At 29.4% G+C, this 230686-nt stretch carries 214 protein-coding genes, 1 tRNA gene and 4 pseudogenes (2 of these 219 cut by a window edge); 115 read left to right on the top strand and 104 right to left on the bottom strand.

All coding sequences use genetic code 11. The annotated features are described in order from the left end of the window. A protein-coding gene (locus IPH62_06755) for a PAS domain S-box protein (GenBank protein MBK7104967.1) crosses the window boundary here: on the bottom strand, positions 1–2473 show its 5' portion. Its footprint begins 506 nt before the window's first position; 2473 of the gene's 2979 nt are visible here — the first part of the coding sequence; the start codon lies at positions 2471–2473; its stop codon lies beyond the left edge, outside the window. Positions 2474–2692: 219 nt separating this feature from the next. Here IPH62_06755 and IPH62_06760 point away from each other — a divergent pair, with 219 nt between their 5' ends. From IPH62_06760 to IPH62_06780, 5 genes and pseudogenes are all read left to right on the top strand, one after another. After that, positions 2693–3358 (top strand): DUF2461 domain-containing protein, encoded by a 666-nt coding sequence (locus IPH62_06760; protein MBK7104968.1) that lies wholly within the window; start codon positions 2693–2695, stop codon positions 3356–3358. 30 nt (positions 3359–3388) lie between these two features. Next, positions 3389–4930, top strand: a complete 1542-nt coding sequence (locus tag IPH62_06765; GenBank protein ID MBK7104969.1) for a M28 family peptidase — start codon at positions 3389–3391, stop codon at positions 4928–4930. A 198-nt stretch (positions 4931–5128) separates the two neighbouring features. Then, positions 5129–6727: pseudogene (locus tag IPH62_06770) on the top strand (M1 family metallopeptidase). Between the two features lie 228 nt (positions 6728–6955). Continuing rightward, positions 6956–7156 (top strand): annotated as a pseudogene (locus IPH62_06775) (hypothetical protein). Continuing rightward, a complete protein-coding gene (locus IPH62_06780; GenBank protein MBK7104970.1) occupies positions 7146–7418 on the top strand; it encodes a hypothetical protein in 273 nt (90 codons plus the stop codon). Before IPH62_06775 ends, IPH62_06780 begins: the two are co-directional and overlap by 11 nt. 221 nt (positions 7419–7639) lie before the next feature. Here IPH62_06780 and IPH62_06785 read toward each other — a convergent pair whose 3' ends face one another. The 8 genes from IPH62_06785 to IPH62_06820 all read right to left on the bottom strand — a co-directional run bounded on the left by IPH62_06785 (position 7640) and on the right by IPH62_06820 (position 12649). Beyond that, the gene (locus IPH62_06785) at positions 7640–8071 is read right to left on the bottom strand and encodes a hypothetical protein (protein MBK7104971.1); all 432 of its coding nucleotides are present in this window, start codon (positions 8069–8071) and stop codon (positions 7640–7642) included. A gap of 27 nt (positions 8072–8098) precedes the next feature. After that, on the bottom strand, positions 8099–8371 hold the full coding sequence (locus tag IPH62_06790) for a hypothetical protein (protein MBK7104972.1): 273 nt from the start codon (positions 8369–8371) through the stop codon (positions 8099–8101). Next, entirely contained in the window at positions 8372–8605 is a 234-nt protein-coding gene (locus IPH62_06795; GenBank protein ID MBK7104973.1) for a hypothetical protein, read from the bottom strand. It abuts the gene before it with no gap. Positions 8606–8646: 41 nt separating this feature from the next. Beyond that, the gene (locus IPH62_06800) at positions 8647–9588 is read right to left on the bottom strand and encodes a hypothetical protein (GenBank protein ID MBK7104974.1); all 942 of its coding nucleotides are present in this window, start codon (positions 9586–9588) and stop codon (positions 8647–8649) included. A gap of 1 nt (position 9589) precedes the next feature. Continuing rightward, the gene (locus IPH62_06805) at positions 9590–9946 is read right to left on the bottom strand and encodes a hypothetical protein (GenBank protein ID MBK7104975.1); all 357 of its coding nucleotides are present in this window, start codon (positions 9944–9946) and stop codon (positions 9590–9592) included. Between the two features lie 69 nt (positions 9947–10015). Continuing rightward, complete coding sequence (locus IPH62_06810) at positions 10016–10474, bottom strand: hypothetical protein (GenBank protein ID MBK7104976.1); 459 nt, start codon at positions 10472–10474, stop codon at positions 10016–10018. Between the two features lie 151 nt (positions 10475–10625). After that, positions 10626–11015 (bottom strand): hypothetical protein, encoded by a 390-nt coding sequence (locus tag IPH62_06815; GenBank protein ID MBK7104977.1) that lies wholly within the window; start codon positions 11013–11015, stop codon positions 10626–10628. Between the two features lie 200 nt (positions 11016–11215). Next, a complete protein-coding gene (locus IPH62_06820; GenBank protein ID MBK7104978.1) occupies positions 11216–12649 on the bottom strand; it encodes a hypothetical protein in 1434 nt (477 codons plus the stop codon). Between the two features lie 162 nt (positions 12650–12811). On the opposite strand from IPH62_06820, the gene IPH62_06825 reads away from it, so the two are divergent. The 6 genes from IPH62_06825 to IPH62_06850 all read left to right on the top strand — a co-directional run bounded on the left by IPH62_06825 (position 12812) and on the right by IPH62_06850 (position 17381). Beyond that, positions 12812–13423 (top strand): DUF502 domain-containing protein, encoded by a 612-nt coding sequence (locus IPH62_06825; protein MBK7104979.1) that lies wholly within the window; start codon positions 12812–12814, stop codon positions 13421–13423. 17 nt (positions 13424–13440) lie between these two features. Further along, the gene (locus IPH62_06830) at positions 13441–13860 is read left to right on the top strand and encodes a hypothetical protein (GenBank protein ID MBK7104980.1); all 420 of its coding nucleotides are present in this window, start codon (positions 13441–13443) and stop codon (positions 13858–13860) included. 357 nt (positions 13861–14217) lie between these two features. Next, positions 14218–15270, top strand: a complete 1053-nt coding sequence (locus IPH62_06835; GenBank protein MBK7104981.1) for a hypothetical protein — start codon at positions 14218–14220, stop codon at positions 15268–15270. Between the two features lie 361 nt (positions 15271–15631). After that, positions 15632–16192 carry an RNA polymerase sigma factor gene (locus tag IPH62_06840; GenBank protein ID MBK7104982.1) on the top strand — a complete coding sequence of 187 codons (561 nt, stop codon included), beginning with the start codon at positions 15632–15634 and terminating at the stop codon, positions 16190–16192. Then, complete coding sequence (locus IPH62_06845) at positions 16164–16772, top strand: hypothetical protein (protein MBK7104983.1); 609 nt, start codon at positions 16164–16166, stop codon at positions 16770–16772. The genes IPH62_06840 and IPH62_06845 overlap by 29 nt, the downstream gene beginning before the upstream one ends. A 15-nt stretch (positions 16773–16787) precedes the next feature. Next, positions 16788–17381 (top strand): hypothetical protein, encoded by a 594-nt coding sequence (locus tag IPH62_06850; protein ID MBK7104984.1) that lies wholly within the window; start codon positions 16788–16790, stop codon positions 17379–17381. 56 nt (positions 17382–17437) lie between these two features. Here IPH62_06850 and IPH62_06855 read toward each other — a convergent pair whose 3' ends face one another. From IPH62_06855 to IPH62_06870, 4 genes are read right to left on the bottom strand one after another with little or no spacing between them, the layout of a single operon-like run. Next, complete coding sequence (locus tag IPH62_06855; protein MBK7104985.1) at positions 17438–18658, bottom strand: 4-hydroxy-3-methylbut-2-enyl diphosphate reductase; 1221 nt, start codon at positions 18656–18658, stop codon at positions 17438–17440. Continuing rightward, positions 18659–19192: a DUF2911 domain-containing protein gene (locus IPH62_06860; protein ID MBK7104986.1), complete on the bottom strand. Its 534-nt coding sequence runs from the start codon at positions 19190–19192 to the stop codon at positions 18659–18661. Between the two features lie 44 nt (positions 19193–19236). Next, entirely contained in the window at positions 19237–20184 is a 948-nt protein-coding gene (locus IPH62_06865) for a 1-aminocyclopropane-1-carboxylate deaminase/D-cysteine desulfhydrase (GenBank protein ID MBK7104987.1), read from the bottom strand. Beyond that, the gene (locus IPH62_06870) at positions 20171–21880 is read right to left on the bottom strand and encodes an amidohydrolase (GenBank protein MBK7104988.1); all 1710 of its coding nucleotides are present in this window, start codon (positions 21878–21880) and stop codon (positions 20171–20173) included. The genes IPH62_06865 and IPH62_06870 overlap by 14 nt, the downstream gene beginning before the upstream one ends. Before the next feature lie 238 nt (positions 21881–22118). On the opposite strand from IPH62_06870, the gene IPH62_06875 reads away from it, so the two are divergent. From IPH62_06875 to glgA, 5 genes are all read left to right on the top strand, one after another. Then, entirely contained in the window at positions 22119–23441 is a 1323-nt protein-coding gene (locus IPH62_06875; protein ID MBK7104989.1) for a glucosyl transferase, read from the top strand. A 178-nt stretch (positions 23442–23619) separates the two neighbouring features. Further along, entirely contained in the window at positions 23620–23838 is a 219-nt protein-coding gene (locus IPH62_06880) for a hypothetical protein (GenBank protein ID MBK7104990.1), read from the top strand. Between the two features lie 8 nt (positions 23839–23846). Continuing rightward, the gene (locus IPH62_06885) at positions 23847–25904 is read left to right on the top strand and encodes an acetate--CoA ligase family protein (protein MBK7104991.1); all 2058 of its coding nucleotides are present in this window, start codon (positions 23847–23849) and stop codon (positions 25902–25904) included. A 35-nt stretch (positions 25905–25939) separates the two neighbouring features. Further along, complete coding sequence (locus IPH62_06890) at positions 25940–26968, top strand: DUF1016 family protein (GenBank protein ID MBK7104992.1); 1029 nt, start codon at positions 25940–25942, stop codon at positions 26966–26968. 106 nt (positions 26969–27074) lie between these two features. Continuing rightward, positions 27075–28535 carry a glycogen synthase GlgA gene (glgA, locus tag IPH62_06895; protein MBK7104993.1) on the top strand — a complete coding sequence of 487 codons (1461 nt, stop codon included), beginning with the start codon at positions 27075–27077 and terminating at the stop codon, positions 28533–28535. A gap of 35 nt (positions 28536–28570) precedes the next feature. Here the strand turns inward: glgA and IPH62_06900 are convergent, their stop codons facing one another. Beyond that, entirely contained in the window at positions 28571–31039 is a 2469-nt protein-coding gene (locus tag IPH62_06900) for a glycoside hydrolase family 9 protein (GenBank protein MBK7104994.1), read from the bottom strand. Between the two features lie 154 nt (positions 31040–31193). Here IPH62_06900 and IPH62_06905 point away from each other — a divergent pair, with 154 nt between their 5' ends. From IPH62_06905 to IPH62_06915, 3 genes are all read left to right on the top strand, one after another. Continuing rightward, positions 31194–33305 carry a M3 family metallopeptidase gene (locus IPH62_06905; GenBank protein ID MBK7104995.1) on the top strand — a complete coding sequence of 704 codons (2112 nt, stop codon included), beginning with the start codon at positions 31194–31196 and terminating at the stop codon, positions 33303–33305. Positions 33306–33434: 129 nt separating this feature from the next. After that, on the top strand, positions 33435–34811 hold the full coding sequence (locus IPH62_06910; protein ID MBK7104996.1) for a hypothetical protein: 1377 nt from the start codon (positions 33435–33437) through the stop codon (positions 34809–34811). 4 nt (positions 34812–34815) lie between these two features. Continuing rightward, positions 34816–35472 carry a TrkA family potassium uptake protein gene (locus tag IPH62_06915; GenBank protein MBK7104997.1) on the top strand — a complete coding sequence of 219 codons (657 nt, stop codon included), beginning with the start codon at positions 34816–34818 and terminating at the stop codon, positions 35470–35472. A gap of 36 nt (positions 35473–35508) precedes the next feature. On the opposite strand, the gene IPH62_06920 is transcribed toward IPH62_06915, so the two are convergent. Further along, positions 35509–35581 (bottom strand) — tRNA-Lys (locus IPH62_06920). Positions 35582–35745: 164 nt separating this feature from the next. Between IPH62_06920 and IPH62_06925 the strand changes: the two genes are divergently transcribed. The 3 genes and pseudogenes from IPH62_06925 (at position 35746) to IPH62_06935 (ending at position 38039) form a co-directional block, all read left to right on the top strand. After that, positions 35746–36750 (top strand): UDP-glucose--hexose-1-phosphate uridylyltransferase, encoded by a 1005-nt coding sequence (locus IPH62_06925; protein ID MBK7104998.1) that lies wholly within the window; start codon positions 35746–35748, stop codon positions 36748–36750. A gap of 134 nt (positions 36751–36884) precedes the next feature. Further along, positions 36885–37022, top strand: a pseudogene (locus tag IPH62_06930) (galactokinase family protein). A 60-nt stretch (positions 37023–37082) separates the two neighbouring features. Beyond that, the gene (locus IPH62_06935; protein MBK7104999.1) at positions 37083–38039 is read left to right on the top strand and encodes a galactokinase; all 957 of its coding nucleotides are present in this window, start codon (positions 37083–37085) and stop codon (positions 38037–38039) included. Here the strand turns inward: IPH62_06935 and IPH62_06940 are convergent. Beyond that, positions 38012–38671 (bottom strand): hypothetical protein, encoded by a 660-nt coding sequence (locus IPH62_06940; GenBank protein MBK7105000.1) that lies wholly within the window; start codon positions 38669–38671, stop codon positions 38012–38014. The genes IPH62_06935 and IPH62_06940 overlap by 28 nt on opposite strands. Before the next feature lie 9 nt (positions 38672–38680). Next, positions 38681–38986, bottom strand: coding sequence for a hypothetical protein (locus IPH62_06945; protein ID MBK7105001.1), 306 nt, complete (start codon positions 38984–38986; stop codon positions 38681–38683). A gap of 379 nt (positions 38987–39365) precedes the next feature. Here IPH62_06945 and IPH62_06950 point away from each other — a divergent pair, with 379 nt between their 5' ends. The 15 genes from IPH62_06950 (at position 39366) to IPH62_07020 (ending at position 49696) form a co-directional block, all read left to right on the top strand. Continuing rightward, the gene (locus tag IPH62_06950) at positions 39366–39905 is read left to right on the top strand and encodes a helix-turn-helix transcriptional regulator (GenBank protein ID MBK7105002.1); all 540 of its coding nucleotides are present in this window, start codon (positions 39366–39368) and stop codon (positions 39903–39905) included. A gap of 75 nt (positions 39906–39980) precedes the next feature. Then, a complete protein-coding gene (locus tag IPH62_06955) occupies positions 39981–40328 on the top strand; it encodes a winged helix-turn-helix transcriptional regulator (protein ID MBK7105003.1) in 348 nt (115 codons plus the stop codon). A 53-nt stretch (positions 40329–40381) separates the two neighbouring features. Beyond that, entirely contained in the window at positions 40382–41683 is a 1302-nt protein-coding gene (locus IPH62_06960) for a permease (GenBank protein MBK7105004.1), read from the top strand. Positions 41684–41707: 24 nt separating this feature from the next. Next, positions 41708–41950 (top strand): TM0996/MTH895 family glutaredoxin-like protein, encoded by a 243-nt coding sequence (locus IPH62_06965; GenBank protein ID MBK7105005.1) that lies wholly within the window; start codon positions 41708–41710, stop codon positions 41948–41950. Positions 41951–41976: 26 nt separating this feature from the next. Continuing rightward, positions 41977–42411, top strand: a complete 435-nt coding sequence (locus tag IPH62_06970) for an arsenate reductase ArsC (GenBank protein MBK7105006.1) — start codon at positions 41977–41979, stop codon at positions 42409–42411. Positions 42412–42420: 9 nt separating this feature from the next. Further along, positions 42421–42711, top strand: coding sequence for a DUF2703 domain-containing protein (locus IPH62_06975; protein MBK7105007.1), 291 nt, complete (start codon positions 42421–42423; stop codon positions 42709–42711). A 15-nt stretch (positions 42712–42726) separates the two neighbouring features. Beyond that, positions 42727–43812, top strand: coding sequence for an ACR3 family arsenite efflux transporter (gene arsB / locus IPH62_06980; GenBank protein ID MBK7105008.1), 1086 nt, complete (start codon positions 42727–42729; stop codon positions 43810–43812). Between the two features lie 11 nt (positions 43813–43823). Next, positions 43824–44627, top strand: a complete 804-nt coding sequence (gene arsM / locus IPH62_06985; protein MBK7105009.1) for an arsenite methyltransferase — start codon at positions 43824–43826, stop codon at positions 44625–44627. A gap of 17 nt (positions 44628–44644) precedes the next feature. After that, entirely contained in the window at positions 44645–44887 is a 243-nt protein-coding gene (locus IPH62_06990; GenBank protein ID MBK7105010.1) for a TM0996/MTH895 family glutaredoxin-like protein, read from the top strand. Continuing rightward, positions 44884–45336 (top strand): rhodanese-like domain-containing protein, encoded by a 453-nt coding sequence (locus IPH62_06995; protein MBK7105011.1) that lies wholly within the window; start codon positions 44884–44886, stop codon positions 45334–45336. The genes IPH62_06990 and IPH62_06995 overlap by 4 nt, the downstream gene beginning before the upstream one ends. Before the next feature lie 11 nt (positions 45337–45347). Next, the gene (locus IPH62_07000) at positions 45348–45716 is read left to right on the top strand and encodes a thioredoxin family protein (GenBank protein ID MBK7105012.1); all 369 of its coding nucleotides are present in this window, start codon (positions 45348–45350) and stop codon (positions 45714–45716) included. A gap of 8 nt (positions 45717–45724) precedes the next feature. Further along, a complete protein-coding gene (locus tag IPH62_07005; GenBank protein ID MBK7105013.1) occupies positions 45725–46426 on the top strand; it encodes a cytochrome C biogenesis protein in 702 nt (233 codons plus the stop codon). Between the two features lie 17 nt (positions 46427–46443). Further along, a complete protein-coding gene (locus tag IPH62_07010) occupies positions 46444–47064 on the top strand; it encodes a protein-tyrosine-phosphatase (protein MBK7105014.1) in 621 nt (206 codons plus the stop codon). Between the two features lie 72 nt (positions 47065–47136). Beyond that, the gene (locus IPH62_07015) at positions 47137–47505 is read left to right on the top strand and encodes a DMT family protein (GenBank protein ID MBK7105015.1); all 369 of its coding nucleotides are present in this window, start codon (positions 47137–47139) and stop codon (positions 47503–47505) included. Positions 47506–47776: 271 nt separating this feature from the next. Next, a complete protein-coding gene (locus IPH62_07020; protein ID MBK7105016.1) occupies positions 47777–49696 on the top strand; it encodes a T9SS type A sorting domain-containing protein in 1920 nt (639 codons plus the stop codon). 15 nt (positions 49697–49711) lie between these two features. On the opposite strand, the gene IPH62_07025 is transcribed toward IPH62_07020, so the two are convergent. From IPH62_07025 to IPH62_07035, 3 genes are read right to left on the bottom strand one after another with little or no spacing between them, the layout of a single operon-like run. Further along, entirely contained in the window at positions 49712–50995 is a 1284-nt protein-coding gene (locus IPH62_07025; GenBank protein MBK7105017.1) for a hypothetical protein, read from the bottom strand. Positions 50996–51004: 9 nt separating this feature from the next. Beyond that, entirely contained in the window at positions 51005–51619 is a 615-nt protein-coding gene (locus tag IPH62_07030; GenBank protein ID MBK7105018.1) for a hypothetical protein, read from the bottom strand. A 3-nt stretch (positions 51620–51622) separates the two neighbouring features. Beyond that, entirely contained in the window at positions 51623–52135 is a 513-nt protein-coding gene (locus IPH62_07035) for a hypothetical protein (protein MBK7105019.1), read from the bottom strand. 226 nt (positions 52136–52361) lie between these two features. Between IPH62_07035 and IPH62_07040 the strand changes: the two genes are divergently transcribed. Then, positions 52362–53039, top strand: a complete 678-nt coding sequence (locus IPH62_07040) for a hypothetical protein (protein ID MBK7105020.1) — start codon at positions 52362–52364, stop codon at positions 53037–53039. A gap of 128 nt (positions 53040–53167) precedes the next feature. Beyond that, a complete protein-coding gene (locus tag IPH62_07045) occupies positions 53168–55390 on the top strand; it encodes a tetratricopeptide repeat protein (GenBank protein MBK7105021.1) in 2223 nt (740 codons plus the stop codon). A 461-nt stretch (positions 55391–55851) separates the two neighbouring features. Here the strand turns inward: IPH62_07045 and IPH62_07050 are convergent, their stop codons facing one another. Beyond that, the gene (locus IPH62_07050; GenBank protein ID MBK7105022.1) at positions 55852–56436 is read right to left on the bottom strand and encodes a hypothetical protein; all 585 of its coding nucleotides are present in this window, start codon (positions 56434–56436) and stop codon (positions 55852–55854) included. 357 nt (positions 56437–56793) lie between these two features. On the opposite strand from IPH62_07050, the gene IPH62_07055 reads away from it, so the two are divergent. Continuing rightward, positions 56794–57990: a dipeptidase gene (locus tag IPH62_07055; GenBank protein MBK7105023.1), complete on the top strand. Its 1197-nt coding sequence runs from the start codon at positions 56794–56796 to the stop codon at positions 57988–57990. 91 nt (positions 57991–58081) lie between these two features. On the opposite strand, the gene IPH62_07060 is transcribed toward IPH62_07055, so the two are convergent. From IPH62_07060 to IPH62_07080, 5 genes are all read right to left on the bottom strand, one after another. Then, positions 58082–58426: a TfoX/Sxy family protein gene (locus IPH62_07060; GenBank protein ID MBK7105024.1), complete on the bottom strand. Its 345-nt coding sequence runs from the start codon at positions 58424–58426 to the stop codon at positions 58082–58084. A gap of 4 nt (positions 58427–58430) precedes the next feature. Further along, positions 58431–58802 (bottom strand): VOC family protein, encoded by a 372-nt coding sequence (locus tag IPH62_07065; GenBank protein MBK7105025.1) that lies wholly within the window; start codon positions 58800–58802, stop codon positions 58431–58433. A gap of 44 nt (positions 58803–58846) precedes the next feature. Further along, positions 58847–59353 (bottom strand): DUF4440 domain-containing protein, encoded by a 507-nt coding sequence (locus IPH62_07070; protein MBK7105026.1) that lies wholly within the window; start codon positions 59351–59353, stop codon positions 58847–58849. 166 nt (positions 59354–59519) lie between these two features. Further along, on the bottom strand, positions 59520–60197 hold the full coding sequence (gene rsmI, locus IPH62_07075; protein ID MBK7105027.1) for a 16S rRNA (cytidine(1402)-2'-O)-methyltransferase: 678 nt from the start codon (positions 60195–60197) through the stop codon (positions 59520–59522). 90 nt (positions 60198–60287) lie between these two features. After that, complete coding sequence (locus tag IPH62_07080; protein MBK7105028.1) at positions 60288–61982, bottom strand: proline--tRNA ligase; 1695 nt, start codon at positions 61980–61982, stop codon at positions 60288–60290. A 173-nt stretch (positions 61983–62155) separates the two neighbouring features. Here IPH62_07080 and IPH62_07085 point away from each other — a divergent pair, with 173 nt between their 5' ends. The 5 genes from IPH62_07085 to IPH62_07105 are packed head-to-tail and all read left to right on the top strand — an operon-like array spanning position 62156 to position 66483. After that, entirely contained in the window at positions 62156–63649 is a 1494-nt protein-coding gene (locus IPH62_07085; GenBank protein ID MBK7105029.1) for a hypothetical protein, read from the top strand. Beyond that, a complete protein-coding gene (locus IPH62_07090) occupies positions 63636–64265 on the top strand; it encodes a class I SAM-dependent methyltransferase (GenBank protein MBK7105030.1) in 630 nt (209 codons plus the stop codon). The genes IPH62_07085 and IPH62_07090 overlap by 14 nt, the downstream gene beginning before the upstream one ends. Further along, entirely contained in the window at positions 64262–65092 is an 831-nt protein-coding gene (locus IPH62_07095; protein MBK7105031.1) for an SIR2 family protein, read from the top strand. The genes IPH62_07090 and IPH62_07095 overlap by 4 nt, the downstream gene beginning before the upstream one ends. A gap of 3 nt (positions 65093–65095) precedes the next feature. Beyond that, on the top strand, positions 65096–65641 hold the full coding sequence (locus IPH62_07100) for a hypothetical protein (GenBank protein ID MBK7105032.1): 546 nt from the start codon (positions 65096–65098) through the stop codon (positions 65639–65641). Between the two features lie 11 nt (positions 65642–65652). Further along, entirely contained in the window at positions 65653–66483 is an 831-nt protein-coding gene (locus IPH62_07105; protein MBK7105033.1) for a Dam family site-specific DNA-(adenine-N6)-methyltransferase, read from the top strand. Here IPH62_07105 and yjjX read toward each other — a convergent pair. The 4 genes from yjjX to IPH62_07125 are packed head-to-tail and all read right to left on the bottom strand — an operon-like array spanning position 66458 to position 70976. Beyond that, positions 66458–67012, bottom strand: a complete 555-nt coding sequence (yjjX, locus tag IPH62_07110; protein ID MBK7105034.1) for an inosine/xanthosine triphosphatase — start codon at positions 67010–67012, stop codon at positions 66458–66460. The two genes, IPH62_07105 and yjjX, sit on opposite strands and share 26 nt — an antisense overlap. A 27-nt stretch (positions 67013–67039) precedes the next feature. Then, the gene (locus IPH62_07115; GenBank protein MBK7105035.1) at positions 67040–67492 is read right to left on the bottom strand and encodes a GNAT family N-acetyltransferase; all 453 of its coding nucleotides are present in this window, start codon (positions 67490–67492) and stop codon (positions 67040–67042) included. A 4-nt stretch (positions 67493–67496) separates the two neighbouring features. Next, complete coding sequence (locus IPH62_07120) at positions 67497–68108, bottom strand: hypothetical protein (protein MBK7105036.1); 612 nt, start codon at positions 68106–68108, stop codon at positions 67497–67499. A gap of 42 nt (positions 68109–68150) precedes the next feature. Further along, complete coding sequence (locus IPH62_07125; GenBank protein MBK7105037.1) at positions 68151–70976, bottom strand: S8 family serine peptidase; 2826 nt, start codon at positions 70974–70976, stop codon at positions 68151–68153. Positions 70977–71456: 480 nt separating this feature from the next. Between IPH62_07125 and IPH62_07130 the strand changes: the two genes are divergently transcribed. The 3 genes from IPH62_07130 to IPH62_07140 all read left to right on the top strand — a co-directional run bounded on the left by IPH62_07130 (position 71457) and on the right by IPH62_07140 (position 74923). Then, positions 71457–72950: a hypothetical protein gene (locus tag IPH62_07130; protein ID MBK7105038.1), complete on the top strand. Its 1494-nt coding sequence runs from the start codon at positions 71457–71459 to the stop codon at positions 72948–72950. Positions 72951–72966: 16 nt separating this feature from the next. Further along, on the top strand, positions 72967–74184 hold the full coding sequence (locus tag IPH62_07135) for a hypothetical protein (GenBank protein MBK7105039.1): 1218 nt from the start codon (positions 72967–72969) through the stop codon (positions 74182–74184). A gap of 97 nt (positions 74185–74281) precedes the next feature. After that, a complete protein-coding gene (locus IPH62_07140; protein MBK7105040.1) occupies positions 74282–74923 on the top strand; it encodes a T9SS type A sorting domain-containing protein in 642 nt (213 codons plus the stop codon). Positions 74924–75010: 87 nt separating this feature from the next. Here the strand turns inward: IPH62_07140 and IPH62_07145 are convergent, their stop codons facing one another. Genes IPH62_07145 through dnaN form a run of 6 tightly spaced genes read right to left on the bottom strand, consistent with a single transcriptional unit; the run spans position 75011 to position 83207 of the window. After that, entirely contained in the window at positions 75011–76195 is a 1185-nt protein-coding gene (locus IPH62_07145; GenBank protein MBK7105041.1) for a PLP-dependent transferase, read from the bottom strand. 5 nt (positions 76196–76200) lie between these two features. Then, positions 76201–78684: a DNA gyrase subunit A gene (gene gyrA, locus IPH62_07150; GenBank protein MBK7105042.1), complete on the bottom strand. Its 2484-nt coding sequence runs from the start codon at positions 78682–78684 to the stop codon at positions 76201–76203. A 26-nt stretch (positions 78685–78710) separates the two neighbouring features. Then, positions 78711–80672 (bottom strand): DNA topoisomerase (ATP-hydrolyzing) subunit B, encoded by a 1962-nt coding sequence (gene gyrB, locus IPH62_07155; protein ID MBK7105043.1) that lies wholly within the window; start codon positions 80670–80672, stop codon positions 78711–78713. A gap of 15 nt (positions 80673–80687) precedes the next feature. Then, entirely contained in the window at positions 80688–80969 is a 282-nt protein-coding gene (locus IPH62_07160; GenBank protein ID MBK7105044.1) for a DUF721 domain-containing protein, read from the bottom strand. Further along, entirely contained in the window at positions 80962–82071 is a 1110-nt protein-coding gene (recF, locus tag IPH62_07165; GenBank protein ID MBK7105045.1) for a DNA replication and repair protein RecF, read from the bottom strand. Before recF ends, IPH62_07160 begins: the two co-directional genes overlap by 8 nt. A 2-nt stretch (positions 82072–82073) precedes the next feature. Continuing rightward, positions 82074–83207, bottom strand: coding sequence for a DNA polymerase III subunit beta (gene dnaN, locus IPH62_07170; GenBank protein MBK7105046.1), 1134 nt, complete (start codon positions 83205–83207; stop codon positions 82074–82076). A gap of 289 nt (positions 83208–83496) precedes the next feature. Here dnaN and rpmH point away from each other — a divergent pair, with 289 nt between their 5' ends. The 5 genes from rpmH (at position 83497) to IPH62_07195 (ending at position 88936) form a co-directional block, all read left to right on the top strand. After that, positions 83497–83643 (top strand): 50S ribosomal protein L34, encoded by a 147-nt coding sequence (rpmH, locus tag IPH62_07175; GenBank protein MBK7105047.1) that lies wholly within the window; start codon positions 83497–83499, stop codon positions 83641–83643. 34 nt (positions 83644–83677) lie between these two features. After that, the gene (rnpA, locus tag IPH62_07180) at positions 83678–84055 is read left to right on the top strand and encodes a ribonuclease P protein component (protein MBK7105048.1); all 378 of its coding nucleotides are present in this window, start codon (positions 83678–83680) and stop codon (positions 84053–84055) included. Beyond that, positions 84048–84254 carry a membrane protein insertion efficiency factor YidD gene (gene yidD / locus IPH62_07185; GenBank protein MBK7105049.1) on the top strand — a complete coding sequence of 69 codons (207 nt, stop codon included), beginning with the start codon at positions 84048–84050 and terminating at the stop codon, positions 84252–84254. The genes rnpA and yidD overlap by 8 nt, the downstream gene beginning before the upstream one ends. Positions 84255–84279: 25 nt before the next feature. Continuing rightward, positions 84280–86130: a membrane protein insertase YidC gene (gene yidC, locus IPH62_07190; GenBank protein MBK7105050.1), complete on the top strand. Its 1851-nt coding sequence runs from the start codon at positions 84280–84282 to the stop codon at positions 86128–86130. 100 nt (positions 86131–86230) lie between these two features. Next, positions 86231–88936, top strand: coding sequence for a BamA/TamA family outer membrane protein (locus IPH62_07195; protein ID MBK7105051.1), 2706 nt, complete (start codon positions 86231–86233; stop codon positions 88934–88936). Here the strand turns inward: IPH62_07195 and IPH62_07200 are convergent. From IPH62_07200 to IPH62_07220, 5 genes are all read right to left on the bottom strand, one after another. Beyond that, the gene (locus IPH62_07200) at positions 88914–89417 is read right to left on the bottom strand and encodes a hypothetical protein (GenBank protein MBK7105052.1); all 504 of its coding nucleotides are present in this window, start codon (positions 89415–89417) and stop codon (positions 88914–88916) included. The genes IPH62_07195 and IPH62_07200 overlap by 23 nt on opposite strands. A gap of 6 nt (positions 89418–89423) precedes the next feature. Beyond that, a complete protein-coding gene (locus IPH62_07205; GenBank protein ID MBK7105053.1) occupies positions 89424–91142 on the bottom strand; it encodes a dynamin family protein in 1719 nt (572 codons plus the stop codon). A gap of 225 nt (positions 91143–91367) precedes the next feature. Then, the gene (locus IPH62_07210) at positions 91368–91961 is read right to left on the bottom strand and encodes a class I SAM-dependent methyltransferase (protein ID MBK7105054.1); all 594 of its coding nucleotides are present in this window, start codon (positions 91959–91961) and stop codon (positions 91368–91370) included. 142 nt (positions 91962–92103) lie between these two features. Further along, positions 92104–93615: a catalase gene (locus IPH62_07215; GenBank protein MBK7105055.1), complete on the bottom strand. Its 1512-nt coding sequence runs from the start codon at positions 93613–93615 to the stop codon at positions 92104–92106. A gap of 17 nt (positions 93616–93632) precedes the next feature. Then, entirely contained in the window at positions 93633–94019 is a 387-nt protein-coding gene (locus IPH62_07220; protein ID MBK7105056.1) for a YbaN family protein, read from the bottom strand. A gap of 91 nt (positions 94020–94110) precedes the next feature. On the opposite strand from IPH62_07220, the gene IPH62_07225 reads away from it, so the two are divergent. The 4 genes from IPH62_07225 (at position 94111) to IPH62_07240 (ending at position 98365) form a co-directional block, all read left to right on the top strand. Next, on the top strand, positions 94111–95052 hold the full coding sequence (locus IPH62_07225) for a LysR family transcriptional regulator (protein MBK7105057.1): 942 nt from the start codon (positions 94111–94113) through the stop codon (positions 95050–95052). 58 nt (positions 95053–95110) lie between these two features. Further along, entirely contained in the window at positions 95111–95473 is a 363-nt protein-coding gene (locus IPH62_07230) for a co-chaperone GroES (protein ID MBK7105058.1), read from the top strand. Positions 95474–95575: 102 nt separating this feature from the next. Continuing rightward, entirely contained in the window at positions 95576–97183 is a 1608-nt protein-coding gene (locus IPH62_07235) for a M2 family metallopeptidase (GenBank protein MBK7105059.1), read from the top strand. 15 nt (positions 97184–97198) lie between these two features. Next, on the top strand, positions 97199–98365 hold the full coding sequence (locus IPH62_07240; protein ID MBK7105060.1) for a hypothetical protein: 1167 nt from the start codon (positions 97199–97201) through the stop codon (positions 98363–98365). A 31-nt stretch (positions 98366–98396) separates the two neighbouring features. On the opposite strand, the gene IPH62_07245 is transcribed toward IPH62_07240, so the two are convergent. The 5 genes from IPH62_07245 to IPH62_07265 all read right to left on the bottom strand — a co-directional run bounded on the left by IPH62_07245 (position 98397) and on the right by IPH62_07265 (position 103517). After that, positions 98397–101042: a carbohydrate binding family 9 domain-containing protein gene (locus tag IPH62_07245; GenBank protein ID MBK7105061.1), complete on the bottom strand. Its 2646-nt coding sequence runs from the start codon at positions 101040–101042 to the stop codon at positions 98397–98399. Positions 101043–101219: 177 nt separating this feature from the next. Continuing rightward, entirely contained in the window at positions 101220–101765 is a 546-nt protein-coding gene (locus tag IPH62_07250) for a DUF4252 domain-containing protein (GenBank protein MBK7105062.1), read from the bottom strand. Positions 101766–101899: 134 nt separating this feature from the next. After that, a complete protein-coding gene (locus IPH62_07255; protein ID MBK7105063.1) occupies positions 101900–102448 on the bottom strand; it encodes a DUF4252 domain-containing protein in 549 nt (182 codons plus the stop codon). Beyond that, positions 102432–102986, bottom strand: a complete 555-nt coding sequence (locus IPH62_07260; GenBank protein MBK7105064.1) for a hypothetical protein — start codon at positions 102984–102986, stop codon at positions 102432–102434. Before IPH62_07260 ends, IPH62_07255 begins: the two co-directional genes overlap by 17 nt. Beyond that, positions 102987–103517, bottom strand: coding sequence for a sigma-70 family RNA polymerase sigma factor (locus IPH62_07265; GenBank protein ID MBK7105065.1), 531 nt, complete (start codon positions 103515–103517; stop codon positions 102987–102989). A 72-nt stretch (positions 103518–103589) separates the two neighbouring features. Between IPH62_07265 and aspA the strand changes: the two genes are divergently transcribed. Then, positions 103590–105449: an aspartate ammonia-lyase gene (aspA, locus tag IPH62_07270; GenBank protein ID MBK7105066.1), complete on the top strand. Its 1860-nt coding sequence runs from the start codon at positions 103590–103592 to the stop codon at positions 105447–105449. Positions 105450–105577: 128 nt separating this feature from the next. Beyond that, on the top strand, positions 105578–106693 hold the full coding sequence (locus tag IPH62_07275; GenBank protein ID MBK7105067.1) for a T9SS type A sorting domain-containing protein: 1116 nt from the start codon (positions 105578–105580) through the stop codon (positions 106691–106693). Between the two features lie 69 nt (positions 106694–106762). Here IPH62_07275 and IPH62_07280 read toward each other — a convergent pair whose 3' ends face one another. Both IPH62_07280 and IPH62_07285 read right to left on the bottom strand, forming a co-directional pair. Further along, complete coding sequence (locus IPH62_07280; protein ID MBK7105068.1) at positions 106763–107743, bottom strand: asparaginase; 981 nt, start codon at positions 107741–107743, stop codon at positions 106763–106765. Between the two features lie 5 nt (positions 107744–107748). Further along, entirely contained in the window at positions 107749–108678 is a 930-nt protein-coding gene (locus IPH62_07285; GenBank protein ID MBK7105069.1) for an NAD-dependent epimerase/dehydratase family protein, read from the bottom strand. A 793-nt stretch (positions 108679–109471) separates the two neighbouring features. Here IPH62_07285 and dnaA point away from each other — a divergent pair. Next, positions 109472–110845: a chromosomal replication initiator protein DnaA gene (gene dnaA / locus IPH62_07290; protein MBK7105070.1), complete on the top strand. Its 1374-nt coding sequence runs from the start codon at positions 109472–109474 to the stop codon at positions 110843–110845. 55 nt (positions 110846–110900) lie between these two features. On the opposite strand, the gene IPH62_07295 is transcribed toward dnaA, so the two are convergent. Continuing rightward, complete coding sequence (locus tag IPH62_07295) at positions 110901–111260, bottom strand: MmcQ/YjbR family DNA-binding protein (GenBank protein ID MBK7105071.1); 360 nt, start codon at positions 111258–111260, stop codon at positions 110901–110903. A 111-nt stretch (positions 111261–111371) separates the two neighbouring features. Between IPH62_07295 and IPH62_07300 the strand changes: the two genes are divergently transcribed. The 3 genes from IPH62_07300 (at position 111372) to IPH62_07310 (ending at position 115171) form a co-directional block, all read left to right on the top strand. Next, positions 111372–113438 (top strand): carboxy terminal-processing peptidase, encoded by a 2067-nt coding sequence (locus IPH62_07300; protein MBK7105072.1) that lies wholly within the window; start codon positions 111372–111374, stop codon positions 113436–113438. Between the two features lie 79 nt (positions 113439–113517). Further along, positions 113518–113682 (top strand): hypothetical protein, encoded by a 165-nt coding sequence (locus IPH62_07305; protein MBK7105073.1) that lies wholly within the window; start codon positions 113518–113520, stop codon positions 113680–113682. A gap of 142 nt (positions 113683–113824) precedes the next feature. Then, positions 113825–115171, top strand: coding sequence for a lysine 2,3-aminomutase (locus tag IPH62_07310; protein ID MBK7105074.1), 1347 nt, complete (start codon positions 113825–113827; stop codon positions 115169–115171). A 63-nt stretch (positions 115172–115234) separates the two neighbouring features. Here the strand turns inward: IPH62_07310 and IPH62_07315 are convergent, their stop codons facing one another. After that, positions 115235–115777 carry a NifU family protein gene (locus tag IPH62_07315; GenBank protein ID MBK7105075.1) on the bottom strand — a complete coding sequence of 181 codons (543 nt, stop codon included), beginning with the start codon at positions 115775–115777 and terminating at the stop codon, positions 115235–115237. 307 nt (positions 115778–116084) lie between these two features. Here IPH62_07315 and htpX point away from each other — a divergent pair, with 307 nt between their 5' ends. The 7 genes from htpX (at position 116085) to IPH62_07350 (ending at position 126317) form a co-directional block, all read left to right on the top strand. Then, on the top strand, positions 116085–116918 hold the full coding sequence (htpX, locus tag IPH62_07320; GenBank protein ID MBK7105076.1) for a zinc metalloprotease HtpX: 834 nt from the start codon (positions 116085–116087) through the stop codon (positions 116916–116918). 18 nt (positions 116919–116936) lie between these two features. Then, positions 116937–117152 (top strand): dodecin domain-containing protein, encoded by a 216-nt coding sequence (locus tag IPH62_07325; protein ID MBK7105077.1) that lies wholly within the window; start codon positions 116937–116939, stop codon positions 117150–117152. A gap of 371 nt (positions 117153–117523) precedes the next feature. After that, positions 117524–117862 carry a P-II family nitrogen regulator gene (locus tag IPH62_07330; protein MBK7105078.1) on the top strand — a complete coding sequence of 113 codons (339 nt, stop codon included), beginning with the start codon at positions 117524–117526 and terminating at the stop codon, positions 117860–117862. 28 nt (positions 117863–117890) lie between these two features. Next, a complete protein-coding gene (locus IPH62_07335) occupies positions 117891–119219 on the top strand; it encodes an ammonium transporter (protein ID MBK7105079.1) in 1329 nt (442 codons plus the stop codon). Between the two features lie 31 nt (positions 119220–119250). Further along, entirely contained in the window at positions 119251–119937 is a 687-nt protein-coding gene (locus tag IPH62_07340; protein ID MBK7105080.1) for a hypothetical protein, read from the top strand. A 423-nt stretch (positions 119938–120360) separates the two neighbouring features. Continuing rightward, complete coding sequence (gene gltB, locus IPH62_07345; GenBank protein MBK7105081.1) at positions 120361–124890, top strand: glutamate synthase large subunit; 4530 nt, start codon at positions 120361–120363, stop codon at positions 124888–124890. A 2-nt stretch (positions 124891–124892) separates the two neighbouring features. Continuing rightward, positions 124893–126317 carry a glutamate synthase subunit beta gene (locus IPH62_07350; GenBank protein MBK7105082.1) on the top strand — a complete coding sequence of 475 codons (1425 nt, stop codon included), beginning with the start codon at positions 124893–124895 and terminating at the stop codon, positions 126315–126317. A gap of 136 nt (positions 126318–126453) precedes the next feature. Here the strand turns inward: IPH62_07350 and IPH62_07355 are convergent, their stop codons facing one another. The 23 genes from IPH62_07355 to IPH62_07465 form a co-directional block, all read right to left on the bottom strand. Beyond that, a complete protein-coding gene (locus IPH62_07355; protein ID MBK7105083.1) occupies positions 126454–127017 on the bottom strand; it encodes a hypothetical protein in 564 nt (187 codons plus the stop codon). A gap of 143 nt (positions 127018–127160) precedes the next feature. Next, positions 127161–128483 carry a DNA polymerase gene (locus IPH62_07360; protein MBK7105084.1) on the bottom strand — a complete coding sequence of 441 codons (1323 nt, stop codon included), beginning with the start codon at positions 128481–128483 and terminating at the stop codon, positions 127161–127163. A gap of 98 nt (positions 128484–128581) precedes the next feature. After that, on the bottom strand, positions 128582–128953 hold the full coding sequence (locus IPH62_07365) for a cupin domain-containing protein (protein ID MBK7105085.1): 372 nt from the start codon (positions 128951–128953) through the stop codon (positions 128582–128584). A 93-nt stretch (positions 128954–129046) separates the two neighbouring features. Next, on the bottom strand, positions 129047–129838 hold the full coding sequence (locus IPH62_07370) for a helix-turn-helix domain-containing protein (protein ID MBK7105086.1): 792 nt from the start codon (positions 129836–129838) through the stop codon (positions 129047–129049). Beyond that, complete coding sequence (locus IPH62_07375) at positions 129835–130389, bottom strand: GDYXXLXY domain-containing protein (protein ID MBK7105087.1); 555 nt, start codon at positions 130387–130389, stop codon at positions 129835–129837. The genes IPH62_07370 and IPH62_07375 overlap by 4 nt, the downstream gene beginning before the upstream one ends. Next, entirely contained in the window at positions 130379–131653 is a 1275-nt protein-coding gene (locus IPH62_07380) for a DUF2157 domain-containing protein (protein ID MBK7105088.1), read from the bottom strand. The genes IPH62_07375 and IPH62_07380 overlap by 11 nt, the downstream gene beginning before the upstream one ends. Before the next feature lie 4 nt (positions 131654–131657). Continuing rightward, positions 131658–132302 carry a hypothetical protein gene (locus IPH62_07385; protein ID MBK7105089.1) on the bottom strand — a complete coding sequence of 215 codons (645 nt, stop codon included), beginning with the start codon at positions 132300–132302 and terminating at the stop codon, positions 131658–131660. A 109-nt stretch (positions 132303–132411) separates the two neighbouring features. Continuing rightward, positions 132412–133464, bottom strand: coding sequence for a bifunctional transcriptional activator/DNA repair protein Ada (locus IPH62_07390; GenBank protein ID MBK7105090.1), 1053 nt, complete (start codon positions 133462–133464; stop codon positions 132412–132414). Positions 133465–133473: 9 nt separating this feature from the next. After that, on the bottom strand, positions 133474–134247 hold the full coding sequence (locus IPH62_07395; GenBank protein ID MBK7105091.1) for an isocitrate lyase/phosphoenolpyruvate mutase family protein: 774 nt from the start codon (positions 134245–134247) through the stop codon (positions 133474–133476). Positions 134248–134368: 121 nt separating this feature from the next. Beyond that, positions 134369–134749 (bottom strand): DUF1801 domain-containing protein, encoded by a 381-nt coding sequence (locus tag IPH62_07400; GenBank protein MBK7105092.1) that lies wholly within the window; start codon positions 134747–134749, stop codon positions 134369–134371. 30 nt (positions 134750–134779) lie between these two features. Continuing rightward, positions 134780–135070: a hypothetical protein gene (locus tag IPH62_07405; protein MBK7105093.1), complete on the bottom strand. Its 291-nt coding sequence runs from the start codon at positions 135068–135070 to the stop codon at positions 134780–134782. Between the two features lie 11 nt (positions 135071–135081). Further along, entirely contained in the window at positions 135082–136485 is a 1404-nt protein-coding gene (locus IPH62_07410; GenBank protein MBK7105094.1) for an MATE family efflux transporter, read from the bottom strand. Between the two features lie 66 nt (positions 136486–136551). Next, the gene (locus IPH62_07415) at positions 136552–137064 is read right to left on the bottom strand and encodes a DinB family protein (GenBank protein MBK7105095.1); all 513 of its coding nucleotides are present in this window, start codon (positions 137062–137064) and stop codon (positions 136552–136554) included. Between the two features lie 18 nt (positions 137065–137082). Beyond that, positions 137083–137460: a DUF1801 domain-containing protein gene (locus tag IPH62_07420; protein ID MBK7105096.1), complete on the bottom strand. Its 378-nt coding sequence runs from the start codon at positions 137458–137460 to the stop codon at positions 137083–137085. A 77-nt stretch (positions 137461–137537) separates the two neighbouring features. After that, positions 137538–138176, bottom strand: a complete 639-nt coding sequence (locus tag IPH62_07425; GenBank protein MBK7105097.1) for a DUF1801 domain-containing protein — start codon at positions 138174–138176, stop codon at positions 137538–137540. Positions 138177–138195: 19 nt separating this feature from the next. After that, the gene (locus IPH62_07430) at positions 138196–138588 is read right to left on the bottom strand and encodes a VOC family protein (GenBank protein ID MBK7105098.1); all 393 of its coding nucleotides are present in this window, start codon (positions 138586–138588) and stop codon (positions 138196–138198) included. 89 nt (positions 138589–138677) lie between these two features. Continuing rightward, positions 138678–139094: an SRPBCC family protein gene (locus IPH62_07435; protein ID MBK7105099.1), complete on the bottom strand. Its 417-nt coding sequence runs from the start codon at positions 139092–139094 to the stop codon at positions 138678–138680. A 124-nt stretch (positions 139095–139218) separates the two neighbouring features. Beyond that, entirely contained in the window at positions 139219–139653 is a 435-nt protein-coding gene (locus IPH62_07440; protein ID MBK7105100.1) for an SRPBCC domain-containing protein, read from the bottom strand. 32 nt (positions 139654–139685) lie between these two features. Next, positions 139686–140594, bottom strand: coding sequence for a VOC family protein (locus IPH62_07445; protein ID MBK7105101.1), 909 nt, complete (start codon positions 140592–140594; stop codon positions 139686–139688). Next, complete coding sequence (locus IPH62_07450) at positions 140591–141055, bottom strand: SRPBCC domain-containing protein (GenBank protein ID MBK7105102.1); 465 nt, start codon at positions 141053–141055, stop codon at positions 140591–140593. Before IPH62_07450 ends, IPH62_07445 begins: the two co-directional genes overlap by 4 nt. A 203-nt stretch (positions 141056–141258) precedes the next feature. Continuing rightward, positions 141259–141438: an HTH domain-containing protein gene (locus tag IPH62_07455; protein ID MBK7105103.1), complete on the bottom strand. Its 180-nt coding sequence runs from the start codon at positions 141436–141438 to the stop codon at positions 141259–141261. A 23-nt stretch (positions 141439–141461) separates the two neighbouring features. Further along, on the bottom strand, positions 141462–141890 hold the full coding sequence (locus tag IPH62_07460; protein MBK7105104.1) for a VOC family protein: 429 nt from the start codon (positions 141888–141890) through the stop codon (positions 141462–141464). A 12-nt stretch (positions 141891–141902) separates the two neighbouring features. Further along, positions 141903–142550, bottom strand: coding sequence for a dihydrofolate reductase (locus IPH62_07465; protein MBK7105105.1), 648 nt, complete (start codon positions 142548–142550; stop codon positions 141903–141905). 130 nt (positions 142551–142680) lie between these two features. Here IPH62_07465 and IPH62_07470 point away from each other — a divergent pair, with 130 nt between their 5' ends. Further along, positions 142681–143643, top strand: a complete 963-nt coding sequence (locus IPH62_07470; GenBank protein MBK7105106.1) for a helix-turn-helix domain-containing protein — start codon at positions 142681–142683, stop codon at positions 143641–143643. Between the two features lie 113 nt (positions 143644–143756). On the opposite strand, the gene IPH62_07475 is transcribed toward IPH62_07470, so the two are convergent. The 9 genes from IPH62_07475 to IPH62_07515 form a co-directional block, all read right to left on the bottom strand. After that, on the bottom strand, positions 143757–144056 hold the full coding sequence (locus IPH62_07475) for a hypothetical protein (GenBank protein MBK7105107.1): 300 nt from the start codon (positions 144054–144056) through the stop codon (positions 143757–143759). Continuing rightward, on the bottom strand, positions 144049–144285 hold the full coding sequence (locus IPH62_07480; GenBank protein ID MBK7105108.1) for a hypothetical protein: 237 nt from the start codon (positions 144283–144285) through the stop codon (positions 144049–144051). Before IPH62_07480 ends, IPH62_07475 begins: the two co-directional genes overlap by 8 nt. A gap of 160 nt (positions 144286–144445) precedes the next feature. Then, on the bottom strand, positions 144446–145366 hold the full coding sequence (locus IPH62_07485; protein MBK7105109.1) for a restriction endonuclease subunit S: 921 nt from the start codon (positions 145364–145366) through the stop codon (positions 144446–144448). 37 nt (positions 145367–145403) lie between these two features. After that, on the bottom strand, positions 145404–145715 hold the full coding sequence (locus tag IPH62_07490; GenBank protein MBK7105110.1) for a hypothetical protein: 312 nt from the start codon (positions 145713–145715) through the stop codon (positions 145404–145406). Between the two features lie 53 nt (positions 145716–145768). Continuing rightward, the gene (locus IPH62_07495; GenBank protein ID MBK7105111.1) at positions 145769–147829 is read right to left on the bottom strand and encodes an N-6 DNA methylase; all 2061 of its coding nucleotides are present in this window, start codon (positions 147827–147829) and stop codon (positions 145769–145771) included. A gap of 249 nt (positions 147830–148078) precedes the next feature. Then, on the bottom strand, positions 148079–149407 hold the full coding sequence (locus IPH62_07500) for an OmpA family protein (GenBank protein ID MBK7105112.1): 1329 nt from the start codon (positions 149405–149407) through the stop codon (positions 148079–148081). Positions 149408–149766: 359 nt separating this feature from the next. Continuing rightward, positions 149767–150732: an AraC family transcriptional regulator gene (locus IPH62_07505; GenBank protein MBK7105113.1), complete on the bottom strand. Its 966-nt coding sequence runs from the start codon at positions 150730–150732 to the stop codon at positions 149767–149769. A 69-nt stretch (positions 150733–150801) separates the two neighbouring features. After that, entirely contained in the window at positions 150802–153102 is a 2301-nt protein-coding gene (locus IPH62_07510; protein MBK7105114.1) for a DNA polymerase II, read from the bottom strand. A gap of 29 nt (positions 153103–153131) precedes the next feature. Beyond that, complete coding sequence (locus tag IPH62_07515; GenBank protein ID MBK7105115.1) at positions 153132–153527, bottom strand: hypothetical protein; 396 nt, start codon at positions 153525–153527, stop codon at positions 153132–153134. A 158-nt stretch (positions 153528–153685) separates the two neighbouring features. On the opposite strand from IPH62_07515, the gene pruA reads away from it, so the two are divergent. Continuing rightward, complete coding sequence (pruA, locus tag IPH62_07520) at positions 153686–155323, top strand: L-glutamate gamma-semialdehyde dehydrogenase (GenBank protein ID MBK7105116.1); 1638 nt, start codon at positions 153686–153688, stop codon at positions 155321–155323. A 141-nt stretch (positions 155324–155464) separates the two neighbouring features. Beyond that, positions 155465–156778 carry a peptidase gene (locus tag IPH62_07525; protein MBK7105117.1) on the top strand — a complete coding sequence of 438 codons (1314 nt, stop codon included), beginning with the start codon at positions 155465–155467 and terminating at the stop codon, positions 156776–156778. Positions 156779–156846: 68 nt separating this feature from the next. Here IPH62_07525 and IPH62_07530 read toward each other — a convergent pair whose 3' ends face one another. Then, positions 156847–158472, bottom strand: a complete 1626-nt coding sequence (locus tag IPH62_07530; GenBank protein MBK7105118.1) for an alkaline phosphatase family protein — start codon at positions 158470–158472, stop codon at positions 156847–156849. Positions 158473–158656: 184 nt separating this feature from the next. Between IPH62_07530 and IPH62_07535 the strand changes: the two are divergent. From IPH62_07535 to IPH62_07590, 12 genes and pseudogenes are all read left to right on the top strand, one after another. Then, positions 158657–159013 (top strand): annotated as a pseudogene (locus tag IPH62_07535) (cupin). A 409-nt stretch (positions 159014–159422) separates the two neighbouring features. After that, positions 159423–159902, top strand: a complete 480-nt coding sequence (locus IPH62_07540; GenBank protein MBK7105119.1) for a hypothetical protein — start codon at positions 159423–159425, stop codon at positions 159900–159902. A gap of 66 nt (positions 159903–159968) precedes the next feature. Beyond that, positions 159969–163979, top strand: coding sequence for a response regulator (locus IPH62_07545; protein MBK7105120.1), 4011 nt, complete (start codon positions 159969–159971; stop codon positions 163977–163979). Between the two features lie 182 nt (positions 163980–164161). Then, positions 164162–164602 carry a hypothetical protein gene (locus tag IPH62_07550; protein ID MBK7105121.1) on the top strand — a complete coding sequence of 147 codons (441 nt, stop codon included), beginning with the start codon at positions 164162–164164 and terminating at the stop codon, positions 164600–164602. A gap of 44 nt (positions 164603–164646) precedes the next feature. After that, entirely contained in the window at positions 164647–165162 is a 516-nt protein-coding gene (locus tag IPH62_07555; GenBank protein ID MBK7105122.1) for a hypothetical protein, read from the top strand. 54 nt (positions 165163–165216) lie between these two features. Continuing rightward, a complete protein-coding gene (locus IPH62_07560; GenBank protein MBK7105123.1) occupies positions 165217–165645 on the top strand; it encodes a hypothetical protein in 429 nt (142 codons plus the stop codon). A 32-nt stretch (positions 165646–165677) separates the two neighbouring features. After that, positions 165678–166142 carry a hypothetical protein gene (locus IPH62_07565; protein MBK7105124.1) on the top strand — a complete coding sequence of 155 codons (465 nt, stop codon included), beginning with the start codon at positions 165678–165680 and terminating at the stop codon, positions 166140–166142. A gap of 66 nt (positions 166143–166208) precedes the next feature. Further along, positions 166209–166673, top strand: a complete 465-nt coding sequence (locus IPH62_07570) for a hypothetical protein (protein MBK7105125.1) — start codon at positions 166209–166211, stop codon at positions 166671–166673. 126 nt (positions 166674–166799) lie between these two features. Then, positions 166800–170546, top strand: a complete 3747-nt coding sequence (locus IPH62_07575) for a hypothetical protein (protein MBK7105126.1) — start codon at positions 166800–166802, stop codon at positions 170544–170546. Positions 170547–170666: 120 nt separating this feature from the next. After that, positions 170667–173987, top strand: coding sequence for a GHKL domain-containing protein (locus IPH62_07580; protein ID MBK7105127.1), 3321 nt, complete (start codon positions 170667–170669; stop codon positions 173985–173987). Between the two features lie 33 nt (positions 173988–174020). After that, the gene (locus IPH62_07585) at positions 174021–174398 is read left to right on the top strand and encodes a response regulator (protein MBK7105128.1); all 378 of its coding nucleotides are present in this window, start codon (positions 174021–174023) and stop codon (positions 174396–174398) included. Position 174399: 1 nt separating this feature from the next. Beyond that, positions 174400–175584, top strand: a complete 1185-nt coding sequence (locus tag IPH62_07590; protein MBK7105129.1) for a SpoIIE family protein phosphatase — start codon at positions 174400–174402, stop codon at positions 175582–175584. A 41-nt stretch (positions 175585–175625) separates the two neighbouring features. Here IPH62_07590 and IPH62_07595 read toward each other — a convergent pair whose 3' ends face one another. Together IPH62_07595 and IPH62_07600 are read right to left on the bottom strand one after the other, a co-directional pair. Further along, positions 175626–175949: a hypothetical protein gene (locus IPH62_07595; GenBank protein MBK7105130.1), complete on the bottom strand. Its 324-nt coding sequence runs from the start codon at positions 175947–175949 to the stop codon at positions 175626–175628. A 26-nt stretch (positions 175950–175975) separates the two neighbouring features. After that, positions 175976–176971 (bottom strand): SDR family oxidoreductase, encoded by a 996-nt coding sequence (locus tag IPH62_07600; GenBank protein MBK7105131.1) that lies wholly within the window; start codon positions 176969–176971, stop codon positions 175976–175978. A 138-nt stretch (positions 176972–177109) separates the two neighbouring features. Here IPH62_07600 and IPH62_07605 point away from each other — a divergent pair, with 138 nt between their 5' ends. Further along, positions 177110–177547 carry a lipocalin family protein gene (locus IPH62_07605; protein ID MBK7105132.1) on the top strand — a complete coding sequence of 146 codons (438 nt, stop codon included), beginning with the start codon at positions 177110–177112 and terminating at the stop codon, positions 177545–177547. Positions 177548–177550: 3 nt separating this feature from the next. On the opposite strand, the gene IPH62_07610 is transcribed toward IPH62_07605, so the two are convergent. Both IPH62_07610 and IPH62_07615 read right to left on the bottom strand, forming a co-directional pair. Then, positions 177551–179713, bottom strand: a complete 2163-nt coding sequence (locus IPH62_07610; GenBank protein MBK7105133.1) for a TonB-dependent receptor — start codon at positions 179711–179713, stop codon at positions 177551–177553. Then, positions 179710–180258, bottom strand: coding sequence for a hypothetical protein (locus tag IPH62_07615; GenBank protein MBK7105134.1), 549 nt, complete (start codon positions 180256–180258; stop codon positions 179710–179712). The genes IPH62_07610 and IPH62_07615 overlap by 4 nt, the downstream gene beginning before the upstream one ends. Before the next feature lie 161 nt (positions 180259–180419). Between IPH62_07615 and IPH62_07620 the strand changes: the two genes are divergently transcribed. From IPH62_07620 to cysK, 3 genes are all read left to right on the top strand, one after another. Beyond that, positions 180420–182108: a glucose-6-phosphate isomerase gene (locus IPH62_07620; protein ID MBK7105135.1), complete on the top strand. Its 1689-nt coding sequence runs from the start codon at positions 180420–180422 to the stop codon at positions 182106–182108. Between the two features lie 285 nt (positions 182109–182393). Continuing rightward, entirely contained in the window at positions 182394–183236 is an 843-nt protein-coding gene (locus IPH62_07625) for a serine acetyltransferase (protein ID MBK7105136.1), read from the top strand. 98 nt (positions 183237–183334) lie between these two features. Further along, positions 183335–184246, top strand: coding sequence for a cysteine synthase A (gene cysK, locus IPH62_07630; GenBank protein ID MBK7105137.1), 912 nt, complete (start codon positions 183335–183337; stop codon positions 184244–184246). Between the two features lie 47 nt (positions 184247–184293). Here cysK and IPH62_07635 read toward each other — a convergent pair whose 3' ends face one another. Further along, the gene (locus IPH62_07635) at positions 184294–185577 is read right to left on the bottom strand and encodes a T9SS type A sorting domain-containing protein (GenBank protein MBK7105138.1); all 1284 of its coding nucleotides are present in this window, start codon (positions 185575–185577) and stop codon (positions 184294–184296) included. A 130-nt stretch (positions 185578–185707) separates the two neighbouring features. Between IPH62_07635 and IPH62_07640 the strand changes: the two genes are divergently transcribed. Together IPH62_07640 and IPH62_07645 are read left to right on the top strand one after the other, a co-directional pair. Continuing rightward, the gene (locus IPH62_07640; protein MBK7105139.1) at positions 185708–186694 is read left to right on the top strand and encodes an NAD(P)-binding domain-containing protein; all 987 of its coding nucleotides are present in this window, start codon (positions 185708–185710) and stop codon (positions 186692–186694) included. 156 nt (positions 186695–186850) lie between these two features. Then, positions 186851–187624, top strand: a complete 774-nt coding sequence (locus tag IPH62_07645; protein ID MBK7105140.1) for a ParA family protein — start codon at positions 186851–186853, stop codon at positions 187622–187624. A gap of 1 nt (position 187625) precedes the next feature. Here IPH62_07645 and uvrB read toward each other — a convergent pair whose 3' ends face one another. Beyond that, positions 187626–189638, bottom strand: a complete 2013-nt coding sequence (gene uvrB, locus IPH62_07650) for an excinuclease ABC subunit UvrB (GenBank protein ID MBK7105141.1) — start codon at positions 189636–189638, stop codon at positions 187626–187628. A 73-nt stretch (positions 189639–189711) separates the two neighbouring features. Then, the gene (locus tag IPH62_07655) at positions 189712–190359 is read right to left on the bottom strand and encodes a DUF2807 domain-containing protein (protein ID MBK7105142.1); all 648 of its coding nucleotides are present in this window, start codon (positions 190357–190359) and stop codon (positions 189712–189714) included. A gap of 157 nt (positions 190360–190516) precedes the next feature. Here IPH62_07655 and IPH62_07660 point away from each other — a divergent pair, with 157 nt between their 5' ends. From IPH62_07660 to IPH62_07715, 12 genes are all read left to right on the top strand, one after another. Then, a complete protein-coding gene (locus tag IPH62_07660; GenBank protein ID MBK7105143.1) occupies positions 190517–191245 on the top strand; it encodes an esterase family protein in 729 nt (242 codons plus the stop codon). Positions 191246–191483: 238 nt separating this feature from the next. Beyond that, positions 191484–192350: an ATP phosphoribosyltransferase gene (locus tag IPH62_07665; protein MBK7105144.1), complete on the top strand. Its 867-nt coding sequence runs from the start codon at positions 191484–191486 to the stop codon at positions 192348–192350. Positions 192351–192494: 144 nt separating this feature from the next. Beyond that, positions 192495–193778 (top strand): histidinol dehydrogenase, encoded by a 1284-nt coding sequence (gene hisD / locus IPH62_07670; protein ID MBK7105145.1) that lies wholly within the window; start codon positions 192495–192497, stop codon positions 193776–193778. Next, positions 193775–194821, top strand: a complete 1047-nt coding sequence (gene hisC / locus IPH62_07675; GenBank protein ID MBK7105146.1) for a histidinol-phosphate transaminase — start codon at positions 193775–193777, stop codon at positions 194819–194821. Before hisD ends, hisC begins: the two co-directional genes overlap by 4 nt. After that, a complete protein-coding gene (gene hisB, locus IPH62_07680; protein MBK7105147.1) occupies positions 194818–195420 on the top strand; it encodes an imidazoleglycerol-phosphate dehydratase HisB in 603 nt (200 codons plus the stop codon). Before hisC ends, hisB begins: the two co-directional genes overlap by 4 nt. Next, positions 195417–196004: an imidazole glycerol phosphate synthase subunit HisH gene (gene hisH / locus IPH62_07685; GenBank protein ID MBK7105148.1), complete on the top strand. Its 588-nt coding sequence runs from the start codon at positions 195417–195419 to the stop codon at positions 196002–196004. Before hisB ends, hisH begins: the two co-directional genes overlap by 4 nt. Next, entirely contained in the window at positions 195998–196717 is a 720-nt protein-coding gene (gene hisA / locus IPH62_07690; GenBank protein MBK7105149.1) for a 1-(5-phosphoribosyl)-5-[(5-phosphoribosylamino)methylideneamino]imidazole-4-carboxamide isomerase, read from the top strand. The genes hisH and hisA overlap by 7 nt, the downstream gene beginning before the upstream one ends. Next, the gene (gene hisF, locus IPH62_07695) at positions 196707–197462 is read left to right on the top strand and encodes an imidazole glycerol phosphate synthase subunit HisF (GenBank protein ID MBK7105150.1); all 756 of its coding nucleotides are present in this window, start codon (positions 196707–196709) and stop codon (positions 197460–197462) included. Before hisA ends, hisF begins: the two co-directional genes overlap by 11 nt. Then, positions 197459–198073, top strand: coding sequence for a bifunctional phosphoribosyl-AMP cyclohydrolase/phosphoribosyl-ATP diphosphatase HisIE (locus IPH62_07700; protein MBK7105151.1), 615 nt, complete (start codon positions 197459–197461; stop codon positions 198071–198073). Before hisF ends, IPH62_07700 begins: the two co-directional genes overlap by 4 nt. A gap of 90 nt (positions 198074–198163) precedes the next feature. Then, the gene (locus IPH62_07705; GenBank protein MBK7105152.1) at positions 198164–198586 is read left to right on the top strand and encodes a SufE family protein; all 423 of its coding nucleotides are present in this window, start codon (positions 198164–198166) and stop codon (positions 198584–198586) included. A gap of 1 nt (position 198587) precedes the next feature. Further along, positions 198588–199451 (top strand): hypothetical protein, encoded by an 864-nt coding sequence (locus tag IPH62_07710; protein ID MBK7105153.1) that lies wholly within the window; start codon positions 198588–198590, stop codon positions 199449–199451. 54 nt (positions 199452–199505) lie between these two features. Further along, the gene (locus tag IPH62_07715; GenBank protein MBK7105154.1) at positions 199506–200939 is read left to right on the top strand and encodes a hypothetical protein; all 1434 of its coding nucleotides are present in this window, start codon (positions 199506–199508) and stop codon (positions 200937–200939) included. A 14-nt stretch (positions 200940–200953) separates the two neighbouring features. Here IPH62_07715 and IPH62_07720 read toward each other — a convergent pair whose 3' ends face one another. Then, positions 200954–202135 carry an MFS transporter gene (locus IPH62_07720; GenBank protein ID MBK7105155.1) on the bottom strand — a complete coding sequence of 394 codons (1182 nt, stop codon included), beginning with the start codon at positions 202133–202135 and terminating at the stop codon, positions 200954–200956. Between the two features lie 351 nt (positions 202136–202486). On the opposite strand from IPH62_07720, the gene IPH62_07725 reads away from it, so the two are divergent. The 5 genes from IPH62_07725 to IPH62_07745 all read left to right on the top strand — a co-directional run bounded on the left by IPH62_07725 (position 202487) and on the right by IPH62_07745 (position 208111). Further along, positions 202487–204724: a carbohydrate binding family 9 domain-containing protein gene (locus IPH62_07725; protein ID MBK7105156.1), complete on the top strand. Its 2238-nt coding sequence runs from the start codon at positions 202487–202489 to the stop codon at positions 204722–204724. Between the two features lie 177 nt (positions 204725–204901). Next, positions 204902–205477 carry a sigma-70 family RNA polymerase sigma factor gene (locus IPH62_07730; GenBank protein MBK7105157.1) on the top strand — a complete coding sequence of 192 codons (576 nt, stop codon included), beginning with the start codon at positions 204902–204904 and terminating at the stop codon, positions 205475–205477. A gap of 18 nt (positions 205478–205495) precedes the next feature. After that, positions 205496–206473: a hypothetical protein gene (locus IPH62_07735; GenBank protein ID MBK7105158.1), complete on the top strand. Its 978-nt coding sequence runs from the start codon at positions 205496–205498 to the stop codon at positions 206471–206473. Then, positions 206454–207593: a hypothetical protein gene (locus tag IPH62_07740; GenBank protein MBK7105159.1), complete on the top strand. Its 1140-nt coding sequence runs from the start codon at positions 206454–206456 to the stop codon at positions 207591–207593. The genes IPH62_07735 and IPH62_07740 overlap by 20 nt, the downstream gene beginning before the upstream one ends. A gap of 248 nt (positions 207594–207841) precedes the next feature. Continuing rightward, positions 207842–208111, top strand: coding sequence for an RNA-binding protein (locus IPH62_07745; GenBank protein MBK7105160.1), 270 nt, complete (start codon positions 207842–207844; stop codon positions 208109–208111). 143 nt (positions 208112–208254) lie between these two features. Here IPH62_07745 and IPH62_07750 read toward each other — a convergent pair whose 3' ends face one another. The 9 genes from IPH62_07750 to IPH62_07790 all read right to left on the bottom strand — a co-directional run bounded on the left by IPH62_07750 (position 208255) and on the right by IPH62_07790 (position 217017). After that, a complete protein-coding gene (locus IPH62_07750; protein ID MBK7105161.1) occupies positions 208255–208434 on the bottom strand; it encodes a hypothetical protein in 180 nt (59 codons plus the stop codon). Between the two features lie 24 nt (positions 208435–208458). Then, positions 208459–210249, bottom strand: coding sequence for a bifunctional metallophosphatase/5'-nucleotidase (locus IPH62_07755; GenBank protein MBK7105162.1), 1791 nt, complete (start codon positions 210247–210249; stop codon positions 208459–208461). 240 nt (positions 210250–210489) lie between these two features. Continuing rightward, entirely contained in the window at positions 210490–210702 is a 213-nt protein-coding gene (locus tag IPH62_07760) for a cold-shock protein (GenBank protein ID MBK7105163.1), read from the bottom strand. Between the two features lie 217 nt (positions 210703–210919). Further along, positions 210920–212428 (bottom strand): FAD-dependent oxidoreductase, encoded by a 1509-nt coding sequence (locus IPH62_07765; GenBank protein ID MBK7105164.1) that lies wholly within the window; start codon positions 212426–212428, stop codon positions 210920–210922. Beyond that, complete coding sequence (locus IPH62_07770) at positions 212425–213414, bottom strand: Rieske 2Fe-2S domain-containing protein (GenBank protein MBK7105165.1); 990 nt, start codon at positions 213412–213414, stop codon at positions 212425–212427. The genes IPH62_07765 and IPH62_07770 overlap by 4 nt, the downstream gene beginning before the upstream one ends. Before the next feature lie 140 nt (positions 213415–213554). After that, positions 213555–214259, bottom strand: coding sequence for a lycopene cyclase domain-containing protein (locus IPH62_07775; protein ID MBK7105166.1), 705 nt, complete (start codon positions 214257–214259; stop codon positions 213555–213557). Between the two features lie 3 nt (positions 214260–214262). Further along, the gene (locus IPH62_07780) at positions 214263–215108 is read right to left on the bottom strand and encodes a phytoene/squalene synthase family protein (protein ID MBK7105167.1); all 846 of its coding nucleotides are present in this window, start codon (positions 215106–215108) and stop codon (positions 214263–214265) included. Then, positions 215089–216570 carry a phytoene desaturase gene (gene crtI, locus IPH62_07785; GenBank protein ID MBK7105168.1) on the bottom strand — a complete coding sequence of 494 codons (1482 nt, stop codon included), beginning with the start codon at positions 216568–216570 and terminating at the stop codon, positions 215089–215091. The genes IPH62_07780 and crtI overlap by 20 nt, the downstream gene beginning before the upstream one ends. Before the next feature lie 228 nt (positions 216571–216798). After that, the gene (locus IPH62_07790) at positions 216799–217017 is read right to left on the bottom strand and encodes a hypothetical protein (protein ID MBK7105169.1); all 219 of its coding nucleotides are present in this window, start codon (positions 217015–217017) and stop codon (positions 216799–216801) included. 121 nt (positions 217018–217138) lie between these two features. Here IPH62_07790 and IPH62_07795 point away from each other — a divergent pair, with 121 nt between their 5' ends. Further along, a complete protein-coding gene (locus tag IPH62_07795) occupies positions 217139–218062 on the top strand; it encodes a MerR family transcriptional regulator (GenBank protein ID MBK7105170.1) in 924 nt (307 codons plus the stop codon). 22 nt (positions 218063–218084) lie between these two features. Continuing rightward, positions 218085–218618, top strand: a complete 534-nt coding sequence (locus IPH62_07800) for a glutathione peroxidase (GenBank protein ID MBK7105171.1) — start codon at positions 218085–218087, stop codon at positions 218616–218618. Between the two features lie 18 nt (positions 218619–218636). On the opposite strand, the gene IPH62_07805 is transcribed toward IPH62_07800, so the two are convergent. Together IPH62_07805 and IPH62_07810 are read right to left on the bottom strand one after the other, a co-directional pair. Then, positions 218637–219998, bottom strand: a complete 1362-nt coding sequence (locus IPH62_07805; GenBank protein ID MBK7105172.1) for a deoxyribodipyrimidine photo-lyase — start codon at positions 219996–219998, stop codon at positions 218637–218639. Positions 219999–220042: 44 nt separating this feature from the next. Further along, positions 220043–222316 (bottom strand): TonB-dependent receptor, encoded by a 2274-nt coding sequence (locus tag IPH62_07810; protein ID MBK7105173.1) that lies wholly within the window; start codon positions 222314–222316, stop codon positions 220043–220045. Positions 222317–222635: 319 nt separating this feature from the next. On the opposite strand from IPH62_07810, the gene carA reads away from it, so the two are divergent. Together carA and carB are read left to right on the top strand one after the other, a co-directional pair. Continuing rightward, positions 222636–223712: a glutamine-hydrolyzing carbamoyl-phosphate synthase small subunit gene (gene carA, locus IPH62_07815; GenBank protein MBK7105174.1), complete on the top strand. Its 1077-nt coding sequence runs from the start codon at positions 222636–222638 to the stop codon at positions 223710–223712. A gap of 96 nt (positions 223713–223808) precedes the next feature. Next, positions 223809–227027, top strand: a complete 3219-nt coding sequence (gene carB, locus IPH62_07820) for a carbamoyl-phosphate synthase (glutamine-hydrolyzing) large subunit (GenBank protein MBK7105175.1) — start codon at positions 223809–223811, stop codon at positions 227025–227027. Between the two features lie 98 nt (positions 227028–227125). Here carB and IPH62_07825 read toward each other — a convergent pair whose 3' ends face one another. Then, complete coding sequence (locus IPH62_07825; GenBank protein ID MBK7105176.1) at positions 227126–227497, bottom strand: hypothetical protein; 372 nt, start codon at positions 227495–227497, stop codon at positions 227126–227128. A 3-nt stretch (positions 227498–227500) separates the two neighbouring features. Further along, complete coding sequence (locus tag IPH62_07830; GenBank protein MBK7105177.1) at positions 227501–228265, bottom strand: SDR family NAD(P)-dependent oxidoreductase; 765 nt, start codon at positions 228263–228265, stop codon at positions 227501–227503. Between the two features lie 237 nt (positions 228266–228502). Between IPH62_07830 and IPH62_07835 the strand changes: the two genes are divergently transcribed. The 3 genes from IPH62_07835 to IPH62_07845 form a co-directional block, all read left to right on the top strand. After that, complete coding sequence (locus IPH62_07835) at positions 228503–229066, top strand: DUF3109 family protein (GenBank protein MBK7105178.1); 564 nt, start codon at positions 228503–228505, stop codon at positions 229064–229066. A gap of 2 nt (positions 229067–229068) precedes the next feature. Then, the gene (rpoN, locus tag IPH62_07840) at positions 229069–230526 is read left to right on the top strand and encodes an RNA polymerase factor sigma-54 (protein ID MBK7105179.1); all 1458 of its coding nucleotides are present in this window, start codon (positions 229069–229071) and stop codon (positions 230524–230526) included. A 156-nt stretch (positions 230527–230682) separates the two neighbouring features. Further along, positions 230683–230686: the 5' portion of an isoprenylcysteine carboxylmethyltransferase family protein gene (locus IPH62_07845; protein ID MBK7105180.1), read on the top strand. It continues 623 nt past the right edge of the window; the window shows 4 of its 627 coding nt (coding positions 1–4); the start codon lies at positions 230683–230685; its stop codon lies off the right edge, out of view.

Raw genomic sequence — 230686 nt, forward strand, 5'->3', positions numbered from 1 at the left:
CAATAGTTCTAATTAATCTTCGTCCGCCGTTTTCAATTATTTTAAATGAATCTTTAAGATCTTCATCCAGCTGATGTTCTAAACTTTCTCTTACCAAAGATGCAAAACTTAAAATTGTATTAACCGGAGTTCTAATTTCGTGGGACATTTGCGCCAAAAAGTCCGATTTTAATTTATTAGATCTTTCGGCTTGTTCTTTTGATTCAACGATTTCTTTAACATAATTCAACCTTTCAATTTCCTGCGAACTTCTTGAAGCAAAAATCTCGAGAACAGATTTTGTAAATTCTACATTTTGTATTTTCCCTTGCTGCATAATTACTATTATGCCAATTATTTTACCTTTTGAATCAATTAAAGGCCGCCCCATATAACTTTTAATATTGAGATTTTTTAAAGATTCATCGTTGGGAAAATCTTTTTGAACATCGGAAATTAATGTTGTAACATTTCTTTCTAAAATAAATTTACTCGGAGAGTTTTTTAATTTATAGCTGAAATTATCTACCAATTTATCTTTTTGCCAAGATGCAAGAGAATCGGCAGTTTTTTTATCTTCAGAAAGTTTTGCTATAAAAGTAAAATCGACTTTTAACGTTTCTCCTAAAAAATTAACTAACGATCTAAAAAAAGTATCTCCTATTGAAGAAGAAACTCCTTCTGCAATTTGTTTAAGTATATTTTGTAATTTTTTGCTTTCGGTTATATCTTTTTGAATTCCCCAAATATTTAACAAAAATCCGTCTTTTATAATTCCAATTGAATTATTAAGAAAACTTATTTGTTCTTCATTTGCTGAATTTTTTGTCGTTTCACTATCTATTGTTTTGTAACTGGAGTTTACGAAATCCAAATAATATTTAAATGTTTGATCCGTTATTTTATTGCCGTAGAAAATGTTAAGGTTTTTTCCAACAATATCTTTATATGTTTGTTGATCATGCATTTTAGCAAAAGAATTATTGCATTCGCCGATATTTCCAAATTTTAAAATTTGAGCAACTTGTTCTTCATCTGATAAAGTTGTGAGAATCGGCGGATCAAAATCAATTCTGTAAATTCCTTCTGAACTTCTGGAAATAAAATCGCGGTAACGTAATTCACTTTCAGTTAATTTATCAATAATCTGTTTTTTCCAAATTGCAGAGCTAACATTTTCCGAAACTAATTTTAGTAATTCCAAATCGGTTTCATTGTAAGTATTTTCATTGTAATAATTCTGCACAACAACCACGCCCACAGCTTGATTATTTACAACTAACGGAGCGCCCAGCCATACTGGACAATTACTGCCAACAATTCCTTTAATTTCACCTTCACTTTCCAAAATGGTTTGCATGTTGTTATTTACAAGAATTGCTTCTTTTTTTCTTCGAACGTAATCTGTTAAACTGTCTTTTAATTCCAATTGAGTCAGTTCATCATATTTATCAAATTCATCAACAAAATATGGGAAAGTATAAGCGTCGGTGTTTTTATCATACAGCGCTACATAAAAGTTGGTTGTATCTAAAATCGTTGAAAGTTCTTCCCTAACAATTTTTAAAAAATCTCTAAGATTATTTACTTCATTTACTGCTTGAGAAATTTTAAGAATTGCACTTTGAAGTTTTTCTTTTCTTGTAAATTCAGTAATATCCAAAATCTGTGCAATGGTTTTTATTTTACCGGAAAAATTTACAATTGATGAACTTAACTTTACATTCCGTTCTTCGCCGTCGTTTCTTACAAGTTTTATTTCATATTCGGATGGAGTTTCAATTCCTTGCTGACGTTTGATATATCTTTCAGAAACAATTTCAGCAGAATCTTTGGATAAAATTTTTCTAAAATCCGTTCCGGTTAACTTTTCTTTTGTTGAATGTAGAATTTTACAAAATTGATCATTTACATATTCGAATTTATAATCCATATCAATTATTACAATTCCCAAATGAGAATTTTCTACAATTGATCTAAATTTTTCTTCCGATTGTTTAATTTCTTCGGCGGTATTTTTCTGAAAGTTAATTTCTCTAATTTGAGATAAAATTTTCGCATTTCCTTCAGAATCTTTTAGTTTAGTATTGCTGATCTCTATAATTCTTTGCTGATTATTATCAACCGAAATCGGCAGTTCAAAAATCGAACTAAGAAATTTTTTATTTTCATCCGAATTGAAATTGTTAAAAAACATTTCCAAATCAATTGAATTAAAAACACTTGTAAAATCTTGATTTATAATTAATTCTTTTGTTAATCCGGTAAGTTCAAAAATGCGATTGTTTGCATATTCAATTTTGAATTCGTCATCAATAATCATTATTCCATCTTGTGAATTTTCAACAATAAGTCTATTAAATTCATTTAACTTAATAATGTCAAAACTGTTAGTATAAATTTCTGGCGTAATTTGAAGTTTTAAAGAGTTTTCTTTAAGCTCACTTTGAGAGAATGAATCTATTTTATTAATAATCATTTCATTAGGTTTCATTTTAAACAAGATAGTTTTGTAAATGAAAATTTCAAATCCGAACAAAAACTTAGATTATTATCGTTAATATTTACAAATTTCTTAGAAATTCATTAACTCAAATATAAAATGAGAATAAATGTTTTTACAAATTTTTTTTCATATTGAGCTGATAATAAAATTTTGTAAGTTGCAATGTTTCATTTTTACGCCAAATTAAAGATTTATTGAGAGAATAACATGATATTTTTCGAAAAAGAGTTTATAGAATTCTTAAGCGATTTAGAAAAAAATAACAATCGCGAGTGGTTCACGTCTAACAAATCAAGATATGAAAAATTTGTAAAAATTCCTTTTGAACATTTTGTTCAGCATATGATTTATAAATTTCAAGAAGTTGATGAAAATTTAATTATTACTCCGGAAGAAGCAATTTTTAGAATTTACCGCGATATAAGATTCAGCAAAGATAAAACTCCGTATAAAAACCATGTTTCTGCAATTATCACAAACGGCGGAAGAAAAAATTTTAGAGATCCCGGAGTTTATATTGAAATTAAATCGAATGAATTAAATTTCTACAGCGGAATTTATGAAATGAATAAAGAGCAAATTATTAGCACAAGAAATTATATTGTTTCTCATCTAAATGAATTTAATAAACTTTTAGCAGACAAAAATTTTAAGAAATATTTTGGAACAATTAAAGGTGAACAAAATAAAATTCTTTCTGCGGAATTTAAAGAAACCGCTAAAATTCAACCGCTGATTGCAAATAAACAATTTTATTATTTTGCAAAACTTCCGCAGAGTAAATTATTAAGCAAAACATTAACAAACGATTTAATGAAATTTTACTTTGCAGCTCAGCCTATGAATAATTTTTTAATTAAAGCCTTAAAATAATTTTGAAAATCTTTTCTTAACGGAGCTAAATTGAAATCTCAAATTATAATAAAATCATTTCTATTATTTTTTATTTCTACATCTTTCATTTTTTCGCAGACAGAAAATAAAAATTCAAATTCTTACACTTATGTAAAATCAAATTTAGAATTTCTTGCTTCTGATGAATTAGAAGGAAGAGAATTTGGTTCAAGAGGAGAAAAATTAGCATCGTTATTTATTTCGGAAGAATTGGAAAAATACGGCGTTAAACCTTTTGGAGACAGCGGAACTTATTTTCAAAATTTCAATATTGTTGTAGAAAGTTTTGAAGAAGGTGCAAATCTTGCATTTCAATTTGAAGACAGCTCAAAAATAATTTATGAAAGCGGAACCGATATTGTATTTCTTTCTAGAACATTTCCATCGCAAAATTTTGCGGAAAAATTGTATGAAATAATATTTGCGGGTTACGGAATTGAATCGGAAGAAGATAATTATAATAGTTATAAAAATATTGATGTTACCGGAAAAGTAGTTTTGATTTTATCCGGAACTCCTAAAAAAGATGGGAAAGAAATTTTAAGTGAAAGTGCAGTGAGGAAATTTGAAAGATCTAATTCAAAAAGTAAAATTGCAAAAGAAAAAGGCGCCGTTGGAATTGTAGTTTTACCGGATGAAGAAATTTTACAGTATTGGAATTTTATCCGAGAAATGTCGAAATCAAAAAAATTTTTAGTTGAAGAAGAAATATTTTCTGAGAACGAAAAAGATATTCCAGCAATTATATTAAATGAAAATTCCGCAAAAACATTATTGGCAAATGAAAAATATAATTTTGATTTTCTAAAAAATAATTTGGAAACTCCAATTAATTTTGAACTTAAAACTAAAGTAAAACTTAATTATAAAATTATTAGCGAGAAAAAAATTGCGCGAAATGTAATCGGAATTATTGAAGGAAATAATCCCAAATTACAAAATGAGATTGTTGCAATCGGCGCGCATTATGATCATGAAGGAATTAAGGGAAATCAAATTTATAACGGAGCTGATGATAATGGTTCCGGCACAGTAACAATTTTGGAAACTGCAAGAAAATTAGCTCAGTCAAAAAATAATGAAAGACCGGTGTTAATAATTTTTCATACTGGAGAAGAAAAAGGATTAAAAGGTGCTGAGTATTTAACAAGCAAAAGTAATTTTGTTGATAAAATAATTTCTTACATAAATATTGATATGGTTGGAAGAGAAAGTGAAGATTCCATTTACTGCATTGGTGCAAGTAAGCTTAGCAAAGAACTTGGAACTCTTGTAGAAGAAGCAAATAAAAATTCAGCACAATTTTATTTGAATTACAAATTTGATGATCCGAATGATCCAAATAGATTTTATTATAGAAGCGATCATATTCATTATGCAAATAAAGGAATTCCCATTGCATTTTTTTATGATTATATGAATGAAGATTACCACAAAACTACAGATGATGTTGAAAAAATTAATTTTAATAAAATTGTAAAAATGGTAAATCTGTTAGAAAATTTAACAAACGCAATTTCTAATCTTGATCACAAATTGAAAATTGATTGAAATAAATGCGTTGAGACGTAAAGAAATTATAAAGTTAAAAAAAAATTGTCATTCCGGTTGCTGTCCGTTAGCCAACGGATTATCGAAATATACCGGAATCTATTAAAATAGAAAAGTGAATACACAAAACAATTTCATTTAGTCTGATGGAAATTCTAAAATATAGTTTATAAAATATCATTCAAGGAAAAATATTCGATGAAAAAGTTACTTCTAATTTTTACATTTTTTATTTCACAAATTTATTCGCAAACAAATTCGCTTTATATTCCGTTTGAGATTAAAGATGCAATTAAAAATGAAACGAGAACATTAAGCGGTTTACCCGGAAAAAATTATTGGCAAAATAAAAGTGATTACAAAATTAATGTTGAAGTAAATACGGAAACCGGTTTGCTTATCGGCGAGGAAAAAATTAAATATTATAATAATAGTCCGGATTCACTAAAAAGAATTGTAATAAGACTTTATCAAGATATTGCAAAAACAAATGCCTCAAGAAATTGGTATGTAAATGCAAAACATTTAAATAATGGCGTTGAATTAAAAGAGTTAATTGTAAATAATAAATCTTATGATTTGAGTGATACAAGTAAAAATGTTTTTAGAGGTTCAACAAATTTAAATGTAAGATTAGATGAAATTCTTTTGCCCAATTCCGAATTGAATATAGAAATTAAATGGCAGTTTGTAATTCCAAATGATTTTAAAATTAGAATGGGAAATTACGGAGACGGAAATTTCTTTGTAGCATATTGGTATCCGCAAATTTCAGTTTATGATGATATTGATGGCTGGGATAATCAAGATTATCAAGGTACGGTTGAGTTTTATAATGATTTTAATAATTATGATATTCAGATTAAAATTCCCGCGGGATATTTAGCTTGGGCAACCGGTGAACTTCAAAATGCAGATAAAGTTTTAAGAAAAGATATTTTTGATAAATATGAAAAAGCAAAAATTTCTGATGAAACAATCAGAATTGTTACACAAGAAGATTATAAAAAAGGATTAGTAACTTCAGAAGATGAAAAAAATATTTGGCACTTTGTTGCAAATAATGTTACGGATTTTTCATTCGCATTAAGCAAAAGCTATAATTGGGATGGTGCAAGCGTAATTGTAGATAATCAAACCGGAAGAAGAGCTCTAACCGATGTTGTTTATAAAGACGGAACAATTCACTATGAAAACGCCGCACAATATTCTCGTGAATCAATTAAATATTTATCACATGAATTTCCGGGATTTCCTTATCCCTATTTTCACGTAACATCTTTCTGTAACGGAAATAAAGGCGGCGGAATGGAAACTCCGATGATGGCAAATGACGGAGCGCCGGAAAAATTAGCAAATCATGTTGGATTAATTTTCCATGAAATTGCGCACAATTACTTTCCGTTTATGATGGGAACAAACGAAAGAAAATATGCGTGGATGGATGAAGGCTGGGCATCGTTTTTACCTAAAGATGTTGTTGATAAATATGTTCCCGATCATGATTATTTAAAAGGTGAAGTTGAAGGATTTCAAAATACCTCGGGAAGAGAAGCAGAGCTTCCGCCAATGGTTGTTTCATATTCTCACTTAACTGCATTTTCAAGAACTGGATTTTATGATAGACCATCAGTTGCATATTATCAATTAAAAGAATTATTAGGAGATGAACTTTTCAAAAAAGCGATTCTGGAATATATAAACAGATGGTTTGGTAAACATCCGATTCCGTTGGATTTCTTTAATACAATTAATGAAGTAGCAAAAGAGGATTTAACATGGTTTTGGAAACCTTGGTTTTATGAATTTGGTTATCCCGATTTAGCAATTGAAAATGTAGAAAATCTTTATGGAAAAATTTCCGCTAAAGTTGTGAGACTTGGAAACATTCCCACAAACGTAAAAGTTGTTTTTGAATTTGATGACGGAAAAAATGAAACAATTGAAAAATCTGCAAATGTTTGGAAAGATGGAAATCATTCAATTTCGATAAATATTGAGAGCAATAAAAAATTAAACAAAGTAATTGTCGGCGATAAACATATTCCGGATTCCGTAAAGGAAAATGATGTTTACTTAGTAAACCAATAAATTTTAATTGTTGACGTGGATGGGTATGCGTATTTAATTCCTTATGTAAAAGAGAAAGATGAATATTTTCTTAAAACAATTATTCCCAGCAGGAAAGCAACAAAAAAATATCTTGGAGAAAAAAATGACAAATAAAAATATAATACTTGATGAATTTGAAAATGAAATTCTGGAAGCGTTTGAAAGAGGGAAGCTAAAACCAACTAAATCTCAAACAGATTTTAAAGCTATTGCCCAAAATACTATAAAGAAGAATAAAAAAATTAATATTAGAATATCTGAAAACGACCTTACTGCACTGCAAAGAAAAGCTGCTCGAGAAGGAATTCCATACCAAACACTTATTGGAAGTATTTTACATAAATATGTCAGCGGATTTTTGAAAGAAGCTGTATAAAATAAAAAGCGGACCGAAGTCCGCCATTGTTTAAGTGGGTTTGTTGATAATCTAAATCCATTCTAGCTTTATCAACGATTTCTTTTATGACTTTATTTTCTTAACAAATCAATTTCCAAGAGAAAATATGGGATTTATTAAGTGATAATTAAATTACTCTAAATTCTCTTTGATTTGGAAATCCAATATTTTGTTCTTTTAGAGAAAAAAATATTATAAATTTAAAAAGGTTCATCTTTCCAAGAATATTCATAATAATTTTTCCCATTAAATTTATAATAAACTTTAGTTTCTGCTCCTCTAAAAACCCAATTTACTTCTAAATCGTGATAACCATTAGTTTTTACAGGTAATATTTTCGGATGATTACCATGACAATATATACCATTAAGAATAAGTTTATAGTTGTTATTTAACCAAACATAAACACGCAAAGAATCACCACTTACGACAGATAAATCATTAAATTTATCATTATTAATGTCAATAATACTTAAACAAAAATCATTTTTGTTTCCATCGAGAAGCAGTTTGTTTAATAGATCTAATTGAGTGTGGTTTTGTGCTTTTGTAGTTTGTGCAGATGACAAAACAATTAGCATTAAGTAAACGGCAATATGTTGTATTTTTAACAAATTTAATAATTTATTCATACTAAGTTCCTGATCAATATTAATTTCTTAAATATTTCTTCCTTTGTTCATTTCTCTAGCAATATCTTTTGCATGCTCATTCAATTCATATTTCCTATAGTGATACGAAGCTTGGACAACTGCTAAAAGCCAAAATAAAATACCTATTCCAAATAAAAGAATTGTTGATATTGATATAATACAAAGGATTAGATTAATAACTCCTGCAAACCATTTTTGTTTTAAAAACAAATAAACAAACGGTAAAAATATTATTAAAAACCACATAATTGCTCCATTAAGTTTTTCTGAAAAATGCATTTATAAATTTACAGTAACATCTGTAGCACCGTATGATCCCCAACTGCCCTCATTGTTGCCATCAACAAAAATGTCACCTTCTTGTCCATATTCAACATCAAATTCTGCAACTCCATGTGTATCTGTATATTCAGGACCTTTCATTCCACCAGCTAAACCATTTACTTCTAAAGTGACACGATGATTGTTAACTGGTTCATCATTTCTTAATACTGTAACTGTTATTGTAGGCATTTTTTTCTCCTATAGATTTATAAAACTTTTTTTAACTATTTTTATGGTTTATAAACAAAACTCAAATTCAAGTTAGAAAAACCCATTTCCCTTCCGGTTAATGACTCAAAATAATGATACTCTAAACCAACCCCGATATCATAAAAATTTGGAATTTTATAAACTGCACCAATATTTAGATTGAATCCAATTTGGTCAAAATCATTTGGAGGTAAATAGGCTAAGCCAAATGAAGCATATGGTATAACAGGAATATTCTCTTTCTCCAGTATTCTTTTACCATTTGCTCCAATATTTATTGTAAGAGGTATTACTTCAAACTCATTTGTATATGTCGATTTGTAATTATACTCACCAAATCCATAAGTATAAGTATTTTTTTCTCTCACACTTTTATATCCTATTCCAAATGAATAAAAGAAAAAATCATTTAAAGGCTTAATTAAAGTATAATCAAAAGCAAATCCTTGAACAGCACTACCTAATGTTACTTTATGTTGAACATCCTTAAAAAAATTAGATGAACTTGTTGAGTAGTTGTTTGAATTGTTTTTATAATTATTATTTGATAAATGAGTTTTATTTCCAAGTGTATCAACATTGTCATCTATTGTATTCGTGCTTAATTGTTTTGATTCAAGTGTACCCGTATATTTAATTACATCTCCTTTAACATTTATTGAGGTAGAGCTGCCAATAAATAAAAATGTTTGAGTAACATAGTAATGAGAGTTAATTAAGTTATCACCATTTAACGTAGAGATTGCATTGTTTATTGCGTCATCAATATTTGCTCTTCCAAAAGGGATAAAGTTAAAAAGTGAAAAGTGGCTCGCACTTCCTTCAGTATTTCCCAATACTTCATATTTTATGGTTTCTCCATTATCATTAACCAAAGGTTTGGCGGCTGGCGAAATTCCTTGAGGAATTGTAGTGCAACCAATTAGGGAAAATGAAAATATAATTAGGATTATAGTTTTCATATTATTTTCCTCCCTTTATTTTTACAACATCACCTTTAACTTCAACATTAGTATAAGTGCCAATAAAATAAAACGAGGTCCTTGTCCAGTACCTTGGATTGATTAAAGCATCACCATTTAAATTGGCTACCGCATCATTAATAGCAGCTTTTGAATCAACACTTCCAAATGGAATTATTCCGAACAGACTAAAATACCCTGAGCTTCCTTCACTTTGCCCCAGGACTTCATATTTGATATTATCACCATTTTCATTTGTTAATGGAACAGAGGAAGCTTCATATCCAATTGGTATAACCGAGCAAGATGACAAAAAAAGAATTAAAATAAGAAATTTACCTAGTGAAATTTGCCTCATGGACTTCTCCTTACTGTTTACATTACTTCGTTATAAAATTTATTTTTAATTGTTATGGATAAAAAATGGTTATAATTTTAAAAAATAATAGATGTAATCGTAATCATCCCTTCCAGAATTATCTATATAATGATTATGTCCTTCAATCTTCATTCTACCATCTGTCAAGTAAATTATTTTTTGTGTTTCAATGACAAAGCCAGGTTCCCATTTTAAATTTAAAGTACAATCTGCTGCGTCTGAAATATCCACCGAATTTATGCCCCAATCACAATCTTCCGGATGGCATTGTCCCCACATATGGATTTTATACATATCATTATATATCCAAATTATTGCTTTTGTAATACCACGAGTCTCTTCATCTTCATTTATCCAAGTTCCTTCAAATTGAGGATTCGTGCAAACTGTTGATATTTCATCTTGATTTTCCTCTTTGGTTGGTGATGAAGTATTTGAATCTGAACAAGCATTTATAAAAAGAATAAGTATTATTGTGAAAACATTTATAATAATTATCTGTTTCATATTAATATCTCAATTATTTAGAAGTATTTTATTATCACTTTAAATCAGAAAACAAAACTCAAATTCAAATTAGAAAAACCCATTTCATCCCGGTTTATGTCTCAAAATAATGATACTCTAAACCAACCCCGATATTGAAAAAATTTTGTATCTATTTTGAAGCAATACTTGCAATTGCAGCAATTATTCCAATAGTATAAATTGTAAGAAGTAATCCAGTATTTGTAGCGGCTCTACTAGTATTTCTTACAATATCTCTCATCATTTCCATTTTCTTTTCTTCATTTGTCTTTTTGTTATTGTTTTCTTCAACTTTTATTTCTTTAATTTCATTTTTTAAATATTCGATTTCCCAATTTTCAGGTTCTTTAATTATTATTAACTTATCATAATTATCTTGGACAAGTTTTCCATTTACAATTTCATTATTATTTAATTCAATTGTTATATTTGGTAATTCATGAATTGAATCAATCGAAGATGTAGTTCCACAACTTATAAGTGTAGTAAGCAGCAAAATAGAAATTAAAATTCTTTTCATATTTCTTCCTTGTTATTATCTATATTTTTCGTTTTTCAATCGCAATTAATAGCCAAGCTGCCTATAAATAAATTCTGTTATTAAATTTACTTTTCTTTTAAAGTCTATTTTTAATTTAGAGTTGTGTTTGATTATCTAAAAGTGAACTGTGTAATTTTACTCAGAGGAGGCAATGTCTAATTTGACACAGTTCACAATTATTATTGAAGATAATTGTTTAACTGTTTCTCAAAAATATTTTTGTTAGTTACTTTTTCTTTTAGGTGTTTTTCAAAGCTACTTAAATATTTATGGTATTTAATTCTCACTGATTTTTTTAAAGTTAACTTATCTTGTTCAGCCCCATTTATCAAAGTTGGAATTATTCCTTTATTTCCGAGAAAATAATCTGCATATTTTTGAACAATGTGGTTTCTATTATTTTGTCCATTAGAAATTAAATGCACAGCTTTTTCCAAATCCCAATTATTCTTAGCTAAATAGTAAATAAACATTTCTTTTGTATATCTTATTATGGTTTTTCTTCTAATTGGTCTATCACCATTTGAGTTTAGTAACTCAGTTGTTTGAGAAATGTTAAATTTATTTTCTCTGAGAATCTTTAATAAATTAATTTGTGCCTTATCCAAACCATTATTTTCACTGGATTTACTTTCTTTGATTTGAGTTCTAATAATGTGTTCAGACAAAGTAAATTCCCTTAAATCTTTAATCGCAATTTCAAAAGCAATTTTTATTGCATCAATCTTTTCTTTTGACAATTTACATTTTGTGGTTAAAAATAAAGCTCCAAGATCACAGTAGTTTTTATCTTTTCTATTGCTCATAAATGGGATTTGATATGAATATTTAATTCCTTTAAAATATGAATGAAACAATGCTGATTCTATTAACATTTCCATATCGTTTTCAGAATCAAAAGGAATTTGATTGATATAATTTTTCCTATAAAAAACTTTAAAAGTATCAATATATTTAACAACATTTTCTTGCTTAAAAATTTTACTTATCTTTAAGAAAAACTCTGTTGAAAAATCCTTTTTTATAATCTCAAACATTAAAGTATCAAATTTGCCGCCATCTATTATATCATAAACATCATTTAAGTGATTCATACTTCCAATAATTTTTTCATCAAGGTTATTGAAGCATCTATCAAAATTCTTTTCAAAAAATAAATTTGGACAGTTTATTCTAAGTCGATTTTCTTCCGAATCATATTCAAGCGGTTTTATTAGGCAGATCTTATCATCAAGAATAGTTTCTAAAACGAATTTTTTTTTAAGTAGACTTTCCGGCAATCCAAAATCCAAACGACCAAGATAACCTTTAACATGCATTGATTTAAAAAATGCCAAAACACCATATAATTTTTGAATTAAATATTCTTTTGAGGCGATTTTTGTATTAACAATTGCCGGTGTGAATGGTATTCTATTAAATTTAATTGGTGTGAATTTATTATCATCGAGATACAAATATTGGGCATTCATAAAAATCAATTCGTTAGTATTGAAAAGGTTTGACAGATTTGTTAAAAACTTTTGTAAATATTCTATTGGAGTTTCAAAACCTTGCTTTTCTGATTTACTTGTAATTTCTGATAAAACAGTTAAAATATTATTTGATTTCATAATTTATATTTGATAAGTAATTTAAATAAATAGTCCAAATAATTTTGATTTTGAATTCATTAATCATAATAAAAATTATTAAATTATTAATCAATATTTTAATAATGCAAAGGTGATAATTTAATATTTTAAGAATGTGAAAATATTTTCTTGAGGTGTTTGGTGATTAGAGTAAAATCATTTATTTCAACAACATTTATCGGAGGATTTTTAATTTTTCTTCCGCTTGTAATTTTAGCAATTACAATAAATTGGATTTTTGAATTTGTATCTCAAAACTTAAATCCAATCTCATCAATACTTGTTCAAACAACAAAAATTCACGAATATTTGGCTCTTCTAATTTCAATAATAATTTTTTTAGGAATTTGTTTTTTACTCGGATTATTTGTGAAAACTCGTTACGGAAATTTTGCATACAATTTATTTGAAGAAAATATTCTTAAAAAAGTTCCGGGTTACAGAATAATTAAGGAAACAATTGTTCAACTTTTCGGAAGTCAAAAAAATCTTTTTTCCGGAGTTGCGTTAATTAATTTATTTGGAAATGAAACTTTAACAACCGCATTTATTACAGACGAACATTCAAACGGATGGTTTACGGTTTTTATTCCATCGGGACCGGCTCCAACGGCGGGATTTACATATCATCTTCCGGCAAAATATGTTCATAAAATTAATTATCCAATTGATTTAGCAATGAAAACAATTATTAGTCTTGGTGCGGGATCAAAAAATATTCTTGAAATGTATAATGTTGAAAAAAATAAATAAATTGCATGAAGTCTTATATGAATTTATCAAAATTGATTTTCACAATATTATTTTTTTCATCATTAATTTCCTTTGCACAAAACAGCACAAGTCAAGATTCAATAAAAAATATATCAGAATATAAACTTCGACTAAATGATAATTCACTTTACATTTCTCCGCTCTTCTCTTTTAAAATGCCAATTTATGAAGATCCATATTCCCAATTAATTTTGCCAAATTTTGAAGAACAAATTCCGCAGACCGAAGCAGTTTCAATGATGAAGTTAAGAAATAATATTAATCAAAGTTTGCAGATTTACCGACAAGGAATGATCAAAAATGATTTAGGAGTTGTTGGTGATATTTTAGGATATACAAATGCCGCCGCCGCAATTGGTTTAGCCGCTTATCATGTTTATAAATATAAAGATCATTACGGGTTTAAGAAAAAGTAAATCAAAATAAATTTATTTCATATTTGACAAATTCTTTTGCTGCCAATGTTCAAACAAGCAACTAAATTTTATTAATTGTTTCTTAAAAAACATTCGAGATGACACATTTTTGTAATTTCGAATCCGATGATTTTTATCTGAAGGGAAATATCTAAAGTTAAAAAGATGACACCTTTTCCCAAGGTGGCATCTTTAACATTCGTTAATAAAGCCACAATAATAAGCAATACATTATTTATCTTTGTCTAAATAGTTTAATATTTATTTAACTTGAAACGTATTTTTTTTCATATATTGATGTCGCATTTAAAAAAGTTTGAATTTAAATACTTTATTAGAAACTTAAAATAAAATTCTATGAAAACCACAAAAGTAAGATTTATAACAATTACGCTTATAACTGTATTTGCAATTAGTATATTTTACCTAAATTCTTGCGATGAAGGACCAACCGAACCCAAAATAGAACCAGGAAGAAGAGATTATGTTTGGGAAATTGATACGCTTAAAATGCCTTTTTTTAGTTCTTTAGATAAAATATGGGGTAGTAGTGAAAATGATGTCTGGGCAATTGGTCCAGGAGGAGATTTAAGTAATACAATTTATCATTTTGATGGTGGAAAATGGGATACTGATGGTATCTCAAGAGGTATTTCACCTATTTCAATTTGCGGTTTTGGACATAATGATGTTTGGATTGGCGGATTAGAAGGAAGAATTTGGCATTACAATGGTGTTGAGTGGAAAGAAAGATTGCGTTTGCCTCATCCACAATTTCTATACAGTGGTTTTATGGATATTTACGGTGACAAATCAAGTGATATTTATGCGGTTGGATTTGTTGATAGTACCGATGGTAGGAAAGGAATAATATTTCATTATGATGGTATCGAGTGGAAAAGAATTAATATTCAACATACTAAAACAACACTTACAAGAATAAAGAGAGGATTAAAAACAAGTAACAATTACTTTATACGAGGTATATTTGAAGATGATTGGCAAATGGATACAACAAAAATATTTATGTTTGATGGCGAAAAACTAACAGAGCTTTATTCTGCACCCGATATCCAAGATAAGACAAATTTTATACAGAATATTGATGGAGAAATGATTTTTGTAATTGGGTATTCACTGAACAGGTTTAGTAAAAATCAATTTCTAAAATACTATAATGTTAATGAATTAAACTTCGGGGTACAGATTTTTGGTAGGACTATGAAGGATGTATTTTTTAGGATGGAAGATGGTATTGCTCATTATGATGGAAATAATTTAGAATACCTTGTTAATGATAATGATGTAAACGTTAGAGAAGGAATATTATTTGAAAAGAAAGGTTTCTTTTTAGCCAATGATTTTAATAATGGTTTAAATTTAGTATATAAAGGCACGTTAAAAAAATAAGGAGGAGTTACTGTTTAAAATTTAATAATTAACAGCTGGAAGTGGTAGCACACTTATCATTACGGTTTTAAGAAAAAGTAAATCCAACTAATTTTTATAGAGATATCTCCTAAAAAACATTCGACATGACACATTTTTGTCATTTCAAATCCGAAGATTTTTGTTGGAATAGAGATCACTTATAAAAGATGTCATTTTTAAAAAGATGGCATCATTAATTTTTACATGCTTTCTCGGAAATATTTAAAATATCAATTCTATTTCACAAAATTCACTTATTGGTTATTTTACATAAAATTTAAATCCCAATACAATAAAAACAAATTTAATTCGTTTACATAAGCAGAAAGATGAAAAACTTATGCTGGAAAATGAACTTTTAGAAAAATGTTTAATTGGCGATGGAACAGCTTTTAAACAGTTGATAAATATCTATCGCGTTCAACTGTTTGGATATTTATGGCGTTTCAGCAGTTCCAGATTTGAAGCCGAAGAAATGTTTCAAGAAACATTAATAAAAGTTTGGAAAGGTTTGAAAAAATATAATAATCAGCAAAAATTTTCGTCATGGCTTTTTACAATTGCGCACAATGTTGCAATGGATTCGTTAAGAAAACGAAAAACTGAAACAAATATTCTGGCAATAAATGAAAACAATGATATGGAAAGTTTTGCAAGACCGGATGAAGATTTTGTAAAAAAAGAAAGAATTGAAATTATAAATCGTACAGTAGAAAATTTAACAGAAAAACAAAAATCGGTTTTTTTACTTCGCCAACATGGTGAATTAACATTTAAAGAAATTGCGGAAACAATAAATGAACCGTTAAATACAGTTATTAGTCACATGCACTATGCAGTAAAAAAAATTAAAAAACAATTGGCAAAAGAAGATGAACCACAACGAAGATCAGTTATATAAAGATTTTGAAAAAGAAGTTTGGTTATATCTTGATAATCAACTTGACGAAAAACGTAAATTATTTTGGGATGATAAAATTGAAAATAATTTATCTCTCAAAAATTATATGGAAGAATACATATCAATTTCCAATGAATATAAATTTTCAAATCAAGTTGATATTGATGAAAATAAATTTGATTTAATGATAGAAAAAGCAATTGAGAAAAAATCATTTGTTGAAAAAGCAAAGCAGATTTTCTCAAATATTTTTGCAAGTGAAACTGAATTCAATTTTGGAAAAATTGCATTTGCAAGTTTCTTAATTGTTGCTGCAGTAATAATATCAATAATTTCAAACAGACCAAATCCGGTAAATAAATTCAGCAAAACAATAAACAGCGAATTGCTTGAGTGGAATCCGACATCAATTGAAAAGAAAATTAACAAAGTTGAAAATCTTTTGAAGTTAGCCAAAGACGAAGATTACAAAAGATATTCTAAATATGGATTTGCATCAGAAAATGTTGATAAGAATCTAAATTATATTGGAAACAATATTGATGAACTTAAAAAAGAAATCAATAGTAAAGAATTATAAAATATGAGGTATAAAATGAAAAGAATAATATTTATCGCAATAATTTTTATAACTGTAAATTTATTTGCACAAGAAAAAGTAGAAGCACCGGAGCCGCCAGCCCCGCCGGTATATGATTTTGATTTCGATTTTCAAAACTTTAATACAATAAGCGAAGAAGAAGAAAAAGAAATATTAAAAAATGTTAGAGAAGAAATAAAAAGGGAATTGAAGAATATTAAGAATGTGAATAAAAACAGATATTTTGATTTGTTAAGGGAATCTCAATTTAAGAATATGAATTTCCCTTTCGTAAATAAACAAGAGAAAGAAGCGCGAGATAGAGAAAAGAAAATTTTTGAGTTGGAAGTTAAAACCGAATCTCTTGCATCAAAATATGATTCTGCAAATAAATCCGAAAAAGAAAAAATTAAAAATGATTTGAAACAACAGTTAACAGAATTATTTAATCAGAAAGAAGAAGAACGAAAACAAGAAGTTGCAAGACTTGAGCAAGAATTAAAAGAATTAAAACAATCTTTACAAGTTAGAATGCAAAATAAAAATGAAATTATAAATAGAAGAATTCAAGAACTTTTACATGAAGATAAATTTTTAGATTGGGAATAATTATTTGGCAAATAAATTTTAATAAAAAAGACTCAATTTTTATTGTGTCTTTTTTGTTAACTAAATTGAGAAAATATTTTTTCTATAGGATTTTCAATTTTGTAGAAACCTAATAATTTCAACATCACAGATTCCACAACAGAATCCGGACAAGAAGCGCCGCTTGTAATTATAATTTTTATCATTTCTTTTTCCGGTAAAAAATTCTCGGTAGAAATTTCTGTTTTGGTACCGTAATCAAAATGATGAATTAAATTTTTTGAAATTAATTTTGATTCATTCGAAATAAAATATGTCTTAAATTTTTCTTCAAGCAATTCAACAATGTGGGATGTATTTGAGCTGTTGTATCCGCCAACGACAATTGCCAAATCTACATTTTCTTTTAACAATTCAATTGTGGCTTGCTGATTATCATTTGTTGCATAACACAAAGTATCTCTCGTATCTGCAAAATGAAAATCTATATTTTCTTTTCCGTATTTTTTGATCATTGTTTCTTTTAAGCAATCGGCAATATCTTGTGTTTCTGAAGCCAGCATTGTTGTTTGATTTACAACACCAATTTTTAACAAATCTTTTTCAACATCAAATCCTTGAGAAAATTTCCCTTCAAAATATTTGTAAAATTCAGTTTTATCAATTTCACCTAAAATTATTTTTGATAAAATTTTCGTTTCTTCAATATTTCTAATAATTACGCTTGGCGTGTTTGCTTTTGCGTGTGAAAAAGTTGCTTTTGTCTCTTCGTGTTTTGCTTTTCCATGTATTATTACGGTGTAATTTTCCTTTCCCAATTGATGAGATTTTTTCCAAACTTTTTCTACAAAGGGACAAGTCGTGTTATACTTTAAAGTATCAATTTTTCTTTTGCGTAAAATTTCTTCTGTTTCTAAAGTTGTTCCAAAAGCGGGAATTATTACAATATCATTTTCAGTTATTTCATCCCAATCTATAATTTGATTTCCATAAGTATCAAGAATAAATTCAATTCCATTGGTTTGTAAATCGGCGTTAACTCCGGGATTATGAATCATTTCACTTAATAGAAAAATTCTTTTACCGGGATTTTCTTCAATTGTTTTATATGCAATTTCTATAGCATTTTCTACGCCGTAACAAAATCCGAAATGGCGTGCTAAATAAATTTGGATATTTTCAAATTTTAAAATTGTTGGGCTAAAATCTTTTTTGTAATGATCTTTACTTTTTCTCAGTTCCTTAATTTTTTGAATTATTGAACTTTTATAATAAACCGGAATTTCAAAATTTTTCATTTACTTTTTTATTTCTGAATTAATTTCAAACGCTACTTTTACTTTTTCCCATCTGATACTAACTTCAGTAATATAAGGTTCTTTATAATAGAAACTAAATTTTAATCTTTCGGTAAATTCATTTTGCTTTGGAGTTGCTTTAAATCGATAAAAATCTTCTTTCGGATCATATTTGAAAGCTCCCCATTGATCATAAACTTTGTTAAGAATAATTGTCCATTCTTTTTCATTTGGAATTGTGAACAATGAATAAATTCCGGCGGGAATTATTTTATTTTTTATAATTACATCATTTTCAAATTCAATAGTTGTAGCTTCGTCTGCGCCGGTTCTCCAAACTTTATTATAAGGAACAAGTTCGCCCCAAATTTTACGTTCTTTAACTCCCGGCGATCCGTATTTTATCTCTACATTTGTATAACCAATTGTTTGTCCCACATAACATTTAGGACTTAATCTTGGCGGATTATTTTGTGCAATTATTGTTAAACCGAACAAAAAGAAGATTATCAGAATTTTATTTAAGTGTTTCATTATTCTTCCAAATTAGATTTTAAAATATTTTTTGCAAATATAATTTATGATAAAATTTTATTTATTTTTTGCTGCATTCCGGATTTACCTTGCAAACCTCCGGTATGTAAAGCAATAACCGTTGAGTTTTCCGGAATCTCATTATTTTCAATTAATGATTTTACTGCGAACAACATTTTTGCGGTATAAATTGGTTCAATTTTAATTTGATTTATTTTTTCAAACTCACGCATAAACATGAATAAAGGTTTATCAATTTTAGCAAAACCGCCAAAGTGAAAATCCAATTTTAATTCCCAATTATCAAAATATTTTCCGGTGTAATTATAAACATAATTTTCAATTTCATTGTTAAGAAAATCTGCGCCCTTTAAAGCCGGAATTCCTAAAACTTTTTTATTGCCGTTTAATCCGCAAATTAAACCGGATAAAGTCCCTCCGGTTCCGCATGCCGAAACCACATAATCAAAATCGATATTAATATTGTTTATAATTTCCGTACAACCTTTAATTGCTAGATTATTTGTTCCGCCTTCGGGAACTAAATAAAAATCGCCAAACTTTTCTTTTAGATTTTCGATGAAATCACTTTCACGTTTTTTTCTATAATCAGTTCTTGAAACATATTCTATTTTCATTCCGCTTTCTTTTGCTGAAGAAAGTGTTGAATTTAAAGGTAAAGTTTCTTCTCCTCTAATAATTCCGATTGTGTTAAATCCAAATAATTCTCCCGCTTTAGAAAATGCATGAATGTGATTTGAATAAGCTCCGCCGAACGAAAGCAAAGTTTTGTATTCATTTTCTTTAGCGTAAATTAAATTATATTTTAATTTTCTCCACTTATTTCCGGAAATTACCGGATGTGTTAAATCTTCGCGTTTTAAAAATACATTAACATTTTTTTGAATATTCGGCAATTCAATTTTTTGTAATACGGTTGCGTCTTCAGTAATATTTTTTTCGATTATTTCGTAAATATCATTTTCTTTCATACAAAATTTTACCGCCCACAATTGTGTAAATAATTTCAGTATTTAGAATTTCGTCATCAGAAATGTTTAGCAAATCTTGAGATAAAATTGCAATATCCGCAAGTTTCCCGATTTCTAAACTTCCTTTTATATTTTCTTCGTAAGCTGCAAAAGCTCCGTTAATTGTGTAAGATTTTAAAGCTTCCAATCTATTCATTTTTTGATTTTCATTAAATAAATTTCCATCATTTGTTTTTCTAGTTACAGTTGCATAGAAATTTTTTATTGGATTTAATTTTTCAACCGGCGAATCTGTTCCGTTACAAATAATTGCTCCGAAATTTATTAAAGATTTCCAAACGTAAGCTCCGGATTCTGCCCTATCTTTTCCTAATCTTTTTTCAACAAATGGTGCATCGGATGTACAATGAATCCCTTGCATTGCCGCAATTACTCCGAGTTTATTAAATCTTGAAATATCATTTGGATGTAAATGTTGAGCGTGTTCAATTCTCCATCTAAAAGTTTTATGTGAATAATTTTTAAAAATGTTTTCGTAAACATCTAAAGTGGCACGATTTGCTTTATCACCAATTGCGTGAGTACAAATTTGAAAATCTTTTTCTGCGGCAATTTTACAGATTGAATTTATTTCATCCAAACTTGTTGTATTCATTCCATATTGATTCGGCATATCCGAATAAGGTTCAAACAGCCAAGCTCCACGCGAACCTAAGGCGCCATCCATATAAAGTTTTATTGAGCGGACAGTTAAATGATTATTTGAGTAACCGATTGTAAAATATTTTCTTAAAGAATCTTTTAGTGCAATATAATTTTCTCCCAGCATAACATACAAACGAATATCAATTTCGTTATTTTCAACCATGTTTTTTATAATGTTCAAACTTTCAAAAGATTCTCCGGCATCATGAAAAGTTGTAATTCCATTTTTCAAACATTCATCATTTGCTAATTTTATTGCTTTTTTAATTTCATCTTTTAATTCTCGCTTAGATTTTTTGTTCAAATCTTCATTGTATTTTTTTGTAATTAATTTTTCTGCATCTTCTAAAAATATTCCGGTCGGAAAACCATTTTTATCTTTTATTATTATTCCACCAGCTGGATTTTGAGTTTCATTTGTTACATTGGAAATTTCCATCGCTTTTGCATTTGCAAAAATTGCGTGACCGCTTGCGTGAGAAAATATTATTGGATTATTTGGAATAGCTTCACTTAATTTTTTATGTGTGGGAAAGCCTTCAACAGCATCTTCGGGAATTGAATTCCATTTTTCTTGATGCCATCCTCTTCCAATAATCCATTCACCCATTTTAGATTTTTCCGCAGCATTTTTTGCAAGCTGAATTATTTCATCCCAATTTTTTGCGCTTGATAAATCCAATTCCAATAAAGCTTCACCGGTGGAAATAAAATGTGCATGACTTTCAATAAATCCGGGAATTGCTGTTTGTCCTTTTATATCAATTACTTTTGTTGATGAGCCAATTAGGTTTTTTATTTCTTCATTTTTTCCAATTGCAAAAATTGTATCGCCGGAAATTGCGATTGCTTGAGAAATAGTATTTGCGGAATCAACAGTAATTATATTTCCGTTCAACAAAACCAAATCCGCAATTTTACTATTGTTTGAGCAGTTTGTCATTTGAAAAATTATAATTGTTAGTAAAAGAAATTTTCCAATTCTTAACATATTTTTCTCAAATTATTTTTTCGAAATTTTAATTTGCAAGATAATCAAAACAAATAATATGCTAAATATGTTTTATTATACTTGTATCGACCAATTGATAACAATTAAGTTCCTGTAATAATATTCACTTTCACATCAAGTTTTAAAAGAATAATATATAATCTAATTTTTATCTATTTCATTTAAGTTATTTTAACCATAATTTTGATTAAAAGAATAAGGTTTAACGAGAAATTACATGTTAAGAAAAACAGTTATATTAATTTTTATTTTAATTGGAAGTTTATTAATTATTTACAATTGTGACACAACCGAACCAAATAAAGCAATTCTTGAACTGCAGCTTGAAGATGCAAGCTGTACAGAAGTATGGCTTACCCTTAAAACAAATAATTTACAAATACCAGCAAATATAAATCTGTTTGTTAATGAAAAGAATAAGAGAACAATAAGATTAAATGAAGTTGATACAGTATTATATGTAGATTCATTACTGCCAAACCAAACGTATAATATTTATACAACAGTTGAAAAGCAATTGGGTTTAAGTAACAAAATACAAGTAACAACATTAGATACAACAAGCCATAATATTACATGGCAAACATTTTTATTTGGAGAACATTCTAGTAGTGTTCTTTATGATGTCGCAGTTATTGATGAAAACAACATTTGGGCTGTTGGTGAAATTTATATGAATGACTCGCTTGGCAATTCTGACCCCCACGCTTACAACGTCGCGCATTGGGATGGACGGAGCTGGGAATTAAAACGGACAATGTTTTACACCATTTGCGGGCAATTAAGTTTATCATCATATCCAGCTAATACAATATTTGCATTTAGTGATAATGATATTTGGATTGCAGGCGGAGGTAGACAATTAGTTCGAATTAAAGGAATAAGTCAAATAGATAAAATTTGTCTTCCTTTTTCGATGGTGATTAACAAACTCTGGGGAGCATCAAATAAAGATATATATGCAGTAGGAAATGGAAGCCCAATTGCACATTATAATGGCTATTGGGAGAAAACGGAAACTAGTACTGCACTGCCTTTTCAAGATATATGGGGAAGTAAAAAGATTAAAGAAAATGATTTTAAAATTTTATGCGTTGCCTCAGACAAATATGAGGGACATGGCCCAGAAGTTTACGAGATTAAAAATAATTTAATTATACCTCAAATGCTTGAAGGTTTACCTTGGAGCATAAGCTCAGTCTGGTTCAAAAATGAGTTAAAAACCTATATTGTTGGGGATGGTATATATATTCAAAATCCATATTCTGCAAATAAAACATGGAAAAATGTAAATAATAATATTTCTTCTTACTATATGCATACAATAAGAGGTAACGATGTTAATGACATTTTTATTGGAGGTGCCGGAGGAGAAATTGTTCATTTTAATGGTGTTACCTGGAAAACCTATAAAAATGATGGAGTTCCAAATTTTTACGGAAATTATTTATCTGTATCAGTAAAAGAGAATATAGTTTGCTTTGTAGGAAATTATATTGATGATAAAGTAAAAGCAATAATAACAATAGGTAGAAGATAAAATTTTAATAGCACAAAGATTGTCTATTATATTTTATGAATTATATCATTATGATTTCTTCGACCACTTGATATACTTTAAATATATATTACCATATAGATAGACAGTAAAATCAAAACAAATAATATGCTAAATACAAATACTCTTTATAACTTTAAAAAGTTAAAATGGAGTGCTTGTGGAATATCAAAGAATAAGCTGCAATTTATTTGATCGATTGGAAAATCTTGCATTATCAAAATCAAAAGTTAAAATAAAATATCTTACCGAAAATCAAATAACCGAAGAAATTGAAGGAATAATTCAAAATATATTTTCCGAAAACAAAGCAGAGTTTTTGTCAGTAAATAATGTAAAAATCAGATTAGATAAAATTCAATCAATTATAAATTCATAGAAAATTTTATGAATCCCGAAATTAAAAATTTCTTTTATCCAAATTCAATTTGTATTGCCGGAGCTTCATCTAAAGAAAAAAGTATTGGTTATGAAATTCTGCGATCGATAAAGGATAATAATTATACCGGTAAAATATTTCCGGTAAATCCAAAATCAGAAAGCATTTTAGGATTTAAATGTTATAAAACAATTTCTGATATTTCCGAAAATATTGATTTGGCAATAATTGTTATGCCAAAAATATTTGTTGAAAATTCAATTGATGAATTAATTCAGAAAAAAGTTAAATCAATAATTTTAATTACAGCGGGATTTAAAGAAACCGGCGAAGAAGGAAAAATTCATGAAGAAATAATTCTTAAAAAAGTTAGAGAAAACAATATAAGATTGGTTGGCCCAAACTGTATGGGCTTAATCAACACTTTGGAAAATGTAAAGCTAAATGCTACGTTCGTTGCAGAAAAACCTCAAACCGGAAGCATTGCTTTTCTTTCGCAAAGCGGAGCGCTTGGTGCAGCAGTTCTAAATTCTTTGCGTGAAACAAATATTAAATTTGCTCATTTTATAAGTGTTGGAAACAAAGCTGATATTTCTGAAAATGATATTCTTCAATTCTGGCTGGAGGATGAAAATGTTAAAGTTATCACAATGTATCTGGAAAGTTTTGAAAATGGGTTCCTATTTCTAAATATTTTAAATTCTGCAAAAGCAAGAAAACCAGTAATAATTTTAAAAGCCGGTAAAACCAAAGCCGGAATGAAAGCCGCAAGCTCGCACACCGGAGCTTTGAGCAGTAATGATAAAATTGTTGATTCACTTCTAAATCAATTTGGAATTATTAGAGCAAAAAATTTAAATGAATTATTCAACACTGCAAAAGGATTTGAAAACTTTCCTATTCCCAAAGGAAAAAATATTGCTGTAATTACAAATGCCGGCGGACCCGCAATTTTAGCTGTTGATAAATTAGAAGAAAGAAATTTAAATCTCGCGCAAATTTCAGAAAGTACAAAAAGTAAATTAAGAGAAATTGTTCATCCGGAAGGAAGTGTAAATAACCCAATAGATTTGCTGCCCGGCGGTAATCCGGAAATTTATAAAAGTGCAATTGAAATAATTCTTCAAGATGAAAATGTAGATGCGGTAATTTCAATTTTTGTAGAACCAGTAATGGTAAATGCATTTGAAGTTATTGAATCCGTAAATTCCATAAAGTCAGAAAAACCAATTTATCAAGTTTGCATGCCTTTGCCGGAATTTTGGGAAAAGTATAAATCTGAATCTCAAACAAAATTACCAATATTTAGAAATCCGGAAGATCCGGTTGAAATAATTTCCAACATTTTGTTTTTTGAAGAAAAGAAAAATGTTAAATATAATTTTGCCGAAAAAAATATAAACTATTTAAATAAATTTGATGAAAGAAAATTTCTCGATCAGAATCAAATTTCTGAACTTTGCAGAAAATATAATATTCCTATTGTTGAACAAAAATTATTGAACGAAACTGAAATTGTATCTTCTAAATTTTCATTCCCAATTGTTATAAAAGGCATATCCGATAAGGCAATTCACAAATCTGAATTAAACGCAGTAAAGTTAAATATCAAAAATTATGATGAATTAAAATCTGCAATTGATGAAATAAAATCATCATTCCAAAAAAATAATATTGAAGTTGAAAAGTTTTTAATTCAGCCATTTATAAAAACCAAACATGAAATATTAATTGGTGGATTTAGAGATTCATCATTTGGACCAATAATAATATTTGGTTTCGGCGGAAAGTACGTTGAAGTTTTTGAAGACACGAAAATTAAATCTGCATATTTAAATGAAAATGATTTAAACCAAATAATTGAGGCAACAAAAATCGGGAAAATTCTAAAAGGTGTGCGCAGTGAAAAAAGTTTGGATTTAGAAAAGTTGAAAAATATAATTTCAGCATCTGCAAAAATGTTGATTGAAAATGAAGAAATTTTAGAGTTTGATTTTAATCCAATTATTGTTGATGAACAAAATAATCTATTTGCAGTTGATGTAAGAATTGGTTTTGTGCAATAAAATAAACTTCAATTAAACTATTTTGAGTTGAAAATATGAATGAAATTTATTCCACAAATGATTACAAATCTTTCATTATTGTTTTGAAAGATAGAATTCGTTCGGCTCAATATGAAGCTCTGAAAGCCGTTAATAAAGAGTTAATAAATCTTTATTGGGATATTGGAAAAATGATTGTTGAGCAGCAAGAAAAGAAAAGCTGGGGAAAATCAATTGTTGAAAATATTGCGTTAGATTTACAATCGGAGTATCCGGGACTTAATGGATTCTCGGCTGCAAATCTTTGGAGAATGAGAATATTTTATATTGAATATAAAGATGATGAAATTCTCGCACCATTAGTGCGAGAAATTAGTTGGACAAAAAACATCGTAATTTTCGAAAAATGTAAAGATTCGTTGGAAAGAGAATTTTACATTAAAATGACTAAAAAATTTGGCTGGTCTAAAAATGTTTTAATTCACCAAATTGAAAATCAATCGTATGAAAAATATTTAACCAACCAAACAAATTTCGATAAAACCTTATCAACAAAATATAAAAACCAAGCTAAATTGGCAGTGAAAGATGAATATACTTTTGATTTTCTCGAATTAGTTGAAGAGCATTCCGAGCACGAACTTGAAACTTCTTTGGTAAACAATATCAGAAAATTCCTAATAGAAATGGGCGGATATTTTACATTTGTTGGTAATCAATATAGATTGGAAATTGGGGGCGAAGAATTTTTTATTGATCTTCTTTTATTCCATAGAAAACTTAAATGTTTGGTTGCAATTGAATTAAAAATTGGAAAATTTATTCCGGAATATGCCGGCAAAATGCAATTTTATTTATCTGTGTTAAATGATAAAGTAAAACTTCAAGATGAAAATCCATCAATTGGAATAATTATATGTAAAGAAAAAAACAGATTAGTTGTTGATTATGCTTTGAAAGATAATAATCAGCCAATTGGTGTTTCCGAATATAAAATAACAAATCGCTTGCCTAAAAATTTAAAGGAATATTTACCATCAACGAGTGAAATAAAAGATAAAATAAAAGAGTTGGATTTGCAGTAACAGTAATAAATTTTTAAAATATTTATTTACAAAAATCGTTTTTACAAATAAATATTTTTTAAAAGTTTCAAATCATTATTTTTGCAAAACACAAAAAGATAATTTTATGAAAATAGCATTTGCATCAAGTGAAATAATTCCGTTTGCAAAAACCGGCGGACTTGGAGAAGTAAGCGGAACTTTGCCAATTGAATTAGCAAAATTAGGTCATGAAGTAAAAGTCTTTATGCCGAAATATTATCAAGTGAATGAACACGAATATGGTCATCATTATGATAGCTTAATTGGAGAAATGAAAATTTCCACGAGCGGTTATCAGCATAGCGTTCATGTTTTTTATGGTAAACTTCCGCATTCAAATGTAGATGCATATTTTGTGCATTATCCAAATTATTTTCATAGAAGTAAAATATATACGGAAGATTGGGATGAAGATGAACGATTTATTCTTTTCTCAAAAGCCGTAATTCAAATTATGCAAAAGCTCGGCTGGGCGCCGGATATTGTTCACGCAAATGATTGGCAAACCGGATTGCTTCCGGTTTTTCTAAAGGAAAATTATAGTTGGGATAGTTTATTTCACAAAACAAAAACAGTTTTTACAATTCATAATATTGGCTATCAAGGAAGATTTTCACTTGAATCTTACAAGCGCGCAGAATTACCGAAACATCTGTACGAAAATAATGGAATTTTGATTCACGAAAATGATTCAAACTTTTTGAAAGCAGCAATTTTATATTCGGATGTAATAAATACGGTCAGTGAAACTTATGCAAAGGAATTGCTTACTCCGGAATACGGTGCCGGAATGTATAATTATTTATTGCAAAGATATAATGATTATTACGGAATAATAAACGGCGTCGATTACGAAGTTTGGAATCCGGAAGTTGATAAATATATTCCGCATAAATATTCGATGAATGATTTGAGCGGTAAAATTAAAAACAAAGAATTTCTGCTAAATAAATTAGGAATACCGTTCAATCAAAATATTCCTTTGTTTGGAATTGTTTCAAGATTGGTCTCTCAAAAAGGTGTAGATATTTTGGTAGAAGCACTGCCGCAATTATTAAATATGGATGCACAATTTGTTCTTTTAGGAAGTGGACCAAAATATTATGAAGATATTTTTAGAGATTTAATTCAACTTTATCCGTATAAAATAGGAGCATATTTTGCTTACAGTGAGGAAATTGCACATCAAATTGAAGCTGGTGCAGATATATTTTTAATGCCTTCCCAATATGAACCTTGCGGATTAAATCAAATTTATTCATTGAAATACGGAACAGTTCCAGTTGTTAGAAAAACCGGTGGACTTGCAGATACTGTTCAAGATTGGAATGAATATAATGAATTTGGTCAACCGATTGGAAACGGATTTTCATTTTATGAATATTCTGCAAACGCATTAATTCAATCGGTAAAAAGAGCAATAAATGATTTTCACAATAAACCCGTTTGGCATCAAATACAAATGAACGGAATGATAAAAGATTATTCGTGGGAAACTTCTGCAAAGAAATATGTTGAGTTATATAAAAAGGCTTTGGCAAAATAATTTTTGATAAAAATATTTTTCCAATAAATCTAAAATTATTCTATTAACCGAAACGAATAACCATTCTCTTTTAACTTATTTATCAGTTCATCCAAATTGAAATAAAATTTGTCGGTTCTATCCGGATGAGTTCCAACATGAAATAATAAAATTGTACCGTTTAATCCATTTGAAGATTTATTTTCAAAATCTAAAATCTTGTTAAATATTTGCTCACTTGAAAAATACTTTTCATTCATATTCGGAGTTGTGTAATCTGCATTTGAATAAGCTCCAGGTGTAAAATTTATTAAAGTAAGTCCAAGTTCATTTGTCCATTTACTTATTTCGGAATTATACCATTCATAAGGCGGTAAAAACAATTTTGCGTTTTCTTTTGTAATTCCAAATTTTTCCATTTCCGCATAATTATTTTTTAGATCAGAAATAAATTCATCTTTTGTTATTAATAACGAATCTCTGTTTTGCCAATCTGCGTATAACAAATGTTTATCGGAATGAGCGCCGAGATAATTTCCATTTTGTTTTAATTTGTAAATCAGATTTTCATTTTCGGGATTTCGATAAAAATCTCCGGTAAAAAAGAAGTGTGCATTAATTGTATTTCGCTTCAATAAATCAGCAATAAAATTTCCGCCGTCGTTATAATCACCACCGGTAAAAACTAAATGTATAATTTTATTTGATGTATCACCTCGAATTATTCCACCATTATCATAAATATAATTTTGATTTTTTGAATCAGTTAAGTTTTCCATTGAAGACAAATAATATGATAAACTTGCTGTTCCATCCATCGTTGGCTCGTTAGTTGAGTAATCTCCGTAATCATCATGATAAACAGCTAAGTCTGATTGAAATTCTGAATATTCATCTTCAGCATATAATTTTAATCCGCGCAATCTATTAAATATTGAAGTATAAACCGGACCATCAACTAAACCTCCATCTATTTTATAATTAAATGCGGCAGTAAATGCAGAATGCGGATCAGCGGGGAAATCGGAATATTTCGGAAAACCGACAATCATACTTGTTCCCCAAGGATTGCATCCAAATAACCAATCTCTTAAAGAAGCTTCCATTTCTTCGTAAGAATTATCTCCGGTTAATTTATTGTAAAGATTTATTTGTGTTAATATTGCAACAACCAAATTGTTTGAGCACCAAATAAACGGAACTCCGAAAAAGTATGGATTTGAAATTCCTTTTTGATAAATGTTCTCAATTCCTTTGTGTAAAAAATTGATAAACTTATTTTTTGAAATACTGTCTTGCAATTCTGCGTTTAGGAAATGTCCTAAATTTACAAACGGATACCATTGATAATGCCGAGCAGTATCTGCACCCATCCATGGAGTAAATTGCTCAATTTCGCCCCAATAATTTGATTCATCTAAATATTTATTACTTGAAAAAGTTTTTGATAATTGAGCTGCAGCAAGTTCCAAATCATCAACATAATTATCTTCTTCATAAAAATATGGTGAAACGTTGCATGCAGTTTGACAAACGCCTAAATCTGTTTTCGCAAACTCAAATGCATCTATAGATTTTTGTTTTATTTTTTCAGAAAATTTTGGGTAATATTTTTTTAACAAATCTGAACCAAGCGCAAATGATGATGCAAACTTTGCGGCGGTTGATGAAACTCCCGTTGTTCTATTTTTGTACTTTGCTAAACCTTGTGATTTTCCGGTAACAAAATAAACTGGTCGTTCCAAATTTTTTCCATAACTTACGGAATCCAAAGTCGGCAAAGTAAATTTTCTATGATCTCTATCATCGGCAATTTGATTATACATAATTCCATATTCGGGATTCATTTTATCGAGCCAATCCAATCCCCATTTTGCTTCATCTAAAATATCGGGAATTCCATTTTTCCCGGGATTCCCATTTTTATCAAATTCATCTTTAAATACTTTTGGATTTTGCTGATACCCAAATAACATTTGATAAGTTGCATTTGCAGAAGTTGTAACATATTGCAAATAATCGGAAGCATCATGCCAGCCGCCGATAACATCAATGTGAGTAGAATCTAAATTTGGATGATCAACAATAAATCCATCATGAACATGACAAGAATCTTTTAAAAATGGATTGTAACCGCATCTTTGTTGTCGCATATATTTCAAAATAAAATCTGCGGAACCATTATAAATATTTTCACCAATCACAAAATTTGGTGAAGTTATTTCATTTACTTTTATATAAAAAGTTCCGGATTCTTTGAAATCAGAAAAATATAATCTGTAATTTTTTTTGAATGCCGCACACTCATCAAAATTATTAATTTTATTTCCGGTGTACACAACTTTTTCAGTTAACAATTCTATAATTTCAAACTTCTCAAATTCAATTTCAACTTTGCTGGAAAGCACCGCAACCTTTACGGAATTTGGTTTATATCCCAATTGGTTTATTCTAATCCAGCTTTTTGAATATAAAGGTTTGCACAAAAGTGCAGAAACGAAAAGCATAAAATAAATTTTTTTCATAATGATGTAATTTAATGAAACATGTTATGTGATTTTACAGATAATTCAATTTTCTAAATTAAAAGTTCATTTTTGAAACTCTTAAAATTCTCTATAATTGATTATCTTAACCGCATAAAAAAATAATAAATAAAAAATTGGGGCAAAAATGTTTATTGGGAGAATTATGATTTTTCTTAGTTCAATACTTTTAATTTCGGCGTGCAATCAAAATACAAAAACAGAGAAAGTAGAAAATCCATTTTTAACCGAATGGAAAACTCCGTTTGGAACTCCGCCATTTGATGAAATAAAAAATGATCATTATTTACCGGCGTATAAAGAAGCTTTAAAAATTCACGATGAAGAAATTCTACAAATTATTAATAATACCGAAAAACCAAATTTTGAAAATACAATTGTTGCTTTGGATCAATCCGGTGAATTGCTGAAAAAAGTGAATCGTGTTTTTTCTGCTATGGAAGAATCAATGAGCGGCGAAGAAATTCAAAAAATATCTGAAGAAATTACTCCGGTTTTAGCAAAACATGAAGATGATATTAATCTAAATGAAAAGTTATTTACAAAAGTGAAAGAGGTTTATGATAACAGAGAAAATATCAATTTAAATACAGAACAGCAAAAATTATTGGAATTATATTACAAAGATTTTGTTCGCGGCGGAATAAATTTAGATGAAAAACAAAAAATTGAATTCAGAAAAATAAATGAAGAATTGGCTTTGCTAAATCTGAAATTTGGAGATAATGTTTTAAAGGAAACAAATAAATTTGAATTAATAATTGAAGATAAAAATGATTTGGATGGACTTCCGGAAAGTGTAATTTCCGCAGCAGCAGAAACCGCAAAAGAAAATGGTAAACCAAATAAATGGATTTTTACACTTCAAAAGCCAAGCATGATTCCGTTTTTACAATATTCTACAAAAAGAAATTTTAGAGAAAAAATTTACAAAGCATATTATACTCAAGGTGATAATAACGATTCTCTTGACAATAAAAATTTAATTATAAAAATTGCAAACTTAAGATTGCAGCGAGCAAAAATTCTTGGATATAAAAATCATGCTGAATATGTGCTCGAAGAACAAATGGCAAAAACTCCCGAAAATGTTTATGATTTGCTAAATAAACTTTGGAAACCGGCATTGAAAAGAGCTACAACTGAAAGAGACGAAATGCAGAAATTAATTTTTGCGGAAGGAAATAATTTTAAGTTGGAAGCTTGGGATTGGTGGTATTATGCGGAAAAAGTTAAAAAAGCAAAATATGATTTGGATGAAGAACAATTGCGTCCGTATTTCAAAGTGGAAAATGTAATTAACGGAGTTTTTGGATTAGCAACAAAATTATGGGGAATTCAGTTTGAGGAACGAAATGATATTCCAAAATATCATCCCGATGTAAAAGTTTTTGAAGTGAAAGAAAAAGATGGAAATCATATTGGAATTTTATACACGGATTATTTTCCGCGGGCAAGCAAACGCGGCGGCGCTTGGATGGATGAATTCCGCAGACAATTTAAAAAAGATGGAAAAATGATTTCGCCGATAATTTATAATGTTGGAAATTTTTCTAAACCAACTTCCGGCAAACCGGCGCTTTTAAGTTTGGATGAAGTTAATACATTATTTCATGAATTTGGTCATGCGCTTCATGGATTGCTTTCAAACTGTACTTATGAATCAGTTGCGGCAACTGAAACTCCGAGAGATTTTGTAGAGTTTCCATCTCAAGTAATGGAAAATTGGGCTTTGCATCCAGATGTTTTAAAAACTTATGCAAAACATTTTAAAACCGAAGAAACAATTCCGGATGAATTAATTAATAAATTAGAAAATGCAAAATTGTTTAATCAAGGATTTGAAACAGTAGAATATTTAGCCGCATCATTTTTGGATATGGATTGGCACACAATTTCTGAAGAAAAAAATATTAATGTTGATCAATTTGAAAAAGAATCAATGAATAAAATTGGATTAATTGGAGAAATTATTCCCAGATACAGAAGTACATATTTCCGACATATTTTTTCTGGATCTTATTCATCCGGATATTACAGCTATATTTGGTCGGCGGTTTTGGATTCGGATGCGTTTGATGCTTTTGTAAATTCCGGAAATGTTTATAATCCGGATTTAGCAAATAAATATAGACAATTTATTTTAGCTTCCGGCGGTTCGGAAGATTCAATGGAATTATACAGAAAATTTAGAGGTTCCGATCCATCAATAAATCCGTTGCTTAACAAAAGAGGGTTGAATTAAAATCAAAAGTTAAAAATATAAAATCAAAATTTTTTAGAGAAATATTTTCACTATTTTATCAATTATTGATTTGTTTATAATGATAACATTTAATTTTATAGTTGATATTTTTGAATTTTACGGCATTTAATGGAATTTATCACAGAATTATATAATAAAATAACCCAGAGATTTAGCCCGCAAGCTTTTCTAGTTTTTTCGTTTTTTTCGGCTATAATTGTTGGAAGTATTTTATTAATGCAGCCGTTTTCTTTACAAGGAAAAGAAATTTCGTTTATTGATTCATTATTTACTGCCGCATCTGCAACATGTGTAACGGGATTAACCGTTGTTGATACCAGCACACACTTTTCCTTAATTGGAAAAATCATTTTACTATTTTTAATGCAAATTGGCGGAATTGGTGTAATGTCATTTTCCGTACTTTTCCTTTTTTTTCTAAAAGGCAAATTTGGAATTGGAAGCAGAGAAATAATTCAAGAAACAATTTCATTCTTTAATACGATAGATATTAATTCACTATTAAAATCTGTTTTCATTTTTACTTTTACAATTGAATCAATAGGAGCAGTACTTCTAACATTTAGATTTCTTTTTTATCTGCCATTTGAAGATGCTTTGTTTGCCGGAATATTTCATTCAATTTCTGCATTCTGTAATGCCGGATTCAGTAATTTTTCAAACAATCTTGCTGATTACCGGTCTGATTATTTTATAAACATTGTTATTTCACTACTTATTTTCTTTGGAGGAATTGGATTTATTGTTTTATATGAATTAAAAAATATGTTTGGGAAAAGATTTTCGTTTTCAAAATTATCTTTACATTCTAAAGTTGTATTAGAAATTTCCGGAGCTTTAATTATAATTGGAGCAATATTTATTTTTATTTTTGAGTATGATGTTTCTATGAAAGAAATGGATTTACCAACAAAAATTATTGCGTCAATTTTTCATTCAATAAGTTCACGTACCGCTGGTTTTAATACAATTGATATATATAATTTTTCGATGCCGTCTTTATTTATTTTAATAAGTTTAATGTTTATCGGTGCTTCACCGGCATCAACCGGCGGTGGAGTAAAAACAACTACAATTGCAGTTATTATTTCTTTTATTCGTTCCAGAGTTAGAGATTCTAGAAACGTAAACATAAAATTTAACACCTTGCCTTTTAGAGTAATATCTAAAACAATTGTTATTTTGGTTTTTGCAATTACAATTGTTGTAGTTTCGGCATTTCTTTTAACAATAATAGAGATGGAACATCTGCCATTTAATGCACATGGAGAAAGATTTTTGCAAATTTATTTTGAGGTTGTTTCGGCGTTTGGTACAGTTGGATTATCAACCGGAATAACAGCCGAATTATCTATTTTTGGAAAAACATTAATAATTTTTCTAATGTTTGCCGGAAGAGTTGGCCCTTTAACAATTGCATCAATTATTGGATCTAAAGAAGCTGTAGATATTAGATACGCAGAAGATAATATTTTAGTAGGATAATTAAATGAAAAACATAGCAATTATTGGTTTAAGCAGTTTTGGTTATTACTTGTGTGAAGCACTTAATGAACACGGATTTAATTTAATGGCAATTGACCTTAAACCAGATCTTGTAAATCAAGTAAAGCCATTTGTTAGAAAAGCTGTTATTGGTGATGCAAGAGATAAAAATTTTTTAATGCAGCTTGGAATTTCAGATTTTGATACTGTAATTATTTCCGTTGGAAGTAAAATGGATACAAGTATTTTAATCACATTATACATGAAAGAATTAAAAATAAGCGAAATTATTGCAAAAGCAATAAATGAAGATCATGCAAAAATTTTAGAAAAAATTGGTGCAACACGAATTATTTTTCCCGAAAGAGATATGGGAATTAGAATGGCGCACACAATTGCATCTCCCAACTTTTTAGAATTTATTCCGCTTACGGAAGGTTTTAGTTTGATTGAAGTTAGCCCAACAAGAGAATGGATTGGCAAAAAACTAAAAGAAGTTGATTTACGAAAAAAATACAAAGTTCAAATTTCAATGGTACGTGAAATTATTCCCGAGCGAGTTGTAATTCCCGATGGAGAATTTGTATTTAAAGATAGCGATATTCTTTATATAATTGGAGATAACAGAAGTATAAGTGCATTACAAGACGATTTATCATGAAAATAAAAACCCTCAAAAAAGAGGGTTTTTTTAATGTGCACCCTGGGGGACTCGAACCCCGAACCAATTGATTAAGAGTCAACTGCTCTACCAACTGAGCTAAGGATGCGGGGTAAAAATACGGAAATTCTGTTAATCAAAAAAATGAAAGTTTGAATTTTACATTTCTCAAAATCTCTCAAAGTTTTCTCCTCAATCTTAGTTGAAATAAAATTATATTTTCATCATAAAATTTTGAGATTTTCAAAACACATTTTAATTTCCGGCATTAACATGAAAAATACACACAGAAGATATAACCCATTGACAGATGAGTGGATTCTTGTTTCGCCAAATAGAACTCAAAGACCTTGGCAAGGACAAAACGAAACTCAGCAAAATTTAGAAAAACCAAATTATGATCCGACTTGTTATTTGTGTCCAAATAATACGAGATCAAATGGTGAAAAAAATCCAGATTACACAAGCACATTTGTATTTGTGAATGATTTCAGTTCGCTTACGATGAATAGCGAAAAGGGAAATCTCAATATTAATAATTTAATTAAAGCAGAAAGTGAAAATGGGATTTGCAAAGTTGTATGTTTTTCTCCACATCATAATAAAACTTTAACTGAACTGAATTTAGATGAAATAAAAAATGTGGTTACAACTTGGCAAAATGAATATGATAAAATTGGAAAAAATAGTGAAATAAATTATGTACAAATTTTTGAAAATAAAGGTTCGGTAATGGGCGCAAGCAATCCTCATCCGCACGGACAAATATGGGCGCAGCATACAATACCAATGGAGCCGCAAAAAGAACAAAATAATTTTCTGAAATATTACGAAGTTCACAAATCAACAATTCTGCAAGAATACCTAAAAATTGAAATTGAAAAACAAGAGAGAATAGTTTTTGAAAATTCCAGCTTTATAATTGTTGTTCCTTTTTGGGCGGTTTGGCCATTTGAAACAATGATAATTTCAAAAAATCATATAACCAATTTACTTGAATTTAACGAACAGACTAAAACAGATTTTGCGGAAAGTATAAAAGTAATTTCTACAAAATATGATAAAATATTTAATGTGTCGTTTCCATATTCTTCGGGAATTCATCAATCGCCAACCGATGGAAAACTTCACAAAGAATGGCATTTACACATGCATTTTTATCCGCCGTTATTACGCTCGGCAACAATTAAAAAATTTATGGTTGGATATGAAATGTTGGCAAATCCCCAAAGAGATATCACAGCGGAAAGTGCTGCAGAATTGTTAAGAAAATTATAATTATAAATTTGGATTAAAATGGAATTTGAAATTCTTAAAGATTTGAAAAATAATTTTTATAAAATTTATGAAAACAATATTGATGAAATAAATTATCAAACAGAGCGATATAAAAACTATTAGAAAATTTTGAAATTACATTTGGTGAAGAAAAAAATATTTCAATTATAAGCACGCCCGGAAGAACTGAATTAAGCGGAAATCACACAGACCACAACGGTGGAAAGGTAATAGCCGCAAGCATAAATTTAGATACGGTAATTGCTTTTGCAAAATCAGAAAATGTAATTTCTATTAAATCTGACAAATATGATGAAATTTTCAACGTTGATTTGAACAATCTTTCTCCGCAAGAAAATGAAATTGGAACAACAAATTCTTTAATTCGCGGAATTGCTGCGGAATTTGTAAATCGCGGATATAAAATCGGCGGATTTAATGCAACACTTACAAGCAATGTTTTACAAGGTTCCGGGTTAAGTTCATCAGCTTCAATTGAAGTTGCAATTGGTTCGGTTTTAAATTTTCTATACAACAATAATGAAATTCCGGCTCACGTTATTGCGCAGATTGGTCAATTTGCAGAAAACAAATTTTTCGGAAAACCTTGCGGACTAATGGATCAAACAGCTTGTGCAGTTGGCGGAATTATTAAAATAGATTTTGCCGATAATAAAAATCCGGTAATTCAAAAAGTTAATTTTAAATTAGAAGAATTTGAATATAAAATAATTGTTGTTGATACCGGCGGAACTCATCAAAATTTAACAGATGATTATGCGGCAATTCCAAAAGAGATGAAAGAAGTCGCAAACTTTTTTAACAAAGAAAAATGTTCGGAAATTAATCTCGATTTATTTTTAGCAAATATTAATGAATTAAGAAAATCTATAAATGATAGATCTATTTTGCGTGCTTATCATTTTTTGACGGAAAATATTAGAGTTGATGAACAAATAAATTCGCTAGAAAATAATGACTTAAATCAATTTTTAAGTTTGGTCACTAAATCCGGAAATTCATCTTATAAATTTCTTCAAAATATTTATTCAACAAAAAATATTGAAGAACAGCCAACTTCATTGGCTTTGGCAATTACGGAAAATTATTTAAATAAAATCGGCGAAGGCTCTTGCCGAATTCACGGAGGCGGATTTGCCGGAACAATTCAAGTTTTTCTTCCTCAAAAAAATGTGAAAGAATATCAGCAAATTATGCAAAAAATATTCGGCAATAATTCTGTTAACATTATAAATATCCGTCAATTTGGTTCTGTATTAATGTTATAATTTTTATTGTGATTTTTATAATACATTATCAAAGTTACTGCAAATAATATTTGCACAAGAAAATTTACGCCGCTGTAAATACTGAGAGGAAAAGTATAATCAGTCTGGTATATCAAAAAGTATGAATATCCGAAAGCCTTAACAAATATTGTTATGTTTAAAATTGTAAACGGATCTTTTAGCAATTCATCAATTTTTTCCAAATCAATACTATTTATAGAAAGCTGAAAATAAACTACTGCAATAAATAATATTGCAGCAGCATGAATTGTATCAAGTTTATCAATAAAATGAACAACCAAACCAATTAAGATTATAAAACTCCAAATTTTGTAATTAATCTTTTTACCCTTAATATTTTTCTTAATATTTAAAAGTATAATTACGAGCAGTGTAAATTCTATCATCAAATAAATATTCATAATTGGAAGATTTGATTTGCCCAAATTTACTCTGTAATACGTCATAAAAAATTGCGTAACCACAGCAATGGGAAGCCAAATATAAAAAACCAAAATAAATTCTTTATTTCTAATTCTTCCATTAAAGAGACCCAATATAAGAACCAATAAAAAAAGCGCATAGATAGAATAAACACTTAGTTCACGTAATAAAGACAAATATTCAGGCATTAGTATTTCCTATTCGCATTTTGGCGGGGGACAAGGATCGCCGGTTTGTAAACCTTTGCCAACCATTACACCGCTTGAATTATAAGCAGCCAACATTGAAACTTTTTGACCATTCTCGTCTGAACCTTGTACTACTCCTAATCTAACTACACTTTTTTTAGAAATTAATTCCAAAACTTGCTTTACATCAAAAGTTTCAATTGGGAAATGATTTTTGAAACGTCTTCCTTTTTCCTTCAAATTTTTTCTGTATTTCTCAAATTGTTCATTTTCAATTTTATGATTATGCGCATCTTTAAAAATGGATTCTTTCATTTTTTCTCCCTTTTTATTGGAGATTTAAGATGCAATTTTATTTCGATTTTGTAAAGCATAATTTTTATGATTTATTAAAAAGTAACATTCAAAATTTTATATATATTATTTAAATTGAATATAAATGTTAAGATAATCCAAATATTGTAAAATATAATTTACATTTTATAAAATATATAATTAAATTAAAAATAATTATAAAAATTTCTGAAATATTTGAAAAGAAAATTATTCAGCAAATATTCAGATGTTACAATCCATTTCTACTTAATAAAAATTCAATTTGAAAAATATATTTTTTTGTCTAATATATTATTTAATTGTTTGAAATAATTTCTTTATATTAAATTTTATTAAAAAGTAAAATATAATTTACATTATGGATATTATATTATCCTCAAATAGCAAAATTAAAGAAGATATTGCGTTGATAATTTTTATTGCGCGAAAATCTCTAAATTATAATCACGAACATTTATTAAAATTAACTAAAATAACCAGACCAGTTCTTTCCACAATAGAAAATGGAACCGCAAATCCGACTTTGGATTCACTCTTAAAATTAAAAACAGCATTAAAAATTAGTGATGAATTTATTTTAATGAATAAACTTAGGTTTTATTCCCTTAAAAATTTGCTGAAAAGTAATTATTCCAATTATTTGATAAATAATGGAAAATTATTGATTAACGAAAAAGATTGGAGAATTTTATCAAAACTTTCAGATGATTACACAAAACCCAGTTATTCTAAAATTGTTAAAATTTGCAGAAGAATTGTAGAAACAAATTTAAATTTAATGGATGAACAATTAATTCAGAACTGCACAATAGGTGCATCATTAGGTGTAATTTTTCAGTCCGACGGATTTGAAGATAATCTCAACTTTGGTTTTTGGCTGGGGAAAAACCTTTCATAAGTAAATTTTACAAATAATTATTTATTGACAAGTAAATTTAGATAACTTATATTTCGATAAATAACGAAATGAGTTATGCTGAAAAATAATACAAAAATATTTAAAGCTTTGTCTGATCCTAATAGATTAAGAATTTTAAAAATGCTTCAAGGTAAACTTCTTTGTGTTTGTGAAATTACCGATGTATTAAATTTAGCCGCTTCCACCGTTTCTAAACATTTAAGTATTTTAAAAGAGACCGGCTTTATTACTGAAATTAAAGATGGTAAATGGGTAAATTATCAAATTAATATTCATCCTTCTGATCCTAGAATTTCTTCCATTCTTTCAACTTTGGATTTCTGGATAGCAGATGATCAACAAATTATATACGATAAGCAAAAAGTAAAAATTGTTGATCGTAATATAGTTTGCTCAAGATAAAATTTTTTTGAATCAATGATTCGTTATTTAACGAATTGAAAAAGGTAATTCTAATGAATTGGAAAGAGCAGTATAAAAGTTTTTTATGGATTTTAGGATTTTTCATATTTGCATACTACATGCCGATAGAAAATGCAAATTTTAAATCTGCATTAAATGAAGCTTTTGTTTTAGCAAAATGGTACGCACAAGAACATGTGCTTTTGTGTTTAGTCCCAGCATTTTTTATTGCCGGAACAATTTCAGTTTTTGTAAGTCAAGCTTCTGTTGTAAAATATTTTGGTGCAAAAGCTAAAAAATGGGTTGCGTATATCGTAGCGGCCGGTTCGGGAACTATACTTGCGGTATGTTCGTGCACAGTTTTGCCTCTTTTTTCAAGTATTCATAAACGCGGTGCTGGATTGGGTCCGGCTGTTGCGTTTTTATATTCTGGACCGGCAATAAATATTCTTGCAATAATATTAACTGCAAGAATTTTAGGATTTGAACTTGGAATTGCTCGTGTAATAGGAGCAGTTTCTTTCAGCATAATTATTGGTTTGATAATGTCATTTATTTATCGAAAGGAAGAAAAGGAAAAAGCATCTGCCCAACTTGCGATGCCGGATGTTCCGGAAGAAAGACCAATTTGGCAAACTGCAGTTCACTTTTTCATACTTGTTGCAATTTTAGTTTTTGTTAATTGGGGAAAATCAGATAACCCAGAAGGCTTCTGGTATTTAATGTTTGCAAATAAATGGTTTATCACAAGTTTATTTGGAGTTGGTTTTACACTTTCGTTGGCATATATAATCAAAGTAAAAAAGCTATTTGTAATTTTTGGAACTGCAATTGTAATTATTTCTGCAATTTTGTTTTATTCAAATCCTTTAATTCCCTTTATAACCGCTGTTATTTCAACTTCTATTATCTTAACTTTTTCTAAAGACGAACCAAATCAATGGCTTGGTGAAAGTTGGGGATTTGCAAAACAAATTATGCCATTACTTGGCGCGGGAGTTTTAGTTGCCGGATTTTTATTGGGTTCGCAAAATAATCCAAATGGAATTATTCCCAATGAATGGATTGCAAAATTGGTAGGCGGAAATTCATTATTTGCAAATTTCTTTGCTTCGGTTACGGGAGCATTTATGTATTTCGCGACATTAACAGAAATTCCAATTGTTCAAGGTTTGTTATTAAGCGGAATGGGAAAAGGTCCAGCATTAGCTTTGTTATTGGCGGGACCGGCTTTATCACTTCCCAATATGCTTGTAATTAGAAGTGTTATGGGAACACAAAAAACAATTGTTTTTGTTTCGCTGGTAATTGTGATGGCAACAATAAGCGGATTTATTTTCGGAGAATTTTTTTAAGAAATAAAAATATATGGAGGAATAATGTTGGATATAAAAATATTAGGAACAGGATGTCCAAATTGTCTTAATCTGGAAAATCTTGTGAAGGAAGTTGTAAAAGAAAATAATATCGAATCAACAATTGAGAAAGTTACAAATCGCGATAAATTTATGGATTACGGAGTGATGATTACACCCGGATTAGTTGTAAACAGAAAAGTTTTATCGAGCGGGAAAATTCCAACAAAATCTACATTAGAACATTGGTTAAAAAATAATATTTAAGATATAATTTAAGAAAGGTAATAATAATGAGCAGCAAGATAAAAATTCTTTTTGTGTGTGTTCACAATAGTGCAAGAAGCCAAATGGCAGAAGCATATTTAAATAAATTTGGTGAAGAATATTTTATAGCAGAAAGTGCAGGATTGGAAGCTGGTATTTTAAATCCTAATGTAGTTGAAGTAATGCATGAAGATGGAATTGATATTTCTAACAATAAAACAAAGATAGTTTTCGATTTATTTAAAGAAGGAAGATTTTATTCATATGTTATACCAGTATGTGATAAAGAAGCTGCGGAAAGATGTCCAATATTCCCAGGTGCAAATCATAGTATACAGTGGAGTTTTAAAGATCTTTCTAAATTAGTAGGTACAAAAGAAGATATTTTAATTGAAACAAGAAAAATTAGAGATGAAATAAAAACTAAGGTAATTGAGTTTATTAAAAAACAACAAAACTAATAAATTTCTATGCTGACTGTAGAATTTCAATATGTAAGTAAATGTCCCAGAGTAAAAGAAATGGCTTCAAACATTAAGACGGCTATCTCTCAATTGGATTTTGAACTTGAATATGTTGAAAATGTTTTGGATGAAGAACACATGAATGTTAAGGGCTTTGGTTGTCCTTCTTTACTTGTAAATGGAAGAGATTTAATGGGAAAAGTTAAGTGCGAAATCGAAGGACCATTATGCAGAGTTTATCCTAAAGGAATGCCGTCAGCTGACGAAATTAAAAAGTTCATAATATGCAATTATTAAAATGAAAGGAAACATATGAGTAGTTTAACAAAAAAACTTTCTTTTTTAGATAGATATTTAACGTTGTGGATTTTTCTCGCAATGTTTTTGGGAGTTTTCTCGGGTTATTTATTTCCGCAGTTCGCGAAATTTTGGGATTCATTCAGCATAGGTACAACTAACATTCCTATTGCAATCGGCTTAATACTAATGATGTACCCACCACTTGCAAAAGTTAAGTATGAAGAATTACCGGATGTTTTCAAAGATGTAAAAGTACTTATACTTTCTCTAATTCAAAATTGGTTAATTGGACCAATATTAATGTTTCTGCTTGCTATAATTTTTCTGCAAGATTTTCCGGAATATATGGCGGGTTTAATTCTAATTGGCTTAGCAAGATGTATTGCAATGGTAATTGTGTGGAACCAATTAGCAAAAGGCAATACGGAATATGCCGCCGGACTTGTGGCATTTAACTCAATATTTCAAGTTTTATTTTTTTCAATATATGCGTATGTGTTTTTAACAATTCTGCCTTCTTGGTTTGGACTTCAAACTTTTGCAGTTAATATTACAATCGGACAGATAGCAGAAAGCGTTTTAATTTATTTGGGAATTCCATTTTTCGGCGGAATGATAACACGATATATTTTGCTGAAAATTAAAAATAAAGAATGGTACGAAAAGAAATTCATTCCTAAAATATCTCCAATAACCTTGATAGCATTGCTGTTTACGATATTTGTAATGTTTTCACTCAAGGGAGAATATATTGTAAAAATTCCTTTTGATGTTGTAAGAATTGCAATTCCGCTAATAATTTATTTTGTAATAATGTTTTTCGTTTCATTTTATATGGGTAAAAAAGTTGGTGCAGATTATTCTAAAACAACAACTTTATCATTTACGGCAGCAAGTAATAATTTTGAATTAGCAATCGCGGTTGCAATAGCAGTATTCGGAATAAACAGCGGAGAAGCATTTGCGGCGGTTATTGGTCCATTAGTAGAAGTACCGGTTTTAATTTCACTTGTGAATGTTGCGCTGTATTTTCAGAAAAAATATTTCAAAGATGAAGTAAAAGAAGGAAATATTAAATCACCAAATGTTTGTTTATAAGGAGACAAAAAATGAATATAAATAAAGATGTAAAACAAATAGTAAAAGAAAAATATGCCTCAATTGCAATTCAAGAAAGTAATTGCGGATGCAGCTGCGGATGCGGTTCGGACCAGAATGAAGTAAATATGATTGGCGATGAATACAAAAATATCGATGGTCATTTTGAAGAAGCTGATTTGGGTTTGGGCTGCGGAATTCCAACAGAATTTGCGGAAATAAAAATTAATGATACTGTGCTTGATCTTGGAAGCGGCGCCGGTAATGATGTATTTATCGCAAGTAAATTGGTTGGTCCTTTTGGTAAAGTAATTGGAGTGGATTTTACCGAAGAAATGATAGAGAAAGCAAATCAAAATAAATCAAAATTAAATTTTACAAATGTTGAATTTCTTTTAGGCGAAATTGAATCTTTGCCGATTGAAAATAATTTTATTGATGTTGTACTAAGCAATTGTGTATTAAATTTAGTTCCGAATAAAGAAAAAGCTTTTTCAGAAATTTATAGAGTTTTAAAACCCGGCGCACATTTTTGTGTTTCGGATATTGTTACCAAAGGAAACTTGCCCGATAAATTAAAAAAATCAGCGGAAATGTATGCCGGCTGTGTTTCGGGTGCAATTCAGCAAAATGAATATTTAGAAATTATTAAGCTAACCGGTTTTGAAAATATTGAAATCAAAAAATCTAAAGTGATTGAATTACCAAATAATATTTTGTCTGAATATTTGAATGAAGATGAAATTCAAACTTTTAGAAAAAGTGAAATTGGAATTTTTAGTATAACTGTTATAGGCAAAAAGCAGAATAAATAATTGAAAATGGAGTTAAAATGGTATCGATAAAAATACTTGGAACCGGATGTAAAAAATGCCAAACACTTGAAAGTAAAGTACGAGAATTAGTTGTTTCAAATAATATTGATGCAGTAGTTGAAAAAGTAACCGATATTCAAGAAATGGTAAATTATGGAATAATGATGACGCCCGGACTTATAATTAATGAACAAGTAAAAAGTTTTGGAATTATTCCCAAAGATGATCAAATACTAACATGGTTAAAGGAGAGTAAATGAAAAAAGTAATATTAGCATTAATGATTTCGAGTTCATTTTATTTTGCGCAAGAAACTACTAAATCAGAATTGACGGAACTTTCAGACTATTTAATAAATTATAATTATCAAGAAGTTGCTGAAATGGGTATAGGAATTGAAGAAATGCTTCAACTTGTTAAAGATAAAAAAGCAGAAGTTATTGATATTAGATTTATTGAAGAAAATAAAACATGGTCGTTTGGATTTATGAAATTAATTCCAATAAATGAATTGCCAAACAGAATTAATGAATTAGATAAAGAAAAAATAATTATTACAGTTTGTCCGCACTCAACAAGATCAGCACTTGCAAGACATTTTCTAACTTTGAAAGGTTTTAAAAGTAAATTTTTATCAGAAGGTTTAACCGGACTTGCAGAATATTTACGTGGTGGCAAAGCAAAGAATTTTTTTAACTCAATTAAATAAAATGGAACAAAATGAAAAATCTAATTTTTGCATTAACAATTCTCTGTTTTTCTTATTCAAGTTTTAACGCACAAAATGAATTAAAAAAAACAAAAGTTACTTTTGTTGAACTTGGCTCGGTGAATTGTATTCCTTGTAAGCAAATGCAGCCGGTAATGAAAGCCATTGAAGAAAAGTTTGGTGAACAAGTAAAAGTTATTTTTTACGATGTCTGGACAGAAAAAGGAAAACCTTATGCATCAAAGTATGGAATTAAATTAATTCCAACACAAGTATTTTTAGATGAAAACGGTAAAGAATTTTTTAGACATGAAGGATTTTATCCGGAAAGTGAAATTGATAAATTATTGTTAAGTAAAGGATTGACACAAAAGAAATAGAATATTTTATGATAGAGCAAATATTTACATTTTTAAGTAATTCACTTTATGAAAATTATTGGATTGCATTATTTGCATCATTTGGTTGGGGAGTTTTATCAATTCTGCTTTCACCATGTCATTTATCAAGTATTCCATTAGTTGTAGGATATATAAGTTCGCAAGGGAAAATATCAATAGGAAGAACATTTAATATCTCATTAATATTCTCCGTTGGTATTTTAATTACAATTGCGTTAATCGGAATTGTAACTGCATCGCTTGGAAGATTAATGGGTGATGTAGGTGTTTACGGAAATTATTTTGTTGCCGCTATTTTTTTCTTAGTCGGATTATATTTATTAGATTTTATAAAAATTGATTGGAATAATTTTGGATTTAAACAAACAAAAACCAAAGGTTTAGTTTCAGCATTAATATTAGGATTACTGTTTGGAATTGCTTTGGGACCGTGTACTTTTGCATATATGGCGCCGGTTTTGGGAATTGTTTTTCAAACAGCACAGACAAATTATTTTCATGCAATATTATTTTTATTAGCGTTCGGAATTGGACATTGTTCGGTGATTGTTGGTGCGGGAACATTAACCGGAAAAGTTCAAAAATATTTGAATTGGTCTGAAGAATCTAAAGCAGTACTTTGGATAAAAAAAGTTTGCGGAGTATTAGTTATTCTTGGCGGTGTTTATTTAGTATTCACAACATTTTAAGAAAGGATTCACTAATTATGTTTGATAGAATTATTAACAACATAAAATTACTTGAACAAAATATTGATACAATAAATGATGAACGAAAACAACTTTTGTTAGAATTTGCAGAATACATTTCAAACAAAATTTCTAACAATGAAGAAGTTAACTTGACTTTTATTTGTACACATAATTCAAGAAGAAGTCATATGAGTCAAATTTGGGCTCAAACGGCAACACACTTTTATAATATTCCAAATATTAAATGTTATTCCGGCGGAACTGAAGCAACAGCTTTTAACCCAAGAGCTGTAAAGGCTATTAAAGAATATGGATTTAAAATTGACAAATTAGATGAATCAGAAAATCCAATTTATTTAGTTCACTTTTCCGAAAATGCAAATCCTTTAAAATGTTTTTCAAAAGTTTATTCAGATTCTTTTAATCCGCAGAAAAATTTTGCAGCAATAATGACTTGCTCAGATGCAGATGAAAATTGTCCCGTTGTATTTGGTGCAGAAAAAAGATTCCCGATTAGATATAATGATCCCAAAGAATTTGATAATACAGATTTAGAAGAAATAAAATATAAAGAACGATTTGAGCAAATTGGAATTGAAATGTTGTTTGTTTTCAAAAATATTAAAGTTGACTAAAATATAATTGATCAATTAATTTTACGGAAATAATTTCGAAATTAATCTTTATTCAATTCAAAAAGGAAAACAATGAACAGCATTTATACAATTCTTTTACTTGCGGCTTCAAATACATTTATGACATTTGCTTGGTATGGTCACTTAAAATTTAAAGAAATTGATGGTTTTAAAAATCTCGGACTTTTTGCTGTAATTTTAATCAGCTGGGGAATTGCATTTTTTGAATATTGTTTTCAAGTTCCGGCAAACAGAATTGGTTACAACGGAAATGGCGGATCTTTTAGTTTGGTAGAATTAAAAGTTTTGCAAGAAGTTATAACGCTGGTTGTATTTACATTCTTTTCACTGATTTTATTTAAAACAGAAACATTTAGAACAAATCATATAATTGGATTTGTATTTTTGGTTTTGGCAGTGTACTTCATTTTTAAAAAGTAATTTCATGAATTAATTGAAAATTTCATTCTCTTAGATAAAAATCACATTTAACTGAATTATTTTATTTGGCTTACTTGTCAGCAAATCCGGCAATTTTACTAATCATTCCGCAAAATTTTCGTAATCATTTGTGTTGTGATTTGAAACACATTATTCATTTTATTACATAATTTCCAATCAAATCAATTAAATTCCTTTCAAAAACGCATATTTCTAAATCTTTATTTGGTACAATAATTGTTGATAATATTTTAACATCAAATGAATTAATATGAAAACACTAAACAAAATTTTTAGATTTGGTAAAATCTTGATAATAATTATCTTGATTTCTGCTTTAAAAATAAATGCACAAACCCAAGTGTTTACGGATAATTTCAGTTCCGGAACAACAAATTGGGTGTTAACCGGAAATTGGGGATTAACAACTTCAAATTATTATTCTGCGTCAAATTCATTGGCTGAAAGTCCAAGTGGTGATTATACAAATATACAAAGTACTTCCGCAACATCCATAAATATTGATTTAAGCAGTTATCAAGGTGCGGAATTTAGTTTTTGGGCAAAATATAATTTAGAAAATGCATTTGATTATGTTTATGTTGAAATTTCTAAAGACGGCGGAACAAGTTTTGTAAAACTAACGGAATTTACCGGAGTTTCATCAACTTGGCAAAAATATACTTTTAATATTGGAACTTTCGCCGGAAATACGAATGTTAAAATTCGTTTTAGATTTTACAGCGATCAATATATTGTTGCTGATGGAATTTACATAGATGATGTTGAAATTTTAGGTTCAACAATTGATAATTCTGCTCCGCTAATTGTACATGATGGACCTCAATTTTATGAAGGAACGCAAAACAATAATATCGTAATTGCAGAAATTACAGATGTTTCCGGAATAAATTCTTCAACTCTATTCTATAATGTTGATGGAGTTGGACCAAATTCAGTTACAGGAATAAACACAAGTGGCAATAATTACTCTTTTACAATTCCCGCACAAAATCCGGGTTCAATGATTTCTTACAAAATTAAAGCTGTTGATAATGCGTCGTCTCCAAATCAGACAGATACTTCAATTGCGACACAATATAAATACATTTCCGGAACTTATTTAGCTTATGATGATGGAATTGTTGATGCCGTTGCAACAACAACCGGAACCGCTGCAGTGGCAGTTAAAATTTCAGTTTCAACAAATATGTACGGAAGATTAGTTTACGCATTAATAAGAAATTACAGAGATTCAAATCTATCAAATTCAAATATGCTTTTTCATGTTTGGAGCAATAATAATGGAGTTCCCGGAACAGATTTAATAACGCCGTTTTCCGTAACTCCGGAAGCAACTTTAGATAATCCATTTCCGTTTACAAGAATTGATTTAAGAAATTATACGGAATTGCATGATTTACAAAATGATTTTTTTATTGGATACACAGTTCCGGTAAACTCGGTTAGTATGGTTGTAAGCAATGTTTCGCATGGAAGATCATATTCATTTAACGGAACAACTTGGAGTGCTTATTCAAAAGATTATGAAATGCGAGCAATAATTTTTGAAAGCTCATCGCCGCTTCCGGTTGAGTTAACTTCATTTTCTGCAAATGTTGAGGGAAATAAAATTCTTCTAAATTGGGAAACAGCAACAGAAGTTAATAATTATGGTTTTGAAATTGAAAAACAGAAGTCGGAAGTTAGTAGTAAAAATTTAGTATGGGAAAAAGTCGGATTTGTTGAAGGCAGCGGAAATAGTAATTCGCCAAAATATTATTTTTATGAAGATCAATCATTAAAAATTGCCGGAAAATATTTTTACCGATTAAAACAAATTGATATTGACGGAAAGTATGAATATTCTGATGAAATTGAAGTAAATATTTCCGCTCCGGAAGAATTTAATTTATCACAAAACTATCCAAATCCGTTTAATCCGGTTACAACAATAAAGTATCAGATTCCGGCACATGACCAGAATGACAATACATCTGCTCTAACGTCTGTACGTCTTAACGTTTTTGACGTTCTTGGAAAAGAAATTTCAACATTAGTTAATGAAAAACAAAACCCCGGGAATTATGAAATTAGTTTTGACGGAAGTAATCTACCGAGTGGCATTTATTTTTATACTCTTCAAATGGGTAGATTAACAAAAACTCAGAGAATGATTTTACTAAAATAAAATTACTATAAACAATTATTCAAGCCAAGACATTACTTCTAATTTACCGGTATTTGGAAATGTTGGAGGAATGTTAAGTAAAAATCTTTCATCAAAAATTACAAATTTTTTATAGCCGCTTGTTAAAGCATCCTGTTTTGTAAGAGCTAAAATCTCTTCTTTTGCGGCAACAACTCCACCTCTCAAATATAAAGTTCCGCTTGGTGGAATTGTACTGTTTTCCATTTTAAATCCACCTTGAGCGCAAAAGATTGAAGCATCTACATGAATATCTTTATCTGCTACATTAGCATCATTATCAGAAATAATTACATTATTTGTAGCTAATAATCCAAGCATATTTTCACAATTATTATTCGGAACATATTTTTCTTTTGTATTATCCCAAACCATTGGGTCATCCGGATAGATCAGATCATCAACTAAATAAATATTTCCGCTTCCGGTTCCTGAACTTTCTCCGCTTCCGACAGTTAATTTACCTTTTAATGTTCCGGACATATAAATATTGCCCTGTTTCAAATATACAACTCCATTAGGAGCAAATTCCGTAAGCTTTAATTTTGTTGGGGAAGAATAAGTTGAACTATCAGAACCGGTACCAACTCTATACTCAACATATCCATCATCAAAAAAGGTAAGCCATAAATCTGTACCTTCAAAGTATGATGAACCGCCATGCCAATCAACTCCATCAATTGCGGCTTCTCTTTCTTTATCGAATTGGTAATTTACAGGAAGAGGAATATCAACGCCGTGTTCAATTCCGCCAAAAAATTTAGGTGAGGCTGTTTTATCCGTAAGATTTAATCCTTTTAAAGTTGTAACTTTTCCCCAAAATACTGCATCGCCGCCAATATTTAATTGTGATTGTGTATGAAATGGTCCCCAAACAGTATCTCCGGTTATAAAAATTTTAGAACTCATATTTCCGGTGTACCAAGCAAATTTAGCATAACTGCTTGGCTGTAGAATAATTTTTACAATATCACTTTCACCGTTGTATTTTCCGGTGGCTTTTATAATTTTGCTGTCAACTAATGTATCAATAATTTCCACGGAAAAATTTCCATCTTGATAATCAATATCATCAAATCCTTTATCCCAATTTTTATCAAAATATAGTTCATTGCATGCTAAGTTTGCGGCACTAACTGCAATATTGTGAGCTTTTGATTTGCTGTAATAATCAAAAACATTATCAGATGATCTTTTGGTAAGATTTAAAAAATTTCTTCCGAATGCGAGAAAGGAAATTGTAAATCCTAAAATTATTAATATTGTACCTTTACCACCCATTTTCTTTCCTTATCTATTCTTAAGATTTCTGGAAGCTAATCTTACTTGTCGCCAAAATGCGCTTGAATATTTTTCGTCATCATTTACTCTATCATATCCGTAAACATCTTCAACTTTAATATTTATTTGCATTGTGTAAATAGCGCTTGGAACTGTTATGGGAAATGATAATTGATTTCCCAAAGCATCATAATAAAACAAATCGAATTGTGTAACTCCTAAATTTGCGCCCATTGGCGTTGAGTTATTTACAACTCTATATAAAATTTTATCGTTTGGATTTGGTGTTTGTGTTAATTCTTGAGCAGAACCCAAATAGTAGTAAATTGTGTCAATAATTCCGTCATTATTTTCGTCGGTTAAAAATCTAATACTATTTAACGATGCATTTAAAACTGATTTTGAAGGATCCGGAATTTTTTCCCAATCTTTGCAATATCCAATTTTTCTAAAATCATTTTCTACTAACTGAACAACTTCAACCAAATTTGATTGTGCAATTGCTTCTCCGCCGTAAACAAAATTGTTTTCCACACTTGCATCGTTTAAACGAAATAAAAGCAAAAGCAAAAATCCACCGACAAGTGTTGAGCCAATTAAATCAATTATTGTTGAGTAACCCATTTTTTACCTAAAATGCCAATAACTAAAAATTGACGAAACAGCAACTGTATCTTGATTTCCATTTTCATCAAGAAGAGATTTGCTTGTAATGTAAACCGTAATTTTTTTATGCCAAGTTGGATATGTAACTGCTTCATCCGGATTATTTGCATTTACATAACTCACTTCACTTATTATTGTAAAATTTGCGCTTGGTATTGAAGTGTTGTTTATTGTTAATCCATCAAAATCATCAAAATCATTATAGTTAGGATATGATTCCGTATAACTTGGACCTAAACTATTTGCATATGTTAAATCATTTGTTGTAGATGCGGCATCAGTTATAGTTTTTTCGTCAAAAGCTTTTCCACTGGCTTCCTCAATTATAGAGGAACCTAAGGATATTGCTAAAATATTTAATTTATTATCAAGCAATGTTGAACTTGTTGAAACAAATCCCGTATTAACTTGCAGAACAATTAAACTTACAAGAACCATTGCTCCTAATGATAAAAATGATTGTCCGGTATTCATAAATTTTCCCCCAATGTAACGGTTCGTTACTCAATTTGTGAGCCAAAAAAACTCATAAAAATGCACGATTTTTGTGTGATGTGTATCAAAATGGTAATAATTACAAGGTAAATTTTACCTATTCAGTAATAAGTGCGATTTTTGAAGCAATAAAAGTTGAGTAATTAAAATATTTTTTTGGAATGAAAATTGTCAAATGAATCATATATTAAAGAGGAAGAAGACAATGAAAACTAAAAAATTATTAAATGTGTTTCTGATTTTTGCTATGGTTTTAATTTTAACAAATTGTGATTCAACAGAAAATAATGAATCCACAGTTACATTAAGTTTTGCAAATAATTCAGCAATTCCCAAAATAGCAGAAAACAATTTTCAAATTCAAGAAGTGAAAATATTATTACGAAATATTAAAATTAAAAATCAAGCTGATGAAGATTCGTTACAAATAAAGACCGGGCCATATGTTGTTAACTTAAACCTAAATGGAAACTTAACGGAATTTGCTGTTTCGGATATTCCCAAAGGAAATTATGATAGAGTTAAGTTTGAAATTCACAAACTCGAGGCTTCGGAAAATCCTCCCGATGCAGTATTTAAAGAAGGAAATGAAGAATCTTTAAGATATTCAATAGTTGTAACAGGTTTGTTAAATGGTGAGCAATTTATTTATAAATCAAAAAAATCCGCAAAACAAGATGTAAAATTAGCAGAAGATATTATTGTTGACGAAAATGAAAATGTGAATTTAACAATTAAAGTTGATGTAAATAGCTGGTTTTATGAAGACGAAAATTTCCTAAATCCAAACGACGCGGGAAATGATGATAAAATTGATAATAACATAAAAAATAATTTTAAAAATGCTTACCGCGATCAAAATAAAGATGGACAAATAGATTAATTTTTTATAAATGTAAAATTTCAAAACCCGCAAATTCTGCGGGTTTTCTGTTTTAAAACTTATTAAATGTTATTCGATGATAAACTGAATAATATTAATTATTAATACCAATTTGTGCTATTTAATAAATGAATAAATTTATAAGAAATATATTTTTTACGGTAACAATTCTATTTTTTGAATTTGCACAAATTTTTGCAGCTCATCAAAATTTTGATAGTTCCTTCGCTTTATCCAAATCAGACAGTTTAAAAAATTTATTATCGCAGCAATCCATTGATACTGTTAAAGTAAATCTGCTTAACGAAATTGCTTGGTATTTGGCTCCAACAAATTTTGATGAGAGTATAAAATATGCTGAAATGGCAAAAAAACTTTCCTTGGAAGTTGGATTTGAAAAAGGAACCGGAGACGCTTATAATAATTTTGGCGAAATTTACAGATTTAAAGGAGATGTAAAATTATCAATAGAAAATTATAATTACGCTTTATCAATTTTTGAAAATATAAAATCGAAAGAAAATATTGCAAGAACAAAAAGTAATATTGGAACTTCGTATTACAATGTTTCCGATTTTACAAACTCATTGGAAAATTTTCAAAGCTCTCTTAAAATTTATCAAAAATTAAATTTGCGTGAAGGAATTGCAGACAACTTAGGCAAAATTGGAATTCTTCTCAGCACTTTTAAAAAATATGAAAGCTCTTTGGAATATTTTAAGAATGCGTTAATAATTTACGAGGAAACTAATAATCTGCCAAATACTGCAATTCAATACGGAAATATTGGATTGACTTATTTCGAATTAAAAGATTATCAGCTTTCAATTTCATTCTACAATAAAGCATTAAATATTTTCAAAAAAATTGAGGATAAATATAATTACTCAATTTATTTGGGAAATATTGGATTGGTTTATGCTGAACTAAATAAATTTTCCGAAGCGTTAATGTATTATAAAAATGCTCTAAAAATTGCCAAAGAAATTAATGACAGTTACGGAATTGCTTATCTTCACGGAAATATTGGCGAACTAAAAATTAAAATTTATAACATAAATAAAAAATTTGCAAGTGGAGAAAAGCTTAGTGAAATCCTTCTTGAAGCAAAAGAAAACTTCATATTATCCGTACTTGGTTTTCGCAAATTGGGAATGATTGATGAAGAAAAAACACAACTTTTGCATTTAGCCGAAGTTCATAAATCTAACGGAAATTACAAATCGGCATTTGAAAATTATTCATTAGCAAAAGATTTGCAAGATAGTTTGAATAATACTTCCAACAAAAAAATGATTGCCGAATTAGAAATTAAACAGCAGCTCGAATCGAAAGAAAGTGAAATTCTACTTTTAAATCAGGAAAATGAAAAGAAAACTCTTATTGCATTTGGTTTATTTGGATTTTTCTTTATCGGATTTTCTACGGCAATTACAATTTATATTTTTTATCGGAAGAAACAGAAACAAAATAAATTACTTGTGGAAACCGAGAAAAATTTACGATCAAAAAAAATTCAATTGGAAATTTATCAAGGTCAACTTGAGCAGCTTGTTTTTGAAAGGACTCAAGAATTAGAAACTGAAATTAAAGAAAGAAAAAAAATTGAAAAGGATTTGGTAATTGCAAAGGAAACCGCCGAAGCTGCAAGTAATTCAAAATCTGTATTTCTTGCAAATATGAGTCACGAACTTAGAACTCCTTTGGTCGGAATTTTAGGTTATTCGGATTTGATGCGCGGAGTGATTAACGATCCGGATTTAATTGAAATGGCAGATGGAATAAATAGAACGGGTAAAAGGCTTCTTTCAACATTAAGTATGGTTTTGGATTTAGCAAGATTAGAATCGGACTTATTGGAAATAAATCTTCAGCCAATTGATATAATTCAAGAAATTAAAGATACTTGTGCAAGTTTTAAGGGTGCGCTTTCAAATAAAAAACTTGGATTTGACATTAACTTACATTCGGATTCATTTATGCTGAATATGGATCAATCGATGTTTAGAGTAATTTTAGAAAATCTAATTAATAATGCATTTAAGTTTACCTCAAAAGGGGAAATAAGAATTTCCACATCAATAGAAAATGATTTTATTGATTCTAAATTTGTGCTAAAAGTTCAAGATAGCGGAATTGGAATTAAGAAGGATAAAATTCCATTAATCTTTAAAGAGTTTAAACAACTTAGCGAAGGATTTACTAAAGATTTTCAAGGAAGTGGCTTGGGTTTGTCAATCACTAAAAAATATATTGAAATGCTTGGCGGAAATATTGATGTGGAAAGTGAATTTGGCAAAGGAACTACTTTTATAATTAGTTTCCCGATTAAGATTCAATACGCTGCGTAAGAAATTCTATCATTTTATTGAAGATTACATTTTTAATTTTAAATCTAAATATACTAGAACTTACTTTTTCTCAAGCTAAAGCTTGAGACTACAAATTATAATGATGGGTAAAAGGTTTCATACAAATTTATTTGAGATAAAAATTCTTTTAAAATAAAACCAAAAAAAAATCTGTTAAGTACTTTTGAAAGCACCTAACAGACTTCTTTGGTTCCCCCCTGAACCTCCGAAATAATTTTATTTAGACTTCATTTTTGAATAACATAATATTTAAAAGTATAGAATTTCAAATTTTATTTTCTTGAATTATTTTCGGTAATTTAAACTTAAACTTTAGTGATTTTAATCACATTTTAGATTGAAAAAAATAGAAGCAAATAAGAAGAATAATTCACAAAATGGCAAAAAAAAATCTGTCGGAATTGCCAACAGATTTTAATTAAGCAAATATTTAATAGAGATTATTTTGTTCTTGTCCAACCGTATCTTGAGAAATGTGGAATTTGTGCTCCGGTAATTTCAAGAAGTCCTTTTTCTAAATCAAACTTTATATTATCATATTTCAAATTTTCCGGTTCTCCGTCCAGATAATCAAATGTAAGATCTTTCAGTTCAAATTCCTTCAAATCAGCATTCATAAATTTCAAATCAAGAATAACCGGTTTATCAAAAGTAAATGGTGAAGGATAAAGTTCAGCTCCCAAAGTTTCCAAATCAAAAATAATATCAAATGTTAAATCACCTTTGTAAGCACTATCTGGAATTGTTAACACGGCATCAAGTTTTAAAATTTTATTTCGTTTGTTTTTAAACATATGTTTTACAAAAATTTTTCCGCCTTTTTCACCATTAACTGATAATGATTGTGAATGTTTTTCCTTAAAAAAAGTAGTATCAACAGTCTCAATAGTAGTATCTCCAACAATTTTTGCTAAAGATAAATTTTCGCTATAAGAATTTGTTGATGGATTAACTATTGAATTATCATCATTGCATGCAATAAATGTAAGCATGATTAAGCTGATAAGTAATAATGTTTTTTTCATTTTAGTTTCCTATTTATTTTAACTTCCTTTCAAAAAATTTTACAATTAAAAATTATTCCCAGTTAGATTCGGTTTTAATCACTTTAAGTTTAGTGATTTGTATCATACGTAATTTTATATGTTAGATTTGTTATTCTTTCTTACGGTTTTTATGCTGGAAAGTGTAAAGAATAAGAGAAAAAAAATTAATATTATGTTTGAGATTGCCACTTGATTTTCAATTTTTTTAGTTAATAATATTTTCGAACGATGGGAAAAATTATTTAGTGATGCAGATCACATTTATAAAAAAATGAATAAATTTAAAATTATACTATATTCTTTTTCGATAATAAAATATTGTTGGAGACTTCTAACATGAACAAATTTCTATTTATAATATTATTTGGTGGATTAATGAATTTAAATGCTGAAGGTAATACTAAAACCGATGATGAACTTTTTAACCGAGCAGTTGAGTTAAGTAAAAAACTTTTAATAATTGATACACATATTGATATTCCGTACAGATTAAAACATCATTGGGAAGATATTTCTGTTAAAACTAACAGCGGACATTTTGATTATGAGCGCGCAACTCAAGGCGGATTGAATGCTGCGTTTATGTCAATTTACATTCCCGCAGATTTGGGTGAATCTAATGAAGCTTTTGAACTTGCCGATACTTTAATTGATATGGTTGAATATCTGACAAAAACTTATCCAAATAAATTTGCAATTGCTGTTTCAACGGAAGATATAAAAAATCAATTTGGAAAAGGAATTATTTCATTTCCAATGGGAATGGAAAATGGAAGTGCGTTAAACAGAAGTTTTGAAAAGTTAAAACATTTTTATGATAGAGGAATTAGGTACATAACTTTAACGCACTCAAAATCAAATCACATTTGTGATTCTTCTTATGATCCAAACAAACGCTGGAAAGGTTTAAGTCCGTTTGGAAAATCTTTAATTCCCGAAATGAATAAACTCGGAATTATGGTTGATATTTCACACGTTTCCGATGATGCATTTTATCAAGCTGTAGAAATTTCTAAAGTTCCGGTAATTGCAACACATTCTTCTTGCAGATTTTACACTCCAAATTTTGAAAGAAATATGAGTGATGAAATGATAAAAAAATTAGCGGAAAAAGGCGGAGTAATTCAAATTACATTTGGATCATATTTTATAAGCGGAGATTTTAATAGAAAATCTGAAGAAATTGAAAAATATTTAAATGATCATAATCTTTCAAGAGGAAGTGAGGAAGGGAAAAATTATGTTGATAATTATTTGAAAGATGATCCAATGAAACCCGGAACTGTTAAAGATGTTGCAGATCATATTGATCATGTTGTAAAATTAGTAGGAATTGATCATGTCGGTTTGGGTTCGGATTTTGAAGGAGTAAACACACTTCCGGAAAATTTAAAAGATGCTTCATATTATCCTTATATAATTTACGAGTTACTAAAGAAAAATTATTCGGAAAGTGATATTGAAAAAATTTGTTCCGGAAATATGTTAAGAGTTTGGAAGCAGACAGAAGATTTTGCAAAATCTTTAAAATAAAAAATCCGGAAAAATTTATTTAATAATTCCGGATTTTAAATTTCGTAGATCGGTTCACAATTCAGCATGTTAGTGATTGTGGTTTATTTTCTCACTTTACTTTTTTCTTAGAAGATATTGCTTGTTTGTTAAAGTCAATTGCGAGGTTTAACCAGTAGCCAAAGTCAGCTTGTGATTTCATTCCACTTTCGTCAATCATAACATACCCTTTCATAGGTCGTTTTGTAAAGTCCATAGTTCTACAACCTATTTTTTCTACACTTTCTTCATGTAACGCAGGATCTATACGACACATTAACTCATCTTTTAATATCCCGACACACATTTTGTCGTTATACATAAAGGTTAGCCCACCCATCATTTTTTTTTCAATAACATTGGGTAAGTCTGAAAGTTTCTGCCTAATTCTATTTGCCAACTGTTCGTTATATGCCATAAAATTATTTCATTGAATGTAGTGCAACTCTGTTTCCTTCGGTGTCAATAAAATGTGCCATAAAACCGTTTTCCCCAATGGAAGTTTTTGGCATTAATATTTTTCCGCCGGATTGTTCAACTTTGTTTAAAGATAAGCTCAAATCTTCTCCGCCATTTAAGTAAACAACGGTACCTTTTTCAGAAGGTTCAAAGCCTTCGCCTTGTGCAAGTCCGCCGCCAACTCCACCATTTTGCATATCCGCCGGCAGCATACCATATTTCCCGCCCGGAAAAGGCATTTCTATAATTTCTGCCCCTAAAATTGTTTCATAAAATTTTTTTGCTCTTGTGAAATCTGTTACTGGGATTTCAAACCAATTAATAGCGTTTGTCATTCTTTTACTTTCTTTGTTTAAGTTTAAAATTAATGTTGTTAACCTTAATTTTGACCCATCTGCATCCATGGATTTGTATCGGTATTCCAAGTATCAGCTTTAATTAATAAAGTTCCATCTGCTTGAACTTCATAAATTGTAATATATTTTCCTTGATCTTTAAAAACTCCGCCGGGCATTTGCGGCATATCCATAGAAAAACTATAAGTTCCAACATCAACAACTAAATTTCCGTTTTGCCAAATATCAGTCGAAGTTAAAACAAAATTTTCCATTTTCATTGCATTTTGTTTTTCCATTTCCGCTTGTTTAATTATTGCAGCTTTTCCTCTTAACATTGGCTGATAACTCGGCAAAGAAATGCAATCTTCTTTATACATATTTGTTGTTAGTTCGTAATTGCCTTCCATTACGGCTTTAGCCATTGTGTTATTTAAGGAATTAATTTCAGATTTTAGCTCCTCACCTGAAAATTGTTTAACAATATTTTGCTGACTGCATCCCCAAAGAAAACCAACAACTAATAAAATTATAACCAATTTTTTTAGCATTTGATTCCTCCTTTTTTATGATTTTTATTTTATTGCAAGATTTGATATTAAAATATAAAACTTTTTGAAAGAGAGCAAATTATTTTATAACTATAAAATAAAATGGTTAAGAAGGTACTTTTATCTAATCTAAATTTCTAAAAGCTTATATCTAAAATCTTTAATTTTATCTGTTATCTAAAAGCAGAACAAATTCACCCTTCAGATTTTTTTCAGTAATAATTTTCAGAATTTTGGATGCAGAATTTCTAAAGATTTGTTCGTCTTCCATTGTGAGATTAAAAGCCAAAACAATTTTTTGATTTGCACCAAAATTTGAAATGACATCGGTGAGAATTCTTTTTAAACGATATGGAGTTTCTAAAATGATAATTAATTCATGCAGCTTTTTTAATTTAAGAAATTCATTTTTTCTAATATCACTTTTGGGTGAGAGCCAGCCGTAATAATAAAATTTTTCAATATCCAATCCCGATGAAACCAAAGCGGGTATTAGAGAATTTGCTCCCGGAAGAGGAACAATTTTAATTTTATTTAAAATACATAACTCAACTAAATAATGTCCGGGGTCAGAAAATAAGGGAGTTCCACCATCAGAAATTAAAGCGGCTGATTTTCCCCCTTCAATTAATTTAGAAATAACTTCATCTGCAATTTCTCTTTCATTGTGTTCGTTTAGTGAAATTAATTCTTTGGATATTTTGAAATATACAAGTAAACGATTTGCCGGTTTTAGCTCTTCGCAGAAAATAATATCGACTTCATTTAAAACTTTTAATGCGCGTAAAGTGATATCTTCATAATTACCTATTGGAGTTGGAGTTATGTAAAGTATTGGCTGCATAAATTTTTTTAGTAGTCGCAAGCTTCAGCTTGCGCAATTACCATAAGCCGCAACTTGAAAGTTGCGGCTACTTCAATATAAAATATTTAATTAATTTCTTTCTAGTAAATTTTTTACTTTTACCAAGAGTTCATCAAGTTTAACATTAATTCTTTCACCGGTTGAACGAACTTTTACTTCAACTTGATTTTCTTTTAATCCGCGCTCGCCAACGATTATTTGCAAAGGCATTCCTAATAAATCTGCATCGCTGAATTTAAATCCGGCTTGAACATTATTTCTATCATCAAAAATAACTTCAATATTTTCTTCATTCAGTTGCTTAAATAATTTTTCACATGCATTCACAACTTCATCTTTTTTCATATTTAATCCAATCAAATGTACATCGAAAGGATTTAAAGGCTTTTTCCAAATAATTCCGTTCTCGTCATTATTTTGCTCAATGTAGCAAGCTAAAACTCTATCCAAACCAATTCCGTAACTTCCCATAATTAAGGGATTTTCTTTACCGGTTTCATCCAAAAACTTTGCATCTAATCCAACAGAATATTTTGTTCCAAGTTTAAAAATATGTCCGAGTTCAATTGCTTTAAAAACTTCAATTGGTTTTGAACATTTTGGACATGGTTCGCCGGAGGCAACTAATCGTAAATCAAAATATTCAATTAGAGGAACATCGCGCTGCAAATCAATTCCGCCCAAGTGATAATCATTTTTATTTGCACCGCTGAAAAGATTGTTTTCATTCTTCAATCTTAAATCTGCAATAATTTTGTGCTTAAAATCTATTGGTCCAATTGATCCGGCATCAGCTCCGGAAATTTCTTTTAATTCATCGGGATGTGCGGGACGAACGTCACCGCCCAATATTGTTTGAAGTTTTGTTTCGTTAACTTCATCATTTCCGTTCATTAAAACTAAGATGGGATTATTATTAAAAATATAAATTCTTGATTTTGCAGTTTCAGATTCACTAATATTTAAGAAAGTACAAAGTTCATCTATTGATTTTACATTTGGTGTGCTTATTTCATAAATATCTTTGCTGGTTTCATGCCTATGAATATTGGGTAATGTAGATGTTGAAACTTCTGCATTTGCGGCATAACCGCAACTGCTGCAATAAGCAACGTAATCTTCGCCCGCATCAGATTTAACCATAAATTCTTCTGATTTGCTTCCGCCCATTGCTCCACTTGATGCACCGACCACAAAATAATTTAATCCGCATCTATCAAAAATTTTTCTGTAAGCTTTATCATGCAATCCATAGGAAACATCCAATCCTTCGTTTGATGAATCAAACGAGTAAGCATCTTTCATTAAAAACTGTCTTCCTCTAATTATGCCGCTTCGCGGTCTTGCTTCGTTTCTAAATTTTGTTTGAATCTGATACCAAATTTGCGGCAAATCTTTATAAGATTTTAAAACCCCTTTAGCGTGAAATGTCATTATTTCTTCGTGGGTTGGAGCCAAAACGTAATCTCTGTTTTTTATGTGAAAGAGTGTATCGCCAAAAGCTTCAACTCTATTTGTTGCTTCCCAAATTTCTTTTGGATTTAAAGCCGGAAGATGAAATTCTTGTCCGCCGATTGCATCCATTTCTTCGCGAATAATTTCGGCAATTTTTTTCATAACTTTGTAACCAAGCGGAAGGTATGAATAAATTCCCGCGGATAGCATTCTTACCATTCCGCTTCGTACTAATAAAATGTGACTCTTAATTACTGCGTCACTTGGATTTTCTTTTAATGTTGGAATAAATGCGTTGCTAAGTCTCATGGTTTTTAAAGTTTGTTGGAAAATGATTTGTAAAAATAAGAAATGAAGTCTGCAATTAAAAAATAAATTTACACCTTACATTAAACTTACAAACCTAGAATATTCTTTAAGTAAAATTTATGTTTAATTTATTAATTTGATAACCATAGTTATAATTTTTGAGTTTGTAATTAATGAATATTAGTAATCATCTTTTTTTAAAAGCCGCCAAATCTGTTTTAGAGGAATATAAAAGTTCATTAAATGCAGAAGATATATATAATACTGCAAGTGAAAAAAAACTTCTAAATAGTAAAGGAAAGACACCCGTAAATACAATGCGAGCAAGACTAGCTGAGGAAATCAGAACCAATGGTGTGAATTCTATTTTTATAAGAGTTGGACCAAATAAGTTTGGTTTAAGAGTTTGGATAGACAATGATAATATACATGAGTATAAAACCAGATCATTTTTAGATAGTCAAAAAGACGAAACATTAATTACAATACCACGTGAAAAATTTGGAAGTTTACTTAATACTTTTGGTTTTAATTCGAACTTTAAAAGATCGATTAAAATCGTAGATAATAAGAATAATTGGGAAATTATAAAAAGATCTGAAGCTGATAGAAAACTTAATTTAAAACAGATAGTAACTTATGTTATTTTGAAAAACTTTGAAGATAAATATTTGGTTTTTAAAAGAGGACATTATACAAAACTGAGAGGACAATTAGCTAACTTGCTATGTATAGGATTTGGTGGCCATTTAGAGATAAAGGATGAAAATTTATTTGAAAACATTATTATTTCTTGTGCTAGAAGAGAAATAAACGAAGAACTTAAAAGCATATATATTAATAATCTAAAAATTATTGGAATTATTAATGATGAGTCTTCAACGTTAGGTATAAAACATATAGCATTTGTTATGACAGGAGAGTTGCCACAAAATTTTGATGTTAAAAATTGGTCCACTGAAAAATCAATTAACAAACTAGAATTAGTTACAGAAAAAGAACTTTGGAAAAATTTTCATGAACTTGAGTTTTGGTCTATGTTAGTTGCAAGAAAACTAATAAAAATACCAAGAGGCACAGAATCAATAATTATTAATCTTCAAAAGAAAATAACTAAAAATGTGCCTCTCATTATAGTTGGATCAATTAGCAGTGGTAAAAGCGAAATTTGCAAATATTTACATGATATATACAATATTGCTATTATATCAAGTAGTAAATTAATATCAGAGCTATTAAATTTGCCAACTTTTGATGAAGCTGATAGAGAAAATTTTCAGGATAAAACAGATAGTTTTGTTAAATCAATAAAAGGGCTGAATGAGTTTGTTAATGCAATATATTTTGAAACAAATAAATTCAAAGATAGAATTTTTATAGTAGAAGGACTAAGAAATATTACTGTATATGAAAAGTTAGTTAAAAAAATTGGGAAACATACATTATTATATATTGATACCCCAAAAGATAAAGGATTTGAATTCTTTAAAAATCGACTTGGATTTAACACAACTGTCGAAGAATACAGAAAACGTTTAGAACATAATGTTGAAAAAGAAGTGAAAATGTTTAAACGAAAGGCAGATGTAATTATTTTTAATGGAGGTTCCAAGAACTCACTATTTAAAGCAATAGATAATTGGTGGAAATTAAATGTTGAAATATAAATATCAAGAAGAGTATGAAAATAGTAATTGTTTTTGGGGAAAAGTTCCTGCCAAATATGTAAAAGAGTTGTGCTCGTTGTTAGACTATAATTTAGAAAATTTTAATATACTTGATTTAGGAGCAGGCGAAGGAAAGAATGCAGTTTATTTAGCTCAATATGGTGCAAAAATAATTGCAGTTGACATTTCCGATCTTGCATTATCCAGATTTGAACAGCAACCAAATTATAGTAAAGTTAATCTGAGCATAACTAAGTTCATACAAGATATTAGGAAAATTTCTTTTGATGAAAGTACTTTTGATATCGTTGTTGCTTATGGAATATTACATTGCCTTAGTACAAAGTTAGAAATAATAAATTATATTAAAAAAATTAAAAATTGGATAAAACCAGGTGGATATTTCGTGGGAGCAACTTTTACAAATCAAATTCCAGTACCTGAATTTCAAAATTACCTTGAGGAAAAAGCATTAGTGCAAGTTGGCCTAATACAAGGATTATTTTCTGATTGGCAAATAATTCAAGTAATCGATGATATAATAACAGAAGTTCACCCTACATCTAAAATAGAACATCAGCATTCAATTGTGAGAATTATAGCGAGAAAAATATGAGTGAAAATACTTCAATTTTTATCTCTGAAATTAAAGCAATATATAGTGAAAAGAGACTCGTGCCATTTATTGGTGCAGGTTTTTCAAAACCTTTAGGCTTACCCTCATGGAAAGAGTTGATTGATGAAATCGCCCTAGAGCTGGGTTTTAGAAAAGAACTTTTTTATTTACATGGAACACTGCAACAATTGGCTGAATATTTAAAAATAACAAATAGAAAAAAGTATGATGAATTTAAAATGAAGATGTACAAAGAATTTGAAACAACTGAAATTGTTGAAAGACGTAAATCTTCAATAACTCATAAAGCACTTGCAAATTTAGACTTAAATTTGATTTACACCACAAATTATGATAGTCATATTGAAGGTTGCTTAATGGATAACTGTAAAAATCCAGTTATAAAAGCTTCTCTTGATGATTTTATTGATAAAAAAAATAGTGGAAATTGTGAAGTAATTAAATTTCATGGTACGCTTAATCAAACAGATTCTATTGTTTTAACTGAAAGCGAATATTTTGAACGTATGTCTCTTGATTCTCCTGTCGATCAAAAATTGAGAGCTGACATTCTAAGTAATAGTTTTCTTTTTATGGGCTATAGTTTTCAAGATCCAAATATTAGATATATCTGGTACAAGCTTTATTCATTATTACTTGCAAAGGGAAAATATCAAAAAAAATTGAGGCCTTCATATTTTGTTTCGTTCGGTGCAGGTCATGTACAGCCAAGTTTATTAGAACAATGGAATATAAACGTAATTGAACTTGATCCTTCAAATATTCTTGAGAGTTTAGCTGAATTTTTGAATAAAATAAAAGAGTAAAATATGAAGATATATTTTAATACAATAAACAATACAAAAAAGAAAGAAATAGACGAAATTTTTAAGCCTTGTCAATGTGACATTAAATTTCTGAGTTACGAAATTTATGAATTGCTCTCTGAAAACTTAGAAAAAGTAATTGAAAATAAAGCCCTTCAAGCTTACAAAGAAGCAAAGGTACCAATTGTAGTGGAACATGGTGCATTAGAAATTGAATATCTTAATAAATTCCCTGGGGCTTTATCTAAACCTATGTGGGATTTATTGGATGAAAAGATATGTACATTGATTCCTAAAGATGCTTCAAGAAAGGCATTTGCTTGTTCTGCAGTAGCTTATTGCGATGGTAAACAGATTTATAAATTTATTGAACGCACAGAAGGTGAAATCTCATCTCAAAAACTTGGAAATGGTGGATTTCAGTGGGATCCAATATTTATCCCAAATGGACAGAATAAGACATATGCCGAGATGACACAAACTGATAAATTACAGTACTCTCAAGCAAAAAAAGCTTATGATCAATTAAAGAAACACCTTCACCTATAAAATTGAAATTTATGAACCATAAACAACAAATAAGACCTTTCTTAAGATGGGTCGGTGGTAAAGCAAAGTTTATAAATACACTTTTAAATTTTGTACCTCCAAAAGATCAATACGATAAATACTTCGAACCATTTTTGGGTGCAGGTTCTCTTTTTTTTTCTTTAAATCCAAAGAAAGCTGTACTCTCTGATGTTAATTCTCATCTAATAAATTGTTATTTATACATTCGAGAACAACCTGAATTAGTACATAAATATTTGTCGTCATTAGCTAAAAAAACATCAAAATCATTTTACTATATACAAAGAGATGAATACAACAAATCTTTGCCTTCCGCAAAACAAGCAGCAAGATTTTTATATTTAAATAAAACTTCATATAATGGTATTTTTAGAGTAAATAAAATTGGAAAGTTTAATGTACCCTATGGTTATATTGCATATCCAGTATTGCCTTCTTTAAATGATTTAAGAAATATTAGTGTATCTTTATATAGGAAAAATATTATTGCACAAGATTATTCACAGATTTATAAGCAGGTTAAAGAAAATGATTTTATTTATTTAGATCCCCCCTATCCACCTTTAAATGGGACTTCATTTTTTACACATTATACAATAGATAGATTTTCGTATAGGGATCAGGAAAAACTAAATGAATTTGCAAATAAGTTGTCATTAAAGAATTGTTACATTATGATCAGTAATGCTGATACTCCTAAAATTCGCGAATTATATTATAATTGGAATATTTTTGAATTAGAAAAGACTCGTTTTGTTAGCTGTAAAACAGAACGTAAAAAAGTAAAAGAATTGATTATAACAAACTACTTTCCAGGTTAAAGTACATTTTTGAATTTATATAAGGTATTAAAGCACTAATTAAACCGGGAATATATAATTCTTTTCTATCCATCCTTCCGTTTGTAAAATATGAAATTGCTCCGCCTTTTTGTTTTGTATTTTCTTGTTTCATAATTTTCTCCATTACGTGACCAAGTTCTTTTCTTTGCAATAATTGATTTGTCACAATTTCCGGCAATTCAAAATGAGCGGAAGTCCCAAAAGAAGTTTTTCCACTTTTATGAATTACACACATGCAACCAAATGCAAACCATTTACCAAATGTTTGTTGAATTCCACCTTCAATTCCAACAAAAAAATCTGCATTAAGATTTTGATCGGAATTAATTTTTTGTAAAGCCAAAGCTCTATTCTGCGCACCAAAATATGTTTCATCGTTTATAGGCTGATCCGGAACATTTGAAGGAACTGAAATTCCCACAACTTCAATATCTTCAAAATATAATGAGAATGTTTCTTTTACCGCATTTATTTTTACCGGATTTTTTGAACCGACGAGAATTTTCATTTATAATTTTTCTAAATAAATTGATAATTAATTTGAGTAACCATTTGGTAATTGGGAAAGTTCCATAATTTTCTCCGGAAATTTTGGTGAAGTAAATCCAAACTTTGCATAAAGTCCATGCGCATCTGAAGTTTTAAGCATCCAACCTCGTAATCCTTGAATTTCGGGAAATTCAATAATAGTTTTCATCAGCCATTTTGATAATCCCTTTCCTCTAAATTCATCAAGAATAAAAACATCGGCTAAATATGCGAAAGTTGAAAAGTCTGTAATTAATCTTGCAAAACCAATTTGATTTTGCTGAAGATAAACTCCGAAACAGAAAGAATTTTCAATCGAATTTTTTACTATGGAAATGGGAATATTTTTAGCCCAATAAGAATGTTTTAAAAAATCATGAATTACATCGATTTGTAATTTTGTTGAATCAGTTGAAATTAAAAATTCATTTTGCTGATATTCCCGAACAATTGTTTTCATAGATCTAGTCTCCGCAATCAATAAAAGGAATGCAAGGTTTTTCTCCAACAACTTCTTTAAGCAAATTAAAATTTTGATCAAATGCTTTTATTTTAGTTTGGAAATCAAAATAATCATAAACTAAAATTGGAGCAATAAAATCAACCATTGCAACGCTTCCGGTTGTATCAATAGGAATTTGGAGAAATTTAAATTTGTCATCTCTGTAAATTTCTATACGCACACGATTCAATTCATCATACACATATTCTATCGAGGCAAATCCAAAATTTCTATTTGTAAATGGTTTAAAAGATTTATCAAAATATTTGATAAGTCTTACATTTTCATTTTTGTCATATTCAAACAAAGTTATTGCCGGAGCGAACAGTTCGTCGGTTAGTTTTCCATTTTTATCACAACGCTCAATTCTTATGGGTTTATTATTATGATATGAAATTTTTTCATGAAAATTATTTTTGGTTTCTTTTTCTTCAACATCACTTTTAATTATTTCATAAATATTGTTTTGAGGTTCTACCAAATTAAATTTAACAGTATTTTTTTCATTTGATAAATTGCATGAATTAAAAAAAGACGCAAAAATAATTGTATAAAAATATTTTGAAATTTTCATTTAGATTCCATAAAAGGTTAGTTAAAATTTAAATAAAATTATTTAGCGTAACAAAATCATTTTTTTTGTTGAAATAAAATTACCATAAGTCAATTTATAAAAATAAATGCCGGATGATAAATCTGAAGCATCAAAATTAATTTCATAATTTCCCGGATTTTGTTTCTGATTTAATAGAGTTCTAATTTCTTTTCCTAAAACATCATAAACCATTAGTTTGATATTTGACGTCTCACGTTTTTCGTTTTTCGGAATTGAATATTTAATTATTGTAGTTGGGTTAAAAGGATTCGGGTAATTTTGAAAAAGTTCAAGTTTATCCGGCACAGTTTCTTCCGTAAAATCAATTGAGGTTAAAACTTCTCCATACTTTTGTTTCGCTGAAATAACAGTTTGAGTTAACTTTGTTAAATCATCTCCGGCTGCAATAAGAAAATCAAAATTATGTTTTACATTTGGTTGTAAATTAAAAGGTCCGGTTGATATTACAAGTGAAATATCATTCGGTCCGGTTGAACTATATTTTATTCCGTTTGTAAGCGAAGTCCATTTTTCTTCATCTGTAAAACCATCCCAAGAAATTGTTGGATTATTTGTTCCTTTATCATTCATTGCAAAAAAGTTTTTTCGACCATCCGATAAAATAGCAAGCCCGATATGAGTTGAAACGGGGTCAGCATTATCATCAAATACATAACCAAAATTATTTGTTGAATCGTACGCAATCATATCATCATCATAACTTGTATCGTCAATATCAAAATCCCAATATTGTCCGATATAAAAATTATTTATTTCTTCGTTTGTTTTATTAAACAATGTGTACCTAACAAACATAAAATCTGAATTAACTTCCGAAAAAGAATATGTGTAAAACTCGGTTTCAATTCCCAAACTTTTTGGTTGAGCCACAACATCATTAAAAACTGCATATCCTTCTTTTTCTGAAATATCACTATTTACATTAACTTTTATTGGTGTGATTATAGAAAAATCTAAATCTTTATCTCCGTCAGAATTTCTTGCGCTGCTCACAATTGAGTTTGAAGAAGTTCCATAAATTAATGAACTTTCGAAAATTACATTTGGTCCATCCTTATATCTTAAACCATTTCCCTTTAAGTTAGTTGGATAATCATCAAACCCAATTGAACCATTGCTCGTAAAAGTTATAGATAAATTTTCACTTGTTTGGATTTCATAAGTAGGATTTATCGAAATTGTAATCCATTCAAAATCTTCATAGTTATTTTCAGTGTAAGTTAATTTCAAATTTATATCAATGTTTTCTGCCGCAACTGAATTTATATTAATTGAAAAAAAATCATTTTCTGTTTGAGTTGATTGTAAAGTGGCAATCGAGCCAATATTTCCGCCGCTTTTTAATAATTGGATATTTGAATTATCTGTTTCGAGATTGACATTTAAACTAACAAGTGATGTAAGATAATTTGTAAATGTGGGACTTATATTAATTGTTTCACCCGATTCATAAATTCCATCTCCGTCTCCAATTTCAGAAAAATTTAAATTTGAAATTCGGACAGATTTTGAATTTGTATTTGTTAAGGATTTATATGCATTAATTCTTCCGGCACCTAATTGAAAATTATATAATAAATTAAGATTATCAATATTGTCACAATTTACTCTTATTTGTTCGGCAATTTGCAAAGGTGTGTAAGTTGGAAATTGATTTGCAACCAACGCTGCCAAGCCCGCTGTAATTGGCGAAGACAAAGAAGTACCATCTGCTGAAATATAAAACGGATCATCTTGCCAAGTTGAATAAACATTAACGCCCGGCGCACAAACGTCTACCTTAGTCCCATAATTTGACCAGCTTGCCTTAATATCTGAATTATCGGTTCCGGCAACAGATAATACTCCATTATAATTTGCCGGATAAAAACCGGCATCGTTATTATCATTTCCGGCAGCAGCAACAACCAGCGCACCTTTCGAAACTGCATAATCAATAACCGCTTGTGCCGCGTTTGAAAAATTATTACTTCCCCAACTGCAATTAATTATTTTAGCACCATTATCCGCTGCGTAAATAATTCCTTCATAACCATATGCTACTAAAGCAAGTCCGGATTCGCTTCTTATATTATCTTGGGCAGTTTTTACTGCCAACAATTTACTTTTAAAACCAATAGATGCAATTCCAATTTCATTATTTGAAACTGCGCTTGCCAATCCAGCAACCAATGTTCCATGATCTGCGCGATCTTCTTTGGGATTATTATCAGAAGTTCCTTCAACTCCGCCAAAATCCCAGCCGTGGATATCATCAATAAATCCGTTGCCATCATCATCAATTCCGTTGTTATCAATTTCATCCATATTATTCCAAATATTTGCTGATAAATCCGGATGTTCCCAATCAACTCCGGTATCTACAATTGCGATAATAATTTCTTCACTTCCGGTATTAACATCCCACGCCTCTTGGGCTTTAATCACATTTAAATAATGCTGAGAAGTTTGAAAAGACGGATCATTTGGTGTAAAATCAATTTTGCTTAAATAATGAGGTTCTGCCCATTCAATTTCCGGCAAAGATGAAATTTCTTTTAGAACAAAATTAATATCAAATGGAGATTTAAATTTTAATGTAAATATATTTTGTAAAATTTTTGATGATGAATTATTTCCTTTGGAAAGTTTAAAAGTTTGTGTCAATTCACTTTCTTGAAATTTTTGAATTACAGAATTTGAAATTTTATATAGTGATGAACTTTCTTTGAATTTTAAAATGATTCTATCAGAAAAGTAAATTTCATTGTCTTTTTCTATAATATTTGTGTTGCCAAAAATTTGTATGAGATTTATAAAATATATAATCTGAAATATTTTTTTCATGAAAGACCTAAAAAAATGATAGAATTTTTTTTGTTTGAAAAATATAAAACATTTTACTGAGAAATAAGATATCAGCTTTGATACGATAATTCTTTATTTATTATTATCTAATAAAAAAATAATTTGCTACTTAAGTAAAAATATTTGAGATTTAAATTGTAAAAAAAAATTTCATGCAAATAGGGGGTGTATGAAGAAAGGACAATAACAAAAACAATATCTGGAGGAAGAATGTTGCTAAAAATCCCAAAGTTAAAATCAATCTTTCATTCTTGTATTCTGCCCCAAAAACAACAGAAAAGTTTTGAAACCTTGCAAATTTTACAATCAATCAATCAATCAATCAATCAATTGAGCTTCAGCTTTACTAACTTTTCACTGTTTTTCGTCTTTCGTTTTATATTATTCATTCTTTTCACTTTTGGCTTTTCTATTTTCACTTTAAATTACGGACAAGTAAAAATAAAAGAGAAAGTGGAATTGAACGAACAAACAGAAATATTATATGATAATATTGTTTTAAATAAAGGCGCCAACTCCCTGGAAATTAGAATTACTTTTGATCCGGTTATACCCAATAATGGAGGCACGTATTCTCTACAGTGTACGCTTTATACAGCAGTTAACTCTGGATGCTCAAAACTAACATTTGTTTCACCATGGGATAATTCCGGTAATTTAAGTTTTACAATAACTGCTCCAAGACCAACGCGATACGGTGTTGGTATTAGAGGGAAAACCGTAAAACCTAATGGTCAAATAACATATCATATACCGGACCAAGCTTATTCAGTTTATGTTGATGGAGAATATTATACTACAAGGTGGACAATTTCACAGCCAAGTACTGGAATACCAATTGACCCATGGTTTGGAAAAGTTTACTTAAACAGCGGACATACAACCACAGAAAGAGTAAGTTTTAATAATGCAGTTACGACAAGCGCCAAGAAAGGTGATGAAAATTTATGCACAGCAATTATTGGAAATTTAGAAAAAGACTTTTTAATAACTACAATAACAAAAGGAAGTGAATATTTATCATTCTATGATGCAGTTAGTGGTTTATCCATTGGCGATTCATTTAATGAAAATATAAATGGTTTGTACGCAACTTTAAAATATGATACACCATATTATGGTACTAATGATTATGATGCAGAAATAACAACTGAAGTAAATGGTTATACAAAAACTGCTACTTTTGAACTCATACCGGAAGAATGTGGCACCGGTGCACCGGAATGTGATGGAGAACCTGATAAACCAATTATAACAACCAAAGAAGTTACTTTTGATCAAACTGTTTGTGATAAATCTACGAGAAGAGGGAATGTAAAACCTAACTTTAAATCACTGTACAGCCAATACAAGGTTAATACTTGTTTCAATAAAAATGAAAATAAATGGCAATATGAAATTGAAGATAATTCAATAAATGTTGAGTATCAGAAAACAATTTGTATGGATAATTTAAGGAATCTATATCCGGAATTATTATTTAGTTTAAATGATGTTAACACTTCAAATATTCCTATGGAAGACGCTTGCATTGCATATAAGAACTTTAATGCACAAAAACCATATGGCGGAAGTAGTGGTAACAAGTACTACATTGTTGAAGTAACCATTAAACATGAAGAAACTCATGTACAAGACTTGAAAGATTGGGTTGAAGAATATTCAAATAGTTGGAAATTGCCAGATGTAATTGTTGGTTACAAACCCGATTGTAACGAAATAAACAACTATGCTGATGCAGAGAAAGAAGGTAAAAAACATATAAAAGGGGGTCTACAAAAGTTTAGAAATTATCTAAATGAAAAATTAATATCACATATGGGAAAAAATGGTAGCAAAGAAAGAAGTGATTATGAAGAAAAAACACAAAAAAGAGTGGGCTATATTATAGAAAAATATGTAAAAAAACTAAAAACCATTTACCCTAATGTCGCATTTGTTGACTGTAAATAATAATTACGGAGAAAAAATGAAACTTATAAAATTATTACCTTTTCTTGTTTTTTATTTCTCAACACATACCTTATTTTCACAAGGAATATCAGAAGAATATAAACAAGAAATAATAAACTCCTTATCAATCACAACATTCGATTCATGTTTAACGGTTCACTATGGTGGAAATGCAATAGAAGCAGTTATTGAATATGAAATATACGAAGCAATACCCGTAATTATTGAACATATTTGGAAACAGGGCCCATATTATCAAACCAGATTTATAGATGCATTATATCAATTAGAAGCAGAAGAAACTGAAATGATGGCTTTAGCTCTACTTGATTCAATAGATACATATGAGGTAAAGGAGCGCGATTTTACGAAACTAGAATTAAAATTATTAGTCGTTCAAACTCTGTTCTATTTGGGCAACTATGAAAAATACCAAATAGTTTTTGATAGAATTAATGAAGCAAAACCGGAACTAGCATATGGTGCAATTTATCTATTACCTGAAATTATTTGGCGTTATCCGGAACATGAGGAAAGAGCAAAAAATGAACTAATTCAATTTATTCAAAATTCTGATCATGATTTACAGAAAATGTATGCAGCATTTGCCATTGATACAGTTTACGGTGAATCAATGATAGATTATTATTTAGATTTGTTTGTTTCAGCAGGTGATTATTCTATTAGGTTAGTTATTTTGGATGATTTTTTAACTAAATATAAAAGTACACAAGTAAATAATTTGTTAAGACAAAGATTGTATGAGGACGGGCATGGGTATAATAGATATGAAATTGCAGAACACCTTTTAAAGTATTACGGAACACCTTCAGATTATAAATTTGTTAAAGATTATCAACCAAATGAATTAGATGTTGAAATGAAAGAATGGATTGAATCTGATTTAACTCATTTTATGCCCATCGGACCAATAGATAGTACTATTAGTATGTCGAAAATACTAGATACACTTACTTCCTACACAAACCAATGTTATGGTTATGAATGGTTAAAAGATGAAACTTACAAAAATGAATTATTAACCAAACTTACAAATGCAGAAAATTACTTAAATGCAGGAGACTCATTAAACTGCAAAACAGAAGTTACGGCATTTCAAATCAGTGTAGATATGGTTTATCAAAATGCAGAAGAAAATTATCCAAAATATGTAAGCGATGAAGGATATAAATTTCTTTATTATTATTCTGGGTATATAATAGAAAGATTGTGATTTTGTGAAAAGTGAAAGGGCAAAAGTGAAAAATTAACATTCAACTCGAATACACAGAAATTCGTGTATTTGTAGCAAAATTAATTAGGAGAAAGAAATGAAAATAATTTTAATTTTTATTTTATTAACAAGTCAATTTTTGGCACAAACAGTATATGAAATTCCATTTGCATCAAAAGGAAATGAAATAGAATTATCTATTTATAATGATTCTGAAAATAACTTAAGCAATGTTCAAATATCTGCAAAAGATTTTCCAAGCTGGATAAATTTAAAAAATATTGAAACTGAAATAAGTTTATTAAATTCTAAATCAGAAGGAATTGTTTCTTTTAAATTTGATATTGATAATGAAGCAACAGTAATGGAAGAAAAGGAATTAAAATTTGAGATAACAGGTAATGATCAAAATTGGAGCAAGGAAATAAGAATAGTAATTCTTCCACCGGAGAAATTTGAATTAAATCAAAATTATCCCAATCCGTTTAATCCAACCACAACATTAAGCTATACAATTCCGGCAAACAATACACTTGAAACATCAGAAGTTCTTTTATTTATATATGATATTTTAGGCAGACAAGTAACAAAATTAGTTGATGATTTTCAAAGACCAGGTTATTATAAAGTTGAATGGAATGCTTCAAATTTAGCAAGCGGAATGTATATCTATCAATTAAGCATGAAAAATGGAAATAAAACAGAGCTGTTAAGAAAGAAAATGATGTTGATGAAGTAGTAAAACGTGAAAAGTCAAAAGTGAAAAGTAAAAAATAAATTCGTGAATTAGTGGCAAAATTAATCCCATCAATTCGGTGGGATTTTTTTATATATGTTCTAATGCTTGAGAAATATCATTTATAATATCATCAGCATTTTCAATCCCAACAGAAAGTCTTACTAATCCGTCAGTTATTCCGGCAGATTCTCTTGCTTCTTTTCCCATTGTTAAATGCGTCATACTTGCCGGGTGTTGAATCAAAGTTTCAACTCCGCCTAAGCTAACAGCAAGCTGGCAAAGTTTTACAGAATTCATTAATATTTTTCCGGATTCAATTCCGCCCTTAAGTTCAAACGAAATCATACCACCCGGAGCTTTGTGCTGCTTTTGTGCAACTTCATAATTTGGAAAAGATTTTAATCCTGGAAATCTCACCCATTCAACTTTAGGATGATTTTCTAAAAATTCTGCAATTTTAATAGCATTCTCAGAATGTTTTTGCATTCTAATAGAAAGAGTTTTTAATCCGCGATGTACTAGAAAAGAATTAAATGGATCAATAACTCCGCCAACTTGATTCAGTATTTTTCTAAAATGTTTATATGTATCTTCATCTTTAACAATAATTATTCCTGCAACTACATCAGCGTGACCATTTAAAAATTTTGTCATACTATGTAAAACAATATCAACTCCAAATTGAAACGGCTGCTGCAATACGGGACTCATAAAAGTGTTATCAACAACAACCAATGCATTATTTTCTTGAGCAATTTTTGAAACTGCTTCAAGATCTGTAACTTCTAAAGTTGGGTTTCCGGGAGTTTCTATATAAATAATTTTCGTGTTTGATTTTATTGCATTTTCAACTTTGGAAATATCTGAAGTATTTACAAATGTAACTTCAACATTAAATTTGCTGAAAACCGTTGCAAGCAAAGTTGATGTTGGACCATAAACTGATTTGGAACATACAACATGATCGCCGGTTTTTAATAAAGCTGTAAACACAGTATTTATTGCCGCCATTCCGCTTGCACAACCCAAAGCTTTATAACCGCCTTCAAGCTCGGCAACGGCGTCTTCCATTGCTTCAATTGTTGGATTAAGCATGCGAGTATAGATGTATCCTTTTTGTTCACCAGCAAATAAAGATCCGCCATGATCCGCAGATTCAAATTTAAATGTTGATGTTTGATAAATTGGTGGAACTACCGGTCCGTGTTCATATTCTTTTATTCCGGCATGAACGCATTTTGATTCAATATGTAAATTTTTATTTTTGCTCAAAATATTTACTCTTCGATATTGTCTAATTCAGTTTGTTCGTTTGTTTGTTCTTCGGTTTCATCAACTTCTTCACTAACAACTCTTGCTACATCTGCAATTATATCACCATCTTTTAAATTAATTAATTTTACACCTTGCGTGGCTCTACCCATCACTCGTAAATTTTTAACAGCTTGTCTAATTACCATTCCGCCATTAGTAATTATTACTAACTCATCATTATCGTTAACTTCCTTAATAGAAATTAGATTTCCGGTTTTTTCGCCGGTTCGTACTGTAATAATTCCTTTTCCGCCGCGTTTTGTAATTCTATAATCGTCAATATTGCTTCTTTTTCCAAATCCCTTATCGGTTACAACTAATAGAGAAGTATTTGTACGAACAACTATTACACCGATTACTTGATCACCGGCACCCAATCTAATTCCTCTTACTCCGGTTGCGGTTCTTCCCATATCTCTAACATCGGATTCATTAAAACGAATTGCCAAACCTTTCTTTGTACCGATTACTAAATCATTATTACCATCAGTTAATTTCACTTCAATTAATTCATCACCTTTTAATACGTTTATTGCATTTATTCCGCCTTTGCGAACATTTGCATAAGCAGAAAGAACAGTCTTTTTAACAGTTCCGTGTTTTGTTGCCATTACCACAAATTTATCTTCAGCGAAATCTTTAACAGTAACGAATGCAGTTATTTTTTCATCTTTTTCTTTTTCAACTAAATTTTGCAAAGATCTTCCGCGTGAAGCTCTGCCGCCTTCCGGTACTTCATGAACTTTTTTCCAATAACACTTTCCTTGATCTGTAAAGAACATAATATAATGATGAGTTGATGCAATAAACATATGCTCAATAAAATCTTCGTCTTTTGTACCGGCACCGGTAACACCTCTTCCGCCGCGACCTTGCTTTCTATAACCGCTAACTGGAAATCTTTTTATAAATCCGGAGTGGGATATTGTAACAACGACATCTTCTTCGGCAATAATATCTTCAAGAGAAAATTCTTTAAAATCTTTAATTATTTCTGTTCTTCGTTTATCGCCATATCTTTCTTTAATTGCAAGCAACTCTTCTTTAATAATTGTATTTCTTTTTCTTTCGCTTTCAAGAATTCCCTGAAGTTTTTCAATCAATTTAATTGTTTCTTTATATTCATCTTCAATTTTCTTTCTTTCAAGTCCGGTTAATCTTTGCAAACGCATATCCAGTATGGCTTTTGCTTGGATTTCACTTAATTTGAATTTTTTAATCAAATTATTTTTTGCGGTTTCGACATCTTTAGACTTTTTAATAGTTTCAATAACTTCATCAATATTATCTAAAGCAATTATGTAGCCTTCTAAAATATGAGCTCTTCTTTCTGCGGCATCTAATTCATATTGAGTTCTTCTAATCAATACATTCATTCGGTGAGCTAAGAAATGTTCCATGGTTTCGCGTAATGTTAAAACCTTTGGAGCGCCATTAACCAAAGCAAGCATTATCACGCCGAAAGTAACTTGCATTTGCGTGTGCTTAAAAAGCTGATTAATAATTACATCCGGCTGGGAGCCTCTTTTTGTTTCAATTACAACTCTCATTCCATCTCTATCGGACTCATCACGAATATTTGAGATATCGCTAATTTTATCATCTCTAACTAATTCAGCAATTTTTTCTATTAGATTTGCTTTATTCACTTGATATGGAAGTTCAGTAATAATTATACTTTCTCTTTCATTCTTGTGGGTTTCAACATTAGCTTTTGCACGAATAATAATTTTTCCTCTGCCGGTTGTATAAGCATCTCTAACACCTTCATAGCCAAAAATTATTCCGCCCGTTGGAAAATCCGGAGCAGTTACATATTTAATTAATTCTTCATTTGTAATTGCCGGTTTTTCAATCATTGCAATTAAACCATCAACAACTTCAGTTAAGTTGTGTGGAGGAATATTTGTTGCCATACCAACTGCAATTCCGCTAGCACCATTTATTAAAAGGTTTGGCAAATAAGACGGCATTACCGTTGGCTCTTGCAAAGATTCATCAAAGTTTGATGTAAATTCAACTGTGTTTTTATCAAGATCTTTTAATATCTCTTCGGATATTCTTGCCAAACGTGCTTCGGTGTAACGCATTGCTGCGGGGGAATCACCATCGATTGACCCAAAATTTCCTTGTCCATCTACCAGCGGATAGCGAAGAGAAAATTCTTGTACCATTCTCACCATACTTAAGTAAACTGCAGAATCTCCATGCGGATGATATTTACCAAGAACTTCTCCAACTATTCTCGCAGATTTTTTATACGGTTTATTATACGCCACACCTAATTCGTGCATTCCAAATAAAACTCTTCTGTGAACGGGCTTTAATCCATCTCTAACATCAGGCAATGCTCTGGCAACAATTACAGACATTGCGTAATCTATGTAAGACGATTTCATTTCATCTTCTAAAGCAACGGGTAAAACTTTTTCAAAAATTGTAGTCATGTTTCAACACTTATTTTGTTAAAAAATTATATATCTAAATTTGCATATTTTGCATGTTTCTCTATAAAAGCTCTTCTTGGTTCAACAACATCGCCCATTAGAGTTTCAAATATTTTATCGGCAGCTGCGGCACTTTCCAAGTTTACTTGTAATATTGTTCTTGTTTCAGGATTCATTGTTGTTGACCATAATTGTTCCGGATTCATTTCTCCCAAACCTTTATATCTTGAGATATTTACACCCTTTGGTAAATTGCTATCGCTTTCTTCATTCTCAACATTTTTTGAAGATCCGTTTCCCATCCTTGCTAAAATTTTATCTCTTTCTTGATCATCATAAGCATAAATTTCTTCTTTTCCTTTTTTGATTTTATAAAGCGGCGGCTGCGCAATATACACATGTCCGGATGTAATTAAATCTTTCATTTGTCGATAAAAGAATGTTAGTAAAAGAGTTCTAATATGACTTCCATCAACATCGGCATCCGTCATAATAATAATTTTGCCATATCTAGCTTTTTCTGTATTGAAGTCGGCTCCGATTCCGGCGCCAATTGCAGTAACCATGGTTTTTATTTCATCGTTTTCAAGAACTTTATTAATTTTCGCTTTTTCAACATTTAGAATTTTTCCTTTAATTGGAAGAATTGCCTGAAACCTTCTATCTCTTCCTTGTTTAGCAGAACCGCCCGCAGAATCTCCCTCAACAATATATATTTCACAATGTTCGGGATCTTTAATTGAGCAATCAGCAAGTTTTCCCGGCAGATGCATTGAATCCAAGGCACTTTTTCTTCTTACTAAATCTCTTGCTTTTCTTGCAGCTTCGCGTGCTTCCGCAGCCCGTAAACATTTATCAATTATTTTTCTTCCAACAGCGGGATTTTCTTCAAGATAATCAGCAAGTTTTTCTCCAACAATTGATTCAACAATTGATTTAACTTCACTATTTCCAAGTTTGGTTTTTGTTTGTCCTTCAAATTGCGGTTCCATAACTTTTATGGAAATTACAGCTGTTAATCCTTCTCTAAAATCATCACCGGTTAAAGTAACTTTACTATTTTCTTTAATGAGTTTATTTTTTGTTGCATAATTGTTGAATGTTCTTGTGAGTGCTGTTTTAAATCCAACAAGATGCGTTCCGCCTTCGTGGGTATTGATGTTATTTACATAAGTGTGAATGTTATCAGAATAAGCATCGCTATACTCAAAAGCTATTTCAACGGGAGTATTATCTTTTTCGCCTTCAATATAAACTGTTTTGTGAAGAGGCTCTCTGGTTTCATCAAGATATTTTACAAACTCAATAATTCCGCCTTTGTAATGATATGTTTCTTCCTCTTTTTCAACTTCATCTGTAATTTTTATTGTAACATTTTTATTTAGGAATGCCAATTCTTTCATTCTTTCAGTAAGAATTTCAAACTGGAATTTTGTGGATTTGAAAATTTCATGATCCGGCATAAATGTTACTTTTGTTCCAGATTCCTTTTTAGTACTCTTTCCAATTTCTTTAACATCAGCTTTTGGAATGCCTCTTTTATACTCTTGAAAATAAATTTTTCCATCTCGTCGCACTTCAACTTTTAGCCATTCTGAAAGCGCATTTACAACAGAAACACCAACTCCATGCAATCCACCGGAAACCTTATAACTGTCTTTATCAAATTTTCCACCGGCATGGAGAACTGTCATAACAACTTCCAAAGCAGATATTTTTTCTATTGGATGAATATCAACGGGAATTCCACGTCCATAATCTTCAACAGTTACACTTCCGTCTTTATTTATGATAACTACAATTGTATCGTTGTAACCGGCTAAAGCTTCATCAATACTATTATCAACAACTTCATTTACTAAATGATGCAAACCTCTTACGCCAATATCGCCAATATACATTGCGGGTCTTTTTCTAACTGCTTCAAGACCTTTTAAAACATTAATATTACTTGCAGTATAGTTTTTTTGTGCTGTTTCTTTTGTCACGGATAATCCTATTTATTAAAATTTTATATCAATTATAATTTTTTCTTTGAAGTAATTATTTATTTTTTCAACAATTAATTTTCTGTTTAGAAAAAGTTCGTTTTTTAAAACTGAATTTTCTGCAGTTAAAAAAAGAATTTGTTTTTTTACACTTTTTACCGAAACTGTTTTTTTTAATTCGGGAAATATTAAATAGAATTTATCAACAACTTCATTTTCCTTTGCAGATTTTCTGAATTTTTCAAAAGCACTTTCGTTATTTATTATTTCAGTTATGCTTCTAAATGAATTAAGCATAAACAGCTTCTCCGTTGTTTACACTTATTACAATATCATCTTTTGTAACATTTAAATTTTCCAATTTGGAAAAATCTGTCATTGTAATAAAAGCTTGTCCAATGCTTTTTAAATAACTGCTAATTTTTTCTGCTCTGAACGAATCAAGCTCGCCAAATACATCATCCATTAGAAATATTGGAGTAATTTTTAGTTTATCTTTTAAATAAAAAAACTGACTAAATCTTAATGCAATTTGAAAAGTTTTATGCTGACCTTGCGAACCAAATTTTTTTAATTCAAGCCCATCAATAAAAAAATCAAAATCATCAATGTGAGGTCCAACCAAATTTCTCGCTTTTTTAAATTCCTCATTTTTTAATTCATTTATTTTTGATTGAAATAAATTTTCTGTGTTCTCAATCTCAGATGAAAATGAAACGTATTTTATTTCAGGAAACTCCTTTTTGCCCATAATAAATTCATATGGTTTTTGAATATACTCATTGAACTCATTAAGGAAAGTCATACGATGTTTAATAACTTCAGAACCGATTTTAACTAACGAAAAAGTCCATGCATCTAACTGGTCAAATAATTCCGGCGAGTTAAATTCTTTGATTTTTGAAAGCAAAGCGGATCTGTTACGAAGTATTTTATTATAATCAAGTAAGAGCTTTAAATATGTTTCGCTTGATTGAGCTATAATTGAATCTACAAACCTCCTTCTTTCAGATGGAGCTCCTTGCGTAATTGCATGATCAGATTGCAATAAAGCAACAACTGGAAATTTCCCTATAAGTGAAGCCGCTCTGTAAACTTGTTTATCATCTAAAAAAACATTTTTCTTTTTAACGGATTCATCAAAAAATATTCTTACTTTATTTGTAGAATACTCAGAAAAAATTCCATTAATTTCAAAAAAGTTTTTATTAAAATTTAGCGCATCAATATCAGAATTTTGATTTAAGTTTTTAGTTGTGCACAAATAATAAATTGCTTCTAATAATGATGTTTTTCCTTGTCCGTTACCACCAACAACAAAGTTGAGGTTATTTGAAAATTCTAAATTCGTATGCGTGTGTAATCTAAAATTTTTTAATTCAATAGATTTCAAAATCATAATTAATTGTTTAAGCGAACCGGCATAAGCAGCATCATAAGCTCATAATTTTCTTTTTCGTCAATCGGTAAAATAATTACGGCTTTTGTTGCCGAGTGAAGTTTGAAATTAATTTTCTTTTCTGAGCCAAGATGATTTAAAACATCATTTACGTATGATGAATTAAATCCGATTTCAAGATTTTCACCTTTATATTTGCATAAAATATTTTCGGTTCCGGAAGCACCTAAATCCAAATCTTCCGCAGAAACTTCCAAATTATTTTCTTTGATTGAAAATTTTACACGTCTTGTATTTGATGTTGAAAACAACATCATTCTTTTAATTACGTTATGCAATTCTTTAGTTTCAATTTCTAAAGCAAATTCATTTTCCAAAGGAATTACACTTGAATAATCCGGATATTTTTGCTTAATCAATCTTGAAATTAATTCATATTCGTTTAGCTTAAACGACATATGACTTTTGCTGAAATAAACTTTTACATCTTTTTCATCTAAAATTTTAAGAAGTACAGAAACAGCTCTTTCCGGTAAAACATATTGGGAATCAATTGGAATTTTAACATTCTTGTAAAGTAAATTTACAAGTCGGTGACCGTCTGTTGTAACAAATCTTAATCCTTCTTCAGTAAATTGAAACAGAGTTCCCATCATTGCCGGGCGCATTTCTTCTTTGCTCATTGCAAATGAAGTTTTTTCAAATGCAAATCTTAAATCACTACCGTTCATCGAAATTTCATTAAGTTCTTCTTTATCCAAAGTATCATTTGGAAAATCCGGAATTTCCGGAAATTCGTCATGACTCAAATAACTTAAATTATATTTTCCTTGATCAGTTAATAAATTTACTTTTCCGTTTGATAAAATTTCAAAACGGATAGTAGTATCATTTAGAGATTTTATAACATCATATAAAAGTTTAGCGGGTAAAAGTAATTTTGCATTTTCATCAGCAACAATTTTTAGTGATGATTTTAATGAAATTTCAAGATCAGTTGCGTAAACCGTAAGCTGCCCGTCTTTAATTTCGAAAAGAAAATTTTCTAAAATCGGCATTGGTGTTCTGGTTGGCACTGCCGGAATAATTTTAGAGAGCAGTTTTTCCAATTCTTTACTATTTACCTTAAACTCCATAAAATTCCTCAAATTTGAAAAGTTTTTTAATATGGAAATATACCAAGTTTATGCATAATTTACAATTATTTCACTTTAAGTAAAATAAGCTAAATGTTTAATTTTTATTGATAATTTTTGATGTGAATTGAGTAAAACAATCAAAAGCTTTATTGAAAAGCAAATACAAATATAAGTTAAGGTGTTAAATAACAATTAGTTAAGAATATTTGTATGATTTTAAAAAAATTGTTTATTTATCTGAATTTATTTAACTTTGTGTTCTTTGTAATTTAGAGGTAATAAAAAGATGAAAAGAACATATCAGCCGAGTAATAGAAAACGAAAAAATAAGCATGGTTTTAGAGCAAGAATGGCATCTAAAAACGGAAGAAAAGTTCTTGCAAGCAGAAGAGCTAAAGGCAGAAAAAAATTAACAGTAAGTGATGAATTTTAGTTTTGAAGAAGTATTCTTTTTCTAAAAAAGAAAGATTAAGACAAAAAAAGATTTTCAAAAAGTTTACTTAAAGGGAAAACTTCTAAATTCAGCACAAAATAAATTAAAAGTTAATTACTATTTTGAAAGCAGCGTTAATGAAAGTGGTATTAAAGCTGCTTTTGTAGTTTCTAAGAAGTTTGGAAATGCAGTTTGGAGAAATAGATTTAAAAGAGTTCTGAGGGCTGCTTATAGAATTAGTAAGTTAGAATTTGCAGAATACTGTGTGGTTAATAATTTTTTGCTCTATTTAATATTCTCACCTAAAACTATAAATCAAAAACAGAACAAGATTTTAAATCAAAATTATATTATTGATGATTTAGTTGAACTTTTGCAAAAAGTAAAAACAAAATTAGAAAAACATGAGTAACGCATTTATATATTTAATTAAGTTTTATCAAAAAATAATTTCTCCAATGTTTCCGCCTTCTTGCAGATTTTACCCAAGCTGCTCAAATTATGCGATTGATTCATTTAATAAATATGGTGTTTTCAAAGGCGGAGCTAAAGCAATTTGGCGAATTTTAAGATGTAATCCGTTTAATAAAGGCGGCTATGATCCCGCTTAATTTATAAATATTTGGTACAAATTTTATGGATAAACAGTCAACAATAGCATTTATTTTAATTGGAGTTATTTTAGTTTTTTGGTTATATCTAAATTCTCCGCAGCCGCCGGTAAATCAACCTCAAAAAGCAGATAGCACTAATGTTGTTACACAAAAGGATAGTGTTGAGTTAGAAGATACAAAGCTTACCGAAGCCAAAGAAAATGAAAAATTAATTCCTCCTTCAAATTTTAATAAACCAATTCTACAAGAAAAAGTTATTACTATTGAAACTGATTTAGCTTTATTGGAACTTACATCAAAAGGCGGAAGGTTAAAAAAGTTCTACTTGAAAAATTACAAAACTTGGTACCACAATGAAGTTGATTCAAACGATTTTTATAATTCATATGTTCAACTTATAAATTACAATAAAGACGGTGGTGATTTTAATATTGTATTTGTTACAAAAGAAGGTCAGCTGATAAATTCTAAAAATTTAGAATTCGAATCTGATAAAAATGAATCATATTACAGAATAAAAGATGGTGATTCATTATCTCTCAATCTAACTTTTAATATTGAAGGAAATAAAAGTTTAACCAAACAATTTACTTTTTACGGAAATGATTACAATTCAAAAGTTCAAATAATTCTTAATAATCTTGAAGACGTAATTAGCAGTTACAGATATGATTTGGAATGGTCAAACGGAATTAATTTTGTTGAACAAAATTCTGTTGATGAAGCAAATTTTTCAAGCGCGGCTGCTTTTACGGCAGACGAAAAAGTTGTTATTGATGCAAGCTCAGTTGATGAACCGGTTGAAAAGGTAATGAACGGAAAAATTGATTGGCTTGGAATTAAGAATAAATATTTCACAATAATTTTAGCTCCGCAAAATCCAAGTAATGAAGGCGGTGCAGATTTTAAAGGTGAACATGTTTTAAATCAACTTGGAAATAGAGAATATTATTCCGCAAGTTTAAGAATTCCGTTTAACAATCAAAAAGTTCAAAAAGATAATTTTAGATTATATATTGGTCCGCTTGATTATGAAATTTTAAAATCTAAAAATAACAATTATCAAGCAATGTATGATTTTGGAAGTTTCTTTGGATTATCATTTATAACCCGACCAATATCAGAATATATTTTACATCCGCTGTTTGTTTTCTTGCATAAATTTATTCCAAATTACGGCTGGGTGATTATTGTATTTACAATTATTCTTAAAATCGGTTTATCTCCGCTTACAAAACAAAGTTTTAAATCGATGAAAAAAATGTCTCAGCTTCAGCCCAAAATTGCTGAGTTGAAAGAAAAGTATAAAGATGATCAACAAAAAGTGCAGAAAGAAACGATGAAATTATATTCCACTTATGGAATAAATCCAGCTGGCGGATGTTTGCCAATGTTATTGCAAATGCCAATTTTATTTGCTCTTTATACATTTTTTAATGTTGCAATTGAATTAAGACATGAGCCATTTTTATGGTGGATAACAAATCTTTCATCACCGGATGTTATTTATAAATTGCCATTTAAAATTCCTTTATTCGGAATTGATATTATTACCGGATTGGCACCGCTTCTTGGAATAACAATGTTTTTCTCACAAAAAATGACCGTAAAAGATCCAGCACAAAAAGCAATGGTTTATATGATGCCGGTAATGATGATATTTATATTTATGCCATTATCTTCTGGATTGAACTTATATTATTTTATGTTTAATTTACTTTCAATTGCGCAGCAATATTATATCAATCATCAACATGGTGAAGAGTTAGTGCCAGTTGAAAATCCTAAAAAGAAAGCCGGATTTATGCAAAGAATGATGGAAGCTGCTGAGCAACAGCAAAAGTCTCACAAACAAATTGGTAAGAAAAAGTAAAATAGATTTGATATTTTTTTTATGCTCAATACTTAGTAAAAGAATATTTTAAAAGAATTTTCATAAAATTAAATTATTTAGGAAATTATAAAATTACTTCATGAAGGCTTTACTCCATAAGCTGATTTTACTTTTTTTATTTTTTCCTACATTTGTGTTTCCTCAAGAAACATTAGAATTAAAGCTTTTCCTTAAAGAAAAAAAATTACCATTCGGAATTACAAAACTTGTTCCGCAAGACAAACCGGAAGTTAGCTTAGTTTTAAGCGGCGGCGGATCAAGAGCACTTTCCCATATTGGAGTTCTGCGTGCATTAAAAGAATTAGAAATTCCAATAGATCAAATTATTGGAACAAGTATGGGAAGCGTTATCGGCGGACTTTATTCTGCTGGATACACTATTGAAGAAATGGATTCAATTGTAAAAGTTACAAATTGGGATGAATTTTTTTCTTTAATTGATGCAGACAGAAGAAATTTATTTGTCGATCAAAAAATTACGGAAGATAAATCACTGCTTACTGTAAGGCTTAACGGATTTAAGCCTTCAATTCCTACTTCCATAAATACCGGAAAAAAAATAAGCAACTTTTTAACAAGTTTAACAATTAATGCTCCAATAAATCATTCGGATTCTTTTGATAATTTACTTTACAAATTTAGAGCTGTTTGTACGGATTTAGTAAGCGGAAAAAGAACAGTAATAAATAATGGATTGCTAAGTGAAGCAATGCGCGCAAGCTCAAGCGTTTCATTTTTACTTCCACCCGTAAAAAGAGATTCTCTAATTTTAGTTGACGGCGGATTGGTTGATAATCTTCCGATAAAAACAGCAGAAGAATTAAATCCCGATTTTATTATTGCTTCCGACGCAACAAGTTCTTTAAGAAATAAAAACGAGTTGGAATATCCTTGGGAAATTGCAGATCAATTGGTTACAATTCCATCAAGAATAATTTGGGAAGAAAACATTTCCAAAGCAAATATTCTCATCAAACAAAATCTTAAAGATAGAAAAAATGATAATTTTGAAAACCTCGATGAAATTATTAATTCCGGTTTCGATTCCGCAAAATATTTGTTATTGAGCACAAAGAATGAATTGACAAAAATATTCAGACAAAAACTATCTAAAGATGAAAAATATTTCCATAACATTTCGCTTCCGGAAGATCCTAATATTTTAGAAAAAGAAATTTTTGAAAAATATAAAGAAGCTAATTCATTTAGCAAAACTGATATTTTATGCGATCTTTATAAATTTCAAGAAAGAGGAATTTATAATAATCTTTCCGCAGTTTCAAATGTTACGGATTCTTCAACAGTAATAAATATTAATTATCAAATAAATTCCAAAATAAAAAATTTTGAATTAATTGGCATAACACAAATTCCCGTAGAAAACGCGCTCAAACATTTTGATAATATTTTAAATAAACCATATTCCGCCGATGAAATTGTAAATTCTTCTTTAGAATTAATAAAGCAGTATAGAAAATTGGGATTTGTCCTTGCCACAATTGACTTGATTTATTTTAGTTCCGATTTGGAAAAATTATATGTTACAATTAACGAAGGACAAATTACAGAAATTGAAGTTGAAGGAAACGAAACAACTTTAAACTCAGTAGTTACAAGAGAATTTGCTTCTGATGTTGGTGATTTTTTACTAAAAAAAAATCTTGATGAAGGACTTGAAAATATTTCCGCAACCGATCTTTTTGATAATGTTAAATTAAGTTTCGTTAACAATGGATTGGGGAAAAAAATTAAAATTGAACTTCAAGAAAAGTTGCCAAATGTTTTACGATTGGGTTTAAGAATTGATAACGAAAATTTTACGCAATTTGCTGTTGATTTAAGAAATGAAAATTTATTTGGAACCGGATCCGAACTTGGCTTTTCTTTATCGGGTGGAATTAGAAATAGATCATTTTTAATTGAGCATAAAACAAATAGAATTTTTAACACATATCTTACTTACAAAGCCCAAGTATTTTATAATTTTAATGATGTAAAAGTTTACGCAGATGATGATATTGAAAACAGATATAAATTTAGTAGATCAGAAGTTGGGGAATATAGGCAAATATTTTTTGGCGGATTTGTTGGAGTTGGCGCGCATCTAAAAAAATTAGGAACTCTTACCGCAGAAGGAAAATATCAAGTTGATGAAATAAAAAGTGTTACGTCAATTTCTTCCGATCAAACTTATAAAATTGATATTTCGAGTCTTAAATTAAGATTGCAAATAGATTCTCAAAATAAATATCCTTTCCCAACAAAAGGATTATATATAAATACTTTTTATGAAACCGCACAAAAAATTCTTGGCGGAGACATAAGTTTTGCAAAATTTAATTTTGATTATTCGGGATATGTTTCAATTAATAATCATACAATTAAACCAAGATTTATATTTGGATTTGCGGATGAAACGCTTCCGCTAAGTCAGCAATTTGATTTTGGCGGACAGAAAAATTTTTTCGGTTATAGAGAATATGAATTTAGAGGAAGACAAATTTTTATTTCATCTCTTGAATACAGATATAAATTACCAATTCAAATTTATGTTGATACATACTTAAAATTAAGATATGATTTAGGTTCATCATGGAATAAACAAGAACAAATTCAGTTTAATGATTTAAAACATGGATTAGGTTTATCTCTTTCTTTAGATACACCGATTGGACCGGCAGATTTTTCGGTTGGAAGAAGTTTATATTTGAAAGATACTTCGCCGGAAAGAATTCTTAGTCGTGGACCATTTATGTTTTATTTTACAATTGGATATTATTATTGAAATTATTTAATAAATTAAATTTGTTAAGAACTGGTAATTCATTAAATCCCACAACTTCATTTTTATCCCAAGCTTTGTCGCCTAAAAGTTCATATTTATGTTTTGAAAGAACTGCAAATTTTCTTTCAGTCAGATAATAATTTTTATCAAAAATAAAAAAGCAAATTACAACTTCAAGATTTAACTTAGCACTCCATTTTTTATAGGATTCTGCTGCGCGTTTATTAAGCCAATAACTGGTTTGTGTTTTACTTTTCCAATCAATTAAAAATTTAATTCCATTATAATCTGCAATAATATCCGGCTTATCTTCACCTTTTTCCCAAACTTTTTCATATCGCCTGTCATTTCCAAATTCTTCAAATTTAATTCCCCATTGAGTAAACAAATTTTTTCCGTGATATTCTGCTAAATCGTGTAATTTATAATTTTCTCGAAAATCTTCTTTCGTTTTTGCCGGCTGAAAATTTAATTCTTTCATCTATGATTACCAATTCGAATTCACATCATTCTTCAATTTTATAAAATTTTCTTTAACCAATTTTATTTTTTCAAACAGTGGATCAAGCCGTTTCTTTTCACTTTCGGTGTATTCGTAAAACGGAATAAAAGTACGATTTATATCTTCATATATGAGACTTAATTTTGAATTTAATTTTCTGCTTAACTCATTTTCAAATTTTGATTTTCCGGAATTTAAACCTTCTTTAAATTCTTTAACAATTTTTGATTTCTTAAAAATTAAAACTCCGCCGGCAATTATTAAACCGGCACCAGTTAAAATTCCACCGGTAATATCCATAAACGCAACTTGAGTTGTTGATAAAATAATTGCGCCAACAATTGCAAGCAATCCGCCGCCCATTGCCGTTGGGGCAATATTTGAAGGATTCGAATTTAAGAAAGTTGTAAAAGAATCATTGGACATCAAATCACTAACTTTATTTTTTACATCTTGAATAACATGAAGACGTTCTTCGCCAATTTTTACATAAAGTTCATCTCTATTAATTCTTTGCTGCTCTTTGAAATTTAATTCATCAATTAATGTTTGTAATAATTGTCTTATTCCGCTAAGAAAATGTTTAGCTCCGTCATCGGCAATTTCTTCAAACGAAGAATGTAATTTATTTTCAAATCTTTTCTGAAGCTCTTTTATCCAATTGTTAATTGAACTTTCTTTATTAAATATTGCTCCAAATGTTCTTTTGAATAATGAAAATACCGACAATCCTTCTTCAAATTCTTCTTTAACTTCATTGGAAACGCGATCGTAATTTGCAACTAATCTATCTACCAAACTTTTAATTTCATATGTTGAATGTTTTTCGCCGGTTTCTAATCTCAATTTAATTTTTACTGCAAATGATAAATCTTTTTCCAAAGTTAATTTTAGCTGATCTAAACTTGAATTGGTTTTTATAATTACTTGATCGGAAGTTTCCAAAATTGATTGAAGTTTTAACTTTAAATGTTTTCCTCCAGTAATTGTGTTGTGAATAAAATCTCTAATTTCCGGAAAGCCGGAATTTTCTTTTCCTTCTATTTCTAAAATTGCAGAAGTAGTAAAAACTATCGGCGAAGTTATTCCTCTTTGAATTGCATATTCTTTTACTTTTTCAATATTTGTAGAAAGTTCATCCGGTCTTGCTAAATCAGCTTGCTGCAAAATAAACACAACGCGTTTTTTCCATTCTTCACTTACATAATCAAGTAAGTCCCACGCAGTTTGTGTGTGAGGATTTTTTGCGGGAAATACGAATAAAACCAAATCGCTGTTGGGCACAAATTTTTGCGTAATTTCTTGATGATTTTTTATTATTGTATTTGTTCCCGGTGTATCAACTATTGCAATTGTTTTTAATATTTCTGAAGGAACTCCGATTCTTTTATAAAACTCACTTAGTTGAGTTTCGTTTTTCGTTTCCGAATATTCTAACTTTTGCACAACATCTGTGCAAGGCGCAGCATCAACTTTACAAATGTTATCATTTAATAATGCATTTATAAAACTACTTTTTCCGGATTTAACTTCACCAACAACCACAAATAAAAATGGTTCATTAATGTTTGATCTTAAATCGCTTATAATTTTTTGGAAATCCGAATTTCCGGCATCAATAGTAAACTGATGAAGTTCTTTTAAGAAATCAATTAATTTGTATTTGTAAATATTGAAATTCTCATTAATCAATTGTGTTTGCATTGGCTACTCAAATTGAAGTAAATTATTGATGAAATATAAGAAATGAAAAAATGATTTTAATCTAAAATTTTAATTTTAATATAATGTTTGAAATAAGGAAAAAAGAAGAAACACAAATTATTTTGGAATTTTAAATTTGTAAAAATCATTATAACTCAGTGACATCAGTGTTCTGTTTTCTAATTATTAATGTTTAAAAAATTAATTGAAATGGACTTTATCTAATTATATTTTTCTTCCGACAAACTTAATTACAATTGCTTCTTGAGGAATTCCATTTTTAACGCGAGAGATTTTTTCCTTTTTCAGAATTTCAAAATCCAGATCAATAAAATTTTCAACAATTTCATCAAGCGAATAAAGTAGATTTAATGAGGAAGGTCCGTTTGTATTTAGTTTAAGATGATCTTTTTCATAAACTAAAATTATTACAACACCGTTTTGTTTTAGAGAATTAATAATTTGATTATCAAAATTTTCTCTCAGTTCTTCATCAACATGAAAGTAAATAACAAAAATTGCATCGTAAGTTTCTTCGGGATAATTAAATTCAATTGCATCTGCAATTTTGTAATTAATTTTTACATTATTTTCTTTCGCTAAATTTTCAGCTTTTTCTTTGCCGTTTTCACTTATATCTAAACAATCAACATTCCAGCCAAGCTTTGCCGCATAAACCGAATTTCGTCCTTCGCCATCGCCAATAAATAAAGCATTTCCGGGAGTTAATTTTTTAATTTCATCTTTAAAGAACTCATTCGGTTCTTTACCGAAATAATATTCTTCCGAACTATATCTATTATTCCATTTTTCTTTCATGCTTAAATTTAGCTAATAAATTTGTGAAAAAATTATTTTCCTAAGGATGAATTTTTTTATATAAACAAAAACCCCAAGAACATTTGGGGTTTATTAAATTATTGAAAGAAAAAAAAATTTTTAATTCAAAAATATGATTGAATTATTTATAATTTTCTTCAGTTGTACTTTCTACTAAATCTGTAAATGTTTTTGATGACCATTTTTCCAAATCAATATTTTCCATACCAAGAGCTTTTGCAACTCCTTTTCCGTATTCAGAATCTGCATTATAAAAATGCGCAAGCTGGCGAACTTTAACTCTTTCCGGAACTCCATCCATTGCACATTTAATATTATTAAAAAGTTGATTTTTCTGATCAGCATTCATCAAATTAAAAAGTTTTCCCGGCTGCGAAAAATAATCTTCATCTTCTCTATGATCAAATCTATATGCATCTCCAGAAATTTTTAATGCCGGTTCATTGTAAGCCGAATTTTGTTTTGGTCCGCCCATACTGTTTGGTTCATAATTTACGGCTCCGCCATTATTTCCGTCAAATCTCATATTTCCATCTCTGTGATAATTATTAACTTCAGATTTTGGTTTATTAACCGGAAGCGATGCGTAGTTAACTCCAATTCTGTATCGATGAGCATCTGCATATGACATAATTCTTGCTTGAAGCATTTTATCCGGAGAGAAACTAATTCCCGAAACAATATTGGATGGCTCAAATGAAGCTTGCTCAATTTCGGCAAAATAATTTTCCGGATTTTTATTTAACTCAATTACGCCAACATCAATCAATGGAAAATCACCGTGCTGCCAAACTTTTGTTAAATCAAATGGATTTATATGATAAGTTTCTGCTTGCGCTTCTGTCATCACTTGAATTTTGAAATTCCATTTTGGAAAATCACCTTTTTCAATTGCATTGAACAAATCGCGTTGTGAACTTTCTCTATCTTTGCCAATTACTTCTGCAGATTCTTTATTAGTCCAAGTTTTAATTCCTTGTACAGTTTTAAAATGAAACTTAACCCAAAATCTTTCGTTGTTGTAATTAATAAAACTGTAAGTATGACTTCCATAGCCGTTAACAAATCTAAAGCTTTGCGGCAAACCTCGATCGCTAAATAATATTGTAACTTGGTGCAAACTTTCCGGCGAGAGTGACCAGAAATCCCACATTGCAGTATTTGATCTTATATTAGTTTTGGGATCTCTTTTTTGAGTATGAATGAAATCGCCAAATTTATACGGATCGCGAATAAAGAAAACCGGCGTATTGTTTCCGACCATATCCCAATTTCCTTCTTCGGTATAAAATTTAATTGCAAAACCTCTAACATCGCGTTCTGCATCAGCTGCGCCATGTTCTCCGGCAACTGTTGAAAATCTAATTAATAAATCTGTTTTCTTTCCAACTTCCGAAAAAACTTTTGCTTTAGAATATTTTGTAATATCATTTGTAATTGTTAATGTTCCGAATGCACCGGAACCTTTTGCATGAACAACTCTTTCGGGAACTCGTTCACGATTGAATGTTGCCATTTTTTCAAGAAGCTGATAATCTTGCATTAATAATGGTCCGCGTTTCCCCGCAGTTAAAGAATTTTGATTATCACCAATCGGTTGTCCGTGTGCGGTTGTTAATTTTTTTTCGTTCATTTTGTTCTCCGTTTTAATTAAATATCATTTGTTTTTGATTGTAATTTAAAAGTCTTCATTGATAGAATATGTATTGAAACACTTATTGCCACGAGTAAAAGAAAAATTTGTAAGTAAACGTTTTGGATCAGAAAAAAAATTGTGTATAAAATTGAAATCCACAATAATGACATTGAACTAATTTTTGCAATTAGCGGAACACCGTTTTTTTCTTTGTAGTTCCTAAGATATATACCCAAATATTTATTTTGCAATAGCCAAGTATTTAACTCTGGTGAGCCTTTTAAAAAGAAATACGAAGCAATAAGTAAGAAAACAGTTGTTGGCAACAATGGAATGAAAATTCCTATCACTCCAATTGCTACAAAGAAGATTCCTAATATTTTGAAAATTACTTTCTTCATTTATTAAATAAATTTTATAATATTCAACTTATTCCTTGATAAGTTATAAATCAAATTGATATTTTTGATATTATCATAAATAAAATTTATAATGACATTAACCCAATATTCATACATTATTGCAATAGATAATTACAAGAATTTTGCAACTGCCGCTAATCATTGCTATGTTACTCAACCAACGCTTAGTATGCAGATTAAAAAATTAGAAGAAGAATTAGGCGCAATAATTTTTGATAGAAGTAAACAGCCGGTTGAAGCAACAGAGATTGGTAAAAAAATAATTGAGCAAGCACGAATTGTACTCAAAGAGCACGAACGGATTTTGGATTTAGTCGATCAAGAAAAAAGTGAATTAAGCGGAAAATTTAAAATTGGAATAATTCCAACAATTGCTCCGTATCTTATTCCGTTATTTCTTGTAAACTTCATAAATAAATATCCAAAAGTAGAATTAATTTTTGACGAACTTCAAACAGATCAAATAATACAGAAATTAGTAAAAGATGAATTAGACACTGCAATTATTGCATCGCCAAGTTTTAGAAAAGAACTTATTGAAAAGCAATTGTATTACGAGCCTTTTGTGGCTTACGTTTCACCAAATCACAAATTCTATAACGAGAAAAAAATAAATGCAAAATATTTAAATGTTGAAGACGTTTGGCTTTTAAAAGAAGGACATTGTTTGCGAGATCATGTAATACAAGTATGTAATACAATTGAGAGAAAAAAGACTGGAAGTTTAAATCAGCTTAGTTTTGAAGGCGGCACTTTAGATACTTTAATGAAACTTGTCGATAATAATTTCGGAATGACTTTACTTCCGTTTCTTGCAACGTTGGAATTAAATAAATCAGATAAAATTCATTTTGTAAGGGAATTTAAATCGCCGGTTCCCAAAAGAATAGTGAATATAATTTATCATCGTGCACATTTAAAAAAACAACTTATTGATGCATTAGAATCTGAAATAATTTCTGTAATTCCAAAACCAATGTTAAAAAAAGATAATAGTTTAATTGTTAGTTAGTTTTTATAGAATACAAACTTTGCTATTTTTGAAAATAAATTTTAAAATAAGATGAAAAATGATTGATACAAAAAAAATAATAATTGTGGGCGACCGTGTTTTAATTAAGCCAGAAGATGATTTAGAAAAAACTAACAGCGGACTTTATCTTCCGCCCGGAGTTAAAGAAAAAGAAAAAGTTCAAGGCGGATATATAATTAAAGCCGGTCCGGGTTATCCGGTTGCTTCTGCAATTGACGAAGATGAACCTTGGAAAAAAAATAAAGATACAAAATATATTCCCTTGCAAGCGAAAGAAGGCGACTTTGCAATTTTTGTTCGCAAGGAAGCAATTGATATTGAACTTGATAAACAGAAACTTGTTATCGTTCCACAATCGGCAATTCTTCTATTAATGAGAGAAGAAGATTTGTTTAATTAACATTCAGCCAATTCTCAACGCAATATTTTTGTAGTCGCAAACTTTAGTTTGCGATTTTTTAATAATAATCCTCAAGCTAAAGGTTGAGGCTATTGGATAAAAATGGAAAAAGAATTTTTAGAATTCGTACAATCATTTGAAAATAAAGTTGTAAATCTAAGCAAAGAATTGAGTCTCTCAAATTTCAATGCTACAATTTCCGGCAAACCGGAGGATTATGAAAAAACTGCCGAACTTGAATTAAAACTAAAAAAAATATTTTCAAATAAAGAGGATTTTGAAAAATTAAAAAAGTTTAAGAATTCAATTCAAAATTTTGATTCGGTAAATCAGAGAGAAATTGAAATTCTATATAACACTTATGCTAGCTACCAGATTGATGAAAATCTTATTGCAAAAACAATTTCATTATCAAATAAGATTGAAAAAACTTTTGCAACATACAGAGCAGAAGTAAATGGAAAGAAATTTACTGACAATGAAATTGATAAAATTTTAGAAAAGTCTAAAAATATAATTGAGCTTGAAGAAATTTGGAAGGCAAGCAAGCAGATTGGTAAAATGGTTAGTAATGATGTAATTGATTTAGTAAAATTACGAAATGAAGCCGCACAAAATTTAGGTTATAAAAATTATCATGAAATGAGTTTGAGGCTGAACGAACTTGAACCGGAATTTTTAGATAATCTTTTTAATGAACTTGATGAATTGACACGACCAAAATTTTTGGAAATTAAAAATGAAATAGATATTTATTTATCAAATCATTATCAAATTGAAAAAGAAAAATTAATGCCTTGGCATTATCAAGATAAATTTTTTCAGCAAGGACCAAGTATTTATGATGTTGATTTCGATAAATATTTTGAAGACAAAAATATTGAAAAACTAACCGATGAATATTATACCGGAATTGGTTTGAATATTAAAGATATGCTTGCAAAAAGTGATTTGTATGAAAAGGAAGGAAAATATCAGCATGCATATTGCACGCAAATAGATAAAGAAGGTGATGTAAGAGTTTTGTGTAATATCAAACCAAATTATAAATGGATGTCAACAATGCTTCATGAATTTGGTCACGCAGTTTATGATAAATATGTAAGTCCAAAATTACCGTGGGTTTTACGTGAACATGCGCATATTTTTACAACGGAAGCAATTGCAATGTTATTCGGAAGATTTGCACCCAATCCAAATTGGCTTGAAGAAATGATTGGTATTAGTAAAGAAGAAAAAAATAAAATTTCCGAAAAGAGTTTTAAAACACTTCAACTTGAGCAAATAATTTTTTCGCGCTGGGTACAAGTTATTTACAGATTTGAAAAAGCTTTATTTGAAAATCCGGATCAAGATTTAAATTCTCTATGGTGGAGTTTAGCAGAAAAATATCAAGGTTTGAAAAAACCGGAAAACAGAAATGAACCAGACTGGGCTTCAAAAATTCACATTGCACTATATCCGGTATATTATCAAAATTATATGCTTGGAGAATTATTAGCATCGCAGCTTTATTTCTACATTAAGGAAAAAGTTTTAAAAAATAATTCATCTGAAAAAATTTCATTCGTTGGCAAAAAGGAAGTCGGAGAATATTTAATTAATTTATTTTTCTCATACGGAGCTTTATTCAAGTGGGATAAGCTTATCAAGCATTCAACCGGAGAAGAATTAAATCCGAATTATTGGATTAAGCAATTTGCAAATTGATTTATTGGTTTTAAATTGAAAGAAAATATTATTCCAATTTCAAAACTCGTTAAACAAAACCGGAAATATTTAATTACAATATTTCTTGTAACTGAATTTCTGATTCTTTTAACAAATAAAATTGATTACTCAAATCCATTATACTCAAATTCAGATTTTAATAAATACATAGCAATGGCGGAAGTTTCGCCGCAAATTACTCAAGATGTTATTCGCCCATTTGTTTACAGAATTGTTATTCCTTGGTTTGCCGGAATTTTACCTTTTTCAACAGTAAATAATTTTGTTTTACTAAATCATATTGCACTAATATTTTTAGCATTTTCCGTTTTCATATTTTTGTTGGATAATAATGTTGGAGTAAAATTATCATTTTTTCTCACACTAACATTTCAGCTTAATAGATATTTCTTTCTATACAATACTTGGAATTATTTTCAAGTTGGAGATGTTATTTCGCTTGGAATTTTATTCTTAAGTTTTCTTTTACTGAAACGTAAAAATTGGATTTTACTTTTTCTAATTTTTCCAATTAGTGTTTTGATAAAAGAATATGTTTTACTTTTTCTTCCGGCGGGATTTGCTTATTTATATTTAGAAAAAACATCTGCAAAAAATTATATTATTTATTTTTTTCTAAGTTTAAGTTCAATACTGATATATGTTTTAATTAGAATGATAATATTTTCAAAAGGCGGAGAAAGTTTGTATGTTCAATATACAACACAAGTTATTTATTTTTCGAAGCCAATTTTGTTGATTAAAAGATTTATAGTTCCGTTCACACCATTTGGATTAATTCCAATTATTTTCTTTAGAGAAACTATTTTGTTTTTCAGAAAACATTTTTACTTTTTAATTTTTTCTATAACTGTGATGGCACTTTCATTTTTTGGTGAACCCGAAAGATTAATGGCTCCGTTAAGTTTAGTTTATTTTTTATTCCTTTTCGATTTATTAAAAATAGTTTTCCATGAAACTGAAGAGAGAAAATTTAAACTATTTTTTATTGCAATTTATTTTGTAATAGTTTTTACTGCGAGCTTTTATCACATTTGGGGAATAATAATTTTACCGACAAAAGAATTATCAATGATTTTTACAATTGTGGTAAATGTATTAATGGCAATTTTGTTTTTAGTTTTTAAGAATTTCTCAAAATTCAAAATAAAGTTTTTATAAAAAGATTTTTTATTTTTGACTTTTAATTTTTCTAAATATCCAACCAGTAAGAAAACTTTGCAAGAAAGATATTATTTGATTCAGCCGAGACTAAATTTCTGAAATCTCTTCCAAATTGTAAATCGCCGGGATTGTTGTAATTATCTCTATCTTGAGACCAAACCAAATAGAAAATAGAACCGGGGAAAACTTCCCAACGAAAAACTAAAGTTCCACGAATTGATTTAAAATTAAAATTTGGGTTACTAAAAGTAAATTGTTCCGAAGATCCCGATTTATCTGGATCAATTGAATATTCATCATTTTCAGAATTATAATTTACTTCACCAATTTCCGAATAATTATTGTAATCCAAAGATTTTGTTTTTGCCAATTCTTTGAAATTATCATAATTCCCTACAGAAATTAATGGCTGCAAGAAAAGTTGAAAACTCATTTGCGGTGTAATTGTCCAATTAAATCTTATATTTGATGAAATTGTTTTTTGATTTAGTTCACCGAAAACATATCTATTATTAAATGTATTATTTGCATTAACATCTGCAAAACTTCCAATCCATTGACGCTTATCTTTATTTATAGAATAATTAGGACCAAAGCTAAAGCTAAGCTGAGTAATAGGTTTCCACTCTAACTCTAATTCAATATCAAATGCATTGCTTCCAAATTCATCATCATAGTATGAAGTTTCTAATCCTAAAATTATTTTTTCTCTTGAATCAGTTGAAGCATTAATAGAAAGTGATTTTTGTGCGGGATTTTTTGCTAAAGGTCCACCGCGAGTTAAATTTCTTGAATATTCTTCAGTATTGTAAAATCCTTGAACGAAAATATTATAGTAATTTAAAAACTGTAAAGTTGAATAAAGCATTATGCCATTGTTCAGCAAATTTCCTTCAAAATCATAATCTCTAAAATGAGCCATGTAAATAGATTTTCTTCTAAAAATATTATCGGGATCAAACCAGCGATAACCTAAAACTAAATGTCCGTTAATTTTATCAGCCATCCATTGAAATCCTAAATCACTATTTTCAAAACCGGGAGAAACTGCACCCAATGCTGTATTGATATAAAAGTTTCCATCTTGTTTATTCAGCATAACTCTGCCATAATAACCGGCAATACTTGTTTTGTTTGAATCAAGTTTCATATAAGCTGCATCGGGTCTTTGAAAATATCTATACGGTTGTTCTTGAAGTAAAGTCATATATTCTTTTGAACCGCTTGTATAAGAACCAACAAAAAAACTTGTAATTACATATTGTTTAGCGGAATCTAAAAACGTCCATCCATCTAGACCAAAAGTATAAGCTTGGTTGCTTAATGAAGTTTTAAGATCGGCAGTTCCCAAATCTCTATTTACCGATGTAAAAATTGCACCAATTGATTGACGATTATCATTAAATTGTTTTTGTGTACGTAAAACTCCGTAATTTGAAAATGGCTCAACTTCAATATTTGATTTTTTTTCGTTTAGAGAAATTGTGGCAAAAGTTCTTTCTGTAATTGCATTAATTGCACCAAGTGACCAGCTCTCATCAATCTTTCCGGTTAATTTTGCAGCTCCTAAAATTCTTGTTTCTTTTGGATAATTTACAAAATCATAATCCGGTAAATTCCCTTGCGGAGCTCTTCCAATTCTTCTCGAATAAAATAGTTCCGGACTTCCAAAATTAAATCCCCAATTATTGTTTGCGCCGCCAATTCCAAAATAAAACATATCTTGACCTTCAATAAAAAACGGTCGCTTTTCTTGAAAATATGTTTCGAATGCAGAAAGATTTATTACTGCGGGATCAACTTCAACTTGTCCAAAATCTGGATTTACAGTTGCATCCACATTAAAGTTACTTCCAATTCCAACTTTAAAGTCTGCGCCAATAGAAGTTTGATATTGATTCCCTTTATAAAATGGATCACCTGAATCATGCTTTAGATATTGGGCTTTTTGCACTATATAAGGCAAAACTTCAAATCGCTGTTTAAACTTTATTCCTTCTAATCCAACTAAATCTGCAAATTTGGAAACAAATCCGCTTTCACTTGGAGGAACCATAATGTAAAATGAATTTTCGCCGTTTCTTTTTATATCGCGGTTAAAATTAATTCCCCAAATCATTTTATCGTTTTCACTAAATCTTAATTGGGAAAAGGGAATTTTCATTTCGGCAGTCCAACCATTTTCATGAACTTTTGTTTTAGATTCCCAAATGCCATCCCAAGTATTATCATCCCAGCTATCGTTAAATAAAATTCCATCATTTATAGAACCTCCGGGATTTACGGCAAAATAATATCCGGTTCGGTCATCATTATATGGATCAAGAAAAAGAAAAAACCAATCGGAAGGAACCATATTATCTCTTCTCATCAAACTTTTATCAATAGAATCGGGGTTTGTATCATAAAACATACCGCTCACGTATAAATTTTCGTTATCGAATGCTACACGAATTTCTGACTTTTGAGTCGCCGGTTTTCCTACATGCGGTTCTTTTTGAATTAAATATGTGGTTGGATTTTGTTTCCAAACATTTTCTAATAATTCACCATCTAAAATTATTGTTTCAGAAGTTTTGTAAGCTTTTACTTCGTTTTGTGAAGGTAATTTTTGCGAAAATGTATTTACCGAAATTAAAAAAATTGTTAGAATAAGTAAAACACATCTCAGCATAAAATTTCCTTTTTAATTGTGTAAACGGATTTGATTTAGATTTATTGTATTTAGACTTGCGAAATGAAAAATAGTTGTGTCAAATTTTATTTTATAAAAAATTTGTAAGCAGAAATAAATGCTGATGAAAAAATCATCGTTTTGCAAATTTAGATTTTTTTTGTAGATAAAAAGTTTTTAATTATTTCCGGCAATTTTTATTTCGTGACCATAATCTCTAATAATTATATCTATTATAGAACTTAGGTTTCCTTGCAATTTAACCAAGATCAATTCTTCTTCGGTTAATGTTACAATGAACAACTCATTTATTTCATCAAGATAATTTTCCTTTAAAAATATTCCGGTCAATTCACCATCGTGAGTTGATTTAACAATTGGTTTCCATTCAACATCATCAAATGAATGAGAAATATTATTTAAAATTTCGAAAGATGGATTGGAAAAATTACTTAATCTATTATAAACTCCAATTTGTATGTTTCTAATTTTGGAAAGCATTTCGTCAACATTTTCTTCTGTATCGGCAAATTTTACAAATTGGCTTGCGATAAAAAATCCAACGGGACCAACTGAGAATTCTATTTCTCTATCAAAATCATCATTCATACTTTCTAATATTTGTGAGCGGATATTTTTAAATTCTCTGTTAATTCCTATACAACCAGAATTTAAAATTGCAATTCCGAATATTAGAATTAAATATTTCATTTTAATTTTCATTTCATCCTCACATTTCATTAAAATTGCAAGATTACGAATTACAAGATTTCAAGATTACTCAATCAAAATATTTTGCACGATTTTAATTTTGCAATCATGTAAATCTTGTAAATCTTGTAATTTTGAAATAATGATTATTCTTTTTTAATTCCATCCAAACCGGGAATATCAAACTTTTTACCTAATTTTCCCAAAGCGTCCATATTAATATTTCCTACAATATTTACAAAAGCTGCTTCTCCGCCTTCATCAACGGTAACAACGGTTAATCCAACAAATTCATCATCGCCGGCAGTTTTTAAATATACGTTTGCTACATTTCCTTTTGATTTAGTTTTAACAATTCTATCCCATTTTTTATTCATCAAATCTTTATCAATTGATTGCGCACGTTTCATCAAATCAGTCGAATTACTTGGTGTTACTTCAAAAGTATTTACTTTAATTAATTTTAATCCGCCGACCAAATCAGAAAGTTCCGGATCTTCATCTGTAAATTTGGAAACCATTTTCAATAATTTTTCCTCGATTAAAATTTCAGTAACTTCTTCACCATCTTGAAGCGAATTTAAATCTCCAAAATTTACAAAACCGGGATATTTTGAATAATCATTTTCTTGTGCAGAAATATTTATTGCTGCAAAGAATATTATTATTAACACAGATTTAATTAATGTTTTCATTTGTATTTTCTCCTTCTAAATAATCATTTACTAAATTCAAACTTTGTTTAATTGGTTTGCTTACGCGTTTTGCAAGCACTTCTTGTTCAACCGTATTTTTTGTTTTATTCAAAACACTTGCAATTAATTCAAATGTTTCTCTGGTTTGTTTTTCTGCAATTTCGATTTGCTGTTTTGTATAATGTTGTTTTATTTCGGGTCGCTTAAAAATAAATGTTGAAATTATTGCTAAAATAAAAACCGTTGCCAAAGTACCGGAAAGTAAAGGTCTTCCGAATAAAATTGTATAAATGTCAGAAAGCATTGAACTGGATTTTATATTTTCCGAATGAATTGATTTTGAAACTTTACCAATAATATGATCCGGGCAATCTTCCAAATCTAATTTTTTAATTGATGATGCTGTATTTTTATATTCGTGCAACAAATTTTTAATTTCAGAATTTTTCAACGACATCAAATAAATTTTTATTTTATCAAATAAAGAAGCGTTACCGTATGCTACATCAATTATTTTGTTTAACAATTCTTCTTTCACTTAAGCCACCTCTTGCAATTTTAATTTGCTGAGCTTTTCTTGTAATTGCTTTCTCGCCCTTAATAAATAAACCTTTACTGAATTTATTGGAATATCAAGCGACTTACTAATTTCCTTATATTTCATATTTTGCAATTCGTACAGAACAAAAACACTTCTTAAATTTTCGGGAAGTTCTTGAATTTTACTTTTAATATTTTCCGTTTGAATTTCATTTTCAATTTTCAACATCGGATTTTCTTCATCATTATTTTCAATGTAATCACTCACATCATCAATAGAATAAGGGTTTTTAGAAAATTCTGATTTTCGTTTTCTCAAATAATCCAAACATAAATTGTGTGTAGTTTTCATAATCCAAGTTTTTGCCGAAAGAATATTAAAGCTTCCCAAGTTTCCCCAAATTCTAATTAGAACTTCTTGAGTAACATCTTCAGCATCCATTTTATTTTTTAACAAGTAAACAGAATAATTGTAAATTCTGCTCTTGTATTGCTGAACTAAAAAATTGTATTTTGTATCAGTTAACATAGTTTCTATACATAAAGACGAAATAGAATAACAAATTGTTACAAAATATTTTGAAAAATTTTAGGAGATTTTATGAGTGTTGCAGAAATTAAGGAATTTGTTAAAAAGGTTGAATTATTTAATGGTTTTTCTGATTCTGAACTGAATTTGGTTGCAGAAAAAATGAAACTGGTAGATTATGAAAAAGATGCAATTTTATTTAGTGAAAACAATCCGCATGAAGTTTTATTTATAATTTATGAAGGTGAAGTTGAGTTATTTAAAAGAACTCCGTTTGGACAAGAAAAAAGATTAGCATTTTTTTCAAAGTATGATTTTCTCGGCGAAGGCTCTCTGATTGATGATTCTCCTCATTCAACATCCGCAAGAACATTATTAAATACAAAAATTATAATTATTGATAAAGCTGAATTAACAAACTTATCAAACAAACATGGAGAAATTGCCGTAAAACTTTATTCAACTATTTCTCGCGTAATTTCCCGAAGAATGAAAAGGACAAACATTAATGCAGTAAATATTGGCGATCAGTATGAATCCGGAAGAACAAGAAAAGAGCATGATCTTTTGGGAGAAAGAAATGTTCCGCAAGAAAGATATTATGGAGTTCAAACTTTACGAGCTTTGGAAAATTTTAATATAAGCGGACAAAGTATAAATACATTTCCAAATTTAGTTTCTGCATTGGGAATTGTAAAAATGGCTGCAGCAAAAGCTAATTATGATTTGGGACTTTTATCAAAACCGGTTGCCGATGCAATAATTGAAGCTTGCAATGAAATCATTAATGGAAAACTTCACACAAATTTTGTTGTTGATATGATTCAAGGCGGTGCGGGAACTTCCACAAATATGAATGCAAATGAAGTTATTGCAAACAGAGCTTTGGAATTATTAGATAGAGAAAAAGGAGACTATAAATACTGTCATCCGAATAATCATGTAAATCTTTCACAATCTACAAATGATGCATATCCAACAGCAGTGAAAATTGCAATTATAAAATCGAACGAAAGTTTAATATTTGTATTAAAGGAGTTGATTGAATCTTTCAGAGAAAAAGGAAAAGAATTTTCTAATATAATTAAGATGGGAAGAACGCAATTACAAGATGCGGTTCCTATGACTTTAGGACAAGAATTTGAAGCTTATGCAGTAACACTTGGAGAAGAAATTCAAAGATTAGAGCAAAATGCAAATTTATTTTTAGAAGTAAATATGGGTGCAACCGCAATAGGAACGGGAATAAACGCTCCAATTGGATATAGAGAAAAATGCATTGAGCACTTAAGAAAAATTACAAATTTAGAAATTGTTAGTGCAACAAATTTAGTTGAAGCTACTCAAGATACCGGAGCTTTTGTAATTTATTCATCTGCAATAAAAAGATTAGCTGTAAAACTTTCTAAAATTTCTAATGATTTGAGATTATTATCTTCCGGACCGCGAACTGGAATTAACGAAATTAATTTACCTCCCATGCAGCCGGGCTCCTCAATTATGCCGGGAAAAGTAAATCCCGTAATTCCCGAAGTTGTAAATCAAATTGCATTTAAAGTTATTGGAAATGATTTAACCGTTACACTTGGAGCAGAAGCCGGTCAACTTGAATTAAACGTAATGGAACCAATAATTACGCAAAGTATTTTCGAATCAATTTCCATGTTGATGAATGGAATGACAACTTTGAAATATAAATGTATTGATGGAATTACTGCAAACGCCGATCATTGTTTAAATTTAGTAAAAAATAGCATCGGATTAATTACAGCGCTTAATCCAGTTTTGGGTTATGAGACAAGCACACAACTTGCAAAAGAAGCATTGCAGAATAATAGAGGAATTTACGAATTGGTTTTAGAGAAAGGATTATTATCTGAAGAAGAATTAGATAAATTACTCGCACCGGAAAATATGGTTGGGAAAGTTTAACTCAAAATATTTATTTGTAATTCCAAATTTAAATTTGGTAATTCTAAATTCTTAAGATACTTATGAAATAAATAATTTTAAGATCTTAAAAAATATTAAAATCAGTATTATTAGTAAGAGTAAAATAAATGAAGAAAATCATATTTCTGATTATTCTAACAATTAGTTATTTATGTGTTTTTGCTAAGCAAGATGATACAGTAAAAGTTATGCAATCAGATAAAGTTCCCGTAATTGACGGAATAAGTAATGATATCGCTTGGAATGAAACATCCTGGCAAAGTATTGATCAAGTTTGGATTCCTTGGGGAGATTATGTTGATTCTTCTGATTATTATGGAAACTACAAAGTACTTTGGTCACCCGAAAAAAACCTTCTGTATTTTTTGTTTGAAATTTATGATGATGTTTGGGTTGATGGATTTGAATTTAATGGAAGCAACGAAAGTTATAATTATGACATAATTGAAGTTTTTATTGATCAAGATAATTCTGGTGGGGTTCATATATTTGATGATAAAGTTGTTGGAACTATTTCCGAAGATGCATTTTCCTATCATATTTCAATCGATTTTCCTTCTGAAGATAGTGTCAATTCAAACTTTGTTGCTTTAGATTTTGACGGAACTGGCTGGGCAAATAATTTAATAATAAATTATGCAAATCATTTTCCAGAATTAGCTTTGCGTAAAAGCGGTGATAAGTACTGTTGGGAATTTTCGTTGAAGGTTTTTGATAATACTTATGATAATGAAAGTCCAGAAGCATCAAGAGTTATATTAAAACAAAATGATATTATTGGACTTTCAGTAGCGTATTGTGATAATGACGATCCAAACGAAACTCCAAAGTTAAGAGATAATTTTTTCGGTTCAGTTTTTGTAACGGAGGAAAATTATAATAACCATTGGATGAATAGTGATGATTATGGAATTTTACAGTTAATAGGAAATCCAACTTCTGTTAAAAGCAGTAAACATGAATCCCAAACAAATTTTGAAGTATATCCTAATCCTTCTTACGGAAATTTAAAATACTCTGTTAAGAATGAACAGTTGGGTGAATTAAATATTAGAATATTTAATATTCTTGGTCAGCAAGTGTATAAAATTTCAAGATCAAAAAATAATTATGAGAATTCAGATAATCTTAATTTAGAATTTTTATCGAGTGGGACTTATATAATTTCGGCAGAGATTAATAACATTACATTAAATAGAATTTTCAACTTTTTAGAAAATTAATTTCATTGATTTATCAACTTTGAAAAAAATTAAAACATAATTCATTTTGAGAATCAAATTTAAAAAATTTTAATTCTCAAATATTTTTTTCAATTCTATGTTTTTCAGACCTTTTCCCAAAGCCAGCATAAGTTTTATTCTAGCTTTTTGCCCGTTTAAATAATCTGAAAATATAACTCCGCTTTTCTTTAACCATTTCCCGGCGCCTTCATAACTGTAAATATCTAAAGTTTCTCCAGCTGGGCAGCGAGAAACTAAAACTACCGGAATATTTTTACTCAACACATATTTAATTCCTTCAAATGCCGGCGGCGGAACATTACCAACTCCGAGCGCTTCAACAACTAATCCATCAATTTTTGTATCGGCAATAAGTTTAAAAATATTTTCTTTAATTCCGGCATAAACTTTTATTATATCAACATTCGAGTTTATTTTATCAGTTTCAATTTTTTCTAATTTTCTCGGCAAACGATTAAACCAAACTTTTCCTTTATCAATAAAACCCAATGCGCCAAAATCCAAACTGTGGAATGTTTCAATATCTTCCGTGTGAGTTTTTGTTACTTCGCTTGCAGCATTTATTTCTCCGTTTAGACAAACCAAAACTCCCAAACTTTTACTGTTTTCATTATTACAAATACTAATTGCATTAATTAAATTTTTTGGTCCGTCCCAATCCGGTTCCGTGCTTGTTTTCATTGCACCAATTATTACAATTGGTTTTTCGGTATTAATTGTAAGATCAAGCAAATATGCGGTTTCTTCAAGCGTATCGGTTCCGTGTGTTACAATTATTCCATCAACATTTTTTTTCTTTATGAATTTTTGAATTGTTTGAGAAAGATTTAACATTAATTCCGGAGTCATATGCGGACCGGGAAAATTTCCAAAATTGTAAATTGAAATATTTGCCAATCCTTTTACTTCTGGAATCATTTCAATTAATTCTTCACCGTGGAAATACGGAATTGCTCCGCCGGTTTCTTTATCAATTTTCATTGAAAAAGTTCCGCCCGTAAATACAACTAAAATATTTTTCTTTTTCATTTTTTTTATTTTTTCAAATTCTCAAAATATTTTATTGTTGTTTCCAAAGAAGAAGTTAAATCGTGCGAAGGATTAAATTTCAAATTTTCCCGCGTTTCTTTTATTGATGCCAAACTATGTTTAATATCTCCGGCTCGCGTTGGCTGATAAATTATTTCACTTTTTGAATTTGTAGTTTTGATAATTAGTTTTGCCAAATCATTTATTGTAATTGCTTGCTCGTTTGCAACGTTAAAAACTCCAATTACATTTTCAGTAGTTGCCGCCAAAACATTTGCTAGAACCACATCTTTAACGTAAACAAAATCGCGGGTTTGCTCACCATCACCGTAAATTATTATTGGCTCATTTTTTAACGCTTTATAAACAAAAATCGGAATTGCCGCCGCATATTGACTTTTAGGATCTTGTCGCGGACCAAAAACATTAAAATATCTTAAAGAAGTTGTTTGTAAACCATATTGCTCAAAATACATTTGAAGATAATATTCACCGTCAAGTTTTGTAATTCCGTACGGAGTTTGAGGTTTTGGTTTCATGCCTATATCTTTCGGCAAACGAGGATCATCACCATAAATTGCGGCAGAACTTGAATGAACAACTTTTTTAATTCCGTGTAATTTTGCAGCATCCAAAACATTTAACAAACCTTTTACATTTATATCCAAACATTCATCAGGTTTTTCAAGAGATTCCGGAACAGAAATTAATGCCGCAAGATGAAAAACATAATCTGCGGTTTCCAAAACTTCGTTAACAAAATTTTTATCGGTTATACTTCCATTTCTAAAATTTACATTTTTAAAATCGGCGATATTTTTTTCAAATCCGCTGCGTAAATTATCCAAAACATGAACTTCTGCATTTTGGTTTGACCAATATTCCACAATATGACTTCCAATAAATCCCGCACCGCCGGTTACAACAATTTTCATAAAATATCCTCATAGTTTTAAATTTTCTTAGAAAAGATAACAATTTTTAGTTGTTTAAATATTTACAAATTAGGTGAAATATTTTTCAAAAAACTACATAAAATTCTAAAAGCATAATTCTCGGTAACTACAAATAAAACAATAAATTAACGGAAATATTATCGACTTTGACTTTTTAAAATTTCTTTCGGCTGTAATTATTATCGAAATCTTACAAATTTTATTTTATTATAAAATAATGTTTTACGGAAATTGTAAATAATTAATTTGTTCAAAAAAAATATTTGCAATAATTTGAGTGTATCAGAAGCAGCAAGTTAATAATTTGTTTGGCTATAAAATAACTTAAATAACCATTTTTATTCCTTTTAATTATCAATATTTCTGACTTCTTTCAACTCGCAACATTAAATAAAAATTTTATTTTGTTATATAACAATGCATTAGAAAATTGTTGAAAAATTAATTTGTACGGAAGGATTTTTAAACATATTTTAATTCATAGTTGAACACCCAAACCAATGTTGATAACTTGTTGATAAATTGAAATCGTGAAACGTTTCATACCTTAAAAGGTCAATAAAATTTTCTCAATTTACAGTAATTGTTTGTGATTAAGAATTAAATTAAGTCCATAACTCATTAAAATATAATGAGTTAGAAATTGTTTCTGAATGTGGATAATTTGTTAATAAAATAAATTGAAGAAATCTAAATCATACACTAAATATTTTTTATTTCATCTAATTTCTTGTTAAAAACTGTGGATAACTTAAAAATTTCGATAAACACTTTGGCAAAATCGCAAGACAACAATTCTATTCCAATTTGGAAGGAATGTTTAAAATTGATAAAGCAAAACGTATCAAATATAACATACAATACTTGGTTTTTACCAATTAAACCTTTTGATTGCGACGGAACAACTCTTAGAATTTCTGTACCAAATAATTTTTTTATAGAATGGATTGAAGAACATTATAATACTTTAATAAACAAAACTTTAAATCAAGTATTGGGTTCGGAAGCAAAATTAATTTATATAATAAGCGAAGAAGAAAAAGAAGATCTGCAATTATTTGATCCGCCGGTTGTTGAGACAAAAAAAGTAACTGCAAAAACCGAACAGTTGAATTTTGAATCAAATATTAGTCCGCGTTACACATTTGATAATTTTATAAAAGGGGAATCAAATCAACTTGCGCGCGCTGCGGCAATTGCAATTTCAGATAATCCCGGCGAAACTTCTTTTAATCCATTGTTTATTTACGGCGGAGTTGGTTTAGGTAAAACTCACTTAATTCAGGCAATCGGAAATAATATTTTAAGTAAATATCCAAATAAAAAGATAATATATCTTTCGGCGGATATTTTTACAACCCAGTTTGTTGAAGCGATTCAATCAAACAATGTTGCGGATTTTTCCAGTTTTTACAATAATATGGATGTTTTAATTATAGATGACATTCAATTTTTAACCGGAAGAGAGAAGACCCAAGATCTGTTTTTTCACATTTTTAATATTCTTCATCAGGCAAGAAAGCAAATTATTCTTTCAAGCGATAGACCGCCAAAAGATTTAAAGGGAATGAATGATAGATTAATTTCAAGATTTCAATGGGGATTAACTGCCGATGTTCAAGCTCCGGATTTTGAAACAAGAATTGCAATTTTGAAAAATAAAAGCGATAGTTTCGGAATTTCACTCTCTAACGAAATTTTGGATTACATTGCTTATAATATTACTTCAAATATTAGAGAATTGGAAGGCTGTTTAATTAAATTGTTAGCAAATTCTTCATTAAGCGGAAGAGAAATTGATTTTGAATTAACAAGAAAAACCGTTAATGAAATTTCTACAAGAAAAGAAGTAAATGTTTCAATTGATAGTATTACAAAAATTGTATGTCAAGAATTTAAAGTAGAGGAAAATAAGGTTAGAGAAAAAAATAGAAAAAAAGAAGTTGTTTTAGCTCGACAAATTGCAATGTATTTATCTAAAAAATTAACGAAAGCTTCATTAAAGACCATAGGTCTTCATTTTGGCGGAAGAGATCATTCAACGGTAATTCATGCTTTTAGTAATATTGAAAAATTAACTTCTGAAGATATACAACTTAACGAAGTGGTCAGCGGATTAAAAAATAAACTCGAGTTGGGGGTATAGACTTCTGTTAGTTAATGAATGCAAGATAATTTGACCGGGGAAAATCCTCGGTCAATTATCTAAAACTTTTCTCAATTATCTCTTTTTCTTTCTTCGGCAACTTTTCATAAACCAATTTGTACGAGTTATCAATTAAATTAAAAACAAATTTATTACTTAATTTTCCATCAAGATTTATCGTAATCCAGTATTTTTTATTCATGTGATATCCGGGCATAATTTCTTCGTTTTCTTCAATCAAATTTATTACATCTTCCGGTTCACATTTCAAATTAATTTTTAATGGAGTTTCCATACTTACAAGACAAAACATTTTGCTTCCGACTTTAAACACTAAAGTTTCTTCATCAAAAGGAAAATCTTCTTTTGATCCATTTTTATTTAAGCAGTATTCTCGTAATTTTTCTAATTCCAAATCAATAACTTTCATTTAAGAATGTAAATTTCTTATATTTCCAAAATTCACAATGAAACATTATTTAAATTTTATTGTAACAAACCTTACCTTAAAAATAGGATTATTTTAATGAAGAAATATATAATTCTCTTATCGGCGTTTTTAATTTTAAATAATTGTCAAAAAAATATTTCTGAAGATTTACATGCTCAAAATCAAATTGTAGACACAAATAAAGTTGTTGAGCCTTTAGATTTTTATCCGGAAATAAATAAAATGGTAACAACAATTTTATCGCGTTATCATTATAAAAAATTTGATCTTGATGATTCGCTTTCATCAGTTGTTTTTAATAATTATATAAATTCTCTTGATTACAACAAGTCGTATTTTTTAAAATCTGATTTGGACAATTTTGAAAAATATAAATTTGCTTTAGATGAAAATCTTCACTTGGGAAACCTTTTGCCCGCGTATGAAATTTTTAATGTTTATAAAACACGAATGAACGAAAGAATGAAATACGTTCTTGGCAGATTAAACAAAGAATTTGATTTTACAAAGAATGAAACTTTTATAATTGATAGAGAAAAAGAATCTTGGGCAATTAATAATGATGAACTTGATGAAATATGGAGACAGAAATTAAAAAACGAAGCTTTGAATCTTAAATTAAGCGGTAAAGAATGGGAGAAATCAAAAGAGACATTAATTCAGCGATACAAAAATTACCATAAAGCAATTTTACAATTTAAATCCGAAGATGTTTTGCAACTTTATTTAAATTCATTTGCAGATGCAATTGATCCGCACTCAAATTATTTAGCTCCGCGAACTTCTGAAAATTTTAACATAAGAATGAAACTTTCATTAGAAGGAATTGGCGCAACTTTGCAGACAGATAATGATTACACAAAAGTTGTAAATATTGTTCCGGGCGGACCCGCATTTAAAGCTGATAATATTCATGCAGATGATTTAATTTCCGGAGTTGGACAAGGCGATGAAGAAATTGTAGATGTAATCGGCTGGAGAATTGATGATGTTGTTGATTTAATCCGCGGCGATAAAGGAACAAAAGTTAGGTTAACAGTTTTACGCGCAAAAAATGGAATTGATTCTAAACCGGATACAATTTCAATAATTAGAGATAAAGTAAAATTAGAAGAACAAGCTGCGCAGAAAAAAGTTATTTCAATAAATGAAAATAATGTTGATTATAAATTAGGCGTAATTGAAATTCCAAGTTTTTATGTAGATTTTGATGCAAAAAGAAATGGCGATCCCGATTTTAGAAGTACAACCCGAGATGTTGCTAAAATTTTAGATGAATTGAAAAAAGAAAATGTGGATGGAATAATTGTCGATTTGAGAAATAATGGCGGCGGTGCTCTTGATGAAGCTGTTGAACTAACTGGATTATTTATTAAAGATGGTCCGGTTGTTCAAGTTAGGCAATCAAACGGAAGTATAACCGTTGAGAAAGATCCGGATCCGGCAATTATTTATAATGGACCCATGGCAGTTGTAATAAATAGATACAGCGCTTCAGCTTCGGAAATTTTTTCCGGTGCAATACAAGATTACGGAAGAGGAATTGTTTTAGGCGAACAATCATATGGAAAAGGAACAGTTCAAAATTTAATTGGATTAGAAAGATTTGTTCCATCTGCCGGAGATCAAAGCGGACAATTAAAACTCACAATTGCAAAATATTATAGAATTAACGGAAGCAGTACACAAAATCTTGGCGTAATTCCGGATGTTCAATTTCCAACTGCTGTTGATCCAAATGAATATGGAGAAAGCTCAATGCCAAGCGCACTTGAATGGGACCAAATTCAAACAAGTCAGTTTAAAAAATATGGAGATTTTACTTCAATTCTTCCTAAACTGATTAAAAAACATCATGAAAGAATTTTAACGGAACCTGAGTTTAATTATTTATTGGAAGACATTGAAGAATACAAAGAAAATAAAAATAAAATTGAATTTTCCTTAAACGAAGTAGTAAGAAAAAAAGAAAGAGATGAAAGAGAACTTAAAAGAAAACAAAGAGAAGAAGAACGGGAAAAATTAAATAAGATTGAAATAATTGATAAAAAAGAAGTAACTAAAAAAAGTTTAAAAGTTGAAGATCCTTTTTTGGAAGAAAGTGGTCGTATTTTGGTTGATTTATTACAAAAACAAGGTTAGTGATTTGATGAGATTTATCGCATTTCATCTTTGACTTTTTTTTTGTAATTTTACAATAAAATTAAGGGAGAAATTAACAATGGCTAAAAAGCAAACATTTGCTGATAAAGCAAAAAATACTGGTAAAAAAGTTGATATTAATGTTAAAGTTGTAAAAACATTAAAATCTGATAAAGGAAGTTATAAATTTCAAGAAAGTTTTGTTAAAATAGACGATATCAGTAAAGTAAATACCATTAAATAAATGAAGCGGCTTTTGCCGCTTCTATCTTATTCCATTTTCAAATATTCCTAAATAATTAAATCCTTATCTTTTTCCTAAAAATCAATACTTCAAAAACTGTTAATAATTTTTATTTGAATCTAAAATAAGTTAGGAGGAAAAAATGATTACTCCAAAACTGAAAATATTTCAACTAAAAGACTTAAATAACATTTTGCAGCTAAAGGCACTTCCTAAAGATGAGATTTTTAATATGGAAGTTGTTGCAAATGTATTACCTTTTAGAGTAAATAATTATGTTTTAGAAGAATTAATTGATTGGTCAAACATTCCCCAAGATCCGATTTTTCAATTAACTTTTATGCATAAAGAAATGTTGAGTCCGCCGCAATTTATAAAAATGGCTGATGCATTAAAAAGAAATTTACCGAACAGAATGGTAAAACAAATTTCTGATGAAATTAGGTTAGAATTAAATCCTCACCCAGCCGGACAGTTAACCGCAAATATTCCGTTTCTTGATAACTTTCCGATAAAAGGATTACAGCATAAATATAAAGAAACGGTTTTGATTTTTCCTTCAGGTGGGCAAACTTGCCACTCTTATTGTTCTTTTTGTTTTAGATGGGCTCAATTTGTTGGAATTGATAATTTAAAATTTGCAACAGATGAATCGAAAAAATTTCAAGAATATATAAAAACACATAAAGAAATTACGGATATTCTTTTTACCGGCGGAGATCCAATGGTTATGAAATATCAAAAATTGAAAACTTACATTGAACCATTTTTATCACATCAATTTGAACATATTCAGAATATTAGGATTGGAACAAAGTCATTAGCATATTGGCCTTATAGATTTATTACAGATTCAGATTCAAATCAAATACTAAAATTATTTGAAAAAATAATAAGATCCGGAAAACATTTATCAATTATGGCTCATTTTAGTCATTACAATGAACTCCAAACAAAAATTGTTAATGAAGCAATTCAAAAACTACGAAATATTGGTGTGGAGATTAGAACTCAGTCACCGGTTGTAAAACATGTAAATGATAAATCAGAAATTTGGGAAAAAATGTGGAAAGAACAAGTTAGGCTTGGTTTAATTCCATATTACATGTTTGTTGAAAGAAACACTGGAGCAAAAAAATATTTTGAAATACCAATTATGAAAGTTTTTAAAATATATAAAAAAGCATTTAAAAATGTTTCTGGATTAAGCCGTACTGCAAGAGGACCGGTTATGTCGGCATTGCCAGGAAAAGTAGCGGTTGAAGGAATTGCAGAAGTTAATAATGAAAAAGTTTTTGTTCTAAATTTACTTCAAGCAAGAAATCCCGATTGGGTAAAAAAACCGTTTTTTGCTTCTTTTGATTCAACAGCAACTTGGTTTACACATTTAACACCGGCATTTGGAAATGAAGAATTTTTCTTTGATGAAGAATTAAATAATATGATTGCAGAAAAAGAAGAAAGGTTTATTGAAGATCATTTGAATTGAAAAATTTTACAGCCCAACTTTTGAAAAAAGCTGGGCTGTAATTTCCCCTATAATTTAATATATTTATCCGCTAACTACTTCCATAAAAGGATCAATTTCGCGCTTCAATAAATTCTCAATTGCTACTAATGTTCCTTGAATTGCACTTGGACAAGTTCCGCAAGCTCCTTGATATCTAATTGTTAAAGTTTTATCATGTAAATCTAAAACTTGTAAACCTCCGCCGTCTCCGGCAAGTGCGGGTCTAACTCTTTTATCAAGAAGATCATTAATATGCTTTAGCATTTCAGATTCATTTGCAGAAGAATTTATATTTTCTGATTCTTGAGGAATTAAATTCTTATCAAAATTTTTAATAAGATTTACAAAAGGCATTTGAATTTTTCCCCAGCTAATATTTGGTTCTTTTTCAATTGTAATAAATCTATCCATATAAAAAACAGAAACAATGCCGGGTAATTCAAAAATTAATTTAGCAATCGGATCATTTTCTGCTTCTACTTTTGATTTAAAACTTCTTGTTTCTCTATTTAATAATTTTTCACTCAATATAAATTTTAAAGCTTGGGGATTTGGTGTTAAATCAACATCTTTTACCATTAACATATTTTATTCCTTATTTTTTTACAACTCGTAATTAATTGTATTAAAAAAGAAATAACTTTTCAAGATCATTTCTCAGCTCAAATTAAAACAATCAAAATAAATTTTCCAAAATCAACTTATTTTGAAACTTCAGAAAAATTTGATTGTAGAATTTTTATAAAATTTTGTACTGGAAATTAATTCGTAGAATAAAATATTTTTTCGTATGATTAAATTTTCTTCGAGTTTAAATTTTAATTTTATTATACTTTTTCACTTAAAAATTGTTTAATTTTTTAAAAATTACCAAAAGAATAAAGGTTTAATTATGCAAAGTAACTTTAGAACTTTTTTATTAATGATGGCTTTAACGCTTCTATTTATTTGGATTGGCGGAATTGTTGGAGGAAAAACCGGATCAATAATTGCTTTAATAATTGCTGCTGGAATGAATTTTTACAGCTACTGGTTTAGCGATAAAATGGTTTTAAGCAGATATAAAGCCAATGAAATTGGTCCAGACCATCCAAGCGGACTTTATCAAATGGTAGAAAAATTAGCTAACAACGCTCAATTGCCAATGCCAAAAGTTTATATAACTCCCGAACAAACTCCCAATGCATTTGCAACCGGAAGAAATCCCCAGCACGCTGCAGTTGCTGCTACTCAAGGAATTTTAAGAATTTTATCTAAAGATGAACTTGAAGGAGTTATGGCTCACGAATTAGCTCATGTAAAACATCGTGATATTTTAACAAGCGCAATTGCCGCAACTTTTGCAGGAGCTTTGGCTACACTTGGACAAATTGCACATTTTAGTTCTGATAGAAGAGAAAATCCAATGGCTGGTTTATTTATGATGATTTTAGCTCCGATTGCCGGAATGGTAATTAGAATGACAATTTCACGAGTTAGAGAATTTGCCGCAGATAAAGGCGGAGCAGAAATTTCGGGAAAACCATTAGGCTTAGCCACGGCACTTTACAAATTGCAAAATGGTGTTCAACAAATTCCTATGATAACAGGAAGGGAATCCGACTCACATATGTTTATAATCAATCCATTTTTTGGCGGAATGCAAAAATTATTTTCTACACATCCTTCAACTGAAGATAGAATAAAAAGATTGGAAGAAATTGCCGGACAAAAAATATTTAACTAAAAAAGAAAGAGGTATAAAATGTCAAACATTAATTCTGGTGCAATAAAAGTTATTGAAATTATTGGAATTTCAGAAAAAAGTTTTGATGATGCCGTAAATCAAGCAGTTAAAAAAGCATCAATATCAATAAAGGGAATTACCGGTGTTGAAGTTATAAAGCACAGTGCAAAAGTTGAAGACGGAAAAATTGTGCAATTTAAAGCAAATGTTAAATTAGCTTTTGCAGTTGAATAAGTAACAGCAATTCTTTCAAATGTTGTCATTGATTTTCAGTGACAACATTTTATTAAAACTCCAAATCGCATCTCTCTTTTCAAATCCATTAACTCTTTCTACAAACATCTATATTTAAAATATTCATAAAAACCCAAATAATTTCCTTATAAAACAAATACGTTCAATTTGATGGTAATAATTATTAAGGTAAAATAAGAAATCTAACCTAATATATAAGTCAAAAATCAAATTATACAAAAATAAATTAGATTAAAATTTGACAAAATAGAAATTTATTATATATTTGCGGGTAGATTTCTAAATTATTAAGTCGAAATATAAATTACAACATATATATTATGGTAATATCTATCAAATAGGAGAATAAAATGAAAAAAGTGGAAGCAATAATTAGACCCGGAAAATTGGATATTCTGCACACTGCTCTCCAAGAAGAAGGTTTTGCGGGAATTACAGTTACGGAAGTTAGAGGTTATGGCAGACAAAAAGGTCATAAAGAAATTTACAGAGGATCTGAGTATAATCTTGAATTTGTGCCCAAAGTTAAAGTTGAACTTATTTGTTCTGATGACGCTGTAGAAAAAGCAATCCAGATAATTATTGAAAAAAGTAAAACCGGAAAAATAGGTGATGGTAAAATTTTTATCATTCCTATAGAAGATGCAATCCGAATTAGAACCGAAGAATCCGGTGAATCAGCAGTTTAAAATTAAATAATATAAAATGGAGATTTAAATGAAACGGTTACTAAAAATTTTACTTTTGATATTAATAATATCGCCTATTTTAATGTTTGCTGAGGAATCAACTCCAACTGTTGAATCAAATGCGAACGCAATTGCAGAAGTTCAAACAAATGCAAATTATGTATGGACATTAGTTGCCGCTTTCTTAGTTTTCTTTATGCAAGCTGGTTTCGCAATGGTTGAAACTGGCTTAACAAGAGCTAAAAATGCCGCAAATATTATGATGAAAAATTTAATGGATTTTGCTTTTGGTAGTTTGGCCTATTGGATTTTAGGTTTTGGATTAATGTTTGGAGTAAATGCAACAGGTTGGTTTGGAACTACTGGATTTCTTTTTAGCGATTTTGCAAAAGAAGGAGATCCATGGCTTTATGCTTTTTGGATGTTTCAAGTCGTTTTTGCCGCAACGGCAGCTACAATTGTCTCTGGAGCTATGGCTGAAAGAACAAAGTTTGTCGGATATCTCATATATAGTGTTGTAATAAGTGCTTTTATTTATCCAATATTTGGCAGTTGGGCTTGGGGAAGTTTATTTCATGGAAGTGGTTGGTTAGAAGGATTGGGATTTATTGATTTTGCCGGATCAACAGTAGTTCATTCAGTTGGTGGCTGGGCTGCTTTAGCTGGAGCAATTGTATTGGGTCCAAGAATAGGCAAATATGGTAAAGATGGAAAACCAAAAGCTATTCCAGGTCACAATTTAGTTTTAACTGCTTTAGGGACTTTTATATTGTGGTTTGGCTGGTTTGGATTTAATCCTGGAAGTACAACTGCAGCAAACACAGATATTGCATTAATAGCTGTTACAACAAATTTAGCCGCCGCCGCCGGAGCAGTTAGTTCAATGTTCACTGCATGGCTTACTTTAGGAAAACCAGATGCAAGCATGACTTTAAATGGTACCCTAGCAGGTCTGGTAGCAATAACTGCTGGTTGTGCAAACGTTTCACCATTAAGCGCGGTTATAATAGGATTATTAGCTGGTATATTGGTTGTATTTAGTGTTCTGTTTATTGAACGAAAATTAAAAGTTGATGATCCAGTTGGTGCAATTTCTGTTCACGGAGTTTGTGGAGCATTTGGAACAATAGCAGCAGGTGTTTTTAGTGTTGAAGGGTTTTCATTAAGTGTTGTCGGTACTCAACTAATAGGTGTTGCAGCTGCATTTTTATGGGTTTTTCCACTAGCATTTGGCTTATTTAAGTTAATTGATAAAACTATTGGATTAAGAGTTACACCAGAAGAAGAGTTAGATGGTTTAGATATTGGAGAGCATGGTATGGAAGCTTATCCGGAATTTGAAAAAGTAACTAATTAAAAATAATATAAAATATCTTTATGGAGAAATCATGAAATCAATTAAAAACATATTTTTTATAATTATATTTTTATCATCATTTTCACTTGCTCAAACAACTTTATCCGGCGGTGCAGATTTTGTAAGCAGATATGTTTGGCGAGGATTAGATTTTGGTAATTCCGGAAGCATTCAGCCAACTCTTTCTTTAGCTGCGGGAAGTTTTGAAGTGGGTTTCTGGGGATCATATCCTTTCACAAGCGATGCAACGGGTGCAGAAGAAATGGATTTGTATGCAAGTTATTCGGTTTCAGATTTTTCATTAATATTCACAGATTATTACTTTCCAAAAAGTGGAAGAAAATATGGAAGTTATAAAGACGAAAATGGAGCTCATACTCTTGAAGTTGGATTGAGTTATGCCGGATCAGAAAGCTTTCCACTTTCGCTTGCGGCATTTGTTAATGTTTTTAATGATTCTGATAATTCAATTTACTTTGAGCTCGGTTATTCAACTTCCGTTAGTGAAGTTGGTTTAGATCTTTTTGTTGGCGGAACTCCGGGCGGAGATAATGCTTTTTATGGAACAACAGAATTTAATTTAATTAATATCGGTGCAAAAGTTTCTAAAGATATTAAAATTACAGAAGATTTTGCATTACCAATTTTTACAAGTTATGTTCTTAATCCAAATCAAGAAGTTGGTTACTTAATTTTTGGAGTAAGTTTAGGAATGTAAAAGTATTTTTTACCAATTTATAAAAGTCCCGAAAATTAAACTTAGAACCCAATAAATTTTCGGGATTTTTTATAAATAGAAATATTTTATTATTCTTAATAAGTGATACTAAATGTAAAAATAATTAAATAAAATTAGGCATAACACAGAAATTACATACAATTTAATTGGATAAATTTTAATTAATGTTTGTTTTTTGAAAAAATTCCGAATTAATATGTTGTAATTATTCAAAAAAATTTTATCTTTTTGGGTTATTAAAACTTCATTTATCTAAGAGGATGATCCCTCAAACATTTGAAGTACTCTGAGCTTACAATCTAATGATCTTAGAATTGTAAATTGGAATATTAAAAACTACCAATCGATTGCCGATTTATTTTAAGATAAATTTTAGGAAAGAAAATGAGCGGACAAAATATTATGCCCGGAAAACAAGGTTTGTACAATCCAGATTTTGAACATGAAAGCTGTGGAGTTGGATTTGTTGCAAATGTAAAAGGCGACAAAACTCATGAAATCGTAACAAACGGAATTGAGATTCTTGAAAATTTAAAACATAGAGGAGCTGTCGGCGGAGATTCCAAAACCGGAGACGGTGCCGGAATAATGACGCAAATTCCGGATACATTTTTACGCCGAGTTTGTCATAATATTGATATTGAACTTCCTCAAGTTGGTGATTACGGAGTTGGCTTAGTCTTTCTTCCAACAATTGCCGAAGACAGACATAAAATTGAAGCAATTATTGAAAGAATTACAATTGATGAAAATCAAAATTTTTTAGGATTGAGAGACGTTCCTTATAATGATTATGATATAGGAAAAGTTGCACTTTCCGTAATGCCTCTAATGAAACAAATTTTAATAGGCAGAGGTGAGCAAACTCCAAAAGAAGAGTTTGAAAAAAGACTTTTAATAATTCGAAAAAGAATTGGGTTAAAAATTCGCGGCACTGATTTATCACAAAAAAATTATTTTTATATCTGCAGCTTATCTTCAAAGACGCTTGTGTATAAAGGTCAACTTATGGCTGAGCAGTTAAAAGGATTTTTTCCGGATTTATCAGAACCGGATTTCGTTTCGGCATTAGCGTTAGTTCATTCGCGATACAGCACAAATACATTTCCAACTTGGGCTTTGGCACATCCTTATAGAATTATTGCACATAACGGAGAAATCAACACATTAAAAGGAAATAAAAATTGGTTCAACACAAGAGAGAAACAATTTCAAAGTAAAATTTTTAGTGATGAATTAGAAAAAATAATGCCGCTTTTGGCTCCAAGTAAAAGTGACTCTGCAGCTTTTGATAATGTGCTCGAAGTCCTTGTTGCATCGGGGAGATCTTTGCCTCATGCAATAATGATGATGATTCCGGAAGCATTTTCCGGTGATAAAAACATGCCGGAATTTAAGAAAGCTTTTTATGAATATCACTCCGCTTTAATTGAACCTTGGGATGGACCAGCCGCAATTTCTTTTACCGATGGAAGATATATTGGTTCGGTTTTAGATAGAAACGGCTTACGCCCGCTTAGATATTGGATTACAAAAGATTATAAAGTTATAATGGCTTCAGAATCCGGAACATTAAGAATTAATCCAGCTGAAATTATTAGAAAAGGAAGACTTCAACCCGGAAAAATATTTTTGGTTGATACTCAAGAAGGAAAAATTTTACGAAACAAAGAAATTAAAAATCAAATTTGCAATCAGCAAAATTATACACAATGGCTTAAAGATAATTTAATTCACATAAATGATTTACCGGAATTGCAAAACAAGTTTATCCCAAGTAAAGTTGCAATTAAAACAAAACAGAAAATATTTGGTTACACTTTAGAAGATATTAAATTCATTATTAAGCCCATGGCTATTGAGGGAAAAGAAGCAATTGGCTCAATGGGTGCAGATACTCCAATTGCATTGCTAAGTAAGAAACCTCAATTATTATTTAATTATTTCAAACAATTATTCGCTCAAGTTACAAATCCGCCAATTGATGCAATTCGAGAAGAAATAATTATGAGCGAACAAGTAATGCTTGGTCCGGAAAAAAATTTATTAGAAGAAACTCCAGAGCATTGCAGAAGATTGAAAATTGATAAACCTATTTTGTTAAATGAGCAGCTTTGGAAAATAAAAGAATTAGATCGAGTTGATTTGCGCGCGGAAACATTTCCGACAATTTATCCCAAAGGAAAAGTTGGCGGATTAGAGCGAGCCTTATCGGATGTGTTTATCAAAACCGATAAAGCAATTGAAAATGGAAAAACAATTATTATACTTTCTGATAGATATTCCGATGAAAATAATATTCCAATTCCAAGTTTATTGGTTTGTTCCGGATTGCATCATCACTTAATTAAGAAGGGAACAAGAACAAAAGTCAGCATTATTATTGAAACCGGCGAAGCAAGAGAAGTGCATCATTTTGCTTTGCTTATTGGTTACGGAGCCAATGCAATAAATCCATATTTAGTTTTTGAAAGCATTGAAGAACTAATTAAAAATAATGAGTTAAACGGAATCGGTTTTGAAAAAGCCCAACAAAATTACTTAAAAGCAGTTTCAGTTGGATTGTATAAAGTTATTTCCAAAATGGGAATTTCTACAATTCAATCATATTGCGGCGCACAAATATTTGAAGCTGTTGGATTGCAAGATGAATTAATAGAAAAATATTTTACCGGAACAATTTCACGTCTTGGCGGATTGGGAATTGATATGATTGAAAAAGAAGTAAACTTAAGACATGCCGCAGCTCTTAAAGTTTGTGAAAATAATAATTGTGAAGATGTTTTAGAAGAAGGCGGATATTATAGCTGGCGGGCAGAAGGTGAAAATCATCAATGGAATCCGGAAACAATTGCACTTTTACAGCATGCAGTAAGAAGTAATGATTTTAGCATTTATAAAAAATATTCTGAAATTGTAAATGATACAGAAAAAAATTACGGATTGATTCGTTCATATTTAAAATTCAAAGAAAGAAAAAGTATTCCAATTGAAGAAGTTGAACCGGTGGAAAATATTGTAAAAAGATTTGCAACCGGTGCAATGAGTTATGGCTCAATTTCAAAAGAAGCCCATGAAACATTAGCAATCGCAATGAATAGAATGGGCGGATTTTCAAATACCGGAGAAGGCGGGGAAGATCCCGAGCGATATGCAATTGATGAAAATGGAAATTTAAAAAGAAGCAGAATTAAACAAATTGCACAAGGAAGATTTGGTGTTACAATTGAATATTTAGTAAATGCGGATCAGCTACAAATAAAGATGGCGCAAGGCGCAAAACCCGGTGAAGGCGGACAATTACCCGGTGAAAAAGTCAGCGAAGAAATTGCAAAGACACGACATACAACCCCCGGGGTTGGATTAATTTCACCGCCTCCGCATCATGATATTTATTCAATAGAAGATTTAGCACAATTAATTTACGATTTGAAAAAATCTAATCCGGCAGCACAAGTAAGTGTAAAACTTGTGTCGGAAGCCGGAGTTGGAACTGTTGCAGCTGGTGTTTCAAAAGGAAAAGCGGATCATTTATTAATAAGCGGATATGAAGGCGGAACGGGTGCATCTCCATTAACTTCAATTAAACATGCCGGATTGCCAATGGAATTAGGCATTGCGGAAACTCAGCAAGTTTTAGTACTTAATGATTTAAGAAGAAGAATTAGAATTCAAGTTGACGGACAACTTAAAAGCGGAAGAGATGTTGTAATTGCCGCAATACTTGGAGCAGATGAATTTGGATTTGCAACTTCTGCACTTATTTCAATGGGTTGCGTAATGCTAAGAAAATGTCATTTAAATGCTTGTTCGGTTGGTATTGCAACACAAGATCCTCAATTAAGAAATGAGTTCAGAGGAAAACCCGAACATGTTATTAATTACTTTATGTTTATTGCCCAAGAAGTTAGAGAACTTATGGCGCAATTAGGAATTAAATATTTTGATGATCTTATTGGTAAAACCGAATTGTTAGAAAAGAGACAAAAGATTGATCATTGGAAAGCTAAATATTTAGATTTGAGAAGTGTACTTCATAAAACAGATGTTCCAATAAAAATGAAAGTTCATCATTCAGAATCACAAAAACATAATCTTGAAAATTCACTTGATAACAAATTAATTGAATCATGTAAGAAAGCAATCCAGAAACTAACTCCGGTGAGATTTAGTTGCGATATAAATAATGGAAATAGAACCGTCGGAACAATGTTAAGTTCAGTAATTGCAAAAAAGTATGGATTAAAAGGATTGCCGGAAGATACAATTCAAATTGATTTTGAAGGATCAGCGGGACAAAGTTTTGGCGCATTTTTAAGCAAAGGTGTAACTTTCTTTTTAGAAGGTGATGCAAATGATTATGTGGGCAAAGGACTTTCCGGAGGTAAGTTAATTATAAAACCTCAAGAAGATTCTCTACTAATTCCGGAAGAAAATATAATTGTTGGAAATGTTGTAATGTACGGCGCAATATTAGGAGACGTATTTATAAATGGAAAAGCCGGCGAAAGATTTGCGGTTAGAAACAGCGGAGCAAATGTTGTTGTTGAAGGAATTGGCGATCACGGCTGTGAATACATGACCGGTGGAAGAGTTGTTGTACTTGGTAAAACCGGAAGAAATTTTGCGGCGGGAATGAGCGGCGGAATTGCATATGTGTGGGATGTTGAAAATCAATTTGAAAATTTATGCAATATGGAAATGGTTGATTTATTTCCGGTTGTAAATCAAGAAGATAAAGATGAGGTACGCAATTTAATTATTAAACATTATCAATACACAAAAAGCAAAGTTGCAAAAAACATTTTAGATAATTGGATGGAAGTTCAACCGCAGTTTGTAAAAGTATTTCCTAAGGATTATCAAAAAGTTTTAGCGAAACAAAATAATGAAAATAAATTTGAAGAAGTTTTAATTGAAAGCAAGGATTAACCATGGGCGAAGTTAAAGGATTTATCAATTATAAGCGAAACGATTTTTATAAACAAAAAGTTGATGAACGTGTAAATCATTGGAATGAATTTGTAATTCCGTTAACCGAAGATGAATTAAAACAACAAGGTGCGCGCTGTATGGATTGCGGAATTCCATTTTGTCAATCTGGCTGCCCAATTAATAATATTATTCCAGATTGGAATGATTTGGTTTATAGAAATAATTGGAAAGATGCTTACAACAGATTATCGCGTACAAATAATTTTCCGGAATTTACAGGAAGAGTTTGCCCAGCTCCTTGTGAAAATTCATGCACACTTGCAATCAATAAAGATGCAGTAACAATAAAAAATATTGAGTTATCAATTATTGAAAAAGCATTTGAAGAAGGATGGATAAAACCACAAATTCCAAAAGTTCGCAGCGGAAAAAAAGTTGCAATAGTTGGCTCGGGACCAGCTGGACTTGCTTGTGCCGACCAATTAAATAAAGCCTCGCATGAAGTTACTGTTTTTGAAAAAAATGAATTTATCGGAGGATTATTAACTCTCGGAATTCCAAACTTTAAACTTGATAAAACTATTGTTCAAAGAAGAATAAAAATAATGGAAGAAGAAGGAGTAATATTTAAAACCAACACCGAAATTGGGAAAGATATTTTGCTTTCAGAATTAGTTGAAAAATTTGAGGCCGTTGTATTAGCCGGCGGTGCTGAACAACCAAGAAATCTTCCGGTTGAAGGAAGAAATTTAAATGGAATTTATTTTGCAATGGAATATTTAACTCAACAAAATAGAGCTAATTGTGGTCAGACTTTTAACGGAAATAGAATTAATGCGGAAGGAAAAAATGTTGTTGTAATTGGCGGCGGTGATACCGGCTCTGATTGCATTGGAACGGCTAAACGACAAGGTGCAAAATCAATTACAAATCTTGAATTACTTTCACAGCCTCCGACAGTTAGAAGTGAAAATAATCCATGGCCGCAATGGGCTTTTATCGAAAGAACTTCTACATCGATTGAAGAAGGTGCAGAAAGAATTTATTCGGTTATGACAAAGAAATTTTCCGGCAAAAATAATAAAGTTGAAAAACTTCATTTAGCAAAATTGCAATTTGGTGAGAAAAATCCGGCAACCGGAATGAGAAGCATGAGTGAAATTTCCGGCTCTGAATTTACTATTGATGCAGATTTAGTATTGCTGGCAATGGGTTTTACCGGACCAACTAAAAATAAGTTAATTACTGAACTTGATGTTGAATTAGATGAAAGAAGTAATATAAAAACCGATGAACACAGAATGACAAATATTCCCGGTATTTTTGCTGCGGGTGATATGAGACGGGGACAATCATTAGTTGTTTGGGCAATTAATGAAGGAAGAAAAACAGCGGAGTATGTTCATAATTATATCACAGCTTAGTTGTTTATTTTTTATCTTTTCCTTAATCATAATCTTACACTTAATCTAGAAATCTTCTTTTGATTTTTGATTAAGATTATGATAAAGTGTAAGATTTAGAAAAAGATTTAGACAAAGGTTATTCGAGAAATATCAGCTATGAATAGTCTTTATGTTCTTTTTTCCAAAAGAAATAAATAATTGCAATACACAATATCAATCCCGTAATTGCTGGAATAATAATACTCATTGCAGAATTACCGGCGTTTACTAAACTCCACAAAATTTTTACGATTGCAATTATTACTAAAATTAAAATTCCTAAAAGTAAACTGCGTTTCCAAAATGCAAATCCTAAAAGGAAAAAAGAAATTGGGACAAGTGAAGCAAAAAATATTTTATTAAAATTCCATTCACTGATTAACCAATTTTTTTCAAATTCTAAAAAAGCAATTATTTGAGGATTAACATTTTCCGGTTTTCCAAACCAAATCATACTCGTAAAAAGTAAAAATATTGTTAACGAAATTCCCAATAAATTTTTCTTAAATGCGAAATATGAAAATGGAATTAAAAATAACGGACGAATATACCAGCTCAATTGATTTTGATGACGTTCAAATGCCCATTCTAAAAATGATTGAGATGAAAATAAGGATATTATAAAAACTATTGTTGCAATGAAAAATAAAATAGAAAAACAAAGATTAATTTTTTTCATAATCAAATATTTTTATTATACAGTTTTAAAAAATATAATATTTTTCAATTATAGTAGGTTGATATAGGAATAAATTTTCAGATAATAATTTAAGAAAACATTATGCTTTTTATACAGTTTCCTTTTTGTTAAAACCAAATATGTTATAATGTTTTTTTATCATTCTCAATTTCAAGATTTGGGATTTGTGTAAATGCTATTCTCATAGGCGCCGAATTTTTTGCAGTATGTGCCCCAGCAAAATATATTGAGGAATATCCATAACGTTTATTTAGTGAATCTATTGCACCATATAGCAATTTATTTTTTTCAAAATTTTCAAATATTGGTAAAGTAGAATAATTTTCATGTACTAGATCAAACAAAACAACAGCTACAGCAGTAGGAGTATATGTTTTATTTAAATAGGGATTTTCCTCCCATATAGAACTAAATGTTTCTAAAAGCGAAATAGTATTTTGTGTATGAATAAAAGTTGAATATTTTTTCCATTTAATTTGTTTCGAATTCCCCATATTATAATTAGAATTATCTTTCTGATAAATATTTGGATAAAGTGAATTTGTAACTTTTGATTGTAGCGAAATTTTATATCTTACAATTACTCCAACAGCCCCGGCATAATAACCAAGATAACGTAAACGCATAGCTGCCTTTTGAAGCAATCTGTTTAATACTGCGTAAGCACTTTCGTTGTTTTTTAATTTTGGTGGAAGAACATGGGAATGACCAACCGTTGAACGATGAGTTGGCGGGCGCTGGACAAATTTCCCCCGTAGTTGATCATACATTCTTTCCCCTTCTATTCCGCCCCAAATACGTTGTAATGTAATTCTATTTGCATCTAAAAGATTTTTCATGGTATAAATTTCATTTCGATTAAGACGTATTAACATCTTTCTTCCAACACCGTAAACATCTTTTAAATCTATTTTATAAAGTGAATGAGGTAAATTTTTTTCATCTAAAACTACAAGTCCATCAGGCTTTTGCATATTAGTTCCGGTTTTTGCAAGAAATTGATTGGGTGCAATACCAATAGAACAGCGAATATATTCTCCTATATCATTTTTAATTTTTTCTTTAATAAGTTGAGCAATTTTAATAGCATTTTCTCGAATTCGTTCTTTGCCAATAAGGCTGCAAACCATTTCGTCTATCGATAAAACATTATCAACAGGAAGGCACTCGTTTACTTTCTCAACAATTTTGTGATGATATTCTATATAAGTTCTATGATTTGCTTGAACAAATTTTATGTTTGGACACAATTTTTTTGCTTCTGAAACCATGGTTCCTGTCTTTACCCCAAAAGCTTTGGCTTCATAACTAGCAGCAATGCAGCATGTCGTTTCTGCCATTACAGGCAAAACCCCAAGTGGTTTTTTCCGAAATTCTGGTTTAATTTGCTGCTCTACAGAAGCGAAATAAGAATTAAAATCAATAAACAAATTATTTAAAGGCATTTTTTATTATTATCAATAGTGAACAAACGTACACTACAAATAACAAAAAATTTATCTTAAAATCAATTTCATAAAAAAATAAAATGAAAATATAATACTCAATAGTTTATAGGGGCAGATTCTCTATTATAAATTATCTCCACTTCTTCCGGAACATTAAAAAGTAATACACAACCATTTTCTGAATGAACAGAATGTTTAAAATTTTTCGGTGTATATAAATAATCTCCCGCAAAAAGTTCGGTATCGTTAAAAAAAACCGAACCTTCCAAAACAAAAACTTCCTCACCACCCGGATGATTATGATAAGGATATTTTGCTCCGGCATCAAATTTTAATAAAAAACTTGGCGGTCTATTTGTTGTTTCATCAAATCGTAAAACTTTAAAATAAAGTCCATTTGTATTTATTCCATTTTCATACAATTGTTTCCATTCAGTATTATTTGTGTTAACAATGTAATCCTTCATATTTGTACTTAACATTATTTCTCCTTTTTTTTGTAAAATTATTTAAGGAGTTTTGAATAAAGAATAGACAATCTTAAGAAAAGAATGTAAAATTTAGATATGAAATTTCTTCTGATAATTGTGCGGAGAAAGTTTCGTTTGCTTTTTGAAAAAGTTTGAAAAGTAAAAAGGATCGTTAAAGCCAAGCCGGAAAGCAGTTTCTTTAACTGATAAATTTTCATAAATCAATAATCTTTGTGCTTCGGAAGTAATTAATCCGTAAATAATATTTTGTGCAGTTTTACCCGCAAACTTTTTTGATAATTCATTTAATTTCAATTCGGTAGTTTTTAATTTATTTGCAATTTCACTTAATTGTAAATTTTTATCAAAATTAGCTCGGACAAATTCAAGAAATTTTAGAAATATTGCATCTGGTTTCCAAATTTCGTAACCGCTTAAAATTCTTGCACGATTTATTTCAATTAAAATTAGTTTTACTTTTGAGTGAATTGCCGTAAAATATTGAAAAGGTTGATTCAATAATTCTTCAGCAATATCTTTGAAATAATTTTCAACTATTTTTGCATTCGAAATTTTATTCACTTCATTCAAATCAAAATGGCAGAAAAGTCCGTTTTGAAATATTAATTCAATATCTGCATCATCTTTAATAAAAAAATGGTATGTAAAATCCAGAACAAAACCCTTAACATTTTTTATACTTTTTACAAAGTGATATTGACCGGAAGTAATTGTAATAATATCATTTGCATTTAGAGTAAAATCTTTATCATCAATTTTAATTTGCAACTTTCCGGAAGTAACAAATATTATTATATATTTTTTAACTCTTCGAGGAAGTGTTAATTCAATTGCTTCATGTATTTTTTTTATGGAAATCATTTTTGAAGAAAATTATTGATTGGAACATCATCCACAAAAATATTTTGAATAATTGAATTTCCATTTTTTATGGAAACTAAAGCGTAAGTAATTTTAGTTGTATCAAATATTGAATTGTTATAAATTGTTTCAGCTTTGCCGGCTTTGGTCTCTTCCATATAAAATCTGTTGAATGGATATTGAATTATAATTTTATTTTGAAAGATTGATGTAATTTTTACGTTAACAAAATTGAGATTTTCTAAAGGTTCTGTTTTTTCAATAGATTTAATTTTTGCAAATCCATTTTTATCATTTTCAATTAGCGCAAAAATCGATTCACCAATTTTCCAATCTTTTTCACTTTCAACATTTACTGTATTTTCTTTGAATTGCAGAAAAATATATTTCCCTCTAAAAGGATCAATTGGATCAATAGGAGCAGTTCTAAATTTGAATTCAGTTCCGTTAGAAATAATTTCTTCACTATCATAAATTATTTTAACCGGAACAAATAATTGTACAAATACAACTAACAAAAATATTGAGAAAATGATTTTTTTATTTTCCATTTAATTTTCTCTTTTTAAGAATCCAAAAATTTGTAACAAAAAATCCAATACCAACAATTATAAAAATTATACCGCGAGTTATAAATGATAAATCCGTATCAAAAAATCTGCAAGTTATTAAAGCAGTAATTATTAATAAACCATAATTTAAAATTCCCAAATGATTTTGATTTGTGCCTTGCCTAATTGTGAATATTCCAATTGCCAATGTGAATAGGTTTATAAGTACTACAGCAAAACTTGAATGAATTCCAATTAAAAAAATGATAATAAAAATTACAAATGTTAATTGAAACCAATTTTTATCTTTAGTAAAATTTTTGGTGAATAATATTATTGCGATTACCGAAATTAAAATTGAAGTTATCAATTCCGGAGAAAAAATTATTTCGCTGAAAATAAAAGTTTTATTTTGCAAATCTTTCCAAAACCAATCGAAGCTTAGAATTAATAGAATAACTATTGTTCCAAGTGAGCCGTAAAAAGTATAAGCATTTATTTTTGAATTTGTAATTTGAGCAAATTTTGATTTTCCAATTATTTGAAATAAAACAAACAAACTGAAATATGCGATGTACAAAAATTCATCAAATTTATTTGTAATAATTCCTAAAGAAATAATTATTGAAAGAGGAATTAACCAATTGTGAAAATTAAAAAAATTACTTTGCGGATTTCTTTTATAAAGTAAATAGTAAAATGGAATAATTAACAATATTAAAATCCAATAATTTATTGATTCGCTTGTGGGAAAAGCCCAATAGCCATTTTCACATGCATAAAATGTTATCCCAATTATATAAAGTAGCGAACCGGTTGAAGATTTTAATAAATAAATAATTGGAAAAAAAATCAGCATCCAAGTGATGACAAACAAACTTAGTTCATTATGCAGATTGTAAATTTGTCCGATTAAAGAAATGTTTACTCCGATTGCGAAAAATAAAAATGTTGAACTGCTTTCTTTCCAAGCGTCACTTTCATTTTTCTTGATCAATGAATATCCGCTAAGAGTTTGTCCAATGATTAGTGGGAGAAATGAAAATACTAATTTTGTGGTTTTAGAAAAATTATCCCAATTGTGAGCAATAATTAAAATAATTCCAAGTCCAATAAGCAGCGCACCAAGAATTCCAAAAATTAAAAGAATTTTATTATTTGATTTATTTCCTTTTTCGTTATAATAATTCTGAATTTTCGCAGCAGTTTCTTGAGAAATAATATTTGCAGTAACTAATTCGGATAAATCTTTTAATAAACTCATAAATTCAATTTAGTATTTGAGTTTGTGTATTTGGCGGAGTTGGATCATTTTCTTTAATTCTTTTTCTGCAGATTTGTTCAATCTCAAAAACATTTGGAATGCCGGAAATATAAATTGTATCGGGCACATATTGACTTCCGCTGTTTTTTCTGCTAACCATTTTCCCTGTTCTCAATTGAAGCGAAATATTTCCTTCCAATTCATTTCCGTTTACTTGAATATCACCGGAAAATTGTTCCCAATCAATTGATCTAATATTTCCATTTTGAAAACTAATTAATCGTAATGGAGTTCCAACAAAATATCCGCCTTTTTTTAGAAGAGAATAAAAACCGCCGATTAACATTCCGATGCCGATTAAAACAAAAAATCCAATTATTATTGCGGGTAAAGTAATTGGACCCAAATTATCCGGACTTGCAACAGATGGTGTTCCATTTGTGGTAAAATGAACTTCTTCGCCAATGAATAGAGGACCTAAAAACGCAAATACAAAAATACTTGTAAATGCCGTCCAAATTGTTCCGAATATGATAATTCCTAATGAAGATTTTACTGGTTTATCACGTTTTGCTTTTACTGAAAATTCAATATTTTCATTCCCGATCACTGATAATAAATTTTGAGGTAACTCAATATTGTTCATCATAAATATTCTTAAAATTAGTGTAATACTATTTAATATTTTTGTTATAAATTGTAAAGCGGCAGAGATAATATTTTAGTGAATTAAAATTAATTTGAAGGATTTAATGCTGTTATTTATTTGAACCTTTATTTATAATTTCCAAATCAAGCAATTCTTTTTTACGCCAAAGTCCACCGCCGTAACCGGTAAGTTTTCCATCAGATCCAATAACTCTATGACAAGGAATTAAAATTGCAATTTTATTCATTCCGTTTGCATTTGCTACAGCTCTTACTGCCGTTGGTTTATCGATTTGTTCTGCAATATCTTTGTAACTTTTTGTTTTTCCAAATGGAATTTGCAACAGTTTTTCCCAAACAATATTTTGAAAAACCGTTCCGGAAGTAGCAATCGGAATTGTAAATTCTTTTCTATTTCCATCAAAATATTCATGTAACTGTTTTTCCAAATTTGTTAAATGATTGCTATCTCCTTGTAATATTTTTGCATCGAAATATTTAGAAATTTGTTTCAATTCAGTTTCAAGCATTTTGCGATCAGAAAATTCCAGCAAGCAAATTCCATCTTTTGTTGAACATGCAATCATGGTTCCTAATTTTGTTTCTATTCTTTTAAGTTCAATAATATTCTTTGTTTTACTATTACTCGGCGAAGTTTCAAATACAGATTTAAATGAATCATTAAATCCGCTTAAAGAGTTATAACCCGAATCAAAAGCAGTTTCCGTAATACTTTTTCCATTTTGAATTTTTTTAAATGCATTATTTATTCTTAACATTCTCTGGTAAGCATGAAATGTAATTCCATGATTTTTTAAAAACCATCTTCTAACTTTATTAGGTTCAATCCCTTTTTTTACTAGATCAAAATCCTTAATTTTTTGCGATGGATTTTCATTTAATTCGTTTAAAATATTTTTTATTTCAATTGGTGTCGCATTTAATTTTTCTAAAGGATTACAAACCTTACAAGGTCTATAACCTTTCAATATCGCTTCTTTTGATGTTTTATAAAATTCCACATTTTCTATTTTAGGTTTTCTAGCCGTGCAAGTCGGTCTGCAAAAAATTCCAGTTGTTTTTACAGCTGTAAAAAATATACCTTCAAATGAAACATCTTTTTTAACAGCTGCGTTATACATTACTTTATGAGTAAGTTCCATAATTAAATCCTAAAACAAACTTTTAAAATTTTGATCAAAAATTATTTCATTCATTTTACTTTCCATTTGGGTATAAACAAAATCATTAATAAAATTTCCCATGCTAATTCTTTTAACACCAATATCATTAAGAGTTTTGAAATCCGGCAAATTAGGCATGCACATTACGTTAATCGGCAATTTTGTTAAATTAACTAATTCTTCTATTTCACAAATATTAATTATGCACGGAATGAAAATCCCATGAATATTAGCACTTTCATACATGTGGATTCTTTTTTTTGTCTCGATTAATTTATTTTCAAGATTTAATAAATATGTATCCGTTCTAACATTAACAAAAATATTTATTTTTTCTGCATTGAGTTTTTTACAAAGTTGGTTTAATTTTTCAGTAAATATCTCTGAGGATAAAATTGATCTTTTAGAATTTTTCACAATTGAATCTTCAATATTTATTCCGGCAATTCCAATTTCTGAAAGTCTTTTAATATTAGAAAATATTGTATCAATATCATTTCCGAAACCAGCTTCTAAATCGACCGATAAAGGAATATTTGTATTTTTAGAAATTTTCTTTACCAAATTAAAATATTCTTCAAACGAAATATTTTCTCCGTCATCATAACCAAGTGAGTTTGCAATTGCCGCACTTGAAGTTCCGATTGCGCTAAATTTTAGTTTTTCATAAACTTTTGCACTTTGCACATTCCAGACATTTCCAAGTAAAAGTGGTTTGTCTGATTTATGTAATTGTGTAAAAATTTCATATTGCGATATCATTATTTTTCCTTTCAAAAATTGATATCAGCAAAATATATCTATGTGATTTTCTTCGCTACCGAAAACTTAACAAGTATTTTTTAAATGAAAGAATTGTGAAATGTGGTTTATATTTAAAAATTTATAATTGCTTAATCCAGCTTTTAATAATCTTTGAGACTTCATTTTTTAATTTTATTACATCTTCATTTGAATTAATTGTTATAACACATCTATCCGAAGCTGCCCATTTAATTATTTTATGCGGATCATCTAAATGAAATTGCTTTGGATTTTCTTTCACTTTAGTATCGGTGTGTAAAACTATTTGAATGTTTTTTAGCGGGTATAATTTAAAAGTAGCAAAATGATTTTCTAATTTATAACTCGGTGCATTCCACTTAATTTCTTCAACAATATTTTTATTTGAACTTTTAATTACTTCACGTAATGTTTCAATCCCTTCTTTCAAAGGATGTTCCAAATTTTTCATGAATTCATTTACGTTAATAATCTTTGCCATTTGATACTCCACAAAAAATCTAACAAAAAATTAATTTCTAAATGATAAATTTTCTTTCTTTAATTCTTCTTTTAATTTTGGAATTGATGTCGGTCCAATTCCGTGCAGATTTAAAATTTCCTTTTCGGAAAATTTAGATAATATTTCTAGTGTTAAAATTCCTTTATTTTCCAAAGTTCTTCTTGTCGGAGCAGAAACTTTTGATAAAAATCCTTCATTTGGTTTCATCACTTCTTCACATTTTGGACAAGTGTGGCAATCACTGATTTTATAATATTTATGTCCCTTTGAACAAATGCGCAATGTCTTATTATCAATCATTTATACTCAAATTAAATCGTAACTTTTTTCCATGAACCTTTTTTGAAAAGCCACAAAGTAAAAATTCCAACACTTGTTTCAGTTGCAAAGATTGTCCAGAAAATTCCTTCGTAACCAAACCCCAAAATTTTTGAAGTTAAATATGAAAATGGAATTTGCAGCAACCAAAAAAATATAAAATTAATTTTTGTTGGAGTAATCGTATCACCCGCACCGTTGAATGCTTGCACTGATACCATCCACCATCCATAAACAAAATAGGAATATGAAACTATTTTTAGCCACATTGTTCCAACCGAAATTACTCCCAAATCATCTGTGAAAATAGAAACCAATTTCTCACTATAGAAAAAGTAAATTATTGAAACGCCGATTAAAAAAATCATATTATAAGTTCCAATTTTCCATACGGATTTTTCTGCACGATCCGGAGAATTTGCTCCAAGATTTTGCCCTACCAACGTTGAAGCCGCATTAGATAAGCCCCAAGCCGGCATCATTGTAAACATCATAATTCTTATTGAAATTGTAGCTCCGGCAACAACGTGACTTCCAAACTCGGCAAAAATTCGCATAATAAAAATCCATGACGTCATAGCAATTATGTTTTGTCCAATTCCACCCAAAGAAGTTTTTATAATTGAAGAAATAATTTTGAAATTTAGAACAATTTGTGATTTTTCAACTTTAATATGTTTTACACCTTTGTACAAATACCATAACTGAATTAAAACTCCAACGCCTCTTCCAATATTTGTTGCAATAGCAGCACCTTCAATTCCTAATTTGGGAAAAGGACCGTAGCCAAAAATTAAAAGCGGATCTAAAATAATATTGATTCCGTTTGCAATCCATAAAACACGCATCGCAATTGCTGCGTCGCCGGCACCTCTAAAAATTGCATTAATAACAAAGATTAACATTATTACTAAATTTCCGCCAAGCATCCATTGAGCATATCCAACACCATGACCGAGAATCCAATTATCAGCGCCCATTAATTCCAGAAGTTCTTTACTGTAAAAAATTCCCGCAATTGAAAATGGAATGGAAGCCACAACACCGATAAATATTGACTGAACTGCAGTAATTCCGGCTTTCTCTTTGTTCTTTTCACCAATTCTTCTTGCAATTAAAGCGGTTACACCCATTGCCAAACCCATGCAGATAGAATAAAGAAGAAACATGTAAGTTTCTGTTAATCCAACAGTGGCAACAGCCGAAGCTCCAAGCGAACCCACAAAATAAATATCAACAATTGCAAAAGTTGATTCCATTATTAATTCTAAAATCATTGGGATAGCAAGAAGAAAAATTGCTTTACCAAGAGGAATTTGAGTGTAATCAGCTTCACTTCCTTGGATGGCTTCTTTTAATTCATGCCAGATAGATTTTTGAGATGAAATAGTTTCCAAAAAATTTGTTTTCTAATTATTTCAAAATTGATTAGTAAATAAATTGTTGACGTAGAATATATGAAATTACAAATATCTTTCTTTAATAACATTTATATGATGTTTAGTATGACCAATAGAAATAAAGCCCAAAGCTCTTGCGGAAATTTTAAATTCTCCGTTATTACCTAAAAATTTAGATTTTTCCTCACTAATATTTTTGAGTAAAAATTCCATACTTTTTCTTACAACCAAAAATTCTTCAAGCAGACTTTCCATAGATCTATTTGATACATCAATATTTGCTGCAAATAAATTTTCATCTGCTCTTTGTAATAAAGTTTTATCATCTCCTCTTGCACAAACCAATGCACGATAAGAAAAAATTCTTTCGGTATCAATTACATGCATAAGAACATCTTTAATTGTCCATTTTTCCGGTGCATATTTATAATTATGTTTTTCTTCAGGAATATTTATAAAGAAATTAAATGTTGATTCGGTATCAGTTGTAAATATTTGAAAAAAATTTCCTTCTTCAACAAGATCAATATATTTTAGGAAATACGGATTATATTCATTTGCTTGTGGTCGATTCATAAAATTCCTTAGATATATTTATTTACCTTTTTTTGATTTGGATAAATTTTCATTCACTCTAAATTTCACAATTTTGGAAATTAATTTTATCGGAAGTGTTTCATCAATTGGAAATTGAACCGCCCCTTTAGAAGTTTTGAAATTTTTAAGTTCATCTTTAAATTGTTCTATTCCAGTTGGAGTTGGATAAAAACCAATATGATTTTTATACGCAGCAAAATGAACCAAATTTCCATTGAGAAAAAATGTCGGCATTTGATAAGATATTTTTTCTATAGATTCCGGAGCGGATTCTATTATTGTTTTACGAAGTTCGGTTAATTTTTCTTGAACTTCATCCGGGAAAGTTAAAATGTATTCATCAATATTTTTAAATTCTGTTTTTTCGGTTTTCATAAAATTTTCTAATAAGTATTTATTAAAATATGAAAATTATTAATATGGCAATTTAACCATTCTTAAAGCTTAATTTTTTACTCTATTTTACTGTGTGAACCATCACAACTAGGAAATCTTTTTGAATGTCCACAAATACAATCTTGAAGCCCTTTCCCCGTAAGAATTCGCTCTATATTTTTTTCAATTCTTTCACTGCGAGTTTTAGATTGTTTTGGTTGTGAAAAATGTAACAGATAACCTCTTTGTCGTCCTTGTGTTAAATTTTCAAAAGCTGTTTTAAAATCCGGATCCATTTCAAATTTTAATTTTAGTTCCTCCGACATGTTGAATTCGGAAGTTTTTTTCATTTCAACTTTCAATCCGAATTTTTCAATCTCTATTGCCTCGAATATATATTCCTTAATTGTTGTCTCTAATTTTTCAATTTCAGAAATATTGGTAAACCTAATTTGTCTTGCAGATTGAACATTTTCGGTTTGTTGAACTAAAATATTTTTTTCATCTTTTAGTAAAGCACCTTTATGAAATAAAATTGCACAATAATCTTTAAACTCATGAATTAATAATACATTATTTTTATTTTGAGTATAACATGGATGCATCCATTTATATTCTTCAATTAAACCGCAATCAAGAATTAAAGTTCTAAGTTTTTCTAATTCTCTTTGCCACTTACCAACTTGGCTTAAATATTTATCTACTTTGGGATTCATTTCATCTACTTTATTTGTTCTACATATTTATTGGTTGTAAAATACTGCATCTGTTTCCTTCGGTATCAAAAAAAGAAACAAATTCACCCACACCGGGAATTGGCATTGGTTCACCTAAAATTTTGCCGCCGGCATTTTTTATCATTTCCATAGATTCTTTTATGTCATCAACAGAAATTACAATTGAAGGCTGATTCATTTTTTGATCTTCCATCTTTTGATAAAATCCTCCGTTAATTGCTCCTTTAGTCTGTATCATTCCATTTTCATCAGTTTCAGTTGTATGGACCATAATATAATTTCCCATTTCCGGTCCTAACTGTTGTGTCTGCCATCCGAAAACCTTTGTGTAAAATTCGGACATGCGTTTTCCGTTTTCGGCAGCCATTTCAAAATGTACTACTGGATTTATATTTGACATAGTTATATCTCCTATTATATATAATTATGAAATCAAGTTTGTCATTCCCGAATGTCTTTATCGGGAATCTCTAATACTTCTTAGTTTGCTTCAACATGCTTTTTGAAATTATCAAGAATTGATTGCCATCCGCCCTTTTGCATTTCAACTGAGTTTTCATTTTCAGCTTCAAAAATTGTTGTAACTTTTGTTTTATCACCAAGTACTTCAAAATTTGTAATTGCTTTTCTCCCGTCTCCCAATGTGTAAGAAATTTTTTTATGTGGAATAACTTCATCATAAATTCCCCAAAAATCAAATCCAAAACTTCCGTCTTTTGCTTCCATTCTTGAACTAAATTTTCCGCCGATTCGCAAATCATTTTCTGCACTTGGACAATGCCAATCGTCAGATGCAAAATTCCATTTTGTAATGTGTTCCGGCTTCGTCCAATATTCCCAAACTTTTTTTTCATCTGCCGAAACAATTGTTTCGATTGTAATTTTAGTTTTATTCATTTAAATATTCCATTCTTCTTTTTGATTACAAATCATAATTCATAAAATAAAAGTTAATTTTCGTTTAGCCATCAATTCACGAAAAATTTTTCTTTTCACTTTTGACGTTTAACATTTCACTTTTTCATTCACTCAATTCTTTAATTTTATTCAATGCATCGGGCCATGTTTTAAGAAAAAAATCTTTGTATTCATCATTCATATCCATTTCTATAATTAATTCAGTTGTATTTCCATTAGGTTTTAAAGTATAATTTTCAAAAATCCCCGACCATTTTTTTATCTCTTCACTTTCGTAATCTTCAATGCCGTCTTTAATAAAACCCAAATGTTTAAATGATAAAAATTCATTTTCCCTTAATTCGGCAATTGTGCTAATCATTCCGTTGCCTTTTCCATCAACAAATAATGTTCTGCCATTAATTTTCCAGTCTGATTCCATACTCGAACCTTCTGAAAATACGGAAGACCATTTTTTATATGTTTCATTATCCCAAAGAGTTTTCCAAACTTTTTCTTTTGATGCATTTATATGAATATTAAATTTTAACTTTTCCACTTTTTAATCCTTTCGAAATATTTTAATAAATATTATGAATTTTTCTGAAATGTTTGTTCCAAAATATTTAAATCAAGTTTTTTCATTTTTAATAATTCATTCATTACGGAAGAAGATTGTTCTTTGTTTCCACCGCTTAATAACTTACCAAGTTTTGAAGGAACAATTTGCCAAGAAACTCCAAATTTATCTTTAAGCCATCCGCACTGCTGTGCATTGGGATCTCCGCCTTCACCAAGTTTTTCCCAATAATAATCAATTTCTTCTTGCGTATCACAATTTACGATAAATGAAATTGCTTCGTTAAAATCGAAATCATGTTTTTGCGTACTGCTCATTGCGTTGAATAAATAATTTGATAAACTAAATTGTGCAAACAACAAGGCATCGGTCGGAATATTTTCAGAAGGCGGATAAGGAAATTCAAAGTTAATTTTTGAATTTGGGAAAATATTTGTGTAATAATTTACCGCTTCCTTAATTTGTGCAAATTTATCATTTGTAAATAAAAGTGTTGGTAAAATCTTTTGTGGTGAATTCATTTTATCAATATCAAGCTGCCAAGAAGCTCCAAATTTATCTTTTACCCAAGCATACTTTTCGCTCCAATCATATTTACCCAATTGCCAAACAATACTTCCATTCTGTTTTAATTTTTCATAAAGGAATTCAATCTCGTTTTCTGATTTACAATAAATATAAAATGAAACCGCATCGCTGAATTTAAAAATTGGTCCGCCGTTTAATACAAGAAATTTTTGTCCCGCTAATTCAAATTCCATTGTCATTATTGTGCCTTCCGGCATTTGATGAAATTCAAATCCTTCTTTGCCGTATCTTTGCGAGTTTCCAATTTTAGAATTTTCAAATAGTGAAGTGTAAAAGTTTACAGCTTCTTCAGCGGTTTTATCAAACCACAAATTTGGTGTTATTGAATTCATTTTGTATCCTTTCTCATTTTAATTAATTCTTCTTCAAGCCGATCAAAATTTTCGTCGTTTTTCCCAACAGTGTATGATCTAATTTTATTACACAATTCAACTGAATCAAATAATTGTCTGAATATTATTTTTGTTATAGTTTCTGATATTTTTTGAAATTGAAAAATCACATAAAATATTGGGTTTGAAATACGATCCCAGACAATTAATTTATTTTTTTCAACGATTATAAATACACATTCATTAACATAATTTCCTCTATCGGGACCGTGCATAATGAAACTCCATCTTCCGCCGGGTTTAAATTCAAATGAATTAAAGGTATTTGTAAAACCTTTTGGTCCCCACCAATTTTTCAGATGATTAGGATTTTCAAATGCTTGATAAACAAAATCAATCGGAAAATTAATTTCTCTAATAGTAATTATTTCTTGCTCTGGATTTGAAGTTAAAATTTCCATTGTTTTCTTTCATCATGTAATTTTAATCTGAGATTTCTCTCCCGATAAAAAGCATCGAGATCGAAATGACAATTGCATATTTCTGTCATGTCGAATCGTTTTTTGATGAGACATCTCAAAGTTTAATATTCACCAAAAATTTTTAAGTTCTGAGATTTCTCTCCCGATAAAAACATAGGGATTCGAAATGACAATTAATAAAATTATTTCAACGCCTTTTTAATTTTATCAATATTTTCTTTTCCAAAATAATTGCAACCGGCTTTAACCAAATCCGGCTTGAGGTTTAGCGTTTTAATAGTTTTTGAAACAACCGATCCCGATACACCAAGCTGTGCAGCAATTTTTCCGGCAGTTAATAAATCTGAATTTTCCTTTGCCATTTTCATACTCCTTATTTTGCTGATTATTGTTGTTCTTTGGAAAAATCAATCATCCAATTTATTCCAAATTTATCTGTAAAATTACCGTAATAATCACCCCAAAATTGATCAGCCATTGGCATTTCAATTTTTCCGCCAACAGAAAGTTGGTTAAACAAATTATCAGCTTCTTCTCTAGAATCTGTAGTAATCATAATGTGCATATTATTTCCGGGTACAAATTTATGTCCCATAGATTCAATTAAATCGGTTCCCATCATAATAATTCCGTTGCACAACGGCAAAGAAATGTGCATAATCTTTTCTTGAACTTCAGCGGGAAAATTTTGAGCATCCGGTAAATCTTTAAATTTCATTACACCATTAAACTCGCCGCCAAAAACAGATTTGTAAAAATTAAACGCTTCTTCTGTATTTCCGTTAAAATTGAAGTACGGATGAATATTTTTCATAATTATTTCCTTTCATATTTTTTTAATAATTAAATGAGTTGCATTTTCTGTTGAAACATTTTCCACACAATTATATCCTAAATCAATAATATTAATTTCTGAAAAGAGATTTTCTCCGGCTCCAAGAAAAACCGGAGAAACAGCAATATGCATTTCATCAATTAATTTTTCTTTTAAATATTGACGAATAACATTAACACCGCCGCCCAGCCTAACATCTTTTCCATTTGCAGAATCAAAAGCTTTTTTTAGTGCAGAATGAATGCCGTCTGTAATAAAATAAAAAGTAGTTCCGCCTTCCATTTCAATAGGTTTACGTGGATAATTTGTAAGCACAAAAACCGGAACATGATAAGGCGGATTATTTCCCCACCATCCTTTCCAATTTTCATCAAGCCAAGGTCCGCGAGTTGGAGCAAACATATTTCTTCCTAAAATCCATGCGCCGATATTATCAAATCCTCGTTCGGCAAAGTTATTATCGATGCCGGTTGTGCCGCCATCATTTCCCATCACATTTTTTTGAAAAGTTTTTGTCGGGAAAAACCATTTAGCTAAATTTGTTCCTCCGATGCCAAGTGGATTTTCAAGACTTTGATTTATACCCGCACCAAATCCATCAACAGAAATTGAAAAACTTGCAACTCTTAATTTTTGCATATCTATTTCTCACTAATTATAAATTTCAGAAATCTTAAACAAATATAATAGATATTTTGTCTTTTTCTAATGTGTAAATACGCCAAACTTACGGGTTGATTGCGACAATGTCTTTTATTACATTTTCGCCATGAAAAAAGTAATTATAATTGTTCCCGAAACTGCAATTCCATCTGCAATATTTGATCCGCAATATATGTTTTTTGCGGTAAATAATTTTTTTAAAGAAGCCGGTCACGAGCCATTTTTTAATGTTCAATTAATTGGATTAACAAAAGAAGTAAAATTGAATTTTGGAACTGTTGCAATTCACACAGATAACACAATTGAAAAAGCTAAACAAGCAAATTTGATTATTGTCCCGGCAATCAGTGGAAATATTTTAAACGCAATTGAAGTTAACAAAAAATTTATTCCGTTTATTTTAGATCAATACAACGGCGGAGCAGAAATTGCAAGTTTGTGCATCGGCGCTTTTTTATTGGCTTCAACGGGATTGTTAGATGAAAAGCAATGCTCAACTCACTGGCTTTTTGCAAATCAATTTAGAGAAATGTTTCCCAACGTAAAATTTGCGGAAGATAAAATTATTACGGATCAAAACGGAATTTACACAAGCGGCGGCGCAACTTCTTATTGGAATTTACTTTTATATTTAATAGAAAAATACACAAGCAAAGAAATGGCAATTATGGCATCCAAATTTTTCTTACTCGATACTGAAAAAACTTCTCAATTACCATTTAGAATTTTTAAGGGACAAAAAGAGCACAAGGATGGTTTAATTCTTTCCGCACAAAATTATATTGAAGAAAATTATAATGAAAAAATTACAGTTGATGAATTAGCCGAAAGATTTAATTTGGGACGAAGAACTTTTGAAAGAAGGTTTAAAGCCGCAACAAAAAATACAATTATCGAATATATTCAGCGCGTAAAAATTGAAGCCGCAAAAGTTGATTTGGAAAAGGGAAGAAAAACAGTTTCTGAAATTATGTATGATGTCGGTTATACGGATAGCAAATCTTTTAGAGATGTTTTTAAAAAGTTTGCCGGAATGTCTCCGGTTGATTATAAGAATAAATTTAATTGATTTTTACTTTTCTTAATCTTGCTCTTAATCCTAATCTTACTCTATATTTTAAAAGTGATTAAGAATAAGATTAAGAATAAGATTAAGAGTAAGATTAAGAGTAAGAATTAAAATTAAAGCCATTTGGATAAATCACATCGATTATCAATTAATGCTAAAACTTCATTTTTTTTTGATTTAATTCTGTAAAATGCAGAAAGTTCTCTACTTAATACTGCTCTTCTAATTTCATTATTTTTAGAAGTTGACGGATAAAGTTCCGGGAAAAGTGTTACTGCATTTTCAAATGCCGAAAGCAGTAAATAAAAAGTATCAATTTCTTTTTCAGAAAAATTTATTCTCAGATAATTTTTTATAGATAAAGCATTTTGCAAAGAGGAATTTGACCAAACTATTTCTAGATGTTTAAGCATTTGTTAATTTTTCCCAGAATAATTTTGAGCTGATTGTATTTCCTAAATCCGCATCTTTAATTCCGGCTAATACAATTTTTCTCTGATTTTCTGAAAGTTGATCCCACCAATCACCTTTAGATTTTGATGATTTTAATCCGTCAAGAAATGTTAACAAATTTGTGTCGGAAAGCTGATTTATCCAAGAAATTAGATTAAGTTTTATTTCATTTATTTCTGTTGTTGACATAATTAGCTCTAACTTTTTTTATTAAACTTACTAAAATATTTTAATTATTTCTATTCAGTTTTCTTTAACCAGCAGCAGTTGTTCGGAAATACCTAACAACTGAATGTGTTTATGATTCTCTACTTTTATGAGATTTTGCTGAAATTACTTTGTCTACTTTTTAATTTTTATTTTCATTTTTTCGAATAAATTCCATTGCAGTTTTTTCACTTTCTTCAATTGCAATTTCCACCGCTCGTTTTGCTGTTTCTAAAAGTCTTTCAGATTTTTCTTTCAGCTTAAAACTTTCATCAATAAGTTTTGCAATTTCTTTTTGCATTTGTAAATCAATTATTGGAACAACTACATTTTCAATTTCTCCAACTCGCCAATGTAAAATAATTGAACCCCCAGAATCTCTTTCTGCTTGCATTTGTACTATTTTTGAATTCAAAACAAGAGTTAAATATTCCGGAATAATCTCAGTCTTATTTTTTATTGTTAAATGAAGAACAGCTCCGGAAGTTATAAAATCCGCATCTTCTTTTAACATAAACGCATTTCCCACACTTCCGTCTTTTGAAAATAAAATTGTTTCTTTTTTAGGTTTTAATTTTTTTATTAGTTCTTTATTTGTGTTACAAAATGAATCTGAAAGTTTCTTTTCCGGTTCAGTGAAACCAAATTTATTATAATCCGAAACTCTTAAAAATGGTAATCCTTTTTCGGAATAGTATGCAGAACCGGGTTCTATTGATTTTTTTATTTTAATAATATTTTTGAGACTATCAAATTTTTGATCAGTTATATGCTTTATAATTTCTTCGTATTTTTTTTGATAATATTCAGCATCTATTCTTCCGGTTTTACCAAATGAATTCTTAAAACTTTTAACATTTATTGGATCTGAATTTGGTGAAAATGAATTAAGTCCAATATTCTTTAATAAAATTTCCTCAGCATTTTTATATAATTTTTCAGACTTTCTTGAATTTTCATGTCCAGTTTGTACTTGTTCTTTTATTATGAGTTGAAATTCTTGACTTGATAAAGGAACGATGACTTCCTCAATTTCTCTACAATTTAAATTTACCTGTTCCATTTGGCGAGAAAGATAATGCAAGTATTTTTTCCCATACTTACAATTCAAATACATAGTCAGAAATTCTGGATTTACCTTTTGTAGTTAAATAATGTGAAAAATTAGGTTTAATATAATTTTCTCGTAGATTATCTGTTTTTATAAGTTTAATATTTCCGCCGTAAAAATCTAATTTTTTCATAGAAGGAGTATGACCAGTTTGGACATGTTGCGATAATATGGATAACAGTTTAGTATGAGGTAATGTATTTAGTTTTCTTTTAAGAAATCTATATTCTTTTTTGAAATATTCACTCTCTATTCTTAGGTAAGAACTTTCACTTTTAACAAAACTGAAATTTAATTCCACTGCCTCAAGCCCTTCCAACAAAGTTTTATATTTTTCTTTGTTAAAAGGGCTATTTAAAAAAAACTTAGTTTCTCTTTTTTAGCAAACTCTGCAAAAACTTCTGCAATGCCGTCTTTAGTTAAATTATCATGGTTAAACAAATCATGCTTAACAAATAAATGTCCGTGAGAATCTAAAAGATATTCGTTAAGATCATTTGGTAATATATCATAATGTGGCTGCGGATCGGAAATATTGTTTTTAGACGCAACATGTTGCGTCTCTACATTAAAGTCTTTTTTTCTTACAAATATTTTTTCGCCACTGCTATCTTTACTTGGTTCTTGCATAGTGGCAAAGAAAATTGGGTAATCATCAACCTTTGGGCAAAGTTTTTCATCCCATTTTTGAACAAAGAGTACACTTGTTTTAGTTCCGGTATGAGGTTTAAAAACATTTCCGTGTAAACCAACTACTGCCAAAATACGGCAGCGTTCAGCAATAAATTCGCGTATTTGTTTATCGCTGCTATTATTAAATCTTCCTTGCGGTAAAACAATTGCCATTCTTCCGCCGGATTTAAGAAAGTCTAAATTTCTTTCAATAAATAAAATGTCTCTGCCAACTTTAGTTTGTGTTTTTCCTTTTGGATTTTTACCAAGTTCATATTTGGAAAGAATTCTGCTTTCTTTAATATCTCCGGCAAAAGGAGGATTTGCCATTAGAATATCAAACTTAAAATCTCTATTTGAGTTTTTATCTAATCTTAATTTTTTTAACTTTTTCCAGCCTTCATTATAAACATCAATCCAATCTTCATCTTGTATTTTTTCATCCCAGCGTTCCCAATCAAGAGTATTTAAGTGAAGAACATTAGTTTGTCCATCACCGGCAATTAAGTTTAAAGTTCTACCAACTCTAACAGCTTTTTCATCAAAATCTATTGCAAATATTTTTTCTTGAACATAATCAATACATTTTGCCGGTTTTTTATCTAATGTAAACAAATGACTTTTATTATAACCGGCATTTGTTAGAATTTTTTCCCATACATAAAAAATTGTATGTACTGGAAAACCACAACTTCCGGCTGCCGTATCAATCATTGTTTCTTGAGGCTGGGGATTTAGCATTTTTACGGCCATATCAATTACGTAACGAGGAGTAAAATACTGACCTTTTTCACCTTTACTACTTTTATTAATTAAGTATTCAAACGCTTCATCAACAACATCAAGATTAGAATTAAAAAGTTTTACTCCTTCTAAAGTACCGACGCAAACAGCTAAGTGAGATGGCGTTAAATTTATTTTAGAATCTGGACTAAAAATTCCTTCCCATTTCTTTTTTGCATTTTCAAAAATACTGCTTATTGTCTCTTTTAGTTCAGTCTCTGTATAACCATAATCTTTAAATTGAACCGGTCTTTTCTTATCTCTACCACTTTCTAATTCATCAAAAAGTTTTGTAAAGATTAGTTTGAAAACTTCTTCAAAAACATCTACTCCGGCGTTTGCTAAAACTTCATCTTCCATGTAGAGAATTAAATCTTTTAACGATTTTCTTTCATTTACAAGTTTATCTTCTCTTATTAAATCATCAATAAACCATCTTTCTTGTAAAATATCAGTAAGTTTTTGATTTATATTTGGGATATCTGGAATTGGTTTAAAATAATTAGGATCTTTTCTATGAAATCTTGAAATAGAATCACCGTTTGTCCAAACCCCTATTGGCGCTCCGGTTGCATTACAATACGATCTTAATTGTTCAATTCCATCTTTTTCTTTTGGTTTCTTAACTTCAACAATTATAAAAGGCGAAGTTGTTTGATCTTTATCAAAAATTACAATATCTGCTCGTTTCTTTTCTCTTCCAAATGAAACAGAATATTCAAGTTCAATTCTTGAAATTGGATAGTAAAAATCTTGAGTAAGAACCAATACATAAAGCTGGCGTATTACTTCTTCTGGAGTAAGTTTAATTTCTTTTTTTCTAATTGGACAATTATAATATGCTGAATTTTTACCACGGGATTCTTTAAGGAATATTTGTTTTTCTAAATATTTAATTTTTTCATCATCAAATTGGGTCAACTTATAATTTGAATCTTTTAGGATTTCTGCTAAATGCATTTTTATTTCCGTTTTATTATGTGCCAAAAATAACGATTTGTGAAAGTAATTTTATATGTGAAAATAAAGATTTTAAGTTTTATTGAAAAGTTTTTAAGAAAAAGATTATCCCAGAGGGATTTCTTCGGAGAGAGTGAAAATTTTATTTGCTTTAAATAGTTTGTATATAAAAGATACGATCTTTTAAAAAGATCGTATCTTTGAAGAATCTTTTACTTTTATCAGCGCAAGATTAAGAAATCAACAAATCTACATTTTCACAAATTCAACTCTTCTATTTTGAGCTTTTCCTTCTGATGTATCGTTGCTTGTTAATGGTTTACTTTCGCCCAATCCTTTTGATGTTAATCGATCAGAAGAAATTCCTAACTCAATCATTTTTGCAACAACAGATTTTGCTCTTTCTTCAGAAAGTTTAAGATTTGAATCATCATTTCCATCGCTATCTGTATGACCTTCAACGGAAAATTTTAATTCGGGATGATCTTGCATCATTTTAACAACATAATTTATTGTTCCAATACTTTCCGGTTTTAAAGTTGATTTGTTTACATCAAACTTGATTCCGGTTGTTACAAATTTTCCATCTGTTAAAAATTTATCATAAAGTGGAACTGCACCTTTTGCAATTCTAATATTTTTTAAATATCCAGCAGATTTTCCATCTGGATTGTGCGAAGAAAGTCCAATACCGGTAGGATTAAAATCAACATTTGGAATATTTAAAATTCTTGTATCATCCAAATAAACTTTTAGTGCACGTTTATTGAAAGAAATTGCTATGTGTCGCCAAGTTGCAATATTTGTTACATAATTAGTTCCGGGCAGAAAATTTTTTTCAATATTTTTTCCATCGGCAGCATTTTGATAAAAACGGATATTTTGTTCAGCAGAATTATACTCGGGATTTCTAAAAATTTTCTTTTGATTTTTATAATCAGCAAAAAATACACGATAAGAAAAATGTTGATCGGGAAAATAAGCATCAAATTCAACAGTAAATTCATCGGGAAGATAATCCTCGGAGGAATTTTTAATTAATGGAACAATACCGCCGCCGCCGTTTGCATTGGTTTTTCTGCACATTATAACATTTTCACCATCGACGTTTGCATTATCGTAAGTTCCTTTAACTAAATCCCACTTTGATGGAAATTCACCGTTTTGTTCTCCTTCTTGATTGTCTTCAAAAATAATTTCCGTACCGGGAATAAAATCATATTTTGCCCAATTTAACTGCGGAGTTTTATTTTCAACTTGATGAGGTTTGGTTCCCTTAACATTTTTATTTGCAGATTTATTTTCTTCTGGCATTTCATCATCAGATTCTTCGGAAGTTTCATCGGCTTCTACAGTTTCCTCAATACCATCTTCAACGCCATCCAAAGTTTTATCAACACTTTTATCAATATTATCTTCTATTCTTTTTTCAATTTTTTTCTCGGCTTTCTTTTTTGTTTTTTTCAAAACCTTGTTTAAATCAATTTGAGCAAAAATTTGAGATGAAAATATTAAAAGTAAAATTGGCAATAAAAATAAAGTTAAAAGTCTGTTTTTAAATAATTGTGAAGTGAGCATTACATCCCTTTCTTTGTTAATATTTTTCGTAAGTATAACAAACAATGAATTATTTTTCCACTTGGAAATTTGTAATAGCAAACTTTAAGAAAGTTTAATGCAAAGATTAAGTTTAAGATTAAGAATAAGATTAAGAAAAAATATCAAGTATCCATATCGTATTCATATTTTATCAAATTATTTTAATTTCTTACTCTTTATCTTAATCATAATCTTACTCTTCTTTTTTGAAAAAGCGATTGAAAATAAGATTAAGAATAAGATTAAGAAAAGATTATGTGTTAAAAAGAATTAGATATTCTTCCTCAAAAAAGATACGATCTTTTTATAAAGATCGCATCTTAATTGAGATTAAAATTTTAAAGTGGTTTTACCGGAACGTAAATATCAACAATATGTTTTCCTTCGGGGTGTTCTTTGGGATCATTCAAATAAAGTTCAAAACATGTATAATCGTTTGGCTGATAACCACTTGATGGAAACCATTCGCTGTAAACATAATCCCATGCTTTCTGATAATCTTTCTCGGTTAACTCAAAACTTGCCACAACATATTTTCCGCCAGCAATTTCCATTTTACCAATTTCGTCTGTTACTTCTGTATTATTTGGAACGGAAATACAAACACTTAAACGTAATTTTTCTTCATCTGTTATTTCCGGATTATCATGATAAACTGCTAAAACTTTTGACGTTGGAAGACACAAATTTCTTGGTCCAGCCCAGTTAAAAAGTCTGCCAAACAAATTTCCAAATAATTCTGCGTTGCCTTTATAAGGACCGATATACCTTAAATACGCAACAGTAAAACTTGAAATTTCTTTTACTTCAACTTTAGTTGGTGTAACTTCACCAATTTGGTGATTCATTTTTAACTCCGTTTTATTTATAAATACATCACCAAAATATTCATTCAAAAAATTTGAAACTTCACTTTGATTGCTAACCGTTTGACTTTTCTTGCTAAATTCCCGCGAATATTTATTTCGCCATTCGGTTGCCGTAATTTTAAATCTTTCCTTAAACGCTCTTGCGAAAATTGATGTATTCGAAAATCCGCATTCAAAACCAATTTCAGTTACAGATAAATTTGGGTTATAAATTAAAATTGTGGCAGCTTTTTCAAGTCGGATTCTTAAGATATAGTTATTTAATGTTTCTCCAAGAATACTTTTAAATATTCTGTGAAAATGAAATTTTGAAAAATTGGCAACCGAAGCTAATTCATCAAGAGAAAATTTGGAATTGAGGTTGTTATCAATATAATCAAGTACTTTGTTAATTCTTTGAAGATATTCCTTTCGTTGAAGATTTTTTACTTTCATTGTTGAAATTAGAAAAGTGATTTATGTAATTATTTGGTTTATGATAAAATAGAGTTTAGAATATTTTTATCAAAACAAATTCATTTGGGTTGATTTTACAATTCCATCAAAAGATTTTCCGAAAAGCGCCAAAACTGAATCTGCAATTGGCTTTAACTGTTTTTCAATATAATGTTGATAATCAAAATCCGTGGGAATTAATTCCGCTGGAATTGGTCCACGCTTAGTTATAAAATAATTTACGGTTCCACGTTCTTGATTTATCAATCGCGCAGCTTTTACGTGCGGTGGAATTGTTTTTGTGTAATTTTCCGAACCTTTACGTAAACGTTTTTTATAAATTAAATCGTTAGTAAATTTTCCGGAAAGTAAATTTGAAACAAATTCTTTAATCCAATTTTCATAATCTTGATTATTAAAAATTCGTAAGTACAATTCCTCTTGAAAATTCTTTGCAAGTTTTGTCCAATCAGATCGAACAAATTCCATTCCCACAAAATCAATTTTATTTTCGAGCAAACCCGCATAACGTTTTTTAGCTCCACCTTCTCTTCCTCGCATTGAAGTTAAAATAAATTTTGAATAATATTTTTCAAACTCAATTTCCAAATATGATTTTAGTAAAAATTCTTTTTCAATTCTTTCGTTCCAATAATCATTTAAATTTTTTGCAATATTTTTTCCAACTTCATTTGCATCAACAAAATCAGTCGTTACGTTTACAAACAAAGAATCTGTATCGCCGTAGAGAACTTTCAAATTATTTTTTTCTAAAAATATTTTACTTTGCTGAAGTAGCCACTGACCGGTTCCGGTAATTGCGTCCGGCAAATTCGGATGATAAAATCTGCATCCATAAGAACCCATAACTCCGTAAAAACTGTTCATCAAAATTTTAATTGCTTGCGAAAGATTTTTATCATTATTTTTTTTTGCGATTTCGCGGTGATGCATTAATTCTTCAATAAAATTAGGAAGTATATGATTCGTCTGTGAAAATTTAATTCCGTTTGGAGTTTGCAAAGTGTTTTCATTTGAGAGCAATCTAGATAGAGGATCAATTTTAAAAGTCTCAATTATTGATGGATACAAACTTTTAAAATCCAGCACAAAAACATTTTTATATAAACCGGGCTGCGGATCAAAAACAAAGCCACCAGCCGAATGTTGAGTTTGTTTTATGTCTTTTACATTTGGCGCAACAAATCCGTGCTGATGCAATTTAGGAAGATAAAAATGATCAAACGCCGCAGTCATTTGTCCAAGCTGATCTAAAAACAATCCGGATAATTTACTTCGCATAATTAGCTGATCAATAATTCCAACTTTTGCAAATATTTCGGAAACTAAAATGCAATCGGTTAAATTATATTCCGCTAATTTTAATTTATCATTTTCAAAAAGGAAATTTATTTCAGCAACTTTGTTGGAATTGCTTTGTATGGTTTTTCCTTTTCCCAATAATTCTTGAGCAACGGTTTCAAGTTTATAATCTTCAAAAGTGAAAAATGCCGAGCGTAATGTTGTTGGTCCATCTAGCACAATTCTTCCGGAAATTTTTGCAAAATAATTTCCGCTGGATTTTGCAATAATTTTTGAGATTGAATTATCTCTTCCCAAAATAAATTTTATATTATTTACATTTGCTCGTTCTTCCAATATTTTTAGATCAAAACCGAGAACATTCCAGCCAATAATAATATCGGGATCAAACTCGGAAATATCATCAATAAATTTTTGTAAAATTATTTTTTCGGATTTATGCTGATAAACATTTTCGCTTAATTGAATTTCTTCGTTTCCTAAAATTCTAACAATTTTTTGTTCCTTATTATTTTCAGTTTGATGAATTGCATAGGAAATTATATTATTGTTTGGGTTTGTTTCAATATCAATCGATGCAATTTTAAAATTTGGAGAATACTCATTTGAATAAATTTTAGGGTTTTCAAAAACCATAACATTTTTTTGTCGAGAAAAATTTCCTTCAATTTTAACTTGTGCATTGATTCCTTTTTCCATTAAAAATCTGCGCGTGGGAATTACATCACTTTCAAAAGTTTTAATTTTTTGTGAACCAAAATATTCCGAACATTTCAGCAAATCGTTTTGTGTATTAAAATAAATTGCATCAACATCAATAAAATCAAAGGATTTTAGGTTTACTTGTTTTCTTAAATGAGGAAAGGGGATTTCAATATTTTGATTTTTTCGTTCAATAAAAAAAACCGGTTTGTTCTTAAAAATTAATTTTACAGTTCCAAATTCAGAAATTCCCCAAAGAATAAGTGAATTTTTATTTTGAAAATCATTCCATTCATCAGTAAATAAAAATGCAATTAATGAAGTAAAATTATTCTGATTTGTCATTATAAACTTTGATTGTAAGAAAAGTTAAATCAACTAATATTTTTTCTTAGCTTGAGCAAAATCAATGAAAGAAAAAAAATGATAAGACCAATAATAAAAATTGTAGGCTGCATCCAAGAAACGTAACCAATTATAGATACTTGAGTTATTATCCAAGTCAAGATTATTGTAGCAACTAAAAATGAAAATGTTATATCAAATTTTAAATTTCGAAAAACAAAAATTGATGCTAATAAACTTGATCCGCCAACAATAATAAACAGAAATAAACTTGGAATGAAATAATTTTGAAATGGACTATTTTCAAGCCATTCGATAGGAACTCCTTTTGCGCCGGACATTCCATAATATCCACCGCCAAAAGCATTGAGAGAAATAAATAAAAACAAAATACTCAATAAATATCTTAATATTTTTTCTTTCAAATCTTTTATTCCTTTTTGTAAAAATAAAAAATAATTGCTACCGAATTCTATTTAATAAAACTTGAGTTTATCCTATTTCACTTTTTGGTCTGAGTATATTTTCTTAGTTTTGACCATAAGAAAATTTAATTAATTAAATAGTTTTGAGGAGATTTATTATGGCTAATGCTCAATTTAGGATAAACTTACCCGAGAATGAACCAATTAAAAGTTATGCCCCGGGTTCTCCGGAAAAATCAGCACTTAAAAAAAGAATTGAAGAATTAAAAAATCAAATTATAGAAATTCCTCTAATTATCGGCGGCAAAGAAATTAAAACCGGAAATAAAGAGGATTGCGTAATTCCACACGATCACAAAACTGTAATTGGAAAATATCATAAAGCCGGAAAGAAAGAAGTTGAAATGGCAATTGAGGCAGCTTTAAAAGCAAGAGAATCATGGGCTTCAATGGATTGGCATGAAAGAGCTGCAATATTTTTAAAAGCAGGAGATTTGCTTGCATCACCATTTTGGAGAAATACTTTAAATGCATCAACAATGTTATCACAAAGTAAAAATGCTTTCCAGGCAGAAATTGATTCAGCTTGTGAATTAATAGATTTCTTCAAATTTAATGCTTATTATGCTCAGCAGATTTATGAGCAGCAGCCGCCGCATTCACCAGCAGGCCAATGGAATAAAATGGAATACAGAGCTTTAGAAGGATTTGTATTTGCAGTTGCTCCGTTTAATTTTACATCAATTGCTGGAAATTTACCAACTTCGCCAGCTTTAATGGGAAACGTAGTTTTAATGAAACCAGCATCAAGCGCAGTTTATACAGGATACTGGTTAATGAAATTATTTGAAGCTGCTGGATTTCCTCCGGGAGTAATTAATTTTGTTCCGGGTTCGGGCAGACAAGTCGGTGACCCAGTTATGGCTTCGCCGCATTTAGCTGGAATTCATTTTACCGGAAGTACACCCGTATTTCAAAATATGTGGAAAACTGTTGGAGATAATATTGCAAAATATAAATCATATCCAAGAATTGTGGGTGAAACCGGAGGCAAAGATTTCATTTTTGTTCACAAAAGCGCGGATGTTAAAGAAGTTGGAACAGCATTAATTAGAGGAGCTTTTGAATATCAAGGACAAAAATGTTCCGCTGCTTCTCGCGCCTACATTCCTCAATCAAAGTGGAATTCATTAAAGAAATTTATTATCAGCGAATTGAAAACTGTAAAAATGGGTTCTCCGGAAGATTTTACAAATTTTATGAATGCAGTAATTGATAAAAGTGCATTTGATACAATTACGGAATATATCAACTTTGCTAAAAAAGCAAAAGATGCTGAAATTATATCCGGTGGAAATTTTGATAGTTCAAAGGGATATTTTATAGAACCAACCGTTATTGTTACAACAAATCCAAAATTTAAAACAATGGAAGAAGAAATTTTTGGTCCGGTTCTTACGATTTATGTTTATCCAACAAATAAATACAAAGAAACTTTAGAGCTTTGTAATGAAACTTCTCCATATGCATTAACAGGAGCAATTTTTGCGAAAGAAAGAGATGCGGTAATTTTAGCAGATAAAATTTTAAAAAATGCTTCCGGAAATTTTTACATTAATGATAAACCTACCGGTGCTGTTGTTGGTCAGCAGCCTTTTGGTGGCGCAAGAGCGAGCGGTACAAATGATAAAGCAGGAAGTTATCTAAATTTAATACGCTGGGTTTCACCAAGAGCAATAAAAGAGAATTTTATTCCACCAACGGATTACAGATATCCTTTTATGCAAGAAGAATAAAATGTGAAATGGGAAACATTAAGAATTAAATAAAAACTAATCGTTATTCCGGTTTCTGCATTTGTGGAAAAACGGAATCTTTTTTTTGATTAGCGAAAGAAAAATTTATTAACCCTTTAGAAAAAAACAATAAGTCAACAAATGAGAAGTAATATTTACAACATTGCAAAAATATTTATTCTTTTTTTTTCAATAGATTTTTTTGCGCAAGAAGATGAAATTAAATCTGAACTACACAAAAGACTTTTGGAAATTCCGGAAATTAAATTTACTCAACTACAATCGGATAATCAGTTTGCGGAATCTTTTGAGATTTTTATTACTCAACCGATTGATCATCTTAATCCTAATAATGGACCAAAATATTCTCAGCGAATTTATTTACATCATACGGATTTTACCAAACCAATGGTTATTGAAACCGATGGATACGCAATAAATTCAGCACGAACAACTGAATTAGCAAAAATATTAAAATGCAATGAACTAATTGTTGAACACAGATATTTTGGAGAATCGAAACCGGATAGTATGATTTGGGAATATTTAAATACAGCTCAAGCTGCCGCAGATCATAACAGAATTGTTGAAATATTTAAAAATATTTACAAAGGAAAATGGATAAATACCGGAATTAGCAAAGGCGGACAAACTTCAATATTTTTCAAATATTATTATCCAAATGCTGTTAATGTTTGGGTTCCTTATGTTGCACCGCTGAATTTAGAGCAAGAAGATAATAGAATTCATAATTTTCTTGAAAATGTTGGAACTGAAGAATGCAGAAATAAAATTGAAGATTTTCAAAAATCATTGTTAGAAAAACGCGATGATATTTTACCGATGCTTGAAAATCATATGAGGGAAATGAAATATACTTTTCCTTTGGGATTAGAAAAAACTTTTGAATATTCTGTTATGGAATATTCATTTGCATTTTGGCAATGGGGAAATTTATCTTGCGATGATATTCCAATTTCCGATTCATCGCCAGAAGAACTTTTTAAACATCTTTATACTGCTTCTCCGTTTGATTATTTTGACGGAAAATCAATGAGCTATTTTCAACCGTTTTTCTATCAAGCATATACTGAAATTGGGTATTACAATTATGAAACAAGTGATTTTTCCAATCTCTTGGAAAGTGTAAATGAAGAATATGCAAGTAATATTTATTTTGCACCTCAGAATGTTGATTTGTCGTTTGATAAAAAATTAATGCAGAATATTAATGATTACATTTTTAATCATGGAAATAATATGCTTTATATTTATGGAGAAAATGATCCATGGTATGCAACCGGTGTAAATATTGGTCCAAATACAAATGCAGTTAAAATGATAAAAAAAGGCGGCGATCACAAAACAAGAATAAAAAGTTTTGAAGGTGAACATAAAGAGAAAATTTATTCAACTTTAGAAAATTGGCTTAGTCTAAAAATTGAAAGAGAATAATTAAAAAAAATAGAACGCCGGTTGCGCTGATTTTTTATGATCTGTTAAGAAAAATATAAATTCATAATTTATTTTTCCAATAAAGGAATTCCAATACAATCACTTGGTTGAGTAATTCCAATTAAATCACAAATAGTTGCAGCAATATCTTCAATATATACTTCATCATTTCTAGTTTCATATTTAATTTTATTTCCGTAGAAAATTAATGGAATGTGATTATCATAAATGTGTCTTGAGCCGTGTTGAGCTCCTTGTTTTTTTTCATATTCCAAATAATAAGATTTTAGAGAAAATAAAATATCCCCCGATCTTTTTTTGTTATATCCATTTAGCAAATAATTATTTGTTGATCTTGAAGCTGTCATCTTATCAAGTTCAGATTTTGTAAAAACTTCAACAACTTCAGGGAAACTACTCAGCATAAAATCTTTAATTTCATTTTCAATTTTTACATTATCTAATTTTAGTTTAGAAATTTCATCATGATTTAAATATAAATTTCTGGAAAATCTAGTTTTAATTAAATTTTTACTTCCGAAAACTTTTTCCAAATGATTTGTAAGTTTTTCAAAAAAGTTTGTATTTTCTAAAACTCCCGCATCAAATTTCATATCAATTAAATGCTGAGTATTTTCCATTCCGCCGTGATCTGCGGTTAAGAAAAGCAGATAATTATCTTTTCCAACTTGTGCATCAAGCATATTTAATAATTCGGATATCTGTTGATCTAATCTCAAATAAGTATCCATAACTTCATAAGATTGCACACCGTAATCGTGACCAATTTTATCCGGAGATGAAAAACTAATTGCCAAATGATCAGTAAATTCACCTTTCCCAAGATTTTCATTTGCTAAAATTTCTTTTGCAAAATCAATTAATATTTGATTTCCAAAAGGAGTATGTGCTAATTTTTCATACTTTTTTTCTTGATCAACATTTTTAAATGAATGCGGAAAAGAAGTTTTTCCTTCGTTAAAAACATCTTCTTCATAAACAGAATTATCTTCTGGTAAATTTTTATAAACATCAGAAGTTTTATATAAATCCCATTCTTTTTCTAAGTATGAATCTATTTTTCCGGAATTATTAAAATTTTTAGCCCAATCCGGTAATCCTTTTAAATAATAAAATGAAGAAATAAATTTTCCGGTTTTTTCATCAAACCAATAAGCCGCATCGGCACTTCTTCCAGCTGGCAGCATTGCGCCACGGTCTTTAACCGAGAGACTTACAACTTTTGATTTACCAAAATTATTTAACTTTATTTGATCTCCAATTGTTGAGCTCAAAAGCTGTTCTGGAGAAAGTTCTTTGCTTATTCCTTCAACATACATTTTGTATGTGGGACTTAAAGCCGTAACGCAATTTACATTTTCAAATGTTTTTCTGTCTTTCCAATCATTTGCGATTATTCCGTGAAAATAAGGAACCGTTCCCGTATAGATTGAAGCATGTCCCGCTCCCGTAACAGTTGGAACATAATTAATTTTACAATTTGTAAAATTTGTTCCGCTATTTAATAATCTTTTAAATCCCGAATTTCCAAATTCATTATAAAATTTTTCTAAATAATCATACCGCATTTGATCCACAACAATTCCCACAACGAGTTTTGGTTTTTTTTCGGTTTGAGCAAAAGCAGCGATAAATGTTAAAACTATGTATAAAGCAATAATTTGTAATTTCATAAAATTTCTATTTTGTTTTTGGTAAGTGAAAAATAATTAATTCAGGTAAAAGAAATTTGACCTTTTAGCGGTATTTGAAAACTTAACAATTATTTAAAGTGAGCAATATTATTTTGTAAAGTAAAAAATTAGTAGCGTATTTATAAATTTATTAAATTCATTTTAAGAAAATTAAAGGATGAAAATGTCAAAAATTATTAAATCACCGTCAGTTATTGAATCAGCCGGAAACAAACCGAAAATTATTAGAGAATATTTTGGAAGAGTTAATTCGGAAAGTGATGAATTAAGTATTGCAAAAATGACAAGTCCGCAAGGCTGGATTGAACCCGGACAAACGCCGGAATTTAACGAATATACTTTTGTTTTAAAGGGAATTTTAAAAGTTGAAACTGAATCTGAAAATTTTGAAGTGAAAACCGGTGAAGCAATTTTAACTGAAAAAGGTGAATGGATAAGATACAGTACTCCATTTGAGGAAACAGAATATATTGCAATTTGTATTCCGGCATTTTCACCCAATATGGTTCATAGAGATGATGAAGAAAAATTGGATAAAAATTTTAATTATGTAGAAGTTTTAAGAACATATAGTCAAGTTGATATTGCAATGATCAAAAGTCTTCTTGATGGAAATATAGATTATTATTTTCACGGTGAAAATTTTATGTCAATTCGTCCTTTGTTGGAGCCTTCAATTCTTATGGTAAATGAAAATGATTTGGCAGATGTTAAAGAATTACTGAAAGATTTTGAACTGAATTTTATGGGAGTTAGTTTAAAGGAAGAAGATGAAGATAAGAATGAAGATGAATGATAATTTATCTCATGAAATTGATTAACAAATAGAATAATACTTACCTTAAATCCATTTTGATTTTTAATATTTAATTATACTTTTTGTAAAATATTTACTAATATTATTAAAACACATTGTCTTTTTATAATTTATGTCAGCTGAATTACGACCAAGAATAAAAATTATTTCTAAACTTAGTCAAACTGAAGTTTTGGAAATAATAAAACAAAAAATTGAAGATCCAAATTCACCATGCAAAGGCTGGGCGAAAGAAGGTTATGCTGTAATTTGTGCACCTCAAAATGAAAAACATATTTGGACTCCTCAATTAAATCTCCAAATTGATGAAACCGAAAAAGGAACGGAAGTTCGTGGTGTAATTGGTCCAAGTGAAAGTATTTGGATGGCTTTTGCCGGCACTTTTTTCCTATTTGGATTAGCAGCCTTTGTTTTTCTTTTTTGGGGACTTTCGCGTTTAAGTCTTGATTATTCCGCAGAAATTTTATGGCTTGTTCCAATTACAATAATTTTAATTCTCGGCGTTTATATGCTTGCAAAAATTGGGCAGCAACTAAGTAAAAATGAAGTTAAACAACTCAGAAAATTTGTTGAATCCGCATTTGTTGAATAAATATTTTTCCATTATGTATTTGTAAAATTAATTTAAAGTGCAAATTGCACAGAAAGGAAATTATTTTTGGGGAAAATAATTTTCGAAAAGTTTTTTTATAATTTTCAAATGCATTGCTTCTACTACGCAATTATTTTTTTCCTATTAATTAATAACAACTCCAACTTTTCTCAAAATTTTAACTCAAGCAAAATTGGGCAGTTTTTTGTAAAAAATTTTAGTCCAAATGAATACAATTCTGGATTTCAAAACTGGTGTATTCTTCAAGATCAAAAAGGATTTATGTATTTTGGAAATGATTCGGGAATTCTTGAATATGACGGTACTTCTTGGAGATTAATAAAAACCAGCAACAATTCAATTGTCAGATCAATGTGTATGGATTCAAAAGGAAGAATTTATGTTGCTGCATCATCTGATTTTGGTTATTTAGATGCAGATTCAATTGGTCAACTTCAATTTGTTTCGCTTCGTAAAATTAGTTCAAACATTCCAAATTTTGGAGATGTTTGGGATGTTGCTGAAAATTCAAATGGAATTTATTTTAAGACCCAAGATCAAATTTTTCGTTTTCACAATAATAATATTAAAATTATTGATTCCGTTTTTTCATACAGATTATATAAAGTTGGAGATGATATATTTGTTAGAAATAATGGAATCGGATTACAAAAAATAATTGGTAACTCAGTTAAATTTATTCCGGATGGCGAAAGTTTTGCAAGTATTGGAGTCTATGATATGATTCCTTTTAATGATAAAATTTTAATTACTACAAACACAAACGGATTATTTCTTTATAGCGGATATAATTTTACAAAATTCAAAACCGAAGCCGATCAATTTTTATTTCAAAATAAAATTTATAATGCGTGTAAACTTTTTAATGAAAATATTGCAATTGCAACTCAAAGAGGCGGAATTATTATAATTGACAAAAATGGAAAATTTATTCAGAATATTAATTCTAAAAACGGACTTAAAACAGATATTGTGTATGATGTTTTTCCCGATAAACAAGGAAGTTTATGGCTGGCAATGACAGACGGAATTGCAAGAATTGAAATTGATTCACCATTTAAAATTCTTCCAATTGAAAAAACCGGTAAAAATTATTTTTCATCAATTTATAGATTTAAAAATAAAATTTATGCTACAAATTCATTCGGACTTCTCTATTATGACGAAACATCATTAACATTCAAAACATTTAAAGGAATTTCTTCAAGCGGTTATAATTTTTTTTCGTTTGGCAATTCACTTTTTGTTCTCACAATGGATGGAATTTCAAAAGTTAATGATGATAATACAATTGAGAAATTATTTGATTTAACTGCATCGGTTGGATGCAAATCAATTATCGATACGAATATTTTTTATGTAAACCATAGAGAAGGAATAAATATTTTAAAATATAAAAATGGCAGATTTCAACTTTTAATAAAACTACCTCAAGTTCCTTTTGAAATTGCAAATATTATTGAAGACGAAAATGGAAGTTTATGGCTAACAACTTATTACCAAGGTGCGATTCAAATTTTATGCAAAGATACTTATTTATTTGATGCTGTTGATTCAACTAAAATAAATATAGATTATTATGATAACAACAAGGAACTTCCGGGAAATTTAGCATCAATATTATTAATTGATGAAAAACCTTTTTTTGCAACAGATAAAGGATTATTCAATTTTGATGAAGAAACAAAAAGTTTTAATCCGGATTCAATTTTGGGAGCAGCTTTTGCAAAATCAACGAGTTTAATAAAATTTTGTGTAGAAGATAATATTCATAACTTTTGGATTTTAGCTAAAACTGAAGATGGATTAGAATTCGGTAAAGCTATAAAACAAAACTCCGATACATATTTGTGGACACCGTCTCCGGAATTTAAAAGATTAGATTTAAGCAGAATTTTTACAATTTATTCGGATTACAATCCAATTGAAGAAAAAGAAATTTTATGGATAAGTTATGATGAAGGGTTGATTCAGTATTCTCCGGAAAATAATAGATTTCAAAAACATAAATTTGCAACATTTATAAGAAATGTATTTGTAAATCATGATTCATTAGTTTATTCCGGTACAAAAAATCAAAAAACTTCGAAAAATATTTTTCCTTTTAGAAATAATGATTTGGTTTTCCAATTTACCGCAACAAGTTTTGATAAACCTGAACAAAATGAATATCAATTTATACTTGAAGGATATGAAAAAAACTGGTCGCAGTGGAGTAATGAAAATATAAAGGAATATACAAATCTCTCAAGCGGAGATTATACTTTTCGTGTTAAATCCAAAAATATTTATGGAAAAATTGGAACCGAAGATTCATATATTTTTTCAATTCTTCCTCCTTGGTATTTAACTTGGTGGTCATATCTTATTTATGCATTTATATTTTTGGGAATATTATATCTTATTAGAAATTATGAATTAAAACGAATTCGCAAAAAACATTCTTTGGAACTCGAATTAGCAGCTTTTGAAAAATTAAAAGAACTCGATCAGCTAAAATCTTACTTTTTTGCAAATATTTCTCATGAATTTAGAACTCCGCTTACATTAGTTTTGGGACAAATAGAAAGTGTACTTTCTTCAAATATTGAAACCAAGGAAAAAGGAAAACTTCACGTTGCAAATAGAAATGCAAGAAGACTTCTTGATTTAATAAATCAGTTATTGGATTTATCTAAAATTGAAGCCGGAAGTATGAAACTTGAAGCTAAACAGCATAATATTGTTTCTTTTCTAAAAAGTTTGTTTTATTCATTTGAATCAATTGCAGAAACTCACAAAATTAGTTTAAAATTCAAATCTGATTTTGAAAACATTCCAGTATTTTTTGATCCGGATAAAATGGAAAAAGTTTTCTATAATTTTATTTCAAATTCAATAAAATTTACAAAATCCGGCGGCGAAGTTTCGGTCAGTTTAAGTTTAAGAGGAAATTCAATAGTTTTAATAAAAATTAAAGATAACGGAAAAGGAATTAGTAAAAAGCACTTACCTCATATTTTCGATCGATTTTATCAAGTTGAAGGTTCAAACACTCGCGAATTTGAAGGAACCGGAATTGGATTAGCTTTAGCAAATGAATTAATTCTACTTCATAATGGAAAAATTAATGTTGAAAGTGAAGAAAATTATTGGACGGAATTTACAATTGAACTTCCTATGGGCGATTTAAATTTGGAAAAAGAACAATTGGTCGATTTTTCTCCAAAATTTATAAATCAAAATGATATTGAAAATTTGAATGAGAAAAAAGTTGAAATAATTAATACACAGTTGGAAAATATTTCACAAAATAAAAATTCAGAAATTATTCTAATTGTTGATGATAATTCAGATGTAAGATCATATATAAAAGAGCAAATTGAAAATGAATATAAAATTTTTGAAGCATCAAATGGAGAAGAGGGAATTAAAAAAGCTGAAGCTGAAATTCCCGATTTAATAATTACAGATGTAATGATGCCCAAAATAGATGGTTATCAATTTTGTAAAAAAATTCGCAGCAATGATAAAACAAGCCATATTCCAATAATTATGTTAACTGCAAAAGCTGCTTTAGATGATAAAATAGAAGGTTTGGAAACCGGAATTGATGCTTATCTAACCAAACCATTTAGTGCTAAAGAATTGATTGTTAGAGTAAAAAATTTAATTTATCAGCGCAAACAATTAAGAAAGAAATTTAGTAAATCGACAATTCTAAAGCCTTCAGAAATTACAGAAATTTCTGTAGATCAAAAATTTTTGGAAAATGTAATAAAATTTATTGAATCTAATTTTGAAAATGAAAATTTTACAATTGAAGATATTACATCTAAAGTTAATATGAGTATTTCTCAATTAAATAGAAAATTAAACGCACTAATTGATCAACCGGCTGGACAATTAATAAGATCACTTCGTTTGCAGAGAGCTGCTGATTTGTTAAAACAGAATGCCGGAAATGTAGCGGAAATATGCTATATGGTCGGATTTAACGACCAAGCATATTTTTCCCGTTCATTCAAAAAACAATTTGGTTTTAGCCCATCAGAATATAAAAGAATTACAGTATGAAAAATATCGAATTAAATCATTTGAATTAAATTTCCTTTCAAACTGAGAATCTTTCCCAAAACAATCTATTTGAACAAATAATCCAAACTATTGCGTAAATAGTACAAGATATCCGTAATATTTCAAGCTACTTTTGTAATGAGTTTTCCAACATTCAAAAATCCTAGAATCGATAGAAAATTGTGAAATCAATTACAATCAATGGAATTTACAGCAATCTCGGAAATATTAAAATTGATTCTCAAAAATCAATTGAATGGAAAACAATTAGTAATGAAAATCCGCCAATTTTACCTTTTGGCAGTAAAATAGAACTTGTTATCTCTTATAATGAAAAAGATTATCTAAACGGAAATAATGGCATTGTTTGGGCGACTTATGATTTACGACAAGCTGAGATAATCCAAAATACTTTAGTTGCTCAAAATATTAATTGTGAGATGAAAAATGAAAATCTATCTGAATTTGAAATGTTTTTAATCAAAATAGTTAATACAGAAGATATTAATGAAGCTGTAAATTTTATTTGGAAAAGTAATACCGGTTTAAGACTTCTGCCGGACTGGAGTTATTCTTTTGGTGAAACAAATAAAAGTTTTGAGCAGTGGTTAAGCGGTAATTAAAATTCTTAAAATAAATATTTAGAAATAATACGAAAGGTACAATAATGAAATTAGTTAATTCAACTTTATTCATAATATTTGTAATCACAGCAATATTTTCCACTTTATCTGCACAAACCGATGAAAGAAAATTAGCCGAAATTCTAATGTTTGGAAAACCTTTCTATAAACAAAATACTGAGTTTGAATGGGAATATTATGATGCAATAGCTGAGGAAAATAACTCAATTGAAAAGTTAGAAAACAAAGAATTGAGTTTGACATATCAAAATATAATTGGCAAAGAAATGATTATTGAATATGACCTATTTACTGTAGAAATAATGATCACAACTGATTCAACACTTTCTTGGAAGGATTATAAAAGTAAAAAAATAAATAATGAAAAAACCAAAACAATTCATATTGATAATAAAACAATATTAAAGTCTTGGTTAGAAGTTGATAATACGCTAGTTGTTATGTTTGCAGATTTCTATCAAGGTGACACGCATTCCATTTTATATAAAAATGATGGAAATATTGAATTAGCAAATGGATCAATTAAACTTAAAGATTAGATGCAAGCAATAAACAAATTCAGAAAAAATCCAAAAAATAAAGGAGATAGTTCTATGAAACACATTCTTACAATCACTCTTTTTTTACTTATTTCAATTTCGAGTAAATCAACATTTGCCCAACAAACCGGTAATGCTGTTATTATTCAAAACCTTGAAGCAGATTTCCCAGAAGACGGAACTGCTGCCGAGTTTGATTCACTTACACATCTGTTTCAGACAAAGGTTTGGGATAAAAACCCCTATGTAATTAGTCACAAAACTATAAGACATTGGTGGGGTGATAATAACAGAGACATATTAGAAATAACAGAAATAAAAACTTGGGAAGATATACCCAAAGCAATGCAGAAATTAGAAGAACTATTTAAAGAAAGTTGGACGACTAAAGAAGATCGAGAAAAATTTAACAAAGCATATAACAAATATTTTACTGGTAAACACTCGGATGAAATATATAGAGAAGTAAAATTTAGTAAATAGAAATTTTAATAAAATATCTTAAAGGAAATTAAATGAAAAAGAGCATAATTATACTAAGCATATTTTTAATTGGAATTATAAGTAGTATAAATGGACAATCTTGGACTTCGGAGCAAAAAGATGTTTGGGCTGGAGTAGAAAAATATTGGGAAGTTTCATCAAAGGGAGATGCCCAAGGATTTCTGTCATATTTTGATGAAAGTTATATTGGGTGGAGCTATCAAATAGTTGTTCCTCAAAATAAATCTAATACTTCTAAATGGATAACAAATGAATTTAAAAATAATACTACTGTACTATATACTTTAACACCGGTAACTATTTGGGTCAAAGGTGATTTTGCATTTGCCAATTATTTTTATTCACAAATTGAAAAAAATAACCAGACCGGAAAGGAAGAACCAACTGCGGGAAAATGGACAGACATCTTGATGAAAAAAGATGGTAGATGGCTTTTAATAGGTGATCATGGCGGAAGAACATCTAAAACACAATAATGTTGAACTAAATTTTGTTAAAAATTCTTAATCGTAATTAATTAAAAATTTCACAAAGAGGAAAAAATGAAAAAAATAAATATCTTAACTCTACTATCGTTAATCATGATTCTATTCTCCGTTAGTTTATTCGGTCAAGAGCATTATACAGAGGGCAATGTACGTGTTGTAAGTTTTTATAGAACAAAACCTGGGCAGTTTGATAACTACATGAAATATCTTCGCACTCACTTTTTGCCAGTTCAGGAAGAAGCAAAAAAGCAAGGATTACTTGAAGGTTATTATATTCTTCTAAATACACCATCAAGTCCTGAAGATTGGGATATTGCATTTGCAGCATTGTACAAGAATTTTGGTGTTGCACTTGATTATAACCAAGCCGACGAGGATAAAATGGATAAAATAAGTGAAATGCATTATAAAACTTCCGATCAAGAAAAAATGCGTGAAATGACAGATATGCGGTTTGATATGAGAACTTATATCGGAACAAAATATTTCCGTGATATAACTCTTAAACCATTGAAATAATTTTGAGCAAATAAATTTAATACTTAATAAAGATGTCATTTTACTTTGAGGTGACATCTTAATTTTTTTCTACAAAAAAACAATTACTGTAAACTTCCAATCAAATTTATAGAACTTGAGAAGTAAATGATTATTAAGAAACGTTATTTACTAAATTTAATACTAATTATTATTCCGTTATTCTTAACAACATTCGGTCAAAATGAAAGTAACAAATTATATTCAATTGCACAACCTTTTCTAAAATATTACAGCCCTAAAGAATACAAATCAAATCCGGCGAATTGGAGTATTGTTCAAGATAATAGGGGCGTAATGTATTTTGGAAATAATGAAGGCGTTCTGGAATTTGATGGTGCTTCGTGGCGCAATATAAAAACTCCGCGATCGCAAATAGTTAGAGCAATAGTTAAAGATAATAATGGCAAAATATATCTTACTGCCGGTACTGATATTGGTTTTCTTGAACCCGACTCAATAGGAAAAATGAAGTTCAAATCTTTGTTAAAATCATTCGGAAATCAATATCAACAAAATGATGAGATTTGGGATGTTGCAGTAAACTCAGAAGGTGTCTTTTTCAAAACTAAAAATAAAATTTATAGATGGGATAATAATAAAATTACATCTTGGGATTCAGTTTATGCATTCAGATTATATAATATTGATGATAAAATATATTCAAGAAATCAAGATGTTGGATTAATGAAAATTGAGGGTGATTCATTAAGATTAATTTCTAATGGAGATTATTTTTCATCAATCGGTGTTTTTGATATGCTTCTTTTTACTGATGAAAATTCAAAACAAATTAATAAAATTCTTATAACAACAAATTTTAACGGAGTTTTCATTTATGATGGAAAAACCGTATCGAACTTCAAAACAAGTGTTGATGAATATTTAATTAATAACCAAATCTATAATGCTTGCATTCTTAAAAACGGAGCAATAGCTTTTGCAACACAACGTGGTGGAGTAGTAGTTGTAAGTAACAAAGGTGAATTAATCAAAATAATTAATCAAAACTCCGAACTTCCGACAAATGTTGTGTTTGATGTTTATTCGGATTTTGACGATGGATTATGGATAGCTGCAGATAATGGAATTGCACTTTGTGAAATTAATGCTCCATTTTATTTTATTTCTCCTAAATTTTTTTTCAATACCTCAATTAATTCTGTTGTGAATTTTAAAGATAGAATATATGCTTCAAACAGTATGGGCATAATGTATTTTAATAATAAGAACGCAGCTTTTGAACTTGTAAATGGCAGCAACAAACCTGGCAATTCATTTTATATTGATAATGGTAATCTTTTGGCTAGTACAAATATGGGACTTGCAATAGTTGATAAAGAAAAGTTTTCCAAAATGTTAACAGAAAATGATTCATATAAATTAGTACAATCCAAATACTTTCCTAATCGAATTTATATTTGTCACAGAACCGGTACTTCAATTCTCCAAAAAAACTTTAATGGAAAATATAAAATTTTGCTAACGCCAATTGTTGATGAAGAAATATACTCGCTTGTTGAAGATAATAAAAACAGTTTGTGGCTGCGGAGTGCTCATGGAAAAATAATACATATTACCAGTGATATTGAAAATTTAACAACGGACTCAAATCTAAAATTAAATTATAAATATTTTGATGAAAATACTGGCTTTCAAGTTGATTCATGGGAAATATATGACATTAATTATAAAATGGTTTTAACAACTAATCAAGGAACATTTACATTTTCAGCGATTTCTAAAAAATTTATACCAGATTCTACGCTTGGTAGAACATTATCAAATTCAACAACGACAATTCAGTATATAAAAAATGGTTTAGAAAATAATTTATGGGTGGTCGCAGAAATAAATGGCGAATTGGAAATGGGAAAAGCCATTCCGGACAAAATAAACAAATATGTTTGGAAGCCGATACCTGAGCTCAAAGGAATTGATCTGAATTCCATTATTGAAATATATTCTGATTATGACTCAACATCAAACAAAGAAATATTATGGATAAGTAATGACGAAGGATTGATAATTTATGATCCTTCTCTGCATAGAGATATTAATTATAAATTCAAAACATTAATACGTAAAGTACAGATAAATAATGATTCACTTATTTATGAAGGAACACATAGTAAATTACACGAAAATAATATTCTTCCATTTTCAAAAAATAATGTAACCTTTGAAGTTTCAGCACTGAGTTTCGAAAAATCCGAATTTAATCAATATCAATATTTTCTTGAAGGTAATGATGAGAATTGGTCTAATTGGGCTAATGAAACAAAGAAAGTATATACAAATCTCTCAAATGGCAATTACAATTTTCATGTTCGGGCTAAAAACATTTACGGAAAAATTGGACAGGAAGATTTATTCGCTTTCAAAATATTAGCGCCTTGGTATTTAACTTGGTTGGCATTTCTTTTTTATTCTTTCATTATTGCATTGGGAATTTTTATTGTTGATAGAATCCAACGTAAAAGGCTGATAAAAATAGAACGTAATAAAGCAAAATTACGTGAAGCTGAACTCATTAAAAAACAAGCTGAAGAGCTTGAAACCGTTGATAAGTTAGTACGCGTTATTAATAATGCCGAAGATCTTGAGACATTATTTAATTCACTGCTTGAGCAAACCGTTAGGTTTATTCCTCAGGCAGAGAAAGCAGCAGTTTTCTTACTTGACCATAAAGACAATCAATTTCATGTTGCTTTTACAACTGGGTATCAGGTAAATGATTTGGAAAAAATAACATTCTTTCCTGAAGATTTGAAAAAAAGATACGCTGATAATTCAGAGGAAATTGAGAAAGGTATTTACATCATTAGCAACACCGATAATTTATTCGGTGATGAAAGACTCTCAGCATTTAGTAAAGCGAAATCAATGCTTGCAATGGCAGTAGAGTGGGATAATAATCTTGAGGCTTATGTGGTATTTGACAGCTTCGCTGATAAAAATGCATTTGATCCCTCAACTGCAAGAATACTTAATAAATTCCGTGAGCACGCCGTATCTGCAATTTCGAAGGCACAGTTAATAAAAACTCTTCAGGAAAAAAATGAAGAAATTATCAGAACACAAGAGCAGCTTGTAACGCAGCAGAAACTTGCATCTTTAGGTGCATTAACGGCAGGCATTGCACACGAAATAAAAAATCCATTAAACTTTGTAAATAACTTTGCTGAAATTAGTCAGGAATTACTTGAAGAAATGAAATCAGAATTGCATAATGATAATAAGAGAGAAGCTTTATCAATAGCAGATGATTTAATGCAAAATCTAGATAAAATAAATCAGCATGGAAAACGTGCAGATTCCATAGTAAAAGGAATGTTAATGCATTCAAGAGGATCATCAGGAGAAAAAACTTTAACTGATATAAATGATTTGCTCGATCAGTATGTTAATCTTGCTTATCACGGAATGAGGGCACAAAACAAAGAATTTAACATTACAATAGAAAAAAATTATGATGAAAAGTTGGAAAAGATAAATGTAATTCCACAGGATATCAGCAGAGTTTTTTTGAATATTATTAACAATGCCTGTTATGCAGCTTATGATAAAAAGAAAAAGAGCAGAGAAGATTTCTCTCCAATATTAAAAGTTATAACAAAGAATTTAAAGGATAAAATTGAAATTAGAATAGGTGATAACGGAAATGGAATACCTACAAACATTTTAGATAAAATTTTCCAACCATTTTTCACTACAAAGCCAACCGGAGAGGGAACAGGATTGGGATTGTCACTTAGTTATGATATTGTAAAAAAAGTACACGGTGGCGAGCTTGGCGTAAAAACAAAGCAAGGCGAAGGCACAGAGTTTATAATTCATTTACCTTTAGAATAAGATAACATTAAAAATATAAAAATTAATAAGCTCAAGTCATCGTGAAAATTAAGATTTGTCGGTAACAGAAATAATTGATAATAAAAAGATTTGAAATAATAAATAGTGAGTTTAAGCAACTTGAAATCCCAAAAATATATTGTAATAATTTGGTTTATAATATCTCAACTATATAGCCAACAAATAAAAGATAAGTTTACTCATTTTACAGAACAGGACGGACTTTCTTCTAATGTTGTAAGATGTATAATGCAAGATCATCTTGGCTACATCTGGATTGGAACCTCTAATGGAGTTACGAGATATGACGGTTATGAATTTAAGAATTTTACAGTTGTACCAACGGATACAAATTTTTTACAGGAACCGTTAACTACTTCATTATATGAAGATTCAAAAGGAAATATATGGATCGGTTCTGTAGGAGGAGTTACAAAATATGATCGGACCCAAAATTCATTTAGACTATTTAGCTTTTCTAATTTTTCACAAAAATATCAAAGACTGTTTGCAATTTTTGATATGGTGGAAACTACGGACGGGAATATTTTATGCGGTACAATTGATTTTCATTATTTAAGTCTAAAGAATAGTTTATTCTTGATTGATACAAAATCCAATTCAGTAAAGGAAATTCAACCGGTTAATGATGATTCAACAAAAGCTATTGCTCAAATCTCAGTACTTGGGAACGATAAGTATTTGATTTCAGGTGAAAAAGGAATTGCAGAATATGACTATGGCAAAAATTATGTTAAATGGTATCCATTTAAAGAGCAAACCGTTGTAATATCTTTTTTACAAGATGATAATGATAATTTATGGTTGGGCACTTATTATAATGGACTTATTTATTATAATGTTAAAGACAGTACTTATAAAGATTTTTCAGTATTTAATAAATATTTGAATGAAAATAAATCCTTCGATATTAATAAAATAACCTATGATCAGAAAAAAAATCTCTATTTAGCAACTAATTATGGATTGATGTATTTTAATATTAAAACAAAAGAATTATCGGTTTCTGAAGTAAATCCGCAAAACAACTCAGCGTTACATTCACCCAATATTAATGATGTCATATTAGATAATTCAGGATCAATTTGGATAGCAAATGGTGATGCCGGAATTAGCAAATACGATATTGTAAAAAATAATTTCCAAGCACACACCGGAAAAGTTGACGATAATAATAGTATATCACCAGGATGGGTTAGTACAATATTCGAATATAAAGAAAATGAAATATGGCTTAAAAGTGATAGAGCAACCATAGTAAAATTTAATCCTAATGAAGGAACATTTAAGAGAGAGGTACTTCCAAAAAATTTTGAAATATTCAATATCATAAAAACATCGAAAGGTAAAATTCTTTTGGGAGGAAGTAATGGATTCTATGAAGTTGATCCGATTAAGTGGAAATTTGAAAAATTAAGATTACCCATAGATATGGGTAATAATTTGGTATTAACTGCTTTAGAGGTAAATAACAATACAATTTGGTTCGGAACAGCTACTGGACTTAATATATACAATGAATTAAATGAAACAACTACTAATATAAATTTTGAGGTTTTAGGAATTGGTGATGCTACAAGTAATTCAGTTACAGTTTTGACTAAAGGTAAAGATGGCAACATTTGGATTGGAACAAATAACGGTTTATTTAAATATGATGTTAATACAAAATTGTATTCAAGAATTGGGTTTTCAAAAGATGCTTCAAACTCTTTAACAACTCAAGATGTAAATTCGTTATATATCGATAAAGATAATACCGTATGGATTGGAACATGGTTAGGAGGTTTAAATAAATACAATCAAAAAACCGGATATATAGAATCATTTACTCAAAAAGATGGATTACCATCACATTCTGTGCAGGGAATCTTGGCTGATGAAAAAAATGGTTATTTATGGTTAAGTACTTTTGATGGAATTTCGAGATTTGATTTGAAGAAAAAAAAATTCAGCAATTTTGGTATTGTTGATGGAATTCATTCAAACCAATTTGCAGATGGTTCTGCATTAAAGACATCAAATGGTTTATTTATTTTTGGAGGATCAAATGGGATTACGGTTTTTAATCCTAATGAAATACAGAATAACCTTATTCCTCCCAAAATTTCAATTACTGATTTAAAATTATTTGGTAAATCGATTAAACCAGGCAAAAACTCTTTACTTAGAAAACCAATTTATGAAATACAGAATTTGACGTTAAACTATGACGAAAATGATATTGAATTTGATTATTTCGCCGCACATTTTGTTGATCCTAAGAAAAATCAATTTGCATATAAATTAGAAAATTATGAAGATGACTGGAGATATGTTGGTAATCAAAGAAGTGCAATTTATCCAAATCTTCCGCATGGCGAGTATGTTTTTCATCTAAAAGCTTCTAACAATAATGAAGTTTGGAATGAAGAAGGAGTTACACTAAATCTTAAAATTCTACCACCTTGGTGGCAGACTTGGTGGGCATATACTTTTTATTTTTTAGGATTCATAGGAATACTTGGGGGAATTAGAAGGTTTGAGCTTGATAGAAGAAAAGAAATAGAAAATAAAAAGTTACTTCAGCTTGAAAATGATAGAAAGACAAAAGATCTTGAACAGGCAAAAGAAATTGAAAAAGCATATACAGAACTTAAAACTACACAGACACAACTTATACATTCCGAAAAAATGGCATCGCTCGGAGAACTTACTGCCGGCATAGCACACGAAATAAAAAATCCTTTAAACTTTGTAAATAACTTTTCGGAAGTGAGCAATGATCTAATTGCAGAAATGCTTGAAGAATTTGAAAAGGAGAATACAACTGAAGTAAAAGCAATAGCTGAAACTCTAAAACAAAATATTGAGAAAATTAATCATCATGGAAAACGTGCAGACTCAATTGTTAAGAGTATGCTTTTGCATTCTAGAGGAACTTCAGGAGAAAAAACTTTAACGAATATAAATGTTCTTCTTGAACAGGATGTTAATCTTGCTTATCATGGTATGCGAGCACTGAATAAAGAATTTAACATTACGATTGAAAAAGATTATGATGAATTACTTCAGAAAATAAATGTTGTGCCACAAGATATAAGTCGAGTATTCTTAAATATTGTTAACAATGCATGTTATGCAGCAAATCAGAAAAAATTAAAAGTTGGTAAAGATTTTTCACCAATTCTAAAAGTTTCAACAAAAAATGTAAGTAACAAAGTTGTGATAATAATAAGAGATAATGGCGATGGAATTCCACTCAAGTTTCAAGACAAATTATTTAATCCATTTTTTACAACTAAGCCAACTGGAGAAGGTACGGGGCTTGGACTTTCACTTAGTTACGATATAATAGTTAAAGAACATTCCGGTGAAATTAGTTTTGTATCCGAAGAAAATAATTACACGGAGTTTATAATAACTTTACCTAATAAATAAAATAAACGAATTTAATTTTAAAAGGAGTTAAGCTTGAAATTATTAGTTGTTGATGACGAGCAAGATGTTCAATTTTTATTTCAACAAAAGTTTAGAAAAGAAATAAAATCCGGTAATGTACAAATCAGTTTTGCATTAAATGGAATATCGGCATTAAATCTCATTGAGTCAATTGAAAATAAATATGAATACTGCATGCTTACCGATATTAATATGCCGGAAATGACCGGATTGGAGCTCTTGAAAAAAGTTAAAATGAAATATCCCAAATTAAAAGTAATTATGATTACTGCCTATGGTGATGAACAAAATTACAATCTTGCAAAAAATTTGGGAGCGGATGATTATTTTACAAAACCTTTGGAATTTAATGAATTAAAAACAAGATTAACACAACTTGAGGTAGCTTAAAATGACTAATAATATTTTTCAGCCAGTTAATATACTTGTTGTTGATGATGAACCCGATTTAGAACTTTTAATTTTGCAGAAATTTAGAAAAAAAATTAGCGGAAACGAGTACTCATTTCATTTTGCAAAAGATGGTGTGGAAGCTTTAAATATAATATCAAATAATTCTACAATAAATTTGGTTTTAACAGAAATAAATATGCCGGTAATGGATGGTCTAACTCTTCTTTCAAAATTAAATGAATTGCAAAACAAAATTTTAAGATCTATAATTGTTTCCGCATACGGAGATATGGAAAATATTAGAACTGCTATGAATAGAGGTGCGTTTGATTTTATTACAAAACCAATTAATCTAAAAGATCTGGAAATCACAATTGAGAAATCACTAAATGAGATAGAATTATATAAGCAAGCAATTTTATCTCGTGAAAAATTAATTGCATTCCAACAAGAATTGGAAATTGCAACTTTGATTCAAACATCAATACTTCCCAAAACATTCCCAGCATTTCCTCAACGAACCGAATTTGATATTTATGCAAAAATGATTCCGGCAAAAGAAGTTGGCGGTGATTTATATGATTTTTTTCTAATTGATAAATACCGATTAGGAATAATTATTGGCGATGTTTCCGGCAAAGGAATTGCAGCGGCAATGATGATGGCGGTTTGCAAAACATTACTTAAGGCAACGGCATTAAATGGTATTCCGACTGATAATATTTTATATGAAGTAAATAATATTTTGGTAAACGAAAGTCCAACGGGAATGTTTGTTACAGTTTTTTACGGTATTCTTGATACTCGAAACGGTTCTTTTGAATATACAAACGGAGGACATAATTTGCCATTCTTAATTTCTAACGATGGGGAAGTAAAACAGCTTGAAAATATTGGCGGGCTTTTATTGGGGGCAATTAAAAATGTTGAATACCAATCAAATATAATTTCAATTAAACCAGGTGAAAGTCTAATTCTATATACAGATGGCATTACCGAAACTTTTAATGAAAATAATGAAGAATTTGAAGAAGAACAATTAATTCAAACTTTAAAAAATAAGAATGAACTTAATGCAAAGGAAATTGTAAACAGTATCATTTCAGAAGTTCAAAACTTTTCAAATGGAAATGAGCAATCCGATGATATAACTTGTTTAGTGTTAAAATATTTATATAAATAGAGTTTTAGAACGAACTAATTTTATTTACAACTAAGATTAGCTTAAATCAACCCTTCATTTTTATTAACATTTTCTAATTCAAATTTTATACCGCCAAACTTTTTAGAAATCAAATTATAAATTGCAACAACAATAACATTAATTACAGTTCCAATTACTGCATAAAAAATTGGAAGAATGAGTATGAATATTCCGCTTATAAAAGGTAAAACTCCGGTTTCTAATTCATCGCTATTTGGAATAAAATTAGATACAAAAGATAGAAACAATCCAATGGGGAGAAGAATTATAAAAGTAAGTATGAGGTAAAGTATAAATGAATAAAGTGCAACGGAACCAATATCGAACTTTTTAATTTGGTACATGGCAACTCCAATTATATATTGTGAAATTATCGCAAAAAAATTTCTTCGTAATCATTAATAATTTTATCAATTAAATTATTACTTTCTTGTTGAATAATTTTCCTTTCTTGTTTTTCCTCAAACCAATTTATTGTTTCCTTAATTCCAATTTTAAACGGAATTGTAGCTTTAAAATCCGGCACAAATTTCTTGATTTTCGTGTTATCAAAAATTACACTGTAAGATTTATCGCCCAATAAACTACATTTTAGATGTTCATCATATTTACCAATAAAATTCGAAGGAATATGAATTATATTTGGATTTTGATTAACAGCTTCGGCAAGCGCTTCATAAATTTGATTCCAAGTTAAAATTTCATCAGATGTAATATGAAATGCCTCGCCGATTGCTTGTTGGTGATTTAATAATCCAACAAATCCTTTTGCAAAATCCTTTGCGTGCATAATTGTCCAAAGCGAAGTTCCATCTCCGTGCACAATAATTTTCTGTCCGTTTTTAATTCGATCAACAACTGTGTATTCTTTCCATCCGCCAATAGGAACTGGAATTACTGTATCGTAAGTTAAAGAAGGACGCACAATTGTAACCGGAAAATTATTCGTTCTATATTCAGATAATAATGTTTCTTCGCACTCAATTTTATTTCTTGAATATTGCCAGAAAGGATTTTTTAGCGGAGTTGATTCAGTAATAATTGGTGAAGCCGGCGGCTTTTGATAAGCCGATGCAGAACTAATAAAAATATATTGTTTAGTTTTTCCGGAAAATAGTTTAATATCTTTTTCCACATCATTTTTGTTGAAAGCAATCCAATTTACAACAACATCCCAAGAATGATTTTTTAATAAAATTTCACTTTGTTCAAAATTAGAAATATCACAAATTATTTCTTTTGCACCATATATTTTATTTTCGGAATTACCTCTATTTAATAAATATAAATCAATTCTTTTTTCAACACATAGTTTGCTAACTTCTGTGCTTATATTTCCGGTTCCGCCAATAAATAATACTTTCAAATTTCACTCATATGTTTTTTAAATAAATATTTTCTGTTTATAAAATTGATTAAAAAATTTGAAAGAAATTGAGAAATTTTACTTTACGAAATATTATTTTTATTTTATCAAATAAATCAAAGAACAGAAAGGGAAAAAATGAAGAAACAAAATTTCACATACATTTTAATTTTATTATTTGCCGCAATAATAATAATTTCGTGCAGTGATGATAAATCATCAACCGAGCCGGAATTAGTTATTGATCAAGCTTTAGTGGGAACTTGGGATTTAACAAAAATTATAGCAAAACTCGGAACTTCAAATTTAGAAATAACTCCGGAACAAGCGGGATATTCAGTTACGGCAATATTTAAAGATGATCTTACATTCCAATCAACTACCACAGAAAGTGATTCTGTAACCGTTGATACCGGAACTTGGGGAACAAAAGACGGCACACTTACAATAACAATTAACGGAGAAGAACCGGAATTTTCGCCTTATGTAGTTGAGGGAAATGTTGCAACACTTGAATCTACTGTTCCATATCAAGGTTTTGAAATTGATGCAACTTTGGAATTTACAAAACAATAGTTACTAAAAAATAATTTCTGTGCTTAAAGAAAAATTTCTTACTGGAGCTAAATTACCAATTAGCTCCACGTAATTATAATTCAACAAATTTGATATACTAAAAAATATTCTGCCGGGTAAATTTATTTGAAAAAGATTTACTCCAACCCGAGCATCAATTACAAAAATTTCTACTCGTTTGTCGCCATCGGGAGCCAAGCCTAAATCTACAAACTCATTATCAATTTTTTCAACTCTGCTCAAATATCTAAAATCAATTCCGGATTCAAAAAAATCTTTTTTAAAATCTATTCCGCCAATTATAGAATTTTTAGGTCTGTACTTTAAAAATTCATTATTCTCAATATCGATTGCCCACAAATAGTTATAACCAAATTTCAAACTCAAATTTTCCGAAAATAATTTTGTTGAAGAAACTATTTCAAATCCTTGAATTCTTGCCCGAGTGAGATTTTTAAAAATTATATCTCCGAAGCTATCAAATGAAGGTTCAATCATTTCATAATATTCATTATTAAATATTGCCAAATCAAGATTTATCGGATCAAAAATATTTGTGTTTATTCCGGTTTCAAAAGATAAACTTGTTTCGGAATTTAAATTTGGATTCGGTTTAACCGTTACGCTGCTTGTGGTTGTTGAAGTAAAAGCTTCCGCGAGTGAAGGTGTTCTAAATCCTTTCCCGAATGAAGCTCTGACAAATGTATTATCATCAATTTTATAATTCAGTCCTAATTTTGGAGAAAGAGAATTTTCGTTTTCTAAATTTTCAAGTTTGGAATTATCATATCTTAATCCCGTTGATAAATTTAATCTTTCAAATAATTTAAAATCTAATTGAAAAAAAATTCCAAATGAATTTGAAGTTCTGTTTCCAAAAATTGTTGAGCCAACTTTATTATACTGATGTTCAACTCCGGAAACCAAATTTATTGCATCAGAAAATTTGTAATTAATTCTTAATTCATTTCTATATAATTGGCTTGAAGATTTATTGCTGCTTTCCGATTGATCTTTCCAGAAACTAATGTATGCGCTTGGTACAAAACTTATCGATAAATTTTCATCATAAATGTGATTGAATTTTAGGCCGACAATTGTTCGATCGGAATTTACTGCTTGACCCAAATCTGCATCAGCCGGAACTAAAGCATTTTGCAAATCTTTCCAATAAATAAATGTACTTTTTTCGCGTGTGTATCCTGTTCCCCAAAATGAAAGAGAAGTATTTTCGGAAAAATTATAATCGGCTTTTAGAAATGCAGAATATCTAATTTGATCGTCATTTTTTCTGTAACTCAAATCTTCAAATCTAGAAAGTGACGCAGATAAATTTAAATTTCCAATTGATCTTGAGTGAGAAATTGATTGCCGGTTAAAGCTCAATGTTTTATTGGTCCATTTCCATTCATCATGTGAAGGACTAGAATAAATTCCACCTTCTAATTTTATTAATGTTAATGGATTTGTAGAAATTTTATTTGTGATAATATTTATAATTCCTCCGATTGCAGAAGAACCGTATAACGAACTTGAAGAACCTTTAAGAATTTCAATTCGCTCAATTTCATTTACGGGAATTAATTCCCAAATAATTTCCCCAGTATCCGGAGTGTAAACGGGAATTCCATCAATTGCTACAAGAACTCTTGTTCCGGCACCGCGGCTGTATCCGCTTGATCCCCTTATGCTTATTTGATCTTGCGTCATTGTAATTCCGGGGACATAACGAAATGCATCATCAACTTTTTGATAATTTTTTTCGGCAAAAATTTTTGAATCAAGAATATAACTGCTTGATGAAATTTCTCGTAAATCTTGTCCAAATTTATTTGCGGAAATTATTAATTGATCGAATTGGTAACTCGTTGGCGTAAGTTTAATATTAATTTCAAAAGTATTATTGTTAACAAAAATTTGTTCTGATTTGAATTTTGTAAATCCCACAATGCTTGCAGTTAAAAAATAATTTCCATTTTTTATTTTGGGGATATTAAAAAATCCATTTTCATCAGTTGCAACTCCAATTAAAGTTCCTTCAATAATAATATTTGCGCCCAACAACGGAAGGTTTGAATTATCAGTAACTTTTCCTTTTATGCTTCCGAATTGAGCAAATAAATTTTCTGAAACTAACAATATTATTAGAAAATAAAAATTTTTCATTCGTCACTTTTCTTAAATTCAAAAAAAGATTTTAATAAATTTTGAATTTCACTTGGTGGTTGCGGAGGCGGATTATTAAAATCACAAAGTATATTTACATTTTCTACAAACGAACCTTGCGGAATATTTAAAATTCCGGGTTGTGTAGAATCATCATTTGAAGTATAAATTCCCGCAACAATCCAATCATTTCTATCTAAAGAAAGAGTGTCCCTAACTGTTTGCGCAACGGCAACATAAGAATAATCGCCGAATTCAATATTCGATAAAACAGCATTTCCGTTATTTGTAGAATAATTAAAGTTATTTGAACCAAACGGAATTGAATCGCTAACAAATTTTAAATTAAATATGCTGAAATCACTAATTGATAAAAGCGGATCTTTAAATGCCACAACGTAAGTCTGCTTCGCCGTGGAATTCCAGTTCCCGATAAATGTTACAGTTCCCCCAAAGCCAGCTTTCTGATCGGCAATTTCGGGTGATAAACCTTTATCGCAAGATAAAAGCAAAAATAAAAATGGTAATATTCTTAGTGCTCTCATAACCTTAAAATAACAAGTGAAATTTTAATAAACAATATTTGTTGATTTGTTGATTTGTTGATTTGTTGAAATAATAAATTTATAAGTTTCTCAACATCAATGAAAAAACTATAATTTAGTTTTTATATTTTTGAAGAACAAAAAAATAATGTGAGATAAAAATGAAAAATGCTTCAGTAAAATATTTTTTAAATAATTATGATCAAGAAATAAATAAATCAATTCAAAAATTGGTTGATGAGAAAATTGTAAAAAGAATTTGGGAAAAAGATTTTACAGTTTGGTCAAACTCACCTAAAGAAGTTACAAATAGACTTGATTGGTTATTCAGCGCAGACGAAACTTTATCACATCTTGAAGAAATAAATTCATTTGTAAACGAAATTAAATTAGAAGGATTTACACATGCTTTATTATTGGGAATGGGCGGTTCAAGTCTTGCGCCGGAAGTTTTTTCATTTTCATTTGGAACTAAAAAAAATTTTCTAATCATGAAAGTTTTAGACAGTACTGATCCCGATGCAATTTTTAATTTCACGCAAAATTTAGATCCGGAAAAAACTTTATATATTGTTTCAACAAAATCCGGCGGAACAATTGAGACTTTATCTTTCTTCAAATACTTTTTTACTTTTTGCCAAAATAAACTTGGTACAGAAAAGGTAAGCAGACATTTTATTGCAATTACAGATCCGGGCAGCGGACTTGAACAAATGGCACAGCAATTAAATTTCAGAAAAATATTTGTGAACAATCCCAATATTGGCGGAAGATATTCCGTGCTTTCGTTTTTTGGTACGGTTCCCGCCGCACTTATTGGAATTGATTTGAATAAATTTTTAGGAAATGCAAAACTTGTCGTTGAAGATTCTAAAAATGAAAAAAACACAAGTGCAGAAATTGGAGTAATTATCGGTGAGCTTGCAAAATTAGGAAGAGACAAACTTACTTTTGTTTATTCGGAAAAAATAATTTCATTCGGAACTTGGGTTGAACAATTAATTGCAGAAAGCACCGGAAAAAATGGAGTTGGAATTTTACCAATCGAAAGTAAAAGTTTGAAATCTCCAGAATTTTATACAAATGATAGAGTTTTTGTTTATACACATTTTGATAACGAAAATTCAAATTCTGAAAAAATAGAAAAACTTAAAAATGCCGGTCATCCGATTATTGAAATAATTTTAAATGATGAATATAATTTAGGCGGTGAATTTTTCAGATGGGAATTTGCAACGGCAGTTTCCGGTTGGGTTTTGGGAATTCAACCATTTGATCAACCAAATGTTGAATCTGCAAAAATTGAAGCAAAAGCAATGATTAATAATTATTTAGAAAAAGGTGACCTTCCTCAATTAAATTTTGCAATTGAAGAAAATGGAATTAAACTAAGCGGAAATACAAATCAGCAAAATCTAAAAAATGCTATAAATGAATTTTTAGAAAATTTGAATGAAGAAAAATATAATTATGTTTCAATTCATGCGTATGTTAAGCCAGCTGAAAATACAAAAAATACACTGCAAAATTTAAGAACAAAAATTCAGAAAAAGTACAAAGCTGCTGTAACTATTGGATATGGACCAAGATTTTTACATTCAACCGGACAATTACACAAAGGTGATGGAGGAAACGGTTTGTTCATACAATTTACTTCAAATCGAAAAGAAGAAGTTGCAATTCCAAAAGAAATTGGTAAAGATGAATCTGAATTTTCATTTGGAGTTTTAATTGATGCCCAGCTTATGGGAGACCGCCAAGCCTTATTAAATAATAATAGAAAAGTAATTACAATTCATTTGGGAGATAATGTAAGCTCGAATATTGATAAAATTGCAAATTTGATTTAACATACGTAGCCACAGACCAGCCTGCCGGCAGGCAAGCTTTAGTCTGCGGTAATTTTATAAAAATAAGAATATCCCAAATTTTATAAGTTGACAACAAATCTTTTATTACATATAATTCATTTGTGAAAAATTTAAAACAAATATCATCGTTTAGAAAAGACACAAACCTAACACACGGATACCATTCTACTTGCATCTGTTGATGCTTCAAATATTTTCTAACTAATCACAAATATTTAAAAATCCTAAGAATTATTCTTTTGAATAATTGGAGTTTATTTTATTATGAAAACAAATTTTGGCAAACTTTCAAAAACATTAATTGAAATTCGGAAAGAACATAAAGTTATAAAACCAATAAAAGTTGAAGCACAAAAATTTATAAACGATTTGATGCAACTACTTTTCCCTCATTTTGCTTCCGATATTTATTATTCTGAACAAGATATTGAAAGCAAATTAACTTTACTAAAACGAAATCTTAAATCACTTTTAATTTTGCTTAACAATAATTCCATCGAAAACATTGATGAAATATGTGATAATTTCTTCGAGAAAATTTATGATATTAATTCAGAATTGTGGAATGATGCAAAAGCAATTTATGAAGGAGATCCCGCTGCGCATAATATTGATGAAGTAATTTTAGCTTACCCGGGATTTAGAGCAATTGCAATTTATAGATTTGCGCATATTTTATTCAATCTAAAAGTTCCGATTCTACCAAGAATCTTAACTGAATATGCACATCAGGAAACTGGAATTGATATCCATCCCGGAGCAAAAATTGGTCATTCTTTTTTCATCGATCACGGAACCGGAATTGTAATTGGTGAAACTTGTGAAATTGGAAATAATGTAAAAATTTATCAAGGCGTAACTTTGGGTGCGTTAAGTGTTGATAAAAATTTAGCGCAGACTAAAAGACATCCAACAATTTGTGATAATGTAATTATTTATGCGCAAGCCGTAATTTTAGGCGGAAATACTGTGATTGGAAAAAATAGCATAATTGGCGGGAATGTTTGGTTGACCGAAAGTGTTTCGGAAAATTCAATAGTTTATCATAAAAGTGAAGTTCGATTAAGAAAATCAAGCGAACCGGAACCGCTGGAATTTATAATATGAAATAACTTGTCATTCCCTCGAAAGAGGGAATCCATAATTATTAATCTTTTAGATCCCCGATAAAAACATTCGGGGATGACATTAAAAAGGGGAACACAATGAAAGCACAAAATATATTACAAACCATAGGAAATACACCTCACCTTAAAATAAATAAATTATTTGGCGATAAAATTAATGTTTGGATAAAACTGGAAAGAGCAAATCCCGGAGGTAGTATAAAAGATAGAATTGCTCTTGCAATGATTGAAGATGCTGAGCAAAAAGGAATCTTAAAAAAAAATAGTATAATTGTTGAACCGACTTCCGGCAATACCGGTATTGGTTTAGCAATGGTTGCCGCAGTTAAAGGTTACGAATTAATTTTAGTAATGCCGGAATCAATGAGTGTGGAAAGAAGAAAAATCATGTCGGCATTTGGTGCAAAATTTGAACTAACTCCAAAAGAAAAAGGAATGAACGGCGCAATTGAAAAAGCAAAAGAAATTGCAAACTCAAATCCCAATGCTTGGATTCCACAACAGTTTGAAAATCAAGCCAATATTGATATTCATATTAGAACAACGGCGCAAGAAATATTAAATGATTTTTCGGAAGGAATAGATTATTTAATTACCGGAGTTGGAACCGGCGGACATATAACCGGAGTAGCGCAAGTTTTAAAAAATAAATTTCCTCATTTAAAAGTTTTTGCTGTTGAACCAGTTTTATCCCCCGTAATTAGCGGTGGAAAACCCGGTCCACATCCAATTCAAGGAATTGGAGCTGGATTTATTCCAAAAAATTTGAACACAAATTTGTTGGATGGAGTAATTCAAATAGAAAAAGAAGAAGCTTTTGAGTTTGCGCAAAGAGCTGCAAAAGAAGAAGGTTTATTCGGCGGAATTTCATCCGGTGCAACTTTGGCGGCAATTAATAAAAAATTATCAGAAATCCCGAAAGACAGCACCGTTATTGGTTTTAATTATGATAGCGGCGAAAGATATTTATCCATTGCAGATTTGTATTAAGAAAAATTTGGTAGAGATTTGTTTTTGAGATTTGATAAATCAAATCTCTACTTTAATAATAACATAGATTTTGTTTTAGAAAAATTATTGAATTGTAATCTGTAAAAATAAATTCCGCTTGGTAAAGTTTTTCCATCAAATTGAATTTCATAATTACCGGAACTTTGTTTTTCATTTACTAAAGTTGAAACTTGGTTACCTAAAATATCAAATACCTTTAAAGTTATTTTCACATTGTCATTTCGAGGAGCCAGCTGCGTCTGGTAAACTTGCGACGAGAAATCTCTGAGATTTCTCACTTCGTTCGAAATGACAGAAAAAGATGGAATAGAATATTTTATTGTTGTTGTAGGATTAAACGGATTCGGATAATTTTGATAAAGTTCAAAACTTGAAATTAATTTTTCATCCAAATTAATATTTGTCGGATTTTCTTTCGGATGTTTTAGAAAAAAATCCCAAATTAAATTTGTCGCATTTATCTGTTCAGAAACCGGATCTGCGCCAATTCTTGGAGCTGTTCCTCCGGGCCAAGAATGTCCGCCATCATAAGTAATATATAACTCAATATTTTTTTCATCATTGCAATTTGTCCAAGTTTTATAAAGATATTTTCCGGATTCATTAAAAATAGTATCAATTATAATACAATTATTAATATTAGCCCAAATATTTAAAACCGAATCTAAAGGTGGATATTCATAATTTGCGGCGCCGTCTCCCAAACCTCCTTCAATCGGAACGCTGTCATCCCAAAATGAATGCAAATGAATTATAGGAATTGAATTTACCGGTTCAAAAATATTTTCATTCACCATAACTGAAGCAACCGGAGCGATTGCCGCAATTCTATTGCTTAATTCAGCAGCTAATCTATAACTCATCATTCCGCCGTTTGATAATCCGCTTGCATAAATTCTATTTTTATCTATTTTATATTTGCTTACAATTTTGTCTAACAATGTTGAAATAAAATCTACATCATTAATGTTTGTATTTACAGAATATCCGCAGCAGCCTCCGGCATTCCAAGTTGTAATGTTTATCGGACTTTTCACTCCTTCCGGATAAACAACAATGAAAGGAAATTTTGCCGTATCTGCTTTATTGCTAAATTGTGATTGTTCTTCAATATTGTAAGCATTTCCAAATCCACCATGCATAACCAAGACAAGCGGATATTCTTTATCTTCATTTGAATTATATTGAGGCGGAAGATGAGTTAAATAAGTTCGCCAAATTTCATTGTGATAAAGAGAATCATATTGTGCAAAAATATTTATTGAAATGAGTAAAATATTTGCGAAGAGTATTTTTAGAAGTTTGCTCATAAAAATTTATTTGTCAAATTTAGGAAATCATTTTATATTCAATTTTATATAATTTATTTTCGATATGGAAAATGCAAAATTGAATCCGTTAAATTTTTTATACATCATATTTTGAAAAAATAAGGATAAAATGTACGAAATAATAATAATCGGTGCCGGTCCCGGCGGAATTAGTTTGGGTGTTGAAGCACATAATTTTGGTGTGTCGAAAGAAAAAATTCTAATAATAGAAAAATCTGCGGAACATTCTTTTACAATAAAAAAATATTATCCTGATAAAAAATTAGTAACCGCAAATTATAAGGGTTTTACGCCGGTTTGTACGGGAGTAATGTGTTTAATGGATTCAACAAAACACGAAACAATTTCGTATTTGGATAAAGCGATTGAAGAAAATGAATTAAATGTTCATTACATTGAAACTGTTTACAAAATTGAGAAAATTGAATCCGATAGCTCGTTCAAAATTTATTCAGATAAAAATATTTATCGATCAAGAATTGTTGCAATAGCTGTTGGAATTTTAGGAAAACCAAATAAACCGGATTATAAAATTCCCGCCGAATTAAAAGAAAAAGTTTTGTTTGATTTAACAACTTTTGAAATAAAAAACTCAAAAGTTTTGGTAGTCGGCGGCGGAGATTCCGCTTCCGAATATTGCCAATTTTTATCTGAAGATATTGAAAATAACGAAGTTTATTTAAGTTATAGAAAGAATGAATTTTCGCGAATGAATAATATAAATAAGCAAAGTTTGCAAACTCTTGCCGAAAATAGAAAGGTAAATTTACTTCTAAACTCTAATATTAATTCTGTTACATCAAAAGAGAATAAACCAATTGCTAATTTTGCAGAAGAAAATTTGGGAAGTATTGAATTTGATTATATTGTTTATGCTTTAGGCGGAAGTACGCCGGAGAATTTCCTTAAAACTATCGGAATAGAATTTATAGGTCCCAAGCCATTTCTTAAAGAAGGATATGAAACCAATGTTTCCGGATTATTTTTAATTGGTGATTTAAGTGCGGGACAAAAAGGCGGATCAATAATTTGGGCATTTAATTCGGCAAATTCAGCAATGCAAAAAATCTGTGAAAAATATTTAAAATGTGGATAGTAAATCAAAACTTAATGTTTAATTAACATAAAATATTTCTAGTTTTCTTAAATTCATTCCTAAATTTTGATGTAAATCATACCATCTCATCTAAATATTAATTATTATTCGCATCAATATTGTATTTTGTAGAAATTGGTTAGGGGGACCAATTCTTTGGGAAAAGTGATTTCTGTTATTCTTCCGAAAGGCGGAGTTGGTAAAACAACTTCTGCGGTAAATCTCGCCATAAAATTTGCCAATCGAAATTTTAAAACATTACTTATTGATTTGGATCCAACCGCTTCTTGTTCACTTTCACTGGGATTTAATGAGGAAAATGTTTTTGGAGATGTTTTCGATGTTTTTAGCTATTCCAAAACAATAGATAAAGTTATTCATCCAACTGAAGTTGAAAATTTATTTTGCATTCCGCAAATGAAATTAAATTCAATTGAAGAAGGAAGACAAAACAGATTGATGGCAAATAATTTTTTGCTTAGAAATATTATCAATAGTATAAGATCAAATTTTGAATTTATAATTTTTGATTGCCCGCCATATTTATTTGGAACCACCTCACTTGCATTAATTGCTTCAGATTCCGTAATAGTTCCAATTAGAACAGATGAATATTCTTTAGATGCTATTAAAACTTTGGCGAAAAGAGTTGAATATGTTAAAACTTTATACAACAACAATTTAACAATTGATGGAATATTTCTAACAGTTTATGAAAGAAATATCAAAGCAGCATTTAAAGTAAAAGCAGAATTGTATAAAAAATATCCAAGTTTAATGATGAATGTGTCAATTCCGAAAGATGTAAATATGATGAATGCGACTTTTAGTAAAAAACCGTTATGTTTAATTCTTCCCAAATCGAGAGCATCTTTAGCGTATAAAGAATTAGCAGCTGAATTGATTACAAAATATAATTTGATGTTTTAATTTATTTAATCATTTTTCTAAGTTTTTCAATTTCATCACGTAATCCTGCGGCTTTTTCAAATTCCAAATCTTTAGCTGCGTTTAACATTTCTTCTTCAAGTTGTTCAATTAAATCTTTTTTCTGATCATTTGTCATATATTTTAAAACCGGTTCCGCAACTTTTGCAAACGCTGCTTCTTTTCCCGGTTCTTTTTTTCTTAATTCTGCAATTGAAGTTGAATTTAAAATGTCTTCTCTGCTTTTATATATTGTTTTAGGAGTAATATTATTTTCCTTATTATATTCAAGTTGAAGTTTTCTTCTTCGGTTAGTTTCTTTTATTGTTTTTGCCATTGAATTTGTAATAACATCGGCATACATAATTACTCTTCCGTTCACATTTCTTGCAGTTCTTCCGGCAGTTTGCATTAACGAGCGTTCACTTCTCAAAAATCCTTCCTTATCTGCATCAATAATTGCAACAAGTGAAACTTCTGGTAAATCCAAGCCTTCTCTTAATAAATTTACTCCGACCAAAACATCAAAATCGCCAATTCTTAAATCACGAATTATTTCCACTCTTTCCAATGCATCTATATCGCTGTGGATATATCGAACTTTTATATTTATTTTATCTAAATAATCTGTTAAATCCTCAGCCATTTTTTTTGTTAAAGTCGTAACTAACACACGTTCACCCATTATTGAGCGATTTCGAATTTCACCGATTAGATCATCGATTTGACCTTTAATTGGTCTAACTTCAATTTCCGGGTCTAAAAGTCCGGTTGGACGAATAATTTGCTCAATAAACGCACCGCCGGTTTTTGTCATTTCATAATCACCTGGAGTTGCGCTTACGTAAATAATTTGGTTAGTTAAATTCTCAAATTCTTCAAACTTCAGTGGTCTATTATCAAGTGCAGATGGTAAACGAAAACCAAATTCAACTAAAGTTTCTTTTCTGGATTTATCCCCCAAATACATTCCTCTAATTTGCGAAACCGTTACGTGAGATTCATCAATTATTAGAAGATAATCTTTCGGAAAATAATCAAATAAACAAGAAGGACGTGAACCCGGAGGTCTTGCATCCATATGTCTGGAATAATTTTCCACTCCGGCACAATATCCAATTTCCCTCATCATTTCAATATCATAACGAGTTCTTTGCTCAATTCTTTGAGCTTCAAGATATTTTTCTTCTGCCCAATAATACTTTAATCTTTCTTTTAATTCTTCATCAATTGTTTTAATTGCGTTGGTAACTTGACTTTTTGTTGTTACAAAATATTTTGCGGGATAAACCGGAATTGAATCGACTTCTTTTATAAAATCTCCGGTTATTGCATCAATTAAAGAAATTTTTTCTATTTCGTCATCCCAAAATTCAATGCGAATTGCTTCTTCATATTGATATGCTGGAATTATTTCTACAACATCACCTCTTGCTCGAAAAGTTCCGCGTGTAAATTCTATATCATTTCTTACATAATAAATATCTATTAAAGAACGCAGAAGTTTTTTTCGCTCAATAATTTCACCTTTTTTCAAAAATATAATTTGCTGAGCATATTGATCCGGCGCTCCGATACCATAAATACAACTTACGCTTGCAATAATTATTACATCATTTCTTCCTTCAATTAATGAAGTTGTGGCTTTTAATCTGAGTCGATCAATTTCTTCGTTTACGGAAAAATCTTTTTCAATATATAAATCGCGTTTTACAACATAAGCTTCCGGCTGATAATAATCATAGTAACTGATGAAAAATTCAACGGCATTATTTGGGAAAAAAGATTTAAACTCAGAATACAATTGTGCGGCTAAAGTTTTATTATGCGAAATTATTAATGTTGGTTTATTAATATTTGCAATAACATTTGAGATTGTATACGTTTTTCCGCTTCCGGTAACGCCAAGCAAAACTTGATGTTTTTCACCGGAAATAATTCCTTCCGTAAGTTGTTTAATTGCTTCGGGCTGATCTCCGGAAGGTTTATATGAAGATACTAATTCAAACTTATTCATATCGGTTTAAAATAAAAATGTCATTTCAATATTTGAAGATAAATAAAATTGAAATGACATCAAGAAATAAAACTTACTTTTTATTTACTGCACCGCCTTTTGAAGTATCAATTGATATTTCTTCCGGATCACCGTAATAATCAACCGAACCGGAACCTTTAACTTTAGCTTTCAATAATTTTCTGGCATTCACTTCAGCTTTTCCATCGCCATAAAGATTAATTGTTGCATTTTTGGAAAGCAAATCTTTTGCTAAAAGTTTTCCTTCTCCATCCATTGTAACATTTAAGTAATCAACTTTTCCTTCAATTGTAATTTCACCTTCGCCATCGCTAGAAAGTTCAAAATCGTCGGTATTCAAACCTTTAACTTTTATATTACTTTTTCCTTCGGATTCCAATTCAACTAAATCGTGAGTTGAAATTTTAATTCTTACTTCTCTAAGATTTGTAATTTTTTCTTTCATTTTGATTGTCAATTTTTCATCATCGACTTTCGTTTCAATAAGCGGAATAATATTATCTTCCGCCTCAATTTTTAGATTGGAAATTTCACCACTTGTAATTTCGATATTAAAATTTCCGTCAACTTCAATTCTGCTAACGTAATCTAAAGTTCTTTCTTCTGTAACAGAATTTCCACTTCCCTTAACGCTTGATGAAAAACAGCCGGCTAAACTAATAGCAATAAGTATTAAGGCCAAAAGTATTTTAATTTTCATAGATTCCTCAAATCAGTTAAATTATTTATTTATAATATAATTAGAAATTCTAAAACATAATCAAACAAACTTATTTTTTACAAATATAAATTTAAAAAGTTGAATTTTCATTAAGTATGAAATAATTTTACAATTATTTAACATAAATTAAAATTATATGAAAAGAGAAATTCACAAGTGGTATAGCCCAAGTTTATTTAAGGAAATGGAAATTGCTGTTTATGGAAATTATGGAACTCCGTTATTAATGTTTCCAACAGCCGGCGCAGATTTTTTGGAATATGAAAGATTTCAATTAATTGATTCAATTTCTTGGTTCATAAATGAAGGAAAGTTTAAAGTTTTTTCAATAAATAGTATAAATAATGAATCTTGGCTGAATAATTCAATTTATCCGCCGCATAAATCATTGCGTCACGGGCAATATAATCAATATATAATTGAAGAAGTTGTTCCGTTTATTTATAATAATTGTAACGGAAAAGTTCCTATTATTACTACCGGAGCTTCGCTTGGAGCTTATCATGCAGCAAATACTTTTTTCCGAATTCCCGCAGTATTTAAAGGAACAATTGCAATGAGCGGAGTTTATGATTTAAAGTATTATGCCAAAGGTTATTATGATGATCATGTTTATTTTAATTCGCCGATAGATTTTTTACCAAATTCGTATGATGAAAATTATCTCAACCAAATGAGAAATAATATGGGAGTTGTAATTGCTTCTGGTCAGGGTGATTTTGAAGATCCAAATTCTTCTATAAAATTATCAAACATTTTAAATTCAAAAAATATTCCGCATTGGCTTGATCTTTGGGGATTTGATGTAAAACATGATTGGCCCACTTGGAGAAATATGCTTCCGTATTTTTTAAGTAAATTTTAATAAATACACTTTTATGAATAAAATTACATTTAAATATCTTTAAATTATTTTACAAATATTACTAAGTTGATTTTAAAATATTTATAGCTATTTTTGAAGCAATTATGAAAAACATTTCTTTAATAAATCATCATCACCATAACTTACAATTTGTGAGTGTCGGTGAAATTTAAATAAGATGTTAAAAATTTTATAAAAGAACCCCGACAAATGTTGGGGTTTTTTGTTTGAGGAAATTATGGCAGAAAATTTAAAGTTAGCAGTTCAGAAAAAAGGCAGATTGCATGAAAAATCAATGCAACTTTTGAAAAGTTGCGGAATTGATATAGAAAATTTTCAAGATAGATTATTTGTAACTGCATCAAATTTTAATTTGGATATTCTTTTCTTGCGAGATGATGATATTCCGGAATATGTTCAAGATAACGTTGCGCATATTGGAATTGTTGGAGAAAATGTTTTACTTGAAAAAGGATTAAATGTTGAACTCGTGAAAAAATTGGGTTTTGGAAAATGCTCATTATCGTTGGGAATTCCGGAAAAGGAAGAATTAAAAAGTATAAATGATTTGGAAAATAAAACTATCGCAACTTCATATCCAAATATTTTAAATAACTTTTTAGATGAAAATAAAATTTCGGCAAAAGTAATTCAGATTAGCGGTTCTGTAGAAATTGCTCCAACTCTTGGAATTGCTGATTTTATTTGCGATTTGGTTTCTACCGGAAATACTTTGAAATTGAATAAACTAAAAAAATCATTCAAAGTTTTAGATTCTCAAGCAGTTTTAATAAAAAGTAAAAAGTTAGAAAATGATTTTGAACTAAATGATATTTTTAACAAACTGTTGGTACGAATAGAATCTTCACTAAATGCAAGAAATTCAAAATACATAATGATGAACGTACCAAAAGATTCTTTAGAACGGATTATAAAAATAATTCCTTCGTTAAAAAGCCCAACAATTTTACCGCTTTCTGATGAAGGACTTTACGCAGTTCATGCAGTAATTAAGGAAGATAAATTTTGGGAAATTACCGAAGATTTAAAACAAGCCGGTGCTTCTGGAATTTTATCATTACCAATTGAGAATATAATTTTGTAATTGTGCATTCGTCATTACGAGGAACTTATTCCGAAGCAATCTAAATAGATTTTGAGATTGCTTCACTTCGTTCGCAATGACTGAAAATTTTAAGTTGTCATTTCCGAAGACTTTTCTCGGAAATCCAGAAAACAAAAATTAAATATGAAAACAATAATATTTAATAAACTAACTCAAAATCAAAAAACAAAACTTTTGCAACGTCCATCAATTGATATGTCAAAAACGTATCAAATTGTTCAGCCAATTTTGGATGATATAAAAAAGAACGGAGTTAAAAGTGTTTTAAGTTATGCAAAAAAGTTTGATGGGTTTTCCGGAAAAAATATAAAAGTTACCGAAAGTGAATTTATCCAAAATGAAAAGTTAGTTTCAAATGAATTTAAAAAAGCAGTAAAAATTGCGGTAAAAAATATTACTAAATTTCACAAATTTCAATTTCCTAAAAAATATTCTATCGAAACTATGAAAGGAATAAATTGCTCACGAGAATTTAGAGCGATTGAAAATGTTGGACTATACATTCCCGGCGGAACCGCAATACTTCCATCAACATTGATGATGCTGGCAATTCCAGCAAAAATTGCCGGATGTAAAAGAATAGTAGTTTGTTCTCCGACAAATAAAAATATTACCGCTGAAGTTTTGTATGTTGCAAAATTTTTAGGAATAAATGAATTCTACAAAGTTGGCGGAGCTCAATCAATTGGATTAATGGCTTATGGTACAAATCAAATTAAGAAAGTTGATAAAATATTTGGTCCCGGAAATCAGTTTGTTGCAGCGGCTAAAGCGCTTGTCAGTATTGATCCAAACGGATGTGCAATTGATATGATTGCTGGTCCAAGTGAAGTTTTAGTTATTGCTGATGAATCTGCAAATCCCAAATTTATCGCATCGGATTTACTTTCCCAAGCAGAGCATGGAAATGATTCTCAAGTAATTCTTTGCACAACAAGTAAAAATTTTGGCAAAAAAGTTATTGATGAAATAAATATTCAAACTGAAAAACTTGAGCGAAAAGAATTTGTAAAAAAATCATTAGAAAATTCATTTGTAATTATTTTTGAAAATTTAAGCGAAGCAATTGAATTTAGTAATTTATATGCACCGGAACATCTAATTCTAAATTTTAAAAATGCAAAAACAAAATTATCAAAAATTAAAAACGCTGGTTCTGTATTTGTCGGACAGTATTCACCGGAAAGTGTTGGAGATTATGCATCCGGAACAAATCATTCACTTCCAACATATGGATATGCAAAATCAATTGGCGGAGTTTCTGTTGAACAATTTATGAAGGGAATTACATTTCAAGAATTGAGCAAAGACGGATTAAAAAATATTTCACAAACAGTAATTGAATTAGCTAATGCAGAAAAATTGCAAGCTCACGCAAATGCAGTAAAAATAAGGCTGGAACAATGATTGAAAAATTGGTAAGAAAAAATATTTTAAATTTAAAACCATATACTTCTGCGAGAGATTCTTTTCAAGAAGGAATTTTACTTGATGCAAATGAAAACAGTTTAGGAAGTGTAATTGAAGATGAACACAATTTGCAATTGAATAGATATCCCGATCCGGCACAAAATAAATTACGGGAAAAACTTTCTAAATATCTAAATGTTTCTGCAAAGAATTTATTTTTCGGCGTTGGCTCTGATGAAATAATAGATTTGCTAATAAGAATATTTTGCAAACCGAAAAAGGATTCGGTTTTAATTCCGGAGCCGACTTACGGAATGTACAAAGTTGCATGTGATGTTAATGATGTTGAAACTATTTCAATTCCTCTTGATAAAAAATTTCAAGTTGAAGTAAAAACAACTTTAGGTGCCATTCAAAAAAATACAAAAATAATTTTTCTATGTTCACCAAATAATCCAACTGCAAATTTACTTTCAAAAAATAATGTTTTAGAAATTGTAAATAAATTTAATGGAATTGTTGTAATTGATGAAGCCTACATTGACTTTAATGAAAATCAATCATTCATAGACGAGTTTAAAAAAAATAAAAATTTAGTAATTATAAGAACATTTTCAAAAGCATGGGGTTTGGCTGGAATACGTTGTGGATATTCAGTTGCTGATGAATTTATTACAAACTTATTATTTAAAATTAAAGCGCCATATAATCTGAATAAATTAACCGCAAATGCAATTTTGGATGCTTTATCAAACGTAAAACAGAAAAACTATTTTGTAAAAAAGTTAAATTCAGAAAAAGAAAAATTAGTTATTGAATTAAAGAAAATTAAACAAGTTCAAAAAGTTTATCCAAGTGATGCAAATTTTATATTATTCAAAATTAAAAACGCAACTGATGTTTATAATAAATTAGCTGCTAAAGGTGTGATAATTAGAAACAGAAGCAATCAATTTAACTTAGAAAATTGTTTGCGTATTTCAATTGGTACGCCAAAAGAAAACAAAATATTTTTAGCAAAACTAAAAGAAATATTATGAGAAAGAAAATTATAATTCAACGAAAGGCAGAAGCAATTCGTGAAACAAAAGAAACAAAAATAAATATCTCTGTAAATATTGATGGAACCGGTGAATCAAAGATCAATACCGGAATTGGATTCTTTGATCACATGCTTGAACAAATTGCAAAGCATGGAAATATTGATTTGGATATTCATGTCGATGGAGATTTACATGTTGATGAACACCACACAGTTGAAGATGTTGGAATTACTTTAGGTGAAGTTTTACTAAAAGCACTTAGAGATAAAAAAGGAATTCAACGTTATGGGTATTATGTGCCGATGGATGAATCAATTGCACTTTGTGTAATAGATTTGGGAGGACGTTTTTATCTAAAATTTAAAGCAAACTTCGAAAGAGAATTAGTTGGAGAGTTTCCTACAGAATTAGTTGAAGAATTTTTTAGAGGTTTGGCAAGCGGATTAAAAGCAAATATTTACATAAAAGTAAAAGGTAAAAATGATCATCATAAAATAGAGGCAATGTTTAAATCTTTTGCGAAAGCCTTAAATGAGGCTTGCAGATTAGACGAACGTAATAATGGAAGAATTCCATCCACAAAAGGAATTATATGATTGCATTAATTGATTACGGTGCTGGGAATTTAAAATCAGTTGCGAATGCTTTAGATGATCTCAATGCAGAATATATAATCACAGATAATAGTGAAGAAATAAATTCAGCTGAAAAAATTATTTTCCCTGGAGTTGGTGAAGCAACTTCAGCAATGATTAAACTAAAAGAGAAAAATATAGTTGAATCAATAAAATCAACTCAGAAACCGCTTTTGGGAATTTGTCTTGGAATGCAATTGCTAGCAACTTTTTCTGAAGAAAGAAATACAAAATGTTTAGATGTTATAAAAGTTGTAGTCAAACAATTTGATTCATCAAAAGTTAAAGTTCCTCATATGGGATGGAATAAAGTTGAATATAAAAATCAAAATAAACTTTTTACAAAAATTGAAAACGGTGCAACATTTTATTTTGCTAATTCATATTACGTTCCAATTACAGAATATACTATTGCATCAACTGAATATGATATTGTTTTTAGTTCTTCAATTAATAAAAATAATTTTTACGGAGTTCAATTTCATCCCGAAAAATCGGGTGAAATTGGGCTACAATTATTAAAAAACTTTATTGAATTATGTTAAAAATTCCGGCAATAGATATAATAGATGGAAAAGTTGTTCGGCTTTCAAAAGGAGAATACAATTCGATTGTAAGCTATAGTAAAACTCCGCTTGAGCAAGCTAAAATATATGATGTGCTTGGTTTTGAGTGGCTTCATATGGTTGATCTTTCCGGATCAAAAGATGGAAAAATAAATACTCAAAAAATAATTGAAGAAATTAAAAATAAAACAAATCTAAAAATTGAGTTTGGTGGTGGAATAAGAACAAAGAAAGATGTTGTTGAATTAAACAAATTTGGGGTTGATGGAATAATTATTGGCTCTCTTTCCATTATTGATAAAAAAGAGTTTGAGTCAATATTTACTGAAGTGATTCCAGATAAAATTATTATTGCTTCTGATGTTTTAGATTATCAAATTAGAATTAAAGGATGGACAGAAAACTCAAATGTTAATCTTTTTGACCACATTGAATATTGCAACAAATTGGGAATTGATAACTATTTATGCACCGATATTGCCGTTGATGGAATGTTAACCGGACCAAATTACAATTTATATAAATCAATTCTTGCGAAGTATCCAAAGATAAAATTAACAGCTTCCGGTGGAGTGAGCAGTATTCATGATATAATAAAATTAGCTGAATTACCAATTAGGGGAGTTGTAATTGGTAAAGCTATTTATGAAAATAAAATAAATTTAGAGGAGTTGGCAAAACTTGCTGTGTAAAAGAATTATCCCATGTTTAGATGTAAAAGATGGAATTGTTGTAAAGGGAACAAACTTTATTAATCTTCGTGAAGCCGGCTCTGCAGTTGAGCTTGCGCAGCGTTATTATAGTGAAGGCGCAGATGAATTAGTATTTTTAGATATTACTGCAACTTTAGAAAGAAGAAAAACTTTAGTTGAACTTGTTGAAGAAGTTTCGAAAGTTATTAGGATACCTTTTACAGTTGGAGGTGGAATATCTAAAATAGAAGATATTGAAAAATTACTAAATGCCGGTGCCGATAAAGTTTCGTTAAATTCATCAATTGTAAAAAATCCGAATTTAATATCGGAGGCATCTAAAAATTTTGGAAGCCAAGCAATTGTTGCGGCAATTGATTCTCGCACAATTGGAGATATTCATAAAGTTTATATAAAAGGCGGAACAGAAGAATCACAATTGGAAACAATTCCTTGGTGTAAAAAAGTTGAAGAACTTGGAGCTGGAGAAATTTTGCTTACTTCAATGAATAAAGACGGAACAAAATCCGGTTACGATATTGATTTACTCCAATATTTATCTAATGAATTGACTATACCAATTATTGCATCCGGCGGAGCGGGAACAAAGGAACATTTTCTTGAAGTATTTGAAAAAGCAAATGTTGATGCATGTTTAGCGGCAAGTTTATTTCATTATAAAGAATTAGAAATAGCAGATTTAAAAAATTATTTACATCAAAATAATATAAATGTAAGAATATGATAAACATTGGAAATATTGATTTTTCAAAACTTGATGGATTAGTTCCCGCAATCGTAATTGATGAAATAACTAATCAAGTTTTAATGCTCGGATTTATGAATAACGATGCATTAACTCAAACTATTGAAAAACAAAAAGTTGTTTTTTTTAGCAGAACAAAAAATAAACTTTGGCTTAAAGGTGAAACATCCGGAAATTATTTAAATGTGGTTTCCATAAATTCCGATTGCGATAATGACACATTACTTATTTATGCAAAGCCAGATGGACCGACTTGTCATACCGGCTCGTATTCATGTTTTGCAGAAGTAGATAAAAATAACATTCAATTTTTAGATTATTTGTATAAATTAGTAAAAAGTAGAAAAGTTGAACTTCCGGAAAATTCTTATACTACAAAATTATTTCAGCAAGGACCAAACCGAATAATTCAAAAAGTTGGCGAAGAAGCAATAGAAACAGTAATCGCAGCGAAGAATAATGATAAGGAAGAAATAATTAATGAAGTATCAGATTTAATATTCCACTTATTTGTAATGTTAGCCGATCAAGGAATTGAGTTTTCCGAAATAATTTCAAATCTTCAAAAACGCCATTCTGATAAAAAATAATTATTTGGTTATATTTCAATTGAATCAATTTTTAAAATGATACGATCTTTTTAAAAGATCGTATCTTTAATATTTAATTAGGTTTTTCAAATGTCTGTAATTGATGAGCAAAATAAAATTGTAAAAGAATTTTCTGATCTAATAGAGTGGGAAGATAAATATTCATTATTAATTAAAATGGGTAAAGAACTTGGTGAGTTAGATCCGGAAATTAAAATTGATAAAAACAAAATATCCGGTTGTCAATCGCAAGTTTGGATGCATGCAAAATTGGAAAACGGTAAAATGCAAATTGTTGGCGATAGCGATGCGATGATTGTAAAAGGTTTAGTTGCACTTTTAATTAAAGTTTATTCAAATCAAAAACCGGAAGATATTCTTTCATCACCGCCAAAATTCCTAAATGAAATTGGAATTGATAAACATCTTTCTCCAACTCGTAAAAACGGTTTGGGAGCTATGTTAAAACAAATTCAATTATTTGCAATTGCATTTAAAACATTAGGTAAATAAGATGTTTAAAGTTATTGTAAGTTTAATATTTATTTTGTCCTCTTTAATTTATTCTCAAAATAATGAAATCGCGAAATACGGAAAAATTTTAAAATTCAAATCGTCTCACTCATCTTTTCCTCATAAAAACAGGCAAGGTGGATATACATATAAAAACACGCACTACAAAGCTGATGAACATTATAGTAATTCTGATGTAATGATTTTTATTCCAAATAATTTTACGATTAAAGATTCTGTTGATCTTGTTTTTTATTTTCATGGTTGGTATAATAATATTGATTCATCTATAACTCAATTCAATCTTATTGAACAGTTTTACCAAAGTAAAAAAAATGCAATTTTAGTTTTGCCGGAAACAGCAAAAAACTCTCCCGATTCATACGGAGGAAAATTAGAAGAGAAGGAAACATTTAGTGAATTAGTTGAAGATATAAATGAAGAATTGAATGATATATTTAATAATGAAATCAAAATTAGAAATATTACATTGGCAGGACACAGCGGAGCTTACAGAATAATTGCTTTTATTTTATTGAATGGTGGAATTACTAATAAAATTAATAATGTTTTTCTTTTTGATGCACTTTATAATGATGCTGAAAAATTTACTTATTGGTTAGACAATTATAATGGAAAATTCATAAATATTTATACCCAAAATGGTGGAACAAAATCGGAATCAGAAAATTTAATACTTTGTTTGGAAGGCTGGAAGCTTAATCATAAAGTAATTGATGACGATGATTTTGAACTTGATGATCTTAATCAAAGCAGAATTATTATAATTGAATCACAACTGGAACACAACGAAGTAATTCATACAAAAAATCAATTCCAAAAATTTCTTGAATCTTCTTTCTAAATAAATTGTATAAAATTTCAATAGTAATTTAGAAAAACTAAATGTCGGAATAAAATGTTAAAATCAATAATTATTCTATTGTTAATTTCAACAAATTTTTTTGCTAACGGAAAACCAACTGCAAATGATAAAAAAATCATTGAACTAAGTTTAAATTATCAATTTGATGAAGCTGATAAATTATTGAATGAACTTTTGAAAAGCTCAAATAATTTAAAATATCACTATCTCTATTTAAATGTGGAATTGGTAAAAATTATTAAAGCTACAGATGAAGCGCCGGTTAAGAATAGACAAAAAGTTAAAGAATCATTAAACGAAGAAATGATTAAATATTCCGAGAAAATAATTTCGCAATATGATGGCAAAGATTTATCAATTGATGACAAATTTTATTTTGGAAGTATTTATGGATTATTAGGAAGATTTTATGGAGTAAATAAATCTTGGATGTCGGCATTCAGTAATGGTAAAGAAGGAAAAAATATTTTGGAAGAAATAATTGAAATAGATCCAAATTATACTGACGCATATTTACTTTTGGGAATGATGAATTATTATGCAGATAGATTAAGCGGAGTTACAAAATTAATTACAAGCGTTTTGGGTTTATCCGGAGATAGAAAAACCGGATTAGAATATTTACATAAAGTTGATAGAAACGGTGTTTTAACCAATTGGCAAGCTACAATGATTCTTATTGAATTATATTCCAGACTAGAAAACAATAAATTTTCTTCGTTACCATTATTGGAAAAAATGCACAAAAATTTTCCAAACAATTCACATTTCACAAATTGGTATTGCTATGAACTAATGAATTTAGGCAATTTGAAAGAAGTTGAAAAATTAATTAATTCAGATAAAACCAATATTATATATGATGTTGTTAAAGCTCAATTTTTTCATTTAGCCGGAAATTATTCCAAATCAAATGAAATTCTAAATTTACTCTTTAAAGGAGAAGAAAGAATATTTCCATGGATTTATGAATATGCAAAATACATGCAAGTAGTAAATTTTAAAATGCTGAATGATTTTACATCTGAGAAAAAATATAAATTAGAATTAGAAGATGACTATGTTAAATATTATGGAAAATTATTTGATAGTAATGAACTCGGAAAAGATTTGCTAAAGTATAGAGAATTAATTCAGCTTGAAGATTTTAAAAATGCTGAATCAATAAAAATTAATTTATCAAAAAGTAAATTAACCAATTCCCAGAAAGCATTTTTAAGTTATTACGATGGTGTTGAAAGTTTCAAAAGAAAAAATATGCTGAATGCCGAAAAACATTTCATCAAATCCAAATCTCTTGATAAAGAAATTTTTGGAAATGATTGTATAACACATCTTATTCAAATTTATAAAACAACAAATGCCAATAAAAATAATGTTGAAAAATTAATTGATGAGATTAATGATTTGGATGACGAACGATTTGAATTAAGCGTTGAGGAATTAGAAGAGAAATATGATTTATAATGTGTTAAAAATGTTCAATTACTTTTTTTACTTTTTCTTAACTTTAGAAATAATAATGCAGAAACAATTCCGGAAACAAAAGTAAAAATCCATAAAACTTGAGAGCCGTAAATTTCATAAATTTTTGCACCGCTCCAAGGAGCAATAGTGAACGCTAAACTAAACATCATTTGATAAAAACCCATATATTCACCGCGTCTTTTTTCCGGAGAAATATCAGTTGCTAAAGATGCTGCAGCGGGAAAGAAAATCATTTCTCCAAAAGTCCAAATTATAATTGTGATTATTAGTCCATAAATATCATTTGTAAAAGCCATTCCGCCAAAGCCAATTGCCGTAAGAATGGAGCCCAAAGTTAAACCTTTCCAATCTTCCCATTTACTCATTAGTGAATTTAAAGGAACTTCAACAAAAATAATAATAACTGTGTTTATTGCTGTTAATAATCCGAAAGTTGCAGTTGTAAATTTTAATTGTTCAACAACAAACAAAGGCATTGAACTAAAATGCTGAAAGAAAACCATGACAACCGGCAATGAAGCAAATAAGAAAAACATGAATTGAAAATCCATCCAGACTTTTTTCTTATCCGAAATTTCAATTTCTTCTTCAATATTAATTTGTGGTTTTAAATCCCACTTTGCAAAAATTAAAAATATTCCCGCAGCAATTGAAGTAATTCCATCAACATAAAAAAGTAAATGAAAATCAATTGAACTTAATAATCCGCCAATAACCGGACCAATGCTCATTCCTAAATTAATTGTTAAACGATAAAGTGCGTAAGCCGGTTTTCTTTGTTCAACCGTAGCTTCGTTAGAAATAAATGCCATTCCAGCCGGACGAAAAGCTTCTGTAAATACAGCAAGAATTACACTTACAATACTTATAATTATGTAATCATCAAAAAGTGAGAAAACGAAAAATAATAATCCGGATGAAAGAAGAGAAAATTTCATCAGATTTAACGCACCCAATTTATCACTTAATTTTCCGGCGAACGGCGCAGAAATTAAAGCTCCGATTCCATAAAAAGTTATAACTAATCCGGCTTTGCTCGGAGTAACTCCAATTTCTTGAGTTAAATAAAGTGCAAGAAACGGAAATACCATTGTTCCGGTTCTATTAATTAAAGTTACGGCGCAGATAAGCCAAATATTTTTTGGCAAACCATTTAAACTTTTCCAGAGATTCATTAAAGTAGAATTATAAAAGTGAGTGATAATTTTAAGAAAATTAATTGATATTAGGAAAAAATCAATTTCAAAAAAAGTTGACTAAAATACTTTTGTAACCTTTTATAGATTTTGATCGTCTTAATTTATAAAAATACCAGTAATAAATTATTTAGACTCAGCAACGATAACAATGACGACACAATTTAATTTTCCTAAAATAAATATCCGTGACAATTTTTGACAATTTTTTACACGTAAATGACAATGTTTTTTTTAAAATCAATTAACTTTTCCTAAGTAAATCTTTTAAAGATTTAAGAAAGTAAATAATAATCAAATAAAAATTGAATAAAACTTTAAAGTAACATTATGAAATTTCGATATCCTTTTCTCACATTTGTATTTGCAGCAATTTTATTAATTTCCGTTACTCAAGCTCAGCCAAGCCCAATAAGCTCAAAGCCAGAGTTCAATATTATTAAAATTGATAAACCAATAAATATAAATGGAAAATTAGATAACCCGCTTTGGCTGCTTTCTGATCAAATTGAAATAAGTTATGAAATCAGACCGGGTGATAATACAGCGGCGACAGAAAATACAATTGTAAAAGCCTTATACGATGAAGAAAATTTATATTTTGGTTTTAAATGTTTTGATTCAAAGCCAGAAGGTATAAGGGCAAATCTTTCTGAAAGAGATAAAATATTTTCTGATGATTATGTGATTTTAATAATTGATACTTATGGCGACGCACAAAAAGGATATGAATTAGCTGTAAATCCTTTGGGAATTCAAGGCGATCTACTTGCAACATTTAATAATGAAGATATAAATTTTAATATGATTTGGTATGCCGCAGCTTCGGTAAATGATTCCGGATGGACCGCGGAAATGGCAATTCCGTTTAGCAGCTTAAATTTTGATGAAACCAATAACCCGGTTTGGGGATTTAATGCCGTTCGAACAATTCCGAGAGAAAGCAGAACTCAAAATTCTTGGACGTATATCGATAGAAATATTCCGGGATTTATGAGCCAATCCGGATGGTTAAAAGGGTTAAAAAATCTTAAGTCAATTACAAATATAGAATTATTACCTTATGCTATTGGTCAGTATAACGGAAGTTTAATTGATAGTGAAAATCCGAATTCAGATTTCAAATTTAATCCAGCCGAAGGAAGAATTGGCGGAGGAATAAAATATTCACCCAATCCAAATTTATCTTTAGAAGCTGTAATTAATCCGGATTTTAGTCAAATAGAATCTGATGCCGATCAAATAAGTGTGAACACAAAATTTGCACTATTTTATGAAGAAAAAAGACCGTTCTTTTTAACCGGAAATGAATTGCTGCCAAATCCAATTTATTATTCAAGATCAATTAATGATCCTTTGGCTGCTTCAAGAATTATTGGGAAAAGCGGGTCACTTTCGTATTTATATCTTGGAGCTTATGATAGAAATACTGTTTTTGTAGTTCCCGGCGAAGAAGAAAGCAATACTGTTGAAACAAATAAAAAATCTTTTGTAAATATTGGAAGATTAAGATATGATTTTGGTGATGAAGATTTTATTGGTGCAAAACTATTGACAAGAAATATGAACGGAGGTCATAATTATGTTTTTGGTTTTGATTGGAATTATAAATTTTGGGATAATTGGATTTTTGAAGGACAAGCTTATTTATCGCAAACAGATGAGTTAAATGATAGTTCATTGTTTGAATCTTCCAGAAATTTTGGAAGCTCTAATAATACAGCAAAGTTAGATGATGAAAAATATTCCGGAAACGTTGTACATTTTTTTCTATCTCGATCCGAAAAATTTTATTACTTTAATATTGAATCAAATCATATAAATCCAACTTTTCAAACACATAACGGATTGTTAAATGTTAGCGCGTTTAGAGAACAAAAAATGTATCATTCTTATAAATTTTATCCAGATAGTTCTTTCTTTGATAGAATTGATGTAAATCTAAATTCTAATCTTCAGAATAATTATGATGGAATAATTAAGCAATTTAATCTTACTCCATCTTTAAATCTAAATATGAAAGGACAAACATATTTTTACATTCAGTATCATGTAATTAAAAATGAAAAATTTAACGGAAGTACATTTAAAAATACTAACGACGCATACTTTGAATTAAATACAAAACCTTTAAAAGAAATTTCGTTTGGAATAAGCGGTTCTGTGGGAAAATATGTTTATAGATCGGATGATCCAAAAATCGGAGTTGGTCATAATCTCGGCGGATATTTAACATTAAAACCCTCATCAAATTTAAATGTTAGTTTATCTTATAATCGCGCAAGACTTTCTGATAAAAACTCAGATAAATTATTTTATGACGGAAACATTTATAGACTTTCGGCAATTTATCAATTCTCTGCTGAAGCTTTTTTCAGAACAATTTTTCAATATAATTCATTTGATAAAGCATTTAGATTGTATCCACTTTTTAGTTATCAAATTGGAGCTTTTACAACTTTATATGCCGGTGCGACAAGCAATTATCTCAACTACAAAAATAATTTTGGAATAAATAATACAGATCAGCAATATTTTATAAAATTGCAATATTTGGTAAGCTTATAAAATTTTCTCCAAACTCCTTATTAATTGTTATATACAATCTCATGAATCTAATGCCATCTCAAAAGATGGCATTTTTATATAAATTTTGTTGTAAATATTTCTTCGATAAAAATTATTTTAAACATCACAACCTTTTCTTAAGAACAAAGTCTAAATATTTAGTAAACAAGAAAAATAATGCAAGACGATAATCAACTAATAACCAGAGCGCAAAAAGGTGATAACATTGCTTTTGAACAGCTTGTTGTAAAATACGATCGCATTGTTTTAAATATTGCTTACGGTTACAGAAACAATAAAGAAGATGCACAAGATATTTATCAAGAAGTGTTTTTAAGAGTTTATCGCGGCTTGAAAAATTTTCAATCAAGAAGTCAATTCTCAACTTGGCTTTATAGAATTACGGTTAATGTTTGCATAGAACATAAAAGAAAAGAAAAAAATTATGAGTATCAATCGCTTAATAAATTTGATGATGAAAATGAAAATAATTTTATGTTTGAATCTAAATTAGATAGCGGTGAAAGAGTTGACCAATATTCAATTGAAAGCGAACGAAATAGTTTTATTAAAGCTGAAATAGAGAAATTACCTAAACAATTAAAGATGGCATTCACATTAAAATATTTTCAAGGAATGAAGATTAAAGAAATATCAAATTTTATGAATGTAAGCGAAGGAACAATAAAAGGATATTTGTTTGCTTCATCAAAAAAATTGAGAGAAAAATTAAAACCAATTTTGGAAATGTAGAAATATTTTGGTGAAATTATGAAACACAAAAAATATAAAGAATTTTTAGAACTAAATATTTTAGGTGAACTTAATAAAAGTGAGCAGACCGAATTGGAAAATCATTTGTTGGAATGTAGCGAATGTTCCGAAGAATATTCGCAATTGAAAAAGTTTTATTCGGTTTTAGAAAAGGAAGCTTTAGAATTTCCCAATGAAAATGATTTGCAAAATGCAAGAGTTAAATTATTCAGCAAAATAAATGAAGAAAAAAGCAAACTATCATTTTTAGAAAAAGTTAAAATCTTTTTTGAAGAATTATTTATAAGTAAATATGCAATTGCATTTAGTGGATTAACTTTAGTTTTGACGGGATTATTTATAGGTTATTTAATTTTTAATACTTCTGATTTTAAAACAAACAAATTTGCGAATAACGAAATCGATTTAGATGAAATCGAAAATTTGGAAATTACAAATGTAAATTTGCCGGAAAAGTTTTCCTCAAATTATGAGTTTGAAGTTAAAATGAGTGAAGGAAAATTAATAGCTTACGAAGGAAATTTAAATGATATAGTAATTCAAAAACTTCTTGCAAAAGCATTCAAGGAAACAGAAAATCCGGGTTTTAAAATTAAAACCGCAAATTCCGTTGTTGAATTTATGCCTAAGAATTTTCATCCCGATGAAAAAATAAAAAGTGCATTTATCAATTCTGTAAAAACCGATCAAAATCCCGGCGTTAGAAAAACAGCAATTCAAGCATTAATTAATTTTCCGTTTGATAATGAAATTAGAGATGCTCTTTTGCATACTTTGGAAAATGACAACAACGCAGCAAACAGAATGGATGCGATAAATATTTTATTAGCAATGAATTTGAAATCACCAAAAGTTGATAACAATACAAGAACAAAATTAGAAGAAAGTATTTCTATAGAAGATAATGAAGTTATAAAATTAAAAACTGCAAATTTATTGCGCGGAGGTAACAAAAATGAAAATAAGTATAATTAAGATTTTTGCAATTGTTCTAATTTTAAATTTTGTGAATTATTCACAAAATAAACAGCCATTAGTAAAAACTTTTTCAGCATCAGCCGGTGAGAATTTAGACATGAATATTGATCCGGGAAATATTGATATTCAAACATGGTCAAAAAATGAGGTTAGCATTGAAGTTGTTTCAAAAAAGAAATATGAAATTGAAAATATTGTTTCAGAAAAAGTTGGCAATACAATAAAATTTCATTTGGAGTTAGAAGACGGCTGGAATAATAGTGTAACCGTAAAAGTTAAAGCTCCATCAAATTTTAATTTTGATCTTAAAACTACCGGCGGAAATATTAATATTGAAAATGCAATTTCCGGAAAATTACTTGCTGAAACTGAAGGCGGAAATATAAATTTTAAAGATGTTAAAGGAGAAGTTTCAGTTAATACTTCCGGAGGAAATATTAGCGGCGAAAATGTTGAAGGAGATGTAAATCTTCACACAAATGGTGGAAATATTTCCTTGGGAAATGTGAAAAGCGGTAAATCAAATATTGATACTTACGGTGGAAATATTAGCGTGGGAAATATTACTTCTGATTTGACAGCAAAAACACATGGCGGAAATATTAGTATTGGTGATGTTGGCGGAAATGCAGAAGTGTTTACATACGGTGGACATATTTCAATGGAAAAAGTTTCCGGCTCGGCAAAAATGGAAACTTACGGCGGACATTTAAGTTTGGAAGGAGCTTCCGGAAAAGTTGTTGCTAAAACTATGGGCGGACATATAAACTTAAAAAATATTTCAGGAAGTATTGATGCATCAACAGAAGGCGGACATGTTTATGCAGAATTGGATCCTAAAGGAAATACAAATTCTTCGCTTTCAACTTCCGGCGGAAATATGGAATTAAAAATTCCTTCTTCTGCAAAAGCAACAATTGAAGTTTTTATTGAAACCGATGAATTTGAGAAAGATGAAGTTGAAGAAATTTTACAATCAGATTTTCCATCAAGTAAACTTAATGCAGATGGAGATGAAGGTAAAATAAATGCTATATATGTTATTAATGGAGGCGGAGCAAAAATTTCTATGAAATGCAGTGGCGGTGAAGTAAAAATTAAAAAGTGGAATAAATAAATTTACAACCTTTTTAACGCAGGCTGAAATCTTAAAACTTCAGCTTGCGTTTTCTTATAACAAGTTAAGCTGCGGCTACAATTATCTCCCATCAAAATAACCCAATGAATTTTGGTATAATCATTTAAATGAACTATATTGAATTTGGTTTTTAAATTCTTATCAATAATTCCAAAGCATTCCTTGATATTTTAGTTTCATTAAAAACTTCATCACAAATTAATTTATAATTTTTTAAAGAGGGAAGAATGAACATTTTTGTAGGCAATTTAGATTTTGATGTTACTGAAGAAAATTTGAATAAAGAATTTTCTAAATATGGAAAAGTAGCTTCTGTGAAATTAATTAAGGATTTGTTTACTCAAAAATCCAAAGGATTTGGTTTTGTTGAAATGAACGATAATTCCGAAGCAAAAATTGCAATTAAAGAACTAAATACAGCAAAAATATTAACTAAAAATATTGTTGTAAACGAAGCGCGACCAGAAAAAAATAAAAGAAAGTTTACCAATCGATAAAGCTAGTTCCCAATATTTATTCCATAATTTTATAGTAAGAAGTAGATCAAAAATTAAAAATCTGCTTCTTTATTATAAAACTTTTCAAAATACTTTGCAGAAAAAATCAGAAAAATAATTTTATGTAATAATAATTTAGAAAATTATTTTACCAATGTTTCGCAGGGAATTCCGAAATAAACTCCCAAATAATAAGGCCAAAGCAATAATGCTAAAACACCTTTCCAAAAAGTAAGTTTTAGAAATCCAATTGTAAATAGCCAGCCCATAAACCAAAATCCGCCTGCTACGCTGTGATTTTCAACTTTTACTTTTGAGTCCATTTTTACTCCAAAGAAATTTTGAAATTATTTTGTTCCATAAAGTAAATTATAATCTTTCTTCTTAGCTAATTGAGCCCAATCTTCCGGTATTATTTTCCAATTTTTATTTTCAACCGGATTTATAATTTTTTGATTTTCAATCCAAGTCATCATATAAAATCGCAAATCTTTTTCTGTAGAATTTATTACTCTATCAGATAATTCATCTTTAGGAATTTTTGCGCCGTTTACTAAATGTCCTCCTCCGCCGTTTCCTCTGTAACTATTTATTGCAACTTTATATTTTTTAGTTAAATCAAAATTATTTTCATTTGAAAATGATTTTATTGTAATTCTATCTCCGGGAATTTTAGAAACATCTACAACATATTCAATACCTTCCGCGGAATCAAAATTGTAATAACGATTTTTTAATTCTGCAGAATTATTTCTTTTAGAGAAAATTAATTTTCCATTTTCATCTTTTTCGAACATTAACAAATTATCATTTTTATCTTTCATTGTGTTAAACCAAATTCCGTAAGAATATTCCAAATAATCTTTAATTTCTTTTCCGGTTAATTCCATTGTGTACAAAAGATTTTCATATCTGTAAAGATCAAACATATCTTTAACATAAACTTTCCCGGAATCAATTTGTGAATAAATAGAAAGCGGCGCAGTGAAAGAAATATCAGCATTGGTAAGCTCAAGTTGAATTTTATGAATTAAATCAACAAATACAGAATTTCCAAAAACTGAATTTTTTGCCGAAACAGTTTTGGTAAAAGTTCCAATTTCTCTAGAAACAAAATCTTTTACAATTTTAAATTCGTTGGAAAAATTATTCATAAAATTTTTATCCGCTTCAAAATCAGATGAATTTAAAATTTTACCGGAAATATTTTTCTTCCATTTTTTCGATTGTTTATCAAAACTCAATAAAATATTTGCTTCACAAAAACTGTTGGATCTTGCCGAAGGTCCTAAAATTAAAACAGAATCTCCGGCAGAATTTTTTACTTTAAAATTCCATTCATGATGATCATGACCAACAAAAACAATATCAAAACCGGGAACTTGTTCGACAATTAATTGAGAAGCATTTTCGTTACGCGGAGTTTCAGCAGTTTGATTATCATAAGTAAAATCAACACCGGCATGGAAAAGTCCGATTACTAAATCCGGATTCTCCTTTCCCTTAATTATCGGAATCCACTTTTTTGCTGTAATAATCATATCTTCAAATTCAATTCCGGACCAAATATTTTTTGGCAGCCAATTTGGAATTCCCGGAGTTATCAATCCCAATATGGCAATTTTAATTTCTTTATTTTCTTCCGATTTAAAATTTAAAATTTTGTATGGAGGGAAATATGGTTCATTTGTTTCTGTATTAATTGCGTTTGCGGCAAGCCAAGGAAAATTTAATTCACTTTTAAAATTATCATAAACAGAATGTCCCGCTTCGATATCATGATTTCCAACAGTTCCGGCATCATATTTCATATAATTCATTACATTTGCTAATAAATGAGTTGTATCGGTTTTAACAAAATTGTAATAATAAACGGAAGGATCGCCTTGAAGAATATCGCCGTTATCCAAAAGAATTAATTGCTGATTTTTATTTTCCCTTTCACTTTTTATATAAGAAAATATTTGCGCCATTGAATTGTTGGATTTTTTATTTTCCGTAAAATTAAAAGGATAAATTGCGCCGTGAATATCGCTTGTTTCAACAATTTTTACATTTACATTTTGTGCATAATTTGAAATTATTGCAGTAAAGAATAAAACAACGAAACGTAATTTATTTGTATTTAGAAATATCATTTGAACATCCCAAAATTTATTATTGCTTTGTTGAATTTAGCAAAAGTAGTAAGAAGTTTTATATAAAAATAAAATCAAAGTAAAAAAATATTTTAAAGAAATAGTTAAGTAATTGTTAAAACAATTAAGAGATTGGAAGAAATAAATTTTGCATGATTTGTTTTACAATAGTATAGAAATTAAAGCAATAAAAAAGCTCCCATAAAGGGAGCCTGGGGTTTTAAATATTTTGTATCAGTTTTATTTTACAACTTGTACATCAGCAGCTTGAGGACCTTTTTCACCATTGGTAACAACAAATTCAACTTTATCATTTTCTTTTAAAGTTTTGTAGCCATCGCCAATAATTGCTTTAAAATGAACGAAAACATCTTCGCCATTTTCTTGTGAAATAAAACCATAACCTTTTGAACTATTGAACCATTTTACGGTTCCTTTTGTACGCTCTGCCATCAAACAGATTCTCCTAAATTAATTAAAAATAAACTGACAGAGCTTTGAAAAGACTTTGAAGAATAAAACTGATATAATTCGGTTTTTCTGAAACTACTTTTAAAGATACTGTCATTTGATACAAAACTATAGAAAGAAAATTGTTAAATCAAATAGATTAATTACTTTTTTTACAATTAATAATTTTTAAGAAAAAAATAATTTAAATGAACAATTATTATTGTGCAAAAATTCCTTTTAACGGAACAGATAAAATTGGTTCTTCCTGTAAATTTTCTTTAGTTAAAATTTTATTAACGGCGTAAATTGCCGAGCTTGCAGAAGCTTCCATTAACATTGCCGGAATTGGGAGTTTTATCCAATCGCCCGTTAAATATAAGTTATTTATTGGAGTTTTTGGTGCCGGTCTATTATTATATAAATTAGTGTGAAATGCAGTAAAGTCGTTTTTAACTTGCAGACTTTCATATAAGATTTTTGCAGATTTTAATTCGGGAAAATATTCAAAAAATTCTTTTAGCAATTGTTCGCGAACTTTTTCTTTATCAAAATGAACAGGCAAAGCATAAGAATGTAATTCATAAATACCACCGTTATTTTTATTTGCCCAATCAGCGCTTTCTTTTTCCATATTATGATAAATTGTAACCGAATCTAAAATTTCCAAAGCATCTGTAAAAATAAAGAATGGTAAATTTTCACCAATTCGCTTATTCATCCAAATTCTTAAAACTGCATATCTTTGAGATTTTTTTTGATTCATGATTTGTTGATAAAAATTTGGTTCTTCATTTTTAATAAATTTTGAATTACCAAAAATATTTTGTGTCCCTCGAATATCTGTCGCCATTACAACGTAATCAAAACTTTCATTATTAATAGAAAAATTTTCCAAATATTTATGAATGGAATTTACTTCAGTATTTAGAACAATTTCTCCGTGATTTTTTTTTATAAATCTTTCTGCCGGAAATAGCAAAGTATTTTGAAAATCATCATTCAAAACATCATAAATCAATCCGTGATTATTGCTTAAAAAATAGAAATGAAAACTCTTAATAAGCTCAGCCATCGATATATATTGAGGTTCGGCAAAAAATGCTCGCGAAAATGTTGTGAACATTAATCTCATTTCGTTTGGCAATTTAATTTTATCTGCATATTCATGAAAAGAAATGTGATCGAACTTTTTGAATGTTTTATCTTTATCGTAAGTTAAAAGTGAAATTAGCTCTGCAAATTTTGGATTTTTAAAAATATCTTTGAATGAATAGATTCCGGATTTTCTCATTGAGAGAATATTTAGAATGGGAGTTGTTTCAATATTCTTAAAACTAAATTCACCATATTTTTTTGTTTTAATTAAATAATCGTCAATAGGAATAAGGTGTTTGAAGGAATCTATTTTTTTTAGAATTTCTCTCAAATTATAATATTGTCTAAAAAATGCGTGAAAACCGTGCTCAACATTTGTTTCAAAATTATCATCAAACTTAACTTTCCAACTTCCTATTTTACCGCCGAGAAAATTATCTTTTTCAAATAATTTTACTTTAAAACCTCTTTCATTCAATAAAATAGCTGATGTTAAACCCGCAATTCCGCTTCCAATAATTGCGACTTTAATTTCTCTTGAAATATTTTTCTCAAGTTTGGTATCAACTTTATTAATTTGGATTTTGTAATTATTTAATTTCCATTCAATAATTTTATCAAATAAACTCATTCAACATCTTCCTTTATACGTTTGCGCCAATATTTACGGAATGCAAGTGAAACTTCATCTCCTTTTACACTTACTTCGTGTAAATCATTTTTTGTTTTGTCTAAAATTCCTTTCTGCGATTTTAACAAAGCAATATCTTCGTTAACAATTTTATTTGATTTTTTTGCCATAAAATATTTACCAAATGCCGGAAAAAATCCGAATATATTTTTCCATAATGTAATTTGCATCATGCTGATTTTGTTATCATCGACTTGCATAAAATGTTCAAGAATTAAAAGAGTTCTATTCTTAAATCTTGCTTCTAACCGAGAAATATTTGGATAATAAAATCTATAATAAACTTCTAATTCCGCTTCTTTCCCGAAATACATTTTTTCAGAAACGTTTGCAGTATTTGATCTGTAATAATTTCCCTCAATTCCATCATCAAGAAAATTTATTTTAAACTCTGCCGGAAATTCATTTATTTGTCCAAGTAAATGCTTAATGGAATCTTTGTGTGTATATTTGATATGGTAAGGATCAATCAAGCTTTCCGCTGCAGATTCCAAATCAGCTTCAAACACATGTTCTTTATATGTAAAATCCCAATCATTCATTTCTAAAATATTTGGAGGATTTATTATTTTTGATTTTTCTTCATCACCAACAAAAACCCAAACCCAATTATTGAATTCTTTGATAGGATATTTTTTAATTACTGCTTTTGGCGGAATTTTAGTTCCGGGCAATTGAGAAGGAATTAAAACGCAAGATCCGTTGCAATCATATTCCCAGCCATGATAACCGCATACAACATTATTTTCATTCAAATATCCAAGAGATAATTTTACATTTCTGTGGCAACATCTATCTTCAAGCGCAGTAGCTTCTCCATTTTTAGCGCGATAAATAATTATATCTTCACCAAGTATTTTCTTGGAAATTATTTTTTGTGTCAAATCTTTAGAAGGACAAATTAAATACCATTTATTTCTAAGCATTTTTCTCTCAAATTATTTGTAGCATCAGACTTTAGTCTGAGGTTTAATAGATTCCCGATAGGAACATTCGGGAATGACAAAAATTCTTTGCAATCACATAAGTTGTGAAATAATTTAGATAATACTTGGATGTTTAATAATTAAGAAAAATTCCGGTTTATTTGCTTTTCAAAAATTGTTGTTGATAAAATTATTAACGCATACCCAAACAAAAAATCTTCAATAGGAATTGTAAAAATTCTAAATCCTAATTGATAAATTTCATTATATGTTACAATCGGTCGCCATGTCAAATATCCATTAAATATAAAAGTGAATACCGAAACAATAGAAATATAAATCCAGAATAATTTTCTTCTAAACAATTTTGCTCCATATGTTTTATCAATAATGATTGAAGCAATTAAAATGGTTAGTGAAATTGCAGTATATTCTTTATCAAATACTACGGCGATCAATATTAGAAAAAGAAAGAAAACAGAAATTATTGATATGAAAAAATTTTCATCAAAAGTTTTAACATTTTTAAAATCATTCAAATAATTTTTGTCATAGAATCTTTTTAACATTTCCCAAGTAAATAAACATGCAAAAGGAACAGTTAAAAAAAACATAATTTCTTCAATTGGCAGCTCAAAAATTTTAAAACCAATAATATAGTTTTCTGAAAAATACCAATGACGATTTGTGACAAAAATATCCCAAATAATAAACGGAACTGCAGAAATTACAATTGAAATTATCGCCGATTTCCAATAATTCAAAAAGTAAAATTTCTTTAATGATCCGAAGAATATTGGTCCTGATAAAACAATTAAATTAAATATTAAATATTCGTATTTCACAATTTATGTTAGATTTATAACTTTTATTTCCCAAAAGGATTTTAGAAATAAATAAATTTTATAAAAATTTGAAATTCTTACGCGCTTGCTCATTAACTGTTTTACATCTAGTCTTTTAATTTTCTTGAACAACATAAAATAGTAAAGATAAGCTGAATAAACGCCAAGCTTTACTCCAATTGGCAATTTCAAAATTCCTTTTAAAGCTTCATGGAATTCTTCTTCAATTTCAAATTCCAGACTTTTTTTATTTGTATTGTTAATTAACATTTCATGATGAACATCCGGCAAGTAAATTCTTTTACGGTCTGTCAAATCACTGTTTATGTCGCGCAAAAAATTTACTTTTTGAAATGCCGAGCCCAACATTTTTGCCGAGTGAACAAGTTCATTATATTTTATGCTTTCTCCGTTGCAGAAAACTTTTAAACACATTAATCCAACAACTTCTGCAGAACCGTAAATGTATAAATCGTAACTTTTTCGTTCGTAAGAAGTCTCATCCAAATCCATTTCCATACTAAGAAGAAATGCATCAATTAAATCGTTTCCTATATTATATTTTCTTGCAACTTTTTGAAATGAATGAATAATCGGATTTGTTGAAACCCCCGATATTATTGCATCGTACGTGTCTTCTTTAAGTTTATATAAAAGTTGTTTTTTATCTGCATGATGAAAAGTATCAACAATTTCATCGGCAACACGTACCCATCCGTAAATTGAATAAATCGATTCGCGGTATTTTGGATCGAATGCTTTAATTCCCCAACTGAAAGAAGTGCTGTAAGCTTCCGTTAACTTCTTACTAATTTTTGCACAGGTAATTTCATAATGATTGAATGTCATTGTTTATCCTTTCAGTTACTAATTTTGAACTAATCACTACCATTGGCAAACCAGTGCCGGGAGTAGTTGATGCGCCAACGTAGTATAAATTTGAAAAGTGTTCGTCTTTATTTTTTGGTCTAAATGCGCCAACTTGATTTAGATCATGAGCTAAACCTAATCCGCTTCCTCTGTAAAGATTAAACATTTGTTCCCAATCTTTTGGTGTTTTTATTGTTTTCGAAATTATATTTTCTTTTAGATTAAAATTTGTGCGAGAAGAAATATCTTCAATTATATTATCAGCTAAATCTTCCGCATCATCCCAATTATCTTTAAAGCGCAAATCGGGAACGGGACAAAGTATAAATAAATTTTCGCAACCATCTGGGGCGCAAGTTTCATCGGATTTTGAAGCTGCATTTACATAATAATAAGGTTTCTTCGGATTTATAGAAGACGTAAAAATTGTATCTGCATAATCTTTAAAATTACTTCCTAAAAAATAATTGTGATGAATCAATCCCGGAATTTTCCCTTTCACACCCAAATAAATTGTGAACGGTGAAAGTGTCCAATGCATTTTATCTAATTTGGTTTCTTTAAAACTTTTTCTGTTTAAAATTTTTCCTCTGAAAGACGCAGCATCAGAATTACTTGCAAAAATATCCGCATTCCATCTTTTACCAGTTTGATCAATAACTTCGGTAAGTTTTCCGTTGTTGTTTCCAATTCCCACAATTTCAGTTTTGTAAATAAACTCAACTCCTCGCTTGGTTAAAATATCCACAATGGATTTTACAACTGAATACATTCCCCCATGAATGCTCCAGTAACCATTGTGGCGCATTTCCGTATAACTTAACAAAGAATAAATTGATGGCGTTTGGAAAGGCGTTGAACCCAAGAAAAAAGCAACAAGAGAAAAAATTATTTTAATTTCTTCCGATGAAAAATTTTTGTCAAGTTCATCCCACATTGTTCTAAACAAGTATGGTATATGCTTAAAAGGAACTTTTGACATTTTATAAAAATAGTCTAACATTCCTTTGTAGTTTGATTGAACAACTTGTAATTCAGTATCGTGAAAAAACTCTCCGGCTCGATTTAAATATTTATTTAATTTTTCTGCAAGATTTGGTTCAACATTTTTAAATTCTTCTTCTAACTTTTTCAAATCCTTAAAAATTTTGTAAGAATTATTTTTATTCTCAAAATAAACTTGATAAATTGGATCAAGTTCTTTCATAACTAATGGATTTGCAACTTCTGCATCTTTGAATAAATTATCAAATTCATATGTCATGCTCATAAAAGAGGGACCAAGATCAAAAGTAAATCCATCTTTTTCTAAAATATTTAGTCTTCCGCCGGGAGTAGAATATCTTTCAATAATTGTAATTTTATTATTCGGATTTTTGGAAAGACGCAATGCAGTTGAAAGTCCTCCCAAGCCAGCACCAATTATTATAATTTTTTTCATATCAATTTTTAACTGTTAAATTTTGAATCTAAGTAGTTTCTTCTAAATAAAAATATTTTCTCAATATTTTTTCTTACGTAAAATTTATTTATTACATTTTTTAATGGTGAAAAATATAAATCGTATTCAATTGTATCTATCATCTTTGTTTTTCCATCAACTTCTTCAAACAGATGTGTGTGAATCCATTTTTTATATGGACCAAATGTTTGCTCATCAACAAAAACTTTATTTGGTTATCAAAGTTTTCCAAGGAAATTTTAAAAAACCTAATTTAATTGTATATCTAAATTCAGCACCAACTTTCATAATCAATGGTTTCTTAGTTACAATTTTGAATTTCAAATATTCCAGAGTAATTGTTTCTAAATTTTCCGGATTTTCAAAAAACGGAAAAATTTCCCCAGTTGTTTTATTGAATATTTGAGTTTGACTAAATTTGAACATTTTAACTATTTGTTTGTCAAAAAATAGACAAATGTCTAATATTTGTCAAGATAAATTTGAATTATTTTATTTATTTGATCAAATAAGTTGACAATTATTAGACAGTTTTGTATTTTTAAGCATGGAAAATATAATAAAATACCCAATTAAAGCAGTTGCGGATTTAACTGGATTAACAGAACACGTAATCAGAATTTGGGAAAAAAGATATAAATTAGTAATTCCCAACAGAACTGATACAAATCGTCGACTTTATTCTAAAGAGGATGTTGAAAAATTATCGTTACTTGCTAAAGCTTCAAAAAGTGGTTATTCAATTGGAGCAATTTCCAATTATTCTATTGATCAATTAAAAGAATTATTTGGTGAGAAAATTACAGAGAAGAAAGTTGAAGAATTAAATACAAACGAAAAAACAATTCAGCAGACCATAAACAATTGTATAACGTTTATAAAATCTTTAGATAAAAAATCTTTTGAGCAAGAACTTTATTCTGCGCAAATTAATTTCACTCAACCAATTTTAATAGAAAAAATTATTACTCCTTTAATTGAACAAATTGGCGATATGTGGAAATCCGGCGAAATAAGAATTATGCACGAACATATTTCTACAACAATAATTCGTAAATTTTTAACTCAGATTATTGATTCAAACTTAGTTGATACAAATGCTCCGAAAATTATAATTGCAACTCCAAAAGGTCAGCATCATGAACTTGGCGCATTGATTGTAGGAGTTGTTGCTTCGGCAGATGGCTGGGATGTAACTTATATTGGTCCGGATTTGCCCGGTGAAGAAATTGCCGCAGCAATTGAAAGTATTCATCCTAAAATTGTTGCGTTAAGTATTGTTTATCCTTCCGATGATATTATGCTTGATAAAGAAATGGTAAAAATCAGCAAGCTGCTAAATAACGGATCACAAGTAATTGCGGGCGGGAGAAGCGTAAATTCATATGAAAATATTTTAAAAAAGATGAATGCAAAAATTATTGTTGATCTTAATGAATTTAGAAATGAGTTAGAAAATATTAGAAAATAAAATGTATAAAATTACAATTATGATGACACTACTTTTATCACTTTTTAAGTTTAACGGAAAAGGTGAAAATTCTCCAAATATTTCCCAAATTTCTGTTAAAGATATTAATGGAAAAATAATTAAACTTTCTGAATACACGGGCAAAGTTTTATTGATTGTAAACGTTGCAAGTAAATGCGGATTTACAAATCAATATGAAGGATTGCAAAAAATTTACAAAAAATATAAAGATCAAGGATTTGAAATTTTAGGATTTCCATGTAATGATTTCGGCGGACAAGAACCCGGAACAAATAAAGAAATTCAAGAATTTTGTTCACTGAATTTTAATTTAACTTTTCCAATGTTTGATAAAGTAAAAGTTTTGGGAAATGATAAATCACCATTGTTTGAAGTTCTAACAAATAATTCCAAAACCGGAAAATCTGATATAAAATGGAATTTTGAAAAATTTGTAATTGATAAAAATGGAAACGTTGTTGATAGATTTAGAAGTATTACAACTCCGGAAAGTGAAAAAATTACTTTGCTTATTGAACAAGAATTAGTAAAATAAATAAGAAGTTTATTTTAATTAAAACAAATTTTGCTGATCTACATTCGAAAATTTTTCAATATAACTTTTCACATCAAATTTTCTTTTGCATCCGTTAAAATTCATATATCTAATTTTTCCGAAAACATTTCGTTCATTCCAAGCTCTATCGTGAACTCCACCGATTGACCAAGCCAAACCCACATAACCGTTTGGATCGCGCCCGTCTAATTCATATTTATCATTTAAGTAAATTCCAAATGCTAAAGCTTCTTCGGGAGATTTTGCCCATTCCAAAATTTTCTTCGCCCAATACATTCTCATATAACCGTGCATTTTACCAGCCGTAAGCATTTCTCTTTGTGCAGAATTCCAAAGTTCATCATGAGTTTTTGCAAATTCAAATTCTTCCAAAGTATAAATAAATTCACGTTTATCATTTCTGTGTTCATTCAAAGTTAATTTTGCCCAATCGTGAAATCCATCAAAGTTATCATAATTTTTATTGTAGAAACAAAAATTATCAGCAAGTTCTCTTCGCACAATTAATTCTTCCAAATATGATGAAACAGAAATATTATTTTGATCAAAACTGTTTAGTATTAATGCAATTCTTTGTGCTGAAATTTGTCCGAAATGTAAATAGGGAGAAATGTTGGAAAGCCCGTCTTTATTGGGATCATTACGATCTTCATTATAATTCTGCAATTTTGAATCAATAAAATTTTGTAAAATATTATTGGCGGAATTTTCACCCGGAATAAATTTTTCAACCGGTTTTACATCAAAATTAATTTTTAATGACTTATATAATTTATCCCAATCAATTTTATTTTGAATAAAATTATTTTTACTAAACTTTACTAATTTCGGAAATTCATCTAAATATTCCGGGAGCAAATATTTTATTTTTGGGCGAATTGTATAAGCGGCAAATTCTAATTTGTTTGAAGCTTTCCAAACTGGAATTATATTATGTGCATCAACTTCGTAAAAGGGAATTGATATATTTTTTGCAACTTTATCTTTCCAATTGTTAATAATTTTTAATGGATTAAAATCCGTAATAAGCAAGCCGGCATTGTGTGTTGCAATAAATGTGGGAATTTCTTCCTCGGGTTTTCCGGTTGTTATGTAGAATGAAATATTTAATTTAGCCAAATTCTTTTCAACTTCTTTCAATCCTTCAATCATAAAATAATATTGACGGTAAGTTGCTTGCAGAAATTCCGTAACCAAATTGAAAACGATAATTAATTTTTCATTTTTCTCTTTAGCTTTTTCATAAGCATAAATTAAAGCCCAATTATCGTTTACTCGTTGTTCGCGCTGCATCCAATAAACAATTGGACCATTTCCCAATTCACAATTCTTTAAACATCTTATTCTATTTATATTCATTGATAGTTAAAAAGTAAAAGACAAAAATCAAAAAATATTTTTAGCTAAAATTCAACACTAATTCCAATTGATGGCAGAATCCCAATTTCAGATTGTTCATCAATCTGCATAGTTCTGTAATCAAATCTTATCGCATTAACATTTTTTTGATTATAAATATTTTGTAAATCAATATATGCAACCATTGACCAATTACTGAAATTCCATCTTCGGTCAACCCTAATATCCAAGCCGTGTGTAGCTCCCAATCTTTCAGATAAATAATTATTTATACTTTGAGTTCCGTTAAAATTATATGGCGTATAAGCATTTCCGGTTGCGAGTCTGAATTTAATTGCGGCTTCCCAATTTTCACTAAATATAAATCCGGAACTAAAACTTACAATCCAGCTTTGATCATATTGACCGACTCTTTCAATTTTATCTAATCCGGTAAATTTAGTTTCGCTGTAAGTTACACTTAATATTCCATATAAATTATTTTGGGAAGATTTTTTTTGAATAGAAAATTCAATTCCTTTGGAATTTCCTTTTCCTTCACTAGATAAAGGTTCTAATCCGTAAGTGGAAAAATTATCATCAGAGCCCGGATAACCGGCGCCGGTATTGGCTAAAACTAAATATGTTCTTAATTTACTCGCGGGATATTTTGAATAATCTTTGTAAAATCCTTCCAATTTAATTTGAGTATCTTCACTTAACAAATGATCAATTCCTAAAATAAATTGATTTACTTGTATTGGTTTTAATGATTTATTTTCTTCTAAAGTAAGCCAAATATAAGACGGATTTTGATGATAAATTCCCGTACTAAAATTTAAATTTGTAATTTCTGAAATTGAATATGACAAAGAAAGTCTTGGACTAATTGAAAACTTCTCATCAATTGCATTAAAATAATCGCCTCGCAAACCAAGATTAACCCTAATTCTATTGAGTAAACTCGTACTATACAATCCGTACAAACCAAATTTATAAAAATCATCATTTACAATTGCAGATGTTACCGGAAGTGTTTCCCCAAAAGTTGTTACAAATTTATCTGGAAATAAAATTTCACTTTTGTATAAAATATATTTTGCAGAAGCTCCAAAATTTAATTCAGATGCATGCGCTAATTTATAAACAAAATCAGATTTTAATTCGTGTTCCGCTTCTTTAGATTTGTTCAAGAATATTGGATTCAGCAAAGTATCATTTTGAAATCCATCATAACTAATATAATTTCTGCTGAGCGCAATATTGTAAAATCCCTTGGAAAATAAATGCCGGAATGAAATTCCAGTTACATATTGATTTTGATCATTTCCCAAAATTCTTGAATTATCAAAAACATCTTCAGTATTATCATTGTTAAATTTTACGCGATCCAAAGCACCAACAAGTAAATATGATAGTTTATTGTTATTATCAAAATCGTAAGTATATTTTGCGAGAAGATCATAATATTCCGGCACGAAATTAAATCCGGCTGCGTTAAAAATAAAATCAAGATAACTTCTTCTAATCGAAAAAATAAAATTATTTTTTTCGGTAATTGGTCCCTCCAAATTAAAACCAAACTGCGAAGCGGAAACTAAAGCCTTACCGCCGATTTTATCTTTTCTTCCTTCGCGCAAATCAATTTTTAAAACCGAGGAAAGCTTATCGCCATAATTTGATTGAAATCCTCCGGTTGAAAAAGTCGTTTCGCTAACATAATCCAAATTCACAAAACTTAACGGACCGCCGGTTGCGCCTTGGTTTCCGAAATGATTAATATTCGGTAGCACAAATCCATCTACAATATATAAATTTTCCGAAGGAGCGCCACCGCGAACAACCAAATCATTTCTTCCGGCACTTTGACGCGCAACGCCGGGAAGCACAGAAAGTGCACGAACCACATCTTCAAACCCGCCGGGCGATCTGCGAATTTCTTCGTAACTGAATTTTTTAACACTGTTAACTTCAATCGAAGATTTTTCAAAATAATTGGATGTTACAGTTGCTTCACCTAATTCTATTACGGTTTCGGATAATTTAAATTCAAGAAAAGTTGGTTTGGCGGAATTTACAACAACATCAACTTTTGTAACGGGATTGTAACCAATAAAACTTGCTTTAACTTTATAAGTTCCGAATGGAATATTAGTTATTGTAAATTCTCCGTTTAAATCCGAAGAAGTTCCTAAAGTTGTTTCTTCAACAATAATATTTACACCGGGCAAAGCTTCGTTTGTAATTTGATCAACAATTTTTCCGGTAATTTTTCCGGAATTTTGTGCAAAAACAATTTGGGCAATAATCATTGTAAAAATTATGAATCTAAAAAACATATAAATTTCCTAAATTTTATTGATTCAAAGATAAAACATTGTCTAATATTTGTCAACAAATATAATCACAATTGCAAAAAATTTTAGACATTATTTAGACAATAAATTTTCATTCTTTCCAAAACATGAAATTTAACTTCAAATTATTTTTTTAAGTAAAACAAAATTGATAGAAAATTATTCAAGTAAATGCATAATATTTATCATTAGAATAAAATCCTTGCATAAAATAAACTTTAGTTTCGGATATTATTTTAAAAAATTGTATAATTGGCAAATCAATTTTTACAAATTAACACCTCATTTTATTAAGTATTTGATGCAAAAATCCAAAAAAATTTCACTTGTTTTAGAAGATAACTCAATTTATAATGGTTTTTCTTTTGGATATGAAGCATCCACAGCCGGCGAAATTGTATTTAATACCGCAATGACCGGATATCCGGAAAGTTTGACAGATCCTTCTTATTACGGACAAATATTAATTTCAACATATCCTTTAATTGGAAACTATGGTGTTCCGGAAGATAAACTTAAAAATGGAATTCCCGACATTTTTGAATCCGATAAAATTCAAGTTAAGGGTTTTGTAATTTCTGATTATTCTTTTGAATACAGTCACTGGAATGCTAAGAAAAGTTTATCGGAATGGTTAATTGAAAATAAAATTCCCGGTATTTTTGGAGTTGACACTCGTGCCTTGACCAAAAAGTTGAGAGAAAAAGGTTCGATGCTGGGGAAAATTATTTTTGAAAATGAAGATTTAGAATTTGTTGATCCCAATCTTGAAAATCTTGTTGATAAAGTTAGCATAAAAGAAAAAGTAACTTACGGCAGCGGAAAGAAAAAAATTGTTTTAGTAGATATGGGTGTGAAAAATAATATTGTGAGATGTTTGCTAAAACGAGATACAACTGTAATAAAAGTTCCGTGGAATTATGATTTTACGCAAGACGATTATGATGGAATTGTTTTATCAAATGGTCCGGGAGATCCGACTTTTTGCCAAGAAACAGTTGATAATTTGAAAAATGCAATTAAAATTGAAAAGCCAATTTTTGGAATTTGTATGGGAAATCAGTTACTTTCTTTAGCTGCTGGCGGATCAATTTATAAATTAAAATATGGACACCGAAGTCATAACCAGCCGGTTTTACAAGTTGGAACAAATAAATGTTTTATAACTTCGCAGAATCACGGATACGCTGTTGAGGATTCTCATTTAGACGAAGGCTGGGAACCGTATTTTGTAAATCTTAATGATGATACTTGCGAAGGAATTAAACATAAAACAAAGCCATTTTTCTCAACTCAGTTTCATCCGGAAGCATCTAGCGGTCCGACGGATACTGAGTTTTTATTTGATGAATTTTTAAATCTGATAAAAGAAGAATAGAACGCTGATGACACAGAAAATACAGATATTCACTGAACTTTATTTATATCTGTGTAAATTTGTTTTTTCAGTGTAATCTGCGTTCCATTAAATCCCATGAATAAAGAAATAAAAAAAGTTTTAATATTAGGTTCCGGCGCTCTTAAAATTGGAGAAGCCGGTGAATTTGATTATTCGGGCTCCCAAGCATTAAAAGCCTTGCGCGAAGAAAATATTGAAACAGTTTTAATCAATCCAAATATTGCGACAGTTCAAACTTCAGAAAATATTGCCGATAAAGTTTATTTCCTACCGGTTACACCATACTTTGTTGAACAAGTAATAATTAAAGAAAATCCTGATGGAGTTTTACTTTCGTTCGGTGGTCAAACAGCTTTAAATTGCGGAATTGAATTATTCAAAAAAAATATTTTTGAAAAATATAATGTTAAAGTTTTAGGTACACCAATTAGTGCAATAATTGATACGGAAGACCGTGAACTTTTTGCAAACACTTTAAAAAAAGTAAGCATAAAAACTCCAAAAAGTATTGCGGTTAATTCAATTGAAGATGCGCTTAAAGCTGCTGAAGAATTAAATTATCCAATCATTGTTAGAGCCGCGTACACATTGGGCGGGCAAGGAAGTGGATTTTGTGTAAATCCGGATGAGTTGGAAATTCTTGCTTCCAAAGCACTTTCATATTCCGATCAAATTTTAATTGAAGAATCTTTAAAAGGCTGGAAAGAAGTTGAGTATGAAGTTGTGCGCGATTGTTACAACAATTGCATCACAGTTTGTAATATGGAAAATTTTGATCCGCTTGGAATTCATACCGGCGAAAGTATTGTAGTTGCGCCTTCTCAAACTTTAACAAATACCGAATATCATAAACTGAGAGAAATTGCTATAAAATTAATTCAGCATATTGGAATTGTCGGCGAATGTAATGTTCAGTATGCGTTAGATCCGTTTTCAGAAGATTATAGAGTTATTGAAGTTAATGCAAGACTTTCCCGATCAAGCGCATTGGCAAGTAAAGCCACCGGTTATCCGCTTGCATTTGTTGCAGCAAAATTGGCTTTGGGTTACGGACTTTATGAATTAAAAAATTCAGTAACAAAAACCACATCCGCATTTTTTGAACCGGCTTTGGATTATATTGTCTGCAAAATTCCGCGCTGGGATTTGAATAAATTTCATGGAGTTTCCAATCAAATTGGAAGCAGTATGAAAAGTGTCGGTGAAGTAATGGCAATCGGCAAAACCTTTGAAGAAGCAATTCAAAAAGGTTTGCGAATGATTGGACAAGGAATGCACGGATTTGTCGGCAACAAAGATATTCCCACATCAGATATTAAAGATATGTTGGTTAATCCCACTGACATGAGAATTTTTATTATTGCTCAAGCTTTTAAGGAAGGATTAACAGTTGATGAAATTTATGAACTTTCGAAAATTGATAAATGGTTTTTGGTTAAACTAAAAAATATTTTTGATTATAAATATGAATTGCAGAATTATAATTCATTAGAAGAATTGCCGAATCAACTTTTACTTGATTCTAAAAAACTTGGTTTCTCCGATTTTCAAATTGCAAGATTTGTTTTAAAGAGTGAATCGGTCAATGTAGATAAAGATATTTTAAAAGTCAGAAATTTTAGAATTAACAAAGGAATAAAACCTTTTGTAAAACAAATTGATACCCTTGCAGCGGAATATCCGGCTTACACAAATTATCTTTATTTAACTTACAGCGGAATTGAGCACGATATAGATTTTGTAAATGATAATAAATCAGTTGTAGTATTGGGTTCCGGAGCTTATAGAATAGGAAGCAGTGTTGAATTTGATTGGTGCGGAGTTAATGCTCTTAACACAATTAAGAAAGAAAATTTTAGATCAATAATGATAAATTATAATCCCGAAACAGTTAGCACGGATTATGATATTTGCGATCGTCTTTACTTTGATGAACTTACTTTAGAACGAGTTCTTGATATTGTTGATTTGGAAAATCCCAAAGGTGTTATAGTTTCTACGGGCGGACAAATTCCAAATAATTTGGCAATGCGTTTGCACAAATCAAATGTTAACATTTTAGGAACTTCACCTCTTTCAATTGATAGAGCGGAAAACCGACATAAATTTTCTCAAATGCTTGATGATTTAAAAATTGATCAGCCAAGGTGGAGAGAATTAACTTCAACAACGGAAATTAGAAATTTTATTACTGAAGTAAATTATCCGGTTTTAGTTCGTCCGTCTTATGTACTTTCCGGTGCAGCAATGAATGTTGTTTCCAACGAAAGTGAATTAGACCACTTTTTACAATTAGCAACTGAGGTTTCTAAGCAATATCCAGTTGTTGTTTCCGAGTTTATTGAAAATGCAAAAGAAATTGAAATTGATGCAGTTGCCGATAAAGGTGAAATGGTTCTTTATGCAATTAGTGAGCATATTGAATTTGCGGGAGTTCATTCCGGTGATGCAACAATGGTATTTCCTCCGCAAAAAATTTATTTTGAAACTGTACGAAGAATAAAAACTATTTCCAGAAAAATTGCATCTGAGTTAAATATTTCCGGACCATTCAATATTCAGTTTCTTGCAAAAGATAATGATGTAAAAGTAATCGAATGCAATTTACGAGCATCACGAAGTTTGCCGTTTGTATCAAAAGTTTTAAAAGTAAATTTTGTTGAATTGGCAACAGATATTATGCTTGAAGCAAAATATATTAAACCTAATAAATCATTGTTTGAGCTTGATTATATTGGAATAAAAGCTCCTCAATTTTCTTTTTCGCGATTAAGCAAAGCTGATCCGATTCTTGGTGTTGATATGGCTTCAACGGGAGAAGTTGGATGTATTGGCGATGATTTTTATGATGCACTGCTTAAATCAATGTTATCAGTCGGATATAAAATTCCGAAGAAAAATATTTTACTTTCTACCGGACCGGTTCAATCAAAAGCTGAATTATTGGAAAGCTGTAAATTATTAATTGAGAATGATTATAATTTATTTGCAACAAGAGGAACTCACAAATTTTTGAAAGATAATAATGTTGAATCTCAACTTTTATATTGGCCGGATGAAAAGCAAAGTCCCAACACGATTGAATATTTGAGAAAACGAAAAATTGATTTAGTAATTAACATTCCAAAAAATCTTTCTAAAAATGAATTAGATAACGATTACGAAATTAGAAGAAGTGCTATTGATTTTAACATTCCGCTTATAACCAATTCCAGATTGGCTCAAGCTTTTATCAATGCTTTTTGTAAAAAAGATTTGGAAGATATTTCAATCAAACATTGGAATGAACACTAAGTACGTGAAACGTTAGACGAAAAACGTAAAACGAAAAAAGCTTGAGCTCATTTTGTTGGAGTATGAAAAATCAAAAATTAAAATTGAAAAGAAAAAAATTATAATGTAGGATAAATATAAATTCCCGCACCAATCAAAAATCCAATAAAAAATAAAACCGAAGTTTTGTTTTTAATTCCAAAAAAATAAATTTGCTGAAGTGCTCTGAAAAACCAGAAGAAAGAAATCAATCTTAAAATTGAATTGCCAAGTTGAGTTGTAACTAATTCTTTAGTGTAAAAAAATGATAGAAACGCAAAAATTATAAATACAAATGTTAAAGAAATATTAAGTATTTGAAAAATTCCGCCGTTAATAAAATTCATTCTTTTTAATTCTTTATTCCAATTGAAAATTTTCCAAAATAATAAATGAAAAATTGCAAAAGCTAAATTGTAAAATCCGCCGATTATAATAATTGTGTTTTTCATTTTTTACTTTTTATTTTTTTCAACAAATGTGTTTTCTAACTTTTCATAAATCCAATTTGGTATTAATGGAAATAATCTTGTTAAAATTACCAACTGCCAAGGAAATTGAATCATTCGTTTTTCATTTTCAATTCCGTTAATTATAATTTGTGCGGCTTTTTCAACATTCATCATAAAAAGCATTTTAAATTCATTTTTGTCCGTCATTGGAGTTTTAACAAATCCGGGACGAACTGTTAAAACTTTCACATTATATTTGTTTAATTCCGTTCGCAAGCCTTCAAGGTAAATTGTTGCGGCAGCTTTACTTGCTGAATAAAATCCGCTTTTGGAATATCCTTTAGAATCTGCAAGACTTGAAACTCCAACAATAATTCCATTTTTTTCTTCAATAAATTTTGGTAATAATTGTTCTACCCAATAAATAATTCCAAAAACATTTGCGCCGAAAATTCTTTCTGCCGCTTCGGAATTATATTCTTCAACCGGCATTCTCACGGAATATCCCGCATTTAAAATTGCAACATCAACTTTTCCAAATTTTTCTATAACTTTTTGATAAGCATTTTTAACTTCATCTTTTTTGCTTACATCACATTTTAGAATTAAGAGATTTTCATTTTCGTTAAAATTTTCCTTTAGCAAATTTTCTCTTCTTGCAACTAAAGCAAGTTTAACATTTTGTTTAGAAATTAATTGATGAGTAATTTCTTTTCCAATTCCAGAAGTTGCGCCGGTGATTAAAACAACTTTATTTTCAAAATTCATAATTGATTAATTTTTTTTGTGATTTGTAAATTTACACATTTAGAAAATTTCAAAATCAAATTATTGTATGCAAAAATTTTATAAACAAAAAGATTCGATCTTTTAAAAAGAACGTATCTTTATTAATTTTTAACTTTTCGGAAATTTCTTTTAAATGGGTAATATTATTTGAAGAATTAAATCTTTACAAGTAAAGCTTTTTTCACTATCTTAGCAAAAATTATTCCAAATTTTAATATGATTGATCTTGAAAATATAGACGGCGTTTTAGTCAGCAGAGAAATCCCTAAAACTAAATTTACTTGCAATTTAGAAATTTGCAAAGGCGCTTGCTGTACAATGAAAAGCGATTACGGCGCTCCTCTAAAAAAAGAAGAAATTGGTGAAATTAATAAACATTTAGATAAAATTAAAAACTATTTGCCCAAAAAAAGTTTGAAAGAAATTGAGTTGAACGGATTTTGGGAAGAAAAACACAAAGAATTAATGACGAGAAGTGTCGGCAAAAAAGATTGTGTTTTTGTTTTTTACGAGGGCGATATTGCAAAGTGTGCAATTGAAAAAGCTTATTATGATGGAAAAATTGATTTTATAAAACCCATTTCTTGTCACTTATTTCCTATTAGAGTTACAGATTTTGGCGGTGATGTTTTAAAATATGAAAAATATGATGTTTGCGATCCCGCTTTGGAAAAAGGAAAAGAAACAAATTTATCAATTTTAGAATTTTGTGAAAAACCAATTAAAAGAGCTTATAATTCAAAATTTTACAATAAATTAAAGAATCTTAACGGAAAATAATTATGTTATCATTGCAGCAAAAACTTTCACTTCAGCAAAAATTATCACCTCAGCAAATTCAATATCAAAAATTATTGCAACTAAATACTATGGCGTTAGAACAAAGGATTAAAACAGAGTTGGAATTAAATCCAATTTTGGAAGAAACTTTGGAAGATGAAATTGAATTAACTCAAGATCAAGAAGAAAATTCGGATGATGAAACTCAAGAAGAAGAAATTGAAGTAAATAATGATGATGAGTTTGATGTTGAAGATTATATGAATGACGGAGATTTGGATAGCGATAGAATTAATAAAAGTCCGGATGATGAAGATAACCGACCGATTGCTCCATCAAAAGTTTCTCAAACAGAAAGATTATTAGATCAATTACACATATTAAATTTGCCTGAAGAACAAATTATTTTGGGCGAAGTAATAGTCGGAAGTCTTTCTAAAGACGGATATTTTAGAGAAGATTTATCAAAAATTGTTGAAGATTTAAAACTCTTTGAACATGTTGAAGTTTCAATTGAAGATGCTGAAAAAGTTTTAAAAATGATTCAGCTTTTAGATCCCGTTGGAATTGCTGCAAGAGATTTGCAAGAATGTTTATTAATTCAAATTAGAAATTCTTCTTACGATCCGTATTATTCATATTTGGCGGAAAAAATTCTAAGTGAAAATTATACGGATTTTGTTAACAAAAGATTTGATGCAATTCAAACAAAAATGAATTTAACACGAGAAACTTTAAAATCTATTTTGGATTTAATTCACAAACTAAATCCCAAACCCGGAGCCAGCGCACTTGAATCCGATGAAGCAAATCAAATTACTCCAGATTTTATTATTGAAAAAGTTGACGATGATTATGTAATTACTTTAAACGATAAAAGTATGCCATCTGTAACAATTAGTTCAACTTATTTAGAAATGATTGACGGAAAAAAAAGAAAAAGAAAAGTTACTCCGCGCGAAAAAGAAACACATCAATTTTTAAGAGAAAAGTTTGAATCTGCAAAATGGTTTATTGCATCAATTCAGCAGAGAAGAGAAACTTTAATGAAAATAATGCGCTCCATTTTTGAAAAACAATATGCGTTTTTTGAAAATGGTCCAAAGTTTTTGCGACCAATGATTTACAAAGATATTGCCGATGAAATTATGATGGATATTTCTACAATCAGCAGAGTTGTAAACGGAAAATATGTGCAAAGTCCGGTTGGAATTCATGAATTAAAATATTTCTTCAGCGAAGGACTTTCTACAGATGACGGCGATGAAATTTCTAACAAACATATCAGAATTTTAATAAAAGAAATTTGCGATTCTGAGCCAAAAGGCAAACCTCATAGCGATGAAAAAATTGCTAAAATTCTTGTCGATAAAGGAATTCATATTGCACGAAGAACTGTTGCAAAATACCGCGAACAGCTTCAAGTTCCCGTTGCAAGATTAAGAAAAGAATTGAGATAAAAATTTTTGATTGTAAATTAAATCTGATTGTCATTTCGAATCCCAATTTTTTTATTGGGTGAGAAATCTATATAATAAGAGATATCTCATTCGCAAAAAACACTCATTCGATATGACAAAAAATTTTAATAAATGTATGATTGCTGACGATTTTTTATGA

This window comes from Ignavibacteriota bacterium (assembly GCA_016708125.1).
Taxonomy (GTDB): Bacteria; Bacteroidota; Ignavibacteria; order Ignavibacteriales; family Melioribacteraceae.

What these genes read in the sequence shown, in the direction of transcription:
- cysK (MBK7105137.1), top strand. Translation starts at nt 183,335, where the DNA reads ATGAAAGCACAAAATATATTACAAACCATAGGAAATACACCTCACCTT.
- IPH62_07560 (MBK7105123.1), top strand. Translation starts at nt 165,217, where the DNA reads ATGAAACACATTCTTACAATCACTCTTTTTTTACTTATTTCAATTTCG.
- IPH62_07225 (MBK7105057.1), top strand. Translation starts at nt 94,111, where the DNA reads ATGACATTAACCCAATATTCATACATTATTGCAATAGATAATTACAAG.
- IPH62_07350 (MBK7105082.1), top strand. Translation starts at nt 124,893, where the DNA reads ATGGGCGAAGTTAAAGGATTTATCAATTATAAGCGAAACGATTTTTAT.
- IPH62_06840 (MBK7104982.1), top strand. Translation starts at nt 15,632, where the DNA reads ATGCTGGAAAATGAACTTTTAGAAAAATGTTTAATTGGCGATGGAACA.
- IPH62_06785 (MBK7104971.1), bottom strand. Translation starts at nt 8,071, where the DNA reads ATGAATAAATTATTAAATTTGTTAAAAATACAACATATTGCCGTTTAC.
- yjjX (MBK7105034.1), bottom strand. Translation starts at nt 67,012, where the DNA reads ATGAAAATTCTCGTCGGTTCAAAAAATCCGGTAAAAATAAATGCGGTA.
- IPH62_06885 (MBK7104991.1), top strand. Translation starts at nt 23,847, where the DNA reads ATGAATCCCGAAATTAAAAATTTCTTTTATCCAAATTCAATTTGTATT.
- IPH62_07250 (MBK7105062.1), bottom strand. Translation starts at nt 101,765, where the DNA reads ATGAAAATTAAAATGAAATATTTAATTCTAATATTCGGAATTGCAATT.
- IPH62_07705 (MBK7105152.1), top strand. Translation starts at nt 198,164, where the DNA reads ATGTCTGTAATTGATGAGCAAAATAAAATTGTAAAAGAATTTTCTGAT.
- IPH62_07050 (MBK7105022.1), bottom strand. Translation starts at nt 56,436, where the DNA reads ATGAAAAAAACATTATTACTTATCAGCTTAATCATGCTTACATTTATT.
- IPH62_07095 (MBK7105031.1), top strand. Translation starts at nt 64,262, where the DNA reads ATGAGTGAAAATACTTCAATTTTTATCTCTGAAATTAAAGCAATATAT.
- IPH62_07100 (MBK7105032.1), top strand. Translation starts at nt 65,096, where the DNA reads ATGAAGATATATTTTAATACAATAAACAATACAAAAAAGAAAGAAATA.
- IPH62_07055 (MBK7105023.1), top strand. Translation starts at nt 56,794, where the DNA reads ATGAACAAATTTCTATTTATAATATTATTTGGTGGATTAATGAATTTA.
- IPH62_07030 (MBK7105018.1), bottom strand. Translation starts at nt 51,619, where the DNA reads ATGGGTTACTCAACAATAATTGATTTAATTGGCTCAACACTTGTCGGT.
- IPH62_07760 (MBK7105163.1), bottom strand. Translation starts at nt 210,702, where the DNA reads ATGGCAGAGCGTACAAAAGGAACCGTAAAATGGTTCAATAGTTCAAAA.
- IPH62_06915 (MBK7104997.1), top strand. Translation starts at nt 34,816, where the DNA reads ATGAAAAACATAGCAATTATTGGTTTAAGCAGTTTTGGTTATTACTTG.
- yidD (MBK7105049.1), top strand. Translation starts at nt 84,048, where the DNA reads ATGAGTAACGCATTTATATATTTAATTAAGTTTTATCAAAAAATAATT.
- IPH62_07405 (MBK7105093.1), bottom strand. Translation starts at nt 135,070, where the DNA reads ATGATTGATAATAAGACATTGCGCATTTGTTCAAAGGGACATAAATAT.
- IPH62_07200 (MBK7105052.1), bottom strand. Translation starts at nt 89,417, where the DNA reads ATGAAAGAATTAAATTTTCAGCCGGCAAAAACGAAAGAAGATTTTCGA.
- IPH62_07160 (MBK7105044.1), bottom strand. Translation starts at nt 80,969, where the DNA reads ATGCTTAATTCATTTAGAAGCATAACTGAAATAATAAATAACGAAAGT.
- IPH62_06990 (MBK7105010.1), top strand. Translation starts at nt 44,645, where the DNA reads ATGGTATCGATAAAAATACTTGGAACCGGATGTAAAAAATGCCAAACA.
- IPH62_07280 (MBK7105068.1), bottom strand. Translation starts at nt 107,743, where the DNA reads ATGAAAAAGAAAAATATTTTAGTTGTATTTACGGGCGGAACTTTTTCA.
- IPH62_06995 (MBK7105011.1), top strand. Translation starts at nt 44,884, where the DNA reads ATGAAAAAAGTAATATTAGCATTAATGATTTCGAGTTCATTTTATTTT.
- IPH62_07620 (MBK7105135.1), top strand. Translation starts at nt 180,420, where the DNA reads ATGAAAAATGCTTCAGTAAAATATTTTTTAAATAATTATGATCAAGAA.
- IPH62_07040 (MBK7105020.1), top strand. Translation starts at nt 52,362, where the DNA reads ATGAAAACTAAAAAATTATTAAATGTGTTTCTGATTTTTGCTATGGTT.
- IPH62_07275 (MBK7105067.1), top strand. Translation starts at nt 105,578, where the DNA reads ATGAAGAAAATCATATTTCTGATTATTCTAACAATTAGTTATTTATGT.
- IPH62_06875 (MBK7104989.1), top strand. Translation starts at nt 22,119, where the DNA reads ATGTTAAGAAAAACAGTTATATTAATTTTTATTTTAATTGGAAGTTTA.
- IPH62_06940 (MBK7105000.1), bottom strand. Translation starts at nt 38,671, where the DNA reads ATGCCTGAATATTTGTCTTTATTACGTGAACTAAGTGTTTATTCTATC.
- IPH62_07755 (MBK7105162.1), bottom strand. Translation starts at nt 210,249, where the DNA reads ATGATATTTCTAAATACAAATAAATTACGTTTCGTTGTTTTATTCTTT.
- IPH62_07310 (MBK7105074.1), top strand. Translation starts at nt 113,825, where the DNA reads ATGATTACTCCAAAACTGAAAATATTTCAACTAAAAGACTTAAATAAC.
- IPH62_07255 (MBK7105063.1), bottom strand. Translation starts at nt 102,448, where the DNA reads ATGAAAACATTAATTAAATCTGTGTTAATAATAATATTCTTTGCAGCA.
- IPH62_07045 (MBK7105021.1), top strand. Translation starts at nt 53,168, where the DNA reads ATGAATAAATTTATAAGAAATATATTTTTTACGGTAACAATTCTATTT.
- IPH62_07780 (MBK7105167.1), bottom strand. Translation starts at nt 215,108, where the DNA reads ATGACATTCAATCATTATGAAATTACCTGTGCAAAAATTAGTAAGAAG.
- IPH62_07510 (MBK7105114.1), bottom strand. Translation starts at nt 153,102, where the DNA reads ATGACAAATCAGAATAATTTTACTTCATTAATTGCATTTTTATTTACT.
- hisC (MBK7105146.1), top strand. Translation starts at nt 193,775, where the DNA reads ATGATTGAAAAATTGGTAAGAAAAAATATTTTAAATTTAAAACCATAT.
- IPH62_07505 (MBK7105113.1), bottom strand. Translation starts at nt 150,732, where the DNA reads ATGAAAGTAAAAAATCTTCAACGAAAGGAATATCTTCAAAGAATTAAC.
- IPH62_07805 (MBK7105172.1), bottom strand. Translation starts at nt 219,998, where the DNA reads ATGAATATAAATAGAATAAGATGTTTAAAGAATTGTGAATTGGGAAAT.
- IPH62_07420 (MBK7105096.1), bottom strand. Translation starts at nt 137,460, where the DNA reads ATGAAAACCGAAAAAACAGAATTTAAAAATATTGATGAATACATTTTA.
- IPH62_06860 (MBK7104986.1), bottom strand. Translation starts at nt 19,192, where the DNA reads ATGAAACACTTAAATAAAATTCTGATAATCTTCTTTTTGTTCGGTTTA.
- IPH62_07205 (MBK7105053.1), bottom strand. Translation starts at nt 91,142, where the DNA reads ATGCAAACACAATTGATTAATGAGAATTTCAATATTTACAAATACAAA.
- IPH62_06890 (MBK7104992.1), top strand. Translation starts at nt 25,940, where the DNA reads ATGAATGAAATTTATTCCACAAATGATTACAAATCTTTCATTATTGTT.
- IPH62_07790 (MBK7105169.1), bottom strand. Translation starts at nt 217,017, where the DNA reads ATGTTCAAATTTAGTCAAACTCAAATATTCAATAAAACAACTGGGGAA.
- yidC (MBK7105050.1), top strand. Translation starts at nt 84,280, where the DNA reads ATGGATAAACAGTCAACAATAGCATTTATTTTAATTGGAGTTATTTTA.
- IPH62_07715 (MBK7105154.1), top strand. Translation starts at nt 199,506, where the DNA reads ATGTTAAAATCAATAATTATTCTATTGTTAATTTCAACAAATTTTTTT.
- hisB (MBK7105147.1), top strand. Translation starts at nt 194,818, where the DNA reads ATGAGAAAGAAAATTATAATTCAACGAAAGGCAGAAGCAATTCGTGAA.
- IPH62_06835 (MBK7104981.1), top strand. Translation starts at nt 14,218, where the DNA reads ATGAAAACCACAAAAGTAAGATTTATAACAATTACGCTTATAACTGTA.
- IPH62_07710 (MBK7105153.1), top strand. Translation starts at nt 198,588, where the DNA reads ATGTTTAAAGTTATTGTAAGTTTAATATTTATTTTGTCCTCTTTAATT.
- IPH62_06870 (MBK7104988.1), bottom strand. Translation starts at nt 21,880, where the DNA reads ATGTTAAGAATTGGAAAATTTCTTTTACTAACAATTATAATTTTTCAA.
- IPH62_07105 (MBK7105033.1), top strand. Translation starts at nt 65,653, where the DNA reads ATGAACCATAAACAACAAATAAGACCTTTCTTAAGATGGGTCGGTGGT.
- IPH62_07610 (MBK7105133.1), bottom strand. Translation starts at nt 179,713, where the DNA reads ATGAAAAATTTTTATTTTCTAATAATATTGTTAGTTTCAGAAAATTTA.
- pruA (MBK7105116.1), top strand. Translation starts at nt 153,686, where the DNA reads ATGGCTAATGCTCAATTTAGGATAAACTTACCCGAGAATGAACCAATT.
- IPH62_07565 (MBK7105124.1), top strand. Translation starts at nt 165,678, where the DNA reads ATGAAAAAGAGCATAATTATACTAAGCATATTTTTAATTGGAATTATA.
- IPH62_07700 (MBK7105151.1), top strand. Translation starts at nt 197,459, where the DNA reads ATGATAAACATTGGAAATATTGATTTTTCAAAACTTGATGGATTAGTT.
- hisA (MBK7105149.1), top strand. Translation starts at nt 195,998, where the DNA reads ATGTTAAAAATTCCGGCAATAGATATAATAGATGGAAAAGTTGTTCGG.
- IPH62_07230 (MBK7105058.1), top strand. Translation starts at nt 95,111, where the DNA reads ATGATTGATACAAAAAAAATAATAATTGTGGGCGACCGTGTTTTAATT.
- IPH62_07325 (MBK7105077.1), top strand. Translation starts at nt 116,937, where the DNA reads ATGTCAAACATTAATTCTGGTGCAATAAAAGTTATTGAAATTATTGGA.
- gyrA (MBK7105042.1), bottom strand. Translation starts at nt 78,684, where the DNA reads ATGACTACAATTTTTGAAAAAGTTTTACCCGTTGCTTTAGAAGATGAA.
- IPH62_06845 (MBK7104983.1), top strand. Translation starts at nt 16,164, where the DNA reads ATGAACCACAACGAAGATCAGTTATATAAAGATTTTGAAAAAGAAGTT.
- IPH62_07070 (MBK7105026.1), bottom strand. Translation starts at nt 59,353, where the DNA reads ATGCTAAAAAAATTGGTTATAATTTTATTAGTTGTTGGTTTTCTTTGG.
- IPH62_06865 (MBK7104987.1), bottom strand. Translation starts at nt 20,184, where the DNA reads ATGAAAGAAAATGATATTTACGAAATAATCGAAAAAAATATTACTGAA.
- IPH62_06900 (MBK7104994.1), bottom strand. Translation starts at nt 31,039, where the DNA reads ATGAAAAAAATTTATTTTATGCTTTTCGTTTCTGCACTTTTGTGCAAA.
- IPH62_07470 (MBK7105106.1), top strand. Translation starts at nt 142,681, where the DNA reads ATGAAAAAAGTAATTATAATTGTTCCCGAAACTGCAATTCCATCTGCA.
- IPH62_07220 (MBK7105056.1), bottom strand. Translation starts at nt 94,019, where the DNA reads ATGAAGAAAGTAATTTTCAAAATATTAGGAATCTTCTTTGTAGCAATT.
- IPH62_07485 (MBK7105109.1), bottom strand. Translation starts at nt 145,366, where the DNA reads ATGGAACAGGTAAATTTAAATTGTAGAGAAATTGAGGAAGTCATCGTT.
- carA (MBK7105174.1), top strand. Translation starts at nt 222,636, where the DNA reads ATGCAAAAATCCAAAAAAATTTCACTTGTTTTAGAAGATAACTCAATT.
- IPH62_06800 (MBK7104974.1), bottom strand. Translation starts at nt 9,588, where the DNA reads ATGAAAACTATAATCCTAATTATATTTTCATTTTCCCTAATTGGTTGC.
- IPH62_06795 (MBK7104973.1), bottom strand. Translation starts at nt 8,605, where the DNA reads ATGCCTACAATAACAGTTACAGTATTAAGAAATGATGAACCAGTTAAC.
- IPH62_07015 (MBK7105015.1), top strand. Translation starts at nt 47,137, where the DNA reads ATGAACAGCATTTATACAATTCTTTTACTTGCGGCTTCAAATACATTT.
- IPH62_06955 (MBK7105003.1), top strand. Translation starts at nt 39,981, where the DNA reads ATGCTGAAAAATAATACAAAAATATTTAAAGCTTTGTCTGATCCTAAT.
- IPH62_07495 (MBK7105111.1), bottom strand. Translation starts at nt 147,829, where the DNA reads ATGCATTTAGCAGAAATCCTAAAAGATTCAAATTATAAGTTGACCCAA.
- IPH62_07010 (MBK7105014.1), top strand. Translation starts at nt 46,444, where the DNA reads ATGTTTGATAGAATTATTAACAACATAAAATTACTTGAACAAAATATT.
- IPH62_07360 (MBK7105084.1), bottom strand. Translation starts at nt 128,483, where the DNA reads ATGCCTTTAAATAATTTGTTTATTGATTTTAATTCTTATTTCGCTTCT.
- glgA (MBK7104993.1), top strand. Translation starts at nt 27,075, where the DNA reads ATGAAAATAGCATTTGCATCAAGTGAAATAATTCCGTTTGCAAAAACC.
- IPH62_07465 (MBK7105105.1), bottom strand. Translation starts at nt 142,550, where the DNA reads ATGCAAAAATTAAGAGTTGCAAGTTTTTCAATTTCTGTTGATGGATTT.
- IPH62_06855 (MBK7104985.1), bottom strand. Translation starts at nt 18,658, where the DNA reads ATGAAAAATTTTGAAATTCCGGTTTATTATAAAAGTTCAATAATTCAA.
- IPH62_07825 (MBK7105176.1), bottom strand. Translation starts at nt 227,497, where the DNA reads ATGAAAAACACAATTATTATAATCGGCGGATTTTACAATTTAGCTTTT.
- IPH62_07115 (MBK7105035.1), bottom strand. Translation starts at nt 67,492, where the DNA reads ATGAAAACAATTGTTCGGGAATATCAGCAAAATGAATTTTTAATTTCA.
- IPH62_07500 (MBK7105112.1), bottom strand. Translation starts at nt 149,407, where the DNA reads ATGCTCACTTCACAATTATTTAAAAACAGACTTTTAACTTTATTTTTA.
- carB (MBK7105175.1), top strand. Translation starts at nt 223,809, where the DNA reads ATGAATAAAGAAATAAAAAAAGTTTTAATATTAGGTTCCGGCGCTCTT.
- IPH62_06960 (MBK7105004.1), top strand. Translation starts at nt 40,382, where the DNA reads ATGAATTGGAAAGAGCAGTATAAAAGTTTTTTATGGATTTTAGGATTT.
- IPH62_07215 (MBK7105055.1), bottom strand. Translation starts at nt 93,615, where the DNA reads ATGAACGAAAAAAAATTAACAACCGCACACGGACAACCGATTGGTGAT.
- IPH62_07020 (MBK7105016.1), top strand. Translation starts at nt 47,777, where the DNA reads ATGAAAACACTAAACAAAATTTTTAGATTTGGTAAAATCTTGATAATA.
- IPH62_07300 (MBK7105072.1), top strand. Translation starts at nt 111,372, where the DNA reads ATGAAGAAATATATAATTCTCTTATCGGCGTTTTTAATTTTAAATAAT.
- IPH62_06760 (MBK7104968.1), top strand. Translation starts at nt 2,693, where the DNA reads ATGATATTTTTCGAAAAAGAGTTTATAGAATTCTTAAGCGATTTAGAA.
- IPH62_07025 (MBK7105017.1), bottom strand. Translation starts at nt 50,995, where the DNA reads ATGGGTGGTAAAGGTACAATATTAATAATTTTAGGATTTACAATTTCC.
- IPH62_06965 (MBK7105005.1), top strand. Translation starts at nt 41,708, where the DNA reads ATGTTGGATATAAAAATATTAGGAACAGGATGTCCAAATTGTCTTAAT.
- IPH62_07380 (MBK7105088.1), bottom strand. Translation starts at nt 131,653, where the DNA reads ATGAGTTTATTAAAAGATTTATCCGAATTAGTTACTGCAAATATTATT.
- IPH62_06805 (MBK7104975.1), bottom strand. Translation starts at nt 9,946, where the DNA reads ATGAGGCAAATTTCACTAGGTAAATTTCTTATTTTAATTCTTTTTTTG.
- IPH62_07235 (MBK7105059.1), top strand. Translation starts at nt 95,576, where the DNA reads ATGGAAAAAGAATTTTTAGAATTCGTACAATCATTTGAAAATAAAGTT.
- IPH62_07745 (MBK7105160.1), top strand. Translation starts at nt 207,842, where the DNA reads ATGAACATTTTTGTAGGCAATTTAGATTTTGATGTTACTGAAGAAAAT.
- aspA (MBK7105066.1), top strand. Translation starts at nt 103,590, where the DNA reads ATGAGTGTTGCAGAAATTAAGGAATTTGTTAAAAAGGTTGAATTATTT.
- hisH (MBK7105148.1), top strand. Translation starts at nt 195,417, where the DNA reads ATGATTGCATTAATTGATTACGGTGCTGGGAATTTAAAATCAGTTGCG.
- IPH62_07415 (MBK7105095.1), bottom strand. Translation starts at nt 137,064, where the DNA reads ATGAATCGACCACAAGCAAATGAATATAATCCGTATTTCCTAAAATAT.
- gltB (MBK7105081.1), top strand. Translation starts at nt 120,361, where the DNA reads ATGCCCGGAAAACAAGGTTTGTACAATCCAGATTTTGAACATGAAAGC.
- IPH62_07445 (MBK7105101.1), bottom strand. Translation starts at nt 140,594, where the DNA reads ATGAATTCAATAACACCAAATTTGTGGTTTGATAAAACCGCTGAAGAA.
- IPH62_06830 (MBK7104980.1), top strand. Translation starts at nt 13,441, where the DNA reads ATGAATTTATCAAAATTGATTTTCACAATATTATTTTTTTCATCATTA.
- rpmH (MBK7105047.1), top strand. Translation starts at nt 83,497, where the DNA reads ATGAAAAGAACATATCAGCCGAGTAATAGAAAACGAAAAAATAAGCAT.
- IPH62_06975 (MBK7105007.1), top strand. Translation starts at nt 42,421, where the DNA reads ATGCTGACTGTAGAATTTCAATATGTAAGTAAATGTCCCAGAGTAAAA.
- IPH62_07125 (MBK7105037.1), bottom strand. Translation starts at nt 70,976, where the DNA reads ATGAAAAAAATATTTCAGATTATATATTTTATAAATCTCATACAAATT.
- IPH62_07625 (MBK7105136.1), top strand. Translation starts at nt 182,394, where the DNA reads ATGAAAACAAATTTTGGCAAACTTTCAAAAACATTAATTGAAATTCGG.
- IPH62_06925 (MBK7104998.1), top strand. Translation starts at nt 35,746, where the DNA reads ATGAAAAATACACACAGAAGATATAACCCATTGACAGATGAGTGGATT.
- IPH62_07315 (MBK7105075.1), bottom strand. Translation starts at nt 115,777, where the DNA reads ATGTTAATGGTAAAAGATGTTGATTTAACACCAAATCCCCAAGCTTTA.
- IPH62_07355 (MBK7105083.1), bottom strand. Translation starts at nt 127,017, where the DNA reads ATGAAAAAAATTAATCTTTGTTTTTCTATTTTATTTTTCATTGCAACA.
- IPH62_07395 (MBK7105091.1), bottom strand. Translation starts at nt 134,247, where the DNA reads ATGATATCGCAATATGAAATTTTTACACAATTACATAAATCAGACAAA.
- IPH62_07330 (MBK7105078.1), top strand. Translation starts at nt 117,524, where the DNA reads ATGAAAAAAGTGGAAGCAATAATTAGACCCGGAAAATTGGATATTCTG.
- IPH62_07285 (MBK7105069.1), bottom strand. Translation starts at nt 108,678, where the DNA reads ATGAAAATTGTTGTAACCGGCGGTGCGGGATTTATTGGAAGTCATATT.
- IPH62_07590 (MBK7105129.1), top strand. Translation starts at nt 174,400, where the DNA reads ATGACTAATAATATTTTTCAGCCAGTTAATATACTTGTTGTTGATGAT.
- IPH62_06850 (MBK7104984.1), top strand. Translation starts at nt 16,788, where the DNA reads ATGAAAAGAATAATATTTATCGCAATAATTTTTATAACTGTAAATTTA.
- IPH62_07575 (MBK7105126.1), top strand. Translation starts at nt 166,800, where the DNA reads ATGATTATTAAGAAACGTTATTTACTAAATTTAATACTAATTATTATT.
- IPH62_06945 (MBK7105001.1), bottom strand. Translation starts at nt 38,986, where the DNA reads ATGAAAGAATCCATTTTTAAAGATGCGCATAATCATAAAATTGAAAAT.
- IPH62_07370 (MBK7105086.1), bottom strand. Translation starts at nt 129,838, where the DNA reads ATGATTTCCATAAAAAAAATACATGAAGCAATTGAATTAACACTTCCT.
- IPH62_07210 (MBK7105054.1), bottom strand. Translation starts at nt 91,961, where the DNA reads ATGAAAGAAAAATGGAATAATAGATATAGTTCGGAAGAATATTATTTC.
- IPH62_07000 (MBK7105012.1), top strand. Translation starts at nt 45,348, where the DNA reads ATGAAAAATCTAATTTTTGCATTAACAATTCTCTGTTTTTCTTATTCA.
- IPH62_07660 (MBK7105143.1), top strand. Translation starts at nt 190,517, where the DNA reads ATGAAAAGAGAAATTCACAAGTGGTATAGCCCAAGTTTATTTAAGGAA.
- IPH62_07525 (MBK7105117.1), top strand. Translation starts at nt 155,465, where the DNA reads ATGAGAAGTAATATTTACAACATTGCAAAAATATTTATTCTTTTTTTT.
- dnaN (MBK7105046.1), bottom strand. Translation starts at nt 83,207, where the DNA reads ATGGAGTTTAAGGTAAATAGTAAAGAATTGGAAAAACTGCTCTCTAAA.
- IPH62_07770 (MBK7105165.1), bottom strand. Translation starts at nt 213,414, where the DNA reads ATGCTTAGAAATAAATGGTATTTAATTTGTCCTTCTAAAGATTTGACA.
- IPH62_07390 (MBK7105090.1), bottom strand. Translation starts at nt 133,464, where the DNA reads ATGGAACTTACTCATAAAGTAATGTATAACGCAGCTGTTAAAAAAGAT.
- IPH62_07265 (MBK7105065.1), bottom strand. Translation starts at nt 103,517, where the DNA reads ATGTTAACTGATACAAAATACAATTTTTTAGTTCAGCAATACAAGAGC.
- IPH62_07305 (MBK7105073.1), top strand. Translation starts at nt 113,518, where the DNA reads ATGGCTAAAAAGCAAACATTTGCTGATAAAGCAAAAAATACTGGTAAA.
- htpX (MBK7105076.1), top strand. Translation starts at nt 116,085, where the DNA reads ATGCAAAGTAACTTTAGAACTTTTTTATTAATGATGGCTTTAACGCTT.
- IPH62_07830 (MBK7105177.1), bottom strand. Translation starts at nt 228,265, where the DNA reads ATGAATTTTGAAAATAAAGTTGTTTTAATCACCGGCGCAACTTCTGGA.
- IPH62_07135 (MBK7105039.1), top strand. Translation starts at nt 72,967, where the DNA reads ATGAAACTTATAAAATTATTACCTTTTCTTGTTTTTTATTTCTCAACA.
- IPH62_07005 (MBK7105013.1), top strand. Translation starts at nt 45,725, where the DNA reads ATGATAGAGCAAATATTTACATTTTTAAGTAATTCACTTTATGAAAAT.
- hisD (MBK7105145.1), top strand. Translation starts at nt 192,495, where the DNA reads ATGAAAACAATAATATTTAATAAACTAACTCAAAATCAAAAAACAAAA.
- IPH62_07460 (MBK7105104.1), bottom strand. Translation starts at nt 141,890, where the DNA reads ATGAAAAATATTCATCCGTACTTCAATTTTAACGGAAATACAGAAGAA.
- IPH62_06910 (MBK7104996.1), top strand. Translation starts at nt 33,435, where the DNA reads ATGGAATTTATCACAGAATTATATAATAAAATAACCCAGAGATTTAGC.
- IPH62_07540 (MBK7105119.1), top strand. Translation starts at nt 159,423, where the DNA reads ATGTCAGCTGAATTACGACCAAGAATAAAAATTATTTCTAAACTTAGT.
- uvrB (MBK7105141.1), bottom strand. Translation starts at nt 189,638, where the DNA reads ATGAATAAGTTTGAATTAGTATCTTCATATAAACCTTCCGGAGATCAG.
- IPH62_07835 (MBK7105178.1), top strand. Translation starts at nt 228,503, where the DNA reads ATGATTGATCTTGAAAATATAGACGGCGTTTTAGTCAGCAGAGAAATC.
- IPH62_07480 (MBK7105108.1), bottom strand. Translation starts at nt 144,285, where the DNA reads ATGTCAACAACAGAAATAAATGAAATAAAACTTAATCTAATTTCTTGG.
- IPH62_07765 (MBK7105164.1), bottom strand. Translation starts at nt 212,428, where the DNA reads ATGAGTTTATTTGATAAAATTATTGAATGGAAATTAAATAATTACAAA.
- IPH62_07455 (MBK7105103.1), bottom strand. Translation starts at nt 141,438, where the DNA reads ATGGCAAAGGAAAATTCAGATTTATTAACTGCCGGAAAAATTGCTGCA.
- IPH62_07425 (MBK7105097.1), bottom strand. Translation starts at nt 138,176, where the DNA reads ATGAATCCCAAAGTAGATAAATATTTAAGCCAAGTTGGTAAGTGGCAA.
- IPH62_07475 (MBK7105107.1), bottom strand. Translation starts at nt 144,056, where the DNA reads ATGCTTAAACATCTAGAAATAGTTTGGTCAAATTCCTCTTTGCAAAAT.
- IPH62_07085 (MBK7105029.1), top strand. Translation starts at nt 62,156, where the DNA reads ATGAATATTAGTAATCATCTTTTTTTAAAAGCCGCCAAATCTGTTTTA.
- IPH62_07665 (MBK7105144.1), top strand. Translation starts at nt 191,484, where the DNA reads ATGGCAGAAAATTTAAAGTTAGCAGTTCAGAAAAAAGGCAGATTGCAT.
- IPH62_06950 (MBK7105002.1), top strand. Translation starts at nt 39,366, where the DNA reads ATGGATATTATATTATCCTCAAATAGCAAAATTAAAGAAGATATTGCG.
- IPH62_07035 (MBK7105019.1), bottom strand. Translation starts at nt 52,135, where the DNA reads ATGAATACCGGACAATCATTTTTATCATTAGGAGCAATGGTTCTTGTA.
- IPH62_07795 (MBK7105170.1), top strand. Translation starts at nt 217,139, where the DNA reads ATGGAAAATATAATAAAATACCCAATTAAAGCAGTTGCGGATTTAACT.
- IPH62_07605 (MBK7105132.1), top strand. Translation starts at nt 177,110, where the DNA reads ATGAAGAAACAAAATTTCACATACATTTTAATTTTATTATTTGCCGCA.
- IPH62_07655 (MBK7105142.1), bottom strand. Translation starts at nt 190,359, where the DNA reads ATGAAAATTAAAATACTTTTGGCCTTAATACTTATTGCTATTAGTTTA.
- IPH62_07810 (MBK7105173.1), bottom strand. Translation starts at nt 222,316, where the DNA reads ATGTTTTTTAGATTCATAATTTTTACAATGATTATTGCCCAAATTGTT.
- recF (MBK7105045.1), bottom strand. Translation starts at nt 82,071, where the DNA reads ATGATTTTGAAATCTATTGAATTAAAAAATTTTAGATTACACACGCAT.
- IPH62_07060 (MBK7105024.1), bottom strand. Translation starts at nt 58,426, where the DNA reads ATGGCATATAACGAACAGTTGGCAAATAGAATTAGGCAGAAACTTTCA.
- IPH62_07245 (MBK7105061.1), bottom strand. Translation starts at nt 101,042, where the DNA reads ATGCTGAGATGTGTTTTACTTATTCTAACAATTTTTTTAATTTCGGTA.
- IPH62_07090 (MBK7105030.1), top strand. Translation starts at nt 63,636, where the DNA reads ATGTTGAAATATAAATATCAAGAAGAGTATGAAAATAGTAATTGTTTT.
- IPH62_07140 (MBK7105040.1), top strand. Translation starts at nt 74,282, where the DNA reads ATGAAAATAATTTTAATTTTTATTTTATTAACAAGTCAATTTTTGGCA.
- IPH62_06790 (MBK7104972.1), bottom strand. Translation starts at nt 8,371, where the DNA reads ATGCATTTTTCAGAAAAACTTAATGGAGCAATTATGTGGTTTTTAATA.
- IPH62_07450 (MBK7105102.1), bottom strand. Translation starts at nt 141,055, where the DNA reads ATGGAAATTTTAACTTCAAATCCAGAGCAAGAAATAATTACTATTAGA.
- IPH62_07640 (MBK7105139.1), top strand. Translation starts at nt 185,708, where the DNA reads ATGTACGAAATAATAATAATCGGTGCCGGTCCCGGCGGAATTAGTTTG.
- crtI (MBK7105168.1), bottom strand. Translation starts at nt 216,570, where the DNA reads ATGAAAAAAATTATAATAATTGGTGCTGGCTTGGGAGGACTTTCAACT.
- IPH62_06820 (MBK7104978.1), bottom strand. Translation starts at nt 12,649, where the DNA reads ATGAAATCAAATAATATTTTAACTGTTTTATCAGAAATTACAAGTAAA.
- IPH62_07365 (MBK7105085.1), bottom strand. Translation starts at nt 128,953, where the DNA reads ATGAAGGATTACATTGTTAACACAAATAATACTGAATGGAAACAATTG.
- arsM (MBK7105009.1), top strand. Translation starts at nt 43,824, where the DNA reads ATGAATATAAATAAAGATGTAAAACAAATAGTAAAAGAAAAATATGCC.
- IPH62_06815 (MBK7104977.1), bottom strand. Translation starts at nt 11,015, where the DNA reads ATGAAAAGAATTTTAATTTCTATTTTGCTGCTTACTACACTTATAAGT.
- IPH62_07720 (MBK7105155.1), bottom strand. Translation starts at nt 202,135, where the DNA reads ATGAATCTCTGGAAAAGTTTAAATGGTTTGCCAAAAAATATTTGGCTT.
- arsB (MBK7105008.1), top strand. Translation starts at nt 42,727, where the DNA reads ATGAGTAGTTTAACAAAAAAACTTTCTTTTTTAGATAGATATTTAACG.
- rsmI (MBK7105027.1), bottom strand. Translation starts at nt 60,197, where the DNA reads ATGCAGCCAATACTTTACATAACTCCAACTCCAATAGGTAATTATGAA.
- IPH62_07800 (MBK7105171.1), top strand. Translation starts at nt 218,085, where the DNA reads ATGACACTACTTTTATCACTTTTTAAGTTTAACGGAAAAGGTGAAAAT.
- IPH62_07120 (MBK7105036.1), bottom strand. Translation starts at nt 68,108, where the DNA reads ATGAAAATTTCAAAATATTTTTATACAATTATTTTTGCGTCTTTTTTT.
- IPH62_07400 (MBK7105092.1), bottom strand. Translation starts at nt 134,749, where the DNA reads ATGGCAAAGATTATTAACGTAAATGAATTCATGAAAAATTTGGAACAT.
- rpoN (MBK7105179.1), top strand. Translation starts at nt 229,069, where the DNA reads ATGTTATCATTGCAGCAAAAACTTTCACTTCAGCAAAAATTATCACCT.
- IPH62_07725 (MBK7105156.1), top strand. Translation starts at nt 202,487, where the DNA reads ATGAAATTTCGATATCCTTTTCTCACATTTGTATTTGCAGCAATTTTA.
- IPH62_07375 (MBK7105087.1), bottom strand. Translation starts at nt 130,389, where the DNA reads ATGGAAAATAAAAAAATCATTTTCTCAATATTTTTGTTAGTTGTATTT.
- IPH62_07735 (MBK7105158.1), top strand. Translation starts at nt 205,496, where the DNA reads ATGAAACACAAAAAATATAAAGAATTTTTAGAACTAAATATTTTAGGT.
- IPH62_07635 (MBK7105138.1), bottom strand. Translation starts at nt 185,577, where the DNA reads ATGAGCAAACTTCTAAAAATACTCTTCGCAAATATTTTACTCATTTCA.
- IPH62_07340 (MBK7105080.1), top strand. Translation starts at nt 119,251, where the DNA reads ATGAAATCAATTAAAAACATATTTTTTATAATTATATTTTTATCATCA.
- IPH62_07570 (MBK7105125.1), top strand. Translation starts at nt 166,209, where the DNA reads ATGAAAAAAATAAATATCTTAACTCTACTATCGTTAATCATGATTCTA.
- IPH62_06970 (MBK7105006.1), top strand. Translation starts at nt 41,977, where the DNA reads ATGAGCAGCAAGATAAAAATTCTTTTTGTGTGTGTTCACAATAGTGCA.
- IPH62_07065 (MBK7105025.1), bottom strand. Translation starts at nt 58,802, where the DNA reads ATGACAAACGCTATTAATTGGTTTGAAATCCCAGTAACAGATTTCACA.
- IPH62_07385 (MBK7105089.1), bottom strand. Translation starts at nt 132,302, where the DNA reads ATGATGAACAATATTGAGTTACCTCAAAATTTATTATCAGTGATCGGG.
- IPH62_07080 (MBK7105028.1), bottom strand. Translation starts at nt 61,982, where the DNA reads ATGAGACTTAGCAACGCATTTATTCCAACATTAAAAGAAAATCCAAGT.
- IPH62_07335 (MBK7105079.1), top strand. Translation starts at nt 117,891, where the DNA reads ATGAAACGGTTACTAAAAATTTTACTTTTGATATTAATAATATCGCCT.
- IPH62_06780 (MBK7104970.1), top strand. Translation starts at nt 7,146, where the DNA reads ATGACAAATAAAAATATAATACTTGATGAATTTGAAAATGAAATTCTG.
- IPH62_07730 (MBK7105157.1), top strand. Translation starts at nt 204,902, where the DNA reads ATGCAAGACGATAATCAACTAATAACCAGAGCGCAAAAAGGTGATAAC.
- IPH62_07615 (MBK7105134.1), bottom strand. Translation starts at nt 180,258, where the DNA reads ATGAGAGCACTAAGAATATTACCATTTTTATTTTTGCTTTTATCTTGC.
- IPH62_07555 (MBK7105122.1), top strand. Translation starts at nt 164,647, where the DNA reads ATGAAATTAGTTAATTCAACTTTATTCATAATATTTGTAATCACAGCA.
- IPH62_07195 (MBK7105051.1), top strand. Translation starts at nt 86,231, where the DNA reads ATGAAGGCTTTACTCCATAAGCTGATTTTACTTTTTTTATTTTTTCCT.
- IPH62_07740 (MBK7105159.1), top strand. Translation starts at nt 206,454, where the DNA reads ATGAAAATAAGTATAATTAAGATTTTTGCAATTGTTCTAATTTTAAAT.
- IPH62_07530 (MBK7105118.1), bottom strand. Translation starts at nt 158,472, where the DNA reads ATGAAATTACAAATTATTGCTTTATACATAGTTTTAACATTTATCGCT.
- IPH62_06810 (MBK7104976.1), bottom strand. Translation starts at nt 10,474, where the DNA reads ATGAAACAGATAATTATTATAAATGTTTTCACAATAATACTTATTCTT.
- IPH62_07435 (MBK7105099.1), bottom strand. Translation starts at nt 139,094, where the DNA reads ATGAATAAAACTAAAATTACAATCGAAACAATTGTTTCGGCAGATGAA.
- IPH62_07595 (MBK7105130.1), bottom strand. Translation starts at nt 175,949, where the DNA reads ATGTACCAAATTAAAAAGTTCGATATTGGTTCCGTTGCACTTTATTCA.
- IPH62_07750 (MBK7105161.1), bottom strand. Translation starts at nt 208,434, where the DNA reads ATGGACTCAAAAGTAAAAGTTGAAAATCACAGCGTAGCAGGCGGATTT.